At 60.4% G+C, this 226,426-nt stretch carries 228 protein-coding genes, 7 tRNA genes and 3 pseudogenes (2 of these 238 only partly in view); 88 read left to right on the top strand and 150 right to left on the bottom strand.

All coding sequences use genetic code 11. The features are described 5' to 3' along the window. The 4 genes in view from J3P73_RS10950 to yajC are tightly spaced (at most 45 nt apart) and all read right to left on the bottom strand, a layout consistent with a single transcriptional unit that may run on beyond the window. On the bottom strand, positions 1-295 hold the start of the coding sequence (locus J3P73_RS10950; RefSeq protein WP_130664475.1) for a phytoene/squalene synthase family protein. It extends 563 nt beyond the left edge of the window; the window shows 295 of its 858 coding nt (coding positions 1-295); it begins with the start codon at positions 293-295; the stop codon falls past the left edge of the window. 2 nt (positions 296-297) lie between these two features. Next, positions 298-684 carry an Mth938-like domain-containing protein gene (locus tag J3P73_RS10945; RefSeq protein WP_130664474.1) on the bottom strand — a complete coding sequence of 129 codons (387 nt, stop codon included), beginning with the start codon at positions 682-684 and terminating at the stop codon, positions 298-300. A gap of 4 nt (positions 685-688) precedes the next feature. Next, entirely contained in the window at positions 689-3,229 is a 2,541-nt protein-coding gene (gene secDF, locus J3P73_RS10940; protein WP_207579959.1) for a protein translocase subunit SecDF, read from the bottom strand. A 45-nt stretch (positions 3,230-3,274) separates the two neighbouring features. After that, a complete protein-coding gene (yajC, locus tag J3P73_RS10935; RefSeq protein ID WP_003558894.1) occupies positions 3,275-3,622 on the bottom strand; it encodes a preprotein translocase subunit YajC in 348 nt (115 codons plus the stop codon). A gap of 206 nt (positions 3,623-3,828) precedes the next feature. Between yajC and J3P73_RS10930 the strand changes: the two genes are divergently transcribed. Further along, positions 3,829-4,701 (top strand): ATP-binding protein, encoded by an 873-nt coding sequence (locus J3P73_RS10930; RefSeq protein WP_018073382.1) that lies wholly within the window; start codon positions 3,829-3,831, stop codon positions 4,699-4,701. A gap of 248 nt (positions 4,702-4,949) precedes the next feature. Here the strand turns inward: J3P73_RS10930 and J3P73_RS10925 are convergent, their stop codons facing one another. The 13 genes from J3P73_RS10925 to J3P73_RS10865 all read right to left on the bottom strand — a co-directional run bounded on the left by J3P73_RS10925 (position 4,950) and on the right by J3P73_RS10865 (position 20,803). Next, the gene (locus J3P73_RS10925; protein ID WP_075223925.1) at positions 4,950-6,554 is read right to left on the bottom strand and encodes a M23 family metallopeptidase; all 1,605 of its coding nucleotides are present in this window, start codon (positions 6,552-6,554) and stop codon (positions 4,950-4,952) included. 241 nt (positions 6,555-6,795) lie between these two features. Then, complete coding sequence (locus J3P73_RS10920) at positions 6,796-7,449, bottom strand: protein-L-isoaspartate(D-aspartate) O-methyltransferase (protein ID WP_075223926.1); 654 nt, start codon at positions 7,447-7,449, stop codon at positions 6,796-6,798. Next, positions 7,446-8,219, bottom strand: a complete 774-nt coding sequence (surE, locus tag J3P73_RS10915) for a 5'/3'-nucleotidase SurE (protein WP_207579958.1) — start codon at positions 8,217-8,219, stop codon at positions 7,446-7,448. The genes J3P73_RS10920 and surE overlap by 4 nt, the downstream gene beginning before the upstream one ends. A gap of 4 nt (positions 8,220-8,223) precedes the next feature. Further along, positions 8,224-9,507 (bottom strand): serine--tRNA ligase, encoded by a 1,284-nt coding sequence (serS, locus tag J3P73_RS10910; RefSeq protein ID WP_024320657.1) that lies wholly within the window; start codon positions 9,505-9,507, stop codon positions 8,224-8,226. A 101-nt stretch (positions 9,508-9,608) separates the two neighbouring features. Continuing rightward, positions 9,609-10,436 (bottom strand): twin-arginine translocase subunit TatC, encoded by an 828-nt coding sequence (gene tatC, locus J3P73_RS10905; RefSeq protein ID WP_003558883.1) that lies wholly within the window; start codon positions 10,434-10,436, stop codon positions 9,609-9,611. Beyond that, entirely contained in the window at positions 10,433-11,044 is a 612-nt protein-coding gene (tatB, locus tag J3P73_RS10900; RefSeq protein ID WP_018073377.1) for a Sec-independent protein translocase protein TatB, read from the bottom strand. The genes tatC and tatB overlap by 4 nt, the downstream gene beginning before the upstream one ends. Positions 11,045-11,095: 51 nt before the next feature. Continuing rightward, positions 11,096-11,287 (bottom strand): twin-arginine translocase TatA/TatE family subunit, encoded by a 192-nt coding sequence (locus tag J3P73_RS10895; RefSeq protein WP_018073376.1) that lies wholly within the window; start codon positions 11,285-11,287, stop codon positions 11,096-11,098. A gap of 181 nt (positions 11,288-11,468) precedes the next feature. After that, on the bottom strand, positions 11,469-12,185 hold the full coding sequence (gene scpB / locus J3P73_RS10890) for an SMC-Scp complex subunit ScpB (RefSeq protein ID WP_130655277.1): 717 nt from the start codon (positions 12,183-12,185) through the stop codon (positions 11,469-11,471). Next, positions 12,182-13,039 (bottom strand): segregation and condensation protein A, encoded by an 858-nt coding sequence (locus J3P73_RS10885; protein ID WP_024320655.1) that lies wholly within the window; start codon positions 13,037-13,039, stop codon positions 12,182-12,184. The genes scpB and J3P73_RS10885 overlap by 4 nt, the downstream gene beginning before the upstream one ends. A gap of 18 nt (positions 13,040-13,057) precedes the next feature. Further along, positions 13,058-14,071 (bottom strand): beta-N-acetylhexosaminidase, encoded by a 1,014-nt coding sequence (gene nagZ, locus J3P73_RS10880; protein WP_207579957.1) that lies wholly within the window; start codon positions 14,069-14,071, stop codon positions 13,058-13,060. A 386-nt stretch (positions 14,072-14,457) separates the two neighbouring features. Continuing rightward, complete coding sequence (locus tag J3P73_RS10875; protein WP_207579956.1) at positions 14,458-17,700, bottom strand: SPOR domain-containing protein; 3,243 nt, start codon at positions 17,698-17,700, stop codon at positions 14,458-14,460. Between the two features lie 61 nt (positions 17,701-17,761). Beyond that, positions 17,762-19,519: an arginine--tRNA ligase gene (gene argS, locus J3P73_RS10870; RefSeq protein WP_130655274.1), complete on the bottom strand. Its 1,758-nt coding sequence runs from the start codon at positions 19,517-19,519 to the stop codon at positions 17,762-17,764. A gap of 66 nt (positions 19,520-19,585) precedes the next feature. Further along, positions 19,586-20,803, bottom strand: coding sequence for a deoxyguanosinetriphosphate triphosphohydrolase (locus tag J3P73_RS10865; protein WP_207579955.1), 1,218 nt, complete (start codon positions 20,801-20,803; stop codon positions 19,586-19,588). Between the two features lie 222 nt (positions 20,804-21,025). On the opposite strand from J3P73_RS10865, the gene erpA reads away from it, so the two are divergent. Then, a complete protein-coding gene (gene erpA / locus J3P73_RS10860; RefSeq protein WP_018073369.1) occupies positions 21,026-21,358 on the top strand; it encodes an iron-sulfur cluster insertion protein ErpA in 333 nt (110 codons plus the stop codon). Positions 21,359-21,586: 228 nt separating this feature from the next. Next, on the top strand, positions 21,587-22,378 hold the full coding sequence (gene xth, locus J3P73_RS10855) for an exodeoxyribonuclease III (protein WP_018073368.1): 792 nt from the start codon (positions 21,587-21,589) through the stop codon (positions 22,376-22,378). A 43-nt stretch (positions 22,379-22,421) separates the two neighbouring features. Here the strand turns inward: xth (J3P73_RS10855) and exoR are convergent, their stop codons facing one another. From exoR to J3P73_RS10825, 6 genes are all read right to left on the bottom strand, one after another. Beyond that, the gene (exoR, locus tag J3P73_RS10850; protein WP_130655272.1) at positions 22,422-23,225 is read right to left on the bottom strand and encodes an exopolysaccharide production regulator ExoR; all 804 of its coding nucleotides are present in this window, start codon (positions 23,223-23,225) and stop codon (positions 22,422-22,424) included. Positions 23,226-23,244: 19 nt separating this feature from the next. Further along, on the bottom strand, positions 23,245-23,856 hold the full coding sequence (locus J3P73_RS10845; RefSeq protein ID WP_245002725.1) for a hypothetical protein: 612 nt from the start codon (positions 23,854-23,856) through the stop codon (positions 23,245-23,247). Positions 23,857-23,945: 89 nt separating this feature from the next. Continuing rightward, positions 23,946-25,226 (bottom strand): OmpP1/FadL family transporter, encoded by a 1,281-nt coding sequence (locus J3P73_RS10840; protein WP_003538954.1) that lies wholly within the window; start codon positions 25,224-25,226, stop codon positions 23,946-23,948. 400 nt (positions 25,227-25,626) lie between these two features. Further along, positions 25,627-28,470, bottom strand: coding sequence for a valine--tRNA ligase (locus tag J3P73_RS10835; RefSeq protein ID WP_207579954.1), 2,844 nt, complete (start codon positions 28,468-28,470; stop codon positions 25,627-25,629). 116 nt (positions 28,471-28,586) lie between these two features. Continuing rightward, positions 28,587-29,456: a PopZ family protein gene (locus J3P73_RS10830; protein WP_130655270.1), complete on the bottom strand. Its 870-nt coding sequence runs from the start codon at positions 29,454-29,456 to the stop codon at positions 28,587-28,589. A gap of 332 nt (positions 29,457-29,788) precedes the next feature. Then, complete coding sequence (locus J3P73_RS10825) at positions 29,789-30,454, bottom strand: protein-L-isoaspartate O-methyltransferase family protein (protein ID WP_197726710.1); 666 nt, start codon at positions 30,452-30,454, stop codon at positions 29,789-29,791. 499 nt (positions 30,455-30,953) lie between these two features. Between J3P73_RS10825 and J3P73_RS10820 the strand changes: the two genes are divergently transcribed. Then, positions 30,954-31,256: a hypothetical protein gene (locus J3P73_RS10820; protein WP_130672467.1), complete on the top strand. Its 303-nt coding sequence runs from the start codon at positions 30,954-30,956 to the stop codon at positions 31,254-31,256. A gap of 162 nt (positions 31,257-31,418) precedes the next feature. On the opposite strand, the gene J3P73_RS10815 is transcribed toward J3P73_RS10820, so the two are convergent. Together J3P73_RS10815 and J3P73_RS10810 are read right to left on the bottom strand one after the other, a co-directional pair. Next, positions 31,419-32,615 carry a tyrosine-type recombinase/integrase gene (locus J3P73_RS10815; protein WP_207579953.1) on the bottom strand — a complete coding sequence of 399 codons (1,197 nt, stop codon included), beginning with the start codon at positions 32,613-32,615 and terminating at the stop codon, positions 31,419-31,421. 28 nt (positions 32,616-32,643) lie between these two features. Beyond that, on the bottom strand, positions 32,644-33,264 hold the full coding sequence (locus J3P73_RS10810) for a hypothetical protein (protein ID WP_207579952.1): 621 nt from the start codon (positions 33,262-33,264) through the stop codon (positions 32,644-32,646). Between the two features lie 111 nt (positions 33,265-33,375). Here J3P73_RS10810 and J3P73_RS10805 point away from each other — a divergent pair, with 111 nt between their 5' ends. The 8 genes from J3P73_RS10805 (at position 33,376) to J3P73_RS10770 (ending at position 39,876) form a co-directional block, all read left to right on the top strand. Beyond that, the gene (locus tag J3P73_RS10805) at positions 33,376-33,579 is read left to right on the top strand and encodes a helix-turn-helix domain-containing protein (RefSeq protein ID WP_163925777.1); all 204 of its coding nucleotides are present in this window, start codon (positions 33,376-33,378) and stop codon (positions 33,577-33,579) included. A gap of 187 nt (positions 33,580-33,766) precedes the next feature. Then, complete coding sequence (locus J3P73_RS10800) at positions 33,767-34,576, top strand: hypothetical protein (protein ID WP_245002724.1); 810 nt, start codon at positions 33,767-33,769, stop codon at positions 34,574-34,576. Next, positions 34,573-35,112 carry a hypothetical protein gene (locus J3P73_RS10795; RefSeq protein WP_207579950.1) on the top strand — a complete coding sequence of 180 codons (540 nt, stop codon included), beginning with the start codon at positions 34,573-34,575 and terminating at the stop codon, positions 35,110-35,112. Before J3P73_RS10800 ends, J3P73_RS10795 begins: the two co-directional genes overlap by 4 nt. Next, the gene (locus tag J3P73_RS10790) at positions 35,109-36,509 is read left to right on the top strand and encodes a phage/plasmid primase, P4 family (protein WP_207579949.1); all 1,401 of its coding nucleotides are present in this window, start codon (positions 35,109-35,111) and stop codon (positions 36,507-36,509) included. The genes J3P73_RS10795 and J3P73_RS10790 overlap by 4 nt, the downstream gene beginning before the upstream one ends. A 270-nt stretch (positions 36,510-36,779) precedes the next feature. Continuing rightward, on the top strand, positions 36,780-37,082 hold the full coding sequence (locus tag J3P73_RS10785; RefSeq protein WP_207579948.1) for a hypothetical protein: 303 nt from the start codon (positions 36,780-36,782) through the stop codon (positions 37,080-37,082). Next, on the top strand, positions 37,067-37,501 hold the full coding sequence (locus J3P73_RS10780) for a hypothetical protein (protein ID WP_207579947.1): 435 nt from the start codon (positions 37,067-37,069) through the stop codon (positions 37,499-37,501). Before J3P73_RS10785 ends, J3P73_RS10780 begins: the two co-directional genes overlap by 16 nt. Before the next feature lie 55 nt (positions 37,502-37,556). Then, positions 37,557-39,542 carry a head maturation protease, ClpP-related gene (locus J3P73_RS10775; RefSeq protein WP_207579946.1) on the top strand — a complete coding sequence of 662 codons (1,986 nt, stop codon included), beginning with the start codon at positions 37,557-37,559 and terminating at the stop codon, positions 39,540-39,542. Between the two features lie 118 nt (positions 39,543-39,660). Next, on the top strand, positions 39,661-39,876 hold the full coding sequence (locus tag J3P73_RS10770) for a hypothetical protein (protein WP_207579945.1): 216 nt from the start codon (positions 39,661-39,663) through the stop codon (positions 39,874-39,876). A gap of 135 nt (positions 39,877-40,011) precedes the next feature. On the opposite strand, the gene J3P73_RS10765 is transcribed toward J3P73_RS10770, so the two are convergent. Together J3P73_RS10765 and J3P73_RS10760 are read right to left on the bottom strand one after the other, a co-directional pair. After that, positions 40,012-40,809 carry a hypothetical protein gene (locus J3P73_RS10765; protein ID WP_207579944.1) on the bottom strand — a complete coding sequence of 266 codons (798 nt, stop codon included), beginning with the start codon at positions 40,807-40,809 and terminating at the stop codon, positions 40,012-40,014. A gap of 26 nt (positions 40,810-40,835) precedes the next feature. After that, positions 40,836-41,468: a hypothetical protein gene (locus J3P73_RS10760; protein ID WP_207579943.1), complete on the bottom strand. Its 633-nt coding sequence runs from the start codon at positions 41,466-41,468 to the stop codon at positions 40,836-40,838. Between the two features lie 214 nt (positions 41,469-41,682). Between J3P73_RS10760 and J3P73_RS10755 the strand changes: the two genes are divergently transcribed. Next, positions 41,683-42,000, top strand: a complete 318-nt coding sequence (locus tag J3P73_RS10755) for a sunset domain-containing protein (protein WP_207579942.1) — start codon at positions 41,683-41,685, stop codon at positions 41,998-42,000. Between the two features lie 493 nt (positions 42,001-42,493). On the opposite strand, the gene J3P73_RS10750 is transcribed toward J3P73_RS10755, so the two are convergent. Then, positions 42,494-42,567: transfer RNA gene (locus tag J3P73_RS10750), tRNA-Cys, on the bottom strand. Between the two features lie 262 nt (positions 42,568-42,829). On the opposite strand from J3P73_RS10750, the gene J3P73_RS10745 reads away from it, so the two are divergent. Next, positions 42,830-43,168 carry a KTSC domain-containing protein gene (locus tag J3P73_RS10745; RefSeq protein WP_207579941.1) on the top strand — a complete coding sequence of 113 codons (339 nt, stop codon included), beginning with the start codon at positions 42,830-42,832 and terminating at the stop codon, positions 43,166-43,168. Here J3P73_RS10745 and J3P73_RS10740 read toward each other — a convergent pair. Then, a pseudogene (locus J3P73_RS10740) lies at positions 43,165-43,505 on the bottom strand (hypothetical protein). The gene J3P73_RS10745 and the pseudogene J3P73_RS10740 overlap by 4 nt on opposite strands. Before the next feature lie 94 nt (positions 43,506-43,599). After that, positions 43,600-43,917, bottom strand: coding sequence for a membrane protein (locus tag J3P73_RS10735; protein ID WP_018073359.1), 318 nt, complete (start codon positions 43,915-43,917; stop codon positions 43,600-43,602). Positions 43,918-44,034: 117 nt separating this feature from the next. Here J3P73_RS10735 and J3P73_RS10730 point away from each other — a divergent pair. Together J3P73_RS10730 and J3P73_RS10725 are read left to right on the top strand one after the other, a co-directional pair. Further along, positions 44,035-44,109, top strand: a tRNA-Asn gene (locus tag J3P73_RS10730). A 184-nt stretch (positions 44,110-44,293) separates the two neighbouring features. Beyond that, positions 44,294-44,548 carry a hypothetical protein gene (locus J3P73_RS10725; protein ID WP_018073358.1) on the top strand — a complete coding sequence of 85 codons (255 nt, stop codon included), beginning with the start codon at positions 44,294-44,296 and terminating at the stop codon, positions 44,546-44,548. Between the two features lie 84 nt (positions 44,549-44,632). Here J3P73_RS10725 and J3P73_RS10720 read toward each other — a convergent pair whose 3' ends face one another. Then, a complete protein-coding gene (locus J3P73_RS10720; protein ID WP_207579940.1) occupies positions 44,633-45,832 on the bottom strand; it encodes an IS256 family transposase in 1,200 nt (399 codons plus the stop codon). 240 nt (positions 45,833-46,072) lie between these two features. Beyond that, positions 46,073-46,252, bottom strand: a complete 180-nt coding sequence (locus tag J3P73_RS37515) for a hypothetical protein (RefSeq protein ID WP_018073357.1) — start codon at positions 46,250-46,252, stop codon at positions 46,073-46,075. 330 nt (positions 46,253-46,582) lie between these two features. On the opposite strand from J3P73_RS37515, the gene J3P73_RS10715 reads away from it, so the two are divergent. From J3P73_RS10715 to J3P73_RS10705, 3 genes are all read left to right on the top strand, one after another. Beyond that, entirely contained in the window at positions 46,583-47,479 is an 897-nt protein-coding gene (locus tag J3P73_RS10715; protein ID WP_164567056.1) for a hypothetical protein, read from the top strand. A gap of 203 nt (positions 47,480-47,682) precedes the next feature. After that, positions 47,683-49,800: a catalase gene (katE, locus tag J3P73_RS10710; RefSeq protein WP_207579939.1), complete on the top strand. Its 2,118-nt coding sequence runs from the start codon at positions 47,683-47,685 to the stop codon at positions 49,798-49,800. 150 nt (positions 49,801-49,950) lie between these two features. Then, complete coding sequence (locus J3P73_RS10705) at positions 49,951-50,310, top strand: low affinity iron permease family protein (RefSeq protein WP_130655266.1); 360 nt, start codon at positions 49,951-49,953, stop codon at positions 50,308-50,310. Positions 50,311-50,409: 99 nt separating this feature from the next. On the opposite strand, the gene J3P73_RS10700 is transcribed toward J3P73_RS10705, so the two are convergent. Further along, positions 50,410-50,817, bottom strand: a complete 408-nt coding sequence (locus J3P73_RS10700) for a low affinity iron permease family protein (RefSeq protein WP_130655265.1) — start codon at positions 50,815-50,817, stop codon at positions 50,410-50,412. A gap of 208 nt (positions 50,818-51,025) precedes the next feature. Between J3P73_RS10700 and J3P73_RS10695 the strand changes: the two genes are divergently transcribed. Further along, positions 51,026-52,114, top strand: coding sequence for an extracellular catalytic domain type 1 short-chain-length polyhydroxyalkanoate depolymerase (locus J3P73_RS10695; RefSeq protein ID WP_130664464.1), 1,089 nt, complete (start codon positions 51,026-51,028; stop codon positions 52,112-52,114). Between the two features lie 35 nt (positions 52,115-52,149). On the opposite strand, the gene J3P73_RS10690 is transcribed toward J3P73_RS10695, so the two are convergent. Together J3P73_RS10690 and J3P73_RS10685 are read right to left on the bottom strand one after the other, a co-directional pair. Next, the gene (locus J3P73_RS10690; protein WP_130662780.1) at positions 52,150-52,449 is read right to left on the bottom strand and encodes a DUF6074 family protein; all 300 of its coding nucleotides are present in this window, start codon (positions 52,447-52,449) and stop codon (positions 52,150-52,152) included. Between the two features lie 109 nt (positions 52,450-52,558). Beyond that, positions 52,559-54,577, bottom strand: coding sequence for an adenine deaminase (locus tag J3P73_RS10685; RefSeq protein ID WP_207579938.1), 2,019 nt, complete (start codon positions 54,575-54,577; stop codon positions 52,559-52,561). A 73-nt stretch (positions 54,578-54,650) separates the two neighbouring features. On the opposite strand from J3P73_RS10685, the gene J3P73_RS10680 reads away from it, so the two are divergent. The 6 genes from J3P73_RS10680 (at position 54,651) to J3P73_RS10655 (ending at position 61,331) form a co-directional block, all read left to right on the top strand. Then, the gene (locus tag J3P73_RS10680) at positions 54,651-55,691 is read left to right on the top strand and encodes an ABC transporter substrate-binding protein (RefSeq protein ID WP_164598044.1); all 1,041 of its coding nucleotides are present in this window, start codon (positions 54,651-54,653) and stop codon (positions 55,689-55,691) included. Positions 55,692-55,806: 115 nt separating this feature from the next. Beyond that, positions 55,807-56,631, top strand: a complete 825-nt coding sequence (locus J3P73_RS10675) for an ABC transporter permease (RefSeq protein ID WP_207579937.1) — start codon at positions 55,807-55,809, stop codon at positions 56,629-56,631. Beyond that, positions 56,628-57,419, top strand: coding sequence for an ABC transporter permease (locus tag J3P73_RS10670; RefSeq protein ID WP_207579936.1), 792 nt, complete (start codon positions 56,628-56,630; stop codon positions 57,417-57,419). The genes J3P73_RS10675 and J3P73_RS10670 overlap by 4 nt, the downstream gene beginning before the upstream one ends. 7 nt (positions 57,420-57,426) lie before the next feature. Beyond that, on the top strand, positions 57,427-58,485 hold the full coding sequence (locus tag J3P73_RS10665) for an ABC transporter ATP-binding protein (RefSeq protein ID WP_128402567.1): 1,059 nt from the start codon (positions 57,427-57,429) through the stop codon (positions 58,483-58,485). A gap of 17 nt (positions 58,486-58,502) precedes the next feature. Next, complete coding sequence (locus J3P73_RS10660) at positions 58,503-59,900, top strand: dipeptidase (RefSeq protein WP_207579935.1); 1,398 nt, start codon at positions 58,503-58,505, stop codon at positions 59,898-59,900. A 165-nt stretch (positions 59,901-60,065) separates the two neighbouring features. Beyond that, positions 60,066-61,331, top strand: coding sequence for a glycerate kinase type-2 family protein (locus J3P73_RS10655; protein WP_024320632.1), 1,266 nt, complete (start codon positions 60,066-60,068; stop codon positions 61,329-61,331). 20 nt (positions 61,332-61,351) lie between these two features. Here the strand turns inward: J3P73_RS10655 and J3P73_RS10650 are convergent, their stop codons facing one another. Together J3P73_RS10650 and J3P73_RS10645 are read right to left on the bottom strand one after the other, a co-directional pair. Then, positions 61,352-62,308: an NAD-dependent epimerase/dehydratase family protein gene (locus J3P73_RS10650; RefSeq protein WP_024320631.1), complete on the bottom strand. Its 957-nt coding sequence runs from the start codon at positions 62,306-62,308 to the stop codon at positions 61,352-61,354. A 92-nt stretch (positions 62,309-62,400) separates the two neighbouring features. After that, positions 62,401-63,351 (bottom strand): lytic transglycosylase domain-containing protein, encoded by a 951-nt coding sequence (locus tag J3P73_RS10645; protein ID WP_207579934.1) that lies wholly within the window; start codon positions 63,349-63,351, stop codon positions 62,401-62,403. A gap of 222 nt (positions 63,352-63,573) precedes the next feature. Here J3P73_RS10645 and J3P73_RS10640 point away from each other — a divergent pair, with 222 nt between their 5' ends. Together J3P73_RS10640 and J3P73_RS10635 are read left to right on the top strand one after the other, a co-directional pair. Continuing rightward, on the top strand, positions 63,574-64,296 hold the full coding sequence (locus J3P73_RS10640) for a glutathione binding-like protein (protein WP_207579933.1): 723 nt from the start codon (positions 63,574-63,576) through the stop codon (positions 64,294-64,296). Between the two features lie 241 nt (positions 64,297-64,537). After that, complete coding sequence (locus J3P73_RS10635) at positions 64,538-65,308, top strand: gamma-glutamyl-gamma-aminobutyrate hydrolase family protein (RefSeq protein WP_130655259.1); 771 nt, start codon at positions 64,538-64,540, stop codon at positions 65,306-65,308. A gap of 67 nt (positions 65,309-65,375) precedes the next feature. On the opposite strand, the gene J3P73_RS10630 is transcribed toward J3P73_RS10635, so the two are convergent. From J3P73_RS10630 to J3P73_RS10605, 6 genes are all read right to left on the bottom strand, one after another. After that, complete coding sequence (locus J3P73_RS10630; protein WP_207579932.1) at positions 65,376-66,035, bottom strand: peroxiredoxin; 660 nt, start codon at positions 66,033-66,035, stop codon at positions 65,376-65,378. Continuing rightward, positions 66,032-66,238, bottom strand: a complete 207-nt coding sequence (locus J3P73_RS10625) for a hypothetical protein (RefSeq protein ID WP_062944645.1) — start codon at positions 66,236-66,238, stop codon at positions 66,032-66,034. The genes J3P73_RS10630 and J3P73_RS10625 overlap by 4 nt, the downstream gene beginning before the upstream one ends. An 89-nt stretch (positions 66,239-66,327) precedes the next feature. Next, positions 66,328-67,326 carry a TRAP transporter substrate-binding protein gene (locus J3P73_RS10620; protein WP_018073336.1) on the bottom strand — a complete coding sequence of 333 codons (999 nt, stop codon included), beginning with the start codon at positions 67,324-67,326 and terminating at the stop codon, positions 66,328-66,330. 13 nt (positions 67,327-67,339) lie between these two features. Next, entirely contained in the window at positions 67,340-69,172 is a 1,833-nt protein-coding gene (locus J3P73_RS10615) for a TRAP transporter large permease (RefSeq protein WP_024320628.1), read from the bottom strand. 24 nt (positions 69,173-69,196) lie between these two features. Then, positions 69,197-70,327 carry an LLM class flavin-dependent oxidoreductase gene (locus J3P73_RS10610; RefSeq protein ID WP_024320627.1) on the bottom strand — a complete coding sequence of 377 codons (1,131 nt, stop codon included), beginning with the start codon at positions 70,325-70,327 and terminating at the stop codon, positions 69,197-69,199. A 14-nt stretch (positions 70,328-70,341) separates the two neighbouring features. After that, the gene (locus J3P73_RS10605; protein ID WP_024320626.1) at positions 70,342-71,202 is read right to left on the bottom strand and encodes an ABC transporter substrate-binding protein; all 861 of its coding nucleotides are present in this window, start codon (positions 71,200-71,202) and stop codon (positions 70,342-70,344) included. Between the two features lie 219 nt (positions 71,203-71,421). On the opposite strand from J3P73_RS10605, the gene J3P73_RS10600 reads away from it, so the two are divergent. The 8 genes from J3P73_RS10600 (at position 71,422) to J3P73_RS10565 (ending at position 81,674) form a co-directional block, all read left to right on the top strand. Continuing rightward, positions 71,422-71,787, top strand: coding sequence for an ArsR/SmtB family transcription factor (locus tag J3P73_RS10600; protein WP_024320625.1), 366 nt, complete (start codon positions 71,422-71,424; stop codon positions 71,785-71,787). A 7-nt stretch (positions 71,788-71,794) separates the two neighbouring features. After that, complete coding sequence (locus J3P73_RS10595) at positions 71,795-72,424, top strand: glutathione S-transferase family protein (protein WP_075223938.1); 630 nt, start codon at positions 71,795-71,797, stop codon at positions 72,422-72,424. 134 nt (positions 72,425-72,558) lie between these two features. Next, the gene (locus J3P73_RS10590) at positions 72,559-73,146 is read left to right on the top strand and encodes an ANTAR domain-containing response regulator (RefSeq protein WP_018241751.1); all 588 of its coding nucleotides are present in this window, start codon (positions 72,559-72,561) and stop codon (positions 73,144-73,146) included. A gap of 34 nt (positions 73,147-73,180) precedes the next feature. Then, a complete protein-coding gene (locus J3P73_RS10585; RefSeq protein ID WP_197729011.1) occupies positions 73,181-74,461 on the top strand; it encodes a CmpA/NrtA family ABC transporter substrate-binding protein in 1,281 nt (426 codons plus the stop codon). 478 nt (positions 74,462-74,939) lie between these two features. Beyond that, on the top strand, positions 74,940-76,208 hold the full coding sequence (locus tag J3P73_RS10580; protein WP_130686329.1) for an MFS transporter: 1,269 nt from the start codon (positions 74,940-74,942) through the stop codon (positions 76,206-76,208). Positions 76,209-76,225: 17 nt separating this feature from the next. Next, the gene (gene nirB, locus J3P73_RS10575; protein ID WP_207579931.1) at positions 76,226-78,676 is read left to right on the top strand and encodes a nitrite reductase large subunit NirB; all 2,451 of its coding nucleotides are present in this window, start codon (positions 76,226-76,228) and stop codon (positions 78,674-78,676) included. Between the two features lie 4 nt (positions 78,677-78,680). Next, positions 78,681-79,016, top strand: a complete 336-nt coding sequence (nirD, locus tag J3P73_RS10570) for a nitrite reductase small subunit NirD (RefSeq protein ID WP_130686327.1) — start codon at positions 78,681-78,683, stop codon at positions 79,014-79,016. Then, entirely contained in the window at positions 79,017-81,674 is a 2,658-nt protein-coding gene (locus J3P73_RS10565; RefSeq protein ID WP_207579930.1) for a nitrate reductase, read from the top strand. A 40-nt stretch (positions 81,675-81,714) separates the two neighbouring features. On the opposite strand, the gene J3P73_RS10560 is transcribed toward J3P73_RS10565, so the two are convergent. Continuing rightward, on the bottom strand, positions 81,715-82,392 hold the full coding sequence (locus J3P73_RS10560) for an HAD family hydrolase (RefSeq protein ID WP_207579929.1): 678 nt from the start codon (positions 82,390-82,392) through the stop codon (positions 81,715-81,717). 120 nt (positions 82,393-82,512) lie between these two features. After that, positions 82,513-82,830, bottom strand: coding sequence for a hypothetical protein (locus J3P73_RS10555; RefSeq protein WP_024320617.1), 318 nt, complete (start codon positions 82,828-82,830; stop codon positions 82,513-82,515). A gap of 210 nt (positions 82,831-83,040) precedes the next feature. Between J3P73_RS10555 and J3P73_RS10550 the strand changes: the two genes are divergently transcribed. The 5 genes from J3P73_RS10550 to J3P73_RS10530 all read left to right on the top strand — a co-directional run bounded on the left by J3P73_RS10550 (position 83,041) and on the right by J3P73_RS10530 (position 88,718). Then, positions 83,041-83,367, top strand: coding sequence for a hypothetical protein (locus J3P73_RS10550; RefSeq protein WP_207579928.1), 327 nt, complete (start codon positions 83,041-83,043; stop codon positions 83,365-83,367). Between the two features lie 261 nt (positions 83,368-83,628). Continuing rightward, the gene (locus J3P73_RS10545) at positions 83,629-85,080 is read left to right on the top strand and encodes a cryptochrome/photolyase family protein (protein ID WP_207579927.1); all 1,452 of its coding nucleotides are present in this window, start codon (positions 83,629-83,631) and stop codon (positions 85,078-85,080) included. Continuing rightward, the gene (locus J3P73_RS10540; RefSeq protein WP_207579926.1) at positions 85,077-86,411 is read left to right on the top strand and encodes an NAD(P)/FAD-dependent oxidoreductase; all 1,335 of its coding nucleotides are present in this window, start codon (positions 85,077-85,079) and stop codon (positions 86,409-86,411) included. The genes J3P73_RS10545 and J3P73_RS10540 overlap by 4 nt, the downstream gene beginning before the upstream one ends. Next, complete coding sequence (locus tag J3P73_RS10535) at positions 86,408-87,259, top strand: DUF1365 domain-containing protein (protein WP_207579925.1); 852 nt, start codon at positions 86,408-86,410, stop codon at positions 87,257-87,259. Before J3P73_RS10540 ends, J3P73_RS10535 begins: the two co-directional genes overlap by 4 nt. Positions 87,260-87,458: 199 nt before the next feature. Further along, entirely contained in the window at positions 87,459-88,718 is a 1,260-nt protein-coding gene (locus J3P73_RS10530) for an SAM-dependent methyltransferase (protein ID WP_018481258.1), read from the top strand. On the opposite strand, the gene J3P73_RS10525 is transcribed toward J3P73_RS10530, so the two are convergent. After that, on the bottom strand, positions 88,719-89,552 hold the full coding sequence (locus J3P73_RS10525; RefSeq protein WP_075223947.1) for an SDR family NAD(P)-dependent oxidoreductase: 834 nt from the start codon (positions 89,550-89,552) through the stop codon (positions 88,719-88,721). It abuts the gene before it with no gap. A gap of 98 nt (positions 89,553-89,650) precedes the next feature. Beyond that, positions 89,651-90,310, bottom strand: a complete 660-nt coding sequence (locus J3P73_RS10520) for a ChrR family anti-sigma-E factor (RefSeq protein WP_174826896.1) — start codon at positions 90,308-90,310, stop codon at positions 89,651-89,653. Between the two features lie 225 nt (positions 90,311-90,535). On the opposite strand from J3P73_RS10520, the gene J3P73_RS10515 reads away from it, so the two are divergent. The 4 genes from J3P73_RS10515 to J3P73_RS10500 are packed head-to-tail and all read left to right on the top strand — an operon-like array spanning position 90,536 to position 93,771. Further along, a complete protein-coding gene (locus J3P73_RS10515; protein WP_207579924.1) occupies positions 90,536-91,573 on the top strand; it encodes a cysteine synthase A in 1,038 nt (345 codons plus the stop codon). A 6-nt stretch (positions 91,574-91,579) separates the two neighbouring features. Next, the gene (locus J3P73_RS10510; protein ID WP_018073318.1) at positions 91,580-92,317 is read left to right on the top strand and encodes an alanyl-tRNA editing protein; all 738 of its coding nucleotides are present in this window, start codon (positions 91,580-91,582) and stop codon (positions 92,315-92,317) included. A gap of 18 nt (positions 92,318-92,335) precedes the next feature. Beyond that, positions 92,336-93,205, top strand: coding sequence for a 3-mercaptopyruvate sulfurtransferase (sseA, locus tag J3P73_RS10505; RefSeq protein ID WP_207579923.1), 870 nt, complete (start codon positions 92,336-92,338; stop codon positions 93,203-93,205). Between the two features lie 5 nt (positions 93,206-93,210). Continuing rightward, the gene (locus J3P73_RS10500; RefSeq protein WP_018073316.1) at positions 93,211-93,771 is read left to right on the top strand and encodes a GNAT family N-acetyltransferase; all 561 of its coding nucleotides are present in this window, start codon (positions 93,211-93,213) and stop codon (positions 93,769-93,771) included. A gap of 30 nt (positions 93,772-93,801) precedes the next feature. Here J3P73_RS10500 and J3P73_RS10495 read toward each other — a convergent pair whose 3' ends face one another. Both J3P73_RS10495 and J3P73_RS10490 read right to left on the bottom strand, forming a co-directional pair. Next, complete coding sequence (locus tag J3P73_RS10495) at positions 93,802-93,969, bottom strand: hypothetical protein (RefSeq protein WP_231286820.1); 168 nt, start codon at positions 93,967-93,969, stop codon at positions 93,802-93,804. A gap of 97 nt (positions 93,970-94,066) precedes the next feature. Then, positions 94,067-94,876 carry a class I SAM-dependent methyltransferase gene (locus J3P73_RS10490; protein ID WP_024320609.1) on the bottom strand — a complete coding sequence of 270 codons (810 nt, stop codon included), beginning with the start codon at positions 94,874-94,876 and terminating at the stop codon, positions 94,067-94,069. A 294-nt stretch (positions 94,877-95,170) separates the two neighbouring features. Here J3P73_RS10490 and J3P73_RS10485 point away from each other — a divergent pair, with 294 nt between their 5' ends. Then, positions 95,171-95,674 (top strand): DUF1203 domain-containing protein, encoded by a 504-nt coding sequence (locus tag J3P73_RS10485; RefSeq protein WP_130655247.1) that lies wholly within the window; start codon positions 95,171-95,173, stop codon positions 95,672-95,674. 125 nt (positions 95,675-95,799) lie between these two features. Here the strand turns inward: J3P73_RS10485 and J3P73_RS10480 are convergent, their stop codons facing one another. The 5 genes from J3P73_RS10480 to ald all read right to left on the bottom strand — a co-directional run bounded on the left by J3P73_RS10480 (position 95,800) and on the right by ald (position 100,015). Then, a complete protein-coding gene (locus tag J3P73_RS10480) occupies positions 95,800-96,084 on the bottom strand; it encodes a DUF1330 domain-containing protein (RefSeq protein WP_018073312.1) in 285 nt (94 codons plus the stop codon). Positions 96,085-96,147: 63 nt separating this feature from the next. Next, the gene (locus J3P73_RS10475) at positions 96,148-96,696 is read right to left on the bottom strand and encodes a flavin reductase family protein (protein ID WP_130661460.1); all 549 of its coding nucleotides are present in this window, start codon (positions 96,694-96,696) and stop codon (positions 96,148-96,150) included. Positions 96,697-96,763: 67 nt separating this feature from the next. Continuing rightward, a complete protein-coding gene (locus J3P73_RS10470; protein ID WP_130655246.1) occupies positions 96,764-97,513 on the bottom strand; it encodes an SDR family oxidoreductase in 750 nt (249 codons plus the stop codon). Between the two features lie 240 nt (positions 97,514-97,753). Beyond that, the gene (locus tag J3P73_RS10465; RefSeq protein WP_245002723.1) at positions 97,754-98,683 is read right to left on the bottom strand and encodes a helix-turn-helix domain-containing protein; all 930 of its coding nucleotides are present in this window, start codon (positions 98,681-98,683) and stop codon (positions 97,754-97,756) included. Between the two features lie 213 nt (positions 98,684-98,896). Beyond that, a complete protein-coding gene (gene ald, locus J3P73_RS10460) occupies positions 98,897-100,015 on the bottom strand; it encodes an alanine dehydrogenase (RefSeq protein ID WP_207580005.1) in 1,119 nt (372 codons plus the stop codon). Between the two features lie 155 nt (positions 100,016-100,170). Between ald and J3P73_RS10455 the strand changes: the two genes are divergently transcribed. The 4 genes from J3P73_RS10455 to J3P73_RS10440 all read left to right on the top strand — a co-directional run bounded on the left by J3P73_RS10455 (position 100,171) and on the right by J3P73_RS10440 (position 104,318). Beyond that, positions 100,171-100,632, top strand: coding sequence for an Lrp/AsnC family transcriptional regulator (locus J3P73_RS10455; RefSeq protein WP_003538804.1), 462 nt, complete (start codon positions 100,171-100,173; stop codon positions 100,630-100,632). 72 nt (positions 100,633-100,704) lie between these two features. Next, positions 100,705-101,586, top strand: coding sequence for a DMT family transporter (locus J3P73_RS10450; RefSeq protein ID WP_207579921.1), 882 nt, complete (start codon positions 100,705-100,707; stop codon positions 101,584-101,586). 84 nt (positions 101,587-101,670) lie between these two features. Further along, positions 101,671-102,075 (top strand): PilZ domain-containing protein, encoded by a 405-nt coding sequence (locus tag J3P73_RS10445; protein ID WP_018073308.1) that lies wholly within the window; start codon positions 101,671-101,673, stop codon positions 102,073-102,075. A gap of 254 nt (positions 102,076-102,329) precedes the next feature. Continuing rightward, complete coding sequence (locus tag J3P73_RS10440) at positions 102,330-104,318, top strand: bifunctional 2',3'-cyclic-nucleotide 2'-phosphodiesterase/3'-nucleotidase (protein ID WP_207579920.1); 1,989 nt, start codon at positions 102,330-102,332, stop codon at positions 104,316-104,318. A gap of 42 nt (positions 104,319-104,360) precedes the next feature. On the opposite strand, the gene J3P73_RS10435 is transcribed toward J3P73_RS10440, so the two are convergent. Continuing rightward, complete coding sequence (locus tag J3P73_RS10435; protein WP_027689014.1) at positions 104,361-105,329, bottom strand: LysR family transcriptional regulator; 969 nt, start codon at positions 105,327-105,329, stop codon at positions 104,361-104,363. A 139-nt stretch (positions 105,330-105,468) separates the two neighbouring features. Between J3P73_RS10435 and J3P73_RS10430 the strand changes: the two genes are divergently transcribed. After that, the gene (locus J3P73_RS10430; RefSeq protein ID WP_017993710.1) at positions 105,469-106,083 is read left to right on the top strand and encodes an FMN-dependent NADH-azoreductase; all 615 of its coding nucleotides are present in this window, start codon (positions 105,469-105,471) and stop codon (positions 106,081-106,083) included. Between the two features lie 47 nt (positions 106,084-106,130). Here the strand turns inward: J3P73_RS10430 and J3P73_RS10425 are convergent, their stop codons facing one another. Beyond that, a complete protein-coding gene (locus J3P73_RS10425; RefSeq protein ID WP_207579919.1) occupies positions 106,131-106,706 on the bottom strand; it encodes a TetR/AcrR family transcriptional regulator in 576 nt (191 codons plus the stop codon). 162 nt (positions 106,707-106,868) lie between these two features. On the opposite strand from J3P73_RS10425, the gene J3P73_RS10420 reads away from it, so the two are divergent. Continuing rightward, on the top strand, positions 106,869-107,645 hold the full coding sequence (locus J3P73_RS10420; protein ID WP_207579918.1) for an SDR family oxidoreductase: 777 nt from the start codon (positions 106,869-106,871) through the stop codon (positions 107,643-107,645). A 58-nt stretch (positions 107,646-107,703) separates the two neighbouring features. Here the strand turns inward: J3P73_RS10420 and J3P73_RS10415 are convergent, their stop codons facing one another. The 4 genes from J3P73_RS10415 to ilvA all read right to left on the bottom strand — a co-directional run bounded on the left by J3P73_RS10415 (position 107,704) and on the right by ilvA (position 112,252). Next, positions 107,704-108,933, bottom strand: coding sequence for an MFS transporter (locus J3P73_RS10415; RefSeq protein WP_207580004.1), 1,230 nt, complete (start codon positions 108,931-108,933; stop codon positions 107,704-107,706). 197 nt (positions 108,934-109,130) lie between these two features. Next, positions 109,131-110,402, bottom strand: coding sequence for a GGDEF domain-containing protein (locus tag J3P73_RS10410; protein WP_207579917.1), 1,272 nt, complete (start codon positions 110,400-110,402; stop codon positions 109,131-109,133). A 235-nt stretch (positions 110,403-110,637) separates the two neighbouring features. Beyond that, positions 110,638-110,964, bottom strand: a complete 327-nt coding sequence (locus J3P73_RS10405) for an HlyU family transcriptional regulator (RefSeq protein ID WP_024320601.1) — start codon at positions 110,962-110,964, stop codon at positions 110,638-110,640. A gap of 37 nt (positions 110,965-111,001) precedes the next feature. Further along, entirely contained in the window at positions 111,002-112,252 is a 1,251-nt protein-coding gene (ilvA, locus tag J3P73_RS10400; protein WP_027689011.1) for a threonine ammonia-lyase, read from the bottom strand. Between the two features lie 138 nt (positions 112,253-112,390). Between ilvA and J3P73_RS10395 the strand changes: the two genes are divergently transcribed. Then, the gene (locus tag J3P73_RS10395; protein WP_207580003.1) at positions 112,391-112,825 is read left to right on the top strand and encodes a VanZ family protein; all 435 of its coding nucleotides are present in this window, start codon (positions 112,391-112,393) and stop codon (positions 112,823-112,825) included. 288 nt (positions 112,826-113,113) lie between these two features. On the opposite strand, the gene J3P73_RS10390 is transcribed toward J3P73_RS10395, so the two are convergent. Continuing rightward, positions 113,114-113,198: transfer RNA gene (locus J3P73_RS10390), tRNA-Leu, on the bottom strand. A gap of 219 nt (positions 113,199-113,417) precedes the next feature. Beyond that, a complete protein-coding gene (gene wrbA, locus J3P73_RS10385) occupies positions 113,418-114,014 on the bottom strand; it encodes an NAD(P)H:quinone oxidoreductase type IV (RefSeq protein WP_018073296.1) in 597 nt (198 codons plus the stop codon). 221 nt (positions 114,015-114,235) lie between these two features. Here wrbA and J3P73_RS10380 point away from each other — a divergent pair, with 221 nt between their 5' ends. The 6 genes from J3P73_RS10380 to J3P73_RS10355 all read left to right on the top strand — a co-directional run bounded on the left by J3P73_RS10380 (position 114,236) and on the right by J3P73_RS10355 (position 123,018). Then, positions 114,236-115,012 carry a competence/damage-inducible protein A gene (locus J3P73_RS10380; protein ID WP_024320598.1) on the top strand — a complete coding sequence of 259 codons (777 nt, stop codon included), beginning with the start codon at positions 114,236-114,238 and terminating at the stop codon, positions 115,010-115,012. Between the two features lie 109 nt (positions 115,013-115,121). After that, complete coding sequence (locus tag J3P73_RS10375; RefSeq protein ID WP_024320597.1) at positions 115,122-115,964, top strand: universal stress protein; 843 nt, start codon at positions 115,122-115,124, stop codon at positions 115,962-115,964. Positions 115,965-116,144: 180 nt separating this feature from the next. Next, positions 116,145-116,639 (top strand): xanthine phosphoribosyltransferase, encoded by a 495-nt coding sequence (gene gpt, locus J3P73_RS10370; protein WP_018073292.1) that lies wholly within the window; start codon positions 116,145-116,147, stop codon positions 116,637-116,639. Between the two features lie 194 nt (positions 116,640-116,833). After that, positions 116,834-117,424 (top strand): hypothetical protein, encoded by a 591-nt coding sequence (locus J3P73_RS10365; protein WP_130655239.1) that lies wholly within the window; start codon positions 116,834-116,836, stop codon positions 117,422-117,424. A 629-nt stretch (positions 117,425-118,053) separates the two neighbouring features. Then, positions 118,054-121,869 carry a vitamin B12-dependent ribonucleotide reductase gene (locus J3P73_RS10360; protein ID WP_130661454.1) on the top strand — a complete coding sequence of 1,272 codons (3,816 nt, stop codon included), beginning with the start codon at positions 118,054-118,056 and terminating at the stop codon, positions 121,867-121,869. Positions 121,870-122,109: 240 nt separating this feature from the next. Beyond that, positions 122,110-123,018, top strand: coding sequence for a COG3904 family protein (locus J3P73_RS10355; protein WP_012757080.1), 909 nt, complete (start codon positions 122,110-122,112; stop codon positions 123,016-123,018). A gap of 185 nt (positions 123,019-123,203) precedes the next feature. Here the strand turns inward: J3P73_RS10355 and maiA are convergent, their stop codons facing one another. From maiA to hppD, 4 genes are all read right to left on the bottom strand, one after another. Further along, positions 123,204-123,836, bottom strand: a complete 633-nt coding sequence (gene maiA, locus J3P73_RS10350; RefSeq protein ID WP_207579916.1) for a maleylacetoacetate isomerase — start codon at positions 123,834-123,836, stop codon at positions 123,204-123,206. Continuing rightward, positions 123,833-124,858 (bottom strand): fumarylacetoacetate hydrolase family protein, encoded by a 1,026-nt coding sequence (locus J3P73_RS10345; RefSeq protein WP_207579915.1) that lies wholly within the window; start codon positions 124,856-124,858, stop codon positions 123,833-123,835. The genes maiA and J3P73_RS10345 overlap by 4 nt, the downstream gene beginning before the upstream one ends. Positions 124,859-124,897: 39 nt before the next feature. Further along, entirely contained in the window at positions 124,898-126,259 is a 1,362-nt protein-coding gene (gene hmgA / locus J3P73_RS10340; protein WP_207579914.1) for a homogentisate 1,2-dioxygenase, read from the bottom strand. 61 nt (positions 126,260-126,320) lie between these two features. Beyond that, the gene (gene hppD, locus J3P73_RS10335) at positions 126,321-127,430 is read right to left on the bottom strand and encodes a 4-hydroxyphenylpyruvate dioxygenase (protein ID WP_207579913.1); all 1,110 of its coding nucleotides are present in this window, start codon (positions 127,428-127,430) and stop codon (positions 126,321-126,323) included. A 130-nt stretch (positions 127,431-127,560) separates the two neighbouring features. Here hppD and J3P73_RS10330 point away from each other — a divergent pair, with 130 nt between their 5' ends. Then, entirely contained in the window at positions 127,561-128,061 is a 501-nt protein-coding gene (locus tag J3P73_RS10330) for an Lrp/AsnC family transcriptional regulator (protein ID WP_207579912.1), read from the top strand. A gap of 20 nt (positions 128,062-128,081) precedes the next feature. Here the strand turns inward: J3P73_RS10330 and J3P73_RS10325 are convergent, their stop codons facing one another. Then, positions 128,082-128,543 (bottom strand): Lrp/AsnC family transcriptional regulator, encoded by a 462-nt coding sequence (locus J3P73_RS10325; protein WP_131663815.1) that lies wholly within the window; start codon positions 128,541-128,543, stop codon positions 128,082-128,084. Between the two features lie 122 nt (positions 128,544-128,665). Here J3P73_RS10325 and J3P73_RS10320 point away from each other — a divergent pair, with 122 nt between their 5' ends. After that, positions 128,666-129,457, top strand: coding sequence for a phenylalanine 4-monooxygenase (locus J3P73_RS10320; protein ID WP_207579911.1), 792 nt, complete (start codon positions 128,666-128,668; stop codon positions 129,455-129,457). 87 nt (positions 129,458-129,544) lie between these two features. Here the strand turns inward: J3P73_RS10320 and J3P73_RS10315 are convergent, their stop codons facing one another. Further along, positions 129,545-130,558, bottom strand: coding sequence for a L,D-transpeptidase family protein (locus J3P73_RS10315; protein ID WP_130760685.1), 1,014 nt, complete (start codon positions 130,556-130,558; stop codon positions 129,545-129,547). A gap of 118 nt (positions 130,559-130,676) precedes the next feature. Between J3P73_RS10315 and J3P73_RS10310 the strand changes: the two are divergent. Beyond that, positions 130,677-131,569: pseudogene (locus J3P73_RS10310) on the top strand (LysR family transcriptional regulator). A gap of 48 nt (positions 131,570-131,617) precedes the next feature. Here J3P73_RS10310 and J3P73_RS10305 read toward each other — a convergent pair. The 6 genes from J3P73_RS10305 to J3P73_RS10280 form a co-directional block, all read right to left on the bottom strand. Beyond that, on the bottom strand, positions 131,618-132,502 hold the full coding sequence (locus J3P73_RS10305; RefSeq protein WP_207579910.1) for a hypothetical protein: 885 nt from the start codon (positions 132,500-132,502) through the stop codon (positions 131,618-131,620). Positions 132,503-132,574: 72 nt separating this feature from the next. Further along, positions 132,575-132,889, bottom strand: a complete 315-nt coding sequence (locus tag J3P73_RS10300; RefSeq protein ID WP_130661398.1) for a hypothetical protein — start codon at positions 132,887-132,889, stop codon at positions 132,575-132,577. A 122-nt stretch (positions 132,890-133,011) separates the two neighbouring features. After that, positions 133,012-133,584 carry a BA14K family protein gene (locus tag J3P73_RS10295; RefSeq protein ID WP_207579909.1) on the bottom strand — a complete coding sequence of 191 codons (573 nt, stop codon included), beginning with the start codon at positions 133,582-133,584 and terminating at the stop codon, positions 133,012-133,014. Beyond that, positions 133,581-133,748 (bottom strand): hypothetical protein, encoded by a 168-nt coding sequence (locus tag J3P73_RS10290; RefSeq protein ID WP_165406129.1) that lies wholly within the window; start codon positions 133,746-133,748, stop codon positions 133,581-133,583. Before J3P73_RS10290 ends, J3P73_RS10295 begins: the two co-directional genes overlap by 4 nt. Before the next feature lie 46 nt (positions 133,749-133,794). Beyond that, positions 133,795-134,661, bottom strand: coding sequence for a DUF1236 domain-containing protein (locus J3P73_RS10285; RefSeq protein ID WP_130661396.1), 867 nt, complete (start codon positions 134,659-134,661; stop codon positions 133,795-133,797). 114 nt (positions 134,662-134,775) lie between these two features. Then, a complete protein-coding gene (locus J3P73_RS10280; RefSeq protein WP_018073189.1) occupies positions 134,776-135,174 on the bottom strand; it encodes a DUF1236 domain-containing protein in 399 nt (132 codons plus the stop codon). 299 nt (positions 135,175-135,473) lie between these two features. Here J3P73_RS10280 and J3P73_RS10275 point away from each other — a divergent pair, with 299 nt between their 5' ends. Then, entirely contained in the window at positions 135,474-135,740 is a 267-nt protein-coding gene (locus tag J3P73_RS10275; protein WP_026170990.1) for a hypothetical protein, read from the top strand. Positions 135,741-135,833: 93 nt separating this feature from the next. Here J3P73_RS10275 and J3P73_RS10270 read toward each other — a convergent pair whose 3' ends face one another. Beyond that, a complete protein-coding gene (locus tag J3P73_RS10270; protein WP_207580002.1) occupies positions 135,834-136,670 on the bottom strand; it encodes a class I SAM-dependent methyltransferase in 837 nt (278 codons plus the stop codon). A 175-nt stretch (positions 136,671-136,845) separates the two neighbouring features. Here J3P73_RS10270 and J3P73_RS10265 point away from each other — a divergent pair, with 175 nt between their 5' ends. The 3 genes from J3P73_RS10265 to J3P73_RS10255 all read left to right on the top strand — a co-directional run bounded on the left by J3P73_RS10265 (position 136,846) and on the right by J3P73_RS10255 (position 139,100). Then, positions 136,846-137,022, top strand: coding sequence for a hypothetical protein (locus tag J3P73_RS10265; protein WP_165406127.1), 177 nt, complete (start codon positions 136,846-136,848; stop codon positions 137,020-137,022). 63 nt (positions 137,023-137,085) lie between these two features. Continuing rightward, on the top strand, positions 137,086-138,474 hold the full coding sequence (locus J3P73_RS10260; protein WP_130661395.1) for a sensor histidine kinase: 1,389 nt from the start codon (positions 137,086-137,088) through the stop codon (positions 138,472-138,474). Between the two features lie 2 nt (positions 138,475-138,476). After that, complete coding sequence (locus tag J3P73_RS10255; RefSeq protein ID WP_075223966.1) at positions 138,477-139,100, top strand: response regulator; 624 nt, start codon at positions 138,477-138,479, stop codon at positions 139,098-139,100. Between the two features lie 27 nt (positions 139,101-139,127). Here the strand turns inward: J3P73_RS10255 and J3P73_RS10250 are convergent, their stop codons facing one another. Further along, positions 139,128-139,649, bottom strand: coding sequence for a hypothetical protein (locus J3P73_RS10250; RefSeq protein WP_075223967.1), 522 nt, complete (start codon positions 139,647-139,649; stop codon positions 139,128-139,130). A gap of 284 nt (positions 139,650-139,933) precedes the next feature. Between J3P73_RS10250 and J3P73_RS10245 the strand changes: the two genes are divergently transcribed. The 3 genes from J3P73_RS10245 (at position 139,934) to J3P73_RS10235 (ending at position 141,664) form a co-directional block, all read left to right on the top strand. After that, positions 139,934-140,410, top strand: coding sequence for a hypothetical protein (locus J3P73_RS10245; RefSeq protein ID WP_075223968.1), 477 nt, complete (start codon positions 139,934-139,936; stop codon positions 140,408-140,410). Between the two features lie 169 nt (positions 140,411-140,579). Continuing rightward, positions 140,580-141,374 (top strand): exodeoxyribonuclease III, encoded by a 795-nt coding sequence (gene xth / locus J3P73_RS10240; RefSeq protein ID WP_075223969.1) that lies wholly within the window; start codon positions 140,580-140,582, stop codon positions 141,372-141,374. A 107-nt stretch (positions 141,375-141,481) separates the two neighbouring features. Then, complete coding sequence (locus J3P73_RS10235) at positions 141,482-141,664, top strand: hypothetical protein (protein WP_075223970.1); 183 nt, start codon at positions 141,482-141,484, stop codon at positions 141,662-141,664. 48 nt (positions 141,665-141,712) lie between these two features. On the opposite strand, the gene J3P73_RS10230 is transcribed toward J3P73_RS10235, so the two are convergent. The 12 genes from J3P73_RS10230 to J3P73_RS10175 all read right to left on the bottom strand — a co-directional run bounded on the left by J3P73_RS10230 (position 141,713) and on the right by J3P73_RS10175 (position 157,700). Beyond that, positions 141,713-143,797 carry an FAD-dependent oxidoreductase gene (locus J3P73_RS10230; RefSeq protein WP_075223971.1) on the bottom strand — a complete coding sequence of 695 codons (2,085 nt, stop codon included), beginning with the start codon at positions 143,795-143,797 and terminating at the stop codon, positions 141,713-141,715. 6 nt (positions 143,798-143,803) lie between these two features. Beyond that, positions 143,804-144,973: a Gfo/Idh/MocA family protein gene (locus J3P73_RS10225; RefSeq protein ID WP_075223972.1), complete on the bottom strand. Its 1,170-nt coding sequence runs from the start codon at positions 144,971-144,973 to the stop codon at positions 143,804-143,806. A 24-nt stretch (positions 144,974-144,997) separates the two neighbouring features. After that, the gene (locus tag J3P73_RS10220) at positions 144,998-146,653 is read right to left on the bottom strand and encodes a GMC family oxidoreductase (RefSeq protein WP_130690982.1); all 1,656 of its coding nucleotides are present in this window, start codon (positions 146,651-146,653) and stop codon (positions 144,998-145,000) included. A 9-nt stretch (positions 146,654-146,662) separates the two neighbouring features. Beyond that, the gene (locus tag J3P73_RS10215; RefSeq protein WP_130690984.1) at positions 146,663-148,201 is read right to left on the bottom strand and encodes a GMC oxidoreductase; all 1,539 of its coding nucleotides are present in this window, start codon (positions 148,199-148,201) and stop codon (positions 146,663-146,665) included. A 15-nt stretch (positions 148,202-148,216) separates the two neighbouring features. Then, a complete protein-coding gene (locus J3P73_RS10210; protein ID WP_207579908.1) occupies positions 148,217-149,332 on the bottom strand; it encodes an ABC transporter ATP-binding protein in 1,116 nt (371 codons plus the stop codon). Positions 149,333-149,335: 3 nt separating this feature from the next. Continuing rightward, positions 149,336-150,283: a carbohydrate ABC transporter permease gene (locus J3P73_RS10205; protein ID WP_130664434.1), complete on the bottom strand. Its 948-nt coding sequence runs from the start codon at positions 150,281-150,283 to the stop codon at positions 149,336-149,338. After that, on the bottom strand, positions 150,280-151,233 hold the full coding sequence (locus J3P73_RS10200) for a carbohydrate ABC transporter permease (RefSeq protein ID WP_128412889.1): 954 nt from the start codon (positions 151,231-151,233) through the stop codon (positions 150,280-150,282). Before J3P73_RS10200 ends, J3P73_RS10205 begins: the two co-directional genes overlap by 4 nt. Positions 151,234-151,387: 154 nt before the next feature. Further along, positions 151,388-152,650: an ABC transporter substrate-binding protein gene (locus J3P73_RS10195; protein ID WP_130655224.1), complete on the bottom strand. Its 1,263-nt coding sequence runs from the start codon at positions 152,648-152,650 to the stop codon at positions 151,388-151,390. Between the two features lie 88 nt (positions 152,651-152,738). Continuing rightward, on the bottom strand, positions 152,739-154,259 hold the full coding sequence (locus J3P73_RS10190) for an aldehyde dehydrogenase family protein (protein ID WP_075224165.1): 1,521 nt from the start codon (positions 154,257-154,259) through the stop codon (positions 152,739-152,741). After that, positions 154,259-155,038, bottom strand: a complete 780-nt coding sequence (locus J3P73_RS10185; protein WP_130690988.1) for an enoyl-CoA hydratase/isomerase family protein — start codon at positions 155,036-155,038, stop codon at positions 154,259-154,261. Before J3P73_RS10185 ends, J3P73_RS10190 begins: the two co-directional genes overlap by 1 nt. Beyond that, a complete protein-coding gene (locus J3P73_RS10180; protein WP_130655221.1) occupies positions 155,031-156,644 on the bottom strand; it encodes an acyl CoA:acetate/3-ketoacid CoA transferase in 1,614 nt (537 codons plus the stop codon). Before J3P73_RS10180 ends, J3P73_RS10185 begins: the two co-directional genes overlap by 8 nt. A 9-nt stretch (positions 156,645-156,653) precedes the next feature. Continuing rightward, positions 156,654-157,700 (bottom strand): LacI family DNA-binding transcriptional regulator, encoded by a 1,047-nt coding sequence (locus tag J3P73_RS10175; protein WP_207579907.1) that lies wholly within the window; start codon positions 157,698-157,700, stop codon positions 156,654-156,656. Positions 157,701-158,094: 394 nt separating this feature from the next. Here J3P73_RS10175 and J3P73_RS10170 point away from each other — a divergent pair, with 394 nt between their 5' ends. After that, complete coding sequence (locus J3P73_RS10170; RefSeq protein WP_018072642.1) at positions 158,095-158,499, top strand: Imm6 family immunity protein; 405 nt, start codon at positions 158,095-158,097, stop codon at positions 158,497-158,499. 66 nt (positions 158,500-158,565) lie between these two features. On the opposite strand, the gene J3P73_RS10165 is transcribed toward J3P73_RS10170, so the two are convergent. Both J3P73_RS10165 and J3P73_RS10160 read right to left on the bottom strand, forming a co-directional pair. Next, entirely contained in the window at positions 158,566-159,957 is a 1,392-nt protein-coding gene (locus J3P73_RS10165; protein ID WP_207579906.1) for an amidohydrolase, read from the bottom strand. Beyond that, the gene (locus J3P73_RS10160) at positions 159,954-161,198 is read right to left on the bottom strand and encodes an MFS transporter (protein WP_130655219.1); all 1,245 of its coding nucleotides are present in this window, start codon (positions 161,196-161,198) and stop codon (positions 159,954-159,956) included. Before J3P73_RS10160 ends, J3P73_RS10165 begins: the two co-directional genes overlap by 4 nt. 117 nt (positions 161,199-161,315) lie before the next feature. On the opposite strand from J3P73_RS10160, the gene J3P73_RS10155 reads away from it, so the two are divergent. The 3 genes from J3P73_RS10155 to J3P73_RS10145 all read left to right on the top strand — a co-directional run bounded on the left by J3P73_RS10155 (position 161,316) and on the right by J3P73_RS10145 (position 165,704). Next, positions 161,316-163,328, top strand: coding sequence for a helix-turn-helix domain-containing protein (locus J3P73_RS10155; RefSeq protein ID WP_207579905.1), 2,013 nt, complete (start codon positions 161,316-161,318; stop codon positions 163,326-163,328). 159 nt (positions 163,329-163,487) lie between these two features. Next, the gene (locus tag J3P73_RS10150; protein WP_130655217.1) at positions 163,488-165,023 is read left to right on the top strand and encodes a sensor histidine kinase; all 1,536 of its coding nucleotides are present in this window, start codon (positions 163,488-163,490) and stop codon (positions 165,021-165,023) included. A 63-nt stretch (positions 165,024-165,086) separates the two neighbouring features. After that, positions 165,087-165,704: a carboxymuconolactone decarboxylase family protein gene (locus J3P73_RS10145; protein WP_018072637.1), complete on the top strand. Its 618-nt coding sequence runs from the start codon at positions 165,087-165,089 to the stop codon at positions 165,702-165,704. A 40-nt stretch (positions 165,705-165,744) separates the two neighbouring features. Here J3P73_RS10145 and J3P73_RS10140 read toward each other — a convergent pair whose 3' ends face one another. Beyond that, entirely contained in the window at positions 165,745-166,719 is a 975-nt protein-coding gene (locus tag J3P73_RS10140) for an alpha/beta hydrolase (RefSeq protein WP_197726857.1), read from the bottom strand. Positions 166,720-166,888: 169 nt separating this feature from the next. Further along, positions 166,889-167,776, bottom strand: coding sequence for a LysR family transcriptional regulator (locus J3P73_RS10135; RefSeq protein WP_130690996.1), 888 nt, complete (start codon positions 167,774-167,776; stop codon positions 166,889-166,891). A 126-nt stretch (positions 167,777-167,902) separates the two neighbouring features. Here J3P73_RS10135 and J3P73_RS10130 point away from each other — a divergent pair, with 126 nt between their 5' ends. Together J3P73_RS10130 and J3P73_RS10125 are read left to right on the top strand one after the other, a co-directional pair. Further along, positions 167,903-168,754, top strand: coding sequence for an oxidoreductase (locus J3P73_RS10130; RefSeq protein ID WP_130690998.1), 852 nt, complete (start codon positions 167,903-167,905; stop codon positions 168,752-168,754). A 154-nt stretch (positions 168,755-168,908) separates the two neighbouring features. Next, positions 168,909-169,906 (top strand): annotated as a pseudogene (locus J3P73_RS10125) (ketopantoate reductase family protein). Between the two features lie 43 nt (positions 169,907-169,949). On the opposite strand, the gene J3P73_RS10120 reads toward J3P73_RS10125, so the two are convergent. Beyond that, positions 169,950-170,897, bottom strand: a complete 948-nt coding sequence (locus J3P73_RS10120) for an alpha/beta fold hydrolase (RefSeq protein WP_130655214.1) — start codon at positions 170,895-170,897, stop codon at positions 169,950-169,952. Between the two features lie 255 nt (positions 170,898-171,152). On the opposite strand from J3P73_RS10120, the gene J3P73_RS10115 reads away from it, so the two are divergent. Beyond that, the gene (locus tag J3P73_RS10115; protein ID WP_017963919.1) at positions 171,153-171,461 is read left to right on the top strand and encodes a DUF1883 domain-containing protein; all 309 of its coding nucleotides are present in this window, start codon (positions 171,153-171,155) and stop codon (positions 171,459-171,461) included. 13 nt (positions 171,462-171,474) lie between these two features. Here the strand turns inward: J3P73_RS10115 and J3P73_RS10110 are convergent, their stop codons facing one another. Together J3P73_RS10110 and J3P73_RS10105 are read right to left on the bottom strand one after the other, a co-directional pair. Next, positions 171,475-172,791 carry a replication-associated recombination protein A gene (locus J3P73_RS10110; RefSeq protein WP_130691002.1) on the bottom strand — a complete coding sequence of 439 codons (1,317 nt, stop codon included), beginning with the start codon at positions 172,789-172,791 and terminating at the stop codon, positions 171,475-171,477. Then, complete coding sequence (locus tag J3P73_RS10105) at positions 172,788-174,191, bottom strand: DegQ family serine endoprotease (protein ID WP_018072630.1); 1,404 nt, start codon at positions 174,189-174,191, stop codon at positions 172,788-172,790. Before J3P73_RS10105 ends, J3P73_RS10110 begins: the two co-directional genes overlap by 4 nt. Positions 174,192-174,337: 146 nt before the next feature. Between J3P73_RS10105 and J3P73_RS10100 the strand changes: the two genes are divergently transcribed. Together J3P73_RS10100 and J3P73_RS10095 are read left to right on the top strand one after the other, a co-directional pair. Next, positions 174,338-174,718 carry a YkvA family protein gene (locus J3P73_RS10100; protein WP_018072629.1) on the top strand — a complete coding sequence of 127 codons (381 nt, stop codon included), beginning with the start codon at positions 174,338-174,340 and terminating at the stop codon, positions 174,716-174,718. A gap of 23 nt (positions 174,719-174,741) precedes the next feature. Further along, the gene (locus J3P73_RS10095) at positions 174,742-175,095 is read left to right on the top strand and encodes a lysozyme inhibitor LprI family protein (protein WP_018072628.1); all 354 of its coding nucleotides are present in this window, start codon (positions 174,742-174,744) and stop codon (positions 175,093-175,095) included. Between the two features lie 51 nt (positions 175,096-175,146). On the opposite strand, the gene ilvD is transcribed toward J3P73_RS10095, so the two are convergent. After that, on the bottom strand, positions 175,147-176,985 hold the full coding sequence (gene ilvD / locus J3P73_RS10090; protein WP_018072627.1) for a dihydroxy-acid dehydratase: 1,839 nt from the start codon (positions 176,983-176,985) through the stop codon (positions 175,147-175,149). 335 nt (positions 176,986-177,320) lie between these two features. Here ilvD and msrP point away from each other — a divergent pair, with 335 nt between their 5' ends. Continuing rightward, a complete protein-coding gene (msrP, locus tag J3P73_RS10085) occupies positions 177,321-178,268 on the top strand; it encodes a protein-methionine-sulfoxide reductase catalytic subunit MsrP (protein WP_207579904.1) in 948 nt (315 codons plus the stop codon). After that, entirely contained in the window at positions 178,268-178,924 is a 657-nt protein-coding gene (gene msrQ / locus J3P73_RS10080; RefSeq protein ID WP_018072625.1) for a protein-methionine-sulfoxide reductase heme-binding subunit MsrQ, read from the top strand. Before msrP ends, msrQ begins: the two co-directional genes overlap by 1 nt. A gap of 113 nt (positions 178,925-179,037) precedes the next feature. Here msrQ and J3P73_RS10075 read toward each other — a convergent pair whose 3' ends face one another. The 32 genes from J3P73_RS10075 to rpsL form a co-directional block, all read right to left on the bottom strand. After that, the gene (locus J3P73_RS10075) at positions 179,038-179,454 is read right to left on the bottom strand and encodes a ribosomal maturation YjgA family protein (protein WP_020397281.1); all 417 of its coding nucleotides are present in this window, start codon (positions 179,452-179,454) and stop codon (positions 179,038-179,040) included. 84 nt (positions 179,455-179,538) lie between these two features. After that, positions 179,539-179,961: a 50S ribosomal protein L17 gene (gene rplQ, locus J3P73_RS10070; RefSeq protein WP_003558556.1), complete on the bottom strand. Its 423-nt coding sequence runs from the start codon at positions 179,959-179,961 to the stop codon at positions 179,539-179,541. A 123-nt stretch (positions 179,962-180,084) separates the two neighbouring features. Further along, entirely contained in the window at positions 180,085-181,095 is a 1,011-nt protein-coding gene (locus J3P73_RS10065) for a DNA-directed RNA polymerase subunit alpha (RefSeq protein WP_003547579.1), read from the bottom strand. 97 nt (positions 181,096-181,192) lie between these two features. Continuing rightward, entirely contained in the window at positions 181,193-181,582 is a 390-nt protein-coding gene (gene rpsK, locus J3P73_RS10060) for a 30S ribosomal protein S11 (RefSeq protein WP_003547577.1), read from the bottom strand. Positions 181,583-181,715: 133 nt separating this feature from the next. Continuing rightward, positions 181,716-182,084 carry a 30S ribosomal protein S13 gene (rpsM, locus tag J3P73_RS10055; RefSeq protein WP_003573772.1) on the bottom strand — a complete coding sequence of 123 codons (369 nt, stop codon included), beginning with the start codon at positions 182,082-182,084 and terminating at the stop codon, positions 181,716-181,718. 222 nt (positions 182,085-182,306) lie between these two features. Beyond that, positions 182,307-182,957, bottom strand: a complete 651-nt coding sequence (locus J3P73_RS10050) for an adenylate kinase (protein WP_017963910.1) — start codon at positions 182,955-182,957, stop codon at positions 182,307-182,309. Beyond that, positions 182,954-184,294: a preprotein translocase subunit SecY gene (secY, locus tag J3P73_RS10045; RefSeq protein ID WP_018067985.1), complete on the bottom strand. Its 1,341-nt coding sequence runs from the start codon at positions 184,292-184,294 to the stop codon at positions 182,954-182,956. Before secY ends, J3P73_RS10050 begins: the two co-directional genes overlap by 4 nt. A gap of 234 nt (positions 184,295-184,528) precedes the next feature. Beyond that, positions 184,529-185,005 carry a 50S ribosomal protein L15 gene (gene rplO / locus J3P73_RS10040; protein ID WP_003547567.1) on the bottom strand — a complete coding sequence of 159 codons (477 nt, stop codon included), beginning with the start codon at positions 185,003-185,005 and terminating at the stop codon, positions 184,529-184,531. A gap of 16 nt (positions 185,006-185,021) precedes the next feature. Further along, positions 185,022-185,231, bottom strand: a complete 210-nt coding sequence (gene rpmD, locus J3P73_RS10035) for a 50S ribosomal protein L30 (RefSeq protein WP_003547566.1) — start codon at positions 185,229-185,231, stop codon at positions 185,022-185,024. A gap of 14 nt (positions 185,232-185,245) precedes the next feature. After that, positions 185,246-185,815 carry a 30S ribosomal protein S5 gene (gene rpsE, locus J3P73_RS10030; RefSeq protein WP_017963908.1) on the bottom strand — a complete coding sequence of 190 codons (570 nt, stop codon included), beginning with the start codon at positions 185,813-185,815 and terminating at the stop codon, positions 185,246-185,248. A gap of 131 nt (positions 185,816-185,946) precedes the next feature. Then, positions 185,947-186,309: a 50S ribosomal protein L18 gene (gene rplR, locus J3P73_RS10025; protein ID WP_003547564.1), complete on the bottom strand. Its 363-nt coding sequence runs from the start codon at positions 186,307-186,309 to the stop codon at positions 185,947-185,949. A 12-nt stretch (positions 186,310-186,321) separates the two neighbouring features. After that, positions 186,322-186,855: a 50S ribosomal protein L6 gene (gene rplF, locus J3P73_RS10020; RefSeq protein WP_003547563.1), complete on the bottom strand. Its 534-nt coding sequence runs from the start codon at positions 186,853-186,855 to the stop codon at positions 186,322-186,324. 42 nt (positions 186,856-186,897) lie between these two features. Next, entirely contained in the window at positions 186,898-187,296 is a 399-nt protein-coding gene (rpsH, locus tag J3P73_RS10015; protein WP_018067986.1) for a 30S ribosomal protein S8, read from the bottom strand. 12 nt (positions 187,297-187,308) lie between these two features. Next, positions 187,309-187,614, bottom strand: a complete 306-nt coding sequence (gene rpsN, locus J3P73_RS10010) for a 30S ribosomal protein S14 (protein ID WP_003547561.1) — start codon at positions 187,612-187,614, stop codon at positions 187,309-187,311. A 32-nt stretch (positions 187,615-187,646) separates the two neighbouring features. Further along, positions 187,647-188,204: a 50S ribosomal protein L5 gene (gene rplE, locus J3P73_RS10005; RefSeq protein WP_018067987.1), complete on the bottom strand. Its 558-nt coding sequence runs from the start codon at positions 188,202-188,204 to the stop codon at positions 187,647-187,649. Next, a complete protein-coding gene (gene rplX, locus J3P73_RS10000) occupies positions 188,197-188,505 on the bottom strand; it encodes a 50S ribosomal protein L24 (protein ID WP_003547559.1) in 309 nt (102 codons plus the stop codon). The genes rplE and rplX overlap by 8 nt, the downstream gene beginning before the upstream one ends. Positions 188,506-188,516: 11 nt before the next feature. Beyond that, entirely contained in the window at positions 188,517-188,885 is a 369-nt protein-coding gene (rplN, locus tag J3P73_RS09995; RefSeq protein ID WP_003573790.1) for a 50S ribosomal protein L14, read from the bottom strand. A gap of 259 nt (positions 188,886-189,144) precedes the next feature. Then, positions 189,145-189,384, bottom strand: a complete 240-nt coding sequence (gene rpsQ, locus J3P73_RS09990) for a 30S ribosomal protein S17 (protein ID WP_003547557.1) — start codon at positions 189,382-189,384, stop codon at positions 189,145-189,147. Positions 189,385-189,396: 12 nt separating this feature from the next. Continuing rightward, positions 189,397-189,597 (bottom strand): 50S ribosomal protein L29, encoded by a 201-nt coding sequence (rpmC, locus tag J3P73_RS09985; protein WP_003558545.1) that lies wholly within the window; start codon positions 189,595-189,597, stop codon positions 189,397-189,399. Positions 189,598-189,609: 12 nt separating this feature from the next. Beyond that, positions 189,610-190,023, bottom strand: coding sequence for a 50S ribosomal protein L16 (rplP, locus tag J3P73_RS09980; RefSeq protein ID WP_003547555.1), 414 nt, complete (start codon positions 190,021-190,023; stop codon positions 189,610-189,612). Between the two features lie 36 nt (positions 190,024-190,059). Then, positions 190,060-190,791, bottom strand: coding sequence for a 30S ribosomal protein S3 (gene rpsC, locus J3P73_RS09975; RefSeq protein WP_003547554.1), 732 nt, complete (start codon positions 190,789-190,791; stop codon positions 190,060-190,062). Further along, positions 190,791-191,180, bottom strand: a complete 390-nt coding sequence (gene rplV / locus J3P73_RS09970) for a 50S ribosomal protein L22 (protein WP_003547553.1) — start codon at positions 191,178-191,180, stop codon at positions 190,791-190,793. The genes rpsC and rplV overlap by 1 nt, the downstream gene beginning before the upstream one ends. Before the next feature lie 2 nt (positions 191,181-191,182). Continuing rightward, entirely contained in the window at positions 191,183-191,461 is a 279-nt protein-coding gene (gene rpsS / locus J3P73_RS09965) for a 30S ribosomal protein S19 (protein ID WP_003547552.1), read from the bottom strand. A gap of 15 nt (positions 191,462-191,476) precedes the next feature. After that, positions 191,477-192,313, bottom strand: coding sequence for a 50S ribosomal protein L2 (gene rplB / locus J3P73_RS09960; protein WP_018067988.1), 837 nt, complete (start codon positions 192,311-192,313; stop codon positions 191,477-191,479). An 11-nt stretch (positions 192,314-192,324) separates the two neighbouring features. After that, the gene (locus J3P73_RS09955; protein WP_003547550.1) at positions 192,325-192,618 is read right to left on the bottom strand and encodes a 50S ribosomal protein L23; all 294 of its coding nucleotides are present in this window, start codon (positions 192,616-192,618) and stop codon (positions 192,325-192,327) included. Further along, on the bottom strand, positions 192,615-193,235 hold the full coding sequence (rplD, locus tag J3P73_RS09950) for a 50S ribosomal protein L4 (protein ID WP_012757020.1): 621 nt from the start codon (positions 193,233-193,235) through the stop codon (positions 192,615-192,617). Before rplD ends, J3P73_RS09955 begins: the two co-directional genes overlap by 4 nt. Positions 193,236-193,248: 13 nt before the next feature. Continuing rightward, complete coding sequence (rplC, locus tag J3P73_RS09945) at positions 193,249-193,890, bottom strand: 50S ribosomal protein L3 (RefSeq protein ID WP_018067989.1); 642 nt, start codon at positions 193,888-193,890, stop codon at positions 193,249-193,251. Positions 193,891-193,929: 39 nt separating this feature from the next. Next, on the bottom strand, positions 193,930-194,238 hold the full coding sequence (rpsJ, locus tag J3P73_RS09940; protein ID WP_003547547.1) for a 30S ribosomal protein S10: 309 nt from the start codon (positions 194,236-194,238) through the stop codon (positions 193,930-193,932). 154 nt (positions 194,239-194,392) lie between these two features. Beyond that, the gene (gene tuf, locus J3P73_RS09935) at positions 194,393-195,568 is read right to left on the bottom strand and encodes an elongation factor Tu (RefSeq protein ID WP_027685040.1); all 1,176 of its coding nucleotides are present in this window, start codon (positions 195,566-195,568) and stop codon (positions 194,393-194,395) included. Between the two features lie 68 nt (positions 195,569-195,636). After that, positions 195,637-197,736 carry an elongation factor G gene (fusA, locus tag J3P73_RS09930; protein WP_018068032.1) on the bottom strand — a complete coding sequence of 700 codons (2,100 nt, stop codon included), beginning with the start codon at positions 197,734-197,736 and terminating at the stop codon, positions 195,637-195,639. Between the two features lie 29 nt (positions 197,737-197,765). After that, positions 197,766-198,236 carry a 30S ribosomal protein S7 gene (rpsG, locus tag J3P73_RS09925; RefSeq protein ID WP_003547538.1) on the bottom strand — a complete coding sequence of 157 codons (471 nt, stop codon included), beginning with the start codon at positions 198,234-198,236 and terminating at the stop codon, positions 197,766-197,768. Positions 198,237-198,312: 76 nt separating this feature from the next. Next, positions 198,313-198,684 carry a 30S ribosomal protein S12 gene (gene rpsL, locus J3P73_RS09920; RefSeq protein WP_003547537.1) on the bottom strand — a complete coding sequence of 124 codons (372 nt, stop codon included), beginning with the start codon at positions 198,682-198,684 and terminating at the stop codon, positions 198,313-198,315. A gap of 497 nt (positions 198,685-199,181) precedes the next feature. On the opposite strand from rpsL, the gene J3P73_RS09915 reads away from it, so the two are divergent. Next, positions 199,182-199,475 (top strand): hypothetical protein, encoded by a 294-nt coding sequence (locus J3P73_RS09915; RefSeq protein WP_003547528.1) that lies wholly within the window; start codon positions 199,182-199,184, stop codon positions 199,473-199,475. 139 nt (positions 199,476-199,614) lie between these two features. On the opposite strand, the gene rpoC is transcribed toward J3P73_RS09915, so the two are convergent. The 14 genes from rpoC to J3P73_RS09850 form a co-directional block, all read right to left on the bottom strand. Beyond that, the gene (gene rpoC, locus J3P73_RS09910) at positions 199,615-203,823 is read right to left on the bottom strand and encodes a DNA-directed RNA polymerase subunit beta' (RefSeq protein WP_018068031.1); all 4,209 of its coding nucleotides are present in this window, start codon (positions 203,821-203,823) and stop codon (positions 199,615-199,617) included. 189 nt (positions 203,824-204,012) lie between these two features. Further along, positions 204,013-208,152, bottom strand: coding sequence for a DNA-directed RNA polymerase subunit beta (rpoB, locus tag J3P73_RS09905; RefSeq protein ID WP_018068030.1), 4,140 nt, complete (start codon positions 208,150-208,152; stop codon positions 204,013-204,015). A gap of 263 nt (positions 208,153-208,415) precedes the next feature. After that, complete coding sequence (gene rplL, locus J3P73_RS09900; RefSeq protein WP_018486177.1) at positions 208,416-208,793, bottom strand: 50S ribosomal protein L7/L12; 378 nt, start codon at positions 208,791-208,793, stop codon at positions 208,416-208,418. Positions 208,794-208,851: 58 nt separating this feature from the next. After that, complete coding sequence (rplJ, locus tag J3P73_RS09895; protein WP_003547522.1) at positions 208,852-209,370, bottom strand: 50S ribosomal protein L10; 519 nt, start codon at positions 209,368-209,370, stop codon at positions 208,852-208,854. Positions 209,371-209,698: 328 nt separating this feature from the next. Next, on the bottom strand, positions 209,699-210,400 hold the full coding sequence (gene rplA / locus J3P73_RS09890; protein ID WP_018068029.1) for a 50S ribosomal protein L1: 702 nt from the start codon (positions 210,398-210,400) through the stop codon (positions 209,699-209,701). A gap of 4 nt (positions 210,401-210,404) precedes the next feature. Further along, positions 210,405-210,836 (bottom strand): 50S ribosomal protein L11, encoded by a 432-nt coding sequence (gene rplK / locus J3P73_RS09885; RefSeq protein ID WP_003547518.1) that lies wholly within the window; start codon positions 210,834-210,836, stop codon positions 210,405-210,407. 176 nt (positions 210,837-211,012) lie between these two features. Continuing rightward, the gene (gene nusG / locus J3P73_RS09880) at positions 211,013-211,543 is read right to left on the bottom strand and encodes a transcription termination/antitermination protein NusG (RefSeq protein ID WP_003547516.1); all 531 of its coding nucleotides are present in this window, start codon (positions 211,541-211,543) and stop codon (positions 211,013-211,015) included. A gap of 17 nt (positions 211,544-211,560) precedes the next feature. Then, the gene (secE, locus tag J3P73_RS09875) at positions 211,561-211,761 is read right to left on the bottom strand and encodes a preprotein translocase subunit SecE (protein ID WP_003547514.1); all 201 of its coding nucleotides are present in this window, start codon (positions 211,759-211,761) and stop codon (positions 211,561-211,563) included. A gap of 195 nt (positions 211,762-211,956) precedes the next feature. After that, positions 211,957-212,032 (bottom strand) — tRNA-Trp (locus tag J3P73_RS09870). Between the two features lie 173 nt (positions 212,033-212,205). Next, positions 212,206-213,099: an NAD-dependent epimerase/dehydratase family protein gene (locus tag J3P73_RS09865; RefSeq protein WP_130655208.1), complete on the bottom strand. Its 894-nt coding sequence runs from the start codon at positions 213,097-213,099 to the stop codon at positions 212,206-212,208. A gap of 171 nt (positions 213,100-213,270) precedes the next feature. Next, entirely contained in the window at positions 213,271-213,405 is a 135-nt protein-coding gene (locus J3P73_RS38070; RefSeq protein WP_018068027.1) for a hypothetical protein, read from the bottom strand. Positions 213,406-213,607: 202 nt separating this feature from the next. Further along, the gene (tuf, locus tag J3P73_RS09860; protein WP_017963897.1) at positions 213,608-214,783 is read right to left on the bottom strand and encodes an elongation factor Tu; all 1,176 of its coding nucleotides are present in this window, start codon (positions 214,781-214,783) and stop codon (positions 213,608-213,610) included. Between the two features lie 347 nt (positions 214,784-215,130). After that, positions 215,131-215,204, bottom strand: a tRNA-Gly gene (locus J3P73_RS09855). 25 nt (positions 215,205-215,229) lie between these two features. After that, positions 215,230-215,314 (bottom strand) — tRNA-Tyr (locus tag J3P73_RS09850). Positions 215,315-215,517: 203 nt separating this feature from the next. Between J3P73_RS09850 and rlmB the strand changes: the two genes are divergently transcribed. The 4 genes from rlmB to J3P73_RS09830 all read left to right on the top strand — a co-directional run bounded on the left by rlmB (position 215,518) and on the right by J3P73_RS09830 (position 217,616). Then, positions 215,518-216,408 (top strand): 23S rRNA (guanosine(2251)-2'-O)-methyltransferase RlmB, encoded by an 891-nt coding sequence (rlmB, locus tag J3P73_RS09845; protein ID WP_130688130.1) that lies wholly within the window; start codon positions 215,518-215,520, stop codon positions 216,406-216,408. Positions 216,409-216,434: 26 nt separating this feature from the next. After that, positions 216,435-217,127, top strand: a complete 693-nt coding sequence (locus J3P73_RS09840) for an AprI/Inh family metalloprotease inhibitor (protein WP_130655206.1) — start codon at positions 216,435-216,437, stop codon at positions 217,125-217,127. Between the two features lie 128 nt (positions 217,128-217,255). Next, positions 217,256-217,414 (top strand): hypothetical protein, encoded by a 159-nt coding sequence (locus J3P73_RS09835; protein ID WP_003558513.1) that lies wholly within the window; start codon positions 217,256-217,258, stop codon positions 217,412-217,414. A gap of 64 nt (positions 217,415-217,478) precedes the next feature. Further along, on the top strand, positions 217,479-217,616 hold the full coding sequence (locus J3P73_RS09830) for a hypothetical protein (protein WP_165410025.1): 138 nt from the start codon (positions 217,479-217,481) through the stop codon (positions 217,614-217,616). A 31-nt stretch (positions 217,617-217,647) separates the two neighbouring features. Here the strand turns inward: J3P73_RS09830 and J3P73_RS09825 are convergent, their stop codons facing one another. Together J3P73_RS09825 and J3P73_RS09820 are read right to left on the bottom strand one after the other, a co-directional pair. Next, positions 217,648-218,034 carry a hypothetical protein gene (locus J3P73_RS09825; RefSeq protein ID WP_197726824.1) on the bottom strand — a complete coding sequence of 129 codons (387 nt, stop codon included), beginning with the start codon at positions 218,032-218,034 and terminating at the stop codon, positions 217,648-217,650. Between the two features lie 113 nt (positions 218,035-218,147). After that, positions 218,148-218,223 (bottom strand) — tRNA-Thr (locus J3P73_RS09820). A 159-nt stretch (positions 218,224-218,382) separates the two neighbouring features. Here J3P73_RS09820 and J3P73_RS09815 point away from each other — a divergent pair. From J3P73_RS09815 to J3P73_RS09805, 3 genes are read left to right on the top strand one after another with little or no spacing between them, the layout of a single operon-like run. Further along, positions 218,383-219,156 carry an NAD kinase gene (locus J3P73_RS09815; protein WP_018069513.1) on the top strand — a complete coding sequence of 258 codons (774 nt, stop codon included), beginning with the start codon at positions 218,383-218,385 and terminating at the stop codon, positions 219,154-219,156. 4 nt (positions 219,157-219,160) lie between these two features. Then, a complete protein-coding gene (locus tag J3P73_RS09810) occupies positions 219,161-219,676 on the top strand; it encodes a hypothetical protein (protein WP_130691006.1) in 516 nt (171 codons plus the stop codon). Positions 219,677-219,710: 34 nt separating this feature from the next. Continuing rightward, positions 219,711-220,781 carry an alpha/beta hydrolase family protein gene (locus J3P73_RS09805; RefSeq protein WP_130691008.1) on the top strand — a complete coding sequence of 357 codons (1,071 nt, stop codon included), beginning with the start codon at positions 219,711-219,713 and terminating at the stop codon, positions 220,779-220,781. Positions 220,782-220,808: 27 nt separating this feature from the next. On the opposite strand, the gene dhaL (J3P73_RS09800) is transcribed toward J3P73_RS09805, so the two are convergent. The 6 genes from dhaL (J3P73_RS09800) to J3P73_RS09775 form a co-directional block, all read right to left on the bottom strand. Continuing rightward, positions 220,809-221,465, bottom strand: coding sequence for a dihydroxyacetone kinase subunit DhaL (gene dhaL, locus J3P73_RS09800; RefSeq protein WP_018069510.1), 657 nt, complete (start codon positions 221,463-221,465; stop codon positions 220,809-220,811). Positions 221,466-221,526: 61 nt separating this feature from the next. After that, complete coding sequence (locus J3P73_RS09795; protein ID WP_130691010.1) at positions 221,527-223,626, bottom strand: bifunctional sugar-binding transcriptional regulator/dihydroxyacetone kinase subunit DhaK; 2,100 nt, start codon at positions 223,624-223,626, stop codon at positions 221,527-221,529. Between the two features lie 155 nt (positions 223,627-223,781). Next, positions 223,782-224,432 (bottom strand): dihydroxyacetone kinase subunit DhaL, encoded by a 651-nt coding sequence (dhaL, locus tag J3P73_RS09790; protein ID WP_130664425.1) that lies wholly within the window; start codon positions 224,430-224,432, stop codon positions 223,782-223,784. 15 nt (positions 224,433-224,447) lie between these two features. After that, on the bottom strand, positions 224,448-225,443 hold the full coding sequence (locus J3P73_RS09785) for a dihydroxyacetone kinase subunit DhaK (RefSeq protein WP_130691012.1): 996 nt from the start codon (positions 225,441-225,443) through the stop codon (positions 224,448-224,450). Positions 225,444-225,465: 22 nt separating this feature from the next. After that, on the bottom strand, positions 225,466-226,236 hold the full coding sequence (locus tag J3P73_RS09780; protein ID WP_130691014.1) for an SDR family oxidoreductase: 771 nt from the start codon (positions 226,234-226,236) through the stop codon (positions 225,466-225,468). A gap of 58 nt (positions 226,237-226,294) precedes the next feature. Then, positions 226,295-226,426 carry the final stretch of a substrate-binding domain-containing protein gene (locus J3P73_RS09775; protein ID WP_130688125.1) on the bottom strand. 855 nt of this gene lie beyond the right edge of the window, so 132 of the gene's 987 nt are visible here — the last part of the coding sequence; the start codon falls outside the window, past its right edge; it ends in the stop codon at positions 226,295-226,297.

The raw sequence follows: 226,426 nt of genomic DNA, 5'->3' as shown, positions 1-226,426 counted from the left end.
GGCGGTGCGTTTCGATCGCGGTCAGAAGGGCTGCGGCAACGGGATTGGCCGCTGTCGAGCCGTGTGCACTGCCTTCCAGAAGATCGTGCCAATATTGCAGCCGCACCTCGCCGGGCAACGGCTCGTGCACGAGATCACGGATGCGGGCAAGCTCGGCATTGAAGGCATAAAGAGCTGCAAGCGCGCCGCGCTTTGCCTCCGGCGACAGCAGACAGGCGAGATAGCGGTCGCGATCGCTGTCACGCAGCATCGCCAGGCAGATCTCCTGGTTCGTCGCAATATGCGCTTCAGTCATCGTCAGACCGCAATCAACGCCGCGGCGACGGCACGTTGCTCAGCGAGCATGATATTGAAGGTGCGCACCGCCGCTCCGGTGCTCATCGGATCGGAGGAAATGCCGCGCGATTTCAGCGCCAGCTTCAATTCCTCGGGCAGGCGGCGAAGCTCGGTACCGGTGCCGACGAGCAGAACCTCGATGTCGGCCGCCTCATCCAGCACCCGGCGGAAATTTTCAGGCGACAGCGGTTTCGACATATCCATGTCCCAGCCATGAATGCCGGACGGCAGGCAAAGGATCGAGCCGCGATGCGACATGTCGGCAAAGCGAAAGCCGCCATTGCCGTAAGCGTCGATCGGAGCACGCCCGGGGAAATGCGCGGCGCGGACTTCTATGCCTTTTGCCATGTTTTCAAACCACCGTGCCGGATCTTACACCAGCATCCGTCTTGTTGCTCTCTTCCCCGTCGGGAGCCTCCGGCCGCAGCCGGAAGACGATCAAGACAGGAGCGGCGATATAGATCGAAGAGAAGGTGCCGAGAGCGACGCCGAAGAGCATCGCAAAGGTGAAGGAGCGGATGACTTCGCCCCCGAAGAGAAAGAGCGCGAGCAAGGCGATCAGCGTCGTCGCTGCGGTCAGAATGGTGCGTGATAGCGTCTGATTGATCGAGGCATCGATCAGGATCGGCAGCGGCATCTTCTTGTATCGCTTGAGATTCTCGCGCATTCGGTCATAGACCACGACCGTGTCGTTTAGGGAATAACCGACGATCGTCAGCACGGCGGCGATGCTCGTCATGTTGAACTCGATGCCGGTGAGGACGAAGAGACCGAGCATGATGATGACGTCGTGCAGCGTTGCGACGATGGCGCCGACGGCAAATTGCCATTCGAAGCGGATCCAGATGTAGATCAGGATCGCCGCAAGTGCTGCAAGCACACCGAGCGTCGCCATCATCGTCAATTCGCCCGAGATGGCGGGGCCGACGACGTCGACGCGACGAAAATCATAATCTTCCTGGAGCTCACCGCGCACCAGCGTCGCCGCCGACTGCTCGGCATTCTCGCCGCCGCCTTGGGAAGCGATGCGGATCCGCGCGTTCGACGGCCCGCCCGTGCGCTCGACACTGACATCGCCGAGATTGAGATCATTGAGGCGCGAGTGGAGATCGGCGATGTCGGCATTGCCCTGCTTCGCCGTTACCTCGATGAGCGAGCCGCCGGAGAAATCGATGCCGAGATGCAGGCCGACGGTGGCAAAGGCGGCCATGGCGATCAGCGAGATGACCGCCGACGCCGTAAAGACATAGCGGCGGATTCCCATGAAGCGGATATTGGCGTGCTCGAAAAGATGGGTCAGGACGCTCTTCGGCAGATGCCGGGGATGGCGCGCGCTCAGCCAGACGGCAACGATCGAGCGCGTCAGCGTGAAAGCCGTGAAAACGGTCGTCAGGATGCCGACCGCCAGCGTCACCGCGAAACCGCGGATGGATTCGCTGCCAAGGAAAAAGAGGATGATGGCGGCGATGAAGATCGTCACATTCGCGTCGACGATCGTTGAAAATGCGCGCGAGAAACCGCGGCCGACGGCCTCCGCAAAGAAATGGGTGGTTTTTTCCTCTTCGCGGATGCGCTCGTAGATCAGTACGTTCGAATCGACGGCCATGCCGACGATCAGCACGATGCCGGCAATCCCGGGCAAGGTGAGCGTCGCACCGACAAGACTGAGCACCGCGATGATGAGGATCAGGTTGAGGAAGAGCGAGACGACGGCGATGATGCCGAGAATACGATAGAGGGCGATCATCAGTGCTGCGACCAGCACAACGGCGACAAGGCCAGCAATGAGACCGTTGAAGATGGAATCGGCGCCGAATCTCGGGCTGACGCTGCGTTCCTCAACGCTCGTCAGCGTCGCCGGCAAGGCGCCGGCGCGCAGCATGATCGCAAGGTCGCGGACGCCGTCCTCGGAGAAGTTTGCCGAAATCCGGCCTTCGCCGCCGGTGATCGCCGCATCGATGACCGGTGACGACATGACCTGGTCGTCGAAGACGATGGCAAGGTGCTTGCCGATATTCTGTTCCGTCGCCTGCGCCAGCCGCTGCGTGCCTTCCGCATCGAGACGGTAGGCAATCGAGGTCTCCTGCGTCTGCGGATCGACGATGGGCTCGATATCGACCATGTTGCTGCCGGTGACGAAAGCCGTGCGGTCGACGAGATAGGGAATCGGCGGATCGTCGAGGGAATAAAGGACTTGCGACGTTGCAGGCCAGCGGCCGTTCAGCGCCTCCTGCCCCGACATGCTTTCGTCGATCAGATGAAAGGAAAGCTTGGCGGGCTGGTTCAGGATGTTCTTCAGCCGCTCGGCGTCGACCGATCCCAGCACCTGCAGGACGATGCGGTCGGCGCCATCAGGGCGAACGAGGAAATTTTCATAGCCGAATCCGGCGATGCGGCGGCCAACGATATCGAGCGACCGGCTCCGGGCGGAGGCGACGTCAGCGGTAATGCCGGCGTCGGAAATCTGCAGTGAGAGTTGCCCCTCCTCGCCCTGCTGCAGCGCGACCTCAGATCCGGAATGTCCACCAGCCGTCGCCAAAGGCTTCAGGAGATCGACCGCCGCCTTTATCTGGGCCGGATCGGTGATGCGGACGGTGACGGTCTGATCATTGCCGGTCAGCCCGGTATAGCGGATGCTGGCACCGCGCAGCGCGTTACGCACGTTGGCGACCAGCTCCTCCAGGCGGTCCTTGACGACATCGGAACGCTCGACCTTCAGAACGATATGCGAGCCGCCCTGCAGGTCGAGACCGAGCGTCAAGCGGTCGTGCCCCAACCAGTCCGGCAGGGAGGATCGCTGCGCCTCAGTCAGCAGATTGGGCGCAGCGATGACGATGGCCGCAAACGCGACCAGCCAAATCAGAAGTGTTTTCCAGCGGGAAAAATGCAACATTCTCTCGACGATCTTCCGATCCGGCGGTCCTGCCGTTATCGCTTGTTACGCCGCGTCGGCCTTGACCGGTTCACCCTTGACGCGAATTTCGGAGATGCCGCTGCGGACGATGCGCACACGCACGCCATCAGCAATCTCGACTTCAACTTCCTTTTCGTCAACGACCTTGGTGACCTTGCCGACGAGACCGCCGCCGGTGACGACCTGGTCGCCGCGACGGATCGCCTTCAGGGTTTCCTCACGCTTTTTTGCCTGTGCGCGCTGCGGACGGATCAGCAGGAAGTACCAGACGACCATCAGCGGCACGAACAGGATGATCATTTCGAAACCGGAGCCGCCGAATCCCGTTGCGGTATCGGTCGCACTCTGGGCGAATGCCGGGGTGATGAACATGCTAAACTCCTCAGGCTTGGGCGGCGGAACTCCGCCTCTCTTTTCAGGTTGCCGGACTATAGTTACGGCTTCGATGAATGCAACAGAAACAGCCGGAAACAGTACCGATTCCGCTGCCTCATAACCTTTCCGCCGTCAAAACGCCATGCTACCCGGCATCGAAAGATCAAAGCGGATTGCCGCAGTGAGAAATCAGGAGGCCACCGATGACCGAGGAAATCAACACAGCCCTGCTTGCCCAGCTGAGACGGCTCGCAGACGCCGTCGAACGTCTTGCAGGACCGGCACCCGCCTTCAACGACTGGGACGCTGCCGACTGTTTCGTCTGGGCGCCATTGCGCCAGCATCTGCAGCCGGTCAAGAGGCCAAACCGGGTAGCGTTGACGCTCATCCGCGGCGTCGATCATGTGCGCGATATCCTGCATGAGAATACGGTGCGTTTCGCCGAGGGGTATGCCGCCAACAATGTGCTGCTCTGGGGCGCGCGCGGCATGGGCAAATCCTCGCTGGTCAAGGCCGTCCACGAAGATGTCAGGCGCGAAAGCAGCATCTTGCTGAAGCTGGTCGAAGTCCATCGCGAGGATATCGCCAGCCTTCCCCATCTGCTCGACCTCCTGAAGGACACGCCGTACCGCGTGATCGTCTTCTGCGACGATCTTTCCTTCGATCACGACGACACCGCCTACAAGTCGCTGAAGGCAGCACTCGACGGCGGCGTCGAAGGGCGGCCGGACAATGTGCTCTTCTACGCCACCTCCAACCGGCGCCATCTCCTGCCGCGCCACATGATGGAAAACGAGCAGTCGACGGCGATCAATCCATCGGAGGCGGTCGAGGAGAAGGTTTCGCTTTCCGACCGCTTCGGCCTCTGGCTCGGCTTCCACAAATGCAGCCAGGAGGATTATCTCGGCATGATCGACGGCTATGCCGATCACTTCAAGCTCGGGCTCGAACGCGACAAGATGCATGCCGAGGCGCTGGAATGGGCAACGACCCGCGGCGCGCGCTCCGGCCGCGTCGCCTGGCAATATATCCAAGACCTGGCCGGACGCATGCGCGTTCACATCGACCGGGGCTAGAGCATTTTCGTTTTCTTCGAAACATGGAAATGCTCTATCTCTTTGTTTTTACGCAATTCCGGGCGCAAGAACCGCTGCACACTTTTGCCGGAATTGCTCTAAAGCGCGTCGCATCAATCCGAATTCACGCGACGCGTTTTAGGCCTTTGTCGTTTATCCCAAAACCGCTCCGCACTTTTGCGCGACATGCATTAAATGACAAAAGCCCGGCTGGTGGCCGGGCTTTTGCGCTTCCTGGTACGCAGTACCTATTCCAGGAAAGTCATCGGGTTGACCGGGGACGCGTCCTTGCGCACCTCGAAATGGACCTGCGGCTGCTTGACGTCGCCGCTCATGCCGGAGACGGCGACGGTCTGGCCGCGCTGGATCTTCTGGCCGCGGGTGACGCTCAGCGTATCGGCGTTGCCGTAGACGGTGACAGTGCCGTCGTCGTGACGGACGAGAACGGTGTTGCCGAGTTCCTTCAGGCCGTTGCCGGCATAAATGACGACGCCGTTTTCAGCGGCCTTGATCGGCGTGCCCTGCGGTACCGAGATGTCGATGCCGTCATTGCGGTTGCCGTTGACGTTGGCGCCGTATGAAGCAATGACCTGACCGCGCACCGGCCAACGGTATTTGCCGATGCCGGTCGATTCCGGTGCGGCGGAGCTGACGTCCGACTTCTTCTCGGCATCGTCGACGGTCTGGGTGGCGGCCGGCGCCTTATAGGGCGCGGGCTGAACGGAAGCCGTCTGCTGGGCAGCTGCCGGCTGGGTCGGCTTCTGATCGACCTTCTCGGCCGGGATCGAGGCGGTCTTGATATTATCGGCGGTGCCGTTCGGGATCTTGAGGGCCTGACCGATGCGGAGCGAGTTGGCCGAAAGATTATTAGCGGCCTTGAGGTCGTCGACATTGCTGCCAGTCGCCTTGGCAATCTTTGCCAGGGAATCGCCTTGCTTGACGACATAGCTGCCCGCAGGCGCCTTCGGATCCTTGCCGGCGCCGGCGGGAAGTTTGCCGGTGATATCGGCACTCGCCAGCGTCTTGTCGCGGGCGGAATTGGCGCCCGGAATGACGGCAACGTTCTGCTCAGGCGCCTTCGGCGCATCCGGCATCTTGCCGGGCTTGGAAAGGTCAGCCGCCTGCGATGCCGCCTTGGCGGCATTGCCGCCGTTGAATGTCGGGATCAGGATCGCCTGGCCGGGCTGGGCGGCAGATGCCGTCTTCAGAGCATTGACGCGCAGAATTTCCTTTTCCGGTACGCCAAAACGCCTGGAGAGGGTGGCGATGCTTTCACCCGGACGCAGCGTCACCGACGGAGCGTTGGTGGCGGACCAGCCGGAAACCTTCGGCGTCGTGCCGGTCGTCAGCGTATCGGGCGTCATCTTCGGCGCAGCCGGCGCGACCAATCGGGGCTTTTCAGCCTGCGGCGCAGACGGGAAAGGTTGGGCGAGCGCAACTTCCTTTTCCCGCTGCCGGGAGGGGGCAACAGCCGTCGGCGCGGCCAGATCGGAACGCTGCACCGAGACCGGCGCCGAAGCGAGACGCGCGCTCGAGCTCGACGTGCGGGTCGGATCGTAACCCTGGCGTGCGGGATAAGGCTGGTTCAGCGCGTCATTGCCGCCGCCGTAGCCCGACTGGCTGGCAACGGCCGAACCGCCGAGATCGGCGCGCGGCACCGGATCGCCCTGAGAACCGTTCATATTCCTGCGCGGAATGGAACTTGTAGTGATCTGGTCCTGCCCGGAGGAGGAAAACAAGCCGCCAAACCGTGTCACATCGGAACTGCAGCCCGTTGCGGCACTTGCCAGCAGGCAAACAACCAGAAGATTACCGGCCGACTTCCCGAACTTTGGCGAAAGACTGAAACTCATGACTCGACCCACTGAGAACGCAACCATTTGTGAGTCTATTAAAACGCGTTAGTATTACCACGCGGTTAAGATGCTGGAATCAGTGCGATATTTTTGAGAAGTTGATAACCATAGCTTACGGGTGAAAAATCGCAGTGTGCCGAGCATGATGCCAAAAAGCCTTAGCGGCTTTCGCACAACCTCATACTCTGTCTTTTTGATGGTCGGATTTCAGGCCGATGCGGCCGGAAATCATCCACATCTACAGCAGCGAGGCAAGGCGCGGAACTATCGGTAGATATGGAGCGTCGAACAGTTCCTCGCGTTCGAAACGGCTGCCGGTTTTCGTCAGCCGCACCATCCGGCATTCGTTCTCGGAGATCATCAGCGGCGCGATCATCGAGCCGCCGGAAACAAGCTGGTCGGTATAAAAGCGCGGCATCGCGTTGAAGGCGGCCGTCACCAGGATGCGATCGAAGGTGCCCTCACCCTGCATGCCGGCGCTGCCGTCGGCGTGGCGGATGATGACGCTGCGCAGGCCAAGCGATTCCATGCGCCGCTGCGCTGCCGTCGTCAGCGTCTTGTAGCGGTCGATGGACAGGACACGCTCGGCCATGCGGCCCATGACGGCGGCGGTAAAGCCGCTTCCGGTGCCGATCTCCAGGACGCGCTGGCCGGGCTTGAGCTTCAGGTGATGCAGGATGCGGACGGCAAAATCGATGCCTTCGAGAAATGAGCCGCATTCGATCGGGATCGTCCGGCTCGAATAGGCGTCGTCGGCAAATTGCGACGGTACAAACTGTGAGCGCTGCGTCTGCTCGACCGCCGTCAGCAGATCGAGGTCGGAGATGCCTTCGGCACGCAATCTAAGGACGAGCGCAGCAAAGCCCTCCTTCTCCGCCAGTCTTGCCGTCAAACTTGTGCTCCGTATCCCAAGGCCCGCGCCACGCGGTCCGTCACGGAATAATCGGTCAGATCCAGTTTCAAAGGCGTTACCGAAATCTTATTATGCTTCAGCGCGTGAATATCGGTGCCTTCGATGAAGGCGCCGGCGCGTTCGCCAAACTTCAGCCAGTAGTAAGGAAACCCCCGGCCGTCAGAGCGGGCGTCGACCTGCAGATTGAAGGCCAGCTTGCCCTGCATGGTCACCTCGGCGCCATCGACTTCGTCGGGACGGCAGTTCGGGAAGTTGAGATTGAGGAACGTACCCTCCGGCAGGTCCAGGACCATCAGCTTTTCCAGAAGAGCCGGGGCATGCGTCTCACAGACCTCCCAGGGCACGATGCGCGCGCCGTCCTCAGAGAGATAGGCCTGGCTCAGCGCGAAGGAGCGCACGCCCTGCATGGTGCCCTCGATGGCGCCGGCAATCGTGCCGGAATAGGTCACGTCGTCGGCAACGTTCGAGCCTGAATTGACGCCGGACAGGACAAGGTCCGGTTTGATGTCCATCACCTGCCTGATGCCCATGATGACGCAATCGGTCGGCGTGCCGCGCAGGGCGAAATGCTTCTCGGAAATCTTGCGCAGCCGCAGAGGTTCGGAGAGGCTCAGCGAATGGGCAAGACCGCTCTGGTCGGTCTCGGGCGCCACGATCCAGACATCGTCGGACAGCGTGCGCGCGATCCGCTCCAGCGCAGCAAGGCCTTCGGCGTGAATGCCGTCGTCATTCGTAAGCAGGATGCGCATCGCCTCAGGCCGCCCGTTCGATCTTGGTCAATCCGCCCATATAAGGCAGCAAAACGTCCGGAATCGTGACGGAACCGTCCTCATTCAGATAATTTTCGAGGACTGCGATCAGGCAACGGCCGACGGCCGTGCCGGAACCGTTCAGCGTGTGGACGAACCTGTTGCTCTTATCTTCCTTGCCGCGGTACCGCGCATTCATTCGGCGACCCTGAAAATCGCCGCAGACCGAGCAGGAGGAGATTTCACGGAAGGCATTCTGCCCCGGCAGCCAGACTTCTAGATCGTAGGTCTTGCGCGAGCCGAAGCCCATGTCGCCGGTGCAAAGCGTCATGGTGCGGAAATGCAAGCCGAGGCGTTTCAGCACTTCCTCGGCGCAGGCGGTCATGCGTTCATGCTCGGCAACGGCGCTCTCGGCATCGGTGATCGAAACGAGCTCGCATTTCCAGAACTGATGCTGGCGCAGCATGCCGCGCGTATCGCGGCCGGCGGAGCCCGCTTCCGAGCGGAAGGACGGCGTCAGCGCTGTGAAGCGAAGCGGCAGCTTCTCCTGATCGAGGATTTCCTCGCGCACCAGATTGGTCAGCGTCACTTCAGCCGTCGGAATCAACCAGCGGCCGTCCGTCGTCCTGAAGAGATCCTCGGCGAATTTCGGCAGCTGGGCGGTGCCATAAACGGCCTCGTCGCGCACCATCAGTGGCGAGCTGACTTCGGTATAGCCGTGCTCGCTGGTGTGGAGATCGATCATGAACTGGCCGAGCGCGCGCTCGAGCTTGGCGAGCGGCCCGGTCAGAACCGTGAAGCGCGAGCCGGAAAGCTTGGCGGCGCGCTCGAAATCCATATAACCGAGCGCCTCGCCGATTTCGAAGTGCTCCTTCGGCGCGTGGTTCCAGCGCGGCTTTTCACCGACGGTGCGGGTGACGACATTGTCATGCTCGTCCTTACCCACAGGAACGTCGTCGAAGGGGATGTTCGGGATGCGCGAGAGCGCGTCGTTGAGCTCGGCCGTCAGTTGCCGGTCTTCTTCCTCGACCGCCGGCAGCAGAGTTTTGAATTCGGCGACCTCGGCTTTCAGCTTCTCGGCAAGTTCGCTATTCTTCTGGGCCATCGCCGCGCCAATCTCCTTGGAGGCGATGTTGCGGCGAGACAGCAAGTCCTGCGCCTTCTGCACGGCGGAGCGGCGCTTTTCATCGAGGGCAACGAGGCTTTGGGCCAGAGGCTCCGCACCGCGCTTGGCAAGGGCGGCATCGAGCGCTTCGGGATTCTCACGGATCCATTTGATATCGAGCATCGTCGTTCCAGGTCGTTGCAACAGAGATGACCCGGCCAAAGCCTGATCGGGCCTCGACCGGATGTGAAACGGCGTTCACAAAGGGGGATTGGGATCGCCGCTCAGACGCTGTCCGTCTTGGCAACGTCCGCGGATCCGGTGTCCTTTTCGACCGCCTGCCGGGCACGCTGGCGCTCCACGAGTCGCGCCGCATAGATGGAAATCTCGTAGAGAAGGATCGTCGGTATCGCAAGGCCGATCTGGGACATCGGGTCCGGAGGCGTCAGCACGGCGGCAACGACGAAGGCGAGGACGATGGCAAACTTGCGCTTTTCGGCGAGCCATTGCGACGTCAAAAGACCGACACGGGCGAGCAGCGTGGTGACGACGGGAAGCTGGAAGACGAGGCCGAAGGAGAAGACCAGCGTCATGATCAGGCTCAGATATTCCGAGACCTTCGGCATCAGCGAGATCGCTATTTCGTCATGACCCGGCGCCTGCTGCATCGACAGGAAGAACCACATGACCATCGGCGTGAAGAAGAAATAGACGAGCGCGCCGCCCATCAGGAACAGGACCGGCGAGGCGATCAGGAACGGCAGGAAAGCCTGGCGCTCATTCTTGTAGAGACCGGGTGCCACGAACTTGTAGACCTGCGCGGCAATGATCGGGAACGCGACCACAAGGCCGCCGAACATCGCCACCTTGACCTGCGTGAAGAAGAATTCCTGCGGTGCGGTGTAGATGAGCTGGGCTTTCTCGACGTCGAGATGCGCCCACACGACGGCTGTCTTGTAGGGAATGACCAGATAGTTGAAGAGATGCTTGGCAAAAAAGAAGCATGCGATGAAGGCGACGAAAAACGCGCCGATCGACCACATCAGCCGCGTGCGCAGCTCCATCAGGTGCTCGATCAACGGCTGCGGCTTGTCTTCGATGTCACCGCTCATGCCTCGTCCTTCTTCGTCTGCGCCGGCTTCTTCGGCGTTGCAGGCTTCTTGACTGCCGTCGTGCGTTTCGGTTTTTCCGCAGGTACGGCAACGGCAGCCACAGCATCGACCTTGTCGGCAGCCTTGACGCGCGGCTTGCGCACGGCCTTCGGCTTGGCGGCAACCGTATCGGCTTGCACAATCGCTGCGGCGACGGGTTCCGACGCCGCAGGTGTCGCTACCAATGGCGGCGTTTCCGGCAAGCTCATCGAAGGCGTCGGGGCTGCGACAGCATCTGGAGGCACCTCGGTCTTGTTTTCCGTGACTGTGGTCGCCTTCTGCAGGTCGGCCTTGATCTCGTTGCCCATCTGGCGGAGCGGGTTCATCGCCTCGCGCAGGCTGTTGACCGGGTTGAGCTTCTGGGCGTCGCTGATCGTCTGGCGGACATCGTCAAGCTCGGCTTCGCGCAACGCTTCATCGAACTGCGCACGGAAATCACCCGCAACCTTGCGGGCGCGCTGCGTCATCTTGCCGAAAGCGCGCAGCATCGGCGGCAAATCCTTGGGACCGACGACCACGATCAGTACGACCGCGATGACCAAAAGCTCGGTCCAGCCAATATCGAACATGCAAGGCTCCTGGACGGGAAGCGCGGGGGCTGCGCTTTTTCCCGGACTTGGTTACTTCGTTTCGTCGGCCTTGTGATCGACGGTCTTTGCCGTGTCGGGCGCGTCTTCGTCCGTCATGCCCTTCTTGAAGCTTTTGATGCCCTTGGCGACATCGCCCATCAGTTCCGGAATCTTGCCGCGACCGAACAACAACAGCACGACGGCCAGAACGATCAGCCAGTGGTAGATACCAAAAGAACCCATTACGCTTACTCCCTGTTGTGATGTTCCCTAATGTAAGAATTTCCCACACCGTTTCCAACATCAAGCCCTTTGAACTGCGCTTAATGTCACGGTATCGCCCTTTATGACAAGCCATTGACCCACCGAAAAGTGCTGGCTCCATTGTTTTCGCCATGCATGGCAAAAGCAAGACGCAAGCCCCTCAATCTTCAGAGGTGCCGCGTGGCGCCAGCAACCCCAGTTCCTCGAGGTCCATCTGGGTGATCGGGTCTTCGTCCTCGGTCAGTTCGTCGTTCATCAACGGCGAGGGAATATTGAAGTTCGCCGGAATGCGGCCCGACAGCAAGCCCGCTCCCTTCAACTCTTCGAGACCGGGCAGGTCACGCAGCTCTTCGAGACCGAAATGGTCGAGGAAATCGCGTGTCGTGCCCAATGTCACCGGCCGGCCCGGTGTACGCCGGCGGCCACGAAACCGCACCCAGCCGGCTTCCATCAGCACGTCGAGCGTGCCGCGCGAGGTCTGGACGCCTCGGATATCCTCGATTTCAGCACGCGTCACCGGCTGGTGATAGGCGATGATCGCCAGCACTTCCAGTGCGGCGCGCGAAAGCTTCTTCACCTCATTGTCATCACGACGGATGACGAAGGACAGGTCGGCGGCGGTGCGGAAGGCCCAGGCGCCTTCGACCTGCACGAGATTGACGCCCCGCGGCGCATATTGCTCCTTCAGGCGCAGCATGATCCCGTGCACGTCGGTCTTCTCGGGCAGGCGCTCAGCGAGGAAGCCCTCGGAGACCGGCTGCGAGGAGGCGAAGACCAGCGCCTCGGCGATGCGCTCAGCCTCGATCTCGGCCTGCAGGTCGCGGCCCCGGTCTTCGAAATTGCCTTCGAATTCCTCTTCGCTCCTCGGATCGATCAAGCCGGCTGCTCCTGTTCGACCACCTGCAGCGTGGCATGTTTCGGACCGCGGCGCATGTATATCGGCTGAAAGGCGCCGTCCTGGCGGATTTCGAGCTTGCCCTCGCGCACCAGCTCCAGCGAGGCGGCAAAGGCGCTGGCGATTGCCGTGACGCGTTCCTCGGGCGCGGCGAGATAACGCAGCAGATAATGCTCCATCGCCGTCCAGTCACCGATCTCGCCGATCATCTGGGTCAGCAGCTCGCGGGCATCGGTCAGCGACCAGACGGTGCGACGCTCGATCGTCACCTGGGTGACGGCATGGCGCTGGCGCAGCGCCGCATAGGCGGTCAGGAGATCGTAGAGGCTCGCCGCATAAGCGGATTGCTGCCGGTCGGGAATATGCTCAGGCGCGCCGCGCACGAAGATATCGCGGCCGAGGCGGTTGCGGTTGACGAGGCCGTCTGCCGCCTGTCGCATAGCTTCGAGACGTTTCAGGCGGAAGGCGAGTGTTGCCGCCAGCTCCTCGCCGGAAGGGCCGTCATCCTTGGCCTGCTGGGGAATGAGCAGTTTCGACTTGAGATAGGCAAGCCAGGCTGCCATGACGAGGTAATCGGCGGCAAGCTCGATGCGGATACGCCGGGCGCTTTCGATGAACAGCAGATATTGCTCGGCGAGCGCCAGCACCGAAATGCGCGACAGGTCGACCTTCTGGTTGCGGGCGAGATAGAGCAACAGGTCAAGCGGGCCTTCGAAGCCGGCGACGTCGATCACCAGCGCCGGCTCGTGGCTGGCGCGCTCGGCACCGTTATCCTGCCACAACTTGTCCATTGGCGTTGCCGCCCGCGGACGTTCCGTCCCCTTGACCGTGCTCACCTAGCTGCTCCCTTACGATCAGACCGTCGCAAACATTGCCTCGAATTCCACTCTCAATTCCGCCTCATCGGCGGTATCCGGCGCTGCGAAGCCTGCTTCCACCGCTTTTGCGCGGGCAAGCGATATGCCGGCGAGCCGCGGAACATTTGCCACGACATCTAGCATCTCGTCCATATTGCCGTTGCAATGCAGCACGATATCGCATCCGCCTGCAATGATATTCGCCGCACGTTCACCGATCGTGCCGGAAAGTGCGTTCATCGAGCTGTCGTCGGAGAGCAGCAGACCGCTAAAGCCGATGTGTTCGCGGATGATGCCGTCGATCACCTTGCGTGAGGTCGTCGCCGGATTGTCCGGGTCGATGGCGGCGAAAACGACGTGACAGGTCATCGCCATCAACTCGTCCTTCATCGCGACAAAGGGCGGGAAATCATGGAGCTCCAGCTCATCGCGCGAGACAGTGACGACAGGCAGTTCCAGATGTGAATCCGCAAAGCCGCGACCGTGGCCGGGCATATGTTTCATCACGGGCAACAGGCCGCCGGCCTTCAGCCCTGCGGCAGCCGCTCTTCCCATCGCGATGACGGTCTCGGGATCGCCGCCATAGGCGCGGTCGCCGATGACGTTGCTGCTGCCCTCGACCGGCACATCGAGCACCGGCAGGCAATCGACATCAATGCCGAGGCTCGAAAGGTCGAAGGCGTGCAGTCGCGACATCAGCCAGACGGCGCGCAGGCCGAGCCCGCGATCGCGGCGATAGAGATCGCCGAGCGCCTGGCCGGAAGGATAACGCGCCAGAACGGGCGGACGGATGCGCTGAACGCGGCCGCCCTCCTGGTCGATCAGCACCGGCGCATGCCAACCGACGCTGTCGCGCAGTTCGGCGACGAGATCGGCGATCTGCCCTGCTTCGGAGATGTTGCGCCCGAAGAGGATGAAGCCCCAGGGTCGCTCGCTTCGGTAAAAGGCTTTCTCTTCGGATGTGAGGGCAAGGCCGCTGCAGCCAAGGATCATCGCTTTTGATTCGGTCATGTAAGAATCTTAGAGCCTTTCCTGGTCAGATTGAAGCATTCTGCCGGAGCCGGTTTTCGTCCGGGCAGAGGCGATTGGCGAAGGGCATACCTTTTGGTACGTCCGAGCCGATCGCCTCTGATCCTGGCGCAAAGATGCCCAGCCCTTCGGGTTGGCTGAAACGGGCCGCCTGCTCGACCGGCCGGCTTGGCCGTAGAGCCGGGCTACGACGCGCGCCGGCCGGTCGAGCATCCGACTCCGTTTGAGCCAACAGAATGCTGCAATCTGACCAGGAAAGGCTCCAGACGGCGCCCGGCCAAATGCGAGCAAGGTCCGGCGCGATGCACAAAAAAGAGCGGCGGACCGATCCGGCCCGCCGCTCTTATATTCTATTCAAAAAAACCGATCTACTTGGAGATCAGGCAGCTTCCGCCCGCCGCGCGATACTGTTCGCAGAGTGCTGCGGCCTCGTCCTTGGAACCGGCCGGAATGCGGACACGATAGAAAGTGCCCTTGCCGGCGATATCGGCCCTGCGGATCTCATGACTGCGGCCACCAAGCACGCTGGCGAATTTCTTCGACAGGTTGGCATAGGATTTGGTCGCCTCGTCTTCCGAAGGCAGCGAGGCGATCTGGATGCCGTAGCCGCCGGCGGATGCAGCCTGCTGCGGCTTTGCGGCGACTGGCGCTGCGGCCGCGACCTCAGTCGTTTTCGGCTGCTGTACGGGCGGGCGGACATTGCCCTTCTCGGTCACGGTGCCGACGACGTTGACGGGCTGATCGACCGGACGGGCGGTGGGGATCGGAGCGCTATCGGCAATCGCCGAGGTCTTGACCGGGCGCACCGGCGAAGCGACCGGAGCGCGATTTGCGGCCTGCGCGTCGGCACTGCCGGCGAGCGGCGGCTGTACCGGCGCGGTTTCGACCGGAGTTGCAGAACGAGCATCGGCGGAAGCAACCTCGGCGCTTGCCGGGAAGCTCGCAGCCGTTCCACCGACTGGCGGCACGGGCGGGGTCGATTGCGCGGATGGGGTCGACTGAGCCGTCAACGGCGGCTGAGCCGGCGGCGTCGGCTGGGCAGACTGTGTCGCCTGGGCAGACTGCGTCGCCGGGGCAGGCTGCGTCGCCGGGGCAGACGGCGCCGGCTGGTCGACGGGAGCCGGTTCGTCGCGGGCGACCAACGTACCGTCAGGCTTGACGATCATCGTGCGGACCTTGCGCGGCGAAACAGACGGCGTCTTGTCGGCGTCGGTTGTCGGAGCGTTGTCGGCGTTGTCCTGGGTTGGCAACAGACGCGGATCCTCCGTCTCACCGACCGCAGTCGGCGTGACCTGATCGTCGGCGTTGGCGTTCTCGTCGTCCTCAGGCAGCGCTTCCGGTGTCAGCGTGCGCTGGACGACATCGACGGGCGCCTCGTCGGAAGATACGAGCGCCTTCTGCTTCGGCTCTTCGGCAGAACCCGCAACGCGGTCGTAGACGGCCTTATCCTGGTTCGGCACGGTCTTGCCGCCGGGATTTTCCGGAACGACCTTCACTGGCTCCTTGTCGGCGGCGATCACGCGCGGCTCACCGGACGCGACAATACCGAGCCCCTCGCCGTTCCAGACGGAGGAATAGACGCCATAACCGACGCCGGCAAAGACCACGAGCACGACGGCCCCGGCAAGCAGCCGACGCATCGACCGGGCGCGGCTGAAATCAGCGGCCTGGCTTGCCGATTCGATCCGGACTTCGGAGGTCTCGCGGCGCTCGACCGGTTCACGCACACTGCGGCGGAAATCCTCCTCCAGCGCCCGTTCGAAATCATCGAGGCCGTCGGCGATGGTAGGCTTGACATGCTTTGCCGCGGCGGCAGCCGTATCCCGGACAGGCGCCGGTGTTTCCCGCGGCTTGGCCGGTTCAAAGAAGCTGGCGATCTCTGCGTCGAGATCGAACTCGTAATCTGCGGTTTTCGCGACCGGGGCGGGCTGCTCCACTGGCGGCAGCGCCGGCACGTGCATGTCGTCGACGGTCTCGGGACGATCCTCCGGGTCAGAGATCATCGCCGGATCGAATGGCAGGTCTTCGGTTGAGTCGCCGGCGGACGCCCAGTTGAAAGCCGGAGCCGGAGCTGGAGCCGGCGGCTCGGGAACGAAGGCCTGAGCCGGCCGCGAGGGGGCAGCAACCTGCTGGTAAGCCGGAGTTTGCGGCTCAGGAGCAAAAACGGGAGCGGACAGAGGCGAGACGGCCGCGACGTGCTGGGGAGCAGGCGCTGGCGTCTCAGGCTGCGGCGCGGGCTCGGACGGCTCAGAGAAATCGAGATCGGCGAGTTCCAACTCGATGCCGGCAAGATCCAACTCGAAATCATGGCCGGCGAAGGGGTCTTCGGCTTCCGGTACCGGCTGCGGCGCCCGAGAATATGCCGTTGCGGCAGGCTCTGGCGCAACGACCTCTGAAAGCTGCGGCGCGACTGGCCTTGCGGCTTCGACAGCATAGACCGGAGCAGGCCGGACGGGTGCTGTGGCGACGGCGACCGGTGGGGGGGCGATCACCTCGGCCTGGACAGGTGCGTCTGCCACGGGGGCGGCAGGAACGGGCGCGGCCTCAGTCGATGCGGCCTGCAGTGTGACGGGGGCCGGATTGGCACGTTGCGGCACCGGATAACGCGAGACGTCGGCGAGCAGATCGTCAAGATCGAAAGTGCCGGCGGTGTGCGGAACATCAGGCACGACCTCGGTCAGCGCGGCATCGGCCTGGATCTCGCCCTCGACGGCGGCGGCGATGAGATCGAAACCGGCATCGGACCCGAAATCCTCCAGTTCTTCCTCGACTTCGACGAATTCTTCGGCCTCGGCAGTCTCTTCCGGCGCGATCACCTCATCATGGCGGTCGAGTTCGGCGGGGAAGCCAAGCGACGGTGAAGCGGATTCGAATTCCTCGGAACGCTCGATAGCGGCGACAGGCGCCGGCGGTTCGATGACAGGTTCAGGCTCGACTACAAGAAGATCGACGGACGGCACTTCAGCTGCCGGTGCCACGACCGTTTCGGCCACAGGCTCCGGCAAAACAACCGGTTCCTCGCGTTTCGGAGCATGGAAATTGGCAAGTGGCAGCCTGATGCTGGCAGCCGACCATTGCGGCGCCTTGGCGGGCTGCGCCAGCGAAGAGACGGGTGCGGCACCGATCGACAGCTCAAGCTCCTCGATCAGGTCGCGTGCACCGCCGAATGCTGATTGCAGCGATGCCTCGGGCTCGGGGGAAAGCTGCTCCGCCCAGTCGGCGGCCGGCGCTTCCCCATTCCCTGTGGCAGGCACAGCTGCTTCTTCAGCCTCAACCGCGGCGACGGAAACCGGCTCAGGAACCTCCGCATTTTCGGTGGCCGGAGAAGCATCGAGAACCGGCTCGACGTAATCTTCAGGCATGTCATCAGAGATCGGCTCGGCGGGCCGGTCGAGCTCTGCGAGCGGACGGGGCGAATCGTAACGGTCGAACTCACGCCCCAGCTCGTCCTCGAGATCGAGGGCGGGCTCGCGGCGTCCGGCCTCGGTCACCGTATTCGCTGCAACACGCGGCTCGAAGCCGACGATACGGGCAAGTTCAGCCAACGGATCATCGTCGGCAAACAGATCGTTTTTTCCGCGCGTATCATACGCAAGTTGTTTATCAGCCATGCCTATCCCACTCGCAAACGCCAACGCTCAAATGCCAGCGCATTGTGGGGAAATGGTGACGTTATCGCATTTCGTCCGGTGCGGCAGTGCCTGTAATGGCAAGTCCCGACTTCAAAACCGACGCGACGGCGTACACCAGCCCAAGTCTGGCAATACTTGATTCTCGGTTTTTATCATTAACAAATCGTAATTCCGTCTGATCTTTACCTTTGTTCCAGTGCGCGTGGAAGGAACTGGCGACGTCGTAGAGGTAAAAAGCGATGCGATGCGGCTCCTGCGACTGGGCCGCTGCCTCGACGACACGCGGGAATTCAGCAAGCTTGGCGACGAGCTGCAATTCGGCCGGATCGCCAATGCCTGCAACGGTTTTCGCGAGTTTCTCGGGCGAGACATCGAGGTCGGGAAAGGCCTCCCTCGCCTGCCGGAAGACCGACATGCAGCGAGCATGCGCATATTGCACGTAGAAGACTGGATTATCTTTCGATTGTTCCGTCACTTTGGCGAAATCGAAGTCGAGCGGTTCGGAATTCTTGCGGTAAAGCATCATGAACCGGACCGAATCACGGCCGACTTCTTCGACGACGTCCCGAAGCGTGACGAAATCGCCCGAGCGCTTCGACATCTTCACCGGCTCGCCGTTGCGATAGAGCTTGACGAGCTGGCAGAGCAGCACTGTCAGCTTCGCCTTACCGTCCGAAACGCCGCGTGCAACCGCTTCCAGGCGCTTGACGTAACCGCCATGGTCAGCGCCAAGCACATAAATCATCTCGTCGAACCCACGGTCGAACTTGTTCTTGAAGTAGGCGACGTCGGCGGCGAAATAGGTGTAGGAGCCATCCGACTTGATCAGCGGCCGGTCGATATCGTCGCCCACTTCGGTCGAACGGAACAGGGTCTGTTCGCGATCCTCCCAATCCTCGGGCAGCTGCCCCTTCGGTGGCGGCAGCGTGCCCTTGTAGACATAGCCCTTGAAGGTCAGGTCATTGATCGCCGTGCGGATCGCGGCCGCACCGTTGGCATGCAGGGTGCGTTCGGAGAAGAAGACGTCGTGATGGACGTTCAGCGCCGCCAGATCCTCGCGGATCATCACCATCATCGCGTCGATGGTCCGGTCCTTGACGATCGGCATCCATTGATCTTCCGGCATGTTGTGCAACCGCACCCCGTAATCGGCGGCAAGCGACTGGCCGACGGGTACGAGATAGTCGCCGGGATAGAGACCCGAGGGGATTTCGCCGATCTTTTCGCCGAGCGCTTCGCGATAGCGCAGGAAGACGGAACGGGCGAGCACGTCGATCTGCGAGCCGGCGTCATTGATGTAATATTCCTTCTCGACGCCGTAACCGGCAAAAGCGAGCAGGTTGGCAAGCGCGTCGCCGACGACGGCACCACGGCAATGGCCGACATGCATCGGACCGGTCGGGTTGGCCGAGACATATTCGACGTTGACCTTCCTGCCCTTTCCAAGCGTCGAGCGCCCGTAATCGGTACCGGCGCCGATCATCGAGGCGAGCAGCCGTTGCCAGTAGCCGACGGCGAGACGGATGTTGATGAAGCCGGGACCCGCGACCGAGACATCGGCGACGTCGGAATCCTCTTTCAGCTTGGCGATGATGACATCGGCCAGCGCGCGCGGGTTGGTTCCGAGCGGTTTTGCCAGCACCATTGCGGCATTGGTCGCGACATCGCCATGGCTCGCGTCACGCGGCGGCTCGACGGTGATGCGGCCGAAATCGAGCTCGGATCGCTTTTCCCTGACCAGTTCTATCTGTTCAAGGGCGGTTTTGATCCTGGCTTCGAAGTCGGTAAAAAGGTTCATCGCACTCTTCCATGCATAGGCTGTGCCAAAGGCTCAAAATCGGCCCTCGGCGTGGGCGACCGCTGCCTATCGCAAATCAGGAGTGTGGTCAAACAACCGCCTGTGGGCGCTGATCGCATAGGTGTCGGTCATGCCGGCGAGATAATCGCCGACATGACGGGCCTTCGGCGCATCGGACAGGCCGGCGATATGATCGACCCAGTAGTGGCTTTGCATCTCCTTCGGATTGGCCATGTAGGCGGCAAAGAGATCGGTGACGATCTGGGCGGCACCGGCACGGATGCGCATGATATCGGGATTGCGGTAGATGCGTTTGAAGAGCATCGCCTTGATCTGCCTGTCGGTCTCGGCCATCCCCTCGGAAAAGGTCGCAATAACCTGGCCGGCGTCGCGAATGTCGCCCGCACTCTCAGGGTGCAAGAGCGACAGGCGCTGCTGCGCGACGCCGATCACGTCTTCGACCATGCGGGTGATCTGGCGGCGCATGATCTCATGGGTGAAGCGGCTCGGCTCCAGGTGCGGATATCGCTCCCTCACCTCGGCCATCAGCCCGGCAAGAAACGGGATTTCCTCCAGCATGTCGAAAGTCAGATAGCCGGAACGCAGGCCATCGTCGATATCGTGGGTATTATAGGCGATGTCGTCGGCGATCGCCGCGACCTGGGCTTCGAGGCTGGCATAGCTTGCAAGCTCGAGATCGTGCAGTTCGCAATAATCGAGGATAGGCTGCGGAACGGGACCGTGCGTACCGACTCCATCAGCCGTCAGAAGCGGACCATTGTGCTTGACGAGACCTTCCAGGCTTTCCCATGTCAGGTTGATGCCGTCAAATTCGGCATAACGCCTCTCCAGCTTGGTCACGATGCGCAGCGATTGTGCATTGTGGTCGAAGCCGCCATAGGGCAACAGCACCTCGTGCAGCGCATCCTCGCCGGTATGACCGAACGGCGTGTGGCCGAAATCGTGCACGAGCGCCACGCCTTCGGCTAGATCCTCGTCGAGCTTCAGCGCGCGGGCCAGAGCGCGGGCGATCTGCGCTACTTCGATCGTATGCGTCAGCCGGGTGCGGTAATGATCGCCGTCCTGGGCGATGAAGACCTGGGTCTTGTGCTTCAGCCGGCGGAAGGCGGTGGTGTGGACGATGCGGTCGCGGTCGCGCTGGAAATCGGAGCGCGTCGGGCTTCCGTCCTCCTGATAGAGCCGTCCGCGCGTCGTCCAGGGGTCGGCCGCATAGACCGCCCTTTCACTACTGCCGAAACCCAAAGCACGCGTATCGATCGTCATTCTTCACCGTCGTTTTGCATGTTGCCGCATCTGCCCATTGACGCCGCTTTGCGCTCTTCATACCTATAGGTCGATGAAACGGCAAAGAGGCTCTTCCCTAATCGCTTCGGCGCATCATCGCCTTTTCGCGAAGATCATGGTAAGTTTCTTTGATATCAGGCATTTGAACATTCAAGTGCCAAAACCCATTCTCTCCGGATCTTGACCCCGGCAGGAGGAAATATGACGGATACAAGTGTAACCCTTTCGGATGCCGCGGCAAAGCGTATCGCTGCGATCGTCGGCGCCGAAGCCGGCAAGAGCGCGCTGCGCGTCTCCGTCGAAGGCGGCGGCTGTTCGGGCTTTTCCTACAAGTTCGATCTTGCCGACAGCGCAGCGGACGACGATATCATCGTCGAGAAGAACAACGCCAAGGTGCTGATCGACAGCCTGTCGCTCGTCTACATGGCGGGCTCGGAGATCGACTTCGTCGACAATCTGCTTGGCCAGTCCTTCCAGATCAAGAACCCGAATGCGGTGGCAAGCTGCGGCTGTGGCACCAGTTTCTCGATCTGAACGTCTAAACGCACGGACTCCCCATCAAACCGGCCGAAGAATTCCTTCCGGCCGGTTTATCGTCTTGTCCGCCGGTGAAAGACCGCGATAAAAGAAGCGCACTAAAGTGCGCTGCATTGACGCTGATTCACGCGGTGCGCTTTAGCTCTTTGTTTTTTATGCCTGTCGTTATCCCAGAACCGCTGCACACTTCTGGGCGACATGCATTATGCGGAACGGGACAGAGCCATGAAGATCGCGACCTGGAACATCAACGGCGTCAAGGCGCGCATCGACAATCTCACGCAATGGCTGAAGGATTCCGATCCGGATATCGTCTGCCTGCAGGAGATCAAGACGGTCGACGAGGGCTTTCCACGGCTGGAGATCGAGGCGCTCGGCTATCACGTCGAGACGCACGGCCAGAAAGGCTTCAATGGCGTGGCGATCCTCTCCAAGAGTTCACCTTTCGAAGTGAACCGCGGCCTGCCCGGCGATCCGCTGGACGAACAGGCGCGTTTCCTCGAAGCGGCGTTCACGTTGTCCGATACGCGCATCCTGCGTGTCTGCTGCATCTACCTGCCGAACGGCAATCCTGTCGAAACGGAGAAGTATCCCTACAAGCTCGCCTGGATGGAGCGCCTGCAGACGTTCGCCGCCGAACGGCTGGCCTATGAGGAGATGCTGATCCTTGCCGGCGATTACAATGTCATCCCGGAACCGCACGACTGCTTCGATCCCAAGGTCTGGGAAAACGACGCGCTGTTTCTGCCGCAGACGCGGGAGGCGTTCCGCAGGCTCGAAAATCTTGGGCTGACGGATGCTGTGCGTGCGACGACGGATGCGACGCAGTTCTATTCCTTCTGGGATTATCAGGCCGGCGCCTGGCCGAAGAACAACGGCATCCGCATCGACCATCTGCTGCTGTCGCCGGAAGCTGCAGACCGGATGACATCGGCTGCGATCGAAAAACATGTGCGGGCCTGGGAAAAGCCGTCCGACCACGTGCCGGTCATCGCCTATTTCGATTTCGCGGGCTGAGGCTTTCCGCTACAACTTCACGCCTCCGGATGGAGGTGGGCGCTCAGTCGTCGGAACCGCTCGCAATGGTGTGTGACAACGATACCGCCGTGCGGCGGTCGGCTTCGTTGGCAACCGAGAAGGCCTGCTCCTGTAGCGCTTCCATCCAGCTGCAGTCCTTGGGCTTGCAGCGATCGAGTGCTGCCGTCATCAGCGCCAGACCGCGGGCCGTCTGGCCTTCGTCGAAAAGAATATTGCCGAAGACCGCCATGGCACCGGGATGGCCGCTTTTGCGGGCCTGGTTCAGCCATTTCTTCGCCTGCTGCGGGCTGGCATTGCCGCCCTCGCCGGCCAGCATCATCTGCGCCAGCTGGAACTGCGCCTCGGGGACGCCAAAGGTGGAGGCCACCTGAAAATAAAGCTGGCGCGCCTGGCTGAGGTCGATCCTGACCGGACTGCCGGCAATGCCGTACTTGTAATAACTGGCGAGCGAAAGCAGCGCGTTGACGAAGAAGCCGGTATCCTCCGACCCGGGTTCGACGCCCTGCTGGGCGATCTCGCTGTAGATCTTGAAGGCTTCGAAATCGTCCTGCGTGACACCGTCGCCATCGGCATACATATTGGCAAGCGCCCAGCGCGAGCCGGTGTGCCCCTTTTCGGCAGCGTATTTATAGGCTTCGACCGCCTCTTCCTTCTGGCCGTTCTTATAGGCCTTGAAGCCGAACTTGAAGAGATCGAAGGGTCCGGATTCCTTGCTGACGCCACCTTTGATGTCGAATGCACGGCACGGACCGGACAGCGCCAGCGCTACGGCTATAGACATGCCCATCAGTATGAATTTGAAAAGTTTGAACTCGGACGTCACCATTTCAACCGATTTCTTTCGCTCATCCCAGGCAGGCAGCAACGGCGCTCATGCCGTGCATCCCGCGGATGTATTTCTTCGAGGCGAGCGATCCCGCGGCGAGCTCCATGGCTCCTTTACCCGCGTCGCATCCAGCCCACTGGCCTTTTCTCAAAGGGGATATTCTCAGCCCATCCTTCAGAACCACGCGGCTCCCGGCATGGCTCGACTGCAATCTCCGTGGCACTCTTTCGGCAGGTGCGGTATTCGCCTTCCCGCCTTTATCGCATTCGTAAACGGTAAATGTGACGAAACCGGTATCGACATTTCCGGCAAAGCCGGGTTGCTCATCCGAGCGGGTCGAAAACAATGACAATGAATGGATCGACGACTTCGTCGCGAGGCCGGATTGGCGGCTGGAACAGCCTTGTTCGTAAAGCGAAACGACCGCAATCAAACGATTGTCGCCAATCGCGCCGTACGACCTGATGTACCCGGAAAAAAATCGACCCATACTACTATTTACACGCACCGTATGCCTGCCATCACCTCGCCCGCAAATAACGCTGCGCCCTCTTTGTGGCGGGAAATGGACAAATTCGTCCCACCACCACCATACGCCAAACGTCGTAAAAATGTGTTGCTGAATCGTCACAAAACGGGATCGGGAAATGGCATGATTAACGGGCGCGAATAAAGAAGAGCCCGGCAGTGCCGGGCTCCTCAATTCTTCAAATCGGGGAATTAGAACTTGATCTTTAGGCTCGTCGACAGCGCAGCGACCAGATCGTTGTCAAAGGAATAGGAGACATCATCTCCAAACGTGACGCCGTTCTGGGTCACAACGCCGGACGAACCGCTCGTCAACACGCCCACGGCACCGGCAACGCGCCATTCGATATGTTCGGTCGGCGTGAAGGCTGCACCGAGCCCCAGCGTCCAGCTATCGGTCTGCGCGCCATAGCCCTGGCTGGTGCCGCGATCCCAGGTGAGGCTGACTGCACCTGCCCACTGTTCGTTGAATTTGTGGCCAACACCACCGGTGATGGTCCAACCGTCCTGGTAAAGAAGGTCGAGCGACGTCAGCTCCGTCGCACCGCCGGAGGTGCAGGCGACTAAGCCCTTGGTCGATTTTGGGCAGAAAGGCACGGACTGCAGGACACTCCAGTTCGTCCACTTAACCGATCCGAAGGCGAGCCAATCCGGAGCGATACCGCTTTGCAACTTAAGCTCAAGCGAATCCGGCGCTTCGGCAGAGCCGAAGACATCCGTGACCCTTCCATAAGGAGCGCCATTCAGCGGTGCAAATGGTGCAGTCACCTGCGTCAGATCCACCGTACCGGTCAGATTGTCGTACTTTACGCGGCTGTTATAGACGAGGCTTGCTCGCATTGCATATTCCGGAATCTCGTAGGCGAGACCGGCGCGCCAGCCCCAGCCACTATCTTCGAGATCGAGGCGGCCGACGCCGTTGCCGGTACCGACCAGAAGCGGAACGGTTGAAACCAGACGTTCCTTGAAGCCTTCGACTTCCTGATAGAAAGCGCCGCCGATGAAGCGAAGCTGCCCAGGGCCGACATCAAAACGATAGGAGCAGGTGCCGCCATAGTTGCGGGTTTTGATCTCTGTCTCAATGTTATTGTTTGCACCGGCCCAGTTCAGACCGGGGTCGGTATGCCCGCCGAAGGGCTCTGAATAGTCGACCAGGCAGTCGATTGCATCGCCAAAACCAGCCTTAAAGCCAATATAAGGGATGGTGTAATTTGAGGTATCGTCCGCGGTGTTTGGACGGCTGTTCAGATTGCCACCGCCTGGAGATGTCGACGTATCCGTATCTCGGACGTCCTTCAGCTTGCGCTGCGGCGTGACGTAGGTGACGCCCGACTGAAACGAGAAAGGCGACGTATCGAACAGCTGATCGATGTTATAGCCGCCACGCTCCAGACCGCCGGCGAAGGACGGCGATGCAAGCGACGAAAAAAGAACGAGCGACGTTACGCCCTTGGAAAACCTACGCGATGCCATTGTGTCTCCCCCACTACAGCAGTTGATGTGACGACACAGTGTAAGTGTTCGCCGGAAATGGCAACGCGCCCCACGGCAGCGCCTCTAACCATTGTGACTGTCAATTTACGTAAAGAAATTGACGGACACGTCAAAAAGTCTGGTTAATAAAATTTTATTCCGAGCTTAGTGCTCTCAGATGCGCTTTTTTGGGTTTTCATTCCAAATATTGCAGAAGCTGTATCAATCCGACAACAGTGGCAGTTTTCGCCAGCTGGATGCCCGTTCAGCCACAATCCACAGGCTCCGCGCCTGAAACTGGCCGTTTTCACGACCGAATCGCGCGCGCCCAGAACGACAAAAAGACGCGCCGGCAGAGGGCGCGTCTTTGAAATAACTTACCAAAATGGGTCGGTGAAACTTACCCGGCTTCGCTCACCCTGGAAAGAGCGATCCTCAAGCTTGCGATCTGACCCTTCAGTTCCTCGAGGCGATCACGCTCGGCCTCGACTACTTCGGGATTGGCGTTGGCGACGAACTTCTCGTTGGAGAGCTTGCCGTCGATGCGGGAGATCTCGCCCTCCATCTTGGCAATCGCTTTTTCCAGACGAGCCTTTTCGGCGGAAAGGTCGATCAGCTTCCCGAGCGGCAGGCAGATGGTGGCCTCGGCGACGACGATCTGAGCGGCACCCTTGGGCGCATCGTCAGCCAGCGATATCGCCTCGACGCGCGCAAGGCGCTTGATGGCGGCGTCGTGGCGGAACAGCCGTTCACGCGTCAGGTTGTTGGCCTTGACGACGACGAGCGGGGCTGTCGCCGACGGCGGCACATTCATTTCGGCGCGCACCGAGCGGATGCCGGAAACGAGGTCGATCAACCAGTTGATCTCGTCGGCCGCCCCGTCGTCGGCATAGGACGGCGCCGGCCATTCGGCATGGCAGACCAATGTGTCGCGCTCTTTGCCTTCGCCTGCCGTATGCGCCCAAAGCTCTTCGGTCATGAAGGGCATGAAGGGATGCAACAGCTTGTAGATCTCTTCGAGAATATAAGCGCTACAGGCCTGGGCTTCAGCCTTGGCGCCCTCGTCTTCGCCATTGAAGACCGGCTTCAAGAGCTCGAGATACCAGTCGCAGACCTCGTTCCAGACGAAGCGATAGAGCGCGCCGGCAGCATCGTTGAAGCGGAAGGCTTCGAGTGCTTCCGTAACGTCACGTTCCGTACGGGCAAGTTCCGTCAGGATCCAGCGGTTGATGGTGAGTTCGGCGGCCTCGGGCACGAAATGCGGGTCGCTCTTCGCGCCGTTCATCTCGGCGAAGCGCGTGGCGTTCCAGAGCTTGGTGCCGAAATTCCGGTAGCCGGCGATGCGGGCCGGATCGAGCTTCACGTCGCGGCCCTGCGCCGCCATGATCGCCAAGGTGAACCGCAGCGCGTCGGCGCCGTATTCGTCGATCAGTTCCAAGGGATCGATGACGTTGCCCTTCGACTTCGACATCTTCTGCCCATTCTTGTCGCGCACCAGCGCGTGAATGTAGATCGTGTGGAATGGCTCGACGGGATCGCCATTTTCATCTTTCATGAAATGCAGGCCCATCTGCATCATACGAACAACCCAGAACGGGATGATATCGAAACCGGTGACGAGAACGTTGGTCGGGTAATAACGCGCCAGTTCCGGTGTCTGCTCCGGCCAGCCGAGCGTCGAGAAGGGCCAGAGTGCTGAGGAGAACCAGGTGTCGAGCACGTCCTCGTCACGCGTCAGGATCTCGCCCGGCTTGAAGTTTTCAAGCAGGTCCTCAACATAGGCCTTCATCGGCCCCTCATGCGAGAGGTAGTGCTGGATCGCCGCCTGCAGCGCCTCTTCCTCGGTCTGTTCGACGAAGACTTGACCATCTGGGCCATACCAGGCCGGGATCTGATGCCCCCACCAGAGCTGGCGGGAAATACACCACGGCTCGATGTTTTCCAGCCAGTTGAAATAGGTATTTTCCCAATTCCTGGGAATAAACCTGGTTCTTCCTTCGCGAACGGATTCCAGCGCGGGTTGCCCCAATGTCTTGTTGTCGACAAACCATTGTTCGGTCAGCCGCGGCTCGATCGGCACGCCGCCGCGATCGCCGTGCGGGACCATGTGCTTGTGCGGTTCGATCTTGTCGAGAAGACCCGCCTCTTCGAAAATCTCGACGATGACCTTGCGCGCATAGAAACGGTCCTGCCCTTCCAGACGGCCCCAGGCGCCATGCAGCGCCGCCGGATTGTCGAGACCTTCGAGGAACTCCTCGTTCTCCTTGATGGCAATCGTGCCATCGATATTCATGATGTTGATAGATTGCAGGCCTGCGCGCTTGCCGACCTCGAAGTCGTTGAAATCATGCGCAGGCGTGATTTTCACCGCCCCCGTGCCAGCCGTCGGGTCGGCATAGGAGTCGGCGACGATCGGAACCTTGCGGCCGACAATCGGCAGGATGACATGCTTGCCGACGACCGGCTTATAACGCTCGTCTTCGGGGTTCACGGCAATGCCGGTATCGCCCAGCATCGTCTCGGGTCGCGTCGTCGCGACGACGATATAGTCGCGTGTCTCGAATTGAGTCGGCTTGCCTTCCTCATCGAAGGCAATCGGATATTGATAGGTGACGCCCGGCTCGAGCGGATAGCGCAGATGCCAGAGATGGCCCTTCACCTCGTGCTGCTCGACCTCCATGTCGGAAATAGCAGTCAGGAGTTTGGGGTCCCAGTTGACGAGACGCTTGTCCTTGTAGATCAGCCCTTCCTTGTAGAGCGTGACGAAAACTTCGAGAACGGCCTTCGACAGGCCTTCGTCCATGGTGAAACGTTCACGCGACCAGTCGCATGACGCACCCAGGCGCTTCAGCTGGTTGAAGATCAGGCCGCCCGATTCAGCCTTCCATTCCCAGACCTTGTCGATGAAGGCTTCGCGGCCCATGTCGCGGCGGCCCGGCAGTTGCTGTTCCATCAGCTTGCGCTCGACGACCATCTGCGTGGCGATGCCGGCGTGGTCCATGCCCGGCTGCCAGAGCACGTCCTTGCCGCGCATGCGCTCGAAGCGCACCAGGATGTCCTGCAGCGTGTTGTTCAGCGCATGGCCCATGTGCAGCGAACCGGTGACATTCGGCGGCGGAATCACGATGGTGAAGGTCTCGGCCCCGGCTTTGGCGTTCGCGCCGGCGCGGAAAGCGTCCGCCTCATCCCATATCGCGGCGATTTTCGGTTCGACGGCGGCGGAATCATAGGTCTTGTCGAGCATTTTCTGACCAATTTCGAGGTTCGAGGATGGGCGTTTGTAAATAGGATGGTCACGGCCAAGTCAATAAAAAAGCCGCCCCGGAGACCGGAGCGGCTTTTCAGGAAAAAGCAATCCGATCAGCGGCGCGGGCCGCGGGCCACGCGCTCGATTTCCTCGCGCACCAACCGCTCGACCAGTGTCGGCAGATTATCATCCAGCCATTCGCGCAGCATCGGGCGCAGCATGTCCTCTGCGATCTCGTCCAGCGAGCGGCGCTCGGCACCGTCGATTGCGGCGGCGAGCTCCTCGAAGGAGCGGCTGATCTGCAGGCCGGCATCCTCCGAAAGCAGCGTCGGCTGGACCTCGTCCATAACGCTCGGCAGGAAACGGTCGGTCGACGACTGAGCGGGTTCCAAAGCCGGCGGCACTGTTTCGATAGCAGGCGCTGGCTCGGCGACGGCCACCTCAGGCGTTTCCATAACGACCGGCTCGGCCGGCTGCTGGATCGCAACATGCTGAACGGGCGCTGCGGCAGCCGCGAAAACAGGCTGCGACTGCTGCGGCTGTGGTGCCGCGGCGCGCGGCGCTTCCGGCATCACGGCCGGCTGCGGTTCGGGCTGACGGAAGCCGCTCGGAATTTCACGCAGGGCCTGACCGGCCTGCACGGCGCTGCGCTCGGAGGCGGCGCGCACACGGGCGGCGACATCGGCAAGCGACAGCGCACGGGCCGGCACTTCTGCTTCGGGAGCCGTGCCGGCCGAATTGGCGGCGACAAAACGCGGATCGGAGGAGCGCATGACCGGTTCGGGGAATTCCACGCCGGCATAGGTGTCGTCGACCGTCAGATGGATTTCCGAGCCGTTGTCATCCTCGTCGGCGCCGTAGACCGGCGGCAGGGATGCGGAAATCGCCTTGCCGGCGCCGGGCTCATTGCTTTCGATGATCTGGCGGATGGAGGCCAGAATTTCTTCCATGGACGGTTCACGCGCTACACTTGGCTGAGCCATTTCTATCCCCGTTATCCCAAAACAACGACCGGATGGCGTGGAGCATTCATCCGAATCACCACGACCTTAGAATACCCCAGGCGTGAAAAAAATCATCGCGAATCAAATGAATGCCGCCATGCACAGTTTTGTTACCCAATGTTTGCCACCCGCAAAGCCTGTCGCGATTTTGCGGCGGCGACACGCATGAAACAGAACGTCAGCGGACAGCCTCCATCCGGTCCGACATGGTCGCGTCAGCGTAAATGATGTTTGTGAAGGCTTTCCGGCGGCATTGATAAAAAACGGGCGCCGATGACGCCCGTCGCTGAATTTCGTCGATAAGAACGATGTCAGAAAACGAATTCGCGCGCCTTGGCGAAACCCGGCAGCGGCTTGACCGAGGCATTGAAGAAGACATTTTCCGAAACAGCGCCGCGCTCGGCGACGAAGACCTTGGCGCGGGCGGCATTGCCGTAACCTTCGACCGTAATCAGACGGCCACCATCGCGCAATTGACCGAGAAGGGCGGCCGGAACCTCTTCGACTGCGCCGTTGACGAAGATCAGATCATAGGGAGCGCCGGCAGCGTAGCCCTTTTCGAGCGAGCCGGTCACGACTTCGACTTTGGCGTAGCCGGCCAGCTGCGCCTTCGCTTCAGTGGCCAGCGTCTCGTCACATTCAAGCGCGATGACCGAGCCGGCAATGATCGACAGCAGCGCCGATGTGTACCCCGTGCCGCAACCGACTTCGAGCACGAAATCATCCTTGGTGATCGCCGCCAGCTGCAGCAGCTTGGCGAGCGGCGAGGCCTCCATCAGGAAGCGGGCTGGCTTTGCCGGTGCGGCTGCGGAGATCTCGACATCGTTGTCGATATAAGCCAGCAGCTTCGCCTTCTCCGGCACAAAGGCCTCACGCGGCACCGTGAGAAACGCCGTCAGCACGGAATGCGAGGTAACGTCCGTCGTGCGAACCTGGGTATCGACCATCTTTGCGCGCGCTGCTTCGAAATCCATCATGTCCTCTCGCTCTTAAAAAGCGGTTCCTGTCCCTCGTCTCTTAATCTCCGCCACGGATGCTTTCAAGGCTTGGCAGCCGCCGGCGAAAAGAATCCGGCCGGCGCCTCTTCCGTGCCACAGAAGACGGGATGGATGCTGCAACTCCAGCGTGGAACCTTCCGCCCCTTCATGTTATGATTTGCATCGGAGGAAATAGGAGGAGCAGGCCATGTCTGCGATTTTCGAGTATTTCACGCTGTTCGATTTTTTCATCATCGCAGCGCTGATTGGCATATTTTGCTGCGGGCTGCTGGACGGCGAAACGACCTGGAGGCGATAGGGCGCCGAAGCGCACCCGAGATATCCCGCATGACGTCTGCAGCAGTCTCATGCCGGCGGACACGGTTTTTGCAGGTGCTCCGTTCGTTTTGAAACAGCGGCGGGCACGTCCAGCCCTTGCTAGCCGCATGCGCATTAACGTTACGTCAACCATTTTGTTGCGGCGCCCTCACCTTCCGCTATGGGTGTGCGCATGCAAACCTTCCTGATCCAATCGCGCGGTATAGAAGCCCTTCACTACAACGCCGATGCCCGCCTGCTGCTGATCAAATACAGCAGCGGCGACATTCGCAGCTTCACCTGCATTTCGCCGCAGGGTATGCGACGGCTGCTTGGCGCCGGCCCCGATATCGATGACGGGCCTGAATTGAGCGATCGGGAATATCAGGCGGAAATCCGCAGGGGCGGCCTGAAGGCGCTCTACCGCCTCACGGGAATCAATCCGTCACAATTCGATTTTTCGCCCGGCCAGCGGGTCTGGTAGCATCGAAAATGCCAATGCCGCACCACTGAGCCAGCAGCTTTTCACATAGATATGTCATGTGGAAGATGTTGGAGGCCTCGCCCGGAATTGAACCGGGGTACAAGGATTTGCAGAATTTTTCTGCCTATTGCTTTTAAAGAGCTTTTTGTTTTCATGTCGCAGTTATGTCGCACTGAACAAGGTGTTTGCTGCTTGCTCCAGTTCTTTCCCGTCATCCGAGCGCGGGAACAGGTGTCCATAGACATCCATGGTCATGACGATCGAAGCATGCCCGAGCCGCTCCTGCACCATCTTCGCGGGCAGGCCGAGGCCACCATCCTCTTTGCGGTTGATCAGCCAGCTCGCATAGAAATGGCGGAGCGCGTGTAAGCCCGTGTACTTGGCCTTGAGGATGGGATTGCCGTTTTTATCAGGCTTGCCGGTGTCGATCGTCACGCCGGCCCGCACCATCGCCGGCTGAAGGCCCTTCCTGACGACGTTCGAATGTGAGCGTGAGTCACCGTCCGGATTGGGGAACACAAGGCCCGGCTTGTTCCCCTGCTTGAGTTTCAGCTCTTTGAGGGTATTGGTCACAAGCGGCGGCACGGGAATTGTCCGCGAGCCGGCCTCCGACTTCGGTGGCCCGATTTCCCGGTATTGATCGACGCGCTGACGGATGTTGATCTCGCCGCGCTGAAAATCTACATCCTGCCAGCGCAGGCCACGCAACTCCGACGATCGCATGCCGGTAAAGACTACGGTCAGCAGTAGCGGACGCCAGTTGCCCTCCAGAGCGCCGAGAAGAGCCCTGATCTCATCACGGGTGGGAATATCCACCCCTACCTCCAGGCGTCCCTTTTGGCGCTTCTCTTGGCGCCTATGGCGGCCTTTCCGGCTCCTCCTGATATCCCTGACCGAATTTCGCGTTGCCAGTCCGCGTTCCATAGCGTCCGCCAGAATGCCACCGAGGGAGACAAGCACTTTTTTGATCATCACCGACGAGCGGCCCTCCGCTCTTAGCCGATCCTCGAACTCCCGGACGGCGGGCACCGACAATTTTGAAATGAAGGTCTCGCCGATAAACGCCACTATGTGAAACCTCAGGTGTCGCCGCCGCTGGTCGAGGGTGCTTCGCTCAAGTCCCTCCCCTTCGCCCGTCGCTATCCACAGCTCGCCGGCTTTTTTCACGGAGACGCTGTCACGCTCAGCGACATGCACGCCGTCCCGGACCTCCATGTCCGTCTTGCTGGCGAAGGCATCGGCCTCTCGCTTCCTTGCGAACGTCTTCTGGCGTTTCACGCCTTTGGTGTCGAAGTAGGTAACAATCCATGCTTCTTTCTCGATGCCGTGCCCGGTCCATGTGCGCTTACGTACCGACATCTTTAGTTCCCTCCCCGGTTGTCACCCTTCATTGCTCATCTCCTTGCTGAAGAGTGCCGACTATGAACTTCGCAAGTGCCTCGTCACTCTGAAAGGCTTCGGAATCGCCAATAAAGCTCCGGCGAATGTTGCTGGTCTCAAGAAATTCGATACCAGCTACAAACTCATTTGCCCGTTGTGCACCAAAATCAGCCGGGTCTTTCATGAACTTGCCAAAGTCGGCGCCGGGGGACGCCGCTTGCATCCGAGCGGCTTGCTCTTCGAGTCGATCAGGAACACGCACCTCGCCCCAAGATCCAAAATAGTGCATTGCAATGTTAAGGGCGGTTTTTAGGGCGCTGCCGGTGAAGGCGTCTTTATGCCAATGCCGTCCCGTCCTTATCTCAAGGCTGGTGGCGATCTTAGCGACCACGTAAGCGAGCGCACGGACATGTTCGGCGCCTAATGCACGCTTCCAGCGATCGGGTTGGTCAAAGCTGTCACGCAGTCGACGTTCAACGATTTGCGACAGCGACTTTCCTGTCTGCTTGCTTTCCTTTTCGAGCAAGGCCCGCAAGTCGGGCGTTATCCGCGTCGAAAAGACTGCCGATTTACCCGAAAACTCGCCGTTTGGCTTGCGGCCGGCGCCTGGTTCCCGCTTCCCCGTCATCAAAGCTTCCTTATTTGTCTTACAAACGTATGACAAACGTATTGCAAAATGTTGGCACGGGCAAGGACAAAAGGTAAAACGGCAGTATGTGTCGAAGACAGGAGCACACCGATGACCCTCGATGAAGCGCTTTCCCGCCCAACGCTTTCCGTTCCCGACGCAGGCGCGATCTTCTTTGGCTTGAGCCGCAACGGCAGTTATGCGGCTGCCGCCCGAGGCGACCTGCCGACAATTCGGATCGGCCGCAAGATCGTCGTGCCTGTTGCCACGGTCGCAGAACGGTGCGGGCTTCATCACAATCGCAGCGCAGAATAGAAAAAAGCCCCGCCGCGCTAGTGACGCGAAAGGGCCGACGTGCAGGGAAATTCTGTGTGGGCAGAAAATCATGCCTTGCCGAGGTTGATCGCACAAGCCGCGCGGGCGTCCGTTAAGGATCGCAAGCATGCAAATTTCACTTCATCCGGCTAGCCGGAAAAGACGACATAAGGCAACGCGGGCAGAAATGGCCGCACTGAAGGCAGCGCTCTTTCAGATCGTCGCCGTACAGCGCCCCATGACAGTGCGCCAAGTGTTCTATCAGGCCACCGTGCATGGTCTCGTGGAGAAAACCGAGCAGGCCTACAACCGTGTCCAATGGACCTTGGCGCAGATGCGCAGGGACGGCGATCTGCCTTATTCCTGGCTTACGGATTCCAGCCGTGGCGTTTATCGCATCGATTCTTTCGATACTCCGCAAGACGCCATTGAGGCTACCGCCCGCTTCTATCGCAAGTCGCTTTGGGCCGAGGCCGATGTTCGCGTCGAAATCTGGTGCGAAAAAGATGCGCTGTCTGGCGTCATCCTGCCGATCACCACTGAATATGACGTTGGGTTATATGTCGCGCGTGGCTTCGCCAGTCTCAGTTACCTTCACGCGGCAGCGGAGGTTATAGCCAATGCCGACAAGCCGACGGTCATTTATCACCTTGGTGATTATGACCCCTCCGGCGTTATGGCGGCAGCAAAGATCGAGGAAACACTCCGCGATCTAGCGCCGGAGGCGGATATCCATTTCGGGCGTCTTGCCGTGACGGAACACCAGATCCGCCAGTGGAACTTACCGGCGAGACCCACAAAGAAAAGTTCACATGATCGCGGCTGGCGCGGCCAGAGTGTCGAACTCGATACCATCCCGCCCGACATGCTCCGAGAAATTATCCGGGCTGCGATCGAACAACATCTGCCGCGCGATCTGTTCCGTGTGCTGAAGATCGCCGAGGAAAGCGAACGCGCCTTTCTGACACAATGGGCGGGGGATGGAGGGCGGCCATGATCGTGCGTTATCCAGAGTTCTCCCTTGATCCAGAGCTCTCCCTTGGCTGGTTGATGCCACGACACGTTGATTGGCTGACCGCCTCCGGGGTGCCAATGACTGCGATCCTCCGGCCAGAACCGATCCGTCTCTGCCATGGCTTCCGAGCGGCTGACGCTCGGTTAGAAATTGACGTGAACGGTCCGCTCTGGTTCGCCTTTATCGAGCCCGAGGACATCGTCTTCTGGGAACCGCGAACCGGCGCGTTGGCGACGTGGAACGGCAGGGCCTTCGCGCTTGGCGAGAGCATGATCGACAATGCGAGCACCTACTCCTTCGACTTTGCCTTGAATGTCTTTGCCTCACCGCTCGACTGGCTGCGCGCCGAGCGCGACGGGATCGTTGTGGTGAATTGGGAGCGCGCATTCGATTACCTGCGCGATTGCCCGCGCGTCGCCGTCGATAAAGCCTTGCGGCCACTTTATCTGCGCCAGATGAAGCCGCCTCGATTGCCTGAAATTTTTATTCGGAGCGAGCGCAAGGAGGCCGCACGGTGAACGACAACCCGCGCTTCGAAGCGTCTAAACTTGAGAAATATCAGCAGGCGCAGGGGATGACAAACGCCACACCGCCGGCATTTTCCGAGGAGGCCCTGGCGCTCGAATTTGCCGACCGGCACAATTTCTGCGTCCGTCATGTGGCTGCCTGGAACCAATGGATGCTTTGGGATGGCAAGGTTTGGCGTCAAGAAAAAACCCTCCTCGTTTACGACCTGTGCCGGCGGCTGTGCCGGGAATTTGCCGCAGATTGCAGTATCAAGGAGGAGACTAGACGACGGCTCGCGAGCAGCACGACGGTGGCCGCTGTCATCTCGCTGGTCCGGTCCGACCGCCGCATCGCCGCCACGATCGATCAATGGGATTGCGGTGATTGGACGCTCAACACGCCTGGAGGTCTCATCGATCTGAAAACCGGAATTCTCCGCATCACCGTGCCGGGAGACTATCTAACGAAGATCACAGCAGTCGGACCAGGCGGCGATTGCCCGCTTTGGCGCGGCTTTCTCGCCCGCATCACGGGCGATGATGAGAATCTGCAAGCTTACCTCCAGCGAGTGGCTGGTTATTGCCTTACCGGCGTCACCCGCGAGCATGCGCTGTTTTTCCTGTTTGGCCACGGCGCGAACGGCAAATCGGTGTTTATCGACACGATCATGAACGTTTTGGCGGATTACGGACGGAGCGCGCCTATCGAGACATTTGTCGCGTCCAGTAGTGATCGTCATCCGACCGACATCGCCGGATTGCGCGGCGCCCGGCTGGTGACAGCGGCCGAGACGGAAGAAGGCCGCCGCTGGGCGGAATCGAAAATAAAGGCGCTGACCGGTGGCGACCGCATCACCGCACGCTTCATGCGGCAAGATTATTTCGAATACCAACCCCAGTTCAAACTCATCATCGCGGGCAACCACAAACCGAGTCTGCGCTCGGTCGACGAGGCGATCCGGCGTCGCTTCAACCTCATTCCGTTCACCGTCACGATTCCCCCCGAGGAGAGGGATGAAACCCTGACCGAAAAGCTCAGGGATGAGGCGCCGGCTATTCTGGCCTGGGCGATTGCGGGCTGTCTCGAATGGCAGCGCGTCGGCCTGTCGCCACCGAAAGTGGTGACGGAAGCGACCGCGCTTTACCTTGAGGCCGAGGATTCCGTTACCGAGTGGATCGATGAATGTTGCCAACGCGACCCGCAGGCATTCGAGAGCACAGCGACATTATTTGCATCATGGCAAGGCTGGGCGGAACGATCTGGCGAAACCGTCGGCTCGCAGAAGCGCCTCGTGCAGGCGCTCGAAGCGCATGGCTTCACGCGCGAAAGGTTCCAAGGGAACCGTGGTCTTTTCGGGCTCAGACTTTCGAGATCGGACCCGAAGGGCGGCTATGGAGACTTCGATTGACCACCCCGATGCCACATCTGACACGACTTTCTATTTCAGACGTCCGCGCGCGCGTAACCACTCGAAATGGATTCTGTTGGCACATGTGGCAAATCGACGGAAAAGCCGCACTGATCCGACGCGACTCCGTCCCGATCCCCCATGCCGCGGGTCCTTCCCGGCCGAAAGATGAAAGCGGGAAGGACGGCAGCGCAGGCCGAGCGACTATTTTTGCACCGCCGGTACTGCGCGTTCTCATAATGGTGCCCCTTGTTGTTCTGGAGCAAAGCTATGAAAGAGCTGACAGAAGCCGAAATTGACCAACTGATCGAACACTACCCGCTGCCCAACGACCGAGATGACGCCATCCTCGGGCTGGGCGACACGGCCCTGGCTTTAGGCGTTTCCCTGCCGACCATGCAGCGATATCTCAAGATCGGTCTGCCGGCGATCAGGCGGGGTGGCATAGGCCGGCTGTGGCGGATTAGGCTCGCGGCAGCGTGGGCCTGGCGGGCGGCGCTGATTGCCGAGCGCGTCGAAAGCGAGGCCAAGGTTCAAAAGGCAAAGGCGGCCCTGGCATGTCAACGCCGATAGACGACATCATCAACCTGGTGGAGCACCTCGACCAGGTGCCGGAGCCTTGGGCGCGCAACGTGGCATCCGGCTTAAACCAGTTTGTATTAGGCGAAACGCGCGATGTCGCGGCAGCGCTCGATCTCAAGCAGCCACGCGGAAAACGCGGTTGGCGCACGGTATCGCGGATTGAGGCACGCAACGCCGCCATTCGGGAAGCCGTAGCGAAATTCTTCCCCGCACTGAAACCGAAGCAGCAGGCCGACGCGCTGGCGATAGCCCTGAAACGCTATTCGGCTTCCGCCTGGCGCTTCGATCAGCGAATGGAAAAATGTCCGTACAAAGTCGGCGATTTGAATGCGGCGCTCTGGCTCATCTTGACCCGAGTCGATCATGCGGTTTCGGCCGAGCGGATCAGGAAAATCCTGGTCACGAGATAGGGCTTTTCGTGACCACGCTTTCGGGAAATCCTGATGCAAATGAATTGAGGGCAGCATGTCAAAACTGATCGTAGACGGCGAGCTGATGCTTTACGGGCCGGTTGGCTTCACGGATTTTTGGGATGAAAGCGGCTTCACCAGCTCACAGGTGATCGAGGCTCTGGCCGCGCTTCCCGGTGACCTCGTCGTGCGTCTCAACTCCGGCGGCGGCATCGCCATGGAGGGCTCGGCGATCCACAATGCTTTGAAGCGTCACGACGGCAGGGTGATCGTCAAAATCGACGCGATCGCCGCGTCTGCCGCCTCGCTGATCGCTATGGCTGGTGACGAAATCGAAATGCCGCTCGGCACCCTGTTGATGATCCATGAGCCGTCCGGAATGACCCTCGGCCCGGCCGACGATCACCGGCGCACCGCCGGCGTTCTCGAAACGATGACCGGCGTGTTTGCGCAAGTCTATGCCAAGCGCACCGGCCTTTCCGAAAAAGAAATCCGGCGGATGATGAAGGATGAAACCTGGATGGCGCCGCAGGAGGCGCTTGCCAATGGCTTCGCCACCTCGGTTTCCGAACATGCACCGACCGCATCGGCGGCTGACGCGGCGTTCGACTATCGCACCTACGCAAAAGCGCCCGATCGTCTGAAGAGGCTGGCAACAGAGCGGAAGGCAATGGGTCTTCCCATGGTGGCGGCTGCGTCCGCTCCGCATAAACGAAAGGAAGCTACCATGACCGAACCGAACGCCGCAGCGGCCGACGACCAGGCGCCCGCCAATATCCAAGACGTCAATTCCCGCATCTACCAGCTTTGCACCACCGCGAAGATGACGCTTGCGGAGGCAAACAAGATCGTGCTCGACGCGAGGGGCGAGCTTGCCAAAGCGCAGACGATGATTATCAATCATCTTGCCGACCAAGATCCGATGGGCGGGCGCGTGACGTCGCATAATCCCATGGTAGACAGCAACTGCTCAGTGATGGTCGCCCGCGATATCGAAGACGCGCTCTATGCTCGGATCGCTGGCAAGCCGGCGCAAGGCCGCGCTTCGGAATGGCAGGGCCGCAGCCTACTTGACATGGGGGCGGCTCTCCTCGAAGCGCGCGGCGAGCGGATTATTTCGCGAAATCGCCATCGGCTTGCGACGCAGATCATGAGCAGCGGCGCGACGCATAGCACGTCGGACTTTCCGTTCGTCACGGGCAACGCCGCAAACCGCTTCCTACTCGACGCCTATCGGGCGGCCGAGACGCCGCTGAAGCAATTGGCACGTATCCGCAACGCCGCGAATTTCAAGGCGATGACCATCGGCCGCATGTCGGAAATGCCAAAGCTGGAAGAGGTGCTTGAAGGCGCCGAAATTACCTACGGCACGCGTTCGGAGGCGAAGGAAACCTACCGCGTCAAGACCTATGCGAAGATGTTCGGCATCTCACGGGAGGCCCTGATCAACGATGATCTTGACGCTTTCTCCGATACGCTCCGGGCGTTCGGCCAAGCCGCCGCGCAAACTGAGGCGGATTTGATCGCCGATCTTCTGCTCGATAATGGCGGCCTTGGGCCGCTGCTTGATGACGGCGTCACACTCTTCGCAAATGCACGCGGAAACAAAGCAGTTACGGCGTCCGCTCTGACGATCAGCAGCGTCAGCGATGGCCGTAAGGCGCTACGCGATCAGAAGGGGCTCGACAACGAAACACCGCTCTCGCTGAGGCCGCAATTCCTCATCGTCGGCAGTGGCAACGAAACGACGGGCGAGCAAATTATCGCCGCAATCACGCCTTCGGCAACCGACGACGTAAACCCATTCTCCGGGAAGCTCTCGCTACTGGTCGACCCCCGCCTTGAGGAAGACGCTTGGCGGCTCTTCGCATCTCCCGACCAGGCGCCGATACTTGAGATTGCTTACCTGAACGGTGTCGAGCAGCCGAAACTGGAAACGCGCGAAGGCTGGAACACGCTAGGAACGGAATTCCGGGCAATCCTGGACTTCGGTTGCGGCATCACCGGCTGGCGCGGCGCCTATCTCAATGAGGGCGTATAATCTCATCTCGGTCTCTGTTTGGGAGCTTCGGCTGGGACCGAAACCGGCTGAGGCCAAAATTCCTCCCGTGGAACCGGGCCGCACCTCTGCCGCCGGTATCAATAAGGAAGTCCGGACAATGAATGATCATTATTCCCTGTTGAGCGATGACGAAATCTTCGCCGAATGCGCAAAGATCGCGGCCGAGCGGGCGCAAGGGAAAATCATTGGGATAGAGGAACTGGCCGACAGGCTGAAAATCTCGGTCGAAACGGCGCTGGCACTTGGAGCCGAGGAGGCGTCCCGCTTTCACGGCCGACCGATGAAAGTCATTCGCGTCGAGTCGATCAATTGAAATGGTGGCGGTGGGACACCAGAACGCTCCTAGCAGTGAAGGGCCGATTCGTGATCCCGTAGGATGTCTAGCGCAATCCATCGCTGCGGCCACGACAGCTTGCGTTCCGCGAGTTGATCAAGTTTCTGCTTGGCCTCATGGGTTTATTGGACAAGGCAATGAGCCACGGTCAACCACGCGCGTGACGTTTGCATCATCCTCGTCGTTATCCGTCAGCAAGACGGGCAACTCGGATTGAGGCGAAGGAAACCCCTGTTCAGGGATCCGCGAGAAAGTGATCAAGCTGGCTGTCGGCCGCCGGAAACGATGTTTCGTCCTAGGCTCGGCATAAAATGCGAACTGCGTAACGTGATCGTGGTTAAAAATCGTGCAGTAGGTGATCTGACCGCTGACTAGTAATTTGTCATCGCCGCCCTGGGTTTTTGCGAATTGGCTAACAACAGGGTCACCGTCCAAGATACTTACCGTCAGTTCATCATTCGCACCAAGTGCAGACCACGTCTTGAAACCATCTGTTTTAAAGGAAATAGAAGCCCCGATATTCCCTGGTGAAACGATTTTCGCGGTCGCGTTCACCGAGAAGTGGGTTGCCGGCGTCAGACCGCTATTTTTGCATGCGATGATGACATTCCCCTTAGAACCAAGCCTCGCGCTGCGGGCGTGCACATAGGCCTGAGTTTGGAACTCTCCGACTTCGCGAGAATCAGCTGCAGCTTTACGGGAATCGGCTGCGGCCTCACGCGATGCTCTTAACGATAAGAACGCTCCGACTATGGCGACTAGGCTAACGCTCAGGCTGCCAATGCTTGCCCAGAACATCCACTTTGCCCAATATGCCATGTCGATTTGGGCCTGAAGGTCGAGCATATCTTTGGCGGCAGGCGCAGCGGCAGCCAATCGCTCCATCGCGTCGATTAAACTTTTCCAGTCCATGTCAGAATGCCCCTAACTCTCCCATGTCAGTTACTCAGGTGGAACCCGACCTTGTAACGGCGCACGAAATCAAGGAAGTCGATCCCCTTCTGCGTGATCTGAACGGTTCCGTTTTCGACCTCCACAAGCTTCTGCGAAAGGAGATAGGCGCTCCACTGTTCAAAGTCCCACCGCGAGTACAGCTCCTTGTTCATGGGACGAACAGTCTCCTCGAAATACTCCTTTGCCTCCGCAACAGCCTTTGGCCCCGATGCTAGTTCCGAGAGCGCGTCGATCTGAGATTGAAAGATATTGGCAAAGATGAATTCAAAATCCGCCATGACACGGGCTTCAGCCAGCGCTCTGACTAGGCGCTGCTCCCTTTGCTCTGGAACGAACGCAAGGAGTTCCTCTTGGATGCTTGTTGCTAGATCATTCACTGTCGGCAATGGGTGGGAGACCGTCTGTAACGGGTTCGCACCGCCTTGATCTGGTTGTTGACCTGGCTGGAAGACGGCGCCCGTGGGACCCAGCTGTATAACGAAGGGAATTCGGGCCCGAATGGGCTCTCTAAAGATCCAGATCACCAAAAAGAGGGCGAGTGGCCAAGATATTCCCTTTAAGAGGTCAAAAATGGCTTTGAACCATTCTAGCCAGGCCGCGCCCTGCATATTGGTCATGAACTGCCAAAACGAGGTACAATTCTCCATCGACGCCGCCATCGGTTAATGAACTTCCGCGAGCGTGACAGAGACGACGAGTCGCAACAATAGCGAGCACCTGTGGATAAGCGCGTCATCAGGTTTAGAATGTGCGAGATACCCCTTTTGGACAGATGTTAGCCAAGCGCCAACGCGGCTACGATCTTTCGCGCGACATGGCGGAGATGGGGGCATGCATCAGGCTTATCGCAATCCGCAGAAGAAATCGGTGCTGTTCAGGGCACCGGGTTTGCTCATTGGTGCGCTCGCGTTTGGTGCAGCCGGCGGTTGGACCGCGAGCGACTTGCTGGCCTCATGGAGCGCTTCAGGCGACTCGGGACAATCGTGCAAGATCAAGGGCAACGTCAGCATCGCCACCGGCGAGCGCATCTTCCACGTGCCGGGGCAGCGACGCTACGCAGAGACGAAGATCAGCCCCCGGTATGGAGAACGGTGGTTCTGCTCGGAGTTTGAAGCCTGGGTGGCTGGCTGGCGGAAATCGAAATCGTGATGCTTTGGCGTGCGAAATGACCAAAGGCGCACCAGGCCCGCGCGTCCCCACTCATTCGAGCCGCTCACCGGCTCCGTGCTCGCCGGAGATTTCGGAAAGCTCTTGGGAGTGTGGGCCAGAGACAGCCCTACACGCGCGATGTTCGGTGCGGAGCATATTGGCCCCAGCCTTACCCACGAAGCGCGCTGTCGGCGCGCCCTGTCGGCAAAGCGAGGCATCAACGCCCGAGTGACCGGTTCCACAATTCACAAAGCAGATCGAGACAGTCGGAGGTCGCGGGCCTTGGGCTTCGCCGGTCGAGGACGGCCTTGGGCTTCGCCTTAGTCCGGCGATTTCGGGCCATCTATGTCGCAGTTTATGTCGCATGGACAGGCCGACACGAAAAAGGACACGCCTAAATACAAAGGTATTTGTTGCGACATAAGTGCGACATAGGCCCCGGAATTCCGGAGCCATATCGTCATTAAGTCACTGTTTTTGTTGTGGAATTTATTGGAGGCCTCGCCCGGAATTGAACCGGGGTACAAGGATTTGCAGTCCTCTGCGTCACCACTCCGCCACGAGGCCTCACGCGCTCGTTATCTGAGCCGTGGCGAGCGTTTAGAATGATCGTAAGGAAATCGCAAGAGGGCATTTCGGAAAAACGCCATTCCGCCGCTGCCGAAACGGCCCTTTTCCCATCCCGAAACGGCGCGGGCGCAGGCTGGAATTTCCATCGCTGTGACGATGCCCCATTTCCTGCCAATGATTGTATTTGAAACAAATTCTTGACTTGACTTCGATCATCGTCCGGGCCTCAATTATCCTCGGGAGGGTATAGGAGCTTGCGATGGATTGGGCTGCCCTCAAATCGAAGCACGTGCGTGCAGCATACGACGCCGAAACCCGGGATCTGCAGGTAAAATTCCCCGGTTCTCCGCCGGTGAAACATGCGGATATCCCACTGCACGTCTACCAGAACCTGCTGGAAACGAATGATCCATACTTCTATTACCAGTACTATATAGCGCCGTCTCGCGTATCACAGGGCCGACGACAACCGGTCTCGGTGGCGTCCTACGCGGTGAAGCTCGTCCTCCTCCTTGCCGCCTGCAGCCTGCTGATGGCGACCGGCCTCGATCCGGAGCGTGGCGGGATTTTCGAGGAAAGCGAGCTCAGATCCAATTAGACGCTAATATGCATGGGCGACACGCCCAGCTCAATCTCAGGCCTGCGGCAAGGCGGGTGATTCCCGCGTCGAAATTGTCGCTTCTGTTGTGAGAACGGTAGCGGCGATTGTTCCGCTCGCGGTCGTTACTGCCATCACGCTCATTCCGGCCGTTGAAATTGCGATAATTGCGAGGTCCGTTGTAGCTGCCGCCTTGACCGTGGTCGACCACGCAGCCTTCGGGACGGCGACAGATGCCGCGAGCGTCAAAACCGCGGCTGTCGATGGCTTGGGCCTCGGCGGAAATGCCTGAGAGAAGAGCCGCTGCCGACAGGACGACAACAAAAAATGCCTTCATTTCCTCACCTAGATCATCGTGACGCAATTTTGCATTTTACATTCCATAAACCACGAATGCGAAAGGCGATCCACTGTTCCACAAAACCCGACCGTCAGTCAGCCGGTCTCCGCCGCCTGTGCCACCAGACCGCCAGCCGCCGCCGAAGCCGGCGCGCGAACGGTAGATCGTGCGAGAGCACGAGGAAACCGAGCGGCAGCATCCAGAAGCCAAGGATGGGCAGGAAACCCAACACGCCGCAGAAAATGAGGGCCATGCCGAGTGCCATCCGCGCGATGCGCGAGCGTGGCATGCCGATGCTGAAAGAGCCGAGCACAAGCCTGCCGCTTGCATGATCGATGCCGAAGCGCACTGCCCGTGCCTTGCGCTTCTCGCCGCCTCTCGTCTCCTGACGATCATTCACGTTTGTCATTCCCCAGAGATGGGCGCAGGCATCCCAAATACAAGTTCATTTCATTTTTTTGAAAAAACCGCTTGGCAAATCGGGAAAGCGTTTGTATTAGCCCACTCACACCGCGCCAAGCAGTGATCCCTGGTAGCTCAGCGGTAGAGCATTCGACTGTTAATCGACAGGTCGCCGGTTCGAATCCGGCCCGGGGAGCCATTTTTCAAGTTAAGCGCCTGTTTCGTTGATAGTTCCGAATGCAGGCGCTTACTTCCCCACTTTCCCTCCCCGCTTTTGAATGCTCCCATAAGGGCTTTTCGCGTTGGGCATCGCGGACAACGCGCTTTTACGACCAGTAGGCGACCGCTGGCCAACCAACCGCCGACGGTGTACAGCAAACGCCATGGCCCTAGATCCCGAAAAAGCATTTTTAGATTACGGTGCGGCGGACTGCAGTGTGCAGTTCTGGACCGCCGACGCACCTGCCGTGCAATTCACCTCTTTGGAAGCCGCCGTCAGGTTCGCAAAAGACCATGGCGGCAGGTGGGAAGAGATTGAGATAACAGTCCATCTGCCGCGCGAGGACATCGCCTTCGCCACCGGAAAAGTGCATCAACTCATTGACGCTCTGCCAGGTGACCTGCGGAAAAAACGGTAATGAGGTGGATTGGCGATCGTGTCCACGGGAGTGGTGTAGCTGACGGCTGATGGCCGTGCTTTCCGACATGGGTCGGAGCGGATATCAGCGAGCCACAGCGGGCAGGCTGATTTGGGGATCATCGCTCATTTGAGCCATGGTCTCAAGGGTCATATACCTGGCGCGTTGGACGGCCCACTCGTCGTTCTGTTCGAGCAGCAGCGCGCCCACGAGACGGACGATCGCCTCGTCGTTCGGAAAGATACCGACCACCTCGGTGCGTCGCTTGATTTCGCCATTGAGACGCTCGATTGGATTCGTCGAGTGCAGCTTTGCACGGTGCTCTTTCGGGAAAGTCATGTAGGCGAGCACGTCTTCTTCGGCATCGTCCATGATGGTGGCGAGCTTCGGCACTTTCGGCCTGATCTGATCGGCGACGCTGCGCCATTGAGCGCTTGCTGCCTCCGGCGTCTCCTGGGCGAAGGCCGTTGCGATGAAAGCGGAGACGACCCGCCTGCCGCTCTTTCCGGCGTGCGCCAGCACGTTCCTCATGAAGTGAACCCGGCATCTTTGCCAGGTGGCATTCAAAACCTTCGTGACAGCAGCCTTGAGGCCTTCATGGGCATCCGAGACGACGAGCTTCACGCCGCGCAATCCTCGGCGTGTCAGCCTACGCAGGAATTCCGTCCAGATCGGTTCGGCCTCCGACGTCCCGACCTCCATGCCTAGGACCTCGCGCCGGCCATCGCTGTTCACGCCGACAGCGATAATGACGGCGACGGAAACGACACGTCCGCCGCGCCGGACTTTGAGGTAGGTCGCGTCCACCCACACGTATGGCCACTCGCCTTCAATCGGCCTGTCGAGGAAAGCCTTCACCTTGACGTCGATCTCTTCACAGAGCCGGGACACCTGGCTCTTCGAAATACCGCTCATGCCCATGGCTTTGACCAGATCGTCGACAGAACGGGTCGAGATTCCCTGGATATAGGCTTCTTGGATGACGGCCGTCAGAGCCTTTTCCGCCATGCGACGGGGTTCAAGGAAGCTCGGAAAGTAGCTGCCCTTGCGCAGCTTCGGAATGCGGAGTTCAACGGTCCCGGCTCGCGTCTCCCAATCGCGGTCGCGGTAGCCATTGCGTTGAGCAAGGCGCATCGGGTTCTTCTCGCCGAACTCAGCACCGGCAGTTGATCCGACCTCCAGCTCCATCAGCCGCTCGGCGGCAAAGCCGATCATCTCACGCAACAAATCTGCATCGGCGCTCTTCTCAACAAGCGAACGCACGTTCATCATGTCATTGGTCATCGGTGGTCTTTCCGTCAGGTTGGTCTTCAACAACCCGACCCTAGCGGAAAACACTGATGGCCGCCCGCAAACCCAATCACCCGCTACAGCGCTATGAAAAGCGCGCGGGCGCTCGGCTTTGCTACCTCCCGCCACCTACACCACGTGCCGGGACACGATCGGATTGGCGGTCAATAGAACCGGCTGGCGCCTGCCTGACGCCCCCCCAAGCTGCCCGCTTTTCCAGACAAGAGCCGACCTTTAGTAACTACACGAACGGCCGTCGCCGGGTCGGAAGCCATCCGCACAGGCCCGGTTCATTGAATCTCCCGGCTGATATCCTGAGGCCGAGCCATATGAATTCGGCGCTGTCGAGCATGCCGAGGTCATGGCAGCAAGACTGATTGCTCCGGCTGCTACAAATGCCCGAAATTTGTTCATCGATTCCTCTCCAGTTTAGGCCGTGACCGAGTGACGAGAGCTTCTCTCCTCCCAAGTTCACCTTGTCCCTCAAGATATGGCGCTCTCTTCGCCGGACGTCAGCTCCGAACGCGCAAGATTCTTCTCGATCTCGACCAGCTCCGCATGAAGATCGTCGATGACAAGCCGGCCGGGAACAAAGACCGTGGTTCAAAGTTGAGTGGCATCAACCACGTAACGTCAGTTTCTGACAGGAGGTCTTTCATGGGTCGCGGTATTCTTCTTTGGCTGCTTGGTGTTCCACTGCCGATCATCATCCTTCTTGCTCTGTTTGTGCGATAGGAACAGATCATGTCGGTTTCAATGACAGATTCCGGAGAGATTGCTACTCCGGTCGAATCTTCCAAATCCGCCATGACATGGGGGCCTATCTTCGGAGGCGCCGCTGCTGCCATCGGAGTGACCCTCATTCTTTTGCTGCTTGGATCCGGGGTTGGGTTGACAATGGTGTCGCCCTGGTCGGGGCAAAGCAGCTCGCTCAGCACGGTCGGGGTGACGGCGGCGATCTGGCTCGTTGTCGTCCAATGGCTCTCCTCCGGGCTCGGAGGTTATATCACCGGCCGGCTGCGCACGAAGTGGGCGGCTGTCCATACCGACGAGGTGTTCTTCCGTGACACCGCGCATGGCTTCATCAGCTGGGCGCTGGCGACGATCTTCGTCGCCGGCTTTCTAGCCTCGTCGCTGACCTCATTTGCCGGTGCGGGCGCACAAGCCGTGGGTTCGGCGGCCACCGCCGCAGGTACGGCGGCGTCATCGACGGCATCGACCTCGGATCTGCCTACCGCCTATTTTACCGACGCTTTGCTGCGTCCTGAACAGGCCCGTGCAGGAGCAACATCCGATGATGCTTCGGCAACGGCAGAAGTCTCCCGCATCCTCCTCAACGGTGCTGCAGCCGGCCAGATTGCGGATGATGACAAGGCCTATCTTGCCACCATCGTCTCTGCTCGCACCGGTCTTTCCGAGGCCGATGCACGCACCCGCGTCGACACTGTGCTGAAGCGGATCGACGACGCCAAGGTCGCCGCACAGAAAGCTGCCGATGAGGCGCGCAAGGCTGCCTCCACCACGGCATTGCTCGGCGCGTTGTCACTTCTGATCGGGGCTTTCATCGCCTCTGCCGCCGCAGCCTTCGGCGGGTCGCAACGCGACGAAGAGGAAGATCTCATCGTTACGCCCCGGATCTAAGGCCCGAGGCTCAGGATCAACGGAAATTGGGGCGCGGGGTCGAAAGGCCCCGCGCCCCATTATGTGAAGCCATCCCCGGCTCTGCTGTGGTTGGATCATCGTCGCCCCATGCCTTTTTCTCAGTGGCAGTTTATTTCGCGTCAAGCGGAACATGTGGTCGTCGTTGAGCTTCGGTTAGGTAAATCCCTTTTCGGAGAATGTAGATGGCCAAGAAGACCTCCCAAACCTCGCCCTCGGACAACGCAACGATCCATGATCAGAAACTGCACCGGGGTGCAGGCGGCGAGCTTCATCAGTTTGCCGAAGACGGCATGCCGGTGCTGACCACCTCGCAAGGCGGCCCCGTTTCCGACGACCAGAATACGCTTCGCATCGGCGCCCGCGGCCCCACCCTCGTCGATGACTTCCACTTCCGCGAAAAAATCTTTCATTTCGACCACGAGCGCATCCCCGAGCGGGTCGTGCATGCGCGCGGTTACGGCGCCCACGGCTACTTCGAAACATATGAATCCCTGGCCCCCTATACCCGGGCCGATCTTTTCCAGCGGCCCGGCGAAAAGACGCCGGCCTTCGTCCGGTTTTCGACTGTCGCCGGCAGCAAGGGTTCCTTCGATCTGGCGCGCGACGTGCGCGGTTTCGCCGTGAAGATCTACACGCAGCAGGGGAATTGGGACCTGGTCGGCAATAATATCCCGGTCTTCTTCATTCAGGACGCGATCAAGTTTCCCGACGTCATCCATTCGGTAAAACCGGAGCCCGACAAGGAATTTCCACAGGCGCAGTCGGCGCATGACAATTTCTGGGACTTCATCACGCTCACGCCCGAAAGCATGCACATGATCATGTGGGTGATGTCGGACCGCGCCATTCCACGGTCGTTCCGTTTCATGGAGGGTTTTGGCGTTCACACCTTCCGCTTCGTCAACGCGATTGACGAATCGACCTTCGTCAAATTCCATTGGAAGCCGAAACTCGGCCTGCAGTCTGTCGCCTGGAACGAGGCGGTCAAGATCAATGGTGCGGATCCGGATTTCCATCGCCGCGACCTTTGGCAGTCGATCCAGTCGGGAGCCTTCCCGGAATGGGAACTCTGCGTGCAGCTTTTCGACCAGGACTTCGCCGACACGTTCGACTTCGACATCCTCGATCCGACCAAGATCATTCCCGAGGAGATCCTTCCGGTCAAACCGATCGGCCGTCTTGTGCTCGACCGAATGCCCGACAACTTTTTTGCTGAGACCGAGCAGGTCGCCTTCATGACGCAGAACGTTCCCCCCGGCATCGACTTCAGCAATGATCCGCTGCTGCAGGGGCGAAACTTCTCCTATCTCGACACGCAGTTGAAACGTCTGGGCGGTCCGAATTTCACCCATCTGCCGATCAACGCGCCGAAGTGTCCCTTCCACAATTTTCAGCAGGATGGCCATATGGCGATGCGCAATCCTGTCGGGCGCGTCAATTACCAGCCGAATTCCTGGAATCAGGGGCCGCGGGAATCGCCGGTTCAGGGCTACCGGCACTTCCCGGCCGAGGAACAAGGTCCCAAGGTTCGGCTGCGCGCGGAAAGCTTTGCCGATCATTACAGCCAGGCCCGACAGTTCTACATCAGCCAGACTCCGCCGGAGCAACGCCATATCGCCGCGGCGCTGATCTTCGAACTGAGCAAGGTCGAAACGCCGGTCATTCGTGAGCGTATGGTCTCGCACCTGATGAACATCGATGAGACGCTGGCCAGTAAGGTCGGCCACGCACTCGGCTTCAAATCGATGCCAAAGCCTGCCGATGCCGCCATGCCGACGCGGCAGGATCTCGAGCCGTCGCCGGGGCTCAGCATCATAGAGCGCGGTCCGAAGCGGTTCGAAGGACGCAAGCTCGGCATTCTTGTCAGCGATGGCACCGATGCCGCTATCTTCAAGGCGCTGCTGGCCGAGATCACCGAGCAGAAGGCAACATTCGAGGTGATCGCGCCAAAGATCGGCGGCGTGACACTCTCGGACGGCAATTGGATTGAAGCACATCAGATGATCGACGGCGGACCTTCGGTACTTTACGACGCCGTCGCCCTCCTCCCCTCGGCCGAGGGAACCGGCGATCTCTTGAAGGAGGCAACGGCCCGCGATTTCGTGGCGGACGCCTTCGTACACTGCAAGTTCATCGGCTATGTGGAAACAGCGCTGCCGCTGATGCAGAAGGCCGGAATTGCCGATTCCCTGGATGAGGGCGTGATTGCGCTCGGAGCGGCGAAGGATGTTACGACTTTTATCAAGGCGCTTGGCAAACTGCGGATCTGGGGTCGGGAGCCATCGGTCAAATTGAATTGACCGTCTCGTCGCCATGTCCGCACGAGAGTGGCTAGTCGTCGGAATAAACCCGCGGAAACGCGGGTTTTATGTCGTTTGCGGCGCCCTATTTATTGAGCCCAGGTGATGGAAGCTGCTCCATCTCCAGTTTTACGCGCTGTGGAGAGCCGTATGCGCTGGCACTTTCGACAGATCTCTGATTTGGCCATCTTATGGGCAGGCCATCGTGTGGTCCCTGTCACGTTGATCGTGTTCGCAGCCATTTGGGCGGCAGTGGGTCTCAGCTTTTCCTTCCCAAGGCAGTGGTTTTTGCTGACCAATATGGTCGGTACCCTCATCATATTTTTTATCTTACTGCTGGTGCAGCACTCCCAAAACCGGGACATGACGGCGCTCCATACCAAGCTCGACGAACTGATCCGATCGAGCGAGGCAGGAAACCACTGGATTGCGGCTGAGAAGAAAGATGCCGACGCGATAGAGGGAATGCGCCAGCAACACCATGGCCAAACCTCAGAGACCTCGACCTAAAGCGCGTCACGATCTTTCAGATTCCCTCCTCGCGCTTTAGAGCTTTATTTCCAACGCATCGTTATTACAAAACCGCTGCGCACCTTTGCGCGACATGCCTTAGGCAGACGCTGCCTCTGCGGCAGATTTCTCATCCGCCTTTTCCTCGACGCATTCGGCCTTATCGGCGAGGGTCTTGCTCATTTCCCGGAGTTCTCCCTCGTCCAGCTTTTCGATGCCGACAAACTTGTTGGCCGCCTGGCTCGTCAGGATGAGTTCGTCAAGCTTGGCCTGCAGAGCCTTTCCGTCACGGTTCTGGCTGTTCTGCAACACAAACACCATCAGGAAGGTAATGATGGTCGTAGTGGTGTTGATCACAAGTTGCCAGGTTTCTGAATAGCCGAAAAAAGGGCCGGAAACCGCCCAGACAAGCACCAGCGCCAAAGCCGCTACGAACGTGAACGGCTTTCCCGAGAGATCGGCGACGGCGGTCGCAAAGGAAGAGAAGAAGTTGGATTTGTTCGACATCTGAAGGGCCTCATTGGGTCGCAGCGTCAACGCTGTCAATCGACAACATCAACTCCACATCTGGCCCGAAGTTCCTCGCGCCGCCGAACTCGGACGCCCGTCCGTTTGCACCATCGAAAAACATTGTGCACCGCAGCAACCTTTTCGTAGAGTGACGCGTTTAGTTCAGCATCACCGCCATCCCGGCTGCTGATTGGCGGAGACCTTGATGAGATCTATGTCAGACACCCTCGCACGCCTTGCTGCGCTGCGAGGAACCCTTCGCGCCCAACCTACGCAGGAAGACGCCGATCTCGTGGCCTTGGACGCATTTGGCTCAAACCCGGGCGCCTTGGGAGGCTACACCTATTTGCCGTCGAAGCGCGGGAAAGACATGCCCCTGGTTGTCGTCCTGCACGGCTGCACCCAGACTGCCGCCGGCTATGATATCGGATCGGGGTGGTCGCGATTGGCCGAGGATTATGGCTTCGCGCTGCTGTTTCCCGAGCAGCGAAGGGCAAACAATCCAAATCTCTGTTTCAATTGGTTCAACCCCGAGGACATCCGCCGGGATCACGGCGAGGTGTTTTCGATCCGCCAGATGATCGCAAAGGTCGTTGCGGAACACGGTATCGACGGCAGGCGCGTATTCGTGACCGGGCTTTCGGCCGGCGGCGCGATGGCCGCCGCCGTGCTTGCCACCTATCCCGAGGTCTTTACGGGGGGCGCGATCATCGCGGGCCTGCCATATGCAAGTGCCGCGACCATTCCCGAGGCGTTCGACCGAATGCGCGGTCACGGCGGTCCGACTGGCAAAGAGCTTGAACTGCGGTTGAGAAACGCTTCAGGGCACAAAGGCCCGTGGCCGACATTATCACTTTGGCAGGGAACCGCAGACAGAACCGTCGTGCCATCCAATGCGAATGCGATCGTGGAGCAATGGAGAAATATCCATGGCGTCGACATATCGCCGGGGCGCGTCGAAGATATCGGACGACATCAGCGAAAGGTCTGGACCGATGCTCACGGTGTCGACGTAATCGAGCTCTATGCGATTGCCGGGATGGGTCACGGCACGCCGCTCGATGTCGGCACCGGCTACGGGACAAGCGGCCCCTTCATGCTTGACGTCGGAATTTCCTCGACCGTCGAAATTGCCAGGTCCTGGGGTCTGGTGCCCTCATTTGAAAAGCGGCGCAACGCGAAACCCTCTGCGCAACCGGAAAACGTCGCAGACCCATTCGGTGCGGGCAGCGACCGTGGCGGCATTCAGAAGGTCATTGAAGACGCCCTCCGGTCCGCTGGGCTGATGCGCTAATCGCATGCATAGCACGGCTATCGGCGAGATCGCCGCTATCGGTTTTGAGACTTGGGCAGTGGTCCGTTTTGGTGGCTGAAGACCAGTTCGCTCTGGACATCTTGCTGAAACTGCAGCACCCGCTGACCGATATCGCTCTCCGGCATCCCTGCCGCCAGAAGCTGATCGGCAAGCCTGCGGCATTCGGCCTTCCAGAATTCTATCGCATCTGCGCCGTGCCGCCGGCCGAGTTCACGCGCGCAGCGCTCAATATTGGCAGTTCCGGTTCCAGCGGGAAAAGCAATAATCTTGCCTTCATTGGCGCCGGCAGGCCGGCGGGTCATTTCAGTAGCCATCGAACACAGGTTCCTTTGATCCTGTTCGTTGTCTACGGGACTATGGTTAATGCTTTCTATTTGCTGCAGTAAGAAGATCAATCAGGTGGAATTTTGGCGGGCCGCGATGTCACCAGACGATCGGATGGGTTTTGCCGGTGAGCACGTTGACGAACCCCTCCGGCGCCAGCGCCGACGGCGCAACCAGGACCCAGCGCCAGGGCGAGCAAGTCAGCGTCGCAAACGACAGGCGTTCGGGAAAGCCCGGCCACCATCGTGGCGAAAAGGTCGGCTCGTACATCCAGTCGATCCCGGCGCCGGCCGCATAAAGGGCCTGCATCTCCGCATCGAGCGCTTCGGCCGAACGCGCCGTCATCAGGCCGCCGACCTCATAGCGGACGCGGGCGAGAATCTTGCCGCCGGATACCAGCACCCAGCCTCCCTGCTGCTCGTTCAGGGCATTGACTGATATCGCCATCGCCTCGTCGGATGAACCGACCGTCCAGATATTGTGCTTGTCGTGCCCAAGCGTGGAGGCGAGCGCCGTCTCCGGCGTGCGCGGTCCGGTGCCCAGCCAGAACATCCTGGAGATCTTCGCCTCCCCGGAAAACCGGTCGACAATTGCGAATTTGGTGACATTACGCGCGGGATCCCGCTGCACGGCGCCCTCTTCCACCGGCAATTCCATGGTGATGAAATCGTCGTGCCAGTGAAACGGCCGCAAAAGTGCAGCGTTGACCGTGGCCCGGTTCGATGGCGCCTCGATGCGGAAATCGTCTGATGTCACCGTCCGGTCTATTTTCACGGTGCGCGTCGCCCATTGCGGCCAGTCGATTTCAGGGCGCACGCCAATGAATTTCGCACCCTCGGACACAGGACTCCCGTCCGCCCATACTTTTTCGATCGACAGGTTGGCGACGTCGCTGAGAAGAACGAAATCGGCGAAACGGCCCGGCGCGATCGATCCGACCCAAGGTGTCAGCCGCATATGGCGTGCCGGATTGAGGGTGACGCACTGGATGGCGATCTCCGGCGCAAGGCCGTTTTCAATGGCGAGGCGGACATTGTGGTCGGTCGCACCGATTTTCAGCGTGTCCGAGGCGCTGCGGTCGTCGGTCACCAGGGCGATCTGCGACCAGTCCGTCAGCCCCTTGTCGATCAGGCCGCGGATGACCTCCGGCAGGGAATGCGGCCTGAGCTCGATGAAAAGGCCGTGGAGGAGCTTCTGCCAGATCTCATCGAGAAACCAGCCTTCGTGATCGGAGGCGAGACCCGCTGCGGCAAAGGCATTGATCGAGGCCATGTCGCGCAGTCCGGCACCATGGCCTTCGACCACGCCGCGCTGCTCGAAGGTGGCGCCGATCATGCCCCACAGCCGATCGTAGGAAGGATTGCCGGGATCGGATATGGACGGCCAGTCCATGACCTCGTCGAGCCCGGCGACCATCAGGCTTTCGGAAAGGAAGGCCTTCTGTTCGTCATAGCCGAACCAGCCGCCACCCCATTCATAGGCGGTCGGCGGGACGGCAGAGCCAGGCAGGGGAAAGATTTTCATCGGCGATCCGCGCCGGCGCGCTTCCAGCCAGAATTCCAGATTGCGGGCGCCGTTGACGTTGGAAAATTCGTGGCTCGCCTCGCATGTCCAGGTCACCCCATGCGGCATCACCAAAGCCGCTTCCCATTCCGGCGTCAGATGGGAGCTTTCGATATGTTTGTGCGCCTCGCCGAAGCCCGGCGCGGCCGCAAGATCCGGCTCGGAGAATAGCTCGCTCACCTCGCCTGCGTAACTGCCGGCGGGGCCGACATAGGCGATGCGGCGGCCCTTGATGACGATCTCCTGATCGTCGAGCCATGTCCTCGAATGGACATCGAGCAACCTGCCCACGCGCAACAACCTGTCGGCGGGCCGGCGTCCGAGCGCCGTCAGCACCAGATCCTGCCGCGTCAGAACCTCGTCGGACGCGTTGATCAGCAGATCGTCGGGAAGAGCAGTGCGCGAAGTGGCCATGAATGAAATGCCCGGGAGAAGCTGGAACCGCCGGACCGTAAAGACCACACGCCGATGTGTAAAGCGATGCTCCGGTCTTCGAAAATTCCTCGCACAAGAGCGTATTTGCTCAATTATTGAGCTTGCGACCCGACCGATCAAAAAATAGTATCCCTCAAATCCAGGGGGTATGATCCCGATTATCAACGCCGTTTTTCGCAGAAGGACATTGCTCATGAAGGCCAGCCGTTTTGCCCGAATTCTGTCTCTTGCGCTGCTGGCCGCCGCCGGCGGCACCGCCGCGGCACATGCGCAATCGAAGACGCTGACCATCTCCTGGTGGGGCTATAACGGCGAGAAGATGAATGCGAACATCATCACGCCGTTCAAGAAGATCTGTGGCTGCGAGATCGTGTTCGAGACCGGCAACAATGCCGACCGGCTCAACAAGCTGAAATTGCGCGATGGCAAGGGCGTCGATGTTATCTATCTCACCGACAGCTTTTCGCAACTCGGCATCGAACAGGGACTGTTCCAGGAAGTCGATGCGTCGAAGATCCCCAACCTCGCGGATATCTACGAGCTGGGCAAGGCGCCTCAGGGCAAATACGGGCCTGCCTACACGATCGGACGCGTCGGCATTGTCTATGACTCCGCCAAGGTCAACCCACCGATCACCGCCTGGGGCGACCTGTGGCGCGACGATCTGAAAAGCTCCGTCTCCTTGCCCGGAATCACCACTACGGCCGGCCCGCTGGTCGTTCTCGAAGCCGGCAAGCATGGTGGCGCAGATGCCTATGAAGACACCGACAAGGCCTTCTCGGAAATCGAGGCACTCAAGCCCAATGTCGTCAAGAACTACAACACCGGCTCGGAGCTGGTGAACCTGATATCAACAGGCGAAGTGCGCGTTGCGCTGGCCCAGGACTTTACCCTGGCATCGATGCAGGCGGCCGTTCCGACGATGTCATGGGCCAAGCTTACGGACGGCGATATCGCCACGCTGAACACCGTGAACATCCCGAAGGGTTCGGAAAATGTCGAACTCGCGCATCAGTTCATCAACTTCATCCTGTCCAAGGACGTCCAGCAGGCTGAAGCCGAACAAGGCGTCGATGCGCCGATATCGACAAAGGTCAGCCTGACGCCGGACCAGGCGAAGATCTGGACCTATGGCCCGGATATGGTGGCAGGCCTCACCCGCATCGACTATGCCAAGATGAACGCAGCCAAGGCCGACTGGATCGACCGCTGGAACGAAGTCTTCGGTCAGTAAGTTGCCCGATATCCCGGCCTGACCTGAGGCCGGTTGATTGCCAGACATGGAAGCGCCGCAGATTCGAATCCGAGATGCGGCGCTCCTGATATCAGGACATGCCACGAGTTTCGAGATGAAGCATTTTGCCAGATGGGGATTGACGATGCCGGCGACGATTGCCGTCGTTGTGCTTCTCATCGTTCCCGTCGCCATCACCATCGCGGCGACGTTTGCAGAGCCGAAGGGCATATTTGCGCCCTATGTGACATTCTTCAGCAGCGGCTTTCGCCGGGCGGTTCTTTATCGGACGCTGGAGGTCGCCCTAGTCACGACCGCGATTTCGCTCACCGTCGGTTTCATCACCGCCTATGTGATCGCGCAGATGCCCGGTCGCGCAAAGAGCATCATGATCATCGCAGCGGTCTTTCCGCTCCTGACAGGTGTCGTCGTCCGATCCTTCGCATGGCTGATCATTCTCGGAAAGAATGGCATTCTGAACGCCATGCTGATCTCGACCGGCATCGTCAGTGAGCCGCTTTCGATGCTCTACACCGAAGGCTCGGTGATCGTCGCCATGGTCTATCTCTTCGTTCCCCTGATGATCCTGACGCTGGTCGGGGTGCTTGAAGGCATCCCGCGCGATCTGATCGATGCCGCCGCCTCGCTCGGCGCGAGGCCGCTGATGACATTCTTTCAGGTGATCCTGCCGCTCGCGACACCCGGCCTCATCGTCGGCGCGGTCCTGGTCTTCACCGGCAGCTTCACCTCCTATGCGACACCGCAACTGCTCGGCGGAGAAAAGCAGATGATGATGGGGACCTTCCTCTACCAGCGCGCCATGGTGACTTTCGACTGGGTGGGCGCATCGACCATTGCCGCCATCATGGTGGTGCTGACGCTCGGCGTCGTCCTCATCATGAGCCGCATCGCACGCCGGCTCAATCCGATGGCGGTGTGATGGACAGGCGCATTCACCCGATCCTTGCCGCCTTCGCGGCCTGCGTTTTCTTCTTCCTGCTGGCGCCTCTCGTCATCATCATCGGTGCGGCCGTCAGCGACACGACCTATCTGACCTTCCCACCGCAGGGTCTGACATTGCGGTGGTTTGTGAACATCTTCCAGATCGAGGCCTTCCGCACGACCGCGCTCACCAGCCTGCAGGTCGCCTTTTTCGGCACGGCGCTCTCCCTGCTGATCGGCGTCCCGGCAGCCTATGCGATCAACCGCTACCGGGTGGAATTGCCACGCTGGCTTTCCACCATTTTCGTCCTGCCGATCCTGGTGCCGGAGATCGTCTTCGGCTTCTCGCTGATGAAATCGGTCACGATAGGCCTCGGGCTGCCGATCTTCATCAGCCTGCTTGTCGGCCATGCCCTGCTGATCCTGCCCTATTCGGTGCGTGTCGTCGGCGCCAGCCTGGCGGCCTTCGATTTTTCCGTCGAGGAGGCGGCGATCAGCCTGGGTTGCCCGCCGCTGAAAACCTTCCTGACCGTGGTCCTGCCGAATATCCGCGCCGGGGTCATTGCCGCCTTCATCCTCGCCTTCATCACCTCGATCAATGACGTGTCGGTTTCGGTCTTCCTGACCGGGCCGGGCATCTCGACGCTGCCGATCCAGATCCTTGCACATATGGAGCAGTTCTTCGATCCGACGATCGCATCGGTATCGGTGCTGCTGATGTTCGTGACAGTCGGCGTCATGGCCATCGTCGAAGCCACGCTCGGTCTCACCTTCCTGACAAAGTAGAACACTCTTGACCGTATCCCTCACCATCGATTCTATCTCCGCCCATTACGGTAGCACGCAGGTGCTCAAGGACCTGTCGATCTCAGTCATGGCCGGGGAGCTGGTGTCCCTGCTCGGCTCCAGCGGCTGCGGAAAGACGACGACATTGCGCCTCGTGGCCGGTTTTCTGCAGCCGAGCAGCGGCAGCATCAAGCTCGGCGAGCGCGACCTGACCGGCCTTCCCGCGCATGCGCGCGACATCGGCCTGGTCTTTCAGAACTACGCGCTTTTTCCCCATCTGAGCGTCCAGGACAATGTTGCCTTCGGCCTGAGGCAGCGTCGCATTCCCCAGCCGGAACGGGCGAAAAGAACGATGGCGATGTTGGACCGCGTCGGCCTTTCGGCCTTCGCCGACCGGCTGCCATCGGCCCTGTCAGGCGGCCAGAAACAGCGCGTGGCTCTCGCCCGGGCACTGGTCATCGAGCCTCCGCTTCTGATGTTCGACGAGCCGCTTTCCAATCTGGATGCAAAGCTCAGGATCGACATGCGCGTCGAAATCAGACAGCTCCAACGCGCCAACGGCACGACATCACTTTACGTCACCCACGATCAGGAGGAGGCATTCTCGATCTCCGACAGGGTGGCGATCATGAATGCCGGGCGCATCATGCAGCTCGATGCGCCGGAGGTGCTGTATCGCCAGCCGGCCAATGCTTTCGTCGCTCGCTTCGTCGGATTCGAGAACCTGATCGGCATGAAGGTGACCGCGCGCAACGGCGCGCTTGTGACCGCCGAAACAACGGGCGGAGCGCGGCTGCAGCTGTCCCAGGAAACATTCGGGCCGATCAAGGACGACTTCGTGCTGGCCTGCCGTGCAGACGGTCTTGCCGTCAGCCGTGACGGTGATGGCATCGCGGCCGTGCTCGGCACGCGCACCTATCTCGGCCGGGCCTATCAGTACAAATGCACGACAGCCGCGGGAGAGATCACCGCCAATGGGGCGCTGTCCGATCCACTGGAAACAGGGGCGTCCGCCGTGCTGACACCTGTAGCAGAGCAATGCTGCATTCTCGATCCGGAAGATTGAAACGCTGAGGAGAGACGATGACTAATGCCATGGACCAAGATATCGATGCCGTTCTTGCCCATGTGGACCAATGCCTCGACGGTAGCCTGGCGCGGCTTTTCGAGCTGATCCGCATTCCGAGCGTCTCGACCGACCCGGCCTATCGTGATCACTGCCGCACTGCCGCCGAATGGCTGAGCCGGGATCTGGCTGCCATCGGCTTCGAAGCATCGGTACGCAAAACGACCGGCCATCCAATGGTCGTCGCCCATGAAAAGGCGGCATCCGGACCGCATCTGCTGTTTTACGGTCATTACGATGTCCAGCCGGTCGATCCGCTGGCGCTGTGGACGAGCGATCCGTTCGAGCCGCGCATGGAAGCCTTGCCGAATGGCGATACGGCGATCGTGGCGCGCGGCGCGTCCGACGACAAGGGACAGTTGATGACCTTCGTCGAAGCCTGCCGCGCCTGGAAGAGCGTCACCGGAAAACTGCCGGTGCAGGTGAGTATGCTGTTCGAAGGCGAGGAAGAGGCCGGCAGTCCGAGCCTCGCACCCTTTCTGGATGCCACGGCAGACGAATTGAAGGCCGATGCGGTTTTTGTCTGCGACACGGATATGTGGGATCGCGAAACGCCTGCCGTGACGACGATGCTGCGCGGGATCTTCAGCACGGAAATCGAGGTTACCTGCGCCGATCAAGACCTGCATTCCGGCATGTTCGGCAATGCCGCGCGCAATCCGCTGCAGGTGTTGTCGGACGTCGTTTCGAGCCTGCGGCGAGCCGATGGCGGCGTCGCGGTCGAGGGTTTCTATGATGGCGTGAAAGAGCTCCCCGATGCCATCAAGGCGCTGTGGAAAAGACTGCCCTTCGACGAGGAGGCCTTTCTCGGCGATATTGGCCTCAGAGATCCGGCCGGCGAGGCAGGCCGTTCCGTCCTCGAACAGATCTGGGCGCGGCCGAGCTGCGAGATCAACGGCATGAATGGTGGTTATACAGGCGAAGGCTTCAAGACGGTCATTCCGGCGAAGGCAAGCGCCAAGATTTCGTTTCGCCTGGTGGAAGGACAGGATCCCCAGGCGATCCGCGATGCCTTCCAGCGGCACGTGCGCGCACGTATTCCTCAGGATTGTTCGGTCAGCTTCAGGGATTACGGGCTTTCGCCGGCAACCGTCATGCCGATCGATAGTCCGTTTCTCACCAGGACGCTTCAGGCGCTTTCGACAGAATGGCAATGCGAAGCTGCCCTTGCCGGCACGGGAGGCTCGATCCCCATCGTCGGCGACTTCAAACGCCGGCTCGGATGCGATGCCCTCCTGGTCGGCTTCGCCCGCTTCGACAACCGCGTCCACAGCCCGAACGAAAAATACGATCTCTCCAGCTTCCATAAAGGCATACGATCCTGGGTTCGCATCTTGGCGGCCCTCGCCGACTGACGCTGTAGCACTTTGAATTGCTGCGTAATTTATCCTTCGAACGATTCCGATTTGAGGAATTATGCCGTAGGCTGTGGTGCGGCCAGCGCACCCTGCTGATGCTGCAGGCCGAGAATAACGGACAATCCCACATCCCCATCGACACCGACGCAGCAGAGACCACCGATGACGATAACCGCTCCCCACGATTTCCTGAAAAGCCTGTTCGACGCGGCGGTTCGCGCCGCCGATCCGCTGACCGGCATCAAGGCGCATCTGCCCGATAGGCCGAAGGGAAGGACCGTGGTGATCGGCGCCGGTAAGGGCGCGGCGCAGATGGCGCAGGCGCTCGAAAGCGTCTGGGACGGAGCGCTCGAGGGTCTGGTGGTCACCCGCTATGGCTATGGCTGCGAGACACGCGGCATCGAGATCATCGAGGCCGCCCATCCGGTACCCGATGCGGCGGGGCTTGCCGCCGCAAAGCGGCTGATGGAGACGGTGAACGGATTGACGGAAGACGATCTGGTGATCGCGCTGATCTGCGGCGGCGGCTCGGCGCTGCTGCCCGCTCCGCCGGACGGACTGACCCTCGAAGACGAGATTGCACTCAACGAAATGCTGCTTGCCTCGGGCGCGCCGATTTCGGCGATGAATGTCGTGCGCAAGCATCTCTCCACCATCAAGGGCGGAAGACTTGCAGCAGCGACCAAAGCGAGGGTCGTCAGTCTGATCGTCTCCGACATTCCCGGCGACAACCCGGCCCATGTCGCCTCCGGGCCGACGGTCCCTGATGGTTCGACACGGCACGATGCGCTCGAGATCATCCGGCAATACGGATTGCAGCTGCCGCAGGCCGCACTCGACCATCTGAACTCGCCGAAGGCCGATGCACCGCGGCCCGACGATCCTGTCTTCGCAGGCCACGAGTATCATATCATCGCCTCGGCCGGCGTGTCGCTGGAGGCCGCGGCGGCCCTGGCGAAATCGCAGGGGATCGAGCCGGCGATCCTTTCAGATGCGATGGAGGGGGAATCGCGTGACGTGGCGCTGGTGCATGCGGCGATTGCCCGCGAGGTGTCAGCCCGCGACAGGCCGTTTTCCAAGCCGGTCGTCATCCTTTCCGGCGGCGAGACGACGGTGACGCTGAAAGCGAAAGGTGGCAAGGGCGGACGCAACGGCGAATTCGCGCTCGCCATGGCGCTTGCGATCGACGGACAGGAGGGCATTCATATCCTCGCCGCCGACACGGACGGGATCGACGGCTCGCAGGATAATGCCGGCGCCTTTGCCGATGGCGGCACGGCAAGGCGCCTTCGCGCCGCAGGGCTCGATCCGCGCCGGCTGCTCGACGGCAATGACAGCTATTCTGGCTTTGCGGCCACCGGTGATCTCTTCGAAACCGGCCCGACCGGAACCAATGTCAATGATTTCAGGGCCATCCTGATCCGTTAGGAAGCGGCGGCGCTGGCGGATCAGGTCTCGATCCGCCCCTGCTCGACCAGCCAGCCGACTGATTCCTGCACCGCCTGCAGGGAGGTGTATCTCGGAGTGTAACCGAGCAGGCGTCCGGCTTTTGCGATCGAACAATTCGGGCTGCGGGCAATATGTTCCCAGGTCGCCTTCGCATCCTCAGCCGTCTGACTTTCGGCCCAGGCGTCGAATGGGGCGAAGCTGAGCTTCGGCTCGTGCCCGAACCAGCGAGACATGGATTCGGCATACCCGCGAAGGGTCAATGCCTGCTCCGAAACCGCGTGGAAACTTTCGCCGGTCGACGCATTCCAATTGGCGATCGCATCCATGAACATCGCAGCCACGTCATCGGCATGGACGTGATGAACGGTCTCCAAGCCGAAATGGGGCAGCGCCAGGGTCTCTCCGCGAGCAAGGGTTGAAAAGACCTGCAGGTTGAAATTGCCGGCCGGATTGAGCGGCGTCCAGCCGGGACCGACAATGTGTCCGGGATGGATGATGGTTGCCGGAAATCCGCGAAGCCTTGCCTGCTGCAGCAGATAGGTTTCGATTGCCGCCTTCTGCGTCCCATAGTCGCCGAAGGGAAATTTCGGCGTCTCCTCCAGCGTCGGTACGACCGTCGAATGGCCATGCGTCCAGATCGTGCCGGTATGCAGAAAGTGACCGACATGCCCCGACAGCGCCGTCACCAGATGCTCGGCACTTTCCAGCGTGAAACAGATCATGTCGATGACGATGTCGGCTTTCACACCACGTACGGCTGGGCCGAAATCACCCGTCCGCTCCATGGCTGCCCGATCCATCTGACGCTGATCGACGGCAGCCCAGGCGTGGTTTGCCGTATAGGGCTTTGCCGTGCCGCGGCTGATCGTGACGACGTCGTGACCGGCTTCCACCAGACGGGGAACGAGATAGGTTCCGACATGGCCCGTTGCTCCGATTACCAAAACCCGCATCATCGTTCCTCCGTTGGCATTTCCGTGTTGAATATGCTGCGCTTAGGTGATCCTGCAAGCAGACTTTTCGTGATCAAGGGGCTGGACCAGGCCCGCTATCGATTCTTGAAAACAAGACAGGTGCCGCCGTGTTTGCGGATCTGGTTGCAGAGGTCGTTGGCTTCCATGCGCGTCTGCCGGCCGATGCGGACAACATAACGCGGCCGAAAACCGAAGCTGCGATCGCGCTGGCGCAAGATCAGCGGCTGCTCCGCACTCAGGGGCGCGGGCAGATCCTGCACGGCATCGAGAAACATGCGCCGGGCCACCGCGACATTCGCATTCGCCGCAAGCTGGACGCCCCAGGGCGCCCATTCACCCTCCTGACGCCAGGGCGTGTCCTTCAACGTCCGTCTCTCCGCAAGCGCCACGCAACCATCGAGGAAGGACTTGTCCTTGTCGAGCGGGGCGGCCGCATCTTCCGGTGGGTTATCCTTCCATTCCTCGACTGTATGCGCGGTGATCGCCATGACGTAGCCGCGCGTCTCGTAAGGTAATCTGCCTGACGCGAGGTAAGTAGCAAGGCCGTTTTCACCGGCATTATAGGCGGCGGCGGCAAGGCCGAGATTGCCGAAACGATTGCGCAATTCGTCGAGATACTGCGCCGATTTCCGCAGCGCTTCCAACACCTGATAGCTGTCTTGGAGACCGCGCAGTTTCGCCGTTCCGGGCATGAACTGCGCGATCCCCTGGGCTCCCTTGAAGCTGACTGCATCGGGGCGAAAGGTGCTTTCCCGCCAGATGAGACGGGCGAAATAATCCGCTGGCAATTGATTGGCGTGGGCGAAATGCTCGATCGCAATGCAAAGGTCTCGATTGAAACTATCCTTGCGGATGCAAAGCGTCTCACCCGATGCCGAAGGCCCCGAATACAAACAGGCCGGAGGCCCGGCGCTTCCTTCCGGCTGGGCCTTTATCGTGTCCGCTTGGGAAAACAGAAGACCGAGCGAAAGCATGGCCTTCACCGATCTCCTCCCCATGTCGGACTGACGTTTCCGGCCTATCATCGGATCTCAGCAGGTTCGAACTTCCATCTCGACGCTGGATTCTAGATACCATCGATGAAGGCGCGACGCCTCCCCCATTTCCATATCTGCACCCGAATTGGCGCCAGGAACGGTCACAGGTTTCTAATTTCGCCATGGATTTTGGAACAAACATATTCGACCTGCCATGGTCGTAGCGTCATCCTGTTTGCCAGGAAATCCCGAGCAAACGAGGATACGCAGATGATTGATCTCCACTACTGGCCGACGCCGAACGGCAAGAAAGTTTCGATCTTCCTGGAGGAAACGGGTACGCCCTATCGGCTGGTGCCGGTCAATATCGGCCGGGGCGACCAGTTCAAGCCTGATTATCTCAGACTTAACCCCAATCACCGCATGCCTGCCATCGTCGATCACGCGCCTGCCGATGGCGGCGGTCCGTTGAGCGTCTTCGAATCCGGCGCGATCCTCTTCTACCTCGCCGAGAAGACCGGCAAATTCTGGCCGCAGGATCTGCGCGGCAAATACGAGGTCACGCAATGGGTGATCTGGCAGATGGCGAACCAGGGGCCGAAACTCGGCGAGGCCGGTCATTTCCGTCGCCTTGGCGATCGCGAAGGCGATCAGTCCTATGCGGTGCGGCGCTTCACCGACGAAGCCAACCGACTTTACGGCGTTCTCAACATGCGGCTTCGCGACCGGCGCTATCTGGCCGGTGACAAATTCACCATCGGCGACATCGTCAGCTATCCCTGGACCGTCAACTGGCAAGCACAGGGTCAGGACATCGACGAGTTCAAGCATTTCAAGCGATGGTTCGAGGAGGTTGGCGCAAGGCCCGGCGTCCAGCGCGGTCTTGCGGTCGGCGCCGATCTCGGCACCGACAACAGCAAGCTCTCCGAAGAGGAACAGGCGCGCATCCGCAAGATCCTCTACAACCAACGCGCCCTTCCCGTTCCGGATTGAGCACCGGCCCGGCCAAGGAAACTCGCTTCTTCGAGCTTCGCCTTGTTCAGGCTTTTAACGGACCTGCCTTGGCGGTCGCAAAAGCTCTTGCACCTGCATCGCGACCAAGGATAACCATATAGTGACAACCGAGCCGGCAGTCAGCCCGAGGCCGGTTCCGGTTTCGCGGCGTTGCAAATCACATGCCCGAGGGGCCAGGCGGCTTGGGTGGCAGGCGTTGCGACTTGGGGTGTGACAAGCAATGGCAAGACCTGTAATCGGCATCATCGGGAACGCCCGCATCATCGAAAGCCGCTTCTCGACCCAGCTTGTCGGAGAAAACAATTTGCGGGCCGTGGCCGATGTCGCCGAAGCGTTGCCGCTGATGTTTGCCGGCAATCCTAAACTGGCCGATATCGCGGATCTACTGGCTGTCGTCGACGGCATTCTGCTGACGGGTGCCAGAGCCAATGTCCATCCCAGCCGATTCAACATGGTGCCGGATCCCAAGCATGAGCCTTATGATGAGGATCGTGACGGGCTGGCGCTGCCATTGATCGAAGCCTGTGTTGCGCAAGGCGTTCCTATTTTCGGCATATGTCGCGGTTTTCAGGAAATGAATGTCGCCGCCGGGGGCTCGCTACATCCCGAAATCCGGGAATTGCCCGGACGCATGAATCACCGAATGCCGCGCCTTGAGACCGGCGAGATCCATCCCGACCCCGCCATCGTTTTCGGCGATCGTCACGACGTTCGACTTATAGAGGACGGGATGTTTGCACGCATCCTCGGTCGGGAGACGATCCGGGTGAACTCCCTGCATGGGCAGGGCATCCTCGACCTAGGCGAAAGAGTCGTTGCCGAAGGCATTGCCGAGGACGGGACGATCGAGGCGATACGGTTCAAGGACGCGCCGGGATTTGCGCTCGGTGTGCAATGGCATGCCGAATACGATCCGCAAACCAACCCTGTTAATCGTGCGCTGTTTCAGGCATTCGGCGATGCGGTGAGGGCCCATAAAGCCATCGCTTAGTCTGATCAGTAAAAAGCCGCCGCGAAGTGCTTTCACGGCGGCTTAGGGAATGGCTTGAAAGCAGTAGTCAGGCCGTCGGCTGCTTGGTCTTCCTGAGATAGGGCAGAACCGTATCGAAGGAGCCGAAACGCGTGATTGCGTCTTCGTTGGAAACCGCGGCGGTGATGATGACGTCCTCGCCCTGGTTCCAGTTCGCTGGGGTGGCCACCTGGTGCTTAGCCGTCAGCTGGATGGAATCGATGGCGCGCAGGATCTCATTGAAATTGCGGCCCGTCGTCATCGGATAGGTCAGGATCAGCTTGATCTTCTTATCGGGACCGATGATGAAGACCGAACGCACGGTGGCATTGTCGGCAGGCGTACGGCCTTCCGAGCTCTCGCCGGCGCCGGCCGGCAGCATGTCGTAGAGCTTGGCGACCTTGAGGTCCTTGTCACCTATCAGCGGATATTTGACGTCGAAGCCGGTGGCGGTCTTGATATCGTTCTTCCACTTGGCATGGCTTTCCACCGGATCGACGGAGATGCCGATGACCTTGGCGCCACGCTTGGAAAATTCCCCGGCCAGGCCGGCCATAGCGCCGAGCTCGGTCGTGCAAACCGGCGTGAAATTCTTCGGATGCGAGAACAGGACGGCCCAGCCGTTGCCGATCCACTCATGGAAGCTGATCGGTCCCTGGGTGGTGTCGGCGGTAAAATCGGGGGCAATATCGTTGATGCGTAAGCTCATGGTCGGCCCTCCAAAGCCTTGTGTTCAATGTTGTTTATCTCAAATCGAGGCCATGGGATCCGTCCGCCGGAAGCGGTAGCAACATTGCGGTCAACAGGATCGCACCGGCCGAAGGTAAAAACTTCCCATTCCAGGATTTTAAGTAAGTTATATACCACGATCACCGAAGGCATGCTCTTTCGATTTCCGGCCTGCTCCGGCATTATTTTTCCGGCAAGTGCGCGCGATGAAGAGACCGACGGTTTTCCATCGGTCCCCGTTCAAAGCTGCAGCGGAACCGTCCGCCCGTTGCTCAGGCGGCCTGGATCGATTTGATCCTGTCGATGCCGCCGACAACCGGCGCGAAATCGTCCCACACCCCCTGGGCGCCCTTCTGCCATTCGTCGAAGGCTTCCGGCTTCAAGAGCTTTCCGCCGTTGGCCAGCGCCGTCTCGACGGATTTGGACTCGTCATCGACGATCAGCTGGTTGAAATAGGCAGCCCCTTCGCTGGAAGCCTGCTGGAACACCGCCTTCTGCTCGTCATTGAGACCGGCCCAGAAGGTCGAGGCATAATAGATGACGCCGGATGCCCAGATGTGGCCGGTCTCGGTCATATCGGGCACGACCTCATAGAGCTTGAAGCCGGCATAGGCCGACTTGGTCAGGTCCATCGCGTCGGCGACACCGGTTGCGAGCGCATTGTAGGTCTCGGTGATCGGAATGCCGATCGGCGTCGTGCCGAATGCGCTCCAGAGTTTGGTGTGCAGCGGGCTCTGGATGACACGAATGCGCTTGCCCTTGAGCTGCTCCGGCCGCGTCACCGGTTCCTTGGTCAGGAGATGGCGGGCGCCGTAATTGATGAAATCGCCGACGACGAAATTCTGCGCCTGCAGTTTCTGCTTGAGATCGGCGCCGACATCACCACCGACGGTCCTGCGAACATGGTCGGCATCGCGGAACAGAAAAGGCAGATCGAGGATCTGCAATTCCGGCGCCCAGCCGGAGAGCGACGAGACGGTCGAAAGGCTGGCCTGGATGGAACCGAGACGCACGCCCTCGGCCACTTCCTTCTCGCCGCCGAGCGCACCGTTCCTGACGATATTGAACTTGAACTGGCCGGGAAGCTTCGCTTCGACCAGTTCGCCGATCTTCACCCAGATCTTCGTCTCCGGCTTGTCGTCGCCGAGCAGCGAAGCGATCGTGATCGTCGTCGTGCGGGCGGCGGCCGTGCGGACGAAGGCGGGTGCCGCAAGCGCGGTTCCGGCGAGAGCTGTTGTCTTCAGGAAATTGCGTCGGTTGAGATTGTCCATGGGGTTGTCCTGTTTATGAGAAGATGATGGCCCAAGCGCAAAGGATTGCGAGCGAGACCAGGAGAGCGAGCAGATAGGGAACCACCGCTCGAAAGAGCTCCGAGGCGGGAATGCGCGTGACGCCGCTGACGACGAAGATCAGCATGCCCAGCGGCGGCGTCAGTCCGTGGATCATCAGGTTGACGACGATGATCACCCCGAACTGAATGGGATCGATGCCGGCAGCAACCGCTGCCGGCAGCAGGATCGGACCGAAGAGCAGGATTGCGGCGCCGATGTCGAGAACGAGGCCGACGACCAACAGGATGACGTTCGACAGCAGGATGACCGCAAGCGCGCTGCCGCCGAGCGCCGTCGTCAGATGCGAGATCAGCCCCGACACGTCGTCGACCGCCAGCAGGAAGGCAAAGGGGCCGGCCGTGCCGATGAGGAGACCGATCGCCGCCGCTTCAACGGCCGCCTGGCGAAAGGCGGCGTAGAGCGAGAGGATTCCGAGCCGCGCACCGATGCCGAGCAGCAACGTGTAGAAAGCAGCAAGTGCTGCGGCTTCCGTGGTGGTGACGATACCGATGCGGATGCCGACGACGACGATGACGCCGAGCCCGAAGGCCGGGATTGCCTGGACCGCCGATTGCCAGCGCTGTCTCGCGTTTGCGCGCGGCAAAGGCACCTGCTCACGCACGGTCAGATGGATAGCGACCGCCAGGCATATGGCCATCAGGCCGCCGGCAAAGAAGCCGCCGACGAGCAGCGAACCGACGGAGAGATTGGTCGCGGTCGCAAGGATCAGGAAGGCGATCGACGGCGGGATGACATTGTCGAGAACCGATGTCGAGGCGATGATCGCCGCCGCCTGCGCCGGCCGATAGCCGTGTTTGACCAGCTCGGGCTGGAAGGTCGATGCGCCGAAAGCGGCATTTGCGACCGAAGAGCCGGAGGCGCCGGAAAAGAGAACGCTGGTGAGCAGTGTCGTCTGCGCCAGTCCGGCCCTGCGATGGCCGACCATGGCGGCGGCGAAGCGCACAAGCTGGTTGGCGACGCCGGAGGCCGTCAACAGGCCGCCGGCGAGCAGGAAGAAGGGAATGGCGAGCAGCAGGAATTTCGAGATGCCAGTGACGGTCGCGGAAACGATCGCCGGCTCCGGCAGGCTGCTGCCGAAGGCGATGACGACATAGGCTGCGGCAAGAAAGGCGTGCGGCAGCGGCGCAGCAAGCACGAGGCCGACCGCGGCAATCAGTCCGAGAAAGATGCTCGGCGGCCAGTCGAGATCGAGCGAGACATGCGGGATGCCGGCATAGAGCGCGACACCGACGGCAAGCGAGAGCAAAACCGGCAGGATCCTGCCTTCGGCGATGCGCTGCAGCAGCAGCACGACGAGGATCAGCGCGCCACTGGCGCCGAGGAAGCCGAAGCGGATCCATTCCGGCACGCCGAGCGTCGGCGAGACGCCGCCAAGCATCGTCATGATCTCGCTGCCGCCGAAGCTCAGGATCAGCGCCGAAAGCACGGTGAAGACGTCGGCGCCGATCGGCGTGACCTTCTGCAGGCTTTCCGGCAGCATCTTGACGAAGACGTCGAGGCGCATGGCAAGCGCGCTGTTGAGGCTGAGCGGCGCGCCGAGTGCGATCAGGCCCACATGCAGCCAGATGCCGAGATCCTCGGCGCCGATGAAGCCGGCGCTGAAGAAATAACGCAGGCAGACGGTGACGAGCACCATCAAGAGCAGCACGGCGAGAACGACTGCCGCGGCAATGCCGAGAACCGCTTCGATCGCCCGCAGCAGGCGCGCTGCTACCCCGCTGTCCGGAGCGGCCTGTTCGATCGGATGAAATTCACTGGTGGCCACAAAACTTACCTTCTGGCGAGAGGATCATGCGCTCTTGGCGGTCGAAAGATCGCGATCGAAGAGCGTCGACCAGGTGTAGTTCCGCGCCTTCGAGACCTCCCTGCTGACATCGAGCCGCGGCAGCACCTTTTCGCCGAAACGATAGGCTTCCTCAAGCAGCGGCATGCCAGAAAGAATAAAAGTATCGACGCCCGCTTTCTGATAGGCTTCGAGCGTGCGCAGAACCGTATCCGGCGAACCGACGATCGCCGTACCCGGGCCGGGCCTGACTAGGCCAATGCCGGCCCAGAGGTTCGGCGCGACTTCGAGATCGCGCAGGTTTTCCGGCTTGAGGCCGCCATGCAGTGCGGTCATGCGCTGTTGGCCAACGGAATCGCTTCTTGAGACGAAGCGCTGATTGGCGGTGATCGCCGCATCATCCATACGGTCATAGAGATCGGCCGCCGCCTCCCAGGCCTTTTCGTCGGTGTCGCGAACGATGACATAGAGGCGGATGCCATATTCCAGTTCACGGCCGTAGTGGGCGGCTCGCGCCTTTACGGCTTCGACCTTCTCGCCGATCTGGGCGGGCGTCTCGCCCCAGGAGAGATAGGTGTCCACATGTTTTGCGGCGACTTCAAGCGCCTTATCCGAGGAGCCGCCGAACCAGAGCGGCGGTGGTGCGATGCTCTCGCTGACCGGCAAGGCGAGCTTGGCGCCATCCGTCGAGAAATACTTGCCCTGATAGGTGACACTCTCACCGGAAAAGAGCCGGTGCCAGAGCTGAAGATATTCGTCCGCCATGTCATAGCGCTCGTCATGCGGTAGCATCATGCCATAGGCGCCGAGCATCTTGGCGTCGCCGGAAACGACATTGATCAGCAGCCGGCCGCGGGCGAATTCCTGGAAGGTCGCAGCCATCTTGGCAAGCAAAGTCGGCGCAACGAGGCCGGGATGGATGGCCACGAGAAAACGCAGCCGCTCGGTGTGAGCAAGCAGCGCACTCGCCAGCACCCAGACATCATGGGCGCCGGTCGCAAACAGTGCCCCGGTATAGCCCAGATGATCATAAGCCTGGGCAAGCTGCTTGTAGTAGCCGTAGTCGACCTGACGCGAGCCTTCCGGCTGCCAGGGGTAGGCGCCGTCGGGCGCGCACATGTACCAGAAAACGTTCATCTCCGGTTTCCTTGTTATTTCGTCATTTCCGGGCGTTTCAGCACGATGGGCTTGTCGAAATGACCATGGCGCAGCAGCGTGTCGGCCTCCTCCTGCTGTTCGGCAATGATCTCTTCGTCGATCGGAAACACCGTGAAGTCGCGCGAGCGCACTACCTTTTCCCAGGCGTCGATATCCGTTTCCCCGCGGTCGCCAGATCCGCCGCGGTCGCCGGATGCAAGAAGTCCGGCGGCGGCGCGCGGATCGGCGGCGATCTCGGTGCCGATCCGGCTGAGTTCGGAGACGATCGCCCGGGTCTCGACCGCCGAAAGGCCGTTCCGCTGCAATGTCCAGAACAAAGAACGGTTGGGAATGGCCGCGCCGCAACGGACGATCGGCCTGACGTCGTCGCGCTCCAGCGCCTTTTCGAGACGTGGCGACATGGCGACCCAGGCATCGACGCGCCCTTCGAGCAGATCGGCGAGCGAATCGCGCGCGCCGCTTTCGACCCGCTCGACATCGGGCAGGCTCATCCCCTCACCTTCCAGGCTGCGGGCCAGAAGATAGGTGTGAAACGAACCGTCGATCAGCGAGATCCGGCGGCCCTTCAACTCAGCGACGGAGCCGATCGAACTATCGCGCCTGACAAAGATGGCGCCATTGGCCGGGCGCGGCGCGGAGGCAGCGATATATTCCACGCCGAGGCCGCGCATATCAGCCTCGATCGGCGGCGTCGAGCCGGTGCCGCCGAGATCGATCTCGCCGCTTTCCAGCAGGGCCGCGGTATCGCGACCTTCGGCATAGGATACGAAAATCGGCTGCAGATCTGCGAAGGCGCCAGGCCAGAGCCGCGCGAGGCGAAGATGCAGGTTGTTGGGATGAACGCCAATTCTCATGTTGCTTCGACCGTCGTCATGGTTGCCGCAATCAATTTACTTTTTTATAAATTGATTGCGAGGAAGCGATTGTCGTCAACGGGAGAAAATCGCCTTTGAAATCCCATAAAATCGATAGGCAATGAAATCTTTTACCAGATCGAGCGAAGTGAGCGAGCCGGAGTTGAAAATTCAGCGCCATCACTTTACTTTTTTATAGAACCTTCAAGGACGACACCGTTGACGAAGCCCGTTTCCTCAAGAGTCTGCCGCGATGTCGGCGCAGCAAGCGAATTGCTGAAGCTGATCGCCAACGCCAACCGCCTGGCGATCGTCTGCTATCTGATAGAGACGGAAGCCTCAGTCTCGGCGATGGAGGACGAGCTCGGTATTCGCCAGCCAACGCTTTCCCAGCAATTGAGCGAGCTTCGCGAGGCCGGCGTGATCGAAGGACGCCGCGACGGCAAGGCGATTGTCTATCGCGTCATCGATCCTCGTATCGAAACGATCGTACAAACTCTGCGGGACATGTTCTCCGGCCTCCACGATGTCACCGGGCGCTTCGGAATGACGAAGCTGCCGGTCGACGAAATGATGTTCGATTGAACCCCCGATGATCGACCTCTATACCTGGATCACGCCGAACGGGCTCAAAGTATCCATCGCACTCGAGGAGTTCGGCCTCTCCTACCGCCCCCACACGATCGATATCACCAAGGGTGATCAATTCCAGCAGGACTATCTCGCCATCAATCCGGGCGGCAAGATTCCTGTTATCGTCGATCACGAGACCGGCATCACGCTTGCCGAATCCGGCGCCATCCTGCTCTACCTCGCCGAAAAAACCGGCCGCTTCCTGCCCCGGCAGGGTGCCGCTCGGCATCACACGATCGAATGGCTGATGTGGCAGATGGGCGCCTTCGGGCCGACGCTCGGCAACGCCCATTATTTCCTGACTTACAATGCAGGTGAAGCGCCGTTCGCAGAGGATCTCTTTCGCCGGGATACCCGCCGCCTCTATGAGACGTTGAACGCGCGGCTCGCAGACCGCGACTATCTCGTCGACAATTATTCCATCGCCGACATGGCGGTCTGGCCCTGGGTGTCCCGTTTTCAGCGCCACGAGATCGACCTGAATGCATTCCCGAACGTCAAACGATGGTATCTCAGGCTTGCGGCGCGACCACAGGTCAAGCGCGGCTATGACGTTCCCCATTTCACATCCGAAATACCGCAGCCCTGAAGACCTTGCCGACGCGGCATATTGATCCCGCCCGAAATTTCGGCAATTTGATTATTTTTTGCGCACACCTATTTTTGCACATTTTTCAGGCGGACGCCTTGCTAAATTTGCTGCACTGCGTCATGAATATAGCAATGACGCATCTCGATCTGACAATTCTGGTGATCGACGAAAATGCCATTCGCGCCTCCATCATCGAAGAAGGCCTGCGCGAGGCAGGGCATGTGCGCGTCACCGTGGTGCATGAGGTCAACGGCATCGCGCGAATCATCGAAACGCTGATGCCCGACGTGATCATCATCGATATCGAGAATCCCAACCGCGACATGATGGAGCATCTGTTCCAGCTGACGCGCACCGTCAGCCGCCCGATCGCCATGTTCGTCGATCGCTCCGACACGGCCTCGATCGAGGCTGCCGTCGATGCCGGCGTCTCGGCCTACATCGTCGACGGATTGAAGAAGGAACGCGTCAAACCGATCCTCGACATGGCCGTCAGCCGCTTCAATGCCTTCAACCGGCTGCGGCGGGAGCTTGCCGATGCCCGCTCCGCGCTGGAGGAACGCAAGCTGGTCGAGCGCGCCAAGGGCATATTGATGAAGATGCGCGGCCTGTCGGAGGAAGAGGCTTTCGCCCTGCTGCGCCAGACAGCGATGAACGAAAAGAAGAAGATGTCGGAAATCGCCCAGAGCGTCGTCACTGCCGCGGGGCTGTTGATGTGATGGCCGAGCTGATGAATTTCCGGAGGAAACCGGAGTGGATATGATGACAACGACCTCCAACTCCGGCGGCGAGCTGCCCTCGCCCGTGCGGGTGAACAACGAAGGACCGAAAGTGCTGCGGGCCGGTTTCATTCCGCTCGTCGATGCATCGGTGCTGATTGCGGCGGCGGAATTCGGCTTCGCGCGGAAGGAAGGCCTGACGCTCGATCTCGTCAAGGACGTCTCCTGGGCGAATGTGCGCGACCGCTTGGCATTCCGCCAGTTCGACATCGCCCACATGCTGTCGCCGATGCCTGTCGCCTCAATGCTCGGTCTCGGCTCCAATCCCTCACCGACGATCACGCCATTTTCGCTGGGGCGCGGTGGCAACGCGATCACGCTGTCGACGCGGCTCTTCGACAGGATGCGGAATGACGTGGGATTGCCGGAAACGGCAAGCGCGCTCGACAATGCCCGCGCCCTGGCAAAAACATTGGCGGCAGTGAAGGCGCGCGGCGAGCCGCTGCCGACTTTTGGGGTCACCTACCCCTTCTCCTCTCACAATTACGAATTTCGCTACTGGCTGGCAGCCGGCGGCATCGATCCCGACAAGGATGTCAAGCTCGTGGTCGTGCCGCCGCCCATGACTTCGGATGCACTGGCAGCGGGTGCGATCGACGGTTTCTGCGTCGGCGCGCCGTGGAACATGGTCGCTTCAGAGCGCGGCGTCGGCCGCATCGTCGCCGCCAAACAGGATATCTGGCCGTCGGCACCGGAAAAGGTGATCGGCATGCGGCCGGACTGGGCGGAAAGCCATCCGGAAACCGTTTCCCGGCTGATCGTGGCGCTCGACGCGGCAGCCCAGTGGTGCGATCGGCCGGAAAATCACGATGCGCTGGCGGCAGCTCTTGCCGACCCGCGCTATATCGCTGCCCCCGTCGAAATCATTCGCCGTGTGCTCGCCGGCGAATTCAGCCTCGACGCAAAGGGTAACCGCCGCATCATCGCCGATTATTTCATGTTCCATTCCGGCTTCGCCAATTATCCCCGGCCAAGCCAGGCGCTTTGGATCTACAGCCAGATGATCCGCTGGGGACAGGCCGAGATCAGCCTCAACATGGCAAGGGCCGCAGCATCCGCTTACCGCCCGGATCTCTATCGCACGGCTCTGGGTGATGCCAACGCGCCTGAAGATGCCGATATCCGCATCGAAGGCAGTGACGAGGGCGACCGTTTCATGGACGGCCACGTCTTCGACCCGGCGAGGCTGCCGGACTATGTCGCAGGTTTTGCAGTCAAAAGCGCCCTCGCCTTCGTTTGCAATGACGAAGTTTAACCGATGCCGGCCTGCACAAAACGCCAGCAAGTATCTGCCCGCCTCACGACAAGCGCACAAATTATTTGCATGAGCGGGTGGCCGCCCGAAAAACAAGCAGGCGGTGCGTTTCGTAAAATATCATTTGTATTCAGTGGATTGAACGCAGATCACAAAACTGGCACGCAGTTTGCATGATCTTTATTGCACCGGTCAATGGCGATCAGCGCAGAGTGAGTGATAGACGCTCGCGGAAGATACAGAGACTGCTCTTCAGATTGAAGAGGTAGGTTTTTAGCTTGAGCAATCCGGCCAACGGATTGCCTCCAGGCAACTGGGCCAGAAGGCCCAAGAATTCGGCGTCCAACGGCGGGCGCCACCAGCAAAGCCGCTGATCAGGATATTTCGCGCGCCTCGGGTATGCGCGTCCTGACCAGCGGCTTTTTGTTTTAACCCTCAGCGATGGATCGGCACGACCTTGTCGGGCCTCGGAGAAGTTATGTCTGTCATCGAGAAAGCACCGCCCATGTCCGCCGGCGAACCAGCCAAGGCATTGTGGATCTCCACTGTAGCCTTCACCCTCTGTTTTGCCGTCTGGACGATCTTCGCGATCATCGGCATTCGCATCAAGCAGGATCTCGGCCTGAACGAGGCCGAGTTCGGATTGCTGGTCGGCACCCCCGTGCTCACCGGTTCGCTGGTGCGCATCGTTCTTGGCATCTGGACGGGGCGTTACGGCGGCCGTCTCGTCTACACGCTCACCATGCTGGCCGCCGCATTGGCGACCTTTCTGCTCTCTTACGCCCAGACCTATACGCAGATGCTGATCGCCGGCCTCGGCGTCGGCCTCGCCGGCGGTTCCTTCGCGGTCGGTGTCGCCTATGTCTCGCCTTTCTTCCCGGCGGAGAAGCAGGGAACCGCGCTCGGCATCTTCGGTGCCGGCAATGTCGGCGCGGCCGTGACCAAGTTTGCCGCTCCCTTCGTGCTGATCGCATGGGGCTGGCAGGCGGTTGCGGAGATCTGGGCCGTCTGTCTGGCGCTGATGGCAATCGTCTTTTGGTTCACCACGACCGATGATCCGGCCTTCCGTCTCCGCCGCGAACGCCGCGCTGCCTCCAAGAGTTTCGCGCAGGAATTCGCGCCGCTGCAGAACGTTCAGGTCTGGCGCTTCTCGCTCTACTATTTCTTCGCCTTCGGCGGCTTCGTCGCCCTGTCGCTGTGGCTGCCGCGCTACCTGGTCGGCGTCTACGGCTTCAACCTGGAAACCGCAGGCATGGTCGCGGCCGCTTACTCCATCCCGGGCAGCATCTTCCGCGCCTTCGGCGGCGTGCTGTCGGATAAAAAGGGGGCGCGCAGCGTGATGTATACGATGCTTGCCGTATCGGCCGTGGCCACCCTCATCCTTTCGCTGCCGGCTGCTTCTGGGTCCGGGACGGGTCCGGCGTTCGGCATCACCCCCGTCATCTTCATCGTCGTCATCTTCGTGCTCGGCTTCTTCATGAGCCTCGGCAAAGCTGCCGTCTACAAGCACATCCCCGCCTACTACCCCGAAAACGTCGGCGCAGTCGGCGGCGTCGTCGGGATGATGGGCGGCCTTGGCGGCTTCATCCTTCCGATTGCCTTTGGCCTCCTCAAGGACATGACCGGCCTTTGGTCCAGCTGTTTCCTGCTGCTCTTTGCGATCGTCGTGATCTCTCTCATCTGGATGCACCTGTCCGTAAAGCAACTGTCGCGCCAAGGGCACTCGGCGCCCGTGGCTGCAACCTGATCTAAGGACCTGGAAATATGACCGAAAAACTTGTCATCATCGGCAATGGCATGGCGCCCGGGCGCATGCTGGAGCACCTCTTCGAACAGGCGCCGGGTCGCTATGAAGTTACGATCTTCAACGCCGAGCCGCGCGTCAATTACGACCGCATCATGCTGTCGCCGGTTCTCTCCGGGGAAAAGGACTACGAACAGATCATCATTCACGGCGACGGCTGGTACATCAAGCACGGCATCATGCTCTATAAGGGCCACAAGATCGTCAACATCGATCGCGTCGCCAAGACCGTCACCTCCGACCACGGCGTCACCGAAAGCTACGACAAGCTGGTGATCGCAACCGGGTCCGTGCCCTTCATCATCCCCGTTCCCGGCAAGGATCTGCCCGGCGTCATCACCTATCGCGATCTCGACGACGTGCAGGCGATGTTGCTTGCCGCCCAGTCGCGCGAAAAGGCTGTCGTCATCGGCGGCGGCCTGCTTGGCCTGGAAGCGGCGGCCGGCCTCGCCCAGCGCGGCATGGACGTCACCCTGCTGCACGTCATGCCGACGCTGATGGAACGCCAGCTCGACCCGGCCGCCGGCTATCTGCTGCAGAAGGCAGTCGAGGAACGCGGCATCAAGGTCATCTGCAAGGCCAATACCAAGGCGATCGTTGGCAACGGCAAGGTCGAGGGCATCGAGCTCGACGACGGCCGCATCATCCCGGCAACGCTGGTCGTCATGGCCGTCGGCATTCGTCCGAGTGTGGGGTTGGCGAAGGATGCCGGCATTGCGGTCAATCGCGGCATCGTCGTCGATGCCGGCATGCAGACCTCGGATGGCAATATTCTCGCGCTCGGCGAATGCGCCGAAGTGGGCGGCATGGTCTATGGCCTCGTTGCGCCGCTCTATGAAATGGCCCGTATCGCCGCCTCGCATCTCTCCGGCGATCGCTCGCCGGCTTTCGTTCATGCGGATACGCCGACCAAGCTCAAGGTCACCGGCATCGAGCTTTATTCACTCGGCGACTTCGCCGATGGCGACGACCGCGAGGAGATCGTGCTGCGCGATGCCAGCGCTGGCGTCTACAAGCGCCTGGTGCTGAAGGACAATAAGATCATCGGCACCGTGCTTTACGGCGAAACCGCCGATGGCGCCTGGTTCAATGACCTGAAAAAGAAGGCGACCGATATTTCCGAGATGCGCGAGACGCTGATCTTCGGACAGGCCTATCAGGGAGGGTCGCCGCTGGACCCTATGGCGGCCGTTGCAGCCTTGCCGGATGACGCGGAGATTTGTGGCTGCAACGGCGTATGTAAAGGCAAGATCACTTCGACGATTTCAGGCAAAGGGCTGACGTCGCTCGACGACGTACGCGCCCACACGAAGGCATCCGCCTCGTGCGGTTCCTGCACCGGCCTCGTCGAACAACTCATGGCGTTGACGCTCGGCGACAGCTACAATCCGACTGCGGTCCAGCCGATGTGCACCTGCACAGAACTCGGCCATGACGATGTTCGCCGGCTGATCAAGGCCAAGGGTCTGAAGAGCATCCCCGCCGTCATGCAGGAGCTCGAGTGGAAGACCTCCTGCGGCTGCGCCAAATGTCGGCCGGCGCTCAACTATTACCTCGTCTGCAACTGGCCGGACGAATATGCTGATGACTACCAGTCGCGGTTCATCAATGAGCGCGTGCATGCCAACATCCAGAAGGACGGCACCTACTCCGTCGTTCCGCGCATGTGGGGCGGTGTCACCAATTCGAACGAGTTGCGCGCCATCGCCGATGTCGTCGACAAGTTCGAAATCCCGATGGTGAAGGTCACCGGCGGCCAGCGCATCGACTTGCTCGGCATCGAGAAGGAAGACCTGCCCGCCGTCTGGGCCGATCTCGGCAAGGCCGGCTTCGTCTCCGGCCAGGCTTATGCCAAGGGTCTGCGCACCGTGAAGACCTGTGTCGGCTCGGACTGGTGTCGCTTCGGCACGCAGGATTCCACCGGCCTCGGCATCCGGATCGAAAGGTTCATGTGGGGCTCCTGGACGCCGGCCAAGTTGAAGATGGCCGTCTCCGGCTGCCCGCGCAACTGCGCGGAAGCAACCTGCAAGGACATCGGCGTGATCTGCGTGGATTCCGGCTTCGAGATCCATTTCGCCGGTGCGGCCGGTCTCGACATCAAGGGCACGGAGGTCCTTGGTCTTGTCCGGACCGAGGACGAGGCGCTGGAGTATATCGTGGCCCTGACGCAGATGTACCGCGAACAGGCCCGTTATCTCGAGCGCATCTACAAATGGGCCAAACGCATCGGTCTGGATGAAATTCGCCGCCAGATCATGGGCGATGCCGAAAAGCGCAAAGCCTATTACGACCGCTTCGTCTTCTCCCAGAAATTTGCCCAGGTCGATCCCTGGTCGGAGCGTGTTTCCGGCAAGGACAAGCATGAGTTCAAGCCGATGGCGACGATCGGCTATCCGCAGGCTGCAGAATAAGGAGATGGACATGAACTGGATCGCAATCGGTGACATCTCCGACATCCCGCTGCGCGGCGCGCGCTGCGTGAAGACGCCGCAAGGCAAGATCGCCGTCTTCCGCACGGCCGAAAACGAGGTCTTCGCCATTGAGGATCACTGCCCGCATAAGGGCGGCCCGCTCTCCCAGGGCATCGTCCACTCCAAGTCAGTCACCTGCCCGCTGCACAACTGGGTGATCTCGCTGGAGACGGGCAAGGCGCTCGGCGCCGACGAAGGCGAGGTCCGGACGATACAGGTGCTGAACGAAGACGGCAGGCTGTTCATCGCTCTGGAAAGCCTGATGATGGCGGCGGAATAGATGGCGGCTGAGGTCAAGACCACCTGTCCCTATTGCGGTGTCGGCTGCGGCGTTATCGCCACGGTCGACGAAGCAGGCGCAGTCAGCGTCAAAGGAGATCCCGAGCATCCGTCGAATTTCGGCCGGCTCTGCTCGAAGGGTTCAGCCCTTGCCGAAACCATCGATCTCGATGGCCGGCTTCTCCATCCCGAAATCGAAGGCGAACGGAGCGGCTGGGACGAGGCGCTTGATCTGGTCGCCCGTCGTTTTTCTGAAACGATCGCCGAACACGGGCCTGACGCCGTTGCCTTCTACGTCTCGGGCCAGTTGCTGACCGAGGATTACTATGTCGCCAACAAGCTGATGAAGGGCTTCATCGGCTCCGGCAATATCGACACCAATTCAAGGCTTTGCATGTCCTCTTCCGTGGCGGGGCATCGCCGCGCCTTCGGCGCCGATACGGTGCCGGGGACCTATGAGGATATCGAACTTGCGGATCTGGTGATCCTGACCGGCTCCAACCTTGCCTGGTGTCATCCCGTCATCTATCAGCGGCTTGCCGCCGCAAAGACGGCGCGGCCAAACATGCGGATCGTCGTCATCGATCCGCGCCGGACGATGACCTGCGATATCGCCGACCTGCATCTCGCCATCCGCCCGGATGGTGACGTCGCGCTGTTCATGGGACTGCTTGCCCACCTCGCGACCAGTCCGGCAATCGACCAGAATTATATCGGCGCCCATACCGAAGGTTTCGGCGACGCTTTTGCGGCCGCCGCCGCGCTTGATATCAACGATCTCCTGGAACGGACCGGCCTGCCGGCCATGCAGATCAGGGAGTTTTTCCGGCTGTTCGAGACGACGCCGAAGGTCGTGACCTGCTACAGCCAGGGCGTCAACCAATCCTCCTCCGGCACCGACAAGGTCAATGCCATCCTCAACTGCCACCTGGCGACCGGTCGCATCGGCCGCCCCGGCATGGGACCGTTTTCGCTGACCGGCCAGCCGAACGCCATGGGCGGGCGCGAGGTCGGCGGTCTCGCCAATATGCTTGCCGCCCATATGGCGATCGAAAATGCCGAAGACCGGGACCGCGTGCAACGCTTCTGGGACTCGCCCGTCATCGCCGTAAAGCCCGGCCTGAAGGCGGTCGACATGTTCCAGGCCGTGGCCGACGGGCGCATCAAGGCGCTGTGGATCATGGCGACCAATCCCGTCGTCTCGATGCCGGATGCCGACAGCGTCGAAAGCGCGATCGCCGCCTGTCCCTTCGTCGTCGTATCGGACATCCTCAAAGAAACGGATACGACCCGGCACGCAAATGTGCTTCTACCCTCGCTCGGCTGGGGCGAGAAGGATGGCACCGTCACCAATTCCGAACGGCGCATTTCAAGACAGCGGCCGTTTCTCGACGTCCCGGGCGATGCAAGGGCCGACTGGTGGCAGCTTGCCGAGGTCGGACGCCGCATGGGATTTGCCGCCGCCTTCGATTTTGATGCGCCGGCCGCAATCTTCGACGAGCACGCGGCGCTTTCCGCCTTCGAAAATAACGGCAGCCGCGACTTCGATATCGGCGCGCGCGCCGGCATGAGCGGCGGCGCCTATGACGAACTATCACCCTTCCAGTGGCCGCAGGCTGCAGGGACAGAACCGAGCATCACCCGTTTCTTCGCCGAGGGTGGTTTCTTCCATCCCGATGGCAAAGCGCGCTTCATCGCGGTCAAACCGCCCGCAACCGATCGCACCAATGCCGAGTTCCCCTTCACGCTGAATACCGGGCGCATCCGCGACCAATGGCACACGATGACGCGAACAGGAAAGAGCGCGCGGCTTTCCGCCCATATCGCCGAACCCTTTGCCGAGATCCATCCGCGCGACGCGATCGAGACCGGTATAGCAAGCGCAGGCCTCGTCGAAATCGACAGCCCGCACGGCAAGGCAATCGTGCGGGCGCTGGTCACCGATCGCCAGGCGCGCGGCGGCATCTTTGCGCCGATGCACTGGAACGACCAGTTCGCTGCAAGAGCGCGGATCGACGCCGTCGTCGCGCCGATAACGGACCCCATTTCCGGCCAGCCGGCATCGAAGAACGTTGCCGTCGCCGTCCGTCCCTTTCGCGCCACCCATTACGGTTTCGCCGTCTCCGCCACAAAACCCGCTACGCCTGACGCCGCCTATTGGGCACTGGCGAAAGCCGCCGGCGGCTGGCGGCTGGAGCTTGCCTTCGGCGACAACGTCGAAGACTGGACGGCCTGGTGCCGGGCGGTTTTCGCCATTCCGGCCGAGATCGAACCGCTCGGTTATGCCGACCGGCAATCCGGCGACCTCAGGCTTGCCTTCTTCGACGGCGAAGTCCTGCTTGCGGCGCTGTTTCTGGCACGCGAGCCCGTCGCCGTCGCGCGCAACTGGGCGATCTCGCAGCTCTCAGCCTCGCATGGCGATCTCAGGAAACGCTTTGCGCTCGTTGCGGGTCGTCCCGGCGCCGGCAGGCCGGATCCGGGCGCAACCGTCTGCTCCTGCTTCAGTGTCGGGGTCAACCAGATCGCTGCGGCCGTGCGCGGCGGATGCCACAGCGTCGAGGCGGTCGGCAAGGAAACCAGCGCTGGAACCAATTGCGGCTCCTGCCGCAGCGAAATCGGCAGCATCATCGATCGCTGTCTTGCCGCAGCCGCGGAGTGAACCGCGCGCAAAAGGCAAGCAGGATGCAGGCGGAGCACTGTCAGGCCGCGTTCGGGACGATAACCATTCTATGGTCGGCAGAGATGCGGACCGAGATCTCGTTATAAGATGAGAGGGTCGGGTGCGGCGTCTCCATCTTGTCGTGATGTGTTGCCGTGATGACCATGACATCGGCACCCGCCGCCTCGCCGGCGGTAATGCCGGCTGCGACATCCTCGAACACCAGGCAATCCTGCGTGCTGACGCCGAGGCGCTCGGCGCCGAGAATATAACATTGCGGGTCGGGTTTTCCGACCTTCACGTCCTCCGCCGTCACCATGAATTTCGGAACCGGTAGGCCTGCCGCCTCCAGCCGTCGGTGAGCAAGGCGCAACGGCGAGGAGGTGACGATCGCCCAGCGATCCGGGGGCAGTGAACTCAGAAAGGTCGCCGCGCCGGGAATGGCCACGACGTCGCTGACATCGGCGATTTCGGCCTCGGTCACCAGCTTCGATTCATGTTCGGGATCGACTCCCGGCAGGTTCAGCCGGGTGATCGTGTCAATGCCGCGCGATCCATGCATCTTCGGCAAAAAGGCGGCGACATCGAGCCCATGACGCCTTGCCCAGTCGCTCCACACACGCTCGGCCGCGCGGATCGAATTGAGGATGGTGCCGTCCATATCGAACAGGAAGGCGGCATAGGACTTCTCGAAGCCGTGGGGCATCGGCATAGACAAAAGGCTGGATCCTTCAGGGAAAGAGTCGGACGGTGGACGCTATCGCGCGATGAAACGGCAAATCGTTGCGTTTTGCAAGCTTCCGGAAGATGGCGGTGACCGCCTTCAAACTGCCTTCGCCTAGAAAGCCGCAGTGCCGGAGGTGACGATCAAATCGCAGGAAAGCCGGAGGCCGATCAGGTCATGGCAGAGGTCATCGGCGCCATCGGCGAGTTCCAATGCGGCCGGAGCATCGGCGCGCAGGTAGGCCTGCGTAGTCGGATCGACGCGCATCGGAGCGGCGGTCCATAACGAGGGACGGCTGACGTCGAGCGCCGAAATACCAGCCTTCTCGCCGCCCACGGCAGACGACGCGATCGCCATGCCGCTTGCCGTCAAGGCGAGCACAAGCGCTATCTGGAGACTGAGATCGGCGGCTTCGCGAAAAGAAACGAACATAGCGGCCTCATGCCACGGTTTTTTAGTATCTCCGCATGCAGGTAGGGCATGCGTCGGCGCCGATCCAGCGACATCGCCCGTTAAGGTTTACGCATAACCATGCCGTACAGGCCGCGCGTGAATGCAGGTTTTCTGCAAATTTCGGAACAATGATTCCATCAGGCAGTTACCCCAAGGTCATCCAAGATGAAAATCAAAGGAGGATATCCTATGACTAAATCCCTCATCGCCGCTTCGCTGCTTGCCGTCGGCATGGCCTCGTCGGCCTTTGCCCAATCGAACCCGGATCCGATCGGGCCAACGAACGGCGGTTCGACCGACCCGAGTTCCGGCACCTATTCGTCCGATTACACCAATAGTGACAACGGCATTCATCCGGTAACGGTGTCACCGGTCGATCCGACGACCACCCAAAGCATCGGCCAGCCGAGGACGATTGAATGCCCTGGCATGCCGCAACAGATGTCCGGCGTCGACACCCGCAGTGGCCAGAGCGGCGCATCCATCAGCGAAGCCTGCCGCGAGTACGACAACTAAAGCGCGTCGCGATCTTTCAGATTCGCTTGTCGCGCTTTAGGTCTTTGTTTTTACGCATGTCGTTGTCGCAAAACCGCTGCACACTTTTGCGCGACATGCTTTAAGCGACACACTCCCGCACTCAGAAAAAGGCCGGTTCACGCCGGCCTTTTTCATGTCGCCGACAGCCGTGAAAACTTTATCCACCAGATGAAACTTTTGATCCGGGCGGTCCGTACATCCGTAGCGGGTTGAAAAGAACACAAGCGGGGAACGGCTTCATTGGCAAAGGACGCGGCACCACCTGTTATCCTCTGGTTTCGCAAGGACCTGCGACTTGACGACAACCACGCTCTTGACGCCGCCCACCGCTCCGGACGGCCGATTATCCCGCTTTATATTAGAGAACCGGAGGCAGCAGGCACCGGTCCGCTGGGTGCTGCACAGGCCTGGTGGCTGCATCATTCACTGGAAGCGCTCAACAGGTCGCTGCACAAGCGGCAGGGACGGCTGGTGCTGGCAAGCGGCGAGGCGCTCGAAGTGCTCTGCGCCTTTATCAGGAAGAGCGGTGCCGAAGCCGTCTTCTGGAACCGCCGCTACGATCCAGCCGGAATCTCCATCGACGCCCGTATCAAGCACGAACTGGAAAAGCAGGCGATCGAGGTGAGAAGCTTCGGCGGCCAGTTGCTGCACGAACCTTCCCGTCTGATGACCGGCAACGGCACGCCCTATCGCGTCTACACGCCGTTCTGGCGCGCACTGGAGGGCGCCGGCGAACCGGAGCCACCGCTGGACGCGCCGGCGAAGCTGCGGCTGGCATCGCAACTTCCGAAATCGGAAAGGCTGGAGAGCTGGAAGCTGCTGCCGACGAAGCCGGACTGGGCAAGCGACTTTACCGAGCTCTGGACGCCCGGCGAAGTTGGCGCGCATGAGAAGCTCCGCGCCTTCGTTGAAGACGCGCTCGAGAGCTACAAGGAAAACCGAGACTATCCAGCGAGACCGGCGACGTCGATGCTGTCGCCGCATCTGGCGCTGGGCGAGATATCCCCTGGCCGTATCTGGGATGCGACACGCGGCCTGTCGCAACGGGTGCCGGCGGCCAACATCGTGCATTTCCGCAAGGAGATCGCCTGGCGCGAATTTTCCTATCACCTGCTTTTCCATTTTCCGCGTCTTGCCTCAGCCAACTGGAACGATCGTTTCGACGGCTTCGAATGGCGCAACGGCAGCCGAGATTTCGAGGCGTGGCGCCGCGGCTTGACCGGCTATCCGATCGTCGATGCCGGCATGCGCCAGCTCTGGCGCCATGGTTGGATGCACAATCGCGTGCGCATGATCGTCGCCTCCTTCCTCATCAAGGATCTGATGGTGGACTGGCGCCGAGGCGAAGCCTGGTTCCGGGATACGCTTGTTGATGCCGATCCCGCCAACAATGCCGCAAGCTGGCAATGGGTGGCAGGCTCGGGAGCCGATGCCTCGCCGTTTTTCCGCATCTTCAATCCGGTGCTGCAGGGCGAAAAATTCGATCCCGATGGCGACTATATCAGGACCTACGTGCCGGAGCTTCGAGGGCTCGAGGCAAAATACATCCACCGGCCGTTCGAGGCGCCGAAGAGCATGCTCGACGAGGCTGGCGTCACGCTTGGCCAAACCTATCCGAAACCGATCGTCGATCACGCGAGCGCCCGCAACCGGGCGCTCGCCGCTTACAACGCAACAAGGGATGCCGCATGAACGCGCACTTCCGTCCCGCTCCACGCCGGCTGAGGATCGCCGTCATCGGCTCCGGCATCTCGGGCGCCTCCGCAGCCTGGGCACTAAACCCGGTGCATGACGTTACGCTGTATGAAAGCCAGGCGCGGTCCGGAGGCCATACGGCGACGGTCGACGTGGATTACGACGGAGTTCAAATTTCGGTCGATACCGGCTTCATCGTCTATAACGAGCAGAATTATCCCAATCTGACGGCGATGTTTGCCGAGCTCGGCACCGCGACGCATGCAAGCGACATGAGCTTTTCGCTCTCGCTCGACCGCGGCAGACTGGAATGGAGCGGCGGCGGACTGCCCTCGGTCTTCGCGCAGAAGCGCAACCTGCTGCGGCCGTCTTTCCTGTGGATGATCCGCGAGATCCTCCGCTTCAACCGCACCTGCCTCGAAGATCGGGCAGCCGGTCATCTCTCCTCGCGCTCGATCGGCGATTATCTCGACTGGCGCGGCTTCTCGCCCGGTTTCACCAACAACTATCTCGTGCCGATGGCGGCGGCGATCTGGTCGACACCATCAGCCCGCATGCTGCAATTTCCCGCCGAGCAGTTCGTCAATTTCTTCGACAATCACCGGCTGATCTACCGCCGGCAGCACCAGTGGCGCACAGTGACCGGCGGCAGCCGCACCTATCTCGACCGGCTGCTTCGGCCGCTCGGCGAACGCGTGAAACTTTCCTGCGGCGTGCGCGGCGTGATCCGCTCCGAGCGTGGTGTCACGATCATCGACGAAACGGGCGGCGAACACCCGTTCGACAAGGTGATCTTCGCCTGCCACAGCGATCAGACAGCCCGCTTGCTCGACGATGCCACCGATCGGGAAAGCAGGCTGTTTGCGGCCATTCCCTACCAGCCGAACCGCGTCGTCCTGCATCGCGACCAAACGCTGATGCCGCAGCGGCGCAAGGTTTGGGCCTCATGGAACTATCTGCGTTCCAGCCGTGAAGACGGAAATGCGGACGTCGCCGTGACTTACTGGATGAACCGGCTGCAGGGCATCGACGAAAAATTCCCACTGTTCGTGACCCTCAATCCCGACCGCGAGCCGGACTCCCGTAAGGTGTTTGCCGAATTCACCTATGACCATCCGCAGTTCTCGGCGGAAGCCATGAGCGCGCAACAAGCGCTCACGACCATCCAAGGACAGAATAATTGCCATTTCGCGGGCGCCTGGACAGGGTACGGATTCCACGAAGATGGTCTCGTTTCCGGTCTGGCGGCGGCAGAGGCCTTGGGCGGGATCATACCCTGGCGAACGGCCCGAACCTCCCGACAACCTCAACCGGATGCGGCGGCGTGACAGGGCGCGGCGAAAAACGTGGCATGAACGCGGTGGCCAACGGTGCGCCACCGAATGCTGCGGCGGCGCTCTATGTCGGCGAGATCATGCATCAACGCATGAAGCCGTTCGGCCATCGCTTCCGCTACCGTGTCTTCTCGCTGCTTGTCGATCTCGACAGGCTGGACGAGGCCGGCGGGCTGTCGGTGCTATTTTCCGTCAACAGACGCAATCTCGTCTCGTTTCACGAGAAGGACCATGCCGACATCGGGGACACGTCGCTGCGCGCCTATGCCGACCGGCTGCTCGCCAAGGCAGGGCTCGACCGCCCGGACAGGATCCTGCTCGTCTGCTATCCCCGAATTCTCGGCTATGTCTTCAACCCGCTTTCCGTTTATCACGCCTATGATGCCGGTGGCACGCTCGTCGCGATGATCTACGAAGTGCGCAATACTTTCGGCGAGCGGCACAGCTATATCTGTCCGGTCGGCCATGGCGAGATGTCGGAAAGCGGGCTTCGCCAGAGCTGCGACAAGCTCTTCCATGTCTCGCCCTTCATCGGTATGGCGGCGCATTATCATTTCCGCATGCTGCCGCCCGGCGCCGAAATCCGTTGGCGCATCCTGGAAAACGACAGCGAAGGCCCGCTTCTCTCGGCGACATTTTCCGGACGGCAGGTGCCGTTGACCAGCGCCTCGCTCCTGGGGTTGACGGCGCGCATCCCCTTCCTCACCTTCAAGATCATCGCCTGCATTCACTGGGAAGCGCTGAAATTGTGGCTGAAAGGCGCGCGCTACGTCAGGCGTCCGGCGCCTCCGCCAGAAGTCAGCATCCGGCAACCCCTCCCGCTTGCGGACGCGGCGGAATGACATTACAGCGCCGCGCGTCTTTTCAGACGCGCAAAGGACGCTGTAACGCTTTGAACTGCTGCATAATTTTATCCGCAAATCGGTTCCGATTTACGGAATTATGCAGTAGCCTTCGGTGCAATAGCCGGGGGTCGGTCGAGCGCATCGTCGCGGATGTATAAGCATCTCTAACCGGCAAGAGAATACTGGAGGAGGAGAGATGAGCAAGGCGCAGGACTGGAATCTGCTGGCCCGCGACGCGGTGACGCTGACGGGGGAAAACATATCTCGTCTGGTGAAGGGTCTGCCCTTCAAGGCGAAGTTGGCGTTGCGCGGGCTTCTGCGCATGCAGCACGGCTCGCTTGCCGTTACTCTCCCCGACGGTCGCAAGCTGCTGGTGGAGGGCAAGCAGCCCGGGCCGAAGGCGGCGCTCAGCCTCAACAACTGGAATCTTGCCTATCGGGCGCTGACGAGCGGCACGATCGGGGTCGCCGAAACCTATATGGACGGCGACTGGGACAGCCCCGACATCACCGCCTTCCTCGAACTCTTCCTCGTCAACGGCGAGGCCGCGCACAGCTATGCCAATGGCAAGGGCGGCCTTGGCCGCCTCTTTGAGCGCCTCCGCCATTGGATGAACACCAATACCAAGACGGGCTCGAAGCGCAACATCTCCGCCCATTACGATCTCGGTAACGATTTCTACAAGGAATGGCTCGATCCGAGCATGACCTATTCCTCAGCGCTCTATTCCACGGGCGCCAACGATCTTCAATCGGCCCAGAACGCCAAATACCGGGCGCTCGCCGAGGCAACCGGCATCGGGCCTGGCGATCACGTGCTGGAGATCGGTTGCGGTTGGGGCGGTTTTGCCGAATTTGCCGCAAGTGAGCTGAACTGCAAGGTGACCGGGCTGACGATTAGCCGCGAGCAGCTCGCCTTTGCCCAAGAACGTATCCACAAGGCCGGCCTCGACGACCGCGTGGAATTCCGCTTCCAGGATTACCGCGATGAAGCAGGGCTCTATGACCGGATCGTCTCGATCGAGATGTTCGAAGCGGTCGGCGAGAAATACTGGCCGTCCTATTTCTCCAAACTCAGGCAATGTCTGAAGCCGGGCGGCAAGGCTGGGCTGCAGATCATCACGATCAAAGATGAGTCCTTCGACCAGTATCGCAGCAACCCCGACTTCATCCAGAAATACGTCTTTCCCGGCGGCATGCTGCCGACGCGCAACCATCTGGCCGAACTCGCCGGCAAGGTCGATCTGTCGCTGGTCAAGGATTTCGGCTTCGGGCTCGATTACGCCCGCACGCTTGCCGAATGGCGCGAGCGTTTCTGGTCGGTCTGGGAACGCATCCGCCCGATGGGGTTCGACGAGCGTTTCAAGCGGCTCTGGGAATTCTATCTGTTCTATTGCGAGGCCGGCTTTCGCGCCCGCAACATCGATGTGCGCCAGGTCGTGTTCTCGCGCCGTTGATCATTCGGCCGCATGCGGCGTCACCGGATGGTGACCCGCCAATGACGGCCGCTCCCGCCAGCCGGTCACGCGGTTCACCAGCGTGAAATAAGCGCCATAGGGGAGCAGGCGCGCGAGCTTCAGTATGGTGGTGAAGCGCTTCGGGAACGTGATCTCGAAGGCCTGCGATTTCAACCCGGCGGCAATCTCCCGGGCGGCCTCCTCGACCGATATCAGAGCCGGCATCGGAAAAGCATTCTTCCTCGTCGCCGGCGTATCGACGAAGCCCGGACAGACGAGCTGGATGCGGATGCCCATCTTGTCGAGATCGAATTTCAGGCTTTCCGCCATATTGATCAGCGCCGCCTTGGTGGCGCCATAGGCGGCCCCCGTCGGCAGGCCGCCATAGCCGGTGACGGAGGAAACGATGGCGATCTGTCCCTGCCCTTTCGCCTTCATATGGCGGATCGCCGGCAGCAGGCAGTTGACGACGCCGGAGAGGTTGACGGCAAAGCTCTTCTCGAAATCGGTGCGGTTCAGATCCTCGGCATAAACAGGCAGGTAGACGCCGGCATTGAGGATCGCCATGGCGAGCGTGCCGTGCTCATACTCGATCGAGGCCATGACATGCTCCATGTCCTCGGCATCGGTGACGTCGCCGTCGAGCACAATGATACTGCCCGAAAGGCCATTGGCCTCGGCTTGCAGCTCGACCAGCTTTTCGTGGCTTCTGGCGGTGACGGCGACCTTGTATCCTTCGCCGGCGAGCTTTAACGCAAGCGCCCGGCCGATGCCTGAACTTGCGCCCGAAATCCAGACGATTCCATGTTCGGGATGGGCAATGAAATCACGCATGACATGTTCCTCCGGGCTGCCTGATCAATGCGAAAACAGGTCCGGAAGTTCCTCAACCCCTCCGGATTTACGGCTCTATCACACCATTGTGGCTGCTTTCAGCCGATCAGGTCGCCGATCATCTGACGAAAGGACCCGGTGAGCTTGACCGGTCCGTCCGAGACGGCAAAGGCGATGCACGGCCTGTCCTTTTCGGCAACCGGCCGGTGGTCGACCGTCTCGTCGGCGATGGAGATGTCGCCGGGACCGAAATGGCCGCGTTCATCGTTGAAGGCGCCGTCGAGAATGAGGATCAGTTCCATGCCTTTGTGGGTGTGCGCCGGCAAGGCGCGACCCGGCCGGATCCACATCAGGCTGACCTCGCAGCCGTCCATGTCCAGCGAATATTCCCTGAAGCCCGGCAACCGCTTGCGCCAGGGCACGTTCTCAGCCTCGAAGCCCAAGAGATCGCTCAACGCTTGGGGAAACAGCGCATTCTCCGGCCGCGCGGCCGTCCGTGGCGCCGGGACGGGAGACGCAGAGGAAAAGATCGCCGCAAGCCGCCCGTCGCGATCGGCAATGGCAACTTCGGGCGCGCTTTCCAGAGCTTCGCCGGCCAGCAGCTCGAGGCTGTTCACCAGGCTGCGATTGTCCGGTTTCATTTCCAGATGAGACTGCACCAGCACACGCGCCGGCTCGGGCAAGGAGCCGGCAACATAATGCGCCATCAATGCATCGATCGTGTCGATCTGTTCGTGAACCATGTCGGTTTCGGTCACGCCCTGTTGCCGCGCTGCGTTTTCGCTTTGTCGTCATCCGTACGGGGAAAGTCAATCTTCGGATCACCCTTCACACGGCGGGATTGCGGGCCATGCGTCATTTCGGGGGAGGAAAGCAAATTTTATCGTGTCCGCCAGAGGCGTGGAATAGCATTTCTTGCCAACTCAGCCTTGTGAAGGGAAAAGACCATTCCTAAAGTAAGAGTTCGAATAGAGGCAGATTCCATGACCTTCCACCCCTCCGTCCTCGAAGCCATCGGCAACACGCCCCTGATCAAACTCAAGGGCGCCTCAGAGATGACCGGCTGCACCATTCTCGGCAAGGCGGAGTTCCTGAACCCCGGCCAGTCGGTAAAGGATCGCGCCGCGCTCTACATCACCCGCGACGCAGAGCGGAAGGGATTGCTTCGTCCGGGCGGCGTCATCGTCGAGGGTACGGCCGGCAATACCGGCATCGGGCTGACGCTGGTCGCCAAGGCGCTGGGTTATCGCACCGTCATCGTCATCCCGGAAACGCAGAGCCAGGAAAAGAAAGACGCGCTGAAGCTGCTCGGCGCCGAACTCGTCGAAGTGCCCGCCGTTCCCTACAAGAACCCGAACAACTACGTGAAGGTATCCGGGCGGCTGGCAGAGCAGTTGGCGAAGACCGAGCCGAACGGGGCGATCTGGGCAAACCAGTTCGACAACGTCGCCAACCGTCAGGCGCATGTCGAAACGACGGCAAAAGAAATCTGGAAAGACACCGACGGCAAGGTCGACGGCTTCATCTGCTCCGTCGGCTCCGGCGGCACGCTGGCAGGCGTGGCTGCCGGCCTCAAGGCTTTCAAGGCAGACGTCAAGATCGGCATCGCCGATCCCGACGGCGCCGCACTCTATGAATTCTACCAGAACGGCGCGCTGAAATCCGAGGGATCCTCGATCACCGAGGGCATCGGCCAGGGCCGCATCACCGCCAATCTCGAGGGTTTCACGCCTGACTATGCCTATCGGATCCCGGATGCCGAAGCGCTTCCTTATCTCTTCGACCTCGTCGAGAACGAGGGCCTCTGCCTCGGCGGCTCGACAGCGATCAACATTGCCGGCGCGGTCAATCTCGCCCGGGATCTCGGACCTGGTCACACGGTGGTGACGATCCTCTGCGATTACGGCAACCGCTATCAGTCAAAACTCTTCAACCCGGATTTCCTGACGTCGAAGGGACTGCCGGTTCCGGGCTGGATGGCCAAGTCGCCCGATATCCACGTTCCCTACGAGCCCGTGTGAGACCCTATGCCCGTCAATGCCCTCTATCGTGACGACTTCTATCTCTCGACGTGCGAGGCGGTCGTCACCGCCGTTCACGAAGACGGGGGCATCGAACTGGACCAGACCTGCTTCTATGCGACATCAGGTGGCCAGCCTGGTGACACCGGAGAGTTCGAACGCGCCGACGGCAGCAAGATCGCGCTCGGCCAGACGAAGCATGGTCCAAGCAAAGATGTCATCATCCATGTACCGCTCGAAAACGAGCCGCGGCCTGTGGTCGGCGAGACGCTGGTGCTGCATGTCGACTGGCCGCGCCGCTACAGGCTGATGCGCATGCACACGGCCTGCCACCTGCTTTCCGTCGTCTGCTCCTATCCGATCACCGGGGCTGCCGTCGGCGAGGAGGAAAGCCGCGTCGACTTCGACATGATCGAGACGATCGACAAGGACGCGGTGACGGCCAAGCTGATGGAACTGGTCGAGCAGAACCATCCGGTCACCCTGCAATGGATCACCGACGAGGAGCTTGTGGCCAATCCCGACATCGTCAAATCGAAGAACGTGCGCCCGCCGATGGGGCTTGGGCGCGTCAGCCTCGTCTGCATCGGCGAAAACTCCTCGATTGACAGCCAACCCTGCGGCGGCACACATGTCTCCGAGACTCAGGAAGTCGGCCGGATCCATATCGCCAAAATCGAAAAGAAGGGCAAAGAGAACCGGCGCTTCCGCATCCGCTTCGGCACGCCCGGCGACGAAGCCTGACCATCAAGGGAGACCATCATGAGTGAGACCAAGAGCCGTTTCGTCGTTTCGGCCGACTGGCTGCAGTCCGAGCTCGGCAAAGCTGACCTGCGCGTGCTGGACGCCTCCTTCTATCTGCCGGCGCAGAAGCGCGATGCCGATGCCGAATATGCGGCCGGCCATATTCCCGGCGCCATCCGTTTCGACCAGGACAAGATCGCCGACCATTCGACGTCGCTGCCGCACACGATCCCCTCGCCCGATTATTTCGCCGCCGAAGTCGGCCGACTCGGCATCAGCGAGAATGATCGGATCGTCGTCTATGACGGCATCGGCCTGTTCGCCTCGCCGCGCGTCTGGTGGCTGTTGCGGGTGATGGGCGCGAAAAATGTCTTCGTGCTCGATGGCGGTCTCGACGGCTGGAAGGCCGAGGGCCGTCCGCTGGAAACCACGGCATCCAATCCTGCGCCGGCGACCTTCACGCCGAATTTCAACGAGAGCCGCGTGGTGACGCTCGATAGGATGCGCGACATCGTCTCCAGCGGCGCGATGCAGATCGCCGATGCCCGCAGCGCCGGCCGCTTTGCCGCCGCCGAACCCGAACCGCGTGCCGGCATGCGCTCCGGCCACATGCCTGGCGCCCGCAGCCTGCCCTCCGGCGTCTTCGCCAGCCAAGGCCGATTCAAGTCGCTGCCCGAACTCAGGCAGACGATTGAGGATGCCGGCATCGATCTTTCGAAGCCTGTCGTCACCTCCTGCGGCTCGGGAATCACCGCCGCGATCATCACGCTGGCGCTGGAATCGCTCGGCCATCACGATAACAAGCTTTATGACGGCTCGTGGAGCGAATGGGGCAGTCGTGACGATACGCCCATCGTCACCGGTCCGCCGACGCCGGTCAAAGCCTGATCGCCATGGGGAAGACACCCGCTTCGCTGAAAGCTCACATCACCCGGCTCGAAATGACGGCGCCGCCGAAGGCGAGCATGCCGGTGCCCGTCAATATCCAGACGGCGATCATGCGCACTCCCGAGATCCCGCTGCCCTTCTACCGGTATCTCTACCGGCAGGTGGGTGCGCGCTGGCAATGGGTGGATCGGTTGCGCATGAGCGACGAGCAGCTTGCCGAGACGCTGAACGACAAACGCAACAATATCAGCGTTCTCTACGTGAACGGCGCGCCCGCCGGCTTCTACGAATATTTCTGCGAAGACGAGGATATGATCGAGCTCAGCCATTTCGGCCTGATCGAACATGCGCTCGGTCTCGGCATCGGCAAATGGTTCCTGCTGCAGGCGCTCTATGCCATCTGGTCGCTCAATCCGAAGCGGGTTACCACCACCACCAATAATCTCGACCATCCGCGTGCGCTGCAGCTCTACCAGATGTACGGCTTCTCCCCCGTCTCGACCGGCACCGGCATCGTCCGGCCGCTCAGCGACAAGGAGCTTCTGGAGATTGCACGGAAAAGCTGACGGCTTCTTTCCCGACGTAAGTGGAGGCGACTAACGCTGCGTCAGGCTGTTCGGGCGGCGCGGGTCGTTGCGGCGCTCGAAATCGAGCGTGCGGCCCGACTGTTCCTTCAGTTCCGCCACTTCCCGGCGCAGAGCCTTGAGCTCTTCCAGTATTTCCGCATTCTGTTGCGCCAGCAGCGCGAGATCGATGTCGGGCATAGGCTTTTTCCTTTTCGTCATGCAGTTTTGCGGAATTCGATAGCAAATGCCAGCCATGTCGGCTTGGCCAAAAGCCGACATTCACGCTGAGCGGAAATCACTTAGCGCGCAGGGGACTGTCGCCGTACCGGCGGCCGGTGATCAGCCATGCGCGCGAATCGAATTGAATTCCGTGGGGTGTCCGGTGCTCCTCCAGCATGTCGAGCAGCCGCGCCCGTATTTCGGCTGTCTTGGCGGGACGATCGAGGGCGTTCTTCACATTTTCAAATGTCTGAATCGTCACCAATGCAGTCTCGGGATCCGGACCGTAGAACACTGGCTCGTTGACTTCATGAAACTCGATGGCAGTGAACCCCGCCGTTTCTAGCAGTCCAGACGTTACCGAGGTTTCGCTCAGCGAAAAGGCTTTGCTAGCCGCAACCGGACCGGTTGAATCCGGATCAAGCGCCTCCTGTATGGCGGTCGCCCACTCATTGTGGTCTCTGCCCTGCCAGACCATGAAAATGAAACGCCCACCCGGGCGTACGGCGTTGGCGATGTTGGCGAAAGCCACCGCCGGATCGGCGAAGAACATGACACCAAATCGACTGATGCAAAGGTCGAATTCCCCTTTTGCGAAGACATGGTTCTGTGCATCCGCCAGTTCGAACGTCGCATTGGGTAGTCCCTCCTCGGCGCTGCGCCGGCGGGCAATCTCCAGCATCGTGGCGGACAGGTCTATCCCGTGCGCCCGTCCTGCTTCGGCAGCGCGAGCGGCGTCACGTGTGGTTTGTCCGGCGCCGCAACCGATATCGAGAACACGATCAGACCGCCCGACCGCGGCGGCGACCCGAAAATGCGCGTTATGGAGAGCAAGCTCGGCATCATAGAAGTCCGCGAAGTTCAATGCTGCTTCTTCGGCCATCATCTGTGCCTCCAAACCGAAATTCGTGATGGGTTAGCCACCCAGCCAGCGCACCCTCTCAAAACCGAGCAGCGGCCCGACCATGGGCCATCCGATCGTGTACCACGGTATGAAGACGCCCAATATGCCCGGCGCACTCCCGCAGTGTCTGAGGTTACGAGGAGGTGGGAGTGTGCGCTTTGCGAAAGAAGCAAACTCCGCGTTTCACTCGATCGCCAATGCCTGCGGTGCGCAAGAATCGGGTGGCTTGCACACTCGTCCGGGTGCATTTCATGGCTATCACAAAGGAGATCTGCCATGACCGCCATTCGTTTTGTTGCCATGCCAACGACCGACGCCGAACACCTCTGGAACGGCGGGCGCGACGCCTATGACGGGCTGCCCGCGACGATAGTTTCCGACGGTGACGGCAATCCCTGCCGCCACTGCTTGGGGAATATCGAAGAAGGCGAGGAACTGCTGGTTTTCGCCTACCGGCCCTTCCCCGCGCTGCAGCCCTATGCCGAAACCGGCCCGATTTTCCTACACAAACAGCCCTGCCGACGTTACGCCGCCGAAGAGATCCAGCCGCCGATGCTGGCGATGAGCCCCGACTTCATCGTCCGCGGCTATAGCGCCAACGATCGCATCGTCTATGGCACCGGTGCGGTGACTGATATTGCTGAGATTCAGGCCTATGCCGAGACATTGCTCGCGCGGTCGGAGATCGGCTATGTGCATGTGCGCTCAGCGCGCAACAACTGCTTCCAATGCCGGATCGACAAGGTAAAGGCGCCTGCCCCAGCGGAGAACGGCGCCTGATAGGCGGCGGGCGAGGCGCAACGAGAAGTCGTCAATTCGCCGGCACGCTCCTTCTGCTGTGATCGGCTCGGCGGTTTCGGTTTCGCCTAACGAATGCTTTCGGGATCGCGCGCCTTCGAATGTTATCAAACGCCGCGCAAGGCAATGATCCGCGAACCTGCGGAAGCCTGCCGTTGGTGTGCGAGCGGCGCATATTCGGGCGATGCAAAGAGACCACGGATGGCATCCATATCGAGAAACTCGATGATCAGCATATTCGTCGCCTGCCAGCCTTCGAGTTCGAGTGGCGCGTCATCGAGGGCGATGAGGCGGCCGCCGGCCTTTACCACCAGGGGCAAGGCCTTCGAGCGGTAATCGGCGATAGCTTCGGGGTCGTGGATATCGAGATCGACAACGAGGTAGGCGGACATGATGATATCCTTTCAATCAGTGTGAAGTTTAGGGAGTGTGTTTTTCGCGTGCGGCGGGGCGCCTTATGGCAAATGCCGCCACTTCACCATGCGCTTCCGGAGATCGAGCGTGCCGCCATCGACGGTGAAGCTGCCGTCACCGCTATGATGCATGGCCCGTCGTTCCTTGCGGGTCTCGTCGATCCAGATCCTCTTCGCTTCGAGGATAAAGAGATTGTATCGATCGACGAGACCCGGATCGGCAACACGGCATTCGATATTGGCAAGGCAGTCCACCAGCAGCGGCGCCGCGACATCCTTTGCTGGACGAGTCCTCAAGCTGAACCGCTCGAACTTGTCCACCGTGTCACCGGAGCAATTACCGATGTCCACCACGGTTTCGGCAAGATCGACAGCTGGAATCGCAATCACGCATTCGCCGGTCTTTTTCAGGGTCCGGTGGCTGAAGTCCCAGGGGCCGATGACGCAACCGATCAACGGCGGTGCATGCTGGATCATCATGTGAAAACCCATCGTCATCACATTCTGCGTGCCCTCAAGGCTCGTCGTCACGAGAACGATCGGGCCGGGTTCGAGCAGGCGATAGGCCTGGGAAGCGGAAATCTCTTTCATCGTGCGGCTCCTTCGCGAGTCTCTTCCCCGCACCTGTGCGGGGAAGCTGAAAGACGCTCTGGCGTGATTACCAGCCCTGTTCGACCGGCAGAACGAAGAGTTCCGCGACATTCACATGCGCTGGCGCCTGCGCCGCGAAGACGATGGTGTCGCCGATGTCCGCGCCCTGCAGGAACGTCATCTGCTTGGCAAGGTCGTCCATCTGCTTGATATAGCCAGGCTCGGTGATGTGATCGTACAGCTCTGTTGCCACGGCGCCCGGCTGGATGCAGGTCACCCGGATATTGTGCTTCTGGCCCACTTCCATGCGCAGGCCGTCGGAGAACGCGGCGACCGCATGCTTGGTGGCGCAATAGACCGACAGGCCTTTGAAGACCTTGCGGCCAGCAATCGACGACATGTTGAAAATGTGGCCGGAATGCTGATTGATCATCTGCGGCAGAACGGCGGCCGTGGTGTTCAGCAGGCCTTTGACATTGACGTCGACCATCCGGTGCCATTCGTCGACTTTGAACTGATCGACATCCGAAAGCGGCATCAGGCCAGCATTATTGACGAGAATGTCGATCGAACCATAGGCACCCACCAGCTTTTTGACGCCGGCTTCGACAGCGGCTGGATCGACCACGTCCATTTCGATCACGAGGACTTCACCGCCCTTCGAGACTATCTCCTTTTTGAGGTCTGCAAGCTTGTCGATGCGACGGGCGGCGATACCAACCTTTGCGCCGGCCTCGGCGAGCTTCAATGCGGTTGCGGCGCCGATGCCGCTCGAGGCGCCGGTGACCAGCGCGACTTTTCCATTGATATTCGTCATGGTTTATCTCCTTGTCTTGGCGTCCTTCCAACTGAAAGGGCGGTCGTGTTCGACAAGGAGGAACATAAGGAGGAGGGCCCAATCCCACTCTCGGGACCTTGCGAGATCTGTCGGGATCTTGCTCAAATCAGCAACTCTAAAGCACGTCGAGCAAAACTGTGCAGCGGTTTTGCGCTAACGAGATGCGTAAAAACGAAGACCTGAAGCGCGAGGAGCGAATCTGAAAGATTGCGACGCGCCTTAGCTGCGACGGTAGTCGCTGGGGGAAACGCCGGCCTCACGGCGGAAAATCTGAGCAAAATGGCTGGGGCTCGAATACCCCACGGACATGCCGATCTCGATGATGCTGGTACTGGTTTCCTGTAGAAGTTGCTGAGCCTTGGCTATGCGTTGGCGAATGAAATAATGGGACGGAGAAAGGCCAGTGGCCTTCTTGAAGAGGCGGCTGAAGTGAAACGCGCTGATGCCTGCCGTTTGCGCCAGACGTGCGAGATCAAACGGCTCCTGAAGGTTGGCTTCCATGAATGCGACGGCCCGCCGTAGCTTGGCACCCGGGAGGGCATTTGACGGCCGTGCCTCGGCGTCAAATGTTGCATATTGCCGGATAAGGTGAACGGCGAGCGTCTGCGCCAATCCCTGCACGAAGAGCCGGCTTCCCTGCCCTTCGGCCATCAGTTCGGCATGGATCAGTTCCAGCATGCTGGAAAGATGTTGGTCGCGGCCGCCCGATATGTCGCGCAGGCGCATGGCGCTGGCAGCTTTGCCGAGAACCGCTTCCGCCACCCGTTCAAACAACGGAACGGAGAGATAGAGGTGCATCACCTGGAAAGGTTCGTCTCCCTCGGCACGCCAGCGCATTTCGTATGGCGTGGGCGACCGCGTCAGAAAAAAGTCCCCGACTCTGACTGTGTTGGCCCGCCACTCCCCACCCAGATCGCGTTCTTCCACGCATGCCTGACCTGAGATCACCCAAACAATGAGAGGTTCGGCGACCGCCGGAACAAGAAAGGGGTGTTGCACCGTCAGGCGGGAAAACACCTGAACGAATATATCCGTCCAGGCCGGTCCATCCCCGCTGACGAGTGTTCTGCCGGCAATATATGTTTCGAGGCCGGCAGGTGAGGTTCGAAGCGGGACCGGCGATATTTCCTCTCGACTATCAACCGTCATTGCTGCTCCGTTTAGAGGCGACTGCCCATCGGCATGATACGATAGACACTGATCGGCAGGACACAACGTGACAACAAAAGCATACCTGCAACGCCGCCAACGGTCGCGGTTCGATTACAGCTACGCCGTCATATAAAGAAGGCGGCATCCCCTCGGATACCGCCCTGCCGGCCGAAAAATAGAGATGTAAGCCGTTACCTGGAGTCAGCTAGCTTACGCTACGTTCAGCGCGCTTTCCGGCGCGAAGGCCTCGTAGCCCAGCGCGTCGGCGACCGGCTTGCTGGTGATGCGGCCCTTGTGGACGTTGAGGCCGTTCCTCAGATGCTTGTCTTCGGCGATGGCGCGCAGGCCGCGATCGGCAAGCGCCAAGCCATGAACCAACGTGGCATTGTTCAGCGCGTGCGCCGAGGTGACCGGCACGGCGCCCGGCATGTTGGCAACACAATAATGCACGACGCCGTCGACTTCGTAAGTCGGATCGGAATGGGTCGTCGCATGCGAGGTCTCGAAGCAGCCGCCCTGGTCGATGGCGACGTCGACGATGACGGAGCCCTTCTTCATGCCGGACAGCATCTCGCGGGTGACGAGCTTCGGAGCGGCAGCGCCGGGGATCAGTACGGCGCCGATAATGAGATCGGCCGAGAAGACTTCCTCCTCCAGCGCCTGGATGCTGGAATAACGCGTGTGGATGCGGCCTGCGAAGATATCGTCAAGCTGGCGCAGGCGCGGCAGTGACTTGTCGAGGATGCTGACATCGGCGCCGAGGCCGGCGGCCATCCTGGCCGCATGCAGGCCGACGACGCCGCCACCGATGACCGCGACCTTGGCCGGCAGCACGCCGGGTACGCCGCCGAGCAGGACACCAAGACCGCCATTGGCCTTCTGCAGGGCGGTCGCTCCTGCCTGGATCGACAGGCGTCCGGCGACCTCCGACATCGGCGCCAGCAACGGCAGGCCGCCGCGCTCGTCAGTCACCGTCTCATAGGCGATCGCGGTGACGCCGGAGGCGATGAGACCCTTGGTCTGTTCGGGATCCGGCGCCAGATGCAGATAGGTGTAGAGAAGCTGGCCGTCACGGAGCTGCGCCCATTCGGCAGGCTGCGGCTCCTTCACCTTGACGATCATGTCGCACTTTTCGAAGATATCCTTGGCGGAGGCGGCGATCTTGGCGCCAGCCGCGGCATAGGCAGCATCATCAGCGCCGATACCGACGCCTGCCTTGGTCTCCACCCAGACCTCGTGGCCGTGGGCAACATATTCTCGCACCGAAGCCGGCGTCAGGCCGACGCGATATTCATGATTCTTGATTTCCTTCGGGCAACCGACACGCATGCGCGTTCCTCTCATTTTATCTCCGCGTCGCGGATTTTTTCAGATGAGGAATCCAACCATCAAGACAGTGAAATGTCCTTGCAAAGACGATTTGCGAAGACGCGATTTTTCGGCGATTATTGCATTCATCCTATCTTTTTTCGAAGGTTCTTCGAATGGCTGATCTCGATACCATCGATCTTGCGATTCTCCGGGCATTGCAGGCCAATGCTCGCATCACCAATGCCGAACTTGCCGAAAGGATCGGATTGTCGCCTTCGGCCTGTTCGCGCCGGCTCGACATCTTGGAAAGAAGCGGCGTCATCGGCGGCTACCATGCGCGGCTTTCACACAAGGCGCTCGACTACAAGATGATCGCCATCGTGCATATCTCGCTCTCCGGCCAGTTCGCCAAGACGCTGGCGGAATTCGAGGCAGCGGTGAAGCTCTGCCCGAACGTGCTCGTCTGTTACCTCATGTCGGGCGAATACGACTATATCCTCAGGGTCGCCGCCCGCGACCTCGAGGACTATGAGCGCATCCACCGCGACTGGCTGTCGGCCCTGCCCCATGTCGTCAAGATCAATTCCAGCTTCGCGCTCAGAGAAATCATCGACAAGCCGAATGTCGGGCTTTGAGGCCTTGCATCTTCGCCGAAAGCCTGCCCAGACTTTTCACGCTCGCGGGCGTTTCCCGCTCATTGGCAAGTCATGACATCGAAGACCCAAGGCTATATTTTCGTTCTGCTGGCGCTCACCATCTTTTCACTGCAGGACGCCATCTCGAAACATCTGGCGACGGCCTATCCGCCGATCTTCGTGACGATGATCCGCTATTGGGCCTTTGCGCTTTTCACGATCATCCTCGCTTCGAAGATGCGCGGTGGGATCAAGGCGACGGCCCGCACCAAACGCCCCTTCCTGCAGGTGACGCGCGGCGTTCTGCTTGCAGTCCAGGTGGTTCTCGCCATCACCTGCTTTGCCGTGATCGGCTTTGCCCGTTCACAGGCGGTCTTTTCCGCGACGCCGATCCTGATCGCGCTGCTGGCGATGCCGATCCTCGGCGAACGGGTCGGGTGGCGGCGGTGGGCAGCGATCGGCGCCGGACTGTTCGGAGTGCTGCTGATCCTGAAGCCCGAAGGCGAATTTTTCGACCTTAAGCTGCTTCTCGCCGTCCTTTCCTGCTTCAACTTCGCCTTCTACGTCATCGCCACCCGCCTGGTCAGCCGCGACGACTCGTCGATGACCAGCTTCTTCTATACCGGCGTCGTCGGCGGCGTCACGATGACGCTGGTTGGGCCGTTCTATTGGAGCTGGATGGCGCCGGGCGACTGGGGCTGGATGGCGCTCGTCTGCATGACCAGCATCTCCAGCCATTATTTCCTGATCCGCGCCTACGATGTTCTCGATGCCGCCGCCGTCCAGCCGCTGACCTATCTGTCACTTGTCTACGCTTCTATCTTCGGCATGGTGATCTATGGCGAAACGCTCAGCTTCAACATGATCGTCGGCTCGGCGATCGTGGTCGCCGCCGGCATCTTCACCGTCTGGCGCGAACATGTGGTGGGACGCAGGGCCGCTGCTGCCAATTGACGTTTCACTGCAATTTTAGCCAAGCCCCTAAAACCATTTCAATTTTCCGGCGCTATGCTCCCTGGCTATATCAAGGGAGACAGTATGACCCGCAACTTGAAAATCACGGCCCGAAAGGCCGATCGGAAAAACTGCCGCGTGTTCGGCCATGTCAAATACCTGAACAGCCAGGTGGATGCCCGCATCCTCAACCTATCGCCAACCGGTGCCGCCCTGGAGATGAAGGGGCCGCTCCATGCTGCCTCCGGCAGCAAGGTGCGCATCGAGGCCGAAAACCTCGGGCTGCTCGAAGGTGTCATCCGCTGGAAGCATAATGGCCGCGTCGGCATCCAGTTCGACGTGAACTCGAATGCGCGGGCGCAGATCTCCTCCTATTTCCGCTTTTTCCATAAGGAGATGCGGCCGGTACTGGCAGTACGCCCGCTGGTTAGAACCGCCGTCAACGTCGAGCGGACGCCCCACTTAACAACATCGACGCCAAACTCGTAAGGTTGCCCGGCCTTTGCGCCGAAGGAGCGGCTGAGATGCTCCAGCGGCTGCGGTTGACGCTGACGCCGAGGATGACCGCGCCTTGCGTTTGCGGCGGCCTGGCGCCGACTGACTGAACCATAAATTGCATTTCAGAGCCATGACGCTTTTCCGGCGGATTGTTTTGACGTCCTGTCATTTTCGCAGTGTACTCCTCGCCAAATCGTCCTAATTCTGACGGGCCGGACGATGCATGACCCTGAAGGAGAGTTTCCATGTCTTCCAATTTCGATGTTGGCGTAATGAGCCGCCGTTCCCTGCTCGGCGGCCTCGCCGCCACTTCCGCCCTGGTGCTGCTGCATCCTTTCAGCGCCCGCGCCAGCGCCAACCAGGCGCATCTCAGGCTGATGGAAACGACCGACATTCACGTTAATGTCTTCCCCTATGACTATTATGCCGACAAGCCGAACGACACGATGGGTCTTGCGCGCACCGGGACGATCATCGACGGGATCCGCGCCGAGGCCGCCAACTCACTGCTGATCGACAATGGCGACGTGCTGCAGGGCAATCCGATGGGCGACTACATGGCCTATCAGCACGGCATGAAGGACGGCGACGTCCATCCGGTGATCAAGGCGATGAACACGCTCGGCTATACGGTTGGCACGCTCGGCAATCACGAGTTCAACTACGGCCTCGACTTCATGTTCAAGGTCCTATCAGGCGCGAACTTCCCCTTCGTCTGCGCCAACCTGACCAAGGGCCAGCTCGCCTCGGACCCGAAGCAGGACGATCTCTTCTTCAAGCCCTACATCATTCTGGAAAAGCAGATCAAAGACGGCGCCGGCAATGAGAGCCCCGTCAAGATCGGCTTCATCGGCTTCGTACCGCCGCAGATCATGCTCTGGGACATCAAGAACCTCGAAGGCAAGGCGCAGACGCGCGACATCGTCGAGGCCGCCAAGGCCTGGGTTCCCGCCATGAAGGAAGCCGGCGCCGATATCATCATTGCGCTCTCGCATTCCGGCATCGACGGCAGCGCACCATCCGAAAAGATGGAGAACGCCTCGCTGCATCTCGCCGCCGTCGATGGGATCGACGCGATCTTCACCGGCCACCAGCATCTCGTCTTCCCCGGCCCGAAGAGCTGGGACGGCGTCGCCAATGCCGACCCCGTCAAGGGTACGCTGCACGGCAAGCCCGCCGTGATGGCCGGCTTCTGGGGCTCGCATCTCGGCCTTATCGACCTGCTGCTCGAAAAGGACGGCAATGGCTGGAAGATCGTCGATTTCACCTCGGAAGCACGGCCGATCTATCATCGCGACGACAAGAAGAAGGTGGTTGCCGACTACGCCGACAAGAAGGACGTGGTCGAAGCCGCCAAGGCCGAGCACGAAGCGACACTTGCCTATGTCCGCACCCCGGTCGGCAAGACGTCAGCACCGCTCTATTCCTACTTCGCACTCGTCGCCGACGATCCCTCGGTGCAGGTCGTCAGCCAAGCCCAGACCTGGTACATCAAGCAGATGCTCGCCGACACCGCGTTCAAGGACCTGCCGGTGCTTTCGGCGGCGGCTCCCTTCAAGGCCGGCGGTCGCGGCGGCGCCGATTACTATACCGATGTTCCGGCCGGCGATATCGCCATCAAGAACGTCGCCGACCTCTATCTCTACCCGAACACGGTGCAGGCTGTTGCCATCACCGGCGCCCAGGTGAAGAACTGGCTCGAAATGTCAGCCGGCATGTTCAATCACATCGAGGCCGGCTCGAAGGATGCGGCGCTGCTCAATACCGATTTCCCCTCCTACAATTTCGACGTGATCGACGGCGTCACCTACCAGATCGACCTGTCGCAGCCGCCGAAATATGATTCATCAGGCAAGCCGATCCATCCGGACGCCAACCGCATCCAGAACCTCGCCTTCAACGGCAAGCCGATCGACCCGGCTCAAAAGTTCGTCGTCGTCTCGAACAACTACCGCGCCGGCGGCGGTGGCAATTTCCCTGAGATCACCGCGGATAAGGTGATCTTCCAGGCGCCGGATACCAACCGCGACGTTATCGTCCGCTATATCCATGATCAGGGCACGATCAATCCGTCGGCTGACGCAAACTGGACCTTCAAGCCACTCGCGGGCACGACCGCGACCTTCGAAAGCGGCCCGAAGGCGAAGCAGTTCCTCGCCGAGGTCAAGAGCGTGAAGATCGAGGATGCCGGCGAAGGGGCCGATGGTTTCTCGAAGTTCAGGCTGGTTCTTTAAGCCGAAGAGGATGCAGGCGAAGGCGCGTCCGCCGCGCCTTCGTCATTCGGCCGCGAGCGGTGTCGCGGGTTCCTGGAGTTCCGCCATCTGCGCATGAAAATCGGCCTGGTTCGGGCAATGGGAAAGCCGCGTGCGGAACGCGTCGATCATCCAGGTGGCGGCAGGTCCGGGCGGGTTGGCGAGTTGGCGCACCGAATATATCGGATACTCCCCCTGTTCGTAGGCATCCAGATCGAGATGGACGAGCGTGCCGCCAACGAGATCGTCATGGATCACGGAAGCCGGAAGGCCGCCCCAGCCAAGGCCGGCCTTGATGAGCTGGTGCTTCGTTGCAATATCACTGACGCGCCATGTCTTGTAGGACAGAACGTTGAAATCGCGCCCCTTCGTCCGGCCCGACGCATCGGTGACGACGAGTTGCACTTCCTCGCGGACGTCGCCGAGCGTCAGTGGCCGGCCGATCCCGGCAAGCGGGTGGTTGCGCGCGGCAACCGGCAACATGAAGGAATGACCGATCCGTTCCGTGACGATCGAATCGTCCTGCTTGACGACCGCGCCACCAATCCCGATCGTCGCCTTGCCGCTGAGGACGAGATCCATGACCATTCCGAGCTCGCCGACATTGAGGCTCAACGAAACGGATGGAAACATCTCGCGGAATTCGTGGAGGACGTCCACCAGGGCTCGCGAAGGCACCATGACGCTGATGGCGACCGAAACCTCCGCTTCGAGCCCTTCCCTCAGGCTCTTGACGCGCGCCCGCATGACCTGCAGGTCGCCCAGAATGCGCCGCGCATCCTCCAGCATCGCCTTGCCAGCCTCCGTCAGCCTCGGCTGGCGTGCGCCGAAGCGCTCGAAAAGCGGCACTTCGAGCTGTGCTTCCAGATTGGCGATCGTATAGCTCACGACTGACTGTGCCCGGTTCAGCGCCCGCGAAGCGGCCGAAAAGCTGCCGGTCTCGGCAACGGTCAAAAACACCTGCAATTGGTCCAGAGTCGGGTTCGGCAGCATCTTCTATCCATTCCATCGATAGTTTCGATCGACATTATCACCGTTTTTTCGATAGCAGGCCAGACCTATTTTCCTCATCGAGACTGCGGCTCACCTCCCAGCAACGGGCCGTCAAATCCCATTCGAAAGGAAATGCACCATGTCGTCCATCCTTCTTCTGACGTCCAGCCCGCGCGCCGAATCGCTCTCGACGCCGATCGCCGTTGATCTCGCCGAAAAGCTGAAGAACCAGAATCCGGGCAGCGTCGTCGTCCGCCGCGACCTTGCCGCCACCCCGCTGCCGCATATCGATGACCTCTTCACCGGCGCGATCCGCAAGCCGGCCGAGGCCCGCACCGCTGAGGAAGCCGTGGCCGTCAAGACTTCCGACGAACTCGTCAACGAACTGCTCGCTGCCGATACGATCGTCATCAGCACCGGCCTCATCAACTTCAACATCTATTCGTCGCTGAAGACCTGGATCGACAATGTCGCCCGCGCCGGCCTGACCTTCAAGTACACGGAAAGCGGCCCGGTCGGCCTCGCAACCGGCAAGAAGGTTTATGTGGTACTCGCCTCGGGTGGCGTCTACTCGCAGGGACCGGCCGCCGCCTTGAACCATGCCGTGCCGTACCTGAAGTCGGTTCTCGGTTTCCTCGGCATCAGCGATATCGAGACCATCTATGTCGAAGGCCTGGCCTTCGGTCCGGAAGCTGCCGAAAAGGCGATCGACGCCGCTAAGTCGCGCGTCCAGGAAATCGCACTGGCCGCCTGATCGGCTCTTCAACGCTCTGTGGAACGGCCGGCCTTGCCGGCCGTTTTTCATTTGTCGATATCGGCGACAAAATCCCGGACCGTTGCCAGGATCTCGGCCGAGAGTTCTTCGTCGGACGAAATCCTGGCAAGGCCGACGCCGCCGGCCATCATCGCGAAGGCCATGATCGCCTTGCGCCGCCGTTCGCTATCGTCCGCTCCCGCAGCCTTGCCCGCCAATGACGCGAAATTACGCCTGAGCCCGTCCGTCGCGATCCCCCGCGCCTTTTCGCCGCTACGCGATATATCGGAGGTCAGCGCGGCAAAAGGGCAGCCCTCACCCGGATTGTCGCGGTGATAGGCGCTCACATAACGATCGGCGACATCGGCGGCCGTCATCTCCGCCGGGTTCACCCCCTCGGCCTCCAGCTTGCGTCCCCATGAATCGAAAGCGGACTGGATCGCCTCGGCGACGAGATCGTCACGGGAGGCGAAATGCTTATAGAAGCCGCCGACGGTCAGCCCGGCTTCCTTCATCAGATCGGCGACGCCAATACCTTCGAGCCCCTCTTCGCGTAGTCGCTTCGACGCGATCTCGATAATCTTCTCGTGCGTCTTCTGTTTTTCCAGCTGCGAACGGCCCATCGGACATCTCCCCGGCACTAATCGAATGAGCATGATGTCGGCCGAAAACCGCTTACACTTTTCGGCATCATGCTTCTCTTGACTCATGTGGATTATCATCATAATCCTTGTAGATAACGATCATAATCCAGATCGTTGCCAATTCCAAGAGGAGCATGAATCATGCGTCTAAGAAATAAGGTCGCCCTGATTACCGGCGGAAACAGCGGCATCGGTCTTGCGACCGCCAGGGTCTTCATCGACGAGGGTGCCAGGGTGGTGATCACCGGCCGCAACCCGGAAACGCTCGCTGCCGCCGAAAAGGCGCTGGGAGCCGGCGTGTTGGCGCTGAAGGTCGATGTCACCGATGCCGCCGCCACCGAGAAGGCGTTTGCGGAAGCCGCCGGAAAGGTCGGCAAGTTCGACATCGTCTTCGCCAATGCCGGCATCGGCGGCGCGACGCCGCTCGGCGAGACATCGCCGGAGCAGTTCAACCAGATCATCAGCACCAATCTCACGGCGGTTTTCTTCACCGTGCAATCGGCCCTGCCGCACCTCAATGACGGCGCTTCGGTGATCCTCAACGGTTCCGTGCATGCCGTGCTCGGCGCTCCCGGCTGGACAGCCTATGCGGCGACCAAGGCGGCAGTCCGGGCCATGACGCGCAATATGGCATCCGAGCTCGCACCGCGCGGCATCCGCGTCAATCAGGTAACGCCCGGCGGCACGAAAACGCCGATCTGGTCGCCGATGGCCCAGACGGAAGACGCCATGTCGGCGCTCGAGGCGCGCATCGGAGGCATGAGCCCGCTCGGCCGCATGAGCGAAGCCGACGAAATCGCCAAGGCGGCGCTCTATCTGGCTTCGGATGATGCGGCCAATGTCACCGGCATCGAGATCACCGTCGACGGCGGCATGACGAGTGCCCCCTCCGGCGCCAAGATCTTCCGCGCTGCCTAAGTGAGCCGGGCTGGGCAGGTCAAACTTGCCCGGCCCCTTCGCCGGCCTCGGCCACCCGTCATAGAGTGCTTGTATTGTCTCCTACGGATGCTTTGTTTCGTTCTTGCGTCGCACGGTGGGCAACACGAAACAGGACGATTGCAAAATTCAGGACGGCAAGCAGAAGCACGACGTACAGCATGGTCTGCACGCCGGAGGAAACGATGAGATTGCCGGCGATCAGTGGAAAGCCGAAGACGCCGATGGAATAGGCGAGCGAAAATAACAGCAGCGATTGCGGCATAAGGCCGGCGGGAGCCTCATTGGCCGCCAGGCCGTTGATGACGGAATAAGTCAAGCCATAGCCCACTCCCAGCATCGCCGCGCCTCCCAGATAGGCAAACTGATTTGATGTCAGCATCAGGAACAGCACGATCGATGCCAGCGTCAGACTTGTCAGGACCACAAGCGAATAGAGTGGGTCTTTCTTGACCACATATCCCGCCACGAACAGCCTGCTCAGAATCGCGGCGGACATGAAGCCGATGAAGAACAGGGAGTAGTCGAATCCGTGCGCCTTGGCGTAGCTGGTCTGAAAGCTGGACAGCCCGCCGAAAATCGCGCCGCCGATGCCGACCATGACGATGGAATAGATGGCCCGCGAGCCGATCACCTCGCGTGCTGAGCCAAATGAGATCTTGTTAACATGGGGCAAAATCTTGCCGGCATTGGTCAGCCGGATATGGAGCAAAAAGTAAAGCGCACCGCCGGCGAGACTGGCAAGGAACGCAAATGCGAAGGCCGCCTCGATCGGCATCGACCAGCTGGTAGCAATGCGGCCAATGATCGGTCCGGCGCCGATGCCCGACATCATCGATCCCGAAAGCAGGGCAAAAAACCGGATCCGATGTTCGGGTTCGACGATCGCGGCGACCAGAATAGGGCCGAGCGCATAGAAGGTGCCCCAGCCTATGCCGAGGATTAAACCGACCACCATCAGGCTCAGCCCAGCTGAGGGAACCATGGCGAATCCCAGCGCTGACGCGGCAAGAAACAATCCCGAGACAGCCACCGCCCGCGCCGAGCCAATGGCATCCGCGATGTGGCCTGACAGGATCACGAGAATGACGGTGCTGACAGTCGCAGCCGAAATGATCAGGCCGGCCAGCGCCTCGTCGCCGCCGCGCTGGCCAACCAGCACCGGGATCAGAAAGGTCACGCCATAGGCAATCGAAAGAAGAAACCCTCCGATGCACAAAACGGCAAACTCGCCGCCATCGACTTTCTGTGCTGCAACTGAATCACTCATGTCCACGCCCCTCGCAGGAAAGCTCATCCGGAATGCTGCGGCAATGGAGATCACGTTTGTGTTATGCTAACAAGCCGTTTTTATGGCTCTCATAACATGTTGAAAATACGTAAATATACGGGAATGTGTTGCTGTTTACGCAACATCCTAAACACCCGCGGCCGACCGCGCTGCGCTGATCGACGAGCCCACCAGGCCTAACTGAGTTTCACCACGCCGGAGCGGCCGACGACGCAGTTGCGGCCGCTCTTCTTGGCCGCATAGAGCCTGCCGTCGGCAGCCGTCAGCACGGTGGTGAAATCGACGCCGTCTTCGTCGGCGGTCGCAACGCCGATACTGACCGTGACCGGCCTGTCATCCGGCGTCTTGACGCTGGTCGCGATCGTCCAGCGCAGGCGCTCGGCAAGCAGCAGACCTTCTTCATGGTCGGTGCCCGGACAGACGGCGACGAATTCCTCGCCGCCGAAGCGGAAGACGCGGTCGCTGGAACGCAGTGTCGTACCGAGCCGAGCGGCGATCGCTTTCAGAACCTCGTCGCCCTGGAGATGGCCGTAGCCGTCATTGACATCCTTGAAGTGATCGGCGTCGATAATAAGGACGGTGGCGAATAACCCCTGCTTCAGTGCCTCGAGCAGCATCAGCGGCGCTTCCATTTCCATGCGCGTCCGATCGTAGACGCCAGTGAGGATGTCGCGGCCGGTGCGCTCCAGAAGAGCGTTGTAGCGCTCGCGGAACGTCAGGTCGCCGAACACGTCGCTGATGGAGCGTGCGGACCCGGCTGCTCCGCCGCGGCGAATACGATATTCATAGAATGCAAACATCGCCGCGTAGAGGCAGACGGCAAGCATTTTTGCCTTCCAACCGCCCCAGAATGCGGCGATCGGCACGTCTAAGAAATAATGCAGCGCGGCGAAGAAGCCGATCTGGTCGAAGGTCAGCAGCACGAAGCCCGAAATCAGGAAACGTAGGACGACGCGGCGGCGGAAGAAATCGCCGAGTTTTTCGTAAAGCAGAATGATGCCGAGCGAATCGACATAGAGCAGCGCCGTGCCCCAAACCATCAGCCAGCCCATCTTCTTGAGGAAATCGACGTCGGGTGTGTGGTTGGTCGACATCTGCAGCGGCTGGTGCAACTGCAGCACCCAGGCAATACCGACGGTGAGCAGGTTGCCGAGGAACAGGCCGTAGATCGGCTGGCGCACCGTCGCGGCATCCTCCTGCAGGTAAAGCATCAGGATCATCATCAACTTGCCGGAGAAGAAGACGGATGAACCCGGCGACACATCCCCGAACGGCAGCGAGACATAGAAGACCGCCGCCAGATAGGTCTCCATGAAATGCATGACGCCGAGCGCCGTCAGGAAAACCCCGAGACCGAGCCGATGACGGAAATGCAGAAGCGTTACCATCAGCACGAAATAGGCGATGGCTTCGACGACGAAGAGAAGGAGGTTGAGTGTCTCCATCATGAGACCTCGGCTCCGGACGTTCGGCCTCCTGCTGGCGCGGCGATCGCGACGGCGAATCCTTTGGTCAATCGTCCGAAACAGTCAAACACGGGGGTGTCCTGCAAATCCTGCAGGCGATACCTTTCACCGCAATCCTTTAAGATTGCGTGAGTGAGAAGGCGCTCGCTGGAGCGCACCCGGGTCACACACAGGAATAGTTGCAGCCGGTATCCAGGAGCTATGCCCGGATCCCGATTCAGACCTGACGAAGCTTCTCGCCGTCACCAAAGAGCGACGAACCATGCTGATCGATGATCTGCTGCGCCTTGCGCACTGTGCATTCGATCGCATCGTCGGAGGACGTAAACAGATCGGCGCGGATGAAATTGCGCACTAGCACCTCCTCGCCGACCTTCTTTTCAATGCGGCCGGCAAGGCGATACTGGCTGCCTTCCCTACGCGGTTCGGCATAGATCGTGCAATCGCCGTAAAGCTGCGGCTCGCCGGAAGGGCCTGCCGCTTCCGTAGCCGGTTTGCTGCCGCCGGAGAACATCGAAAAGATATTTGAAATGAACGAAGCCATGCTCCGCCTTTAGCACGGCGATATCGCTGTCGCCAAGTCAAATGATCAAGTTGGCGAGGATCTCGTTTTCGGTAATATCCTCGTAACCCATGCCGGCTGCTTCGAAATTTCCGATCAGCCGGGCGAAATTCTCAGGCGCCTTGGTTTCGATGCCGATCAGGATGGAGCCGAAGTTGCGCGCCGATTTCTTTAGATATTCGAAGCGGGCGATATCGTCGTCGGGGCCGAGCAGATTGAGGAAATCCCGGAGTGCACCAGGGCGCTGGGCGAGCCGCAGGATGAAGTATTTCTTCAGCCCTGCGTAACGCATGGCTCTTTCCTTTACGTCAGGCAGACGCTCGAAATCGAAATTGCCGCCGGAGACGACGGCAACGATGGTCTTGCCGCGGATCGCTTGGCCGTCCATCGCGGCGATCGCCGTCAGCGACAGGGCGCCGGCCGGCTCCAGCACGACACCCTCGACATTCAGCATTTCCTGAATGGTGACGCAGATGGCGTTCTCAGGCATCAGTTGCACTTGGCTTGCCGGAAAATCGCGAAGAGCCGCGAAATTCAGGTCGCCGATGCGCGCCACTGCAGCGCCATCGACGAAATTGTCGACCTTGGGAAGCGTCGTCACCTTGCCCGCTTCGATGCTGCGCTTAAGGCTCGGCGCGCCGGCCGGCTCAGTGAAGACGAAAGCCGATTTCGGCACCGTGCCGTCGAGATAGCCGGTGATGCCGGCGGCAAGTCCGCCGCCGCCAACCGGCAGGACGACCATGTCCGGCACTGTTCCCTCCGGCAGCTGCTGCATGATTTCGGCGGCGACGGTCGCCTGGCCTTCGATGATGTCGGCATGGTCGAAGGGCGGCACCATGACTCCACCGACCGCCTCCACATGTTCGCGGGCGGCTTGGTAGCACTGGTCGAAGAAGTCGCCGAACAGCCGGATGGTGATGAATTCAGCGCCGAACATACGGGTCTTGTCGATCTTCTGTTGCGGTGTCGTCACCGGCATGAAGACGACGCCCGGCACGCCGAAATGGCGGCAGACGAAGGCAAAGCCTTGGGCGTGATTGCCGGCCGAGGCGCAGACGAAGGTCTTTCCGGAGGCACCCTGCCCGATCGCCTTGCGGAAGAAATTGAAGGCGCCGCGGATCTTGTAGGAGCGCACCGGCGACAGGTCCTCGCGCTTCAGCCAGATATCGGCCCCATAGCGGGCCGAAAGGTGATCATTGAGCTGCAGCGGCGTTGCCGGAAAAAGGCTGCGCATCGCCTCTTCGGCGCTTTCGACATCAAGTCTCGTCACAGGCGTGGTCCATTCTCTCAATTAGCCACCGCCGCTATTGCACAGGCCGACCGGCAAAAGAAAGCCCGTTTCGGCCGTTTCCGGTTCGCTCCCGGACCGGTTCGCTCCGAGGAAGGCTTTCTTAAGCCAATCGCGAAATTGGCGGCACATGAACTGATTTTAACTGTCAATGAAAAGGGCGGCCACTTATATGAAGCTATGATGATCTTTAAATTCGCAAAACCGCTCGCCTGGCTGCTGCTCGCCTTCATCTTCTTCGTCACGGTTTCGCCGATCGGAGAGAGGCCGGATACAGTCACGATGGTCGATGTTGACCGCGCGGTTGCCTATCTACTCCTCGGCCTCGCCTTCGCGCTTGCCTATCCGAAACAATGGAAAACGGTGGCCGTGCTGCTGATCGTCGGCGCATTCGCCATCGAATGGCTGCAATATTTCGCGCCGAGCCGCCATCCGCGCCTGCATGACGCGAGCATCAAGGCGATGGGCGCAGCCCTCGGGCTTCTGGCTGGCTGGGTGATAAACAGGTGGCGCGATACGAAGGCGCCAAACGCCCTTCCGTTCGCAGAACGCTGATTATCAGCGGGATCGGCTAGAAAGCGCGCAATTGCACCGCCCAGAAGAACAGTGGTATCGCGGCCATCGCAGTTGCGAGAACAAGCGCGACACTGGTCTTGAAGACGCGGATGCGCCTAGTCCTTGCCCCACTCCAATCGTAAACCATCGTCTTACTCCCACAAGACAACACTTACTCAACCGCCGCGGCGCAATCCTTGCACCGAAAATGCCATATGCAAGCAATAACGCGCTTTTATCCACAAAATACACGCATAATACAAGCATATTCGAACGGGATTATGAAGGTGGTGCGGGCGACGGGGGTCGAACCCGTACAGCCAAGGCCGAGGGATTTTAAGTCCCTTGCGTCTACCAGTTTCGCCACGCCCGCTTGCGGCGTTTTCAATACCTTGCGTCATGGGCGATGGGAAGAGCCACAGCCGTAAAAATCATGCCTGTTTTGGCCAGTTGCACCGCAGAATGATCCGTCACACATTTTCCGCCCGAAAGCCGCGGCCGAACAAGGGGCACTCGGTCTGTCGCGAGAGAAAACGGAAAAGACGCGGCGAGCCTCACGCCCGCCGCGCCTTTGTCATTTCAGTATCAAAGATCAGGCGAGCTTGGCAGCAAGCTTGGCGACATGGGCGCCCTGGTATTTTGCGCCTTCCAGCTCGATCTCGGAAGGCTGGCGCGAGCCGTCGCCGTTGGTGATGGTGGAGGCGCCGTAGGGCGAGCCGCCCTTGACTTCCTCGGTGCCCATCTGGCCCTGGAAGGCATAAGGCAGGCCGGCAACGACCATGCCCTGGTGCAGGAAGGTGGGGATGAAGCCGAGGATGGTCGTTTCCTGGCCGCCGTGCTGGGTTGCCGAAGAGGTGAAGACCGAACCGAGCTTGCCGACGAGTTTGCCGGCGAACCAGAGGCCGCCCGTCTGATCCCAGAAATTGCGCATCTGCGAGGCGACCGTGCCGAAGCGGGTGCCGGCGCCGACGATGATCGCGTCATAGTCCGCCAGTTCGTCAACGGTGGCGATCGGGGCCGCCTGGTCGACCTTGTAATAGGAAGCCTTGGCAACATCTTCCGGAACCAGTTCCGGAACGCGCTTGACGGTGACGTCGGCGCCGGCCGACTTCGCGCCTTCGGCAACGGCATAGGCCATGGTTTCGATATGGCCGTAAGCCGAATAATAAAGGACGAGAACCTTCGCCATCTTCAATCTCCCTTGGAGCACTGGTTGAATTTCTTGACCGAGGAGTTCTATCAGCGCCTGTTTCGGAACACAGCCATGCCGTGAAGAACTCAGTGTTCAACATCCGTAGACGAAAATTCACTTGCGTTTTCATTTCAGCAAAAATGAACGTATCCGGCGGCTGTTTGCAAAGCGGCCGAACGGCACTACCTATTCACCAGCCTCAGATCACGGAACATCCCATGAGCCAAGACATCGTCGTCACCGCCGCCATGCTCGCCATCGGCGACGAACTTCTTTCCGGCCGCACCAAGGATAAAAATATCGGCCACCTCGCCGATTTGCTGACGCTTTCCGGCATCGACCTCAAGGAGGTGCGCATCGTCGCCGACGACGAGGAGGCGATCGTCGAGGCGTTGAACGCGCTTCGCGGCAAATATGATTACGTCTTCACCTCGGGCGGTATCGGGCCGACGCATGACGACATCACCGCCGATGCCATCTCCAAGGCTTTCGGCGTGCCCTGCGAATATGACGAGACGGCAATGACGCTGCTTGCCGAGATGTACCGGCGCCGAGAGATGGAATTCACCGAGGCGCGCCAGCGCATGGCGCGCATGCCGCGAGGGGCTGCGCATATCGCCAATCCGGTCTCAACGGCGCCCGGCTTCATCATCGGCAACGTCCATGTCATGGCCGGCGTGCCGCAGGTCTTCCAGGCGATGGTCGACAATGTGCTGCCGACGCTTCGAAGCGGCACGCCGGTGCTTTCGCTCGCCATCGCCTGCCCTTACGGCGAAGGCGAGATCGGCACGCCCTTGACCGCTATCCAGAAAGCACATCCGGAAACCAGCATCGGTTCCTACCCGCGCTATATCGGCCAGAAATTCTCAACAGAGATCGTCGTGCGCGGCCGCTCGCAGGCGGCAATCGATGCAGCCGGCGCCGAGGTGCAGGCTATGATCGACGCCATCCGCCAAAAGAAGGACATCGCCGAAAACCATTCCGCGGAGGCCTGAGGGAAACGCCGGAACTCAAAGGCCATCCTTGATCCCTATCAAGGAACAGGAGAACGGTCCGGTGCATTCCTTCCCTCGCGCACGCCATTTCAGCGCAAGGAGAATTGATATGTCTTACAAAACCATTCTCGCCATTCTCGATACATCAGACAATAGTGCTGCGGTTGCCGATTTCGCCTTTGCCATTGCTGCTCAAAGCGGCGCCCATGTGATCGGCCTGCATGCCGAAATCATCTCCGCCGTGCCGCTGGTGGCGCCGATGGAAATCCCCGATCCCGTTGCCGTGCAGGCGCTGCAGGACATGGCGCATAGCGAAACGATTGCCGTGGAGCGCATCTTTCGCGCGAAAGCTGAGGCATCAGGCGCCTCCTCCGAATGGCGCAGCTTTGCCACATCCACCGGATACGGCTCCGCACCGCTGATCGAAAGTGCCCGCAGCGCCGACCTCTTGATCGCCTCACAGGCCGACCCGGCCAGACCTTCCGACAGCCACGTCGACGTCGACAGCTTTCTCTTCGAAAGCGGCCGGCCGGTGCTGATGATCCCCTATATCATCCGCCAGCCGAAGCCGATCAAGCGTGTGCTGATTGCCTGGAACGGATCGAAGGAGGCGGCGCGCGCGACCTTCGACGCGCTGCCGATCCTCAAAGCCGCCGACGAGGTGGAGATCTTTTCGGTCGATCCGGCCGACACGGCGCTGCAATCGCCGCTGACCGCAGGCGCCGACATCGCCGCGACGCTTGCTCGTCATGGCGTGAAGACGACGCTTTCGACGGCCCAAAGTGTGGACAAGAGCGCATCCCATGTCATCGAGAACCGGCTTTCGGACAGCAGCATCGACCTTCTCGTCATGGGCGCCTATACACATTCCTGGCTCTGGCAGATGATCTTCGGCGGCACGACCAAGACCCTGCTGCAATCGATGACGGCGCTGACGCTGTTATCGCGTTGATTGGCTGCTCTTGCCTTTTGCCGGCAAATCCCGCTAATTGCGGCGACCGATGACAGCTTCGAGCTCGGCCCCCTCTCGCGCAGTTCCGGCTGCGCGATTTGCGTTTTGCCAATCGCCGCTTCAAGCCCGTCCGGTCGCCGGCAAACGGCGTGTCGTTTTTTCATGCCGCGGAGCAGCCCGATGTCCCTTCCCGATAAAGCCTTTCCCGTTTCCTGGGATCAGTTCCACCGCGATGCGCGCGCCCTTGCCTGGCGGCTTGCCGGCCTTGATCAGACGTTCAAGGCGATCGTCTGCATCACCCGCGGCGGCCTCGTTCCGGCCGCGATCATTTCGCGCGAACTGAATATCCGGCTGATCGAGACCGTCTGCGTCGCGTCCTATCATGACTATGTGAACCAGGGCGACATGGTGCTGCTCAAGGGAATAGCGCCCGAACTTATGGAAAATGGCGGCGAAAGCGTGCTGGTCGTCGACGATCTGACGGATACCGGCAAGACCGCCGCACAGGTGCGCACCATGCTGCCGAAGGCACATTTCGCCTGCGTCTACGCCAAGCCGAAAGGCGTGCCGACCGTCGACACTTTCATCACCGAGGTGAGCCAGGACACCTGGATCTATTTCCCCTGGGACATGGGCTTCACCTATCAGGAGCCGATCGCCAAAGGCGCGGGCTGATCGCCACCGATCACGGCGCGCAACCATCGTATTTACCACTTGAAATTGTTCCAGATTTTGTCAGCGAGGTTTCCTGAATCCGCTATCAGGGTCTGCACATCTATTTTACCTTGTCCTAATAGACTTGGCGACGTGCGAATCATGTCAGGTTGCGCTTAAAGCGTGCAACGAACGATGCGACATAAGGAAACAAGATGGCGCGGTGGTGGCATATAAGAACGGTTGTGACCTTCGGGCTGGCGACCTTTCTGTTTCCGCTGGCGCCTGTCCGCGCCGAGCCTGCCTATATTCCCCTCGTGCGCGACTATGTCGACAAGCAGATCCGGCCGATGGTGGAAACGCCCTTGGTGCTGAACGCCATTGCCGAGCAAAACGCGCAATTCGACAATGTCAGCGAAATGGATATGCGGGTGCTCGACGAGACCTACCGGTCGGAGGTCGATCAACACCAGTTGCATATGGTCAAGCTGCTGCTCGACAAATCCGTGTCGCACTACTTGAAAGCCAGGCAAGACACCTCGCAAGGGGTGATCGTCGAATTTTTCGTCACCGACTCGCATGGGCTGAATGTCGGGCAGAGCACCATCACCGCCGACTATTGGCAGGGCGATGAGGAGAAATATCTTAGAACCTTCGCCAACAGTTCCCGGGAGATCTTCATCGACCGGGCCGAACGCAACGAATCCACCCAGAATCTCGAAACGCAGGCCAGCTTCGTCGTCATGGACGAAGAGAACAGGCCGATTGGCGTCGCCATCGTCACCATCGCCATCGATGCGCTCTAAGAGCATGTCGCGCAAAAGTGTACGGTTTTGCGATAACGACGCGCTTTAGGAGCGCTGATTTCACCGGCGAATCGGCATGCGCATTTGCGCCGGAAATGCCATCACAAGATTTGCCGCAGGGACGCTTTTTTGCCGTTTCGACCTTTTCCTTAGCCGGCAACACCTGCAAGCCATTGTAATTTCAGCGCTCCCCGGCTTTCCCCAATCTCCACAGGCGCATCCACAACATGTTGTGGTTAGCAATCAATTAAAAGCCAGCCCTTGACGGAATCAGCTGTTTCAAACTTTACTGTTACTGATGTTGCGGCGGCGACAGGACGAGCCCGGTTCCCTTTTGAAAATTAGGACGCAGAATCAGGGCGATGGACCGGGAACGGTTCAGGCCTGACAGGTTTTTGCGCGGTTTTCAGCCTCCAAAAAAAGTGACATCGGGGCTGGCGATAATAAGCTGTTAATACTATATTTAGTGTTTGCAGCCACCATCACCACAAGATACAGGAAGATCATCTCCGGATGACACCCCTGTCACGATACGGAAACGAGACTGGCTGCACGACCAAAAAAGTGCCGCCGGATAGAAATTTTGCGCCCCGGTCGCGGGGACCGGGCGCCAACACGAGGTCAAGACCATGCGCATCGAACGTCGTTTCACGAAGGCCGGCCAAGGCGCCTATGCGGATATCGAATTCCGCAAGGCGACGAGCGAGATCAAGAACCCTGACGGTTCGATCGTGTTCCGCCTCGAGAATATCGACGTTCCCGCGCAGTTCTCCCAGGTCGCGACCGACGTTCTGGCGCAGAAGTATTTCCGCAAGGCCGGTGTTCCCACCCGACTGAAGAAGGTCGAGGAAAACGACGTTCCTTCCTTCCTGTGGCGCTCCGTTCCCGACGATGCTGCGCTGAAGACCCTGTCCAAGGACGAGCAGACCGGCTCCGAAATCGATGCGCGCCAGGTCTTCGACCGTCTTGCCGGCACCTGGACCTATTGGGGCTGGAAGGGCGGCTATTTCTCCTCCGAGGAAGATGCCTCGGCCTTCAAGGACGAGCTTGCCTATATGCTCGCCACCCAGCGCGTCGCCCCGAACTCGCCGCAGTGGTTCAACACCGGCCTGCACTGGGCCTACGGCATCGACGGCCCCGGCCAGGGCCATTTCTATGTCGACCCCTTCACCGGCAAGCTGACCAAGTCCAAGTCGGCCTACGAACACCCGCAGCCGCATGCCTGCTTCATCCAGTCCGTCGAGGACGATCTCGTCAACGAAGGCGGCATCATGGACCTCTGGGTGCGTGAAGCGCGCCTGTTCAAATACGGCTCCGGCACCGGCTCCAACTTCTCGATGCTGCGCGGCGAAGGCGAAAAGCTTTCCGGCGGCGGTCGTTCCTCCGGCCTGATGAGCTTCCTGAAGATCGGCGACCGTGCCGCCGGCGCCATCAAATCGGGCGGCACGACGCGCCGCGCCGCCAAGATGGTGGTCGTCGACATCGACCATCCGGATATCGAGGAATACATCAACTGGAAGGTCAAGGAAGAGCAGAAGGTTGCGGCTCTCGTGACCGGCTCGAAGGTCGTCGCCAAGCATCTGAAGGCGATCATGAAGGCCTGCTTCAATTGCGAAGGCGGCGATAACGGCGATTGCTACGACCCCAACAAGAACCCTGCCCTGAAGCGCGAAATCCGCGCCGCCAAGAAGGATCAGGTTCCCGAGAACTACGTCCAGCGCGTCATCCAGTTCGCCCGCCAGGGCTACAAGGATCTCCAATTCAAGACCTACGACACGGATTGGGATTCGGAAGCCTACCTCACGGTATCGGGCCAGAACTCCAACAATTCCGTATCGATCAAGGACGACTTCCTGCGCGCCGTCGAGAATGATGGCGAATGGAACCTGACCGCACGCAAGGACGGCCGGGTGATGAAGACGCTGAAGGCCCGCGATCTCTGGGAAACCATCTCCTACGCTGCCTGGGCTTCGGCCGATCCGGGCATCCACTTCAACACGACGATGAACGACTGGCACACCTCGCCGGCCGGCGGCCCGATCCGCGGCTCGAACCCGTGCTCGGAATACATGTTCCTCGACGACACGGCCTGCAACCTTGCCTCGCTGAACCTGCTGCAGTTCAAGGACAAGGCCACCAAGCGCATCAACATCGCCGATTACGAACATGCGGTTCGCCTGTGGACCGTTGTGCTCGAAGTCTCGGTGATGATGGCGCAGTTCCCGTCGAAGCGCATTGCCGAACTCTCCTACGAATACCGCACGCTCGGCCTTGGCTACGCCAATATCGGCGGCCTGCTGATGTCGTCAGGCATTCCCTATGACTCCACTGAGGCCCGCGCCATCGCAGGGTCGCTGACCGCGATCATGACCGGCATCTGCTATGCGACCTCGGCCGAAATGGCTGCCGAACTTGGGCCCTTCCCGAACTTCGCACCGAATCGCGAGAGCATGCTCAAGGTCATTCGCAACCATCGCCGTGCCGCGCATGGCGAGAGCTCCGGCTATGAGGCCCTGTCGATCAACCCGGTCGCGCTGATCCATTCGGAAAACCCGGACCAGGATCTCGTCGCCCACGCCAAATCGGCCTGGGACAAGGCGCTCGAGCTCGGTGAACAGCATGGCTACCGCAATGCCCAGGTCTCGGTCATCGCGCCCACGGGCACGATCGGTCTCGTCATGGATTGCGACACCACCGGCATCGAGCCCGACTTTGCCCTCGTCAAGTTCAAGAAGCTCGCCGGCGGCGGCTACTTCAAGATCATCAACCGCGCCGTGCCCGACGCGCTGCGCACGCTCGGCTATTCGGAAAGCCAGATCGCCGAGATCGAGGCCTATGCCGTCGGCCACGGCAACCTGAACCAGGCACCGGCCGTCAATCCGTCGACGCTGAAGACCAAGGGCTTCACCGACGAGAAGGTCGAAGCCGTCAACGCCGCGCTGAAGAGCGCCTTCGACATCAAGTTCGTCTTCAACCAGTGGACGCTCGGCGCCGACTTCCTGAAGGAGACGCTGAAGGTTTCCGACGAACAGCTCGCCGACATGAGCTTCAGCCTGCTCGACCATATCGGCTTCTCGAAGAAGGACATCGAAGCCGCCAACATCCATGTCTGCGGTGCGATGACACTGGAAGGCGCGCCCTTCCTCAAGAATGAGCACCTGCCGGTCTTCGATTGCGCCAATCCGTGCGGCAAGGTAGGCAAGCGCTACCTCTCGGTCGAAAGCCATATCCGCATGATGGCGGCTGCCCAGCCGTTCATCTCCGGCGCAATTTCCAAGACGATCAACATGCCGAACGAGGCGACCGTCGAGGATTGCAAGAACGCCTACATGCTCTCCTGGAAGCTTGGCCTCAAGGCCAACGCGCTCTATCGCGACGGCTCGAAACTGTCGCAGCCGCTCAACTCCTCGCTGATCGAGGACGAAGACGACGAGGATGCGCTGGAGGAACTGCTGCAGGCGCCGCTGGCCGCCCAGGCCGTTACCGTCACCGAGAAGATCATCGAGCGGGTGATCGAACGAGTTTCGCGCGAACGCGAGAAGCTGCCGAACCGCCGCCAGGGCTATACCCAGAAGGCCGCCGTCGGCGGACACAAGGTCTATCTCCGCACCGGCGAATTCGGCGACGGCCGCATCGGCGAGATCTTCATCGACATGCACAAAGAAGGCGCTGCCTTCCGTGCGATGATGAACAATTTCGCCATCGCCATCTCGCTCGGCCTGCAATATGGCGTGCCGCTCGAGGAATATGTCGAGGCCTTCACCTTCACCAAGTTCGAGCCGGCCGGCATGGTCATCGGCAATGACGCGATCAAGAACGCCACCTCGATCCTCGATTATGTCTTCCGCGAACTTGCCGTCTCCTATCTCGGCCGGCATGACCTCGCGCATGTCGATACGTCGGATTTCTCGAACACGGCGCTCGGCAAGGGTATCCAGGAAGGCAAGACCAACCTGCTCTCCACCGGCTGGACCCGCGGCTACAAGCCGACGCTGGTGTCCGGCACCGGCGGCGAACGCCAGGCAGGCGAACCCAAGGGTGCGGCGACCGCCGCCCCTGCCCGCGCCGCCTCCACCGGCACCGTGACTGCCTTTGCAGGCGCCGCTGCCCGCAAGCTGGAGCCGACGGTCGCCATCGCCACCTCCGAAATCGTCGCCTTCAAGCGCGATTACGAGGAGCGCGCCAAGGAATTGGCGGAAGAGATCGCCGAAGAGGTGACCGAGGAACTCACCAGCGACGCAACGGCGTTGTTCTCCGACAAGGCGGCAGCCGACGCGGCAACGGCGAAATCCGAAGCCAAGAAGCGCGAAGCCGAACGCCGCCAACGCTCGATCATGCAGGGCTATACCGGCAACATGTGCTCGGAGTGCCAGAACTTCACCATGGTGCGGAATGGTACCTGCGAGAAGTGCGACACGTGTGGTGCTACGAGCGGGTGCAGCTGAGTAGGCGGTGGTTGTGTAGCGCCACCCGAAGGCGTCCGAGAAAAATTGATCGATAGTGAAAAGCCGCCGACAGTCAGCTGCGGCGGCTTTTTTTGGCCGAGACGATCGCCACTCGTTTGAAGCTCGAGATAGACGCCGCGGTCTTCTCACTTCTCCTACAGCCTGCCTGGTGAGCTACGAGCAGGCTTGCAAGAACATTCGTCGCAATGTTGAATAGTTACAGTAAACGCGGGGGAATCGATGCGTTACATCGTGGCTGGGTTGTTGTTTCTATGCGCATTTCCTCTGTCTGCGGCGGAGATCACGCGAGAGCCGTTGGAGGGCGACACAGACCTGATCTCCGTCACGGGCGTCTTGAACGAAGGCGACGAAATTGTCTTCAGAAACCTGGCCGCCGCCTCCAGCAAAGCCCTTGTTTTTCTAAACAGCGAGGGCGGTGATCTCAAAGCCGGGATTGAGATCGGACGTGCCATCCGCCTTCGAGGCTTTGCCACTGCCACCCCGCCGGGGACCTTGTGCGCGTCGGCTTGCGCCCTGACCTGGCTTGCCGGTTCGCAGCGGTTTCTTCAGCCCGAATCCAATATCGGTTTCCATGCCGCCTATCGCGTGGTCGACGGAAAGGCCAGCGAGAGTGGTGTCGCCAACGCACTGGTCGGAGCTTATCTCAACCAGTTGGGATTGTCCGAGACTGCCATCGCCTACGTGACGTCGGCACCGCCTGAAGGCATCGCGTGGCTGACGGCCGCGAAGGCGCAGATGGTGGGCATCACTTACGACGCGATTGACGAGGACGGACCTGATCCGGCGTCCGAGGCGGGCAAGACGTTTCCCCACGATCCCATGGGCACGGTGACGGCCTTCTACTCCGCGCTCGCCGCAGCCGATGGTGAAACCGCCTCAGCGCTGGTCGTTCCGGAGAAACGCGGCCAAGGCCCATTCAACGAAGTGTCGATCCACGCCTTCTTCGGCGCGATGTCGGAGCCGCTCAAACTCACGGGAACGGCACTACGCGGCAATGATGATGTCCGGGTTTCGTACGAATACGTCACCAATGATGGACGTCGCTGCCAGGGTCGTGCCGATGTCCAGACCACCTACGTGTTTGGCAAGACCCTGGTCTCGAGGATCAAGGCGCTTGATGGCTGCTAGACAAATTACCGCACCTCGCCCGCGGACCGGCGATGCTTACTCTTCATACCTACAGGAATTGGCATCGCATTCGCCGCGATCGTGAGATCCCAGTCCACGCGATCTGGTGTGTGCCGGCCATTGATGCGAGAGCCGCAGGAAGAAGGGATGCTTCTTCGAATTTCGTCCCGGGTCCCGCTCTGCCGTTACGGCTTCACGCGGTCGGGATGCGCCGCCTGGAAGGCCGGCAGGTCTGCGCATCCGGCGTCGATGTCGACGATGCGCTTGAAAGCGGTCAACTCAACGCCCCAGCGACGGGCGTTGTAGACCTGGGGAACGAGGCAGAGGTCCGCCATCGTCGGCGTATTTCCAAAGCTGAACGCGCCATCGGCTTTGCCGATCATGGTTTCCAGTTTGCCCAGTCCGTCGGTAATGAAATGCTTCATCCATTCCTCGCGGGCATCGGCCTTGTCAGCCATGCTCATCAGATGTGACACGACATGCAGGTTGCAGATCGGATGGATGTCCATGGCGACCGCATATGCGAGAGCGCGGACTTTCTGGCGATCGGCAATGTCAGATGGCAGCAATCCGCATTCCGGCCTGGTCTCAGCGAGGTATTCGACGATCGCCAGCGACTGCGTCAGTGTTTTCCCGTCGATCACCAATGTCGGCACCAGTCCCTGCGGGTTGAGGGCCAGATATTCCGGCGTCCTGTGCGCGCCCTCCAACAGGTTGATGGGCACGGTCTGATAATCGATGCCCAGGAGATTGAGCGCGATGCGGACGCGATAGCTCGCCGATGATCTCCAGTAGTCGTAGAGAACGACCTCCTTCATTGCGGCCCGGCTCCGCTGTATTTCTCGACCGTCTGCTCGATCGCCCCGAAGATCGAATGGCCGGCCTTATCCTTCATCTCGATGCGGACCTGATCGCCGAACTTCATGAAGGCGGTCTTCGGCGATCCGGTCTCGATGGCCTCGATCATCCTGAGTTCGGCGATGCAGGAGTAGCCGCTTCCGCCGTCTTCCACCGGCTTGCCCGGGCCGCCGTTGAGCTTGTTGGACACCGTTCCCGAGCCGATGATCGTGCCGGCCGCGAGATTGCGGGTTTTGGCGGCGTGGGCGATCAACTGGCCAAAGTCGAAGGTCATGTCGATGCCGGCGTTGGCGTTGCCGAATGGCTTGCCGTTCAGGCTGACGAGCAGCGGGAGATGCAGCTTGCCACCGTCCCACGCATCTCCAAGCTCATCCGGCGTCACCGCGACCGGAGAAAATGCCGATGCCGGCTTGGACTGGAAGAAGCCAAATCCCTTCGCCAATTCGTCCGGGATCAGACTGCGCAGCGAAACGTCGTTGACGAGCATCAGCAGGCGGACGGCGCCGCGTGCAGCCTCCGGGCTGGACCCCATGGCAACGTCGCCGGTTATGACGGCGACCTCGCCCTCCATGTCGATCCCGTAAGCCTCGTCGGCCATCACGATCGGGTCGCGCGGCGCAAGGAAAGCGTCCGACCCGCCCTGATAGATCAGCGGATCGGTCCAGAAGCTCGCCGGCATCTCGGCGCCGCGTGCCTTGCGCACCAGTTCGACATGGTTGACGTAAGCGGAGCCGTCGGCCCATTGATAGGCGCGCGGCAAAGGTGACGTAGCGTCATGTTCGTGAAACCGGATCGTCGGCTGGGCGCCGGTCTCGACGCCTTCGGCAATGAGCGCGAGCCTCGGAGCCACATGCTCCCAGTCATCGAGTGCTGCCTGCAATGTGCGGGCGATATGACCGACCTCGGAACAGCGGGTCAGGTCGCGGGAAACGACGACGAGCCGGCCGTCCCGCGTGGAGTCTTTTAACGTCGCAAGTTTCATGTCCGAATTCCGTGCAGGAGGATGACTTCAGTTGATGCATCACTTGATGCCGGGGGTTCCGTCGAACTTGCGTTCCAGGCCGTCCCAGCATTCCAGGTAATTATCCTGCAGCGTTTCGAGCTCGGCTGCGTATTTCGTCAGTTGCTGCGGGTACCGGGTCTCGAACATGAAGGCCATGGTGTGATCGAGCTTCACGGGTTTGAGCTCGGTATTGGATGCCTTTTCGAAGGCGAGCGCGTCCGGCCCGTGGGGAAGCATCATGTTGTGCAGGCTCATGCCGCCCGGCACGAAGCCCTCCTCCTTGGCGTCATATTGGCCATGGATCAGGCCCATGAATTCGCTCATGATGTTGCGGTGGTACCAAGGCGGTCGAAACGTATGTTCGGCGACCAGCCAGCGCGGCGGAAAGATCACGAAATCGACGTTCGCCGTACCCGCATCTTCGGTCGGCGCGGTCAGCACCGAAAAGATCGACGGATCGGGATGATCGAAGCGGATAGCGCCGACCGGCGAGAACGTCCGCAAGTCGTATTTGAACGGGGCGTAGTTGCCGTGCCAGGCCACCACATCCAGCGGCGAATGGCCGATGTCGGTGACACAGAATTTTCCGCACCACTTCACATGCACGCGGCACGGCGTTTCCTTATCCTCGAATGCGGCGACAGGCGTCTTGAAGTCACGCGGGTTTGCCAGGCAGTTGGCGCCGATCGGTCCGCGGTCCGGCAGGGTGAATTTCGCGCCGTAGTTCTCGCAGATGTAGCCACGCCAGACCGTCTGGTCGCCACCCCTCATGATCTTGAACATCATGCCGCGCGGGATAAGGCATATTTCCAGGGGCTCGACATCCATGATGCCCATTTCGGTGAACACTCTGATGGCGCCGAGCTGCGGCACGATCAGCAATTCACCATCGGCGTTGAAGAAGTAATCGTCGACCATGTCCTCATTGAAGACATAGGCATGGGCTGACATGCCCACCTGGGTGGTGGCATCGCCTGCCGTGGTGATGGTCCGCACCCCCTCGAGAAACGTCAGCTTCTCCGAGGGTGCGGGGATGGGATCCCAGCGAAGCTGGCCGAGAGGAAGCGAATGTTCGTCCAGGCAAGGTGCGGTTTTCCAGAGCGGATAGGACGCGTTGGAGAAGCGGCGGGTGTGACGCACGCTCGGGCGGATGCGGTAAAGCCAGGACCTTTCGTTGGTCCCGCGCGGCGCGGTGAACGGCGAGCCGGAAAGCTGCTCCGCATAAAGACCGTAATTGCATTTTTGCGGGCTGTTCTGGCCCTGCGGCAAGGCGCCGGGAAGCGACTCGGTTTCGAAGTCATTGCCGAACCCCGGCATATATTTCAGCGTGTTTGCTGTCGCGGCTTCACCATCCGACGTCTGGATCGATGTCTGGTCCATGCTCACTCCTCCCCGAACACTCCAGCGCCGCGCGTCTGAAAGATGCGCGGCGCTAGTGAGTTTACTCCGCTGCAGTCCCGATGACACCACGCTTGATCTGATCGGCCTCGATCGACTCAAAGAGAGCCCGGAAATTGCCTTCGCCGAAACCCTCGTCGCCCTTGCGCTGGATGAATTCGAAGAAGATCGGGCCGATGACGGTCTTGGAGAAGATCTGCAGCAGGATTTTCGTCATGCCGCCATTCACCACACCTTCGCCATCGATGAGGATACCGTGTTTCTTCATGCGTTCGACAGGTTCACTATGGCCGTTCACGCGTTCATAGGACATGTCGTAATAGGTCTCCGGCGGACCCGGCATGAAACGCAGGCCGTTGTCGGCCAGCCTGTCGGTGGCGTCGTAAATATCCTCCGTTCCAACGGCGATATGCTGGATGCCCTCGCCCTTGTACTTCTTCAGATATTCCTCGATCTGGCTGGTGTCGTCCTTCGATTCATTCAGCGGAATGCGGATTTTGCCGCAGGGCGAGGTGATGGCGCGGCTCACCAGACCGGTGATGCGCCCGTCGATATCGAAGAAGTGGATCTGCTTGAAATTGAACAGGTTGCGGTAAAAATCCCACCACTTGTCCATGTTGCCGCGGAAGACGTTGTGCGTCAGGTGGTCGAGATAATAGAAGCCGATGCCCTGGGGATGCGGGTTGCGCTCGCGGAGCCAATCGAACTCGGCCTCGTAGGCCGATCCCTTGGCACCATAGGTCTCGACGAAATAGAGCAGCGAGCCGCCGATGCCGACAATCGCCGGAACATCGAGCATCTTGTCGTCCCCTTCATACGGGACAGCGCCTTTTGACACCGCATGCTTGAACGCGTGTTGGGCGTCGACGACGCGCCAGGCCATCGATGGGGCGCAGGGGCCGTGATTTGCGACGAAACGCGCGGCATGACTGCCGGGTTCGGCGTTCAGGACATAGTTGATGTCACCCTGGCGCCAGACGGTGATGTCTTTCGTCTTGTGCTTGGCTACAGCAACGTAGCCCATGCGTGTCAAGAGCTCGCGCAGTGTCTCGGGCTCAGGATGGGCGAACTCGACGAATTCGAAGCCGTCGGTGCCGGCCGGATTGTCGGCGGTGATTTCCGAGGGCGGCGCATCATGCGGGAAAGGACCCATTTACTTTCCTCCAGAGGAGATTGCATTTGATATGCAAAGTGTGGCCCAAAACGCGTGCAAAGTTCTTGCATTCTTTATGCTTCAGGAGGAGATTATGCACGATCCGTGAGCGTTTTGGAGATTTCGTGCAATGGATGAGCCGCTCGATAAATTGGATCTGCGCCTGCTCCAGGAACTTCAAAAGGATGGCAGGTTGACGAACAACGAGTTGGGCGAGCGGATCGCGCTTTCACCTTCGCAATGCTCGCGCCGGCGGACGAGACTGGAGGCTGAGGGATATATCCGCAGCTACCGGGCTCACCTCGATCGGCAGAAGTTGGGGCTCGATATGCTGGTGGTCATTTCCGTGACGCTTGCGACCCATAACAGAGACAATGCCCGCCGGTTTTCGCAGCTGATCAACGGACTGCCGGAAGTTCTCGAAGCCTATGCCTTGACCGGTGAAATGGACTATCACCTGACGGTGGCGACCCGCGGGCTCGCCGACCTCTCCAAATTCGTCAACGACATTCTGTTGCCCCACGAGTCGGTGCAGCACGTGAAGACGTCGATCGTCCTCGACACGCTGAAGACATTCGAAGGCTTTCCGATACACATGCCAGGCGGTTGGCATGGTGACAGCACGCGATAATCCGGGTTGTAAGCGTCAGTTCAGATCGGCAGTTCGGTCGAGAATTTCAGCTCGCGCAGCACAAAGCTCGAGACGACTGTGCGCACATGCGGGTTGCGCATGAGATAGCGGGTCATGAAGGCTTCGTAGCTTTCCACGTCGCTTGCCCTTATCTTCAGCATGTAGTCGAAGGCGCCGGACAAGGCGTAGCATTCCATGATCTCCGGCCGTTCCAGCACCACGGAAGCGAAAGACGCGACCGCCTCTTCGTGGTGATCCTCCAGCGTCACATGCGCGATCACGCAGAGCTTGAGATCGAGTTTTCCAGGATCGAGCAGCGTCACCCGCTTGCGGATGACGCCGTCGGCTTCCAGTTCCTGGATCTTCCGCCATGCCGAACTCTGTGACATGCCGGCCTTTTCCGCCAGGTCGGCCAGCGAAAGGCTGCCGTCGGCCTGGACGAGCTGCAGAAGCTTGCGGCGAAAATTCCCAGGTTCTTTCATTTTTTACCCCTCATTCGGGAATATTTCCCACCATTATGGCGACATCCAGCAGGAAAGAAAAGAAAATCCTCTAAACTCGGATCATAATGACAGGAAAGCGCAGTGCTCGGGAGGATCAGCACATGACCAAGGAAAGCAGCTACACCGCCAAACTGCCCCACCCGGATGGCTTATACGATTACACCCCCGATGAAGATGCGATCTGGGGCGAACTCTACCGGCGTCAGATGAAATTGCTTTCCGATACCGCCTGCCGCGAATATCTGGACGGCGTCAAAATGCTGGGGCTGAAGCCCGATAAGGTGCCTCAGCTTCTCGATGTGAACAGACGCCTGAACGAGACCACCGGTTTCGGCGTGGAAGGCGTGCCAGCGCTCATTCCGCCGTCGCGCTTTTATGAGCTTCTGTCGCAAGGCAAATTCCCGCTCGCAACCTTCCTGCGCCGTCGCGAACATATCGACTATATCGAGGAACCGGACCTGTTCCACGAGGTCTTCGGCCACTGCCCAATGCTCACCAACCAGAGTTACGCCAATTTCGTCCGGCATTTCGGCGAAACGGCCGTCCGCCTCGGCAAGGGCTATTCATGGCACCTGTTCCGGATCTTCTGGTTCACCGTCGAATTCGGCCTGATCAATACGCCGCAAGGCCGCCGTTGCTTCGGCGCGGGCATCGTCTCATCGCCCAGCGAAGCGAAGGCGGCCATGGAAGGCAAGGCGTGCGAATTCCGGCCGTTCGATCTGCTGAGCGTGCTGAGAACGCCCTACCGGATCGATATCCTCCAGCCGATCTACTATGTCATCGACAGCTTCGCCGATCTTGAAGCGATTGTGGAGCAGGATATCGAGGCCACCATCCTCAAAGCAAAACAGCTGGGAGATTTCGCCCCCGCTTTCGAAGCCAAAGCGTCGTGAACGCCGATGATATGGCGGCGCCAGACGCAAACTACATCCCATTGGCGACAAGCCGGGGAAGATGGCGGGATTTGCGACGTATTCCCGTCACTTCGGCGTGGCTGAACTTCGACTGACGAAGTCCACCAGCACACCGGGCTTGACCATACCGGCCAGTTCTTCGGCGTCCCAGTTCGTCAGCCGCACGCAACCGTGCGAGCCAACCTTGTCGATGAGCTTCGGCTCCGGTGTCCCGTGTATTCCATAGGTCGGTTCGGTCAGGTCGATCCAGACCGTGCCGACCGGGCCGTTCGGCCCTTTCGGAATCGTCAGGACCTTGTCGTTCTTTCCCTGCTTGAAGTTGCGCTTCGGGTCATATCTGTAGACCGGCATCCTGGCGACGCCCTTGACCTTGTGCTTGCCCGACGGCGCCGGATTGTCTTCGCTTCCGATCGTCGCGGGATAGACTGCAAGCAGTGATCCATCCGCGGCATAGGCGAGCACCTGTCCCGTCTTCCTGTCAGCCTCGATCTTCTTGACCTTTCCTTGCCTTGGAGGGCCGGGATCCACGACCCACACCGTATCGCCAGGAGCAAACTGCGAAGCCGGGTTGAGCGCATGCACGAGATCGATGCCCATGTGGAACCGCTCGGATAACTTCTCTGCAACGCTCGTATATCCCAAGCTCTGCATCTTCGCCTTCTCACCATAGTCTTCGGGAATCCTGTCAACGAGATCCTTGGCATCCTCTGCCGAGACGACATAACTTTCAACGATCGGGGCAACGATGGCGGCATTGCCTTCCAGGCGGGAGGCGACATCCGGATCCGGCCTCCCGTCGACAGGAAGATTGTTCATAGCCTCGAAGCCGGCCACGGCCTTGTTGACGTTCTCCCCGTATAATCCATCGATCACACCGGGAGACGAGCCTGCACGGTCGAGCAGGACCTGAAGGCGGACCATGGCCGGGTCTGGATCTGCGGGCTTAGGCTTCCCTGCCCCAATAGACGCAATCGACGCGGTATTGATTGCTTCGGGTCGGAGTTCCCGCGCGGCAGCACCGCCAACGAAGATGGCCAGAGCGAGCAGCGACATCGGCAGGGCTGTTTTCATGGACGACAAATGGCCGGCGCCGCAACTTGTTCCCGTGCGAACCGAGCCAGGCGGGTGTTCACGATGATTTCAATATCGAGTTTCTGCAAATTCAGTACAACCGCCATTTGATCCGAAGGAACTCATCATGCCGCGCGAGAGCGTCAATGACCTGATGGCCTTTCTGGCAGTCGCCAGAGAGAAGAGTTTACGCGCGCGGCGGCGAAGCTGGGCGTATCTCAATCGGCGCTCAGCCATATTGTCCGCCAGCTCGAAACGCGGCTTGGAATCCGGCTTTTGACCCGTACCACGCGGGCCGTTTCGCTCACCGAGGCTGGAGAACGATTGTTCCAAGGCGTGGGACCACACTTCGACGAGATCGAGGCTCAACTGGAAACACTCACCGCGTTTAGGGAAAAGCCGGCCGGCAACATCCGCATCACTGCATCCGACCATGCGATAAAGTGGATCATCTGGCCGAAGCTCCAGCGCTTCCTACCCAACAATCCTGATATCAAGGTGGAGCTGATCCGCGAGAATGGGCTGTCGGATATCGTGACGGAGCGCTTCGACGGGGGCGTCCGGATGGGCGAGCAGGTGGCGAAAGACATGATCTCGACTCGCATCGGACCTGATTTCCGTTTTGCCGTCGTCGGGGCACCCTCATATTTCGATGGCAAAGAGATTCCCGAGCATCCGCAGGACCTTGTCCGCCACAACTGCATCAATGAGCGCCTGCCCACCTATGGGGGCTTCTGGGCATGGGAGTTCGAAGACAACGGGAAAGAGATCAAAATCCGGGTCGAGGGACAGCTTGCCTTCAACAACTCCTATCAAGGCGTGGAAGGGGCTCTGGAAGGGCTTGGATTGGCTTACATACCGGAAGACGTCGCTCTTCCGTATATCGCGGAAGGCCGTCTGAGACGCGTTCTGGAAGCCTTTTCGCCATACTGGGATGGCTACCATCTCTACTATGCCAGCAGAAGGCAGTCCTCTCCGGCTTTCGTGGCGTTGGTGGACGCACTACGCCACCGAGCCTGACGATCGGAATCGTGCATATGTCATCCTCTTTTCTACGGCAAGCAGCAGTCACGGCGTCTTAGCGTATTTCCTGGCTTCACGCGATCTTGCCGTGCGACGGGCCGGCCTCAGTTCTTCGATCGTCGGCAGCCACCACTCGGCGTTCTCAACCGGAAGCGTTTTCGCGGGCCAGGTGCGGACGAGCTCTTCAAGTGTGGGCACCCGCCAATATCCCCAGACGTGATCCTCGGTCACACCGGGATAGAAATCCGCGACGACATCCGGGTCGACCAGTTCGCCTGAGATTTCGGTAAAGACGACGATTCCATAAGCGGTGACCACAGGACGTCCTATCGGCGGCAGGTCGTCGCTCTGAAGCGGGTAACGGTGACGCTTTCGTTCCGCAGAGCGGAGTTTGCTGCGCATATCCTGTTCGGTCCCTTTCCGCTCCTCGGCTCGACGTCGTCTTTCCTCCGGCTCGTTTCTGCAAGCCGCCGCTTCGATATCAGGCCATCTGCGTCGGAGTTCCTCATAGGACCGAAAGGGAACGTGCCATATTCTGAGATCGCCATCCCACCGTGAGGACGGCACCTCGTGCAATTCGTCGACGATGGTCTTCGAATATGGCGTGCGGATTCGGAAGTCTGCCTTGCCGAGTTCAAGATATGGACTGTCGATGGGATCGAAGGTGAAGGCGTCGCGTCCCTTCGCATCCGCATGGGCGTCGGCTTCGGCCTCGATCTCGGCAAGCCATTGTCCGATGCGACGGGACGCCGTCCGCCCGGGAACGAACCAGGCCTTGCGGGCATCGCTCCAACGGGCACGGGGGAAGCGTCTTCGGAATTGCTCGACGGTCATCCTGTCGTAGGGGAAAGAAATGTCCGCGCCGGGCTTCGAACCGTCTTCGCCGGACGGCGCCTTGTTGTGATCAGCGGCGGATTTCGTTTCGGTCATGGCAGAAGAACGCTGTCGCGCAGCGATCGGTTTCCGGTGAGGCGCTCGTTTGGCGGCCCACTGGCGACCCTCTCAGTGAATTGTCTTCGACGGCTTCTCCGCATGCGAAATGCCATCGAGCGTCGCGATAAGCTTTTCGAACTCGTTCAAGACACGATTGAACTCGGCGTCCTGCATGTTGGTGATTTCGGATATCGTCGAGGACACGGACGCGATGAGCCTGTCGATCCAAACACAGCGCTCGGCCGGCACATTTGCGAGAACCTCCCGCCGATGCGTCTTCAGCTCGCGGAGGATGCGAACGATAAGGGCCCCCCGGTCCGCTCGGGTCAAGAGCGGAAGCCTTGTCTGCGCCTGCTGGATTTCTGTTATCAGTGCCGTTGCCATCCCCTGATCTCCAACACTCTAATACAACCGGGTATCACAACCGTAGCGATTCCAACACGGACTTTAGTCCGATTCACCAGCTTGGTGCAGCATCATCCGCACCACGTGACCACCGCCGATAATCAATTGTTCGTGGCAACGAGATTTGACATGTCGCAGCTGCGCCGCGGTCCTTCCCATGGTTGATACGTATTGTCTTCCGGTCGATACGACTTGTAGCGAGCGGCGCACCGGGCTGCCGCCTCTGCATTCACTTTCGTGCCGACGCCGCCATCGGCCTCGGCGACAGTCGGCTGGAACGGCGAAGAACATTCGCGAGTCTCACCGCTATAGGATCGATAGTTGTTGGTCACAGGATTGAAAGAGCGATAACGTTCCTCACACCAGGCAAGATGCGCGGCCGAAAGTCTGGGCTGCGGTGTCTGAAGTTCGGATGGCGGGCGAGCCGAATCCGGCCTCGCCGCTGATGCCATGCTGGCCGAGACCTCGGTCACATAGCTGGAATAGAGAGGCGGAATTCGTTCATAGTGCTGCTCCCGAGGATCGACTTTCACCGGCGTCGTCGTCCATAGATCGCGCGCTGCGAGCTCCTTGAAGGTGTGAGGTTCGGAATCCGCCACAACATAAGATGCGGCAGCGATGCAGGCCCCGACCGAGCTTAAGATGCCAAAGGCAACGGATGCGATGGCTTTCATTGTCCCGACCTCTGCTGTTGAGCCAGTGGAACCCAGATGCGGCCAGCGGCGCTGTTATGTCTGCCGCCCGTGGCGACAAGCACGGCGAGAATGCCGGCGATTGCCAGCAGGATCGCGATCAACGGCAAGGCCAGCCCATTGGACTTTTCTTCAGAATGGATCATGTTCCTCTCCTATGCCCCGGCGGCGGAGAGCCGCCGGGGCCGGCCGCTACGCCGCGATGATGTAGACGATCGTGAATGCAGAAGGATCGACGATGACGATCCGGCCATCCGCGAGGAGGAAGAAACGATAGGCCTTGTACTGCGGTACGATCTCCACGATTCGGGGCGGCAGTGGCTCGAGCCTGATCTTCTTCGGGATGGTGGTGCCGACCGAGACTGTGAAATCCGCCTCCCGAACCGGCTCGACATGAACCTCCTTCACAACGCTGCGGATTTCCGTCTGCTGCTCGACGGAGATGTTCACGTTGGTCGTATTGTTCGTCTCGGTCTTCGTGGTGTTCTGAGTGTTGCTGTCGACCGATGTTTTGTTGTTCTCAACGTTCGTCTTGCTGTTTGACTGAGTCTCAGTCGAGCCGCTGGAAGACTTCGCGTCGCTGGACTTCTGGGTTTCACCGGAGCCGGTCGGCGTGCCAGTGTCCTGGCTGCCGGCAGGCTTCTGGCTTTCCGTCGAGGACTGTCCCGACTTGGAAGACTTCGAACTGTCCGGGCTTTTGCCAGAGGCGTCCGTGCCTGCGGCACCGGAGCCGGTTTCGGTCGAGCCTCCGGACTGCGTCTTAGCACCGGGCTGACTTGTCGTCTGACCGGAGGAACCATCCGTGGAGGTTCCGGACGAGTTTCCGCTAGAGCCGGAAGGCTGCTGGGTATCCTGGCCGGTCGATGCTCCTGCGCCACCCGAGGAGGAGGCGCCGCCGGCATCCGGTTGCTGGATCGCACCACCGCTGGACTGGCCGTTTTGGGCAGCACCCTTCTTGGGAAGGATCGGCGCATCCTGCGCCGCGGCGGAGATGATGCCGACCGGCGAAACGCCGATCGAGAGTGCCGTCATCAGCACGGCGAGTGTCTTGGTCTTCATAACAATCTCTCTGCTTTTTCGGCCGCACGACGTTGTCGTCCGTCGTGCGGCGGTTCTCAGGTTCTAACGATGATATTGAGGGGCAAGACGCGGCAGAGACCGCGTGGGATCAGGTCACTTGATAACCTGGATCACCTTGCGGGACGACGGTTCGACGATGACGCGTTCATCATTGACCACCGCGTAAGCATAGGTCGGGTCATCCGGAATAGGCGTCACGACAACCGTCTCCGGCAGAGGCTGGCCGACGACAACCTTCTCCTTCACGACCACGCGCGCCGATGGTGCCGGAGCCTCGCGGACATAGGTGACGACCTTTTGCGGCGGCGGATCGATCGCCGTACCAACGACCGCGCCGGCAACGCCGCCGACAGCAGCGCCAACGGGGCCGCCGACGATCGCCCCGGTCACCGCGCCACCGGCGGCACCGTTAACGGTCGAGGACTGGGCGAATGCGACGCCCGACATGAGGGTCGCGGCAGTTGCCGCACCGACGATAAGCTTGGAGATCATTTTCTCCTCCTTCTGTTTCGAGGCGGCCTTCGTGACCGCTGCGAAACCAACTAGCTGGAGGCACGGTCGTTCCACGGCCCGGACCTCAGTCTGATGGACCCCGGCCCTTGGTCCCAAACCCATGTCAATGCCCGTCGCCGGCGCTACTTCAGGATTGAAAGGCCCCGCACACGGGCTTACAGCGCCACGCGTCTTTTCAGACGCGTAAAGGACGCTGTAACACTTTGAATTGCTGCATAATTTATCCTTAAACCGATGCCGATTTGAGGAATTATGCAGGAGGCAGGAGACTGAAGGAGATGGCACGATCCAACCGCCGGGAAGCGGGACGCCGGCGCCTGGCGATGCGTTTGCCGCACATGCGGACGCTGATCATGGCAGCGTGCGACCCATTGCAGCTCGAGCTCTTCGAGGCCTACCAGATGGCAGTCGAAGCGCGCGACGCTCTTCGAGGACGGCAATTCAATGCGAACCTGGTGCGGGAATACGACGAGACCTGCTTCGAGATCGAGCGGCACGTCATCCGCGCGATGCAGGAAACTTCCTACGCGCAGCGCACGAGCTGAAGTCCGGTGAGCCGTCATACTCGTCGGACAGAGCTTTTGGACATTTCATTTGGAGAATCGCGCGATTGATCCGCTGGCCGGCACTAAGCGGCGTTACGAAGCGCGACCGACGACGACGAAGGCGCTCATGCCGCCGCACGGACGAACCCCGTAGCGTGATTCCATTCGCTCGGCCACCTCATCGACTATCTCTGAGATACGCGCCGGCGCCCGCCTTTCGATCTCTTCCCTGAGCGGAGTGCCTTGGCAGAAGGCCGCTGCGATATCATGGGCGGCTGCAACGGAAGTCAACTCGATCCGATCGCAGGAAATTGCGTCAAATCCCGCCGAAGACATTTGCGCCTTTATCGACGCTATATCGAAGTAGGAATATGACAAGTTTCTTAGAAAGTCCGGTGGATTGGACGGAAAGAGGCTTGCCAGACATTCATCCACGCATCTTGCGAAGTCGTTGGTCGGGAGTGAATCCCACGTCGTGAACAGGAAACGACCTCCGCTCCGCAACACTCTTTTGGCCTCGTCATAGGCCTTCAACTTATCCGGAAAGAACATCACGCCGAACTGGCAGACGACGAGATCGAACATCGAAGACGCGAACGGCAGATTTTGCGCATCGGCGTGCATCCAGTGGGTCCGCGACATCGTCAGCGACGGTGCGCCAACGTCAATCATCGCCTGGCTGAGATCGGTGGCAACGATCTCCGTGGCCGGATCAAGCGTCACCCGCAGAGCACGTGTCAAGGCGCCTGTCCCCGCAGCGACCTCGAGAATGCTGCCCGGCTTCAATCGCTCGGCGACGATCGCCATCTCCGAGGCATAGGGCTCGAAGAGAATCGGCACGAGAAGGCTGTCGTAAAATTCGGCGACGCCTTCCTCGAAGGGCGCGAGAGAAGAGGCCGATGCGGCGCGGGCGCCGCCTTCGATATCCATGGAAATCGTCACTCACAAGCCTCCAAACCCGGGTTCGTCGGCCAGGAAATATGCTTGAATCTGCTGATGTCTACAGGCGTCAGACCTTGGTCCCAACCTTCTCCGACCGAAGTCCCTGAGGTGGAACGCGCGTCGGACTCGCGCCGTTTCGAGGGATGTTGAAGGAGATCCGAACATGCACCAGAGTCATAGATCCCGAGTGAATGACGCTTGCAACGCGTCCGTCTTCGCCCTTGTTATCGTTCTGGCCGCCCTTCTCTACGTCTTCGGCGTAGCCATATCAGGCGATAGCCTCGGGCTTACCCAGAGCATAAGAGGCGCCGAGGTCTTCGATACCAGGAATCTACCCTGACGCTGTTTGGAAAAACTCTGAAGACGCGGTAGGTTAATCGACAAGTCTCTTGCCGGAATCAACATGAATTGGCTTCGCCGCTGGAATGCCCGCTCACTCGCCTCCCAGTTCTTCATCGCGGGTGGGCTCATATCGATGGCCGTCATGTTCCTGGTGGGCATTCTCGTCACCCACCTCATAGAGGAGGCCGTCATCCACAATTCTGGTGCTGCGACGGCGCTATATGTGGACAGCGTGGTCGCGCCGCTGCTTCCCGACATGCAAAAGGAATCGTTGCTGGACGAAGCCAGTGCTCAGGCTCTCGATGAGACGCTTGGTCAGGGCGCGCTCGGCAGGCGTCTCGTTTCGTTCAAGCTGTGGCGAAGCGACGGCACCATCCTTTATTCGAATGAGAAGGAGCTGGTGGGCAGGAAGTTTACGGTCAGCGACAAGCTCCAGAGGGCATTCGCAGGGTCTCTCGTCGCGCGCTACGAAATCGCCAGCGATCCGGAAAGCGACAAGGAGCGCGCGCTTGGCAAGCCGCTCATGGAGATCTACAACCCTGTGCTCCAGCCATGGTCCGGACGGGCGGTCGCCGTACTTGAGTTCTACGAGACGGCAGAAGGATTAAGCGACAGTCTGGCGCATGCCAGGCTCCGGAGCTGGGGCGCTGTCGCTGCTCTCACAGCAATCTTTTTCCTTGTTCTCTCGGCTCTGGTGTTTCGGGGGAGCCGCACGATAGAGGCGCAACGCAAGGATCTCAGGGAACGGGTCAATGAACTGTCCGCGTTGCTGGCGGAAAACCGCGGACTTCAGCGGCGGCTGCAGCGCGCCTCCCAGCGGTCGGCGGCGCTGAATGAAACATATTTGCGCAGTATCGGTGCCGATTTGCACGACGGTCCGGCCCAGCACATCGCCTATGCCTCATTGCGGCTGGACAGCGACGTGTTGATCAACGCGTCCACACAGCCCGAAGCGCGTGAAAAGGAGCTTGCCTGGATACGCTCGAGCCTTGCCGAGGCGATGACGGAAATCCGCAATATCTGCAGTGGGCTGGTGCTCCCGCAGATCGAGAAGTCCTCGATCACCGAGATCGTCATGCGGGTCGTCGAAGCGCATCAGCACAAGACCGAAACCCATGTCGAAACTGTTATCGACGAGGATGGACCTGAACTTCCTCCTGCGGTGAAGATCTGTATCTATCGCTTCGCTCAGGAAGCCTTGAACAACGCCTATCGCCACGGTGGCGGCATTCAGCAGGCTGTTAAGGCCGTCTCGCACAACGGTCATGTCCGTGTCGAGGTGAGCGATCGCGGCGATGGCTTCGATCCGACCGAGGTGAGGCCGACGAGCCTCGGCCTTGTCGGACTTCGGGAACGCATCGACAGCCTGGGAGGATCGTTCGAGGTCAAGACAGGCGAAGGAGGGACGACCGTGACCATGATCTTCGAGCCTATGGAAGTGGGAGACTAGAGATGACATCCATCACCATCGGCGTCGTGGACGACCACCCGCTTTTTCGCGAGGGTGTAACGCGCAGCCTGTCGGAGATGAGCGGCTTTAACGTCATTGGCGAAGGCGCCAGCAGCGATGACGCGGCCATGATCGCCTCGGACAACTGCCCCGACATCATGCTCCTCGATATCTCGATGCCCGGCGGCGGGCTGTCTGCGATCAGCGACGTGCTGGCGCGGAGCCCGACAACGAAAGTGCTCATGTTGACGGTATCCGAGGATGTGGACACGTTGCTTGACGCTCTGCAACGGGGCGCGATGGGCTATGTTCTGAAGGGTGTCGGTTCCCGTGGCCTCGCCGAAGCCATCCAAACGGTCCTGAGTGGAACGCGATATATCTCGCCGACGATGTCGGCAAAGGTCATGGAGAATTCACTGCATGGCGGAACCTCAGACAAAAACAGTCTGACACCACGGGAACGCGAGGTGATGGATCTTGTCGCTCAAGGCTTGTCAAACAAACATATCGGCTTGCGTCTCGGCCTGCAGGAAAAGACCGTGAAGCACCATATGACCCAGATTCTGAGCAAGCTCGGTGCCTCGAACAGGACTGAAGCGGCTCTACAATGGCGCGAACGGCGCTAAAAGAGGGTATCGTCCGACTATCACGCTCTAGCGAAGGAAGCGGCTCAGCCGGCGGGCATCGTTGGCCGTCGCCTGACGGCTTATGATCGTGCGGCCTTTCGAGTCCTTCATAATGTAGCGGCCGCGCTGCAGGGTCTCGGTGATACCATTCGCATGACGGACGTCGATCGAACCATCGGAAGCTTCGGTCGCTGTCGTTCCCAATCCTTCTGACGACCTTGCAGAAGAGGAAGAGGATCCCGCGCTGCTGGTGGAGCTCCCACCATTGCCATTTCCTGAGCCATTGCTGCTGCTGTTGCCACCACTATTGCCGTTGCCACTCCCTCCCCCGTTGCCGCTACCGCCGCTATTGCCATTCCCTCCACTATTCCCGTTGCCGTTACCACCACCGTTGCCATTCCCGTTGTTACCGTCTTTTGCCTGCGCGCACTCCGCCGCCAGAACAGGAAGGAAACCGTCGAGATTCAATCTGGCGGGTGATGCGGCAGCGACGAGGGCGACGGCCGCGCTGCCGCCCAGTCTCAGAAAATCGCGTCTCCGGATACTCATGCCATGGCCTCGTTCGTCCGTTCGCCGTCCCATGCATATATGACGTATAAGATTTCTCGCTGTTCCCAAGACAGAATGCAACCGACCTAGGTAGTAGGCGCCGGCAAGACTTTGGTCCGGCTTATTTGATTGCCGTACTCGTCATCGAGAAAAGTCCGGGCAATCGCAAGCGCTACGTTACTCGCTTCTCCTCATTCCAGCTGCCGTGTGAGGCGGAAGCATTTCTATGGAACTTCTCTCCTCGTCGTCGCTTTGTTTGTCGAAGTGCAACAGAGGAAACCCCGATGGCAAACCCGAACGAATCCCCGGCAGTCCAGTCCATGCGAAAAGAGCAGGCAGAGCAACGAAAGCGGCCCCCAAAAGGCGAACTCGACAAAGCAATCGAGGATACCTTTCCGGCGTCCGACCCGGTGTCAGCCACCCACACCTCCATTCCTGCCGGCCGCAGCGACGTCGAGGCGGCTGAGCGTGTGAAGCGCGAGCCAGATCCGACCAAGCTCGACGAGGAGTTTCCGCTCGTGGATCAAGCCCTGCGCCCAAGCGGTGAAACCGCCCGCTCCTCCGAAGAAATGCGCGCGCTTCAGAAGGAAGCCGGTCGCATGGCTGAATCCGCTTCGGGGCTGGCTTCTGGAACAGCTCGCCTGGCAAAGGCGGAAGCACGCACATTCGTCCATGACCTCGAGGATCGCATACGCCGGCAGCCGCTGACAGCCGCAGCGATCGTCGCCGGCATCGCCTTCGTCTTCGGCGCGACGCGTTGAGGAGCCAAGTGACAGTCGACTCGCTCGATCACCCCGCGGGGATTCGACCGGCGGACCATTACGATATGGAGAGCCGCCTCCATTAGCACGATTGCGGGCGGGGATTTCCTGAGGACGAAACTCAGGAGCGCTTCTAGAGCCCGTCTGTGCTTCGACTTCCGAGGGCATCGTGAAAATCGCAACCTACAATGTCAACGGGATCAATGGGCGGCTAGACATTCTGCTGCGCTGGCTCAAGGAGGACGCCCCTGATGTGGTCTGCCTCCAGGAACTGAAGGCAGACGATGCCAGGTTTCCGCGAAAGGAAATCGAGCGGGCCGGCTACGGCGCCATCTGGCACGGACAGAGATCCTGGAACGGGGTTGCGATCCTGGCAAAAGGCAAGATACCGATCCTGACGCGGCGTGGTCTTCCCGGTGATCCTGACGATACTCACAGCCGGTATATCGAAGCTGCCGTCGACGGCATCCTGATCGGATGCCTGTATCTTCCCAACGGCAATCCGTTTCCAGGAGTAAAATTCGATTACAAGCTGCGCTGGTTTCTCCGTCTGCAGGCGTACGCCGCCGAACTCCTCGAGCTCGATGTGCCTTCGATCCTGGCCGGCGACTTCAACGTCATGCCGACGGAGATCGACGTCTACAAGCCGGAACGCTGGCTGGACGACGCCCTCTTCAGGCCGGAAGTGCGCAAGGCCTATGCTGATCTCGTTGCCCAGGGTTGGACCGATGCCGTCAGACATCTGCATCCAGAAGAGCGCGTCTACACCTTCTGGAAATACTGGCGGAACAGCTTCGAACGTGACGCGGGGCTTCGGATCGACCACTTCCTGCTCAGTCCGGCAGTCGCCCCATGGCTTCGATCGGCAACCGTCCGGAAAAAACCGCGCGGCTGGGAGCATACGAGCGACCACGCGCCCGTCATGATCGAGCTCGACGTTTCCAAAGCTGGAGCAGACCTATGAGCCGCAGGCCGCTTGCGAGCGAGGGAACCAGTCACGTCGCCGAGAGTTAGTCCAAAAGCGCGGGACGGCATTCCTGCCCCGCAATTTTCCAACCTGATGTGACCGCTGTGGACGAAGCCAAGAACTACTTGAACACCGACGAAATTCAGGCCGACGACCAGTTGTCGCCGAAGCCGGTCGAAGGCAAGGATCCGCCAAGGCGGGTGCGCAGAAGCGAGGAAGCTATCGCCGAAGGCTCTGACGAGACCGAGCGCGTCCGGGTTCCGCCCCCAGTTCCGAATCCCGATTGATCAGCCGCATGGCTCCGTCTCGAAGTGGCTCCGATTACCGGCATCACCTCATTTGTCGGCGCCAAGATCGTAGATGCGGCCTGTCAACCAGGCTGGCCAGTCTCGCTCGAAGAAGGACTTGGCGCTTTCATCCAGCGCGCGGTTCGGGCGGGTTGAAAGCCTGATCTCATCGCCATCAATCCGAACGACGATCTGCTCCTCGCGATGCGCTTCGCGTTCTTTCCGGAAACGATAATCCTGCAACGGGCCAGAGCTCGCAAGCGGGAGAGATTCGCCCTCCACATCGCATATTGCGCGCGCCCCGCGGCTGCCGCCCCCATTGCGAATGAAGAAATCGAGCGCGCCGAGTACGGCTTCCGAGGCGAGCGCCATATGTCGCCATTGCACGCCTCGAACCGCCTCCGCTGCACGACCATAGGCAATGCCGTTCGCATGGATTTCAGCGTTCAGTTCGCGCGCTTCGATCAAGGCTCGGCCTACGCCTTCTTGATTGCAGATGATGCCAGCCTTCTCGCTCATTCGCGCCTGCACTTGCGAACGGATCGATTTGACGGTGAGCGGGCTCTCGGTCCGAAGGACGGTAAGGAGATCGACGATGCCCGCCTCTGCGATATCAGCTATGCCCTCTGCTGCCGACCGCTTTGCCCGACCGCTCGCGCTGATGTGCTCTGCCGCGCGCGTACCGAAGACTTGCCCGGCATTGAGCGCCGCTCCACCCGGCCTCGTCACGCCGTGTGTGCCCGCTGCCTCTCCGACCGAGTAACAGCCGCCGAGACTGCTGCGGCCCCAGGTATCGACCATGATGCCGCCGTTCATGTGCTGGTTGTTGACGGCAAATTCCAGTGGCTCCTCGGCGATATCGATCTTGTAGCGGCGGTAGAGCTCGATCGCGAGCGGGTTCATATGCTTCAATCGATCGATCGGCATGTCCTGGTCGGCGCCGGCCTTGCCGAGATAGTTGCGGACGTCTTCGTCAAGTCTCTCCAGACTGAATGGCAGGTCGCCCGGCACGGATAGGGGATTGCGATTGAAGTCCATAAAGACGCGCCGCCCTGCGGCGGTTTCGCTGGAGATGGCAAGGTCTACCAGGCTTGAGCCGAAATCGAGCATGCGCGTCGCGTGAAATGGCCATTGATAGCCCTTGCGAAAGACGTTCGAAGCCAGCTCCTGCGTGCTGCGGTAGTATTCTGCCAGGAAATGGTGCTCGGCGCCCTCGGTATCGAGCGAGTAGATATGCGGGATCGCCTGGACGTATGTGCCCGACAGATTCCATGGGAACCCTTCCCTGCGTGTTCCGATACCAAACTGGCTTTCGGTCAGGTTGACGAGCTCGACGCCTGCCTCGAGCGCCAATCCGAGAGAGCCGAAGCAGCCGTTGGGATAAACGCTGTCGCGATAGAGCTCGCCCGGCCCGCCGGCGGCGAGCACGATCACCCCACTGACGAACAGCGCGATACCCAGCGGGTTCTCCTCCGTACGGTCACTGGCCCGCATGGCGACCATCCCGACCACGTGGCGATCAGCGCCATCGCCCTTGGTGAGGATCTTTACCGCCGTGGTCTGGTTGTAAAACGGCACTCCGAGCCGGATCGCCTCCTCGGCCAGCACCTTGACCATCAGGCGCGAGGTGCGCGGGCCGCAACTGGTGGCGCGGCCGACCTCGTCATGGTCGGTCTGATATCTGAGCGTCCCGCCAAGCGGATCCTGCGGCAGCGGCAGCCCTAGGAACTGAAGCGATGCCATCATCCGGGACGAGCCCACAGCCTCGACATAGGCCGTGTCCTCGTCCATTGCACCGCCGCTGCGGATGGCTCGGGCCATTGCCTTGTAATTGTCGCCCTGATCCGCCGTATTTGCAGTGTGAAGGGTCTGCTTGTCGGATCCCGAACAGGCCGAGGTCCCACCCCACGCGCTTTGGCTGACGATAACGACGTCATCGCCACGCCGCTTCATTTCCACTGCGGCTCGCAGACCTGCCGCGCCGGATCCGACGACGACGCAACCGGCTCGATAGATCGGCGCCTCGATGCCGGCGAGCCGAACCACGTCCGAAGGGGCGGGTTCGGCTGGGAGCCGTGGCATGTCGACATCGGTCAGTGCGTCAAGAATTTCCTGCGGAACGTCTATGGTCATCGGCGTTCAACCCAGCGGGATGTCGACCCAGCGTTTTTGCCGGGAGGACTCCATGCATGCGTCGACGATCTGGCAGATGTGGTGGCCCGTATCGAATGTCGGCCACATCGGCCTGTTTGCAACGATCGAGCGGATCACCTCGGCCACCTCGATGATCTTGCTTTCATTGTAGCCCAGACCGAAATTCGGCAGAGGAAGGAAAGCCCTGAAGGTAGGGTTCTCAGGACCCACGTCGATCTCCCGGAAGCCGCGCCGCCCCGTCCGGTCGTCGTTGGAATAGAAGCGCAGCCGGTTTATCTCGTCATAGGTATAGGCGATGCTGCCTTTCGTTCCATAGATTTCGTAGGTCTGCATGAACTTGCGGCCGGTCGCGACACGGCTGAAATCGACGATCCCGCCGGCACCGTTCTCGAACCGGCACAGCAGATTGGTTGCATCGGGATTGGTGATATCAGCCCAGGACTCGTTGCCTGACAGTTTCACCTGCTCGCCATAGGCAAGGCCCTCGACGGCAGGCCGACGCGGCGTCACGATGAGATTGTCGGCGATCAGGGAACTGACGCGGCCGACCAGGAAATCCATGAAGCTGAAGATGTGCGAACCGGTATCACCGACGATCCCGGTCGGCGCGAGCTTTCCGTCGGCGCGCCACATGAAGGGCGCGTTCGGATCGCCATAGATGTCGACGTGCTGGCAGCCGCGGAACAGCTTGATCTCGCCGATTTCGCCGGATTGAATGATATCTTTCGCCAGATCATGGACGGGATTCCGAGGAAAGGCGTGTCCGACGCGCGTAATGACACCCTTCGCCCGGGCGATGTCGGCCAGTTCCCGCGCTTCGGCGGCGGTGTTTGCCAATGGCTTCTCGCAATAGACATGTTTGCCTGCCAGCAAAGCCGCCTTGGCCACCTCATAGTGGAGATGGTCGGGCAGGCAGATATCGATCAGATCGACATCAGGATCAGCGACCGCCAGATTCCAATCCTGAAGAATTCTTGCACCTGGCGCCCTGTGGGAAAGATCCCCGGCTGTTTTCGAGGGACCTTCGACGAGAGCGACGATCCGAGCCGTTCCGTCCGACACTCCGAAGAAATGCGGAAAGGTCTGATAGGCCATCGTGTGGACCTTTCCCATCCAGCCCGAGGCGCCAAGCACTGCAACTCTGACTTCAGACATTGTCGTCTCTCCTCTCGAGATGGCTTACCGGATTTCGGCGCGGGCCTGAGGCCTCGCATCGTTGCGTTCGTAGGCGAAGATGGTGGGGGAAAGTGCAGGCAAGCCCCGGATGAGGTCCGATCCCTTTTCGCCGACCATGATCGTCGGCGCGTTGGTATTGCATGACGGCACGCGCGGCATGACGGATGAATCACAGACCCTGAGGCCTTCCAGGCCATGGACCTTGAGATCAAGCCCGACAACCGCGTCAGGCCCTGTCCCCATCTTGCAGGTGCCCACCGGATGATGGTCGGTCTTTGCGTTGGCGCAGCCGTAGTCGAAAAGCTGTTCGTCGGTCATCACCTTCGGTCCGGGAAGCCTTTCGGCCATGACATAGGGCTTCAACGCCGCCTGCTGCATGATCTCGCGCGCGATCTTCAGCCCTTCCAGGGACATCGTCCTGTCGTGGGGATCGGACCAGTAGTTAGGGTCGATCAATGGAGAGGCGGCCGGGTCGGAGGATGATAGACGCACCGTCCCTCGCGAGCGCGGATGCAGATAGGCGGAGTTAAGGGTCACGCCGGCATTCTTGAGCCGCTCGACGCCTGCTTCGATGCCCGATCCGAGGCCGAGGTGGAACTGGATATCAGGCGAACGGGCCTCGGGATCGGCATACCAGAAGCCGCCGGTCTCGAAGAGCGACGAGGCGACAGGACCGGTCCGGAACAGGACATATTGAATCCCGGCCCAAAGTGTCCGGTGGAGTTTTGCAACACCGTCATAAGTGTGATCGCCCGTGCATTCAGCGATGACGAAAAGATCCAGGTGATCCTGAAGGTTTCCACCGACACCCGGCAGATCGTGAAGCACCTTGACGCCCACCGACCGCAGATGGTCGGCCGGTCCTATGCCGGACTGCAAAAGCAGCTTCGGCGATCCGATTGCGCCGGAGGAGATCAATACTTCGCGTTCGGCGCGCACGATCTCCAAGCCGCGCGAGGTCACGATCTCGACGCCTGTCGCACGGGCTCCCTCCACGATAATACGCGCGACGTGCGCGCCCGTCCGCACCGTCAGGTTCTTCCGGTCCTTGATCGGCGAGAGATAGGCCAGCGAAGCCGACGACCGGCGGCGGTTGCGCTGCGTGAGCTGATAAAATCCCACTCCCGCCTGCTGGCGCCCGTTGAAGTCGTGATTGTAGGGAATGCCGAGCTCCTGCCCTGCACGGATATAGGCGTCGCAGATCGGTAGCGGCGCTGCGGGCATCGAGACGCCGAGCGGACCGCCATAGGAGTGATAGTCGTCGGCGAAGCGCTGATTATCTTCCGCGCGTTTGAAATAGGGAAGGATCGAGCGGTAGTCCCAGCCCGCGCAACCGTCTTCACGAGCCCAAAGGTCATAATCCACCGCGTTTCCGCGCGTGTAGAGCTGTGCGTTGATGGACGAGCCGCCACCAATGACTTTCGCTTGCGTATAACGAAGCACGCGGCCATTCATGTGCTTCTGGGGAACGGTTTCCCATCCCCAGCTGGCGACGCCTTTGGTCATCTTGGCGAAGCCGGCAGGCATATGAAAAAGAGGATTCCAGTCGCCTCCGCCCGCTTCGAGCAAGAGGACGCTGACATCAGGATCTTCGCTCAGCCGATTTGCCAGCACGCATCCTGCAGGGCCGGCGCCGGTGATGATATAGTCGAAACTCATCTTACTGTCCTATTTTGTCCGTTCGGTCCGCCAGCGCGCGTCTGATGCCTGCAAATCCTTCGATGCGATGTGATCCGCCACTCTCAGCGCCTGGGCAGCGACGGTGAGCGCAGGATTCACCGCAGCCGAGGTGGGGAGGAAACTGGCGTCGACGACGAAGAGATTTTCATGATCATAAGACCGGCAGTACGCGTCGAGCGGCGCAGTCGCGGGATCGTTTCCGATGCGGATCGTTCCGCACTGATGCGAGGGCGTGCGCTTGTCGAAGGGCCTCGCCAGCACGATCGGAAATCCAATCGACTTCAGTATGGCCTTCAGCCTGGCGACAAGCGCGAGATGGGCGTCCCAGTTGGTTCGCTGCCATTGGAGAATAATCCGATCTCCATCCACCATGACGCGGCTTTCGGGATTGGGAACGTCCTCGCTCATCGCATAGAAGTCGATGGCATGGCCGGTGATGAAGCGCAGAAGCCATTCCGGAGCCTGCGGCAGAGAGCCCTTGAGAACCTTTTCAGAGATGCGCCCCAGGAGCTGCACGTTGCCGAGGGGCGGCCCTCCCTCCCCGTCGGAGAGATAGAAATCGTTGAAGGCAAAGGTCTTCTGGTAGATGGAGGTGTTCCTGAACCGCGGCGAGACCCCGATGACGGCGGACGCATTGTGGTTCATGAAGTTGCGGCCGACCTGGTCGGAAGAATTCGCCAGACCCCTTGGGAAGCGGTCGTTTTTCGAACGCAGCAAAAGCACTGATGATTGGACCGCCCCGGCGGAGAGGATCACGATCTCAGGCGAAACAGTCACCGTCTGCCCGTTCTTGAGATAGGTCACCCGGTCGATCCGGCCCTCCGCTCCCGTGTCGAGCCTCGTCACACGCGCATTGGTTTCGAGCCGCACGTTCTGGTGTCTCAGCGCCACTGCGAGGGCTGCGGTCTCGGCATCCATCTTGCCGTCGCGGGCGTTCGGATGCGCATCCCATGGCGTGCGTGCCTTGGAGAGCCAGGCGTCAAGATCCAGGCCGAGCGGCAGGGAAAACGGATGCAGGCCTTTCTGCTTGAGGCGCGCCCTGATATCGGCGATCGGCGCCTCGTCCGGGACGGGCGGGTACTCGTAGGCGGCCGAATGGTACGGTTCGGTGGGATCTTCGCCAAGACTGCCGCGGACCTGGTACATGCGTTCGGCCTGGCAATACCACGGCTCCAGCACCTCATACGGAAACGGCCAGGCCGGCGACACACCCTCCCGGTGCTCGATGACGTCGAAATCTTGGCTGCGATAGCGAGACAATACTGCGCCATAGAATTTCGAATTCCCGCCGACATTGTAGTAATTGCCGGGGTTAAATCCCTTGCCGTTCGCCTCGTACCAGGTTTCCTTCGGTCGAAAATGTCCCCGCTGGAAGATCGCGCGTTGGTCGCGGTTAACAGGAAGATCGGCGATGTGCTCGCCGGCTTCGAGGATCAATATCTGCGCGCCGGTCATGGCCAGGCCGGCCGCGACCGTGGCGCCGCCGACGCCTGAACCGATGATGACGATGTCAGGTGAACTGCTCATGTCAGCACCTGGCCCTCACGCGATCCGCGCCTGTGTTTCGGGATCGAAGAAGACGGCCTTGTCGAGATTGAAGGCGAGGCGGGTGTTTTGTCCTGGCGCGATGCCGGTATCGGCGCGCAGGCGGGCGACGACGGATTTGCCGCCGAGCTTGGTGACGGCGAAGGTGTCGGAGCCGGCCGGTTCCACCACCTCGATCAGGCAGTCGCCCTCGGTCAGCGAGCGTGCCTTGCGGTCGGCGCCATCGGGATCGGTCAGCGCCTCCGGGCGGATGCCGAAGATCACCTGTCTGCCGGTATAGGCGGTCAGGCCGTCATTGCCTGAGATGACGGGGAGCTTCAGCGGGGCGGCATTCGGCCGCTCCAGCGAGACTTCCAGGCCGCCGGCGCCGTTCTCGACGGTGGCGCTCAAGAGGTTCATGGCCGGCGATCCCATGAAGTCGGCGACGAAGATATTGGAGGGGCTGTTGTAGATCTCGGCCGGCGTGCCGAACTGCTGCAGCACGCCGTCCTTCAGCACGGCGATCTTGGTCGCCAGCGTCATCGCCTCGATCTGGTCATGGGTGACATAGACGAAGGTGGTGCCCATGCGCTGATGCAGCCGCTTGATCTCGGTGCGCATGTCGACGCGCAGCTTGGCATCGAGATTGGAGAGCGGCTCGTCGAACAGGAAGACCTGCGGATTGCGCACCAGCGCCCTTCCCATGGCGACACGCTGGCGCTGGCCGCCGGAGAGCTGGCTCGGCTTGCGGTCGAGCAGATGGCCGATCTGCAGCATGTCGGAGACTTGGGCGATCGCCCTGGCACGCTCCTCCTTCGGAACGCCACGGATCTCCATGCCGAAGGCGATGTTGCCCGCCACCGTCATGTTCGGATAGAGCGCGTAGGACTGGAACACCATGGCGATGTCGCGCTTGGAGGGATGCAGACCACTGATGTCGCGCCCGTCGATCTTGATATCGCCTGACGTGATCGTCTCCAGCCCGGCAATGGTGTTGAGCAGGGTGGACTTGCCGCAGCCGGACGGGCCGACCAGCACGAGAAAGCCGCCCTTTTCGAGTTCGAGGTCGATCCCCTTGAGAATGTCGACGGCGCCGAAGCGCTTTTTGAGACCGGAGATTTCGAGGAAGGCCATGGATTACCCTTTGACAGCGCCCGCCATCAGACCGCGCACGAAGTAGCGGCCGGCGAGGATATAGACGATGAGCGTCGGCACGGCGGCGATCATCGCCGCCGCCATGTTGACATTGTATTCGACGACGCCCGTCGAGGTGTTGACGACATTGTTCAGCGCCACCGTCATCGGCATGGATTCACCGGTGCCGGCGTAAGCCGAGGCAAACAGGAAGTCGTTCCAGATATTGGTGAACTGGTAGATCACCGTGACGACGATGATCGGCAGCGAGTTCGGCAGCATGATGCGGCGGAAGATCTGGAAGAAGCTGGCGCCATCGACCTGGGCGGCCCGCACCAGCTCGGTCGGAAAGGCCTCGTAGAAATTGCGGAAGAACAGTGTCGTGAAGCCCAAGCCATAGACGACATGCACGAAGACCAGATTGACCGTCGGATTGCCGAAGCCGAAGCTCAGGCCCGTGGCATTCTGCAGCGTCATGCCGAAGCGGCCGAGGCTGCCGAGGATCGTTGCCATCGGCAACAGCACCGACTGGAACGGGATGAAGCAGGCAAACAGCATCAGCCCAAACACCAGCGTGTGGCCGGGAAAGCGCCATTTGGTCAGCACATAGCCGTTCAGCGCCCCCATGATGGTGGAGATCGCGACGGCCGGCACGACCATCTTGATCGAGTTCCAGAAGTAGCCCTTGATGCCAGCGCAGGTCAGCCCGACGCAGGTCTCGCCCCAGGCCTTGATCCAGGGGTCGAAGGTCGGCGCTTGCGGCAGCGCCAGCATGTTGCCGTTCTGGATCTCGTCCATCGTCTTGAACGAGGTCGTCAGCATGACGAAGAGCGGCATCAGATAGAGGATGGCGAAGATCAGCAGCAGGCCGTAGATGACGGTGCGACCGATCCAGCGGGTGTTGGTGCTGTTCTGCGCCCTGTCGGTTGTCGGTGAGATGATCGTGCTCATCGCGCCTTCTCCTTCAGTTCGGAATAGAGATAGGGCACGATGATCGCCGAGATCGTCATCAGCATGATGATGGCGCTGGCCGAGCCGACGGCCATCTCGTTGCGCTTGAAAGTGTATTCGTACATGAAGTTGGACGGCAGCCAGGCCGAGCCGCCGGGACCGCCCGAGGTCAGCGCCACCACCAGGTCATAGGACTTGATCGCCATATGGGCGAGCACGATGAAGGCGGACAGAAAGATCGGCCGCAGCAGCGGGATGACGATGCGCCGATAGAGCTGGAATGGCGAGGCGCCGTCGATCTGGGCGGCCTTCATGATCTCGCCGTCGATGCCGCGCAGTCCCGCCAGGAACATTGCCATGACGAAGCCTGACGCCTGCCAGACGCCGGCGATGACGACGGTGTAGATGACGAAGTCCTTGTTCTTGATCCAGTCGAAGTGGAAGCTCGTCCAGCCGAAGTGGTGCAGCGTCTGTTCCAGCCCGAGGCCGGGATCGAGGAACCATTTCCAGGCGACACCTGTCACGATGAAGGACAGCGCCATCGGATAGAGGAAGATCGGCCTCAGCAGCCCCTCGCCGCGGATCTTCTGGTCGAGCAGGATGGCGAGGAAGAGACCGAGCACCAGGCAGATGCCGATATAGAGGAAGCCGAAGATCGCCATATTGGTGATCGAGGTGTACCAGGACGACGGCGGATCGCTCTCGAAGGTCCAGCGCCACAGCCGCTGATAGGCGCGTGCTCCGGTCAGCGCATAGGAGGGAAAGGTCTTGGAATTGGTAAACGACAGATAGGCCGTCCAGACGATGAAGCCGTAGACGAAGATGATGGTGATGACGAAGCTCGGCGCCAGCACGATCTTCGGCAGCGCATCCTGCAGCCGGCCCCTCAACGAGATCCCCGTCGATTGCCTCGGCGTCAAAACCGGATCGGTGGTCGCAACGGTGCTCATGGAATGTCATCTCCTGCCTGCAATCGGCCCCGCATGATATCGGGCATGATCGGCTCTGCATCATTGTCGGGCATGATTGTCCGCGCATGATCGGCGCGAAGCCTGAAGCTTCCCCGCGGAGCACGCGGGGAAGCATTTGTCATCACACGTGGTCTCAGCGGGCGTCGTCGATCGCCTGGACGAGCTGCTTGACGGCTTCGTCGGAGGTCTTGATCTGGCCGTGGACGAACTTCGAGACGACATCCTTGTAGGCATTGGCGATGGCCGGCGGAGCGCCGTACCCTTGCGCCAGCGAGCCGAACAGCGTGCCGCCTTCGTTGGCTGCCTTCAGGTCGGCGATGCCCTTCTTGCCGCAAGCGTCGAAGTCGGTATCGGGAACGTCGGTACGAGCCGGCACCGATCCCTTGACGACGTTGAAGGCCGACTGGAAGCTCTTCGACAGCGTTGCGGTGGCCAGCGCCACCTGGGCCGCCTTGCGGTCGTCGGGAACGTTGAACATGCCGAACATGTCGGAGTTGTAGACCACGCTGCCGTCGGTGCCGGGGAAGCGGTAGCACAGGAAGTCGGTGTCCGGCGTCTTCTTGGCGGCGACGAATTCGCCCTTGGCCCAGTCGCCCATCACCTGCACCAGCGCGTCACCCTTGATGACCATGGCGGTCGCGAGATTCCAGTCGCGGCCCGAGAAGTTCGGGTCGACATACTTGATGATCGTGGCCAGGTTATCGAACGACTTCTTCATCGTGTCGGACTTCAGCGATTCCTCGTCGAGGTCGTTGAAGGCCTTCTTGTAGAACTCCGGCCCGCCGGTCGACAGCACGATGGAATCGAACATCGTCGCCTCCTGCCAATTCTGGCCGCCAAGCGCCAGCGGGATCACCCCGGCGGCCTTGGCCTTGTCGAGCAGCGCGATCAGCTCGTCGAAGGTCTTCGGCTGGGTGCCGCCGATCTTGTCCATCACAGCCTTGTTGATCCACAGCCAGTTGACCGAGTGGACGTTGACCGGGGCTGCAACCCACTTGCCGTCATAGACCGAGAACTTCTGCAGCGCTGCCGGAACCGACTTGTCCCAGCCTTCCTTCTTCGCCGTCTCCGTCAGATCGCCCATGACGCCAGCCTGGGCATAATCGAGCACGGTATAACCCAGCATCTGCGAGGCTGTCGGATAGGTGCCGGCCGCAACCATCGCCTTCAGCGCCGTCATCGCCGCATCGCCGCCACCGCCGGCAACCGGCACGTCCTTCCAGGCAAAACCTTCCTTCGAAAGATCCTGCTTCAAGACGTTCAGCGCCGCAGCCTCGCCGCCTGACGTCCACCAGTGCAGCATCTGCACTTCCTTCACGTCGGCGGCGCGTGCGGAGACGCTGGCGCCGGCCAGAGCCAATGCGATCGTTGCAGTCGTGGTCAAAAACCTGTTCATCGAAAGACCTCCCAGTCTTACATTGGAAGATGCGGGACCCATTCCCGCACCAATCACCCGCCCTCCTCGAGCGTAGTTCGGCTGCCGGCTAAGCCAGCTTTTCCGTCTGCGGCATCCACCAGCTGGTGCGTTTGCCGATATGCATGTTGAGCGTCTTCGTCTCCGTGTAATCTTCGACCGCATGGCGGCCGAGTTCACGGCCGAGGCCGCTTTGCTTGTAACCGCCAAAGGGAAGTTCCGAGGCGCCGTCCATGAAGGTGTTCATCCAGACCGTCCCTGCCCGCACTGAGCGGCCGATCGTCAAGCACGTGTCGAAATCGCGGCTCCAGACACCGGCCGACAGGCCGTAGTCGATGGAATTCGCAATCCTGATCGCTTCGGCCGATGTCTCGAATGTCAGGACCGAAAGCACCGGACCAAAGACCTCCTCGCGCGCCACGGCCATATCGGGGGTGACCTCTTCGAGGATCGTCGGCGACATGAACTGCCCCATGCCGAGATCGAGCGTCTCGCCGCCATGCGCGACCCGGGCACCGCTGCCCCTCGCGCCGGCGACGTATCCTGATATCTTCTCCAAATGCTGCGGCGTGATGATGGCGCCGACCTGCGTCGAAGGATTGAGCGGGTCGCCGACCTTCACCGCCTTCGACAGCTCGGCAATCCGCTTGACGACATCGGAAGCGATTGATTTGTGAAGGATTAGCCGCGAGCCGGCATTGCAGCACTCGCCGGCATTGAAGTATGCGCCGAAGACCGCGGCATCGATGAAGGCATCGAGATCGGCATCCGGAAACACGATCTGCGGGTTCTTCCCGCCCAGTTCCAGCGAGACCTTCTTCAGCGTCTGTGCGGCATTCGACATCGTCAGCTTGCCGACGCCGGTCGAGCCGGTGAAGGACACCATGTCGACGTCGGGATGCGACGTCATGACCGCGCCGACCTCTGGTCCCGTACCGGTGACAATGTTCACGACGCCATCCGGAATGCCTGCCTCCTGCAGGATCTCTCCCAGCACCAGCGTCGATCCTGAGGTCAGTTCCGAGGGCTTGACGACGGTCGTACAGCCAGCGGCCAGGGCGAATGGCAGCTTCTGGCCGACGATCAGGAACGGAAAGTTCCAGGGCGTGATGATCGACACCACGCCGATTGCTTCGCGCAAGACGACGCCGAGCGTGCCGTCGCCGAGCGTGTTATAGCTTTCACCGTGGAGGTCGCGGGCAAGAGCCGCCGCGTAGCGCCATATGTCAACGGAGCCTGCAATTTCTCCCCGCACCTGCGTGATCGGCTTTCCCGCCTCGATCGCATCGAGAAATGCCAGCTCCTCTGCGCGCGCTTCGATCAAATCGGCAGCCTTGAGCAGAATGGCGGAACGTTCGGCAGCGGTCATCCGAGGCCACGGCCCGAGGTCGAAGGCCTTGCGTGCCGCAGCGATCGCACGCTCGGCGTCCTTCTTGCTGCCGGTCGGAAACCGGCTGACCACGACACCATGGCTCGGCGCGACACGCTCGATCGGATCGGAGGCACCAGCCTCCCATTTGCCATCGATGAGCATCTTGAAATCACGCGCTTTGTGGTCGCTGAGCGCGGTGGGGTTGACGAGAACCGTCATTACCATTCTCCCTTGAACGTTGCCGGGCGCTTCTCGCTGAATGATGCGACGCCCTCCTTTAGATCGCCGGTCTTCGCGGCGAGGATCGAGCCCAGGGCTTCGACCGCGGTTCCATTGTCTTCGCCGTTTGCCGGTGCGATCATCAACTTCGCGATCTCGATGGCAGCCGGCCCCCTTGTGGCAATCCGCCCAGCATATTCCCTGGCGGCGGCGAGCGCGTTCCCCGTCGGAACGACTGCGTCCACGATCCCGAGCGTACGCGCCTCTTCGGCAGTGAATATTTCGCCACCCAGGGCCATACGCCGGACCGCCTGCGCCCCGAACCGGCGCACAAGACGCTGCGTCCCGGACCAGCCCGGCACCATTCCAAGACCGGTTTCCGGCAGGCCGATCTTGATGTGCTGCTCGGCGAGGCGAATGTCCGCGACGCCTGCAAGTTCAAGCCCTCCTCCGAGGGCATGGCCGTTCAGAGCCGCGACCAGCGGCATCCGGAGCGTCGCCAGTCTTTCGAAGATGCGATGGCCGTGGCGAACCCAGAGATGACCGAACTCCTGAGGCAACATTCCGCCCCAGGCCTTGATATCGCCGCCGGCGGAAAAGCCCTTTCCTTCGCCTGTCAGAATGGCAGCGCGCACATTGGCGTTGGCCTCCACCTCGTCGGCCGCGTCAGCCAGCGCTTTCAGCATGTCGAGATCGAGCGCGTTCAGCTTCTCCGGACGAGAAATCGTCAGCGTCGCAACATGTCCATCGACGTCAATTCTGACTGTTCCGCTAGCCATCGAAGCTGCCCTCCAGCGTCCGTGCCTCTTTTTCTGGAAGCGACAGGCCGATGTTTGCCTCCGCGAAGAGCGCCGCGTCCATGACCTTCAGGTCGGGCGCTACGACCAGCGGAAACTCCGACTGATCGAGGATGTGGGCCTGGAGATCGACGCCGGGCGCAATCTCGGTGAGGACGACGCCATCGGGCGTCAGTTTCATCACGCACCGCTCGGTGACATAGGTGATCTCCTGCCCCTGCTCGATCGCGCGCCTGCCGCTGAAGGTGACGTGTTCGACCTCGTTCACGAGTTTCTTCAACTTGCCTTCCTTGTCGATGAGAAGAGCTCCATCGGCGACCGAAAGCTTCGCTCCGGCGTTGAACATGCCGGAGAAGACGATCTTCTTCGCCCGCGCCGTGATGTCGACGAAGCCTCCGGCGCCAGCCGTCACATGCGGCCGGAAGGAGAGCTTGGAAACGTTGACCGAACCGTCTTTGCCGATCTCGAGGAAGGACAGCAGCGATGCATCGAAACCTGCACCCTGAAAATAGGTGAACTGATAGGGAGACGGCATGTAGGCGTCCGCGTTCGACGCGCAGCCAAAGGCGAAGTCGAGCAGCGGCACGCCGCCGACCGCGCCTTGCTCGATGACCCAGGTGACCGCGCCGTGGAGCCCTTCCTCCAGCAGAATTCGCGGCACGTTGGCCGATATGCCGAAGCCGAGATTGACGCAGCTTCCCGCTTGAAGTTCCTGCGCGACGCGGCGCGCGATGACTTTCTGAACATTGAATTCCGGAACGCTGAAGCTATCGAGCGGGCAGAAGATCTCCCCGGAAATTGCCGGATCGTATTGCGTCTGCGTCGTCTGCTTCTGCTCCGGATCGACGATCACATAATCGACCAGCATTCCAGGCACCCGGACGTCATGGGGCTTCAGCGAGCCTTCCTTGGTGATCCGCTTGACCTGTGCGATGACGATGCCACCATTGTTGCGTGCGGCAAGCGCCTGATCGAGGCCACCGAGATAGGCGCCTTCATGTTCATATGTCAGGTTGCCGCGCTCGTCGGCGGTGGTGGCCCGGATGATGGCGACTTCAGGCACGATCGAGGGAAAGAACAACCAGTCGTCGCCCTCGAAGCGCACATGCTTGACCACCGGATGCTCCGAAGCCAGGCCGTTCATCGCGCAACCCTGCCGCTCTGGATCGACGAATGTGTCGATGCCGATCTTGGTCAGGACACCCGGCCGCTTCGCGGCGGCCTCGCGATGAATATCGAAGAGAATACCCGAGGGAATATTGTAGGCCGGGATCTCGTTGTTGGTGATCATTTGCCAGATCAGCGGCGGCTCTGATGACGACGGGCCGGACGGATAAGAGCCACCGATGATGCGCTTGAGCAGCCCCTTCTTGGCGATATGGTCGACGCCCTTGATGCCGCTCATGTCGCCGGCGGCGATCGGATGAAGGGTCGTGATATCACGGGGATGGCCGGTCGCATCGAAACGTTCGCCAATCGCCTTCAGCATGAGGTCCGGGCAACCGAGACCGCTCGAGGAAGACACCGTTACAACAGCGCCATCCGGGATCAGCGCGGCTGCTTCGGTCGGGGTGAGATGCTTCTTCATGGGCCTTACTCAGAGTCCTGTTTCAATTTTTACGCTCTTGCGGGCTCCGCAGCTCTCGCGAACAACCAGCCGAACCGCTGTTATCACCGTCTCCGGCTCGGCCTTGCCCGCATTGATCTGCTTGAGAAGCAGTTGGGCGCCGCGGCGCCCGATGCCCTGCGGATCGACCGAGACCGTCGTGAGCGCCGGAACCGCCGCCTGAGCCTCGATGACGTCGTCGAATCCCACGACCGCGAAGTCGGAGCCGGGTTCCAGTCGGCGCGCACGCAATCCGTCGCAAACACCGAAGGCTACGGCATCGTTGAAGCAGACGGCTGCTGAGGGTTTGTCAGCAAGAACGATTGCTTTTCCGATCGCCTCCACCCCGCCGGCTCGCGAAGGCGCCGACGAGATGACAAGTTCTTGGTGATAGTCGAGCCCGGCTGCCTCCATGCCGCTTCGGTAACCGGCAAGGCGGTCGTCGAAGACAGCGGTGTCGGGAAAGCCGCCGAGAAAAGCGATGCGCTTGTGACCGAGCTCCGACAGGTGCTTGACCGCGGACATCATGCCGGCCCGGTTGTCGGAGACGACGGACGAGACCTTGGCACCAGGCAGGTTTCTGACGACGACCACCACCGGAATCCCTGCGGCGACAAGCGGCTTGAAGTCTGCGGCATCGGTGGCGCGCGCCGGCGACACGATGAGCCCCGAAATGCCATGTTCCCGCATCGATGCGACAACCTCGCGCTGCCTGTCGATGCTCTCGCTGGTGTTCGACAGGAACTGCACAAATCCGGCCGACTGAACGACCATATCGACGCCGACCGCCAGTTCCGCGAAGAAGCTGTTCGTCAGGTCGTTCACGACGACCCCGATGATCCTCGATTTGGCACTGGCTTGGCGAAGATTGGCTGCGCCGCGATTGTAGACGTAGCCCAGCTCGCGCATCACCGCATTGACCTTGGAACGCGTCCCCTCATTGACCAGGGAGGAGCCCTGAAGCACCAGCGAAACCGTCGATTTCGAGACGCCTGCGGCCTTCGCAATGTCAATGACGGTTACCCGCGCCTTTGTCACATCTTCCTCCCGGCGCCAACGATCGGCCGATCGCCTTAAATATTTGGAACGTTCCAATTCTGTCAAGTGAAATCCACAAAGGCAGCTGTATGCCAGAGAATTTGCGGCAAATTTCGATATTTGTGGTCGCCGAAATCTTTTCCTAAAAATTGGAACGATCTAAAGTATGATTATAACTGAGAGGCATATGTCGATTTTTTCGACCTGCAAAATCGTGCCTGGCGCACCACCGACAAATGCGTTGGCAGCAAAAATGTAGCGGATTCAGGCTCGCCCGGTATTTCCGTCGAAGCGATCAATGCGACGCAATCGATGGACCTTCTGGCAAAAGCAGGAAGGGCCTCTATTCTGTGTTGATAGACGTTGTGACAAGCCCAGCGGAGACCATGGTGACATGAAATTGCGCGCCGAGCTGACCGTTCTGCCGCCACGCGAACAGGCGCGGCGCTTGGCAGCCATCGCCGCGTCTTTGGTCGCACAAATCGAGCGCACCGAACCTCACGCGCCCGAAGCCAAAGCCGCCTTAGCGGCAATCCGCAATTGGGGTAATGGCGGACGCCTGACTGGCCGAGACTTCTCCGATCTTATCTACAGCGACGATGAGCGCGGGACGCTTCGTCGGCTCTCCGAGGTCGTGGGAAAGCCCAGCGAAGACGGCTGGAACGCGCTGACGACAGCAACCATGTACGTCGCCTGGCTTGTTTACCAGGAGACCGGCGAGCCCATGCCGAGTGACGTCAACGAAGTCGAAGAGGACAGCCTTGACCTTCTAGACGAGCAATTGGCCAAACTCGGCTGAAGTCCCCTCGCCGCTCGCCGTTCCTCGCCGTAACTATTCCATGGCTCACATAACCGTCCGCATTGCCTAGCGGACCTTCATCGGTTTCGTCTCGAGCGGAATGAGAGGCTTGTAAGAAGCGCCGCCGAGTTCCCTGACGTGCTCCTGCTTCGCCCGGCCGATCAACTCGCTGTCCTGGAGACACCTGGCGGCGGCGGCGGCCATCACCTTGCCGGCCTGGAGCATTCCCTTATGGGCATAGGAGGTCTTTCCCTGCGCAACCATCTGCCAGCTATGTGGAGGTGTTCCGTAGGCTGATGTCGCCATATAGACCTGTCCGGTGGGAACGATCCAGCTGACGTCGCCGACGTCGGTCGAACCGTGCAGAAACGTCGGCTTTTCTACGAGTTCGTTGACATGTCCGGAGAGGATCGTCCCGCGCTTCTCGATGCGGGCTTGAACGTCCCTCGGAAAAGTCCTCTGGATCTCCGCCGCGAACTCTTTCTCGCTGTTCGAGAAGGACGCTCCGCCGATCTTGTCGAGCTCCTGGTGAATCATACCTGCCAACGTGGCGTTCGGTATGAGGTCGGCGGAGGCTGCATCGAAGGTGATTTCGACCTCCGTTCCCGTCATCAGAGCCGCTCCGCGAGCCACGTCCGTGACCCGTTCGGTGATGTCCCGCACCTGATCCATCAGCGGCGCGCGGACCTTGTAGAGTACTTCGGCCTGCGACTGCACAACATTGGGCGCTTTTCCGCCGGTATCCGTTATCGCATAGTGAATTCTGCCGTCTTGGACGATGTGCTCGCGCAGGAAATTTGCCCCGACATTCATCAGCTCGACTGCATCGAGCGCGCTGCGCCCGAGATGGGGCTCGAAGCCCGCATGTGCACTCACACCACGGAAAGTGAAATAGACCTGGTTCGTCGCCAGCATTCTTGCATGGTAGGCGAGGTTCTCATCCCACGGGTGCCATGTGAAGGCGACGTCGACGCCATCGAACAATCCCTCGCGGGCCATGAAGGCCTTTCCGCCGCCGCCTTCTTCGGCAGGACAGCCGTAGAAGCGGACCGTACCGGCAAGCCCGAGCTCGTCCTTGCAGGCTTTAAGCGCCAAGGCGGCGGCGAGCGAACCGACACCCAGCAGATTATGTCCGCATCCATGGCCGTTACCGCCGGGGACGACGGGCTTGTATCCTGCGACGTCGCCCTCCTGGCTGAGATTGGGAAGCGCATCGAACTCGCCCAGGACCGCCACGACGGGCTGTCCCTTACCGTAGCTTGCGACGAAAGCCGTCTCGATTCCTCCGGCCCGACGCTCGACAGCGAATCCCTCCGCTTCGAGAAGGTCGGCCAGGAGTGCTGCCGACTTATACTCTTCATATCGGATTTCGGCGAAGGACCAGATTTCATTGGCTGCCGACCGCAGCCCTTCCGCCTTGTCGGCGACAACACGCTCGATGATGTCGATATATGTCATTTCACGAGTCCTGGAATTGGTTGATCTGCGACCAGTTCGTCCGTGCTTCCGGTCGGAAGCGTCGCCGCCACGGCGAGGGTCACGACAGCGCAGCCGATGATCGCCAGGAAGGCCGTCTGATAGTTTTGATCCGTAGCGTGGAGGATGGCGCCGATCGCTGTCGGCGAGGCGAACGATCCGATCTGGGCCAGGGAATTGATCAGGCCCGTGGCTGTCCCCACCGAATGACTGGGGTAGTGCTTCATGATCGTCACGAACACGCTGATCGAGATCGCGTTCAGGAACACGTTTGAAACCGTCAAATAGAAGAAGGCCAGCGGAATGGATGTGGTGTAGGCCATCAGATAGATGAACACTGCCGACACCAGGGCGCCGATGCAGATGACGTATTTCTCCTTCTTGTGGAAATAGCGGTCGAGCAGCCAGCCGGAGAAGAGGAAAGACAGGAAACCAACGGCCGGCGGGATTGCCGAGTATGCGCCCATCGACATCATGCTCATGCCCTTGACCTTCACCCAATAGGACGGGAGCCAGGACTGGAGACCCCAAAACACGATGTTCGTGAAGAAGTAGCAGAGGGCGATCTTCCAGGTCAGCGAATTCTTGAGCAGAGCCGTGATCCGGGCTTTTTCCGACTTTGTCGCCTTCGGCCCGGCGGATACTGGAGCAGTGCGGACCATTGGTTTCATGACCAGATAAAGCAGGATTGAAAGAACCAGTCCGATCAGGCCGAGGGTGACGAACATGACACGCCAGTTGAAGTAGGCGATCAATGCCGTGGTGACCAGCGAGCCTACGGCGAAGCCGACAGAGGCTCCCGACTGAATGACCGATTTCGGTCTCGCCATGCTCTCCTTTTTGAAGTTGTCGGTTATGGCGACGGAGCTTCCCGCCGGGAAGACAGCCTCGCCCATGCCGACCAGAGCGCGTGACACGGCCAGCCCCATGGCGGAGCCGACCGCGCCGCATGCGATCGTGCCGAGCGACCAGATGCCGACTGCCGAGGTCAAGACCGAGCGGGTTCCCAGCCGATCGACAAGATATCCGCCGACGAGCTGCGTCAGAGAGTAAGCGAGAAAGAATGCGCTGATGATCATCCCGGACTGTTCGGAGGTCAGGTGGAACTCGTCGACGATCGGAATGATGGCGATGTTGATCGCGGTCTTGTCGAGGAAGCCGACGACCCAGCAGATGAACAGCATCGCGACAATGATGTGCCTGCGCTTGATTTGACTAAGCATGGAATGCTCCCCTTTTGAGCGTTTATAAAACATGCTTAATATGTGAGCAGCCGTTTTTGGATGTTGAAACACACATCATATTCAGTTTATTTGTGTGAAAAGACACAGGGTTGCCACATGACGATCATGGACGAAATCGAGAGTTCGCTTTTGCTTTTGTCGAGCCGACCGCTCGTAAGCTGGCGGCGAGCTTCGGGTCGACCGACGATTCCGGACACCGACGCGTCGGAACCTACGATCACCTTCAGCCACCGCCGCGACGAGGACGATGCCATATTGACCGCCGATATTTCCTATTTTGCAGGCGCCGTCTGCGAGGTGCGGATTCCCGGCGCCCACTATGAAACCGTCTTCGCCCGCCTACAGAAGATAGTGCTTAGCGCAGTCATCCGCTTTCAGAACCGCGCGGTTCGGGCCATGAATGCCATCAATCGCAATGTCCTCGATTCTCTCGATCCGAACGAGATCAACGTCAACGCGATCGAACAGACGCTGAGTGTGATAGCCGAGAGCGACGCGGGCGTACTCAGACTTTACGACGAGGCGTCGGGTCTGCTCATTCCGGTATCGCAGGTCGGTTTCGACGACGATTATTACAATTATCGCGTCACGCCTCAAGAATCGATCGCCGGCAGCGTGTTCTCGACCGGAACACCCGTCCTGCTGAACTCGCCGGAAGATATCAGAGATGCTCATGCAAACTTGCGTGCGCCAAACGTTCGCTTCCTGTCCGAACAGGGTATCTCACATAGCCTTATCTGCGTTCCCATCAAGACGGACACGACGACGCTGGGAACGCTGACGGTCATGTCGTTTCGGCCGGGGTCCGCCTATGGTGAATTCAGTGTCAGCCTGCTTGAAGCCGTGGCGACGCAGCTCGCCATCGCCTATAGGAAGTCGCAGGCCTACGAGCTGGCCGTCCGGTCGAATGAAAGTATCAACCGGATGCGGCTGGAGATCGAAAGGCGCAACGCGGAGCTAGCGCGCTCGCTTTCGGCCCACGACGACATCCTCTCCATCTTTACGCGCCACCGGCCACTTGGCGAACATCTCGAGGAGATCGCGACGCATTACGGCATCGACTTCCACTACGCCGATATTTTTGGAACGACGTTCGTGTCCAGGGCATGGAAAGAGCCGAAGGCCACGGAGGACATGCCGGTCGGGCTCTTCGACGGTAGCCTATCACAGAGAGAGGACCTATCCGTGCAGCCCGTCCGTGTCGCCGACGACGTCGTCGGAAGCTTTCATTTCGAGCGCGGTGACAATGCAAGCTATTCTGCTGCGATCCTGGGCGTGGTGTCCGCTTTCGTAGCGCTCGAAATTGTCCGCAGCGCGTCACAGGACGACATCCTCAACAGTAAGAGACGGAAGCACTTCGAGGCCTTGGGAAGGGATGATCTCGTCACCTCGGGTGGAGCCGTCCGGTTCGGCTTTCAGATCAAGAAATATTGCCAGATCATCTTTGTCAGGCATGAGCAGGAGAGCGCCCAGAACCAGAGCCTGTTCCTGCAGAGAACGCTTCAGCAGGCGTTGAGGGCGGCGACGATCCAGAACCAATTGTCGTTCTATACGGACGAAGGCGTCTTCCTGCTGTTCTGCGCTGCCACCGAGGAAGCCCTGCGGAAGAATCTGGAACCCATCGGAGACAAGGCAGTTGCGGAAGGATGGCGGTGCGGGGCAAGCCTGATGCAAAGCGCGCCCCATCGTTATCCCGAAGCGGCCAATCAGGCTGTCGAGGCCGCCCATCTCATGAGCATGAGACATCGTGCGGGCATTCTTGTGCACAGCGAGACCGGCATCGACAGACTGCTGCGCAAGCAATCCGCTGCCGATATCCTCGAATTTGCAGATCAGATACTTGCTCCAATCGAGAAAGAGGCGAATGGCGACGCCCTTCTGAGGACGCTGGAAATCTACATCGAGAGCGGGAAATCGGCTTCCAAGGCAGCGGCCTCCCTCGGCATACACACCAACACCCTCTATCAAAGGCTGCAGCGGGCGCAGCATTTGATGGGCAAGGACATCGACAACAAGGACGACTATCTGCTGCTCAGCCTGGCATTCCATCTGAAGTCGACATACGGCTCGCAGCAGCCTGCCGGCAGAAGCAAAGCAGCTTCCGCTTGAACGCTGGTTCGCCTATCGCAAACGACAGAAGAATTCCGGACCAGGCGTGTGCTCCAGGTTTCCGTCGAGGAAGTCCCGGCAATAGACATTAGCGAAACTTTATCGTTTCTGACGAATGCTACGGATACGTGCAACGCGCCAGATCTGAAGCAGGGCCGGATGATGCCACACTCGTTTGAATCCATTCTGGAGAGCCTGCCTCAGGGCATCGTTCTGCTTGATCCTGCCGGTACGGTGACGGCTTTCAATTCCCGCACGCTTGATATTCTCGGCCTTCCGCAAGGAGCCATCCGCAAAGGCATGAATATCGACGGATTGCCGGGCACCGCAGACTGCCGTGCAGTGGCATCCCGGCGGGCGATGGCCGGTGGACAGCCCACGTCTCAGTTTGCCCTTTCCGATGGAGGGATGGTCTCATTGACCTGCGCCCCATCGAGGGATGGAGGCTGGATCCTCAGTTACGAAGACATCTCGACCCTCATTCGGGTCGAAGACAGCCTGACCGAACAACATCGCCGGTTCGACGCAGCCCTCAGCAACATGCCACATGGGCTGTGCATGTTCGATTCGACCAAGAACCTGATATTGTGCAACGCCTCCTACGCGCGGATGTACAATCTGCCGGACCTTCTGACGCAACCGGGAACGCCGCTTGTGGATATCCTGGCCTATCGCAGCCGGGAGGGAAATGGCCCCGCCGATACCACGACCTATTTTGACGTGGTCTTTGAAGCGACAGTCCGTGGTGCGCCGGCCAGCCAGAACATCGTCCTGGCCGATGGGCGCGTTATCAAGATCACTCACAATCCGATGCAAAACGGTGGATACGTGGCCACCCATGAGGACGTCACCAAGACCGTCCGGCTGGCGGAAGAGCTGCGCCGGCATCACGATCAGCTCGAAGCGACGGTTAAGAGCCGCACGGCGGAAGTCGAGCGGCAGGCGCTGGAACTCGAGCGCATGCTGGCGCAGGAGCGGAACATCAACGAATTGCAGCGGCAATTCGTGGCGATGGCATCGCATGAATTCAGGACGCCGCTTGCAATCATCGACGCTGCAGCCCAGCGGCTGCTGCGAAAGAGGGGGCCGTTAGAGCCCGAATTTCTCAGCGACAAGGTCGATCAAATCCGCGCATCGGTGAACCGGATCGTCGATCTCATGGAGTGCATCCTGTCAGCCGGACGCCTCGATACCGGCAAGATCGATATCAGCTACGACGCCTGCACATTGAGATCATTGATAAAAACCTGTTGCGAGCGGCAGTCGACGATCGCAAAGTCGCACAGCTTCGTCTTGAATATCGATGAGCTGCCGGAGTTCATCGATGGCGATCCCCGCACTTTGACACAGGTCTTTACCAACCTGCTTTCCAATGCCGTCAAGTACGCGCCCGGAACCTCCGAAATTCGCGTTACGGCATGGACAGAGACGGGAAACGTCAAAGTTTCGATCAGCGATGATGGAGTGGGGATCGATGCCGAAGACGTGCCCCGGCTGTTCCAGCGCTACTTTCGTGCCCGGACGTCGACCGGGATTGCCGGAACGGGTATCGGCCTCAACCTGGTGAAGCAGATCGTTGAACTGCATAGCGGCTCGATAGAGGTTCGAAGCGCAAGAGGATGCGGATCGACGTTTACCGTAACCCTTCCCATCAAGAGAAGTGGTAACGCTTCTGCGAGCAGTGATGCTGCCTGATATTTCAGGATTGCTGTCCTGCATATCTACCCTATCCTTCTCACAATAGAGGAGGATCATGCCATGGCTTTCATTCACACCCCCAATGCATCCGCCAGCGAGAAGACGACGTCGATGTATGCGTCGGCCGAGGCGAATTATGGTTATCTGCCGAACATGTACCGGGCCTTCGGCCATCGGCCGGAGGTGATGGAGAGCTGGGCGGCGCTGCTTTCGAGCATTCGCGGCCATATGAGCTTGCGGCGCTACGAACTGGTGACGCTGGCGGCGGCCAAGGAGCTCAAATCCTCGTATTGCATGCTGGCGCACGGCTCGGTGCTGCTGCGCGAGGGTTTCACCAGCGACGGGCTGACGGCTGTCGTCAACGAGACGGAGAAGGCGCCGATCGATGCCGGCGAACGCGCGATCATGGCCTTTGCCGCCAAGGTGGCGCGCGATGCGACATCGGTGACGCAGCAGGATATAGACGGGCTAAAGAAACACGGGCTGAGCGATGCCGATGTCTTCGACGTCACGGCGGCGGCAGCGGCCCGGTGTTTCTTCTCGAAAATGCTGGATGCGCTGGGTGCTGCGCCCGACCACGCCTATATCGAGCGGCTGGAGCCGAATGTGCGAAAGACGCTCAGTGTCGGCCGAGAGGTCGAGCGGCCTCTGGCGCCGTCACCGTCTCGCGCGCAATGATGCGATGACGGAGGCGCCAGGACGCCTGGTCTTGCGGCCCCTATTCCTGCGGTTTGTCGGCAAAATGCCGGATCGCAAACTCGGCGATATTCTGGCTCGACCGATCGGCATCGTCGAGCAGCGAGGGAAACAGCTGCCACTGATGGGGCATGCCCGGCCAGACCTCGGTGGTAACATCCACCCCCGCCTGGCGCGCCTTGTCGGCAAGCCGTAGCGTGTCGTCCAGCAGGACCTCACCGGAGCCGACCTGCAGCAGCAGCGGCGGAAAGCCGGTCATGTCGGCATAGAGCGGTGATGCCTGGGGATCGGTCGGAGACCGGCTGCGGAGATAAGTCTTGCGCAGCGTCTCGATCTCAGCCTTGCCGAGCAGTGGGTCGTTTCCGGCATTTGATGTCATCGAGCCGCCCGTCGCGGCAAGATCGGTGATGGGGCTCAGGGCAATTACGGCCGCCGGCAGCGGTTTCGCCGCCTGCATCTGCCGCAGCACCGTCTCGATCGCGATATTGCCGCCGGCGCCATCTCCGGCGACGATGATGTTCTCGTCGCGATAGCCGTTGTCGAGAAGCCAACGATAGGCCGTCAGCGCGTCGTTGATCTGCGCGGGATAAGCATATTCGGGCATCAGCCGATATTCGACGAGAAGAACGTCGCTGGACGCGGCCTTGGCGAGAGATCCCGCGAGCAGGCTGTGCGTGCGGATCGAGCCGCTGGAAAAGCCGCCGCCATGAATATAGAGGATCACCCTTTGGCCGATCGGGTGATGAAGACGCGCGGGCCACATCAACTCGGCATCGACGCCGTCGGCATCGACCTGCCGAACCTGGATGCGCGTCGGCCCCGGCGTCGTCTCCATCAGCGTCCTGAAGGCTGTCCGCCGCTGCTGCAGGCTATCGGCACCGGCAAAGTGATCTTTCCACAGGCCGATGAATTTTTCGACCTGCTGGCGCGAGATTTGGCTTTGCGGTCCGATGTCCTGCCCGACCGCCGCCGAGGCGAGCAGCAACAGCGCAGCCAATGCGGGAAATAGACCGCTGGGCCGCTTTGGTCCCCTTCGATTGGCAGTTGGCAAAATCTGATAGTTCATCAACCTCTCCCGATGATGCGGGCCATGACGGCCATGCCAGCATCTTTGGCCAGTTCAGGCGTCGGAGTCAAAAGGGTGACGGATGCGAATCCCGACCTTTTTACTCGGCTCTCATCGCGTCGATGACCGCCCTGAAACCCGCCGACATGTGGCGACGGCTCGGATAGTAGAGATAGAGCGGCTCCTCCGGCTGGCACCAGTCGTCCAGCACCTTAATCAGCTCGCCACTGGCGATCGCCTTCTCCACGCGCGGCTCCCAGATATAGGCAAGGCCGACGCCGCCGAGTGCTGCCTGCATCATCAGCTCGTGGTCGTCGAGCGACAGCGGTCCGCTCGGCTGAAAGCTCACCGTCTGGCCATCCTTCTCGAATTCCCAGGCATAGCGCGCACCTGACGGAAACATGTTCTGGATGCAGAGATGGCGCTTGAGTTCGTGGGGTGTCGCCGGCTTCGGCCGGGTCTCGAAATAGGCGGGCGAACCGACGACGACCAAGCGGATGCGCGGCTTGATGCGTAGCGCGATCATGCCCTCGGTGACGCGCTCGCCGAAGCGGATGCCGGCATCGAAGCCCTCCTCGACGATATCGACCAGCCTGTCGGTCGCGTTGATCTCAAGCTGCAAATGGGGATTGCTTTTGAGCAACGGGCCGATGATGCGGCCGATGACGAAGGGGCCGATCGAGTTCGGCACATTGATCCTCACCTTGCCGAACGGCGTGTCGCGGTAGCGGTTCAGAGCATCGAGCGCTGCTGCCATCTCGCCGAAGGCCGGATCGAGATGCGAGATCAAGAGTTCGCCGGCCTCGGTCAGCGAAACGCTGCGCGTCGTACGGTTGAGCAGGCGAATACCGATCCGGTCTTCGAGATTGAGCACGGCATGACTGATTGCGGAAGCGGTGACGCCCCGCTCCTCACCCGCCTTGCGAAAGCTCTTATGCCGCGCGACAGCCGCGAAGGCCGCAAGTTCGGACAGTTCGGTGGCTCGCATTGCTGAAATTCACTCATCATAGTTTCAAGAATAACAAATCTTATACAGCAACAGATTTTCGGTCAAATTCAACCCGTCAGCACAGAGATGCGACGCCAACCGAACAGCTATCGAGAGGAATTCGTCATGAAAGTCTGGTTCATCACTGGTACATCCCGCGGCTTCGGCGCGCTGATGACCAAGGAAGCCCTTGCATCAGGCGATGCCGTCATCGCCACCGCCCGCAACCCGAAGACCGTGGCCGAGCAGTTCGGTGATCATCCGAACCTGCTTGCCGTCGCCCTCGACGTCACCAACGAGACGCAGGCGAAAGAGGCTGCGGCTGCCGGCATCGCCCGCTTCGGCCGCATCGATGTTCTCGCCAACAATGCCGGCTACGGCCTGCTCGGCGCTGTCGAGGAAGCCACTGCCGAAGAGATCGAAAGGCTCTATGCCACGAACGTCTTCGGACTCCTGAAGGTGACGCGCGCCGTCCTGCCCTATATGCGCCGCCAGCGCTCCGGCCACATCCTGAACTTTTCCTCGATCGGCGGTTACTTCGGCTATCCCGGCTGGGGCGTCTACGGCTCGACGAAGTTCGCTGTCGAAGGCTTGTCCGAATCGATGGCCGCCGAACTCGAACCTTTCGGCATCAAGGTGACGATCGTCGAGCCCGGCTTCTTCCGCACCGACTTCCTCGCCGACACGTCGCTGGCGATCAGCCCGGCCTCCATCGCAGATTACGAAGGCACGCCGGCCGGCAACATGCGCAGTTTCGCCGCCGACGCCAACCATGCCCAGCCCGGTAATCCCGCGAGACTCGCCACCGGCATCATGACGATGGTCAACTCGGCCAATCCGCCGCTGCGGATGCCGTTCGGCAGCGACACGGTGGCCGTCATCGAGCAGCAGCATGCCGGCGTCGAAAAGGAACTTGCCGCCTGGCGCCAGCTCGCGCTGTCCACGGATTTTCCGAGCGATGCAACGACCTCGGCCTGAAGACCGGGCATTGTCCGCCGTATCCCAGATCTCGGGGATGCGGCGGGCAGCGCCGCTGTGACCGCAGGAAAGCGCATCATGCGGCAAATTAGCATTCGCCTCACGCCTGGAATGACCTAGATCTAGGTTCGATCACCACCATGAAGAGGCGAGCATGTCCATCAAGTCCATCTGCATCTATGGCGCCGGGGCACTCGGCGGCGCTATCGCCGCCAAGCTTGCAAGCCAAGCCAGAAACGACGCCACCATCTCCGTCGTCGCGCGTGGAGCCCATCTCGACGCCATCCGCGACAACGGTCTCAGCCTGCGCGAAGCCGATGCGGATAGGCCAATCAACGTCCGCCTGACTGCGACCGACGATCCCAGCACATTGCCGCCACAGGATCTCGTCATCACCGGCCTCAAGGGGCATCAGCTGGCGCCTGCCGCCGAAGGCATTGCAGGCCTCCTCAAGGAGGGCACCCGCGTCGCCTTAACGGCATTCCGTGGTGGTATTTTCACCGCGATACCCAAAGCCGGCATGCCGAACTGCAGTTCGACGAACTCGATCCCGGCGGCAGGCTCTGGCGGCTGATCGGGCCGGAACGCGTCATCGGCTGCGTCGCTTATCAAGGCGCAGAGGTGATCAATCCCGGCGAGATCCAGCTTGCCAACAACGGCCGCTTCGTGCTCGGCGAGCCCTCGGGCGAGATCTCGCCCGATCTCGAGGCGATCGCCGCGGTGCTGACCGACGCCGGCCTCAACATCACGACGACGCCTGTTATCCGCGACGAGATCTGGAGCAAGCTGATGGGCAATACCGCCTTCAACCCGATCAGTGCGCTGACCAGGGCGCTGATGACCGACATCATGGCAGATCCAGCACTTTCGACCACAGTCGGCAAGGTGATGAACGAGGTCCGCGCCGTCGGCGAGGCCTTGGGCGCGCGTTTCAGCATGACCGTCGAGCAGCGGCTCGAACAATCGCGCCATATCGGCGCCGTGCGCACGTCGATGCTGCAGGATCTGATCGGCGGCAAGGCGCTCGAAATCACGCCGCTGGTCGGCATGGTGGTGGCGCTCGGACGCCTGAGTGCCGTGCCGACGCCGGTCTCGGAAACGATCCTGGCGCTGGTGACGCAATTGGATCGGGAGAACCAGCGCGGCAGCTGACCGCAGAGGGAAAGGCGGCCGGGAAAGCCCGGCCGCCTTTCCCTTACTTTCCGACCTGCTCGGCCCAGTTCGGCGCCTTGCCGCCACCATCGAGGAAGGTCATTGCCATATTCGCCATAAGGGGCGAAGCGAAAGTCTCGTAATGGGTGAGATCAGGCAGGATCGCCAGCCGGTTCTTCGACATGTTCTCCCGCATCCAGCCCGCATCGCGCAGACCGCCGCCGAGCTTGTGGTAGAAGTCGATCATATGCTCGGGCCGGATCATGTCGGCATCGCCATAGATCAGCATGACCGGCATGGTGAGCTTGGCGACGGCATCGCTATAGTCGATAGGTTCGCGCATCAGCGCGCCCATGGCGTCGAGCAGCTTCGGAAACTCCGAAACGTCGGGCGCCACCGCCTTATAGGAGAGGAACATCGGCGTGTCCTTCATCATGTCAGCCATACCGGCGCCGACGGCCGCCTGCTGCGGCAGCATCTCCGGGAAGAAGCCGTTCTGCGCATAGGGCGCCGACAGTATCACCAGCCGGCGCACCCGGTCGGGCGCGTTCGCCGCCATGTTCAGCGCCACCCCGCCGCCGAAGGAATAACCGAAGACATCGACCCTGTCGTAACCGAGTTGCTTCACCAGGATCGCGAGATCGGCGCCGATGGCCGGAAGCTCGATCGGCCGCTTGCCCAGCGGCGTGCGGCCATGGCCCTGCAGATCGACGGCGATCACCTGCCGGTGGTCGGTGAAAACAGGCATGACCGGCGCGAACATCTCGATCTGCCCGAGGCCGCCGTGAAGCAGCAGCAGCGGTTCGCCCTCTCCACGGATCTCGTAGTAGTAATCGATGCCGTTGACCGGCAGACTTCCCTTTCTGACAATCGGCGCTGCAGCCTTCTTCTCCTCAATAACAGGCGTGCTGCCGTCGGCGCCTGATATATCGGGCGCTGCCAGGAATGCGGCAGCCGTTGCGATCATCGAAATCAGCGTCATCTTCGACATGTCCTTGCTCCGTGTTTGCGTCGATACCGCAAGGACGGCGGCGCTCCTGTCTTTCCGACATCACGCTTCGAGATTTCTCGCATCGGCCTTTATGCCATTCCTATATTTTCGTGCCCCGCTCCGAATGGATTTCCTATCGCCCGCAGCAGTAGACTTTCGCCATCAAGACGTGAGCTGAAAGGCCGAGTTCCAACTTTTCCTTAACCGACATACTGGTAAAATCGCGTCGCAGAGACTTCAGACGCCACGAGACCGATGAAACCGAATTTCCGCTTCACCCATTACGATCTCAAGGAACAACGCGCCGGAACGATTATCGAGGTGTCGTTGAATGCGGTGAACAATGTCCGCCTGATGACGGCGCCGAATTTCCAGCGGTTTACCGAGGTTCTCGATTTCAAATATATCGGCGGCGTGGCGCGCAAATCGCCGATCAAGATCGCCGTTCCGGAAAGCGGTCACTGGCATGTCATCGTCGATATGGAAGGTCATCACGGGCTAGCGGAATCGTCCGTCAAGGTGATCGCCGCGCCGGCAAATCAGAAGACGCCGCGCGCTTCCTGAGATTCGCCAGGCTTCAGCGCGGATTACGCTCCTTGCGAAGTTTTGCCCACCATTCCAGCCGCTTGCGAATATCGCGCTCGAAGCCGCGTTCCGGCGGATCGTAGAAGATCTGGCGTCCCATCTTCTCCGGGAAATAATCCTGGCCGGAAAAGGCATCCGGCTCGTCGTGATCGTAGCGATAGCCGTCGCCGTACCCCTCGCCCTTCATCAGTTTGGTCGGCGCGTTGAGGATGTGCTTCGGCGGCAGCAATGAGCCGTTCTGCTTTGCCGCCTGGCTTGCCGCCTTGAAGGCGGTGTAGACGGCATTCGATTTCGGGGCGGTGGCGAGATAGACGCAGGCCTGCGCCAGCGCCAGTTCGCCTTCCGGCGAGCCAAGATACTCATAGGCATCCTTGGCGGCATTGCAGATCACCAGCGCCTGCGGATCGGCAAGGCCGATATCCTCCACCGCCATGCGCACCAGCCGCCGGCCGAGATAGAGCGGGTCCTCGCCGGCATCGAACATACGGGCGAGATAGTAGAGCGCGGCATCGGGATCCGAGCCGCGTACGGATTTATGCAGTGCCGAGATCAGATTGTAGTGGCCATCCTGCGCCTTGTCGTAGACCGGGGCACGGCGCTGGACGATGCGCGTCAGGCCTTCTGTGTCGAAGCTCTCGCCTTCGCGCGCCGCGCGCCAGACTTCTTCGGCGAGCGTCAGCACCGCGCGGCCGTCGCCGTCGGCCATGCGGATCAGGCTGACGCGGGCATCCTCCGTCAGCGGCAGCGGCTTCTGCTCGATCGCCTCGGCACGCTTCAGTAGTTCCTCGAGGCTCTCTTCGTCATGCGACGTGAAGGTGAGCACACGGGCACGCGACAGCAGAGCGGCGTTGAGCTCGAAGGAAGGGTTCTCGGTGGTGGCGCCGACGAGGATGACGGTGCCATCCTCCATGACGGGCAGGAAACTGTCCTGCTGGGCGCGGTTGAAACGATGGATCTCATCGACGAAGAGCAGCGTCTGACGGCCGTCCATACGCCGCAGGCGGGCTGTCTCGAACACCTTCTTCAGATCGGCGACGCCGGAGAAGATCGCCGATATCTGCTCGAAGGCCAGCCCCGCCTCGCCCGAAAGCAGCCGTGCCACCGTCGTCTTGCCGGTGCCGGGCGGACCCCAGAAGATCATCGAGCCAAGCGAGCCGCTTTCGATCATCCTCTTCAGCACGCCGTCCTCACCGGTCAGGTGTTCCTGACCGGTGACATCGGCAAGCGTTTTCGGCCGCAGCCGGTCGGCAAGCGGCCGTCTGGCGGCAACCTCCTCCGGAACACGCGGCGCGAAGAGATCGTTGCTCATCGGAAGAATTGCCGGATGCGCTGGCCGTCGCGCTCTATCTCGACCCGCCAGAGGCCGGGGTCGCTATCGGCGATCTCGGACAGTTCGCTGGTCGACTTCACATCCGTGCCGTTGATCGAGACGATGATATCCTTCGGTTCGAAACCGAGCCGGGCGGCAGGCGAATCCTCCTTCACCTCGGATACGACGACGCCCGCCGATTCCGGCGGCATGCGCAGCTCGTCGGCGACCCGCGGCGACAGGTTCTCGACGACGGCACCGCTAAACGGCGTGCGTCCGCCGATGGTGCGCTGGTCGCGCGGCGAGGTTTCCGGGGCGCGGGCGAGCGTCAGCGGCAGTTGCTCCTCGCGGCCGTTCTCGATGACGGTGAGCTTGACCGAATTGCCGAGACCGGCCGTGGTCAGCCGGTAGAGCAGCGCATCGGGATGTTCGACGGAAATTCCGTCGACAGCGGTGACGATTTCGCCGGCCTTCAGCCCGGCCTTGGCCGCCGGCCCACCTTCCGAGACCTTGACGACGAGCGCGCCGCGGGCCTTGTTCAGCCCCAGCGCCTCGGCCACTTCCGAGGTCACGGCATCGAAGCTCGCGCCGACATAGGGCCGTTCGAAGGATTTGACGCCGGCATCGGCGGAAGTGAGGAAGACCTTGACCAGATTGGCAGGAATGGCGAAACCGATACCGTTCGAGCCGCCGCCGCGCGAGAAGATCGCCGTGTTGATGCCGATCAGCTCGCCCTTCATGTTCATCAAGGCGCCGCCGGAATTACCGGGATTGATCGAGGCATCGGTCTGGATGAAGAAGCCGAATTCGTTTCTGACCACCTGGTTGCGGGCAAGCGCTGAGACGATCCCGCTCGTCACCGTCTGGCCGACGCCGAAGGGGTTGCCGATCGCCAGCACGAGATCCCCGACCTCGACCGCGTCGGAATTGCCGATCGGCAATGTCGGAAAGCTCTCCTTGGTGTCGATCTTCAGCACGGCGAGATCGACACGGTCGTCGCGCAGCACCACCTTGCAGGGGAATTCGCGGCCATCCGACAGCGCTATCTTGATGTCATCGGCGCCTTCGACGACGTGATTGTTGGTCACGACAGTGCCGTTCGCCTCGACGATGACGCCGGAACCGAGCGAGGACTGCTTCTCCGAACGGTTCGGCATCTGCTGGCCGAAAAACTGCTCGAAGAAAGGATCGCCGGCAAAGGGCGACTGCCGCTGGACGATCTTTTCCGCATAAACGTTGACGACGGCGCCCGACGTCTGTTTGACGAGCGGCGCGAAGGAGAGCTGCATCTGCATCTGGCTTTCGGGCACTGTCTTTGCCGTCTGCGCATGGGCGACAGCCGGCAGGACGAGCATCAGAGCGAACAGCGAGACGGAGGCGCGCTTAAAAAAGCCTTGCATGGGTATTCCTTTTGAATCCTCTTGAGGAACGTTGTAGCGCCCGACGCTAGAAAGGAAAGAGGGCGGAAGCATGGAAGAATAAGGCAACGAAACGTCGCGGAAGTACCACTTGAAGCGATTGCGAATTTGATTCAGGAAGTACGGCCATGCAGCTGATATCAAAAGCCAAAGTCTGGGCGAAGTCACTGAAGCGTGACATCGTAGCATTGTGGCTTGCCGCCCGTGACGCCCGTGTGCCGTGGCATGCGAAAGCGGTGGCCGGTGCGGTTGCTGCCTACGCACTGTCGCCTGTCGATCTCATCCCCGATTTCATCCCCATGCTCGGCTATCTCGACGATCTTCTCATCGTGCCGCTCGGTATCATGCTGGCGATCCGCCTCGTGCCAGTAGAGGTGATGAACGAGCTTCGTACGGAGGCGACAAGGCGCATTGAGCGTCCCTCCAGCCGGGTCGGACTGATCTTCATCCTTGCCGTCTGGCTCATCTGCATCATCTTCCTGGCTCTGGCACTGCGCAAGCTCGCCTGACCGGCGGCAACAGGAACATAGGAATGATCACGACAAGAACGACGACAGCGGCCCTCGGCTTTGCGATCCTGCTCATTGCATCGAACCTGGCACAGGCAGCAAGCTTCGATTGCGATGCGAAAGAATTGAAGCCGGATGAAAAAGCGATCTGCGACAACCGCGCGCTCAACGATGCCGACGTGAAGATGGTGACGACCTTCGAGCTGCTCTCCGGCCTGCTGGCGATGGGCTCGCGCGGAACCTTGCAGGACGAGCAGACGGCATGGCTGAAGAAGCGACAGGAATGCGGAGCGGATGCGGCCTGTATCAAGGCTACCTATGACGAGCGGCTGAAGCAGCTCGGCGAGACCTATAAAAACATCAACCGGCCGCTTTGAAAGCGACCGGTTGGAAAAGCAGCTGACTCTGGGGTCTTCGGTTCGAGCGACTCAGCGGGCGTTCAGATCCCGCACGGCGCCGCGATCGGCACTCGTTGCGAAGGCGGCGTAGGCCTTCAGCGCGGTCGTGACGTTGCGCTTGCGGACTTCGACCGGGTACCAGCCCTTGGCGTCCTGCTCGGCGCGGCGGGCGGCAAGTTCGGTTTCGCTGACACGCAGGCTGATCGTGCGGTTGGGGATGTCGATATCGATCATGTCGCCTTCGCGCACCAGGCCGATCGTGCCGCCATTTGCCGCTTCCGGCGAGGCGTGGCCGATCGAAAGCCCGGAGGTGCCGCCGGAGAAGCGGCCATCGGTGATCAGCGCGCAGGCCTTGCCGAGGCCCTTCGACTTCAGATAGCTCGTCGGATAGAGCATTTCCTGCATGCCGGGACCGCCCTTCGGGCCTTCGTAGCGGATGACGACGACGTCGCCGGCCTTGACCTCGTTGGCGAGAATGGCCTTGACGGAGGAGTCCTGGCTTTCGAAGACGCGAGCTGGGCCGGAGAATTTCAAGATCGATTCATCGACGCCGGCCGTCTTGACGATGCAGCCGTCGATCGCAAGGTTGCCCTTGAGCACGGCAAGACCACCATCCTTGGAGAAGGGATGCTCGACCGAGCGGATGACGCCGTTCTCACGGTCGGTGTCGAGGTCATCCCAACGCGCTTCCTGGCTGAAGGCGACCTGGGTCGGGATGCCGCCGGGAGCGGCGCGATAGAAGTTGCGGACGGTCTCGCTGTTGGTGCGGGTGATATCCCAGCGGTCGATCGCATCGCCGAGCGTCTCGGCATGCACGGTCGGGCAATCGCGGTTCAGCAGGCCACCCTTGTCGAGTTCGCCGAGGATCGACATGATGCCGCCGGCGCGGTGGACGTCTTCCATATGCACGTCGCTTTTGGCGGGCGCGACCTTCGACAGGCACGGCACGCGGCGCGACAGCGCGTCGATATCGGCCATGGTGAAATCGATCTCGCCTTCATGGGCGGCGGCAAGGATGTGCAAAACCGTATTGGTCGAGCCGCCCATGGCGATATCGAGCGTCATGGCATTCTCAAAGGCCTGCTTGGAGGCGATGGTGCGCGGCAGCGCCTTGACGTCGTCCTGCTCGTAATAACGGCGGGCGAGATCGACGATCAGATGACCGGCCTCGACGAAGAGGCGCTTGCGGTCGAGATGGGTGGCGAGCGTCGAGCCGTTGCCGGGCAGCGACAGGCCGAGCGCTTCCGTTAGGCAGTTCATCGAATTGGCGGTGAACATGCCGGAACAGGAGCCGCAGGTCGGACAGGCAGAGCGTTCGATGGTCTGCACGTCCTCGTCGCTGATCTTGTCATCGGCTGCGGCGACCATGGCATCGACGAGGTCGAGCGCATGCGTCTTGCCGTGCAGCACAACCTTGCCGGCTTCCATCGGACCACCCGAGACGAAGACGGTCGGGATATTGAGGCGCAGCGACGCCATCAGCATGCCGGGGGTGATCTTGTCGCAGTTGGAGATGCAGACCATGGCGTCGGCGCAATGGGCATTGACCATATATTCGACGCTGTCGGCGATCAGCTCACGCGAGGGCAGCGAATACAGCATGCCGTCATGGCCCATGGCGATGCCGTCATCGACGGCGATCGTGTTGAATTCCTTGGCGACACCGCCGGCCGCCTCGATCTCGCGGGCAACGAGCTGGCCAAGGTCCTTCAGGTGCACGTGGCCGGGCACGAACTGGGTGAAGGAATTCACCACCGCGATGATCGGCTTGCCGAAATCCGAATCCTTCATGCCCGTGGCGCGCCAAAGGCCGCGGGCGCCCGCCATGTTGCGGCCATGGGTCGTGGTTCTGGAACGGTAAACTGGCATCGGTGTCTTCCTCAACGTGTCGGAATTATCAGGCGAAGCCGGGCGGCATGGAGCCTGCGGGCCGGGCAAACGCTGCTTTTTGGAATTGTCCTAATCCAATCGACGGGGGCTGTCACTACCGGGAAACCCAAATCCGGTACGCCGGGGAGAAGCGCCATGAGGCCCATCGATCATATACGGTTCGACGCGACGTTTTGTTACAGCCTATTCCATCACGGCCGAACACAAAAAATTGGCTTCCCGTCGGCAATATTCAAGGCTTAGACACTAATCTCAACATGCCGGCGGTTCGTTTAAGGGCTATATTTCAGGATATCCGCCGAGGAGGTTTCGACATGCCAACCTATCGCCCACCGAAGATCGCGTCATCAGAGATCACGCCGCGCCAGATCTATGTGCGCCGTCGTGAATTCCTGGGCGCGGCAGCGCTTGGCGCCATGGCCCTCTACAGCGCCGGCAAGGCAAACGCTGCGGCCCTCTCCGCCGTTGAGAGCAAATACAAGGTCGACGAGAAGGCGACGCCGATCAAGGACGTCACGACCTACAATAATTTCTATGAGTTCGGCCTCGACAAGGGCGATCCCGCAGCTCTTTCCGGCGATTTCAAGCCGCTGCCCTGGACGATCAAGGTCGACGGCATGGTCAACAAGCCAGGCACCTTCGACCTCGAGGCGCTGATGAAGGAATTCCCGATCGAGGAGCGCACCTATCGCATGCGCTGCGTCGAGGCCTGGTCGATGGTCATCCCCTGGGACGGCTTTCCGCTGGCGTCGCTGCTCGACAAGGTCGAGCCGCTCGGCAGCGCCAAATACGTCGCCTTCGAAACCGTGGTGCGGCCGGAGGAGATGCCTGGGCAGAAGGGTTTCTTCCAGTCACTCGACTGGCCCTATGTCGAGGGTCTGCGCCTGGATGAGGCGCGCCATCCGCTGACGCTGCTGGCCGTCGGGCTCTATGGCGAAACGCTGCCGAACCAGAACGGTGCGCCGATCCGCCTCGTCGTGCCGTGGAAATACGGCTTCAAGGGCATCAAGTCGATCGTCAGGATCACGCTCACCGATCAGCAGCCGAAGAATACCTGGCAGGTCACCAACGCGCAGGAGTATGGCTTCTACGCCAACGTCAACCCTGAGGTCGACCATCCGCGCTGGAGCCAGGCCAGCGAACGGCGCATCGGCGAGAGCGGCTTCTTCGGCGCGAGCCGCCATCCCACCCTGCCCTTCAACGGCTATGCCGACGAGGTGGCAAGCCTTTATGCCGGCATGGACCTGAAGGCGAATTTCTGATGGCGGAACTGTCGCTCGCCATCCCGAAGCGCTGGCAACCCGCCTCCGTCTGGCTGCTTTATGTCGTCGGGCTCGTGCCTGCGGCCTGGACGTTCTATCTCGGCGCGACCGATCAGCTCGGCGCCGATCCGGTCAAGACCTTCGAGCTTTTCCTTGGGCTCTGGACGATCCGTTTTCTGATCCTGACGCTTGCCGTTTCCCCTGCCCGTGAGCTCTTCGGCTGGAACTATCTCCGCTATCGCCGGGCGCTTGGCCTGCTGACCTTCTATTACGCGCTGATGCATTTCACCGTCTACATGGTGCTCGACCAGGCGATGGATATTGCCGCCGTCATCAACGACGTGCTGAAGCGCCCGTTCATCATGTTCGGCATGGCCGGGCTTGCGATGCTCATCCCGCTGGCGGTGACATCCAACAATCTCTCGATCCGCCGCCTCGGCAGGAACTGGATCTGGCTGCACCGCCTCGTCTACATCATCGCCGCCTGCGGGGCGTTGCACTTCGCGCTCTCGACCAAGATCCTCGACCTCGAGCAATATATCTATGTCGGGCTGATCATCGCGCTCATCCTCTATCGCTCCTACCGGCCGATCGCACGCAACAGGCAGAAGGGCAAAGGGCGGACGCGCAATCGCGCAGTGGCGTCGGTCTCGTGAGACGGCAGGTTTAGTGCATAACCCCGAAAATCGGAATCGATTTTCGGAAAGGATTATGCGCAGATTCAAAGTGATAGAGCGTCCTTGGCGCGTCTGAAAAGACGCGCGGCGCTCTAGCGAGGACGCAACGCAGTCCGGCGTGCCGGATCGAAGGCGCAGGCCGCAGCTATGCCGATGGCATAAGCCAGCATGTTCCAAAGCGAAAACACGCGCCCAAGCAGCAGGGCGCCTGCCGTGGTCAGCCGAAACGCGTCGAGCCAGGGCGTGTGATAGAGCCGGAACAATTCCACTGAGATCGCTATGAACAGCGCCGTGACAGCAATTGCTGCCGGCCGTGACCTTGCGACAAAGAGCGCCACGAGCAGATAGACCATCGCTCCCCAGAGTGCCGATCCACCATATTTGACGACGATGAAGGGCAGATCGGCTGCATAGCCAAACCGGCGGAGCACCAGCCCGAGAACGATGACGAGAAACAGGGCGGCGAGACGACGGAACTGCGGAGAGCGAGCCTGAATGATTTTGCGCAATGGAGCCGGTCCCGTCACCATATCAGAAACAAAAACAGCCGGGCTTTGCAGCCCGGCTGTTCTGTTTCCGCCGAAGCGGAAGACTTAAGCGGCGACGGCCTGCTCTTCAGCAGCGACGCGGGCCTTGTCGGCTGCGCCCTTGGCATAGGCATCGCGGTCAACGAATTCGATCACAGCCATGGCGGCATTGTCGCCCTGGCGGAAGCCGGCCTTCATGATGCGCAGGTAGCCGCCGTTGCGGGTGGCGTAGCGCGTTGCGATCGTGTCGAACAGCTTCGAGACGACAGCGGCATCGCGGATCTGCGAGATCGCCTGACGGCGAGCGTGCAGGTCGCCGCGCTTGCCGAGCGTGACGAGCTTCTCGACGATCGGACGGATTTCCTTGGCCTTCGGCAGGGTCGTGACGATCTGCTCGTGGGTAATCAGCGAAGCCGCCATGTTGGCGAACATCGCCTTGCGGTGGCTTGCAGTTCTATTCAGCTTGCGGCCGGCTTTACCATGGCGCATTGCTATTCTCCTTTAATGCAGGTGCCCTTACGCTAAGTGGGCCTGCCGTTTCCTGGCACATGCAGGCGATCGGCCTGCTGTTTGACGGGGAAAGGCAGCCGAAAGAGCCTGCCTTTTGTTTTCTCAGTATTGATCTTCGTAACGCTTGGCGAGATCTTCGATGTTCTCGGGCGGCCATGCCGGCACTTCCATGCCGAGGTGCAGGCCCATGGAAGCGAGAACTTCCTTGATTTCGTTCAGCGACTTGCGACCAAAATTCGGCGTGCGGAGCATTTCTGCTTCGGTCTTCTGAATGAGGTCGCCGATGTAGACGATGTTGTCGTTCTTCAGGCAGTTTGCCGAACGGACCGACAGTTCGAGTTCGTCCACCTTCTTCAGGAGAGCCGGGTTGAAAGCGAGTTCGGTGACTGCTTCCTCTTCGGTTTCCTTCTGCGGCTCGTCGAAGTTGACGAAGACGCCAAGCTGATCCTGGAGGATGCGCGCCGCAAAAGCGACGGCGTCTTCGCCGGTGATCGAGCCATCGGTTTCGATGGTCATGTTCAGCTTGTCGTAGTCGAGAACCTGTCCTTCGCGGGTATTTTCAACCTTGTAGGACACCTTCTTGACCGGCGAATAGAGGCTGTCGACCGGGATGAGACCGATCGGAGCATCTTCCGCACGATTGCGTTCGGCCGGAACGTAGCCCTTGCCGTTGTTGACGGTGAATTCCATGCGGATCTCGGCACCCTCGTCGAGCGTGCAGATGACATGCTCGGGGTTGAGGATTTCGATATCGCCGACCGTCTGAATGTCGCCAGCCGTGACAACGCCCGGGCCCTGCTTACGCACGACCATGCGCTTCGCATCGTCGCCATCCATCTTGATGGCGATTTCCTTGATGTTGAGGACGATGTCCGTCACGTCTTCGCGGACGCCCGGAATCGAGGAGAATTCATGCAGCACGCCATCGATCTGCACCGCCGTGACGGCAGCACCGCGCAGCGAGGAGAGCAGAACGCGACGAAGCGCGTTGCCGAGGGTGAGGCCGAAGCCGCGCTCCAGCGGTTCGGCAACAAGCGTCGCCCTGGTGCGCGAGCTCGAGGAGAACTCCACCTTGTTCGGCTTGATCAGTTCCTGCCAGTTCTTCTGAATCATGAGTTTGCCTTCCGTTCGTTGCCACCATCCAATCGTGGCAACCGAGCTTGAAAACCACCGGGAGCGCGCAAGCGCTCACCGGTGACGAGAGCGATGATCAGACGCGGCGCTTCTTGCGCGGACGGCAGCCATTGTGCGGGATCGGGGTCACGTCGCGGATGGACGTGATCATGAAACCTGCAGCCTGGAGCGCGCGCAGAGCCGATTCACGACCCGAACCCGGACCGCAGACTTCGACTTCCAGCGACTTCATGCCGTGCTCCTGGGCCTTCTTGGCGCAGTCTTCGGCAGCGATCTGGGCAGCGAACGGGGTCGACTTGCGCGAGCCCTTGAAGCCCTTGGCGCCAGCCGACGACCAGGCAATTGCATTGCCCTGCGCATCAGTGATGGTGATCATCGTGTTGTTGAAGGTCGAGTTGACGTGAGCGACACCCGACGAGATATTCTTGCGCTCGCGACGGCGAACGCGGACGGCTTCCTTAGCCATGGTATTCCTTTCGTTGATCTCTTCACCGCCGTAATGCCAGCGGCTACACCGGAACGGCGCCTATATGGTCCCGCTCCAAACTCAAAAGAGGCCGGCGCAGACCGCCAGCCTCCCTACCCCGGTTTCCCGGAAATTACTTCTTCTTGCCAGCGATTGCCTTTGCCGGGCCCTTGCGGGTACGGGCATTGGTGTGCGTGCGCTGACCGCGGACCGGAAGGCCGCGGCGATGACGCAGGCCGCGGTAGCAGCCGAGGTCCATCAGGCGCTTGATGTTCATCGCGGTATCGCGACGAAGATCGCCTTCGACCTGATAGTCGCGGTCGATGGCTTCGCGGATCTGAAGGACTTCTGCGTCCGTCAGCTGATGCACACGACGTTCGGCCGGGATACCGACCTTTTCGACGATTTCCTGTGCGAATTTCGGACCGATCCCGTGAATGTAGGTCAGCGCGATAACAACGCGCTTCGCAGTCGGGATGTTGACGCCAGCGATACGTGCCACGCCTGTTCTCCTTGCATTCCAGTTGCCATCCGGCAAGTGGGCTTCGTTATGCGGCTCTTGAGAACCGCCCGTTCAGATTTACGTCCGCAACATGTCAAAACGACCGCACCCGGACTTCCCTGGGAAATCCGCGCCGATCGCATGGAATGTCGCGAGTTGGCGCGGTGTTTAGCGGAATCACTGCTGAAAAGCAACCGTTCCGCCAAGTTTATTTTCAAAGCCTTAAAGCTTGGAAAGAATGCTTTCGACCTCGGCCGTCACCTGATCGATCTCCGCCATGCCGTCCACGGACTTGAGTTTACCCTTGGCATGGTAATAGCCGATCAGCGGCGAGGTTTCCTTGTAGTAGACCTGCAGCCGAGCCGTCATGGTCTCCGGAGTGTCATCAGGACGGCGCTTGAAGTGCGTCGAACCGCACTTGTCGCACACACCCTCAGCAGCCGGAACCTTATCAGTATCGTGATAGACGCTGCCACACTGTGCACAGGAGTAGCGACCGGCAACACGTCGGATCAACTCATCATCATCGACACGGAATTCAATGACGACGGAGAGGCCGAGACCCTTTGCCTTCAGCATCGCCTCGGTAGCATCAGCCTGGACGAGCGTCCTGGGGAAGCCGTCGAGAATGAAGCCGTTGGCGCAATCTGGTTGATCGATACGCTCAGAAACGATGGCAATGACGATCTCATCCGAGACGAGCTTGCCGGCGTCCATGACCGCCTTCGCGCGCTTGCCGACATCCGTGCCGGCGTTGACCGCTGCACGCAGCATGTCCCCCGTGGAAAGCTGCGGAATGCCGTGCTTTTCCACGATCCGCTGGGCCTGGGTTCCCTTACCCGCGCCCGGCGGCCCCAAAAGGATAAGTCTCATCGCCCCCTCTTTCCTCCACGCAACTTCGATTTCTTGATCAGGCCTTCGTATTGCTGCGCGATCAGGTGACCCTGGATCTGTGCAACCGTATCAAGAGTTACGCTAACCACGATCAAAAGCGAAGTCCCACCAAGGGATAATGGGATGCCGGTTTGCGACACCAAGATCTCCGGAAGGATGCAGACGAAGACGAGATAGATTGCGCCGATCACCGTGATGCGGGTCAGCACGTAGTCGATATATTCGGCGGTGCGCTCGCCCGGACGGATGCCCGGAATGAAGCCGCCATGCTTCTTCAGATTGTCGGCCGTGTCCTTCGGATTGAAGACGATGGCCGTATAGAAGAAGGCGAAGAAGGCGATCAGCGCACCGTACAGCACCATATAGAGCGGCTGACCGTGGCCGAGGGCTGCGACAATCGATGTCACCCAGGAGGGCATTGCCGAGGTGTTGGCGAAACCCGCGACCGTTGCCGGCAGCAGCAGCAGCGACGATGCGAAGATCGCCGGAATGACACCTGACGTGTTGAGCTTGAGCGGCAGGTGCGAAGTATCGCCCTGGAACATCCGATTGCCAACCTGACGCTTCGGATACTGAATCAGCAGCCGGCGCTGGGCGCGCTCGACGAAGACGATGATGCCGATGACGGCGATCGCGACGATGATGACGAGCAGGATGAGGAAGGTCGACAGCGCACCGGTGCGGCCGAGTTCGAGCGTGCCGGCAAGAGCTGTGGGAAGGCCAGCGGCGATGCCGGCGAAAATGATCAGCGAGATGCCGTTGCCGATGCCGCGCGAGGTGATCTGCTCGCCGAGCCACATCAGGAACATCGTGCCGCCGAGCAGCGTCAGAACAGTGGAAACACGGAAGAACCAGCCCGGCTCGACGACGAGGCCCTGGCCACTCTCAAGGCCGGCGGCAATACCATAGGCCTGGAGCGCGCCGAGGATGACGGTACCATAGCGGGTATACTGGTTGATGATCTTACGGCCCTGCTCGCCTTCCTTCTTGAGGTTTTCGAGCGCTGGCACGACCGAGGTCATGAGCTGCACGATGATCGAAGCGGAGATATAGGGCATGATGCCGAGCGCGAAGATCGCCATGCGCTGAACAGCGCCGCCCGAGAACATGTTGAAAAGGCCGAGAATGCCACCTGCCTGGCCGCGGAAAGCCTGGGCATAGGCTTCGGGATTGAGACCCGGAAGCGGAATATGCGTGCCAAGTCGGTAGACGAGGAGAGCTGCCAGTGTGAACCACAAGCGCTTCTTCAAATCCTCGGCTTTGGCGAAGGTCGAAAAATTGAGGTTGGATGCCAATTGTTCCGCTGCAGAAGCCATGCGTTTCTCCGCGCTACCAATTCCGGCGTCTCTGGGGGACAGACCGGACCCGGAATCAGTATGAAATTATTCAAAACCGGGCTCAGGACGGATTGCGGCGCAACCCCATGCCTCACCCTTGTTTTCGAGTCTTACCGGCATGACGCGGGCGCGCCAGCCAAGTTTTTGTGAGGCCCACATATGGGAGCAAAATCGCCCGGTGTGAAGCACCCCGGGCGATATATCATCAGATTATTATTCGGCTGCAGCCGGAGCCGAAAGCAGCGTCACGGTGCCACCGGCCTTTTCGATCTTCTCGACGGCAGGCTTGGACGCGCCTGCAACGACGATGGTGATCTTGGCCTTGATCTCGCCGTCGGCGAGAACGCGAACGCCATCCTTGACGCGGCGGATGACACCAGCGGCCTTGAGGGCAGCTGCGTCAACGGTCGTCTTGGCATCGAGCTTGCCGGCGTCGATCGCCGTCTGGATACGGGCCAGCGACACGACAACAAAATCGGAAGCGAAAATGTTGTTGAAGCCGCGCTTCGGCAGGCGACGATAGATCGGCATCTGGCCGCCTTCGAAGCCGTTGATGGCGACGCCCGAACGGGACTTCTGACCCTTCACGCCGCGACCACCAGTCTTGCCCGAGCCCGAGCCGATACCGCGGCCGAGGCGCTTGCGGCTGTGGGTCGAGCCTTCATTGTCCTTGATTTCATTGAGTTTCATGAGCGTTTCCTCCGTCTCACTTCTCGTCGACGACGCGAACGAGATGCTGGACAGCACGGATCATGCCACGAACGGAAGGGGTATCCTCCAGCGTGCGGCGACGGTGCATCTTGTTCAGTCCGAGACCGATCAGCGTGCGCTGCTGGACATCCGGACGGCGGATCGGGCTGCCGATCTGTTCGATCGTGACAGTCTTCGCTTCAGCCTTCTTAGTAGCCTTGGCCATCTGTCAAACTCCTCTTATTCTTCAGAGGCGTTGCCGGAGGCGCCACGACGAGCCTGCAGCGTTGCATACTTGATGCCGCGCTGAGCTGCGATGTCCTTCGGGTGAACCTGGTGCTTCAGAGCGTCGAAGGTGGCGCGAACCATGTTATAGGGGTTCGACGAACCGGTCGACTTGGCGACGACGTCATGCATGCCGAGCGTCTCGAATACGGCGCGCATCGGACCACCGGCGATGATGCCGGTACCAACCTTGGCCGAGCGCAGCAGAACCTTGCCGGCGCCATGGCGACCATGGACGTCGTGATGCAGCGTACGGCCGTCACGCAGTGGTACGAAGATCAGCTCGCGCTTGGCGGCTTCGGTTGCCTTGCGGATGGCTTCCGGCACTTCACGTGCCTTGCCATGGCCGAAGCCGACGCGGCCCTTCTGGTCGCCAACGACGACGAGTGCTGCGAAACCGAAACGACGGCCGCCCTTGACGACCTTGGCGACGCGGTTGATCGCGACAAGCTTGTCGACGAATTCGCTATCGCGCTCTTCGCGGCTCTGGCGGTCGTCCCGCTGCGGCCTTCTTTCCTGTGCCATTGTCCTCTTCCTTTTTCTTTTCCGGGTGCAATCGGCAAACAAATGTGGACCGCATAAGCCTCCCCTTTCGGAGAGCGCCTGCGGTCCGGCGAAAATCCGGCCGGCGCCTGAGGCGTCCGGCCGGAAACTGATCAGAAGGTGAGACCGCCTTCGCGGGCCGCTTCGGCGAGAGCCTTGATGCGGCCGTGATAGATGAAGGCGCCACGGTCGAACACGACTTCCGTAACACCGGCCTTGGAGGCGCGCTCTGCGAGGAGCTTGCCCACAACGGTAGCGGCGGCGGTATCGGCACCGGTCTTCAGAGAACCGCGCAGATCCTTCTCGAGGGTGGAGGCAGACGCAAGCGTCTTGCCGGCCACATCATCGATGACCTGGGCGTAGATGTTCTTCGAGGAGCGATGAACCGACAGGCGCGGACGGCCATTGGCCACCGACTTGAGATGACGGCGCACGCGGTTGGCACGACGTGCAAGTGCTTCTTTCCTGCTAGCCATTTCGCGTGATCCTTACTTCTTCTTGCCTTCTTTGCGGACGATCCGCTCGTCAGCGTACTTGACGCCCTTGCCCTTGTAGGGCTCGGGACCGCGATATTCGCGGATTTCGGCGGCAACCTGACCGACCTGCTGCTTGTTGATGCCGCTGACGACGATTTCCGTCGGCTTCGGAACAACGATCGAGATACCGACCGGCGGCTCGTAGATCACGTCGTGGCTGAAACCGAGGGCCAGCTGCAGGTTCTTGCCCTGCATGGCGGCGCGGTAACCGACGCCGTTGATTTCAAGCTTGCGCTCGAAACCGTCCTTGACGCCCTTGAAGATGCCTTCGATCATCGTGCGGGACATGCCCCACTTTGAGCGCGCATCCTTGGTCTGGTTCACCGGCGTCACGACGACGGCGTTATTTTCAAGCTTGAGGCTGATTTCGTCGTTAGCAACGAAAAACAGCTCGCCCTTCGGGCCCTTTGCAGTCACCTTCTGGCCATCGACCGTAGCCGTGATCCCAGCAGGCACCTGAACGGGCTTTTTACCGATACGAGACATGTTTCAATCCTGTCTGTTCGCTATGGAGATCCATGCCCGATCTTAGAAGACCGAGCAAAGAACCTCGCCACCAACGTTCTGTTCGCGAGCCTGGTGATCGGCCATCACACCCTTCGGAGTCGAAAGGATGGTGATGCCGAGACCGTTCGCAACCTGCGGAATGGACTTGACCGAGACATAGACCCGGCGGCCCGGCTTGGACACACGGCCGATCTCACGGATCACCGATGCGCCTTCATAATATTTCAGCTCGATGCTGAGTTCCGACTTGCCATTGCCGAAATCGACAAGGGAATAGCCACGGATGTAGCCTTCGGACTGCAGAACATCGAGAACACGTGCACGGAGCTTCGAAGCAGGCGTCGAGACCGACGACTTGCGGCGGGAAGCGCCGTTACGGATGCGAGTGAGCATATCGCCCAACGGATCAGTCATTGTCATGTAACCTGCTCCTTACCAGCTCGACTTGACGATACCCGGCACCTTGCCGAGATTGCCGAGTTCACGCAGCGCAATACGCGACATGCGCAGTTTGCGGTAATATGCGCGCGGACGCCCCGAAACTTCGCAACGGTTGCGAATACGGGTCTTCGATCCATCACGCGGCAGGGATGCCAGCTTGATCGAGGCCTTGAACCGCTCTTCGATCGGAAGAGCCTGGTTCATGATGATCGCCTTCAAACCAGCCCGCTTAGCGGCCTGGTTGGCGACCGTAGTACGGCGGCGCTTGTTCTTTTCAACTGCGCTTGTCTTCGCCATGTCAGGTTCCTTTTCTACGCTCGTCGTTACGGTTATTGACGGAACGGGAAGCTGAACTCTTTCAGAAGAGCCCGTGCTTCGTCGTCGGTCGTCGCCGTCGTGCAAACGATGATGTCCATGCCCCACATCTGATCAACCTTGTCGTAGTTGATCTCAGGGAACACAATGTGCTCCTTGATGCCCATGGCGAAGTTGCCACGGCCGTCAAAGCTCTTCGGGTTCAGGCCGCGGAAGTCGCGAACGCGCGGGAGCGCGATGTTCACGAGACGGTCCATGAACTCGTACATGCGGGCGCCGCGCAGGGTGACCTTCGCGCCGATCGGCATCTGTTCGCGGACCTTGAAGCCTGCGATAGAGTTACGCGCGCGGGTGATGACCGGCTTCTGGCCGGCGATCGCTGCGAGGTCGGCGGCAGCTACCGTCGGCTTCTTCGAGTCAGCGGTCGCTTCGCCGACACCCATGTTGATCACGATCTTGTCGAGCTTCGGGATCATCATCTCGTTGGCGTAGGAGAACTGCTCCTGCATCGCCTTGCGGATGCGCTCGACATATTCCTTCTTGAGCCGCGGCTCATATTTTGCCTCAGCCATCGATCACTTCTCCAGAACGCTTGGCCACACGGACCTTCTTACCGTCAACAACCTTGAAACCGACGCGGGTCGGCTTGCCGTCCTTGTCGATGATTGCAACGTTGGACAGGTGAACCGGGGCTTCCTTGTTGATGATGCCGGCTTCCTGGGTCTGCGTCTGGCGCTGGTGGCGCTTGACGACGTTGACGCCACGAACAACGGCACGATCTTCCTTCGGCATGACCTGGACAACTTCGCCGGTACGGCCCTTGTCCTTGCCAGCGAGCATGACGACCTTGTCGCCCTTACGAATCTTCTGCATCGCTTCGCTCCTTACAGTACTTCGGGAGCCAGCGAGATGATCTTCATGTGGTTCTTGGCGCGAAGTTCGCGCGGAACCGGTCCGAAGATACGGGTGCCGATCGGCTCTTTCTTGTTGTCGATGAGGACTGCTGCGTTGGTGTCGAAGCGGATGACGGAGCCATCCGGACGACGGATGTCCTTGGCGGTGCGAACGACAACCGCCTTCATCACGTCACCCTTCTTCACACGGCCGCGCGGGATCGCTTCCTTGATCGAAACGACGATGACGTCGCCGATCGAGGCATACTTGCGCTTCGAGCCGCCCAGCACCTTGATGCACATGACACGACGTGCGCCGGAATTATCCGCGACGTCGAGGTTTGTTTGCATCTGAATCATATCAGGTCGCCTTCTTGGTTTACCGGAATGGTTGGGCTAGCCCCCTACTCCGGCTTATGAAAATTTTCGCCGGCCGAGCTGCCATGACGGCAGCACAGACGCGGCAATAGCTGAATAGCGCGGGATCGATCGTGCCAGGGTGGTTTCCCGAACGGGACCTTCCGTGCGCTCAAAGCAAAAGAACGCCCGGCTTTCGAGCGTTCTGACGCTGCTTCATACAGATATTTCGGCGAGACGCAAGGCCTCGCGCAAAATTCTGTTACTTGCCCTGGGCGGAAATCACCGTCCAGCGCTTGTCCTTGGAGATCGGCGCGCATTCCTCGATGGATACGGTATCGCCAATCTTGTACTGGTTGTTCTCGTCGTGGGCCTTGTACTTCTTGGAACGACGAACGGTCTTCTGGAGCAGCGGGTGAGCGAAACGACGCTCGACGCGAACCACTACCGTCTTCTCGTTCTTGTCGCCAACGACGACGCCCTGCAGGATGCGCTTCGGCATATTTTTCTTCCTTTAGGCCTTAACTTCTGCCGCCTTCTGGCGGGCAATGGTTTTCACGCGGGCGATGTCCTTGCGGACTTCGTTGATGCGCGAGGATTTTTCGAGCTGGCCGGTCGCCTTCTGGAAGCGCAGGTTGAACTGCTCCTTCTTCAGCTTGGCAAGCTCGTCCTTGAGTTGGTCGGCGGTGAACGCGCGAACGTCTGAGGCTTTCATGAGCTCAATCCCTTACTCTGCAATGCGCTGAACGAAGCGCGTCTTGACCGAGAGCTTGGCAGAGCCGAGGCGAAGCGCCTCACGGGCGATTTCTTCGCTGACACCGTCGATCTCGAACATCATACGGCCGGGCTTGACCTTGCATGCCCAGTATTCAACGGAGCCCTTACCCTTACCCATACGGACTTCGGTCGGCTTTTTGGTTACCGGAACGTCCGGGAACACGCGGATCCATACACGGCCGGCGCGCTTCATATAACGCGTGATCGCGCGGCGGGCCGCTTCGATCTCGCGCGCGTTGACGCGGTTGGGTTCCTGTGCCTTCAGGCCGAATTCGCCGAATGCCAGGTCAGAACCGCCCTTGGCGACGCCCTTGATGCGGCCCTTGAACTGCTTGCGGTACTTGGTACGCTTTGGCTGCAACATTTTCTTATTCTCCGAACTTCTCTGCCACGCGCGCTATCAAGCGTTGTCGCGGCGACGGTCTCTGTCGCGGTCACGATCACGGCTTGCCGGACCCTGGGCGTCACCTTCCATCGCGCGGCGCTCGGAAGCCATCGGATCATGCTCAAGGATTTCGCCCTTGAAGATCCAGACCTTGATGCCGCAGATGCCGAACGCGGTTTCTGCTTCAGCCGTGCCGTAGTCGATGTCGGCGCGCAGCGTGTGCAACGGCACACGACCTTCGCGGTACCATTCCGTACGGGCGATTTCAGCGCCGCCGAGACGGCCAGCGCAGGTGATCTTGATGCCTTCGGCGCCAAGACGCATCGCAGACTGGACGGCGCGCTTCATGGCGCGGCGGAAAGCCACGCGACGCTCGAGCTGCTGGGCGATCGACTGAGCGACCAGCGTCGCATCGACTTCGGGCTTGCGCACTTCGACGATGTTGAGGTGCGTTTCCGAATTCGTCATCTCCGACAGCTTCTTGCGGAGCTTGTCGATGTCTGCGCCCTTGCGGCCGATGATCAGGCCCGGACGTGCCGAGTGGATCGTGACGCGGCACTTCTTGTGCGGACGCTCGATGACCACCTTGGAGATCCCGGCCTGCTTCAGTTCGCTCATGACGAACTTGCGCATCTTCAGGTCTTCGTGCAGCAGCTGGCCGTACTCGGCATTGTCCGCAAACCAGCGGCTATCCCAGGTACGGTTGATGCCGAGGCGGAAACCGATTGGATTGATTTTCTGACCCATTATGCGGCCTCCTCTGCTGCCTGCACTTCACGAACGACGATCGTCAAATGCGCGAAGGGCTTTTCAATGCGCGACGCGCGACCGCGGCCACGAGCGTGAAAACGCTTCATGACGATCGACTTGCCGACATAGGCCTCGGCGACGACCAGCGAGTCGACGTCGAGATCGTGGTTGTTCTCAGCGTTGGCGATCGCAGATTCGAGCGTCTTCTTGACGGCGCCTGCGATGCGCTTGCGGGAGAACTCCAGCTCAGCGAGTGCGCGCTCGACCTTCTTGCCGCGGATAGCCGCAGCAACCAGGTTGAGCTTCTGGGGGCTGACGCGGAGCGTGCGGGCGACTGCTTGCGCCTCGTTGTCCTTCAGCCGGCGTTCGGCTTTTGCCTTGCCCATTGTTACTTCCTCTTCGCCTTCTTGTCCGCGCCGTGACCGTAGTAGGTGCGGGTCGGAGAGAATTCACCGAACTTGTGACCGACCATGTCTTCATTGACGCTGACCGGGATATGCTTGCTGCCGTTGTAGACGCCGAAGGTGAGACCGACGAACTGCGGCAGGATCGTGGAGCGACGGCTCCAGATCTTGATCACTTCACTACGACCGCCTTCACGAACCTTCTCAGCCTTCTTGAGAAGATAGCCGTCAACGAACGGACCTTTCCATACTGAACGAGCCATTGGAGACTTCCTCTCTTACTTCTTACGCTGATGACGCGAGCGCATGATCATCTTGTCGGTCGACTTGTTCGACCGGGTGCGCTTGCCCTTGGTCGGCTTGCCCCACGGCGACACCGGATGGCGACCACCGGAGGTGCGGCCTTCACCACCGCCGTGCGGATGGTCGACCGGGTTCATGACAACACCGCGGTTATGCGGACGCTTGCCGCGCCAAACCGTACGACCGGCTTTGCCGTCGTTGATGTTGGCGTGGTCAGGGTTGGAGACGGCGCCGATCGAAGCAAGGCAGGAGCCATGAACGAGACGCTGTTCACCGGAGTTCAGGCGAAGGATCGCCATGCCCTGGTCGCGGCCGACGAGCTGTGCGTAGCCACCGGCGGAGCGAGCGATCTGCCCACCCTTGCCCGGCTTCATTTCCACGTTGTGGATGATGGAGCCGACCGGGATGAACTGCAGCGGCATGGTGTTGCCGGGCTTGACGTCGACAGCCTTCTCGGAAGCGATAACCTTGTCACCGGCAGCGAGGCGCTGAGGAGCGAGGATATAAGCCTTTTCGCCGTCGGCATAGTTCACCAGCGCGATGAAAGCCGTGCGGTTCGGATCGTATTCGATACGCTCGACCGTGCCTTCGACGTCGAACTTGCGACGCTTGAAGTCGATCAGACGATAGGTGCGCTTGTGACCACCGCCGATGAAGCGGGCAGTGATGCGGCCGAGGTTGTTACGACCGCCGCTCTTGGTCAGACCTTCCGTCAGCGCCTTGACCGGCTTGCCCTTGTAGAGGGCCGAACGGTCGACGATGACCAGCTGGCGCTGGCTCGGGGTGATCGGATTGAATGTTTTCAATGCCATTTTCTTATACCTCAGAGACCGGTGGAGACGTCGATCGTCTGGCCTTCAGCCAGCGTCACAACAGCCTTCTTCACGTCCTTCTGCTTGCCGACGAAACCGCGGAACCGCTTGGTCTTGCCCTTGCGCAGCAGAGTGTTGACAGCCGTGACCTTGACGCCGAACAGCGCCTCGACCGCAGCCTTGATTTCCGGCTTCGTCGCCTGCTTGGCGACATTGAAAACAACCTGGTTGTTTTCGGATACCAGCGTGGACTTTTCGGTGATCGCCGGAGAGACGATCACATCGTAGTGGCGAAGATCGGTCACTTGAATCGCTCCTCTAGCGCTTCAACCGCAGCCTTGGAAAGCACGAGCTTGCCGCGGCGCACGATGTCGTAAACGTTGATGCCCTGGATCGGCAGAACATCGATGTTGGGGATGTTCTGAGCTGCGAGCTTGAAGTTGCCGTCAAGCTCTGCGCCGCCGATGAAGAGGGCGTTGGTCAGGCCGAGCGTCTCGAAAACGGACGCGAGCGACTTGGTCTTGGCTTCAGCTGCAACCAGGTTGTCGATGACAATGACGTCATCGGCCTTGATCTTGGCCGAAAGGGCGTGGCGAAGGCCGAGCGCGCGAACCTTCTTGGGAAGGTCATGCTCATGGCTGCGCACGACCGGGCCGTGAGCCTTGCCGCCGCCGCGGAACTGCGGAGCGCGAGCCGAATGGTGGCGGGCGCGGCCCGTACCCTTCTGCTTGTACATCTTGGCGCCGGTGCGCGAAATTTCAGCGCGGCCTTTTGCCTTGTGAGTGCCCTGCTGCTTCTTGGCAAGCTGCCAGCGGATGACGCGGGCGAGAATGTCTTCGCGGGGCTCGAGGCCGAAAATCGCGTCCGAAAGGGAAACCTTCCCGGCGTCTTTTCCCTCGAGGGTCTTGACGTTGAATTCCATTGATCTGGCTCCCTTACTTCGCGGCCGACTTGACGGCGTCGCGCACGATGATCCAAGCACCCTTGGAACCAGGAACAGCACCCTTGATCAGGATCAGACCACGATCTTCGTCGGTCGAAACCACTTCAAGGTTCTGCGTCGTGACGCGCGTCTGGCCCATGTGACCAGCCATCTTCTTGTTCTTGAAAACCTTGCCCGGATCCTGGCGCGAGCCGGTCGAACCGTGCGAGCGGTGCGAAACCGACACACCGTGCGTGGCACGCAGACCGCCGAAACCGTGGCGCTTCATGGCGCCGGCAAAGCCCTTACCGATCGTCGTACCCGTCACGTCGACGAGCTGACCGGCTGCAAAGTGACCCGCCTTGATCTCAGTGCCGATCTCGAGCAGCTGATCTTCCGACACGCGGAATTCAGTGAGCTTGGCCTTCGGCTCGACGTTGGCGATGGCAAAGTTGCCGCGCATCGCCTTGGACGTGTTCTTTACCTTCGCCTGGCCGGCACCGAGCTGAACTGCGGTATAGCCATTCTTTTCGACAGTGCGCGTAGCGACGACCTGGCAGCCTTCCATACGCAGTACCGTTACCGGGACATGCTCGCCGGCGTCGTTATAGACGCGGGTCATTCCCACCTTCTGTGCAATCACACCTGAACGCATCGGTTCAATCCTTCTCACTCAGCCCGAAGACCCGAGGTCTCAGAGCTTGATCTCAACATCGACACCGGCGGCGAGATCGAGCTTCATCAGCGCGTCTACCGTCTGCGGGGTCGGGTCAACGATATCGAGAAGGCGCTTATGCGTGCGCATCTCGAACTGTTCGCGGCTCTTCTTGTCGATGTGCGGGGACCGGTTGACCGTAAACTTCTCGATGCGGGTCGGAAGCGGAACGGGGCCCCGGACGCTTGCACCGGTGCGCTTAGCCGTCGATACGATCTCACGCGTGGAGGCGTCGAGAATCCGGTGATCGAACGCCTTCAGGCGGATGCGGATATTCTGGCCGTTCATTCGACTTTATCCTTGTGTCTGTTATCCGCGTGTCGCCACTTGGGGACACGACTTACCTTCAGTTACGTTAGCGGGCCACCGGTTTCAAAGATCGAGAAGGACACCGAGATCGGCGTCCCTATCCTTTCCTTGGGCCAGGTGGCCCAGCCGCTAATTACTCGACGATGCTCGCGACGATACCGGCGCCGACGGTGCGGCCGCCTTCGCGGATAGCGAAGCGCAACTTTTCTTCCATCGCGATCGGAACGATCAGCTCGACCGATACCGTGACGTTGTCGCCCGGCATCACCATCTCCGTGCCTTCCGGCAGCGTCACAATGCCCGTCACGTCGGTCGTGCGGAAGTAGAACTGCGGACGGTAGTTGGTGAAGAACGGCGTATGACGGCCACCCTCTTCCTTCGTCAGGATGTAGGCTTCTGCCATGAACTTCTTGTGCGGCTTGACCGAACCCGGCTTGCACAGAATCTGGCCACGCTCAACGCCGTCACGGGTGACGCCGCGGATCAGCGCACCGATGTTGTCGCCAGCCTGGCCCTGATCGAGCAGCTTGCGGAACATTTCAACGCCGGTCACCGTCGTCTTCGTCGTCGGGCGGATGCCGACGATCTCGACTTCTTCGCCAACCTTGACGATGCCACGCTCGACGCGGCCAGTCACAACCGTACCGCGGCCCGAGATCGAGAACACGTCTTCGATCGGCAGCAAGAACGGCAGGTTGATCGGACGCTCAGGCGTCGGGATGTAGGCGTCGACAGCAGCCATCAGCTCGCGGATCGAATCTTCGCCGATCTTCTTGTCCGAATCTTCAAGAGCAGCAAGTGCCGAACCCTTGATGATCGGAATATCGTCGCCCGGGAAGTCGTAGGACGACAGCAGTTCGCGAACTTCGAGCTCGACCAGTTCGAGAAGCTCGGCGTCATCAACCTGGTCGACCTTGTTCAGGAACACCACGATTGCCGGAACACCGACCTGGCGAGCCAGCAGGATGTGTTCGCGCGTCTGCGGCATCGGGCCGTCAGCAGCCGAGCACACCAGGATCGCGCCGTCCATCTGGGCAGCACCGGTGATCATGTTCTTGACGTAGTCGGCGTGGCCGGGGCAGTCGACGTGGGCGTAGTGGCGGGCCGGCGTCTCATACTCGACGTGCGCCGTCGAAATCGTGATGCCACGCGCCTTTTCTTCCGGAGCCGCGTCGATCTGGTCGTACGCCTTGTACTCACCGAAGTACTTCGTGATCGCTGCCGTCAGAGACGTCTTGCCGTGGTCAACGTGGCCAATCGTGCCAATGTTGACGTGCGGCTTGTTGCGCTCAAACTTACTCTTTCCCATTTTCGGGTCTCCGTTTTGCTAGTCCCCGAAGGGATCTAATTCTTGTTATCGGTCAATTGGTATTCCGGTCACTTCTGACCAGAATACTTTGCCTGGATTTCAGTTGCGACGTTCGACGGGACCGGCGAATAGTGATCGAAGGTCATCGTGTACTGGGCGCGGCCCTGGGACATGGAGCGCAGGTTGTCGACGTACTTGAACATGTTCGCGAGCGGAACGTTCGCGTTGATGACAACGGCAATACCGCGGCTTTCCTGGCCCTGGATCTGACCGCGACGGGAGTTCAGGTCGCCGATAACGTCGCCGACATAATCTTCCGGGGTGACGACTTCGACCTTCATCATCGGCTCGAGCAGCTGAGCGCCGGCCTTCTTGGCTGCTTCACGGAAGCAGGCACGCGATGCGATTTCGAAGGCGAGAACCGAGGAGTCGACGTCGTGGAATGCGCCGTCGATGAGGGTCGCCTTGACGCCGAGCATCGGGAAGCCTGCGAGCGGTCCCGAAGACAGAACGCTTTCGATGCCCTTCTGGACGCCGGGGATGTATTCCTTCGGAACGGAACCGCCGACGATCTTCGATTCGAACTTGAATTCGTCGCCTTCCGGGTTCGGTTCGAAGACGATCTTGACGCGCGCGAACTGACCGGTACCACCGGACTGCTTCTTGTGCGTGTAGTCTTCTTCATGCGTCCTGGTGATGGTTTCGCGGTAGGCAACCTGTGGCGCGCCGACGGTTGCTTCGACCTTGAATTCACGACGCATGCGGTCGACGATGATGTCGAGGTGCAGTTCGCCCATGCCGGCGATGATAGTCTGGCCGGATTCCTGGTCGGTCTTGACGCGGAAGGACGGATCTTCAGCAGCCAGGCGGTTGAGCGCGAGGCCCATCTTTTCCTGGTCGCCCTTGGTCTTCGGCTCGATGGCGATCTGGATCACCGGCTCCGGGAATTCCATGCGCTCGAGGATAACCGGCTTCAACGGATCGCAGAGCGTGTCGCCCGTCGTGGTTTCCTTGAGGCCGGCGAGAGCGACGATGTCACCTGCGAAGGCTTCTTCGATGTCTTCACGCGAGTTGGAGTGCATCTGCAGCATACGGCCGACGCGCTCGCGCTTGTCCTTGACCGTGTTGATGACCGACGCACCCTTTTCGAGCTTGCCGGAGTAGATGCGGGCGAAGGTCAGCGAACCGACGAAGGGGTCGTTCATGATCTTGAAGGCGAGCATGGAAAGCGGCTCGCTGTCATCGGCATGACGCTCGATTTCAGCTTCCGTCTTGAAATCGATGCCCTTGATCGCGGGGATGTCCATCGGCGACGGCAGGTAGTCGACAACGGCGTCGAGCAGCGGCTGCACGCCCTTGTTCTTGAAGGCGGTGCCGCAGAACATCGGGTGGAACTTGACGTCGATCGTGCCACGACGAACCAGCGCACGGATCTGATCGTTGTCGGGCAGAATGCCTTCGAGGTAAGCTTCGGTAGCGGCTTCGTCGATGTCGACGACCGTCTCGATCAGCTTTTCGCGATATTCTTCAGCCTTGGCCTTCATGTCCTCGGGGATTTCGACGACATCCCACTGGGCGCCGAGCGACTCGTCGCGCCAGATGAGCGCGTTCATCTCGACCAGATCGATGACGCCCTTGAATTCGGTTTCTGCACCGATCGGCAGCTGCATGACGACAGCCGTTGCACCGAGGCGGGTCTTGATCATCTCGACGGAGCGGTAGAAGTCCGCACCGGTCTTGTCCATCTTGTTGCAGAAGATCATCCGCGGGACATTGTACTTCTCGGCCTGACGCCAGACGGTTTCCGTCTGCGGCTCAACACCGGCGTTAGCGTCGAGCAACGCGATGGCGCCGTCGAGAACGCGCAGCGAACGCTCGACTTCAATGGTGAAGTCGACGTGGCCGGGAGTGTCGATGATGTTGAAGCGGCGCATTTTGCCGTCACGGCCCTTCCAGTAGGTCGTGGTGGCAGCAGAGGTGATCGTGATGCCACGCTCCTGCTCCTGCTCCATCCAGTCCATGGTGGCCGCGCCGTCGTGGACTTCGCCGATCTTGTGCGACTTGCCGGTGTAATAGAGAATACGCTCGGTGGTCGTGGTCTTGCCGGCGTCGATATGCGCCATGATACCGAAATTACGGTAGTCTTCGATCTTATATTCGCGAGCCATTGTGGACTGCCTTTCGATACCGTTCGGAATTACCAGCGATAGTGCGAGAACGCGCGGTTGGCGTCAGCCATCTTGTGCGTGTCTTCGCGCTTCTTGACGGCGGAGCCGCGGTTGTTGGACGCATCGAGCAGTTCGCCGGAAAGGCGGTCAACCATAGTCGTTTCATTGCGCTTGCGGGCAGCAGCGATCAGCCAGCGAATAGCAAGAGCCTGGCGGCGCTCCGGACGAACATCGACGGGGACCTGATAGGTCGCACCACCGACACGACGCGAGCGGACTTCAACGTGCGGGGCAATGTTCTCAAGCGCAGAATGGAAAACCGTGAGCGGCTCCTGCTTGGACTTGCCGTGAACTACGTCGAACGCACCGTAGACGATGTTTTCAGCAACGGACTTCTTGCCGTCGAGCATGATGGCATTCATGAACTTGGTGACGACGAGATCGCCGAACTTCGGGTCCGGATTGATCTCGCGCTTTTCTGCTTTATGACGTCTGGACATATTTTGTCTCTTCAACCGTTAAGGCGCTTCATGACGCGGAGGACCTCGCGCAGCGCCGGATTATTCAAAAACCGAATTACTTCGGACGCTTCGCGCCGTACTTGGAGCGACGCTGCTTGCGGTTCTTGACACCCTGGGTATCGAGAACGCCGCGGATGATGTGATAACGGACACCCGGAAGGTCCTTGACGCGGCCGCCACGGATCATGACGACGGAGTGTTCCTGAAGGTTGTGACCTTCGCCGGGAATGTAACCAATGACTTCGAAGCCGTTGGTCAGGCGGATCTTTGCGACCTTACGCAGAGCCGAGTTCGGCTTCTTCGGCGTCGTCGTGTAGACGCGCGTGCAAACGCCGCGCTTCTGCGGGTTCTCCTGGAGTGCGGGAACCTTGTTACGCTTTACGTTCGCCTGGCGAGGCTTGCGGATCAGCTGGTTTACGGTAGGCATTCAACCATCCCTTACGTTTTATCTCAGTACCCTTGCGGGCTTGAACTCGCGCCGTCTCCGGCAGTGACGTACGCTTTCCGTCAATGCGCAAAATATGGCCCGATCCGCTTCCGCAGATGGACCACAAGGAGCAGAGGACGCATAAAATATGCGTCGTGCGTGCAGCATCATGACTTCAACGTGCGTTTAGAACCTTGTTTGAGGTGAACTTCAGGGCGAGTCGCCCCGAACAGCCAAGCCTCACATGGGATCTGATGGCCGGGGTACTACTGGTTTCCACCCGTCTCGTCAAGGCCGGTTAAGAAATAAACTCGCCGTATCGCCTTGATATGCCGGACGAACGCCCTGTTTCATCCTTCTAGACGAATTCACGGCTGTGCACCAAGATAAAAACTTGGGCATTGCAGCAAAAGCAGTTAAGGAATCAGCAATTGCGGCGTTCGGCCCTCACAGCAGGATTCGAGCGACCGAATCGTCAAAGAGCCGAAGGACAGGCGATGATCACGACACCTGATAACGACAATAATTTCGACGGCCCGATGATCTTCATCATCATCGGCAAGGGCTACGAGTCCGACGCCAGCGAAGGCATCGACCTGCACATCATGCTGAAGGCGCCTGACGACGACACTGCTGTCCGCGAGGCCTTGAACGCCCTTGCCGAGGAAGGCTTCATCGAGGCCGATCTCGACCAGATCGGCATGCTGACCGAGGTCCCGGCCGAAGAGCCGCACGCATCTGCCTACCAGGGCGCCGTCGAAGGCGAAGTCGCGATCATCCGGTTCAACTGAAGGGGGCCGCCGCTGACGCTGTCAAGCAGCATAAGCGGACACAGCGCCTCCCTCCCCGCCAGACCAATCAGAGCCGATAAAACAAAAACCGCCCGGATCGCTCCGGGCGGTTTTTCAATTCGTCGACTTCAGCCGCGGATTATTCCGCAGCCGGAGCCTTTTCGGCCATGTCCTGCAGCATCGGCGTGGCAACGGCAGCACCCGTGCCCTTGCGGCGCTCTTCGAGGATCATCTCGTCGCGCGACGTGGCGATGCGGCGGATCTGGGTCATGGTGCCGCCGGTACCGGCCGGGATGAGGCGGCCAACGATGACGTTTTCCTTCAGACCCTGCAGGCCGTCTGTCTTGCCGGCGATCGCAGCTTCCGTCAGCACCTTGGTCGTTTCCTGGAAGGACGCGGCCGAGATGAAGGACGGGGTCTGCAGCGATGCCTTGGTGATGCCGAGAAGAACCGGATCGCCGTAGGCTGGCTTCTTGCCCTGTTCGATCAGATGATCGTTGACGTCTTCGAGCTCGATCCGGTCGACATTGTCGCCGACGATATAGGTCGAGTCGCCTGCATCGGTGATTTCCACCTTCTGCAGCATCTGACGGACAATCACCTCGATGTGCTTGTCGTTGATGACGACGCCCTGGAGGCGGTAGACTTCCTGGATCTCGTTGACGAGGTAGGAGGCCAGAGCCTCCACGCCCTTGATCGCCAGGATGTCGTGCGGAGCCGGGTTACCGTCGAGGATGTAGTCACCCTTTTCGATATAGTCGCCTTCCTGAAGGTGGAAGGGCTTGCCCTTCGGGATCAGGTATTCGACAGGCTCGACACCGTCTTCCGCCGGCTCGATGATGACGCGACGCTTGTTCTTGTAGTCGCGGCCGAGGCGGATCGTACCATCGATCTCTGCGATGATGGCGTGGTCCTTCGGACGGCGGGCTTCGAACAGCTCGGCAACACGCGGCAGACCGCCGGTGATGTCCTTGGTCTTGGCGCTTTCGAGCGGCGAACGGGCAAGAACGTCACCCTGGGAGACCTTCGTGCCCGGCTCGACCGACAGGATCGCATCGACCGAGAGGAAGAAGCGGGCGTCACCACCACGGGACAGCTTCGCGATATTGCCGCTGGCATCCTTGATGACGATCGCCGGCTTGAGGTCCGAGCCGCGCGGGGTCGAACGCCAGTCGATAACCTGACGCTTGGTGATGCCGGTCGATTCGTCGGTCGCTTCCAGAACGGAGAGACCGTCGACCAGATCTTCAAACTGAACGGTACCGGCCACTTCCGTCATCATTGGACGGGTGTAGGGGTCCCACTCTGCCAGACGCTGGCCGCGCTTGACCTTGTCGCCTTCGTCGACATGCAGCTTCGAACCGTAGGCCACACGCTGCGACGACCGCTCGACACCACGTTCGTCCAAGATCTGGACGGTCATGTTGCGGCCCATGGCAACGAGGTTGCCATCGGAGTTGCGCAGGATGTTGCGGTTCTTGATCTGCACCGTACCTTCGTACGAGGCTTCGAGGAACGACTGGTCGACCACGGTTGCCGTACCGCCAAGGTGGAAGGTACGCATGGTGAGCTGGGTGCCCGGCTCGCCGATCGACTGAGCGGCGATGACGCCGACGGCTTCGCCCATATTGACCGGCGTACCGCGTGCAAGGTCGCGACCGTAGCAGACCGAGCAGACGCCCGTCTGGATTTCGCAGGTCAGTGCCGAACGGATGCGGATCGACTGGATGCCGGCCTTCTCGATTTCGACGACATCAGGCTCGAGGATCATCCTGCCGGCATCGACGATGCGCTCACCCGTGACCGGATGATCGATGTCGTCGAGCGCCGTGCGGCCGAGGATACGGGCGCCGATCGAGGCAACCACCTGGCCGGCATCGACGATGGCGGTCATGGTGAGGCCCGTCTGCGTTCCGCAATCGACGTGCGTGACGATGCAATCCTGCGCGACGTCGACGAGACGGCGGGTCAGGTAGCCGGAGTTGGCGGTCTTCAGGGCGGTGTCTGCCAGACCCTTACGGGCGCCGTGAGTCGAGTTGAAGTACTCGTTGACGGTCAGGCCTTCCTTGAAGTTCGAGATGATCGGCGTCTCGATGATTTCGCCCGACGGCTTGGCCATGAGGCCACGCATGCCGCCCAGCTGGCGCATCTGGTTCGGAGAACCGCGGGCACCGGAGTGGCTCATCATGTAGATCGAGTTCATCGGCTTCTGGCGACCGGTCTTCTCGTCGAATTCGACCGCCTTAATGCGGGCCATCATCTCTTCGGCAACCTTTTCGGTCGCCTTGCCCCAGGCGTCGACAACCTTGTTGTACTTCTCGCCCTGGGTGATGAGGCCGTCATTGTACTGCTGCTCGTATTCCTTCACCAGGTTTTCGGTGTCGGCAACGATCTTGGCCTTGGCATCCGGAATGACCATGTCGTCCTTGCCGAACGAGATGCCGGCGCGGCAGGCATGGGAAAAGCCGAGCTGCATGATGCGGTCGCAGAAGATGACCGTGTCCTTCTGGCCGCAGTGGCGGTAGACCGTGTCGATCATCTTCGAGATGTTCTTCTTGGTCATTTCCTGGTTGCAGATATCGAAGGGCACCTTGCCGTTCTTCGGCAACAGTTCACCGATGAGCAGACGGCCAGGCGTCGTCTCATAGATCTTCGAGTAAGGCTTGCCATCCTCGTCGATCGACTTGAAGCGGCCGCGGATCTTGGTGTGCAGCGTGACGACCTTGCTTTCGAGGGCGTGATGCAGCTCGCCGAGATCGGAGAAGGCCATGCCTTCGCCCGGCTCGTTCTGGTTGAGAATCGACAGATAGTAGAGGCCGAGAACCATGTCCTGCGAAGGAACGATGATCGGTGCGCCGTTGGCCGGGTGCAGGATGTTGTTGGTCGACATCATCAGCACGCGGGCTTCGAGCTGGGCTTCGAGCGACAGCGGCACGTGAACGGCCATCTGGTCGCCGTCGAAGTCGGCGTTGAAGGCCGTGCAGACGAGCGGATGCAGCTGGATCGCCTTGCCTTCAACCAGGATAGGTTCGAAGGCCTGGATGCCCAGGCGGTGCAGCGTCGGTGCGCGGTTCAAGAGAACCGGATGCTCGCGGATGACCTCGTCGAGGATATCCCAGACTTCCGGCTTTTCCTTTTCGACCAGCTTCTTGGCCTGCTTGACGGTCGAGGAGTAACCCTTGGCGTCGAGGCGGGCATAGATGAACGGCTTGAAGAGCTCGAGCGCCATCTTCTTCGGCAGGCCGCACTGGTGCAGCTTCAGTTCCGGACCGGTGACGATGACCGAGCGGCCGGAATAGTCGACGCGCTTGCCGAGCAGGTTCTGGCGGAAGCGGCCCTGCTTTCCCTTCAGCATGTCGGAGAGCGACTTCAGCGGACGCTTGTTGGCGCCGGTGATGACACGGCCGCGACGGCCGTTGTCGAACAGCGCGTCAACGGATTCCTGCAGCATGCGCTTTTCGTTGCGGATGATGATGCCCGGCGCACGAAGCTCGATCAGGCGCTTCAGACGGTTGTTACGGTTGATGACACGGCGGTAGAGATCGTTCAGATCCGACGTCGCGAAACGGCCGCCGTCGAGCGGAACCAGCGGACGCAGGTCCGGCGGGATGACCGGAACGACCTTCATGATCATCCATTCCGGACGGTTGCCCGACTCCATGAAGTTCTCGACGATCTTCAGGCGCTTCATCAGCTTCTTCTGCTTGAGATCCGACGTGGTGTCGGCAAGCTCGGCACGCAGGTCGCCAGCGATCTTTTCGAGATTCATCGAGGCCAGCATCTCGTAGATCGCCTCGGCGCCGATCATCGCGGTGAACTGGTCTTCGCCGTATTCGTCGACAGCGAGCATGTACTCTTCTTCCGAGAGGAGCTGGTGCTCCTTCAGGGCGGTCAGGCCCGGCTCGGTGACGATGTAGTTTTCGAAGTAGAGGACGCGCTCGACATCCTTCAGCGTCATGTCGAGCAGCGTCGAAATGCGCGATGGCAGCGACTTCAGGAACCAGATGTGGGCAACGGGAGCGGCGAGCTCGATATGGCCCATGCGCTCACGGCGAACGCGCGACAGCGTGACTTCGACGCCGCACTTTTCGCAGATGATGCCCTTGTACTTCATGCGCTTGTACTTGCCGCACAGGCATTCGTAGTCCTTGATCGGCCCGAAGATGCGCGCGCAGAACAGACCGTCACGTTCCGGCTTGAACGTACGGTAGTTGATGGTTTCCGGCTTCTTGATCTCACCGTAAGACCAGGAGAGGATCTTCTCCGGAGACGCGATCGAAATCCGAATAGAATCGAAATTCTGTGCAGGCACCTGCGGATTGAAAAGATTCATGACCTCTTGGTTCATGCCTGTCTCCTTCATGGGCTAAAGCGCCCTCAAAATGCGATGGTCGGCGGCAATTCCCGGGAGCCGCCTCCCTCGCTTAAACGAGAATAACCGCTGGATGCGGCGAAACTTCCCTTCCGGGCCGACATAGATACGGCGCCCGGTGGGACCGGCGTGCGCCGCATTGGCAGCGCACGCCCTATCAAGTGCTTACTCGGCCGCGTCGGGCAGCTGAGCTGCCTGCGCCTCGTCAAGCTTGGTGTTCTCGAGCTCGACGCTGAGGCCCAGTGAGCGCATTTCCTTGACGAGAACGTTGAAGCTTTCCGGAATACCGGCTTCGAACGTGTCGTCTCCGCGAACGATGGCTTCATAGACCTTGGTGCGGCCGGCGACGTCGTCCGACTTCACCGTCAGCATTTCCTGCAGCGTGTAGGCCGCGCCGTATGCTTCGAGCGCCCAGACTTCCATTTCGCCGAAGCGCTGGCCGCCGAACTGCGCCTTGCCGCCCAGCGGCTGCTGGGTCACGAGCGAGTAAGGACCGATCGAACGAGCATGGATCTTGTCGTCGACCAAGTGGTTGAGCTTCAGCATGTAGATATAGCCCACGGTCACCTGGCGGTCGAACTGCTCACCGGTACGGCCGTCATAGAGCGTCGACTGACCGCTATCCTTGAGACCTGCCAGACGCAGCATGTCGTTGACGTCGGCTTCGTTCGCGCCGTCGAAAACAGGCGTTGCAATCGAAACGCCGCGCTTCCACTGGTCGGCGAGACGCAGAACCGAGTCATCGTCGAACTCGTGGACCTGTTCGGCCTTGGGGCCGTCTCCGACGACATCGCCGATGGTCTTGCGCAGCGGCTCAATGTTGCCATTGGCCTTGTATGCTTCGATCAGTTCGCCGATCTGGCGACCCATGCCGGCACAAGCCCAACCCAGATGGGTTTCCAGGATCTGACCGACGTTCATGCGCGAAGGCACGCCGAGCGGGTTCAGAACGACGTCGACATGCGTACCGTCTTCGAGGAACGGCATGTCCTCCACCGGCACAATGCGCGAGACGACGCCCTTGTTCCCGTGACGGCCGGCCATCTTGTCGCCGGGCTGGATCTTGCGCTTTACGGCGACGAAGACCTTGACCATCTTCATGACGCCAGGAGGCATTTCATCGCCGCGCTGGACCTTTTCGACCTTGTCCATGAAGCGCTGTTCGAGGCGCGACTTGGATTCGTCGTACTGACCACGCAGCGCTTCGAGCTCGCTCTGGACCTTTTCGTCTTCGACCGCGAACATCCACCACTGCGAGCGGGGATATTCGGAGACGACGGCGTTCGAAAGCTCGGCTCCCTTCTTGAAGCCCTTCGGGCCGGCAATAGAGGCCTGGCCGCGCAGCATCTCGATCAGACGGCCGTAGACGTTACGGTCGAGGATCGCCTGCTCGTCGTCGCGGTCCTTTGCCAGACGCTCGATCTCTTCGCGCTCGATCGCCATCGCGCGCTCGTCTTTTTCAACGCCGTGGCGGTTGAAGACGCGGACTTCGACGATCGTGCCGTAGGTGCCGGGCGGCATGCGCATGGAGGTGTCGCGCACGTCGGAGGCCTTTTCGCCGAAGATGGCGCGCAGAAGCTTTTCTTCCGGCGTCATCGGGCTTTCGCCCTTCGGCGTGATCTTGCCGACGAGGATATCGCCCGGCTGAACTTCGGCGCCGATATAGACGATGCCGGCTTCGTCGAGGTTCTTCAGCGCTTCTTCCGAAACGTTCGGAATATCGCGGGTGATTTCCTCAGGACCAAGCTTGGTGTCGCGCGCCATCACTTCGAATTCCTCGATGTGGATGGAGGTGAACACGTCGTCGGCAACGATACGCTCGGAGAGCAGGATCGAGTCTTCGTAGTTGTAGCCGTTCCAGGGCATGAACGCGACGAGTGCGTTGCGGCCGAGCGCCAGGTCGCCGAGATCGGTCGACGGGCCGTCGGCGAGGATGTCGCCGCGGTTGACCTCGTCACCGACGGTGACCAGCGGGCGCTGGTTGACGCAGGTGTTCTGGTTCGAACGCTGGAACTTCTGCAGGCGGTAGATATCGACGCCGGACTTGCCGGCTTCGAGGTCTTCCGTGGCGCGGATAACGATACGCGTCGCGTCGACCTGGTCGACCACGCCGCCGCGGCGGGCGCCGATGGCGGCGCCAGAGTCACGGGCAACGACCGGCTCCATGCCGGTCCCGACGAACGGAGCTTCGGCACGCAGCAGCGGCACTGCCTGACGCTGCATGTTCGAGCCCATGAGCGCGCGGTTGGCGTCGTCGTTTTCCAGGAACGGGATGAGCGCGGCTGCGACCGAAACGACCTGCTTCGGCGAGACGTCCATCAAGTTCATGCTGTCGCGCGGGGCGAGCATAACTTCACCGGCATGACGGCAGACGACGAATTCGTCGACGAAGGAACCGTCAGCGTTCATCTCGGCGTTGGCCTGGGCGACGTAGTACTTCGCCTCTTCCATGGCGGAGAGGTAGAGCACGTCGCTCGTCACCTTGCCGTCGACGATGCGGCGGTACGGGCTTTCGATGAAGCCGTACTTGTTGACGCGGGCAAAGGTCGCAAGCGAGTTGATGAGACCGATGTTCGGGCCTTCCGGCGTTTCGATCGGGCAAATGCGGCCATAGTGGGTCGGATGCACGTCGCGGACTTCGAAGCCGGCGCGCTCACGGGTCAGACCGCCCGGGCCAAGAGCCGAAAGACGGCGCTTGTGGGTGATTTCCGAGAGCGGGTTGACCTGGTCCATGAACTGCGAGAGCTGCGAGGAACCGAAGAATTCGCGAACGGCGGCGGCTGCCGGCTTGGCGTTGATCAGATCCTGCGGCATGACCGTGTCGATCTCGATCGAGGACATACGTTCCTTGATCGCGCGCTCCATGCGCAGCAGGCCGAGACGGTACTGGTTTTCCATCAGCTCGCCGACCGAACGGACGCGGCGGTTGCCGAGGTTGTCGATGTCGTCGATCTCGCCCTTGCCATCGCGCAGTTCGACCAGCATCCTGACCACGGCCAGGATGTCGTCCTTGCGAAGGATGCGGACCGTGTCTTCGACGGTCAGGTCGAGGCGCATGTTCATCTTGACGCGGCCGACGGCGGAGAGGTCGTAACGCTCCGCATCGAAGAACAGCGAGTTGAACATGGCTTCGGCCGATTCCATGGTCGGCGGTTCACCCGGACGCATGACACGGTAAATGTCGAACAGAGCGTCCTGACGGTTCTCGTTCTTGTCGGCTGTCAGCGTGTTGCGGATATAGGCGCCGACATTGATGTGGTCGATGCCGAGAACCGGGATCTCGTCGAAGCCGTTCGCCAGGATGATGCCAAGCGTCTTCTCGTCGATTTCGTCGCCGGCCTCGAGGTAGATCTCACCCGTCGAGTAGTTGACAATGTCGCCGGCAAGGTAGTTGCCGTAAAGATCGTCGTCGGCGGCCTTGAGTGCCTTCAGGCCCTTGTCGGAGAGCTGGCGCAGCAGGCGCGGGGTCAGCTTCTTGCCGGCTTCCACGACGACTTCGCCGGTATCGGCGTCGACCATCTCGGTGATCGCCTTGGCACCCTTCAACGTTTCCGGCTTGAAGGGAATGCGCCAGCCTTCGCCGTCGCGCTTGTAGAGCGACTTCGTGTAGAAGGTGTCGAGGATTTCCTCGCCGTCCATGCCGAGCGCCATCAGCAGCGACGTCACAGGGATCTTGCGGCGGCGGTCGATACGGGCGTAGACGATGTCCTTGGCGTCGAATTCGATATCGAGCCAGGAACCGCGATAGGGGATGACGCGCGCAGCAAAGAGCAGCTTGCCGGACGAATGGCTCTTGCCCTTGTCGTGGTCGAAGAAGACGCCCGGCGAACGGTGCATCTGAGAGACGATGACGCGCTCGGTGCCGTTGACGATGAACGTGCCGTTGTTGGTCATGAGCGGCATGTCGCCCATGTAGACGGACTGTTCCTTGATGTCCTTGATCGACTTCGCGCCGGTATCCTCGTCGATATCGAACACGATGAGGCGCAGCGTCACCTTCAGCGGCGCCGCATAGGTCAGGTCGCGCTGACGGCATTCGTCAACGTCGAACTTCGGCAGTTCGAACTCGTAGGACACGAATTCCAGCATCGATGCGCCGGAGAAATCGGTGATCGGGAAAACCGACTTGAAGACGGCCTGAAGACCCTCATCGGGCCGGCCGCCCTTCGGCTCTTCAACCATCAGAAACTGGTCGTAGGACGCCTTCTGAACCTCGATGAGGTTCGGCATTTCTGCGACTTCGGGGATCTTACCAAAAAACTTGCGTACGCGCCTGCGACCGTTGAACGAAAGGGTCTGAGCCATCGTCGCTCCTTCAAAATCTTGCACCCGGGCCTGCAACGGACGGGAACCGATGGCCAGTCGATCCCGTCAATCAATGAGTAGTTCAATCTCGTCCGACCCCGGAAAACGCTCAGCTCGGATTGCTGTGCTGCCCTCGGTGGGAGACCATCCTTTTGAAGAACCCATTACCCAAAAGCCGTTTCGACGCGGCTTTTGGGTAATTCGTTCAGAAAAACGGCAAATGGGAGGCAGTAGAAATACTGCCTCCCAAAAGCAGTTTAGGATTACTTGACGTCGGCCTTGGCGCCAGCGTCTTCAAGCTTCTTCTTGATGTCAGCGGCTTCAGCCTTGTTGACGCCTTCCTTGACAGCCTTCGGAGCAGCTTCGACGAGGTCCTTGGCTTCCTTGAGGCCGAGACCGGTGATGGCGCGGACTTCCTTGATGACGTTGATCTTGTTGGCACCAGCTTCGACGAGGATGACGTCGAATTCGGTCTTTTCTTCTTCAACGACAGCAGCAGCAGCACCGCCACCGACGGCAGCAACAGCTACCGGAGCAGCAGCGGAAACGCCCCACTTTTCTTCGAGAAGCTTCGACAGTTCTGCAGCTTCCAGAACGGTCAGCGAGGAGAGGTCGTCAACGATCTTTGCGAGATCAGCCATTTTACTAGTTCCTTTTGTTCGGTTCGAACCGGTTGATTATAAACAGCGAAAAACCGCCTTACGCGGCTTCGTCCTTCTTGGCGTAGGCCGCAAACACGCGGGCAAGCTGGCTTGCCGGTGCTGCAACAACCCCAGCGATGCGGGTAGCCGGTGTCTGGATCATGCCCAGCAGCTTCGCACGCAACTCATCGAGCGAAGGCAGGGTCGCAAGCGACTTGACTGCATCGGCGTTGAGCGTGGTTGTTCCCATGGCGCCGCCCAGAACAATGATCTTGTCATTGGTCTTGGCGAAATCCATGACGACCTTCGGAGCGGTGATCGGATCGGTGCTGTATGCAATCAGCGTCTGACCCTTGAAGAGATTGGACATCCCTTCCGCTTCCGTACCCTGAAGGGCAATCTTGGCCAGGCGGTTCTTCGCGACTTTGACGGTGCCGCCAGCTGCGCGCATCTTCGAACGAAAATCGTTCATCTGCGCGACTGTGGCACCAGCATAGTGGGCCACGACAACTGAGCCCGAAGCCTTGAAGACTTCGTTCAGTTCCGTGACGAATTCGCGTTTTTCCGCTCTTTCCACTGCCTATCTCCAGTTGGCGGGACCGAAAATGGGCCCGCCGGTTGCCTTTTGCCTCCTGGGATCATGCGAGATCCCAAGCGACGCTTGAGGATCCTGTCCCCCCGCGCTCTCGCGCCAATCAAGGCTAAAGAGGCACAAGGCATCCAAGGCTCGAACCGAGTTCCTAGAAGCGAACTTCATGCAATTCGGGTCTTACCCGTCTCATGCAGGCACAGTGATTAAGGGAAAACCACCTGCAATCTCGGACAGGATTCCGGATTTCTCCGGAATATTCCGGCCCCTTGCGAGGCCGGAAATTCAGTCACCGGACTTAAAGCCCGGCATAAACTTATGCGGTCGGCGCTCCGGTGACCGAGCCGGGCTCGATCTTGACGCCCGGACCCATGGTCGAGGAAATCGCCACGCGCTTGACGTAGTTACCCTTGGCGCCAGCCGGCTTCGCCTTGATGACGGCGTCAGCAAAGGCGCGGATGTTTTCTTCCAGGGCCTTGGCTTCGAAAGAGGCCTTGCCGATACCGGCATGAACGATGCCAGCCTTCTCGACGCGGAACTCGACAGCGCCGCCCTTGGAAGCCTTGACAGCTCCGGCGACATCCATCGTAACGGTGCCGACCTTCGGGTTCGGCATCATGCCGCGGGGGCCGAGAACCTTACCGAGACGGCCGACGAGCGGCATCATGTCGGGGGTGGCAATGCAGCGATCGAATTCGATCTTGCCGCCCTGGACGATTTCGACGAGCTCTTCGGCACCGACGATATCGGCACCAGCGGCCTTGGCTTCGTCAGCCTTGGCGCCACGAGCGAAGACGGCAACACGAACCGTACGGCCCGTGCCGTTCGGCAGGTTGACGACGCCGCGGACCATCTGGTCCGCATGGCGCGGGTCGACGCCGAGGTTCATCGAGACTTCGATGGTTTCGTCGAACTTGGCGACAGCCCGTTCCTTGACCATGCCGATGGCCAGGGTCAGAGCGTAGAGCTTGGTGGGATCAACACCTTCGTTGATCTTCTGCGTGCGCTTACCAGCCATGATCTTAACCCACCACTTCCAGGCCCATGGCGCGGGCGGAGCCCTCGATCATCGCCATTGCACCTTCGATATCCGCTGCGTTCAGATCCTTCATCTTGGCTTCTGCGATCGACTTGATCTGAGCCTTGGTGAGGGAGCCGGCCTTAGCGCCCTTGCCGGGCGTCTTGGAACCGGATGTGATCTTCGCTTCCTTCTTCAGCCAGTAGCTGACCGGCGGCTGCTTCATCGCGAAGGTGAAGGACTTGTCCTGGTAATAGGTGATGACGACCGGGATCGGCATGCCCTTTTCCATTTCCTGCGTGGCGGCATTGAACGCCTTGCAGAATTCCATGATGTTAATGCCACGCTGACCAAGCGCCGGACCAATCGGCGGGGACGGGTTTGCCGATCCTGCCTTGACCTGAAGCTTGAGCTGGCCTGCAACTTTCTTAGCCATATCTCTCTGCCTTTCATGAACGGCCGGTTGCCCGGCCCGTGATGCCGGATCTCTCCGGCGGCTGCGGTTGCGTGGTGCGGATCCTTAAGGTCCGGCTAAGACCCCTCACCTTCCACGCGGGTGCGGACAAGGTCCGCAGGAAACAGGCCACAAGGGCCAGCCTCCAGTTTCTCCAATCAGACCTTCTCGACCTGAGCGTATTCCAGCTCGACCGGCGTTGCGCGGCCGAAGATCGACACTTCCACCTTCAGGCGCGAACGTTCTTCGTCCACATCCTGAACCGTGCCGTTGAACGAAGCGAACGGGCCGTCGGAAACGCGGACCTGCTCGCCGATCTCGAAGGTAATGGAGGCCTTCGGCCGCTCGACACCTTCCTGGACCTGGCCGAGAATGCGCTCGGCTTCATAATCCGGAATCGGAACGGGCTTATTGTCGGAGCCGAGGAAACCTGTGACCTTCGGCGTATTCTTGATCAGGTGATAGGCTTCGTCCGTCAGATTGGCACGAACCATGACATAGCCCGGGAAAAACTTGCGCTCGGAATCGACCTTGCGGCCGCGACGCACTTCCACCACCTTTTCAGTCGGCACGAGGATCTTCTCGAACAGGTGCTCAAGCCCCTTCTGGCGAGCCTTGTTCTCGATGTCTTCAGCCACCTTCTTTTCAAAATTGGAATACGCGTGGACGATGTACCAACGTGCCGCCATTTTTATCTCCACCCGTATCAGTTGCCGGTATTCAGCACGAAGCTCAGAGCCCAGCCGATCAGCTGGTCAGCGGCAAAGAAAAACAGCGCGGCGAAAACCACCATCACCAGCACCATGACCGTCGAGATCATGGTCTCGCGGCGCGACGGCCATGTAACTTTGGACGTCTCGGAGCGAACCTGCTGCAGAAACGCAAACGGATTGGATTTGGATGCCATCGACTGCCCACGCAATTACGGCGCGTAAAGCTGAAACTATCAGCCCCACGCACCGCGTGTCTGTTGAACCCTAAATAAACACCGATTTCCGAATACACAAGAGGGAAACCGAAGTTTAACGAAATTACTTACCACCAATCAATCCCCGGCCGGAAATGCCGCGAGCTTGTGCGCGCTGTCCCGCATCCAGGAAAATGGCAGGGGCAGTAGGGCTCGAACCTACGACCTGCGGTTTTGGAGACCGCCGCTCTACCAACTGAGCTATACCCCTTCATGCCGATCATTCAGCGCCTGAGCCAAGGCCCGCAAATCGCTGCTGAAAAGCATGGCGCTCCCTTTAAGACGACGACACGGGATTGGCAAGCACGATTTTCGATTTTCAAAGCCATTCTCCTGATATGCGAACGATCGGCCTTTCAATTCAATCGCATAACCACGATCCGTTCAGACCTTCACGTACTTGCGCCAATCGTGCTCCTCCTTAAAGCCCAGCACCTCGCGGATCTTGCGGTTGGAGAGCAGGCCCTCATATTCGCCGATCTCGCGGGTGAAGGGCACGTTCGGAAAGAATCGCTTCGCAAGCTCCATCGATGGCGTTTTGGCCGAGACGGTGTCGTTGGCGGCATTGAAGACCTGGTAGCCGAGACCGTCCTTCTCGATGCAGAGATGGCAGATCTGCCCGAGGTCGCGGGCGTCGATATAGCTCCAGGCGATGCGCTTGCGCATCTCGGGATGGGCGAAATAGGTCGGGAACTTCTCGTATTCGTCAGGCTCGATGACGTTGCCGATGCGCAGCGCATAGATGTCGAAGCCCGAACGTTCGGCAAAGGCGCGCGCCGTCTTTTCGTTGACCACCTTCGAAAGGCCGTAGGAATCCATCGGATTGACGTCGTAATCCTCCTCCAGCGGGAACTGGTGGAAATCGCGATGGCCTTCGGCAAAGCAGACTCCATAAGTCGTCTCGCTCGATGCGACGATAATCTTCCTGATGCCGAGCTTCACCGCCGCCTCGATGACATTATAGGTGCCCATCGTGTTGATGCGGAAGGTTTCGTTATCGGGCTTGATCAGGATGCGCGGGATGGCGGCGAAATGCACGACGGCGTCGAAGGGCTGCACGCCCCTGCCCGCATCGAGATCGGGAAAATCGCGATGCATCGAAAGCGCGTTGAACACCTGACCGCTATCGGTGATGTCGGCGATGAGATTGGTGACGCCGGGGCTATCCAGCGGAACGAGATCGAGGTTGTGAACCTCGTAGCCGGCACTGACGAGCCACGGCACAGCATGGCGGCCTGCCTTGCCCGAACCGCCCGTGAACAGAATACGTCTCTTCATGGAATATCCTCCCCGTCATGAAATCGGAGGCATAGATAGACGCTTCCGCGCGAAGAGCAAGCGAGCGTCATGCAAGGGTTCACCCCCGCGTCGCCAGGAGCATCCTATCCGGGAGCACCTGGCCGATCATTTCCGATCATCGCAGAACCCTGCGATGCTCGGCAAAGGTCGTCACTTGACGACACTTACCTCGCCAATCTGCACTCCGGCAGACTGAACAACTTCTTGCGGAATTGCAGCGATGAAAAACATCGTGAAAACATACATCGCGAATATCGTCGCAGCGAATGTGGCCTTTGGAATCATCCGGGCTCTCCTCTTTGCAAGAAGGAGTCTGGACTACAATGGTCCAATCACAAACCGGTTTCTGAACGTGAGATGAACAAAATACTGTGACAGGCCAATTTAACGATATTTTTACAACACCTGTTAAACCTACAGGAAGCCATCAAAATGAAAAACCCCGCTGTTTCCAGCGGGGTCTTCATAATTGCGGATAACTCGAAAGTTACTCGACGATGCTCGCGACGATACCGGCGCCGACGGTGCGGCCGCCTTCGCGGATAGCGAAGCGCAGCTTTTCTTCCATCGCGATCGGAACGATCAGCTCGACCGATACCGTGACGTTGTCGCCCGGCATCACCATCTCCGTGCCTTCCGGCAGCGTCACAATGCCCGTCACGTCGGTCGTGCGGAAGTAGAACTGCGGACGGTAGTTGGTGAAGAACGGCGTATGACGGCCACCCTCTTCCTTCGTCAGGATGTAGGCTTCTGCCATGAACTTCTTGTGCGGCTTGACCGAACCCGGCTTGCACAGAATCTGGCCACGCTCAACGCCGTCACGGGTGACGCCGCGGATCAGCGCACCGATGTTGTCGCCAGCCTGGCCCTGATCGAGCAGCTTGCGGAACATTTCAACGCCGGTCACCGTCGTCTTCGTCGTCGGGCGGATGCCGACGATCTCGACTTCTTCGCCAACCTTGACAATGCCACGCTCGACGCGGCCGGTCACAACCGTGCCGCGGCCAGAGATCGAGAACACGTCTTCGATCGGCAGCAAGAACGGCAGGTTGATCGGACGCTCAGGCGTCGGGATGTAGGCGTCGACAGCAGCCATCAGCTCGCGGATCGCGTCTTCGCCGATCTTCTTGTCGGAATCTTCAAGAGCAGCAAGCGCCGAACCCTTGACGATCGGGATTTCGTCGCCCGGGAAGTCGTAGGACGACAGCAGTTCGCGAACTTCGAGCTCGACCAGTTCGAGAAGCTCGGCGTCATCAACCTGGTCGACCTTGTTCAGGAACACCACGATTGCCGGAACACCGACCTGGCGAGCCAGCAGGATGTGTTCGCGCGTCTGCGGCATCGGGCCGTCCGCGGCCGAGCACACCAGGATCGCGCCGTCCATCTGGGCAGCACCGGTGATCATGTTCTTGACGTAGTCGGCGTGGCCGGGGCAGTCGACGTGGGCGTAGTGGCGGGCCGGCGTCTCGTATTCAACGTGCGCCGTCGAAATCGTGATGCCACGCGCCTTTTCTTCCGGAGCCGCGTCGATCTGGTCGTACGCCTTGTACTCACCGAAGTACTTCGTGATCGCTGCCGTCAGAGACGTCTTACCGTGGTCAACGTGGCCAATCGTGCCAATGTTGACGTGCGGCTTGTTGCGCTCAAACTTACTCTTTCCCATTTGAATGCTTCCTGTGAACGAAAATGGTGGCCCCGGCGAACCGGTTTAGTGCCGCCGTTTAAGGCTTTCGGCGACATTGCGCAAGACTTAATTGCAGACGCCAAACTTGGCCTGACAGCGCATATGGGAGACAATTCGCCGCCTGCAAGGCGATTCGCCAAAGCCCCCTCGAAAATCGCTGAAATCTTAGAGAAAATCGCATCGACCGCCTGAGACGCGCCATAGACGTTCGGCGTCGAGCGCCCTTCCCTGCCAGCCGATAACCGCAATCGTCAGCTTCTCCGCCAGCGCCGGAGATATCTCGGGACGATCGCTGCAGCGGTCGTATGAAGTGGCGTAGCGGAAACTGGAGCGGGTAGCGGGAATCGAACCCGCGTATTCAGCTTGGAAGGCTGCTGCTCTACCATTGAGCTATACCCGCGCGGGTGGTCCGATCCGATGACGAATGGTGGAGAGAGTTGGATTTGAACCAACGTAGGCTGAGCCAACGGATTTACAGTCCGTCCCCTTTAACCACTCGGGCATCTCTCCAGTTTTTTCGTCCGGATCGCAAGACCAAGTTCGTCAGACTTCGAAGCGTTGCGGCCCGTCGTCTGCGCCGCGTATATGACCGGAGCATTCCAGTCTGTCAACACGATGACAACGGAAAAAACACGAAAAATTTCATTCACCACCGAAAGCCGGCATATGAAAGAAAGCCTATGCGGCAGCGAGCGCCATGGCTATAAAGCTGCATGAGCAAAGACGACAAATCCGGCGGCAAGACCGCTACAGACCCATCCGCCAAGGATACGCATTACGCCACTCTGCGGCGCGCCCACCGCGACGCCAAGCGCGAACGCGGGGAGATTCCGACACCTCAACCGCAGAAGCGAAAGCGCGGCGGTGAGGACTGGAAGCCGCCGGCGCTTGCGCCCGACCAGGTGCATCTCTATGGCCTGCATACGGTGCGCGCGGCGCTCGACAATCCCGAGCGCAAGAAGATCAAGCTGTTCGTAACGCAGAACGCGCTCGCGCGGCTCGAAGTCGACGTCGAGGCGCTCGGCATTCCCTTCGAGATCGTTTCGCCGCAGGAGATCGACAAGGTGCTCGGCCCGGAGGCGATCCATCAGGGCGTGATGTTGGAAACACGGCCACTTCCGGTACGCCGGCTCGAAGCGCTGAAGGACAGCCCTCTCCTGCTCGTCCTCGACCAGGTGACCGATCCGCACAATGTCGGCGCGATCATGCGCTCGGCGGTCGCCTTCAACGCGGGTGCGGTCATTACCACGCAGCGACACAGCCCGACCGAATCGGGCGTGCTCGCCAAGTCCGCCTCGGGCGCGCTGGAACTGATACCTTATATACAAGTTACCAATCTCGCCGATGCGCTCGGCGAATTACACAAGCTCGGTTTCTCCACCATCGGCCTCGATTCGGAAGGGCCAGCGCCGCTCGAAGGCACCTTCTCCGGCGAGAAAGTGGCGCTGGTGCTCGGCTCCGAGGGCAAGGGGCTTCGGCAAAAGACGCGGGAAACCGTCAACGCACTTGCCCGTCTCGACATGCCAGGCGCGATCAAATCGCTCAACGTCTCGAATGCGGCGGCGATCGCGCTTTATGCGGCGCGGCTCCACTTGAAGGTATAGGCTGGCTGCGGCAAAGGGTAATTGTCATGGTCCGTTTCATCCCTAGACTGATGGCTCCGGCAGCGGTGCTGCTTGCCTGTGGACTGGCATATGGACAGGGTATCGACCCCGATATTCTCAAAGCGCAGGCCGGAACCTATCTCGTTGCCCCGGAGGACGGTGCGAGCGGATGCCGGTTGACGCTGGAAACCGGCGAAGCGATCGGCGGCTATTCGGTCTCCGGTCAGGCCTCCTGCATCAAGCCGCTGCCGGCACTCGCCGAAGCCTATTCCTGGAATTTCGACGGCAATGGCGGCGTCATCCTGATCGATGCGACGCGCAAGGTGCTCGCTCGCTTCGTCGAGAACGAAGGTTCGCCGATGAAGACGGAGGATGGTGCGCCGTTGTTGCTGATCGCCGCACCTGACGGCGTCGATCACCTGCCGAGCGTTGCCAGCCTTGCCGGGATATGGACGATGCAAAGACCGAACGGCGAAAGGCTTTGCGGCGTGACACTCAACGGCCGTGTCGATGCGGAGGGCAACGCGCCGCTGTCCCTTTCGGGGGACTGCGCTGCCAACGTCGCCAGACTGAAGCTCGCCGTCTGGCATATTGAGGGTTTCGGGCTGACGCTGATGAGCCTTGACGGTTCGTCGCTTGGCTTCGACATGCGCGCTGACGGCAATTTCGACAAATCGAAGGAGGAAGGCGGCAAGCCGCTTTCACTCGTTCGCCGCTAACCCCTAGTCAGTCGGCTCCGATGCCAGAAAAATCCACTTTTGCCTTGGAATGACGCCCCGGAGCACTATGATCGGGCAATGATCGGTTGCCGCAACCGGCTCTGAAGCAAGAAGGAACGATCCCTATCATGGCCATTCGACCGCTGATTTTCGGTATCCTCTTCATCGCGGTCTTCGTCGTGATTATCATCAGTATCATCTGGGTGGACACGTCACACCCCATCCACCAGCCCGATCCTCTGTCGCCGACGGCGCCCGGCCCCGCGACGCCGGGACAGGTACAATAATACTGGCAGGAACGCGGACGGCGATCATGCGTTAATCCCGGAATCGAACGAGGATTGAACGCTTATGCGCATAATGATCGCCGTCGTCGCCTTCATGGTCGCCTCCGTGCTCAGCATCGCGATGATGTCGCCCTCCGGCGCTGGACAGGCCGGCAATGGCGGCAGGATCGAGGCGAGCGTCAACGAACCCGTCACTCAATGAGTAACGGCCCGGATGATCCGGGCCGTTATCGTCAGCTGCGGTAGAGCCAGAACGGCATGCCGCGATCGCGATCACGCCACTCACGGCGTTCCTGCCAACGCTCGGCGCGCCACCGCCGCCAGTGACGGCGATCATCACGCCAGTCGGAGCGGCGCCAGTCGCGCCCATCGCGCCAGCCACGGTCGTCACGGTCGCGATCACCTCGCCAGCCATCACGGATTTGAACGACATCGCCCTGCGTCGACACCGCCGGCCGCTCGGCCGGCATGGCGGTGGCCGGTGCGACGGACGCGAAAGCCGCACCGACGGAAATGGTTGCGGCGAGAAAGAGATGAGCGAGCTTCATGGCTGTTTCCTCATTGATGATGAGGCGAAGATATGCGGGCGCGCCTGAATTGGCGCTGAAGCAGCCCTTCACGCGCGGTTCATCAAGCGATGCGTGCTATCTGAAAAGATCTGCCGGTGCGAGATTGAGCGAAGCAGCGTCGAACCCAGGCTATGAGTTGGCAGGCCGTATCGCGCGGAAAAGAATGGTGCCCCCGGCAGGGTTCGAACCCGCGACCCCCTGATTACAAATCAGGTGCTCTACCAACTGAGCTACAAGGGCGATAGTTGCCCCAACTAGCAGATTCTGTGATTCTGTAAAGGGAAAATCCGCGGCCGCGCGGACAGGTCTGCTGCAGCTCAAAACGCTTCGCGATAGAAAACGTCCTTGTCGCGCAAGGCCTTTATCCTTTAGCTAGGGCAGCATCATAAAGGGCATTGCATGGGCCGTTCATTTCAGACGCTTTCCTTTCTCGCCTCACCAACGACGGAGGCGCTTGCCGCGCGCGAGGAGTTGATTCGCGTCTATGGTGACGTACCGGCTGACGAAGCCGACGTCATCGTCGCGCTCGGCGGTGACGGTTTCATGTTGCAGACGCTGCACAACACCATGAACTCGGGCAAGCTGGTCTACGGCATGAATCGCGGCTCGGTCGGCTTCCTGATGAACGACTATCGTAGCGAACGACTTCAGGAGCGCATCTGCGACGCCGTCGAAAACGTCTTCCGGCCATTGCAAATGACGACGGCCAATGCCGACGGGACCAACTCGACGGCGCTCGCCATCAACGAGGTCTATCTTTTCCGCCAATCCTATCAGGCGGCGAATCTGAGGGTCACGGTAGACGGGCGTGTTCGCCTGGAGGAACTGATCTGCGACGGGTTGATGGTGGCGACCCCTGCCGGATCGACGGCCTATAATCTTTCCGCCCATGGCCCGATCCTGCCGCTCGAGGCGCCACTGCTCGCCATGACGCCGGTCAGCGCGTTTAGACCACGGCGCTGGAGGGGCGCACTTCTTCCAAACAAGGTGACCGTCGATATCGACGTCCTCGAGCCGGTGAAGCGGCCGGTGAACGCAGTGGCCGACAATACCGAGGTCAAATCGGTGCTGCATGTCCGCATCGCCCAGTCGGAGCATATGACGGCACGCATCCTTTCTGATCCCGACCGCTCTTGGTCCGACCGTATTCTCGCCGAGCAGTTCAAGGATTGAGACGATGGCAATGCGACGGGTATTGATGACGAGCCTCCTGCTTGCGGGATGGAGCATTGCGGCTGATGCCGCTCCGGCACAGGATGCCATCCTGCCGGCATCAGTGATTTTCGCGACCAGCACCGGCTACTGGGAGGATGACGGCAATGCACCTGATGTCGAGCGGGCGCCGAGAGGCGCCGAGAGCGTTGCCGACCCCGAAGGAACGGCCGCTCAGCGCCACGGCTACTACAAGCTCTTTGCCGTCCGCCAGCCGGACAGGACTTCGAAGGTCTATCTGCAGCAGATTGCCCAGACCGAGACCGGCCCGGCGATCGCCTCGACCATCGAGCTGCAGGAGTTCAGCGACCTGAAACCTTACGTTTCCGATATACGCCCCGAGAATTCGAACGGCATCATCAAGGAACCGGGGCTCTTCGCTACGGTCTATCTGAAGACCGACCCTGCCGCGGAGCCGGATGGCTGGACCGTGCTGATCGACGAATTCGGCGACATCACCGTGGAGAAGGCGACGAATTGAACCGCGCGGAATTGTTCAGAGAGGCATCCGAGAGATGAAACTGGGCTTTCGCGACGGCGTCCTCTACGACGAGAAAAGGTCGAACTGGGACGCAACCGGCCCCAGACCCATCAGTTGGTCCCTCTGGTATCCCGCTGCCGATGACGCGCGAGAAAGCGAAATACCGGAAAGAAGCGGGTTCCAGAAAGCGGCCGTCGCCCGCGATGCACCCATCCGGCGGGAGGCCGCGCCCTGTCCGCTCGTCCTATTGTCGCATGGCACAGGCGGATCCGCGGCCGGGCTGGAATGGCTGGCGCGACGCCTGGTCGATCGCGGATTTGCAGCGCTCGACGTCAACCACCATGGCAATACCGGCAACGAGCCCTATCGCGCTGAAGGCTTTGCCTGCCTTTGGGAGCGGGCGCCGGATCTAAGCTACATGCTCGACCACAGCGATGCGTGGCTGAGTGATCTTTCGGGCCATATCGATACAACTCGTGTGTTCGCGGCCGGATTTTCGGCCGGAGCCTATAGCGTGATGCTGCTGCTTGGCGCTATCGCCCAGTTCTCGCAGTTCGAACCGTCCAGGATGAAGCCGAGTGGCGCGCGCGGACCCAGGGAGTTTCCCGACCTTGCCGATCATATTCCGGCATTGCTGCGCACCAGCGAGGTGTTTTCCGATTCATGGTCCCGCATGTCGAAGTCCTACCGAGACGACAGAATCAAGGCCGCGCTCGTTTGCGCGCCGGGCCGGTCCGTTCTCGGTTTCAGCGAGGAAAGCCTGAAAGCTGTCGAAGCGCCCGCCCTCATCCTGGTCGGTGATGCCGACAGGGCGGCACCGGCCGAAGAATGTTCGTCGTGGCTACATGCGCGGCTCCGGCGCAGCGCTCTTAAAATCTTCGGCGGCGGCCTTGGACATTATGTCTTTGTGCCGGAGGGCACGGCGCTCGGCCTCGCCTTTGCGGCAGAACTCTTTACCGATCCCCCCGGCATCGAGCGCGCGGCCGTTCATGACGAGATTGCCGATCTGTCGGCAGCGCTATTTCAAGACAGCGGCTCATCGCGGAAAAGGCCACGAGTTGAGCATGCCTCGGGGAACGAAGACGCATTTGCTCCGCGCAGATGATCCTGCATGCAAATTCTGTCACCGATCCTATTCTTTCACAGTGTCGCCGGCGAAGGTTTCCTTCATCGCGCGAAGGATGATGACTGCCGAGGCCGCGCCTGGATCGATGTGTCCAAGCGACCTCTCGCCGAGCCGAGCCGCCCTCCCCCGAGTTGCAACCATGGAACGGGTCGAATTCGCGCCGGTTTCGGCGGCCTGCAGTATGCTGGTCCACATTTCGAGGCTTCCGGCCGCCCGCGCCCGTGCAGTGACGGCGGCTTCGGTCGCGGGAATCCAGGCATCGAGCATCGTCTTGTCGCCGCGCTGGCCCTTTCCACGCTCCCTGATGCCAGCCGTCATCGCCTCGACGATCGCCGCCTGATCGGCAGTTGAAAGGTGTTCGTCCTGTTTCAGGACCTGGGCGGCCCTGCGAAATGCCGTGGCGTAAAGCGGTCCCGTGGATGCACCGACGGCATTCAGAAAGGCCGTCGCCGCCGACGTAAACACCTCCGACGGAAGCATGTGGTCGAGGTCGAGTTTCGCGAGTTCCCCGTTCACCGCCGTGAAGCCGAGCACCATGGTGATTCCATGATCGGCGTCGCCGATAGCGCCGTCCAGATCCGAGAGGCGGTCCTTCTCCGCTGCGATCGCAACGGAGATGCGATGAAACATCCTGCTAAGGTGGCGCGCCGCGCTTTCCGACATCATGATCCTCCCAGTTCGAGCAGGATGCGGCCCGTGTCAGCCGGGCGCATCTCTTATACCTTCAGTTCGCGACCCGCAGAAACGCGGTATCGCAAGGATGATGCAACAATTCCGTCAATTCCTGATCGAGATGCAAGATCGATATGGATGCACCGACCATGTCGAGCGAGGTGCAATAGTGTCCCACCCAATTCGCCTCTATCGCGATGCCTTTCGCACTCAGCCGCTGCTCGACACGCCGGAAGAGAATGTAGAGTTCCATCAGCGGCGTTGCGCCGAAGGAATTGACCAATACTGCGACGCGGTCGCCCGATGCCGGCTTCATTTCCGCGAATATGCGATCCATCACCCGATCGGTGATTTCATCGGCAGTCATCATCTTTTCGCGAATGACGCCGGGTTCACCATGGATGCCCATGCCGATCTCGATGTCGTCGGGACCAATTTCAAAGTTGTGGCGACGGGTCTGAGGAAGCGAGCACGGTTCCAATGCAACGCCCATCGTAAATGTCCGTGCGTTGGCCTTGCGCGTCGCCGTTTCGCAGGCAGCAAGCGACAGGCCGCGGTCGCAGGCTGCTCCGGCGACCTTGAAGATGAAAAAGTTACCGGCGACGCCCCGTCGGCCCTCCCTGTCTTCCAGCGGCGATGAGGCGATGTCGTCCGTGGTCACGACCGTGCGGACCGCGATGTTCTCCTCCGCCGCCATCTCGGCTGCCATCTCGAAATTCATGACGTCGCCGGCATAGTTGCCGTAGACGAAAAGCACACCCTCTCCGCCGGACGCCGCCCTGGTACATTGAAGGATCGGGCCGGGAGGCGGCGAGGAGAAGATATTGCCGACAGCAACGGCATCGGCAAGACCCTTCCCGACATAGCCGAAGAACGCAGGCTCGTGTCCCGTGCCGCCGCCGATCACAAGACCGACCTTGCCGGCGCGCGGTCCCGTCCGGGCAACGAGCGCGCGGTGAGAATTGTCGACCGGCTCGAGATAGGCAGCATGTGCCTTCACTGCCCCATAGAGCATTTCCTCGACGACCTCGTCAGGATTGTTCAGAAATTTCTTGATGTGAGTGCGGAAACCGGTCGCTGGCGGCGTACCAATTTCGACCCTTGGGCGCTGCAAAAGCTTCTGGTCGACCTCGGTCACACCGTCCGCATGCAGGATGCCGCGGCCCGTCGCGGCATCGGTGATCAGCACGTTGACATAGCCGCCGCGAAGGGCTGCGAGGATTGCCGGCACCTTGTCGAAACCGCCGGCGACAGCGATCCGCAGACCGATCATCTTCAGCATGTCGAGTGATATTCCGACCGTGCGGTCATCCAGCGGGCCTGCGACCGGGCGGCCCTGCCCGTCGATGAAACGTCCGGCGACGATGCCTGCGGCATCCTTCGCCAGATATTGCTGCAACGATACCGACTCGAAGAATCCGCTGGTATGGATGGTCGAATTCGGGCGCATGGAGGCGATACCGAAAATCACCTTGTTGGCGTGTGAAAGCGCCTCGAACTGACTTTCGATCAATGGCTCACGCAACAGGATATTGCGGACATCAGGAGCGGATACGATCGCCGGAGCTGCGATATTGATCAGCCGCGCGTCCACGGCATCGGCAAAGGCCGCCGCGCAAAGTTCGGGTGTATAGGCGAATGTCGCACTGGTTCCGCCGGTTGCCTGAACCACCGTGACGTCCTGCAGGCCGCTTATCGAGGTCTGTTCACCGACCGCCATGACCGTGCGGCCCCAGACGACGGCCAGCGTATCACCGGATTTCAAAAGCCTCTGCAGCGCCTGAGCGCCTGCGCGCCCGAGACGGTCGATGAGCGGACGGGTATTGTCGTCGCTCGGGACGACGAGACAGTCCTGCAAACCGAAATGCCGTTTCAACTCCTGAGCAATCGTCAGCGAACTCAGGCGCGACGGCTCGATGGAGATATTGACGATTCCGCGGGCGCGCGCATCGGCGAGATAGCTGTTCACCGTAGCCCGCGAAATCCCCATTGTATCGGCAATGTCGCCCTGCGTCATGCCGTCCTCATAATAGAGCCAGCAGGCCCAGACATAGGGATCATCGCCAAACCGCAGCGGGATGGGTTCCGACGCATCGTCAGCGCTGTTTCGCACGCTACCGTTCTTCCGCGCTGATGATGTCTTGACGGTCATGCTTCCTGGTTTCCCTGCGATGTTCAAATCGCCCGCGAAGATGAGCGTAAAGTCTCCGGTTTTCAACATTCTCCGCACAATGATTTCCGGCCACCAACGCAGCCGGAAAGGTGATGCTTTGGAGGATCACGGCTCTCACCAAAACCCGCTGTTTTTCATGCGGATGGCCGAAGCCTTGCCTCGACGCCAAGAGCGAGCGACTGGAGGATCAGCGCGCAGGAAGTGGCGCCCGCATCCAGAACGCCAAGCGAACGTTCGCCGAGCCTGCTTGCCCGGCCGATCCTGGCTACCAGATCGCGGGTGCTGTCCCGGCCGGCCTCCGCGGCCGAAACGAGAATATTCAGCGATTCCGCAAACGACTTTCCATCGCCATTGGCCAGATCGAACGCCTCTATGGCGGGCACGAGCGTATCGAGAAGGGTCTTGTCACCGACTTTCGCGGATCCGATTGCCTGAATGCCTTCAAGACCGTTGTGCAGCATTGCGCTGAACATCCCCGCATCGATCTGTGCAGCCTTTTCGATCGTTTCAGCGAACTGAATGAACATGACGCCGTAGAGCGGTCCCATGGACCCGCCGATTTCCGTCATCAGCACCGTGCCGAGCGTGTCGAGAGCTTCTGCGAGCGACATGTCTGCGCCCTTGATCCGTTCGGCTGCCATGCCAAATCCCTTGGCCATGTTAACCCCGTGATCGCCATCGCCGATCTTGCCGTCGATCTCGCTCAGATAAGCGCGGTTCTCGATGATCCGATCCGCGAGCGAGAAAACGATGTCACCCGAGGAAGCGTTGTCAAATTGTTGCATTCGCTTGGTCTCCCATCAAGGCATTGCCGGGCAGTGGACATCGACGTCGATTAACGTCTTCAACTCGTCGTCAAGCGCCATGACGGTCAGCGTCGCACCGACCATTTCCAGCGAGGTGAAGTAATTTCCGATATAGGTCTTGTAGATTTTCAGTCCGCGCCCGGTAATCTCGGTTTCGATGGTGTCGTGAAGGATATAGAGCTCGTTCAAGGGCGTCGCGCCGAGGCCGGAGACGATGACGGCCACCTCGGTTCCCGATGCCAGGCCGTGATCGTCCAGAACGATCCTGGCCATTTCGCGTGCGACCTCGGCGGCAGGCTTCAGCGGCTCGACCCGGACCCCCGGCTCGCCGTGATGGCCAATGCCGACTTCCATCGTGCCCGGCGCAATCTGGAAGTTGGGATGCCCAACGGCGGGCAGCGTGCAGGGACCGAGGCCGATGCCGATGGAGCGGCAATTGTCGATCGCCCTTTGCGCTGTCGCCTGCACCTCCTCGAGGCTCGCCCCCTGCTCCGCTTTGGCGCCTGCGCATTTCCACATGAATATCTCGCCGGCGACGCCACGTCGCTTCTCGCGCTCGTCCGGTCCCGCCGAACATACATCGTCATTGGCGACGACGGTCGCGATCGTGATGCCCTCCTTGGCGGCGAGCTTGATCGCCATCTTCACGTTCATGTTGTCACCGGCATAATTGCCGTAAAGGCAGACGACGCCGTTGCCGCCATTGGCCTCGCGCGCGGCATCGAGAAAACTCTTGGCCGTCGGCGACGAAAACAGCTCACCCACCGCGACGGCATCCAGCATGTTGCGTCCGGTATAGCCGATAAAGGCGGGCTCATGGCCGGAACCACCGCCGGTGATGACGCCGACCTTGCCCGCGACGGGCGCATGGCGCGCAACGATGACGCGCGGATTGCCGTTGCCGAGCCTGACCATATCGGCATGCGCCTTGACGAAGCCCTTGACCGTATCCTCGACGACCTCGTCCGGATTGTTGATAAACCGCTGCATGGTTCCTCCTGTTTTCCGCGTGTCAGACAATGGTATAGCCGCCATCGACCAGAAGATCCGCGCCGTTGATCATCTCGGCGCCGCTCGATGCCAGAAACACCGCCGCCGCAGCGATCTCCTCGGGATAGGCGAAGCGCCCCATCGGGATGCGCTTCTTCAGCTCCTCTCCGCGCGGGTTATCCCAGGCCTTTCTTCCGAGCTCGGTCAGAACCACCGTCGGTGAAATCGTATTGACGGTTATGCCGTGTTTCCCCCACTCGGCGGCGAGCGTCTTGGAAAGGCCGATGACGCCGAATTTGGAGGCGCAATAGGCCACGTGCTGATCGATGGCGACCGTGCCGGCCTGCGAGGCGATATTGATGATCCTGCCGCCCTTGCCGGCCTTGAGCATGACCCGGCCGACAGCCTGAGAGACGAGGAATGTTCCCTTGAGATTGATGTCGATGGTCCTGTCCCAGGCCTCCAGGGTGAGATCCTCGGCGGGGGCGAGCATGGCGACACCGGCGCTGTTGACGACGATGTCGATATGAGCGAAGGCCGCCTGCGCCGCAGCGATGACGGCTTCCACCGATTGCGGGTTGGAAACGTCGCAGACGAAGGATTTCGCGCCATTTCCGAGGGCCTCGGCCTTGGATTTCGCGACGGTTTCATTGATGTCGATCACGCCGACGACCGCACCCTTGGCGGCAAATGCCGATGCGATGGCATCGCCGATGCCGGAGGCGCCGCCCGTTACCAGGGCGACCTTGCCGCCCAGCGAAAAATTCAGATCAATCTGTTTTGAATCGGTCATGGATCTTTTCCCGGCCTGTCTGAGAAATGGGGCGGGCGAACCCGCCCCATAAGATGGATTATTTACGTGTTGCGAGCAGCTTGTCGACGTTGTCGGCTGTCACCGGCGTCCACGGCACGTTGTAATTCTTGTCCTTGCCGTCGTTCCACGGCATGTCCTTGTAGGTCGCCCAGATATCGGACTGCGGCTT

The sequence above is a fragment of the Rhizobium ruizarguesonis genome, from assembly GCF_017357285.1.
Classification (GTDB): domain Bacteria; phylum Pseudomonadota; class Alphaproteobacteria; order Rhizobiales; family Rhizobiaceae; genus Rhizobium; species Rhizobium ruizarguesonis.
This window is presented reverse-complemented; position numbering and strand designations above follow the sequence as displayed.

Coding starts and splice junctions, on each gene's coding strand:
- J3P73_RS10735 (WP_018073359.1), bottom strand. CDS start 43,917: ATGACAAACGTGAATGATCGTCAGGAGACGAGAGGCGGCGAGAAGCGC.
- J3P73_RS10290 (WP_165406129.1), bottom strand. CDS start 133,748: ATGATCCATTCTGAAGAAAAGTCCAATGGGCTGGCCTTGCCGTTGATC.
- nirD (WP_130686327.1), top strand. CDS start 78,681: ATGGACATGAACTGGATCGCAATCGGTGACATCTCCGACATCCCGCTG.
- J3P73_RS10100 (WP_018072629.1), top strand. CDS start 174,338: ATGCAGCTGATATCAAAAGCCAAAGTCTGGGCGAAGTCACTGAAGCGT.
- J3P73_RS10345 (WP_207579915.1), bottom strand. CDS start 124,858: ATGAAACTTGCGACGTTAAAAGACTCCACGCGGGACGGCCGGCTCGTC.
- J3P73_RS10555 (WP_024320617.1), bottom strand. CDS start 82,830: ATGTTCGTTTCTTTTCGCGAAGCCGCCGATCTCAGTCTCCAGATAGCG.
- J3P73_RS10715 (WP_164567056.1), top strand. CDS start 46,583: ATGTCGGTTTCAATGACAGATTCCGGAGAGATTGCTACTCCGGTCGAA.
- J3P73_RS10455 (WP_003538804.1), top strand. CDS start 100,171: ATGGCTGATCTCGATACCATCGATCTTGCGATTCTCCGGGCATTGCAG.
- rplX (WP_003547559.1), bottom strand. CDS start 188,505: ATGCAGAAGATTCGTAAGGGCGACAAGGTCGTCATGCTCGCTGGCAAG.
- J3P73_RS10925 (WP_075223925.1), bottom strand. CDS start 6,554: ATGAGTTTCAGTCTTTCGCCAAAGTTCGGGAAGTCGGCCGGTAATCTT.
- J3P73_RS10255 (WP_075223966.1), top strand. CDS start 138,477: ATGACATCCATCACCATCGGCGTCGTGGACGACCACCCGCTTTTTCGC.
- rplB (WP_018067988.1), bottom strand. CDS start 192,313: ATGGCATTGAAAACATTCAATCCGATCACCCCGAGCCAGCGCCAGCTG.
- J3P73_RS10330 (WP_207579912.1), top strand. CDS start 127,561: ATGGATGAGCCGCTCGATAAATTGGATCTGCGCCTGCTCCAGGAACTT.
- J3P73_RS10115 (WP_017963919.1), top strand. CDS start 171,153: ATGAAACCGAATTTCCGCTTCACCCATTACGATCTCAAGGAACAACGC.
- J3P73_RS10755 (WP_207579942.1), top strand. CDS start 41,683: ATGCATCAGGCTTATCGCAATCCGCAGAAGAAATCGGTGCTGTTCAGG.
- J3P73_RS10265 (WP_165406127.1), top strand. CDS start 136,846: ATGCACCAGAGTCATAGATCCCGAGTGAATGACGCTTGCAACGCGTCC.
- J3P73_RS10840 (WP_003538954.1), bottom strand. CDS start 25,226: ATGGCATCGCGTAGGTTTTCCAAGGGCGTAACGTCGCTCGTTCTTTTT.
- J3P73_RS10360 (WP_130661454.1), top strand. CDS start 118,054: ATGCGCATCGAACGTCGTTTCACGAAGGCCGGCCAAGGCGCCTATGCG.
- rplF (WP_003547563.1), bottom strand. CDS start 186,855: ATGTCTCGTATCGGTAAAAAGCCCGTTCAGGTGCCTGCTGGGATCACG.
- rpsG (WP_003547538.1), bottom strand. CDS start 198,236: ATGTCCAGACGTCATAAAGCAGAAAAGCGCGAGATCAATCCGGACCCG.
- J3P73_RS10445 (WP_018073308.1), top strand. CDS start 101,671: ATGACCCGCAACTTGAAAATCACGGCCCGAAAGGCCGATCGGAAAAAC.
- J3P73_RS10690 (WP_130662780.1), bottom strand. CDS start 52,449: ATGGCTACTGAAATGACCCGCCGGCCTGCCGGCGCCAATGAAGGCAAG.
- J3P73_RS10820 (WP_130672467.1), top strand. CDS start 30,954: ATGGGTGTGCGCATGCAAACCTTCCTGATCCAATCGCGCGGTATAGAA.
- tuf (WP_017963897.1), bottom strand. CDS start 214,783: ATGGGAAAGAGTAAGTTTGAGCGCAACAAGCCGCACGTCAACATTGGC.
- J3P73_RS10105 (WP_018072630.1), bottom strand. CDS start 174,191: ATGCAAGGCTTTTTTAAGCGCGCCTCCGTCTCGCTGTTCGCTCTGATG.
- J3P73_RS10810 (WP_207579952.1), bottom strand. CDS start 33,264: ATGACGGGGAAGCGGGAACCAGGCGCCGGCCGCAAGCCAAACGGCGAG.
- J3P73_RS10300 (WP_130661398.1), bottom strand. CDS start 132,889: ATGGCAACGGCACTGATAACAGAAATCCAGCAGGCGCAGACAAGGCTT.
- J3P73_RS09815 (WP_018069513.1), top strand. CDS start 218,383: ATGGGCCGTTCATTTCAGACGCTTTCCTTTCTCGCCTCACCAACGACG.
- J3P73_RS10700 (WP_130655265.1), bottom strand. CDS start 50,817: ATGTCGAACAAATCCAACTTCTTCTCTTCCTTTGCGACCGCCGTCGCC.
- J3P73_RS10205 (WP_130664434.1), bottom strand. CDS start 150,283: ATGAGCACGATCATCTCACCGACAACCGACAGGGCGCAGAACAGCACC.
- J3P73_RS10725 (WP_018073358.1), top strand. CDS start 44,294: ATGGCCCTAGATCCCGAAAAAGCATTTTTAGATTACGGTGCGGCGGAC.
- rpsQ (WP_003547557.1), bottom strand. CDS start 189,384: ATGCCGAAGCGCATCCTGCAGGGCGTCGTCGTTGGCGACAAGAACGAG.
- yajC (WP_003558894.1), bottom strand. CDS start 3,622: ATGTTCATCACCCCGGCATTCGCCCAGAGTGCGACCGATACCGCAACG.
- J3P73_RS10325 (WP_131663815.1), bottom strand. CDS start 128,543: ATGAAAGAACCTGGGAATTTTCGCCGCAAGCTTCTGCAGCTCGTCCAG.
- J3P73_RS09785 (WP_130691012.1), bottom strand. CDS start 225,443: ATGCAGCGGTTTATCAACAATCCGGACGAGGTCGTCGAGGATACGGTC.
- J3P73_RS10620 (WP_018073336.1), bottom strand. CDS start 67,326: ATGGACAATCTCAACCGACGCAATTTCCTGAAGACAACAGCTCTCGCC.
- exoR (WP_130655272.1), bottom strand. CDS start 23,225: ATGGTGACGTCCGAGTTCAAACTTTTCAAATTCATACTGATGGGCATG.
- rplL (WP_018486177.1), bottom strand. CDS start 208,793: ATGGCTGATCTCGCAAAGATCGTTGACGACCTCTCCTCGCTGACCGTT.
- J3P73_RS10425 (WP_207579919.1), bottom strand. CDS start 106,706: ATGGGCCGTTCGCAGCTGGAAAAACAGAAGACGCACGAGAAGATTATC.
- dhaL (WP_018069510.1), bottom strand. CDS start 221,465: ATGTCGGAAAGCGCGGCGCGCCACCTTAGCAGGATGTTTCATCGCATC.
- rplE (WP_018067987.1), bottom strand. CDS start 188,204: ATGGCTGAGGCAAAATATGAGCCGCGGCTCAAGAAGGAATATGTCGAG.
- J3P73_RS10135 (WP_130690996.1), bottom strand. CDS start 167,776: ATGCGAGCCACCGAACTGTCCGAACTTGCGGCCTTCGCGGCTGTCGCG.
- J3P73_RS10195 (WP_130655224.1), bottom strand. CDS start 152,650: ATGAACAGGTTTTTGACCACGACTGCAACGATCGCATTGGCTCTGGCC.
- J3P73_RS10675 (WP_207579937.1), top strand. CDS start 55,807: ATGAAGCATTTTGCCAGATGGGGATTGACGATGCCGGCGACGATTGCC.
- wrbA (WP_018073296.1), bottom strand. CDS start 114,014: ATGGCGAAGGTTCTCGTCCTTTATTATTCGGCTTACGGCCATATCGAA.
- katE (WP_207579939.1), top strand. CDS start 47,683: ATGGCCAAGAAGACCTCCCAAACCTCGCCCTCGGACAACGCAACGATC.
- J3P73_RS09780 (WP_130691014.1), bottom strand. CDS start 226,236: ATGACCGATTCAAAACAGATTGATCTGAATTTTTCGCTGGGCGGCAAG.
- tuf (WP_027685040.1), bottom strand. CDS start 195,568: ATGGGAAAGAGTAAGTTTGAGCGCAACAAGCCGCACGTCAACATTGGC.
- J3P73_RS10540 (WP_207579926.1), top strand. CDS start 85,077: ATGAACGCGCACTTCCGTCCCGCTCCACGCCGGCTGAGGATCGCCGTC.
- surE (WP_207579958.1), bottom strand. CDS start 8,219: ATGCGCATCCTGCTTACGAATGACGACGGCATTCACGCCGAAGGCCTT.
- J3P73_RS10295 (WP_207579909.1), bottom strand. CDS start 133,584: ATGAAAGCCATCGCATCCGTTGCCTTTGGCATCTTAAGCTCGGTCGGG.
- secE (WP_003547514.1), bottom strand. CDS start 211,761: ATGGCATCCAAATCCAATCCGTTTGCGTTTCTGCAGCAGGTTCGCTCC.
- J3P73_RS10650 (WP_024320631.1), bottom strand. CDS start 62,308: ATGATGCGGGTTTTGGTAATCGGAGCAACGGGCCATGTCGGAACCTAT.
- J3P73_RS09835 (WP_003558513.1), top strand. CDS start 217,256: ATGGCCATTCGACCGCTGATTTTCGGTATCCTCTTCATCGCGGTCTTC.
- J3P73_RS10150 (WP_130655217.1), top strand. CDS start 163,488: ATGATGCCACACTCGTTTGAATCCATTCTGGAGAGCCTGCCTCAGGGC.
- J3P73_RS09830 (WP_165410025.1), top strand. CDS start 217,479: ATGCGCATAATGATCGCCGTCGTCGCCTTCATGGTCGCCTCCGTGCTC.
- erpA (WP_018073369.1), top strand. CDS start 21,026: ATGACGGATACAAGTGTAACCCTTTCGGATGCCGCGGCAAAGCGTATC.
- J3P73_RS10490 (WP_024320609.1), bottom strand. CDS start 94,876: ATGATGGCCGAAGAAGCAGCATTGAACTTCGCGGACTTCTATGATGCC.
- rplO (WP_003547567.1), bottom strand. CDS start 185,005: ATGAAACTCAATGAAATCAAGGACAATGAAGGCTCGACCCACAGCCGC.
- J3P73_RS10120 (WP_130655214.1), bottom strand. CDS start 170,897: ATGTCGAAGATGACGCTGATTTCGATGATCGCAACGGCTGCCGCATTC.
- J3P73_RS10440 (WP_207579920.1), top strand. CDS start 102,330: ATGTCTTCCAATTTCGATGTTGGCGTAATGAGCCGCCGTTCCCTGCTC.
- rpsC (WP_003547554.1), bottom strand. CDS start 190,791: ATGGGTCAGAAAATCAATCCAATCGGTTTCCGCCTCGGCATCAACCGT.
- J3P73_RS10825 (WP_197726710.1), bottom strand. CDS start 30,454: ATGATGGATTTCGAAGCAGCGCGCGCAAAGATGGTCGATACCCAGGTT.
- J3P73_RS10155 (WP_207579905.1), top strand. CDS start 161,316: ATGACGATCATGGACGAAATCGAGAGTTCGCTTTTGCTTTTGTCGAGC.
- J3P73_RS10200 (WP_128412889.1), bottom strand. CDS start 151,233: ATGAGCACCGTTGCGACCACCGATCCGGTTTTGACGCCGAGGCAATCG.
- rpsN (WP_003547561.1), bottom strand. CDS start 187,614: ATGGCGAAGACAAGCGCAGTTGAAAAGAACAAGCGCCGCCGTACTACG.
- J3P73_RS10410 (WP_207579917.1), bottom strand. CDS start 110,402: ATGATGGAGACACTCAACCTCCTTCTCTTCGTCGTCGAAGCCATCGCC.
- J3P73_RS10580 (WP_130686329.1), top strand. CDS start 74,940: ATGTCTGTCATCGAGAAAGCACCGCCCATGTCCGCCGGCGAACCAGCC.
- J3P73_RS10760 (WP_207579943.1), bottom strand. CDS start 41,468: ATGACCAATATGCAGGGCGCGGCCTGGCTAGAATGGTTCAAAGCCATT.
- J3P73_RS10475 (WP_130661460.1), bottom strand. CDS start 96,696: ATGAAAGAGATTTCCGCTTCCCAGGCCTATCGCCTGCTCGAACCCGGC.
- J3P73_RS10220 (WP_130690982.1), bottom strand. CDS start 146,653: ATGAGTTTCGACTATATCATCACCGGCGCCGGCCCTGCAGGATGCGTG.
- rpsS (WP_003547552.1), bottom strand. CDS start 191,461: ATGGCTCGTTCAGTATGGAAAGGTCCGTTCGTTGACGGCTATCTTCTC.
- J3P73_RS10795 (WP_207579950.1), top strand. CDS start 34,573: ATGATCGTGCGTTATCCAGAGTTCTCCCTTGATCCAGAGCTCTCCCTT.
- J3P73_RS10245 (WP_075223968.1), top strand. CDS start 139,934: ATGGCAAACCCGAACGAATCCCCGGCAGTCCAGTCCATGCGAAAAGAG.
- dhaL (WP_130664425.1), bottom strand. CDS start 224,432: ATGCAACAATTTGACAACGCTTCCTCGGGTGACATCGTTTTCTCGCTC.
- gpt (WP_018073292.1), top strand. CDS start 116,145: ATGTCCCTTCCCGATAAAGCCTTTCCCGTTTCCTGGGATCAGTTCCAC.
- J3P73_RS10865 (WP_207579955.1), bottom strand. CDS start 20,803: ATGACGATCGATACGCGTGCTTTGGGTTTCGGCAGTAGTGAAAGGGCG.
- J3P73_RS10945 (WP_130664474.1), bottom strand. CDS start 684: ATGGCAAAAGGCATAGAAGTCCGCGCCGCGCATTTCCCCGGGCGTGCT.
- J3P73_RS10605 (WP_024320626.1), bottom strand. CDS start 71,202: ATGAGAATTGGCGTTCATCCCAACAACCTGCATCTTCGCCTCGCGCGG.
- J3P73_RS10695 (WP_130664464.1), top strand. CDS start 51,026: ATGAGATCTATGTCAGACACCCTCGCACGCCTTGCTGCGCTGCGAGGA.
- rplD (WP_012757020.1), bottom strand. CDS start 193,235: ATGGAATTCAACGTCAAGACCCTCGAGGGAAAAGACGCCGGGAAGGTT.
- J3P73_RS10525 (WP_075223947.1), bottom strand. CDS start 89,552: ATGCGTGATTTCATTGCCCATCCCGAACATGGAATCGTCTGGATTTCG.
- J3P73_RS10470 (WP_130655246.1), bottom strand. CDS start 97,513: ATGACGAATATCAATGGAAAAGTCGCGCTGGTCACCGGCGCCTCGAGC.
- rplR (WP_003547564.1), bottom strand. CDS start 186,309: ATGGCTAGCAGGAAAGAAGCACTTGCACGTCGTGCCAACCGCGTGCGC.
- J3P73_RS10420 (WP_207579918.1), top strand. CDS start 106,869: ATGCGTCTAAGAAATAAGGTCGCCCTGATTACCGGCGGAAACAGCGGC.
- J3P73_RS10065 (WP_003547579.1), bottom strand. CDS start 181,095: ATGATTCAGAAGAACTGGCAGGAACTGATCAAGCCGAACAAGGTGGAG.
- secY (WP_018067985.1), bottom strand. CDS start 184,294: ATGGCTTCTGCAGCGGAACAATTGGCATCCAACCTCAATTTTTCGACC.
- J3P73_RS10405 (WP_024320601.1), bottom strand. CDS start 110,964: ATGGCTTCGTTCATTTCAAATATCTTTTCGATGTTCTCCGGCGGCAGC.
- J3P73_RS10450 (WP_207579921.1), top strand. CDS start 100,705: ATGACATCGAAGACCCAAGGCTATATTTTCGTTCTGCTGGCGCTCACC.
- J3P73_RS10480 (WP_018073312.1), bottom strand. CDS start 96,084: ATGTCCGCCTACCTCGTTGTCGATCTCGATATCCACGACCCCGAAGCT.
- tatC (WP_003558883.1), bottom strand. CDS start 10,436: ATGAGCGGTGACATCGAAGACAAGCCGCAGCCGTTGATCGAGCACCTG.
- J3P73_RS10785 (WP_207579948.1), top strand. CDS start 36,780: ATGAAAGAGCTGACAGAAGCCGAAATTGACCAACTGATCGAACACTAC.
- fusA (WP_018068032.1), bottom strand. CDS start 197,736: ATGGCTCGCGAATATAAGATCGAAGACTACCGTAATTTCGGTATCATG.
- J3P73_RS10095 (WP_018072628.1), top strand. CDS start 174,742: ATGATCACGACAAGAACGACGACAGCGGCCCTCGGCTTTGCGATCCTG.
- J3P73_RS10110 (WP_130691002.1), bottom strand. CDS start 172,791: ATGAGCAACGATCTCTTCGCGCCGCGTGTTCCGGAGGAGGTTGCCGCC.
- J3P73_RS09795 (WP_130691010.1), bottom strand. CDS start 223,626: ATGACCGTCAAGACATCATCAGCGCGGAAGAACGGTAGCGTGCGAAAC.
- J3P73_RS10510 (WP_018073318.1), top strand. CDS start 91,580: ATGCCCGTCAATGCCCTCTATCGTGACGACTTCTATCTCTCGACGTGC.
- J3P73_RS10660 (WP_207579935.1), top strand. CDS start 58,503: ATGACTAATGCCATGGACCAAGATATCGATGCCGTTCTTGCCCATGTG.
- nusG (WP_003547516.1), bottom strand. CDS start 211,543: ATGGCGGCACGTTGGTACATCGTCCACGCGTATTCCAATTTTGAAAAG.
- J3P73_RS10765 (WP_207579944.1), bottom strand. CDS start 40,809: ATGGACTGGAAAAGTTTAATCGACGCGATGGAGCGATTGGCTGCCGCT.
- rplQ (WP_003558556.1), bottom strand. CDS start 179,961: ATGCGCCATGGTAAAGCCGGCCGCAAGCTGAATAGAACTGCAAGCCAC.
- J3P73_RS10280 (WP_018073189.1), bottom strand. CDS start 135,174: ATGATCTCCAAGCTTATCGTCGGTGCGGCAACTGCCGCGACCCTCATG.
- J3P73_RS10145 (WP_018072637.1), top strand. CDS start 165,087: ATGGCTTTCATTCACACCCCCAATGCATCCGCCAGCGAGAAGACGACG.
- J3P73_RS10680 (WP_164598044.1), top strand. CDS start 54,651: ATGAAGGCCAGCCGTTTTGCCCGAATTCTGTCTCTTGCGCTGCTGGCC.
- msrP (WP_207579904.1), top strand. CDS start 177,321: ATGCCAACCTATCGCCCACCGAAGATCGCGTCATCAGAGATCACGCCG.
- J3P73_RS09810 (WP_130691006.1), top strand. CDS start 219,161: ATGGCAATGCGACGGGTATTGATGACGAGCCTCCTGCTTGCGGGATGG.
- J3P73_RS10185 (WP_130690988.1), bottom strand. CDS start 155,038: ATGGCTAGCGGAACAGTCAGAATTGACGTCGATGGACATGTTGCGACG.
- rplN (WP_003573790.1), bottom strand. CDS start 188,885: ATGATTCAGATGCAAACAAACCTCGACGTCGCGGATAATTCCGGCGCA.
- maiA (WP_207579916.1), bottom strand. CDS start 123,836: ATGAAGGAGGTCGTTCTCTACGACTACTGGAGATCATCGGCGAGCTAT.
- J3P73_RS10165 (WP_207579906.1), bottom strand. CDS start 159,957: ATGACATATATCGACATCATCGAGCGTGTTGTCGCCGACAAGGCGGAA.
- rplP (WP_003547555.1), bottom strand. CDS start 190,023: ATGTTGCAGCCAAAGCGTACCAAGTACCGCAAGCAGTTCAAGGGCCGC.
- rpsH (WP_018067986.1), bottom strand. CDS start 187,296: ATGACAATGACTGATCCGTTGGGCGATATGCTCACTCGCATCCGTAAC.
- J3P73_RS10225 (WP_075223972.1), bottom strand. CDS start 144,973: ATGTCTGAAGTCAGAGTTGCAGTGCTTGGCGCCTCGGGCTGGATGGGA.
- J3P73_RS10215 (WP_130690984.1), bottom strand. CDS start 148,201: ATGAGCAGTTCACCTGACATCGTCATCATCGGTTCAGGCGTCGGCGGC.
- J3P73_RS10250 (WP_075223967.1), bottom strand. CDS start 139,649: ATGAGTATCCGGAGACGCGATTTTCTGAGACTGGGCGGCAGCGCGGCC.
- J3P73_RS10565 (WP_207579930.1), top strand. CDS start 79,017: ATGGCGGCTGAGGTCAAGACCACCTGTCCCTATTGCGGTGTCGGCTGC.
- sseA (WP_207579923.1), top strand. CDS start 92,336: ATGAGTGAGACCAAGAGCCGTTTCGTCGTTTCGGCCGACTGGCTGCAG.
- J3P73_RS09805 (WP_130691008.1), top strand. CDS start 219,711: ATGAAACTGGGCTTTCGCGACGGCGTCCTCTACGACGAGAAAAGGTCG.
- serS (WP_024320657.1), bottom strand. CDS start 9,507: ATGCTCGATATCAAATGGATCCGTGAGAATCCCGAAGCGCTCGATGCC.
- J3P73_RS10050 (WP_017963910.1), bottom strand. CDS start 182,957: ATGAGACTTATCCTTTTGGGGCCGCCGGGCGCGGGTAAGGGAACCCAG.
- J3P73_RS10170 (WP_018072642.1), top strand. CDS start 158,095: ATGAAATTGCGCGCCGAGCTGACCGTTCTGCCGCCACGCGAACAGGCG.
- J3P73_RS10775 (WP_207579946.1), top strand. CDS start 37,557: ATGTCAAAACTGATCGTAGACGGCGAGCTGATGCTTTACGGGCCGGTT.
- J3P73_RS10595 (WP_075223938.1), top strand. CDS start 71,795: ATGATCGACCTCTATACCTGGATCACGCCGAACGGGCTCAAAGTATCC.
- secDF (WP_207579959.1), bottom strand. CDS start 3,229: ATGTTGCATTTTTCCCGCTGGAAAACACTTCTGATTTGGCTGGTCGCG.
- J3P73_RS10630 (WP_207579932.1), bottom strand. CDS start 66,035: ATGAGCTTACGCATCAACGATATTGCCCCCGATTTTACCGCCGACACC.
- J3P73_RS10815 (WP_207579953.1), bottom strand. CDS start 32,615: ATGTCGGTACGTAAGCGCACATGGACCGGGCACGGCATCGAGAAAGAA.
- hppD (WP_207579913.1), bottom strand. CDS start 127,430: ATGGGTCCTTTCCCGCATGATGCGCCGCCCTCGGAAATCACCGCCGAC.
- J3P73_RS10320 (WP_207579911.1), top strand. CDS start 128,666: ATGACCAAGGAAAGCAGCTACACCGCCAAACTGCCCCACCCGGATGGC.
- hmgA (WP_207579914.1), bottom strand. CDS start 126,259: ATGGACCAGACATCGATCCAGACGTCGGATGGTGAAGCCGCGACAGCA.
- J3P73_RS10485 (WP_130655247.1), top strand. CDS start 95,171: ATGACCGCCATTCGTTTTGTTGCCATGCCAACGACCGACGCCGAACAC.
- J3P73_RS09865 (WP_130655208.1), bottom strand. CDS start 213,099: ATGAAGAGACGTATTCTGTTCACGGGCGGTTCGGGCAAGGCAGGCCGC.
- J3P73_RS10260 (WP_130661395.1), top strand. CDS start 137,086: ATGAATTGGCTTCGCCGCTGGAATGCCCGCTCACTCGCCTCCCAGTTC.
- J3P73_RS10780 (WP_207579947.1), top strand. CDS start 37,067: ATGTCAACGCCGATAGACGACATCATCAACCTGGTGGAGCACCTCGAC.
- J3P73_RS10275 (WP_026170990.1), top strand. CDS start 135,474: ATGGCACGATCCAACCGCCGGGAAGCGGGACGCCGGCGCCTGGCGATG.
- J3P73_RS10655 (WP_024320632.1), top strand. CDS start 60,066: ATGACGATAACCGCTCCCCACGATTTCCTGAAAAGCCTGTTCGACGCG.
- J3P73_RS09915 (WP_003547528.1), top strand. CDS start 199,182: ATGATCACGACACCTGATAACGACAATAATTTCGACGGCCCGATGATC.
- J3P73_RS10465 (WP_245002723.1), bottom strand. CDS start 98,683: ATGACGGTTGATAGTCGAGAGGAAATATCGCCGGTCCCGCTTCGAACC.
- J3P73_RS10430 (WP_017993710.1), top strand. CDS start 105,469: ATGTCGTCCATCCTTCTTCTGACGTCCAGCCCGCGCGCCGAATCGCTC.
- J3P73_RS37515 (WP_018073357.1), bottom strand. CDS start 46,252: ATGAACAAATTTCGGGCATTTGTAGCAGCCGGAGCAATCAGTCTTGCT.
- tatB (WP_018073377.1), bottom strand. CDS start 11,044: ATGTTCGATATTGGCTGGACCGAGCTTTTGGTCATCGCGGTCGTACTG.
- J3P73_RS10835 (WP_207579954.1), bottom strand. CDS start 28,470: ATGCTCGACAAGACCTATGATTCCGCCGCCGTCGAACCGAAAATCGCC.
- J3P73_RS09840 (WP_130655206.1), top strand. CDS start 216,435: ATGGTCCGTTTCATCCCTAGACTGATGGCTCCGGCAGCGGTGCTGCTT.
- rplK (WP_003547518.1), bottom strand. CDS start 210,836: ATGGCTAAGAAAGTTGCAGGCCAGCTCAAGCTTCAGGTCAAGGCAGGA.
- J3P73_RS10895 (WP_018073376.1), bottom strand. CDS start 11,287: ATGGGTTCTTTTGGTATCTACCACTGGCTGATCGTTCTGGCCGTCGTG.
- J3P73_RS10645 (WP_207579934.1), bottom strand. CDS start 63,351: ATGATAGGCCGGAAACGTCAGTCCGACATGGGGAGGAGATCGGTGAAG.
- J3P73_RS38070 (WP_018068027.1), bottom strand. CDS start 213,405: ATGATTCCAAAGGCCACATTCGCTGCGACGATATTCGCGATGTATGTT.
- J3P73_RS10745 (WP_207579941.1), top strand. CDS start 42,830: ATGGATTGGGCTGCCCTCAAATCGAAGCACGTGCGTGCAGCATACGAC.
- J3P73_RS10720 (WP_207579940.1), bottom strand. CDS start 45,832: ATGACCAATGACATGATGAACGTGCGTTCGCTTGTTGAGAAGAGCGCC.
- J3P73_RS10210 (WP_207579908.1), bottom strand. CDS start 149,332: ATGGCCTTCCTCGAAATCTCCGGTCTCAAAAAGCGCTTCGGCGCCGTC.
- J3P73_RS10515 (WP_207579924.1), top strand. CDS start 90,536: ATGACCTTCCACCCCTCCGTCCTCGAAGCCATCGGCAACACGCCCCTG.
- J3P73_RS10800 (WP_245002724.1), top strand. CDS start 33,767: ATGGCCGCACTGAAGGCAGCGCTCTTTCAGATCGTCGCCGTACAGCGC.
- rpoB (WP_018068030.1), bottom strand. CDS start 208,152: ATGGCTCAGACCCTTTCGTTCAACGGTCGCAGGCGCGTACGCAAGTTT.
- J3P73_RS10180 (WP_130655221.1), bottom strand. CDS start 156,644: ATGAAGAAGCATCTCACCCCGACCGAAGCAGCCGCGCTGATCCCGGAT.
- J3P73_RS10130 (WP_130690998.1), top strand. CDS start 167,903: ATGAAAGTCTGGTTCATCACTGGTACATCCCGCGGCTTCGGCGCGCTG.
- rpsE (WP_017963908.1), bottom strand. CDS start 185,815: ATGGCACAGGAAAGAAGGCCGCAGCGGGACGACCGCCAGAGCCGCGAA.
- rpsJ (WP_003547547.1), bottom strand. CDS start 194,238: ATGAACGGCCAGAATATCCGCATCCGCCTGAAGGCGTTCGATCACCGG.
- J3P73_RS10375 (WP_024320597.1), top strand. CDS start 115,122: ATGTCTTACAAAACCATTCTCGCCATTCTCGATACATCAGACAATAGT.
- J3P73_RS10625 (WP_062944645.1), bottom strand. CDS start 66,238: ATGCCGGAGCAGGCCGGAAATCGAAAGAGCATGCCTTCGGTGATCGTG.
- nagZ (WP_207579957.1), bottom strand. CDS start 14,071: ATGACCGAATCAAAAGCGATGATCCTTGGCTGCAGCGGCCTTGCCCTC.
- rpsK (WP_003547577.1), bottom strand. CDS start 181,582: ATGGCTAAGGAAGCCGTCCGCGTTCGCCGTCGCGAGCGCAAGAATATC.
- J3P73_RS10610 (WP_024320627.1), bottom strand. CDS start 70,327: ATGAACGTTTTCTGGTACATGTGCGCGCCCGACGGCGCCTACCCCTGG.
- msrQ (WP_018072625.1), top strand. CDS start 178,268: ATGGCGGAACTGTCGCTCGCCATCCCGAAGCGCTGGCAACCCGCCTCC.
- rpoC (WP_018068031.1), bottom strand. CDS start 203,823: ATGAACCAAGAGGTCATGAATCTTTTCAATCCGCAGGTGCCTGCACAG.
- ald (WP_207580005.1), bottom strand. CDS start 100,015: ATGCGTGTCGGTTGCCCGAAGGAAATCAAGAATCATGAATATCGCGTC.
- J3P73_RS10500 (WP_018073316.1), top strand. CDS start 93,211: ATGGGGAAGACACCCGCTTCGCTGAAAGCTCACATCACCCGGCTCGAA.
- J3P73_RS10590 (WP_018241751.1), top strand. CDS start 72,559: ATGACGCATCTCGATCTGACAATTCTGGTGATCGACGAAAATGCCATT.
- J3P73_RS10770 (WP_207579945.1), top strand. CDS start 39,661: ATGAATGATCATTATTCCCTGTTGAGCGATGACGAAATCTTCGCCGAA.
- rplA (WP_018068029.1), bottom strand. CDS start 210,400: ATGGCTGGTAAGCGCACGCAGAAGATCAACGAAGGTGTTGATCCCACC.
- J3P73_RS10230 (WP_075223971.1), bottom strand. CDS start 143,797: ATGACCATAGACGTTCCGCAGGAAATTCTTGACGCACTGACCGATGTC.
- J3P73_RS10190 (WP_075224165.1), bottom strand. CDS start 154,259: ATGACGGTTCTCGTCAACCCCACCGCGCTCAGCGACCACAAAGCGCGT.
- J3P73_RS10530 (WP_018481258.1), top strand. CDS start 87,459: ATGAGCAAGGCGCAGGACTGGAATCTGCTGGCCCGCGACGCGGTGACG.
- J3P73_RS10930 (WP_018073382.1), top strand. CDS start 3,829: ATGACCGAGGAAATCAACACAGCCCTGCTTGCCCAGCTGAGACGGCTC.
- nirB (WP_207579931.1), top strand. CDS start 76,226: ATGACCGAAAAACTTGTCATCATCGGCAATGGCATGGCGCCCGGGCGC.
- rpmC (WP_003558545.1), bottom strand. CDS start 189,597: ATGAAAGCCTCAGACGTTCGCGCGTTCACCGCCGACCAACTCAAGGAC.
- rplC (WP_018067989.1), bottom strand. CDS start 193,890: ATGCGTTCAGGTGTGATTGCACAGAAGGTGGGAATGACCCGCGTCTAT.
- J3P73_RS10805 (WP_163925777.1), top strand. CDS start 33,376: ATGACCCTCGATGAAGCGCTTTCCCGCCCAACGCTTTCCGTTCCCGAC.
- J3P73_RS10705 (WP_130655266.1), top strand. CDS start 49,951: ATGCGCTGGCACTTTCGACAGATCTCTGATTTGGCCATCTTATGGGCA.
- J3P73_RS10285 (WP_130661396.1), bottom strand. CDS start 134,661: ATGAAGACCAAGACACTCGCCGTGCTGATGACGGCACTCTCGATCGGC.
- rpsL (WP_003547537.1), bottom strand. CDS start 198,684: ATGCCTACCGTAAACCAGCTGATCCGCAAGCCTCGCCAGGCGAACGTA.
- J3P73_RS10270 (WP_207580002.1), bottom strand. CDS start 136,670: ATGGATATCGAAGGCGGCGCCCGCGCCGCATCGGCCTCTTCTCTCGCG.
- J3P73_RS10495 (WP_231286820.1), bottom strand. CDS start 93,969: ATGCCCGACATCGATCTCGCGCTGCTGGCGCAACAGAATGCGGAAATA.
- argS (WP_130655274.1), bottom strand. CDS start 19,519: ATGAACCTTTTTACCGACTTCGAAGCCAGGATCAAAACCGCCCTTGAA.
- J3P73_RS10355 (WP_012757080.1), top strand. CDS start 122,110: ATGCGTTACATCGTGGCTGGGTTGTTGTTTCTATGCGCATTTCCTCTG.
- J3P73_RS10415 (WP_207580004.1), bottom strand. CDS start 108,933: ATGAGTGATTCAGTTGCAGCACAGAAAGTCGATGGCGGCGAGTTTGCC.
- ilvD (WP_018072627.1), bottom strand. CDS start 176,985: ATGCCAGTTTACCGTTCCAGAACCACGACCCATGGCCGCAACATGGCG.
- J3P73_RS10160 (WP_130655219.1), bottom strand. CDS start 161,198: ATGCTTAGTCAAATCAAGCGCAGGCACATCATTGTCGCGATGCTGTTC.
- J3P73_RS10550 (WP_207579928.1), top strand. CDS start 83,041: ATGACTAAATCCCTCATCGCCGCTTCGCTGCTTGCCGTCGGCATGGCC.
- J3P73_RS10305 (WP_207579910.1), bottom strand. CDS start 132,502: ATGACCGAAACGAAATCCGCCGCTGATCACAACAAGGCGCCGTCCGGC.
- rplV (WP_003547553.1), bottom strand. CDS start 191,180: ATGGGCAAGGCAAAAGCCGAACGCCGGCTGAAGGACAACGAGGCGCAA.
- rlmB (WP_130688130.1), top strand. CDS start 215,518: ATGAGCAAAGACGACAAATCCGGCGGCAAGACCGCTACAGACCCATCC.
- J3P73_RS10830 (WP_130655270.1), bottom strand. CDS start 29,456: ATGGCTCAGCCAAGTGTAGCGCGTGAACCGTCCATGGAAGAAATTCTG.
- J3P73_RS10875 (WP_207579956.1), bottom strand. CDS start 17,700: ATGGCTGATAAACAACTTGCGTATGATACGCGCGGAAAAAACGATCTG.
- J3P73_RS10380 (WP_024320598.1), top strand. CDS start 114,236: ATGAGCCAAGACATCGTCGTCACCGCCGCCATGCTCGCCATCGGCGAC.
- J3P73_RS10365 (WP_130655239.1), top strand. CDS start 116,834: ATGGCGCGGTGGTGGCATATAAGAACGGTTGTGACCTTCGGGCTGGCG.
- J3P73_RS10635 (WP_130655259.1), top strand. CDS start 64,538: ATGGCAAGACCTGTAATCGGCATCATCGGGAACGCCCGCATCATCGAA.
- J3P73_RS10435 (WP_027689014.1), bottom strand. CDS start 105,329: ATGCTGCCGAACCCGACTCTGGACCAATTGCAGGTGTTTTTGACCGTT.
- rpmD (WP_003547566.1), bottom strand. CDS start 185,231: ATGGCCAAGGCTACTAAGAAGGCTGAAGCGAAGACTGTCACGATCGAA.
- J3P73_RS10640 (WP_207579933.1), top strand. CDS start 63,574: ATGATTGATCTCCACTACTGGCCGACGCCGAACGGCAAGAAAGTTTCG.
- xth (WP_018073368.1), top strand. CDS start 21,587: ATGAAGATCGCGACCTGGAACATCAACGGCGTCAAGGCGCGCATCGAC.